Genomic DNA, 222,917 nt, shown 5'->3' on the forward strand with positions numbered 1-222,917 from the left:
TCCAAGGAGGGGGCAATGAAGCTTCGAAAGGCACTCATCATCGCAGGCGTCGGGTTCATGGCGATGGTCGCCGCGCAGGCGGACGCCGCGACCGCGCGACGCGACTCGGCCGGCACGCTCGCCGACGGCACCGCGGTGGAGGCGGTGACGCTGTCGGCGGCGAACGGCGTCTCGGCGCGGGTGCTGACCTATGGCGCGACGTTGCAGGCCTTCTCCGGCCCGGACCGCAACGGCAAGGTCGCCGACGTACTGCTCGGCTATGATGACGCTAAGGATTATGCCGAACATCCCAATTATTTCGGCGTGACGGTCGGCCGCTTCGCCAATCGAATCGGCGGCGGCAAGTTCACGCTGGACGGCAAGAGCTATCAGCTGCCGCTCAACGACAAGGTCAATTCGCTGCACGGCGGCAAGGTCGGCTTCGACAAGCAGCCGTGGCGCATCGTCGCGGTCAAGGACGGCTCGGTGACGATGGCGCTGACCAGCCCCGACGGCGACCAGGGCTATCCCGGCAAGCTCGACGTGACGATCACCTACACGTTGAGCGACGACGGCGCGCTGACGATCGCCTTCGGCGCGAAGACCGACAAGCCGACGGTGGTCAACATGACCAACCACGCAATCTTCAACCTCGCCGGCGAGGGATCGCCGATGGGCGCGCTCGGCCACAAGCTGACGATCCCGGCGAAGGCGATCACCCCCGTCGACGCCAATCTGGTGCCGACCGGCGAGCTGCGCCCGGTCGCGGACACGGTGTTCGACTTCCGCAACGGCCGCATCCTCGCCGACGGCGTGCGCGACGGCCGCGATCCGCAGATCGTCATGGGCCACGGCTACGATCACAATTTCGCGCTCGACAAGGGCGTGACGGCGACGCCGGGCCTCGCCGCGCGGCTGGAAGACCCCGCCTCGGGGCGCGTGCTCGAAGTGTCGAGCACCGAACCGGGCGTGCAGATGTACACCGGCAACTTCCTCGACGGCAGCTATATCGGCAAGAGCCGCCACGTCTATCGCATGGGCGACGGCGTCGCGCTGGAGCCGCAGAAGTTTCCCGATGCGCCCAACAAACCCAATTTCGCCTCGGCCCGGGTCGATCCCGGCAAGCCGTATCGTCACGTCATGATCTACAAACTCTCGGTGGCCAAATAAGATGACGCAATTGCGCAGCCGCGCCTGGTTCAACAATCCGGCGAATATCGACATGACCGCGCTCTATCTGGAGCGCTATCTCAACTTCGGCCTGAGCCTCGAGGAACTGCAATCGGGCAAGCCGATCATCGGCATCGCGCAGACCGGCAGCGACCTGTCGCCCTGCAACCGCCATCACCTGGTGCTCGCCGAGCGCGTGCGCGAGGGCGTGCGCGAGATGGGCGGCATCGTCCTCGAATTCCCCGTCCATCCGATCCAGGAGACGGGCAAGCGGCCGACCGCGGGGCTCGACCGCAACCTCGCCTATCTCGGCCTCGTCGAGACGCTGTACGGCTATCCGCTCGACGGCGTCGTGCTGACGATCGGTTGCGACAAGACGACGCCGGCCTGCCTGATGGCGGCGGCGACGGTCAACATCCCGGCGATCGCGCTGTCGGTCGGGCCGATGCTCAACGGCTGGCACAAGGGCGAGCGCACCGGCTCGGGCACGATCGTGTGGAAGGCGCGCCAGTTGCTCGCCGCGGGCGAGATCGACGATGCCGAATTCATCCGCCTCGTCGCCTCGTCGGCGCCGTCGACCGGCTATTGCAACACGATGGGCACCGCGACGACGATGAACAGCCTCGCCGAAGCGCTCGGCATGTCGCTGCCCGGTTCGGCGGCGATCCCCGCGCCGTATCGCGACCGGCAGGAGGTGTCGTACCTCACCGGCAAGCGCATCGTCGAGATGGTGCACGAGGATCTCAAGCCCTCCGACGTGCTGACCAAGGAGGCGTTCCACAATGCGATCCGCGTTAATTCGGCGATCGGCGGCTCGACCAACGCGCCGATCCATCTCGCCGCGATCGCTCGCCATATCGGCGTCGACCTGCCGATCAAGGATTGGGAGACCGAGGGGCACAAGGTGCCGCTGCTGGTCAATCTGCAGCCGGCGGGCGAATATCTCGGCGAGGATTATTATCGCGCCGGCGGCGTTCCCGCGGTGGTCAACCAGCTCATCGAACAGGGGCTGATCCACGAGGGTGCGCTGACCGTCAACGGCAAGACGATGGGCGAGAATTGCCGCGGCGTCGCAATCGAGGACGAGAAGGTGATCCGTCCCTTCGACCAGCCGTTGGTCGAGGATGCGGGCTTCATCGTGCTGTCGGGCAATCTGTTCGACGCGGCGGTGATGAAGACCAGCGTGATCTCGCCCGAGTTCCGCGACCGCTATCTGTCCAACCCCGGCGATCTCAACGCGTTCGAGGGGCCGGCGGTCGTGTTCGACGGGCCGGAGGATTATCATCACCGGATCGACGATCCGGCGACCGGGATCACGCCCGAGACGTTGCTGTTCATGCGCGGCGCGGGGCCGATCGGCTATCCCGGCGCGGCGGAGGTCGTCAACATGCGGCCGCCGGCGTATCTGATCACCGAGGGCGTGCATGCGCTGCCGTGCATCGGCGACGGCCGCCAGTCGGGGACGAGCGGTTCGCCGTCGATCCTCAACGCCTCGCCCGAGGCGGCGGCGATGGGCGGCCTCGCGCTGCTCAAGACCGGCGACAGGGTGCGCGTCGATCTCAACACCGGGACGGCGAACGTGCTGATCTCCGACGCCGAGCTGATGGAGCGCCGTGCCGCGCTCGAGGCGGCGGGCGGCTATGCCTATCCGGCGTCGCAGACGCCGTGGCAGGAGATCCAACGCGCGGTCGTCGGCCAGATGAACACCGGTGCGATCCTCGAAGGCGCCGAGAAGTACCAGCGCATCGCGCAGACGATGGGACTGCCGCGCGACAACCATTGATGCGGGTGGGGGCGGGTGGCCAGTGCCGCGCTGCCGCCCCCCTCGTCATTCCCGCCTGCGCGGGATGACGGGGTTTGTCAGTCGGCTCGCTACCCCCTCGTCATCCCGGCGGACGCCGGGACCCATGGATGCGGCTTGGTTGGTGGCGGCGCGCTGCCGCTGGTTCATCGTGTCCATGGGTCCTAGCCTGCGCCGGGATGACGAAAAGGGGTCGGCGTGGCTTTTGTGTCGCCCTCACGCCCTCACGCGCGCAGTAGCCGTTCCGTGTCCTCATGCGCCTGTTGCAGCAGGACGATCGTCGCGTCGCGCGCCGCGGCGGGGTCGCGGGCGGCGATCGCGTCGAACAGGCGGCGGTGCTGCGGCATCGAATCGCGCGGGCGGCGGCGGTCGCGGAACTTGAAGATCGTCGTCCAGCGCACCGCTGAGCCGATGCTGCCCGACAGGCTGACGAGCAATTCATTCTCCGTCGCCTCAAGGATCGCATTGTGGAAGGTCTGGTCGGCGGCCTGACCCTCGGGCGTGTCGAGGCCGTGCGTCGCCATCCGGGTCAGCGCCGCGTCCATCCGGGCGAGCTGGTCGGCGGTGCGGAAGGTCGCCGCCATCTCGGCGGCGGCGGGCTCGACGATCATGCGCAGCTGGAACAGGCTGCGCACGAAGGTGGCGGGCGGCTCGCCCTCGAACATCCAGGCGAGCACGTCGGGGTCGAGCAGGTTCCACAAGGCGCGCTCGCGCACCCGCGTGCCCGATTTCGGCCGGCTCTCGACCAGCCCCTTGGCCGAGAGCATGCGCAGCGATTCGCGTACGACGCTGCGCGAGACGCCGCGCTGGCCGGCGATGTCGATCTCGCCGGGAATGACGCTGCCGGGCGGGTGCTGGCCGGTGACGATGGCGATGCCGAGATCGCGCGCGATCACCGTATGCGCGGGCTCGCGCCGTTCACCCTTGGCCATCCACTCTCCCCTTGTTGTCAGACAAACCTAGGCGGGGTGCCTGCCGTTGGGAAGCCTTGGCGCGTCGCGGCATCCGGGCTAGCGGAGCGGCCATGGCCGTTACCGACATCGCGACGCGCACCTGGGATCACAATTGGCGGCTCGACCCGATCGTCCGCAGCCTGCTCGATACCGATTTCTACAAATTGCTGATGCTGCAGATGATCCGTCACCTGCACGGCGACGTCGACGCCACCTTCCGGCTGATCAACCGCACCACGACGGTGCGACTCGCCGACGTGATCGACGAGGGCGAATTGCGTGCGCAGCTCGATCATGCGCGCAGCGTGCGCTTCGCCAAGAAGGAGCTGATCTGGCTGGCGGGCAACAGCTTCTACGGCAAGCAGCGGATGTTCGCGCCCGACTTCATCCAGTGGCTGAGCGAATTCCAGCTGCCGCCCTACGAACTGCACCGCGTCGACGGCCAGTTCGAGCTGACCTTCGACGGGCCGTGGACGCATACGACGATGTGGGAGATCCCGGCGCTCGCGATCGTCAACGAGCTGCGCGCGCGGGCGGCGCTTCGCGACAAGGGGCGGTTCGCGCTCGACGTGCTCTATGCGCGCGCCAAGGCGAAATTGTGGGACAAGGTGGAGCGGCTGCGCGCGCTGCCCGATCTGGTGATCTCCGATTTCGGGACGCGGCGGCGGCACGGCTTCCTGTGGCAGCGCTGGTGCGTCGAGGCGCTCAAGGAGGGGCTGGGCAGCCGCTTCATCGGTTCGTCCAACGTGCTGCTGGCGATGGACAACGATCTGGAGGCGATCGGCACCAATGCGCACGAGCTGCCGATGGTGCTCGCCGCGCTCGCCAGCGACGATGCCGGGGTGGCGCGCGCGCCCTATCGCGTGCTGGAGGAATGGCAGGCGCATTACGACGGCAATCTGCGCGTCGTGCTGCCCGATGCGTTCGGGACGGCGGCGTTCCTGCGCGACGCGCCCGACTGGGTGGCGGGCTGGACCGGCTTTCGTCCGGACAGCGCGCCGCCGGTCGAGGCGGGCGAGCAGATCATCGCCTGGTGGCAGGCGCATGGCCAGGACCCGCGCGAGAAGCTGCTGATCTTCTCCGACGGGATGGACGTCGATTCGATCGAGCGGGTCTATCGGCATTTCCATGGCCGGGTGCGGATGAGCTTCGGCTGGGGGACGAACCTGACCAACGATTTCCGCGGCTGCGACCCCGATGGTGCGGCGGGGCTCGAGCCGATCTCGCTGGTCGCCAAGGTGACGCGGGCGAACGGCCGGCCGGCGGTGAAGCTCTCCGACAACCCCGCCAAGGCGACCGGCGAGCCCGCCGAGATTGCGCGCTATCTGCGGATCTTCGGGACGGACGGGCGGCAGGAGAGCGTGGTCAGCGTGTGAGGGGGGCCCTTTCGTCATCCCGGCGGACCCATGTGCGGACAGATTTGGTTCGCGCGAAGACGCGAAGACGCGAAGGTGTCGCGCCCGCTGCACCATCGGCGCTTCCCATTATGTCATCGCAATCATGGGGCCACGCCGCCCCAAGCGCGGCATCTTCGCGTCTTCGCGTCTTCGCGCGAACCAAATTTCGCCTCGACCCGCCGCCGCCTCGTCGGCTTGAGGGGGTTCGTTTCCCGAGGATGGGCATCCGGCGGCGGTGCGGATCGGCAGCGAGACCGCAACCATGGGTCCCGGCGTTCGCCGGGATGACGAATGGGGAAGGATGGCGAACGGAGTCGGGACGGATCGGCGTCGGATGCGTTGAGGCGGCATGATCGACATCCTCGCCCTCTCGCCGCTGCCCGATACGCTCGCGCCATCGCTCAGCGAGCATTACGCCGTCCATGTCGGGCTCGACACCGCGCCGCTCGACCGGATCCGCGGATTGGTCGGGGGTGGGGCGATGCGGCTCGATGCGGGCGTGCTGGCGCAGCTCCCCGAGCTCGAGTTCGTCGCGGTGCATGGCGTCGGGCATGACGCGATCGACAAGGCGGCGCTCGCGGCGCGCGGTATCACGCTCGCGATCACCGCCGGCACGCTGACCGAAGACGTCGCCGATCTCGCGATCGGGCTGTGGCTCGCGGTCGAGCGGCGGATCGCGGTCAACGATCGCGCGGTGCGGGGCGGCGGCTGGGACGTGCCGCTGGCGCGGCGCGCGTCGGGGCGGCGGATCGGCGTGTTCGGGCTCGGTGCGATCGGGCGGGCGATCGCGGCGCGGGCGGCGCCGTTCGCATCCGAGCTGCTCTATTCCGCGCGCAGCGAAAAGGACGTGCCGTGGCGGTTCGTCCCCGACCTGCGCACGCTGGCGGCGGAGAGCGACGTGCTGTTCCTCGCCGCCGCGGCGGGGGCGGCGACCGATGGCGCGGTCGATGCGGGCGTGCTGGCGGCGCTCGGGCCGCAGGGCGTATTGGTGAATGTCGCGCGGGGCTCGCTGGTCGATCAGGCGGCGTTGATCGCGGCGCTCGACGCGGGCGGGATCGCCGGCGCGGGGCTCGACGTGTTCGCCGACGAACCCGCGGTGCCGGCGGCGCTGCACCGCGATACCGTCGTGCTGTCGCCGCATCAGGGATCGGCGACGCACGAGGCGCGCGCGGCGATGGCGGCGATGGTCGTCGCCAATCTCGACGCGCATTTCGCCGGTCGGGAGCCGCCCGGGCTGGTGCGCTGATTTGGCGTGGCTTGCCGGTCGCGCTACAGGCTCGCCGATGCAAGCTGTGATCCTCAGCGCGGGCATCGGCTCGCGGTTGCTGCCGCTGACGCGAGAAATCCCCAAATGCCTCGTCGAGGTCGGCGGGCGCAGCATCCTCGACCATCAATTGGAGGCGCTGCACGCGGCGGGCGTCGCGCGGGCGGTGATCGTCGGTGGCTATCGCTATCGCCAGATCGGCGCGCATCTGAGCCGCGCGGCGCCGCCGCTGCCGGTGCGGCTGCTGTTCAATCCCTTCTGGTCGGTGGCGAGCAGCATCGGCAGCGTCTGGATGGCGCGCGACCTGCTCGGCGATCCATTCGTGCTGATGAACGGCGACACGGTGTTCGCGGCCGACCTGATCGCCGCTGCGGTCGAGGCGCCGGGCGACGGCGTCGGCCTGCTGGTCGAGCCGCTGCGCGCGGCGGTGACCGACGACATGCTCGTCACCGTCGCCAACCGGCAGGTCTGCGCGGTCGCCAAGGATCTGCCGCTCGACGTCGCGACGCATCGCTCGCTCGGCGTGATCGTGTCGCAGGGCGGCGACGCCTATGCGCAGGCGCTGGAGCGGGTGATCGCGCGGCCTGAAGGGCTCCACGCCTTCCATCATGCGGTGATCGCCGAGCTGGCGACCTATGCGCCGGTGCGCGCGATCGTCGCGGGCGAGGGCGCGTGGCAGGAGATCGACCAGCCCGAAGATATCGCCGCCTGGACCGGCCAGCAAAGGTGAGGACCGACGTCGCCTTCCTGTTCCTCGGTGAGACGTTGCTGATCCCGCATCTCTATCCGGTGCTGGAGGCGCTCGTCGAGCGCGCGCCCGACCTGCGCATCGACGTGTGGGTGGCGACGTCGATGCACGAGGCACTGGTCGCCGGCTGGCTGGGGGCGCGGCCGGGGGTGCGCATCCGGCGCGCGCCGGGCTGGCGCGATCTCGGCGTCTGGGAGGCGGGGCGCAATCCGCCGCTGCCCGCCAAGCTGCCGCTGCTCGCGCGGCTCGCACCGTTGCTGTGGCGGACCCGCGTGGTGGTGTCGGCGGAACAGACCAGCCTGTGGATTCCGGCGCTGCTGCCGACGCGCAGCCGGTATGTGAACATCCTCCACGGTGCGGGATCGATGATGAACCGCGACGACCGGCGCCGGAAGGCGGCGTCGCTGACCATCGTCGCCGCGGACCGCGAACGCGCGGCGCTGGCGGCGCACGGGGTCGATCCCGCTGCGGTCGCGGTGACGGGCTATATCAAGGCGGGGTTCCGGCAGCGCAGCCGCGCCGACCTGCGTTTCGCGGAAGCGCGGCCAATGCTGCTGTACGCGCCGCACTGGCAGCGGCATCGCTCGTCGTGGTGGGACTGGGGCGCGGCGGCGGTGGCGCGGATCGTTGCGTCGGGGCGCTACAATCTGATCTTCGCGCCGCACCAGCGGCTGGTCGAGAAGGCACCGGACGTGCGCGCCTTCGCCGGATCGCTCGCGGGGCGGGGGGACGTGCATGTCGATCTCGACAGCTTTGCGATGGTCGACGGCAGCTATACCGCGGCGGCGGACGTGTATCTGGGCGATACCTCAAGCCAGGTGGTCGAGTTCCTGATGCGGCTGCGGCCGTGCGTGTTCCTCGATCCGCGCCGCGTCGATTGGGCGGACGATGCGAGCTACGACATGTGGCGGGCGGGGGAGGTGGTGACCGACCCCGACGAGCTGCTGCCGGCGCTGGACCGGGCGGTGGCGGAGCATCCGCGGTACGTCGAGGCACAGCGCCGGTTCGCGGCGGGGTCGCTGGGGGATGTGACTGGGGTTGCGCCCGTGCGGGCGGCGGAGGCGGTGCTGGCGGTGTTGCGGGGGTAATCGCGACGACACGAACGGCCGCCTTGCGGTGCGGACACAAAAAAGCCCGCGGTTTCCCGCGGGCTCTTGCGTTCAGGCCGGGCAGGGCGGTGTGACCCGCCCCGTCCGAGACCGATCAGTCGACCGGCTGAAGGTTGACGGCCGAGGTCTTGCCCCGACGGTCCTGCTCCAGGTCGTAGCTGATGCGCTGATTCTGGTTCAGCGTCGCCATGCCGGCGCGCTCCACCGCCGTGATGTGGACGAACGCATCCGCGCCGCCCGTATCGGGTGCGACGAAGCCATAGCCCTTGTCGGCGTTGAAGAACTTTACGGTGCCGGTGATGCTGCTCATGGCAGATCCTTTCTTCTTGCGGTACGACGGTACGATTACCGACGCGCCAAATCGCGTACGAAGCAGGGAAGGAAGGAAGAGGGAGCCGCAAAGCACGCCGTAGACCGTCGATGTGCGACTCTAGCATCGGCTATATGGGGCATGCGTCGTCATTCGGCAAGGGGCGGATCGCGGGTGACGTAGGAAGGCTTGCGCCGCAGCGCAGCAAGGTCCATTTAGAGACCATCGGGCTGCCCCACCCTGCGCATGGCCCGACTGAGAGATGATATGCGCTCCCGCTGCCTATGGGAGATCCGCATGTCGCGTGCCATCAACGTCAACGCCGCCAAGCCCGATGTCGAGGCCCTGTGCCGCAAGCACAAGGTGACGATCAGCGCGATCGAGACGCTCGCCTCGGGCGGGACGCGCGTCGTGTTGACCAACGCCGATGGCGCCGCGACGATGAACCGCGTGTTCGGGCGCAAGGTGCTGTCCGGCACGGTGGAGCGCACGCCGCTGCGCCTGCGCACGGCATAGGATCGCAAGGGGCGGCATCGGCCGCCCCGATCAGCAAGCGCTCGGCGAAGGTCCGCGACCCGGTCCGTCAGCGCAGTGCTCTTGCGGAAGCAGGAGCCCAGAGCCAAGCAAGACGACGTCTTATGGCGTTCGGGACTCCTGGGCTCCTGCTTTCGCAGGAGCACTGGGTGACGGTCGCATACGTCTCGTCATCCGGTGGCGAGGTCGCCCAGTCGCCGTTCCTTGCCGACGACGCCGCGATGACGACCCGCGCGCTCCAGCTTACTTTCCCCCGGCCACCCGCCAGATCGTATTGCCGACGTCGTCCGCGACCAGCAGCGCGCCGGTGCGGTCGCCGATCACGCCGACCGGACGACCCCGCGCCTTGCCGTCGGCGTTGAGGAAGCCGCTCAGCACGTCGATCGGTTTGGCCCCGTCCGCGGGGAAGCCGCGCGCCGCGAACGGCACGAACACCACCTTGTAGCCCGATACCGGCTTGCGGTTCCACGACCCGTGCTCGCCGATGAACGCGCCCTGCGCGAAGCGGTCGCCGAGCTTGACGTCGCCGGCGAAGGTCAGGCCGAGCGCGGCGACGTGCGGCCCGAGCGCATAATCGGGACGCTTGGAATATTGCTGCAGATCGGGGCGCGCCGGCTCGACGCGGGTGTCGGGATAGCCGCCCCAATAGAACCACGGCCAGCCGAACTGGTCGCCGAGCTCGACCTGGGTCAGATAATCGGGCGCGAGATCGGAGCCGAGCATGTCGCGCTCGTTGACCACCGTCCAGAGCTGCTTGTTGAACGGGCTGATCGCCATCCCCTGCGGGTTGCGCAGGCCCGAGGCATAGACACGGAAGGTCTTCTGTTCGGGATAGACTTCGAGGATGTTGGCGCGATATTTCTCCGCGTCGAGTCCGTTTTCGGCGATGTTCGACGACGAACCGACGCCAACGAACAACGTGCGGCCGTCAGGCGCGGCGACCAGCGTGCGCGCCCAATGATTGCCGCCGCCGTTGAGCTTGACCACCAGTTCGGGCTTGGCGGCGATCTGCGTCGCGCCCTCGGTATAGGGGACGCGCACCACCGAATCGGTGTTGGCGACGTAGAGCTGGCCGCCGAGCAGCGCCATGCCGGTCGGCGAATTGAGCCCGGTCATGAAAACGTGGCGCTGTTCGGCGACGCCGTCGCCGTCCGCGTCGCGCAACAGCGTGATGCGGTTGGCCGAGGGCACGCCGGCGCCCGCCTTGCCGAGCAGCAGGCCCATGACCCAGCCCTGGATGCCGCCGCCCTTGCGCGGCGGGCTGTTCGTCTCGGCGACGAGGACGTCGCCATTGGGCAGGCGATAGAGCCAGCGCGGGTGATCGAGGTTCTTCGCGAACGCCTTGACGGTCAGGCCGGCGGCGGGGGTGGGGGTCTCGTTGCCCTGCCAGCCGACGACATCGGCGACCTTGACGGTGGGCAGCGTCTGTTCGCGCGGCACGACGATCTGCGGCCGCTTGCCGGTGACGCGGTCGAACGGCACCTGCGCGGTATCGGGCCAGGCGAGATAGACGACCACCGCGATGGCGATCACGACAAGGAGCGCGGCGACGCGCAGGACGTGCTTCAGCATGACGCCACGATAGGGGTGCAGCCGCGCGCGCGGAAGGGGAAAGGTGCGGGGGCAGAAGGTATGTCCTGTCCCACCCATTCCGTGATCCCGGACGTATCGGAACCCCGGCAGGACTTTTACGAGTGCTCCTGCGAAAGCAGGAGCCCAGGAGTCGCGAACGCCATAGGACGTTCTGCTTGGCTCTGGGCTCCTGCGTTCGCAGGAGCACTGCGCTGACCTACCGGTGATGGGGACTTTTAAAGGGTCTCGATCAAGTCGTGCTCCCGCTTGCGCGGGAGCACGTCCGGATCAGCCCGGCAGCAGGTCGTAGCGGTCGGCGTTCATCACCTTGGTCCAGGCCTGGACGAAGTGCTTGACGAACATGCCTTGCGCGTCCGACGCGGCATAGACTTCGGCGAGCGCGCGCAGCTGCGAATTGGAGCCGAACACCAGATCGGTGCGCGACGCGGTCCACTTCTGCTCGTGAGTCGCCCGGTCGGTGCCGAGGAATTCCTCGTCGCTTTCGTCGCTGATCTGCTTCCATGCCGTGCCCATGTCGAGCAGATTGACGAAGAAGTCGTTGGTCAGCTGCCCCGGGCGGTTGGTGAACACGCCATGCTGCTTCGCCTTGGCGTGGTTGGCGCCCAGCACGCGCAGGCCGCCGACCAGCACCGTCATCTCCGGCGCCGACAGACCGAGCAACTGCGCCCGGTCGACCATCAGCTCCTCGGTCGGAACGTTGAACTTGACCTGCAGATAGTTGCGGAAGCCGTCGGCGCGCGGTTCGAGCACGTCGAAGCCCTCGGCATCGGTCCGCTCGGCGGACGCGTCGGTGCGACCGGGGGTGAAGGGCACCGCGATCGTATGGCCGGCCGCCTTGGCCGCCGTCTCGATCCCGACCGAGCCGCCGAGCACGATCAGGTCGGCGAGCGATACCTTCTTCGCGCCCTTGCCGTCGAAGTCCGCCTTGATCCCCTCATAGACCGACAGGACGCGGGCGAGCTGCTCGGGCTGGTTGACCTCCCAGTCCTTCTGCGGGGCGAGGCGGATGCGCGCACCGTTGGCGCCGCCGCGATGATCCGAGCCGCGCCACGTCGAGGCCGAGGCCCAAGCGGTGGTGACCAGCTCCTCGATCGACAGGCCGGAATCGGCGATCGCCGTCTTCAGCGCGGTGACGTCGCCGTCGTCGATCTGCGGATAGTCGGCGAGCGGGATCGGGTCCTGCCAGATCAGCTCTTCCTGCGGCACTTCCGGGCCGATCAGGCGGATCTTCGGCCCCATGTCGCGATGCGTCAGCTTGTACCACGCGCGTGCCCAGGCATCGGCAAAATAGGCCGGGTCGGCGCGAAACTTCTGGCAGATCGCATTGTACGCGGGGTCGACCTTGAGCGCCATGTCGGCGGTGGTCATCATCGTCGGCACGCGCTTGCCAGCGGTATGCGCCGCCGGGGCGAGCGTTTCGTCGGGATTGCCGACCGGCTGCCACTGATGCGCCCCCGCCGGGCTCTTCACCAGTTCATATTCGTGGTCGAAGAGCATGTCGAAATAGCTCATGTCCCACGTCGTCGGCGTCGGCGTCCACGCGCCCTCGATGCCCGAGGTGATGGTATGGTCGCCCATGCCGCTCTCGTGCGTCGAGGTCCAGCCGAGGCCCTGCGAAGCGATATCCGCGCCCTCGGGCTCGACACCGACCAGCTTGGCGTCGCCGGCGCCATGCGCCTTGCCGAAGGTATGGCCGCCGGCGGTCAGCGCGACGGTCTCCTCGTCGTTCATTCCCATGCGCGCGAAAGTTTCCTTCATGTCGCGCGCCGAGCCCTGCGGATGCGGGCAGCCGCCCGGGCCTTCGGGGTTCACGTAGATGAGGCCGTGCTGGATCGCGGCGAGCGGGCTTTCGAGCGCGAGGCCGGCTTCCTCGTCGATACGGGTCTGGCCGAGCCATTCCTCCTCGGTGCCCCAATAGACGTCCTTCTCGGGTTCGAACACGTCCTCGCGGCCGCCGGAGAAGCCGAAGGTCGGGCCGCCCATCGATTCGATCGCGACGTTGCCGGCGAGGATGAACAGGTCGGCCCAGCTCAGCTGGCGGCCGTATTTCTGCTTGATCGGCCACAGCAGGCGACGGGCCTTGTCGAGATTGCCGTTGTCCGGCCACGAGTTGAGCGGCGCGAACCGCTGCTGCCCGGCGGACGAGCCGCCGCGGCCGTCGCCGGTGCGATAGGTGCCGGCGCTATGCCATGCCATGCGGATGAAGAACGGGCCGTAATGACCGTAATCGGCCGGCCACCACGGCTGGCTGTCGGTCATCAGCGCGGTCAGGTCGGCCTTGAGCTGATCATAGTCGAGGCTGAGGAATTCCGACCGATAGTCGAAGTCGTCGCCCATCGGATTGCCGCTGACGCCCTTCTGGTGGAGGATGTCGATCGACAGCGATTCGGGCCACCAATCCTTGGCGGTGCGACCGAGCAGCCGGCGCTTGGCGGCGGCCTGTTTCCTGGGGTCGTTGATCGGGCTGCCTTCGGTGATGGCGTCCATGTTCGTCTCTCCTCGATCGGGCCTGTCTGGCGTGACGCGCACATTCCCGTGCCGCGCCGGTATGGTGCAAATGCTACCGGAGCTAGACAGATTGGGAAAACGCGAATTCGCGAAGGCGGTGATCGAAAGAGGCGATCAATATCGGTCGCATCGCGGCCGAAGGCGTCGTGTCACTTCGCGCCTTGCGTGCGTTTCGCGACGATGCGGCTGTGGGTGGCTTCGGCGGCGGCCTGAACGAAGGCGGCTTCGGAATCGGTCGTGCCGTTTCTGGCATAGGCGGCCGCGAGATCGCCGACGCGGGCGTTTTCGCGGCGAAGGTCGCGGGCGTCGGCTCTGGAGAGCTGTCCGGACCTGCGCCCGGCGCGGATGTCGTCGTGGTTCTTGGCGACCTGATAGGCGGCCGGGGCGGGCGGGGTCGCGTGGATCGTCGTCCACGCCTGTGCCAGCGCCGGCGTGGGAAGGACCGCGGCGAGACACAGGAGGGCGGGGCGGATCGTCCGCGGACCGTTCGACAAGGGCTGCATGCACACCTCCTATCCGTTCGTTCGCGATCATCGCCATCGCGGCTGAACGGGGGCTGAGTGCGATCAGTCCTCCTCGATCTCGCGCGTCACCGGCGGGTGCAGCCGCAGGCGGTGGATGCGTCGTTCGTCCGAATCGAGCACCTCGAGCTTCCAGCCGCTGGGGTGATCGACGCATTCGCCGACGGTCGGCACATGCCCCGCCAGCACCGCGGCGAGCCCGCCCAAAGTGTCGACGTCGTGATCGGTCTCGCCGAGACGCGGGTCGATCAGCGTCGCGGCGTCTTCCAGCTCGGCGCGCGCATCGGCATCCCAGGCGCCGCCGTCGATCGGCACGAGCAGCGCCTCGGGCGCCTCGTCATGCTCGTCCTCGATCTCGCCGACGATCTCCTCGATCAGATCCTCGATCGTGACCAGCCCCTCGGTCCCCGAATATTCGTCGAGCACCACCGCGAGATGGACGTGGCTCGCGCGCATATCGGCGAGCAGGTCGAGCGCGCCGCGCGACATCGGCACGTAGAGTGGCTCGCGGATCAGGCCGGAGATGTCGGCGGGATGCTCGGCGCCGGTGGCGAGGATCGCGAACACGTCCTTGATATGGACCATGCCGATGATCGTATCGAGCTCGCCGCGATAGACCGGCAGGCGGCTGTGACCCGCCTCCGCGAAAATCTGGACGAGATGCGCGAAGGTGGTGCCTTCCTCGACCGCGACGATATCGGCGCGCGGCACGCCGACGTCGCCGGCGTCGCGCTCGCCGAAGTGGAGCAGGTTGCGCACCATCTGCCGCTCGAGCGGGGTCAGGTCGCCCTTGGCGTCGGGCGCGGGATCGTCCTCGTGCCGATCGATCGCCTCCTCGAGCTGTTCGCGGAGGGATTCTTCATGCGCACCGCCGAAGATCAACGTCTTCAGCCCGCGCCAGATGTTCGATTCGCTGGGATCGCCGTTGCCGGCGCTACTTCGGTCGTCTGACATGGCGGCCGTATCAGTCCTCTCGCACTAGATAAGGGTCCGAAATGCCGAGCGTGGCGAGCGCCTGACGCTCGATATCCTCCATCGCTTCGGCTTCCTCGTCCCCCATGTGATCATAGCCTAGCAGATGCAGCGTGCCGTGCACCAGCAGGTGCGTGGCATGTTCGGCGACGCTGACGCCCTTCTCGCGCGCCTCCGCCTCGCAGACGCCATGGGCCATGACGATGTCGCCGAGCAGCAGCTCGCCGTCGTCGCTGTTCTGGCTGACCGTGTCGATCAGGTCGGGCTGGACCATCGGGAAAGAGAGGACGTTGGTCGGCTTGTCCTTCTGGCGATATTGCGCGTTGAGCGTGCGCACTTCCTCGTCGCCGGTGAGGCGGACGCTGATCTCGACCGTCGCGGCGGTGGTGAGCAATTCGCCATAAGGCGTGAGCCCGATCGCGGCACGGGTGGCGCGCGCGGCGAGCGCGTCCCAGTCGGTGTCGGCGGGCCAGGGCTCTTCGCGGGCGAGTTCGATCTGAATCATGCAAGGTCCGTCCTTGAGAAATCGTCGCCCTTGTAGAGCAGGCGGGCATCGTGCGTCTTGGCGCAGGCATAAGCGAAGCAATCGCCCATGTTGAGCCGGGCGGGGTGGCGGCCCTTGCCGTAGCGATCATAGGCTGCGGTCGCGATCATCGCCTCCGCGGCGCCGATCGATACGAGATGCATAGCGGCGCTCTGCCGAGCATCGCTGATGCACCGACGAAGATGGTCAATCGTCTTCCTCGTCGTTCAGCGAATCGTAGAACGCCTTGTCGGCGACCTGGCCGGTGGGCTCGCCCAAGGGGTGTGCCTGCCGCCACGCCTCCATACGCTCGCGAAGGCTCACCACCTTGGTTCGGTCCAGTTCGTGCTTTGGGTGCAGCCGGGCATCGTCGACTGCCGCCGTCTCGCTAATGCCCAGCAAGGCGCCGACTTCGCAAACCGGATCGGCCATATCGCTCTTCTTGGGATAGAGGGACGCCATAAGTGCTCCTGATATCCTCACAAAGCCACAGAGATATACATTCCGTTCAAGCGCCCGGCCCCTCATAGGCCTCGACGATCCGCCCCACGATCGGATGGCGGACGACGTCGGCGGCGGTGAAGCGGGTCATCGAAATGCCCTCGACGCCTTCGAGCCGCATCGTCGCATCCGCCAGCCCCGACGAACCGACGCCGCCGGGCAGATCGGTCTGGTTGGGGTCGCCGCAGATCACCATCCGGCTGTTCTGGCCGAAACGGGTGAGGAACATCTTCATCTGCGCCGGCGTGGTGTTCTGCGCCTCGTCGAGGATGACGAAGGCGTCCGCCAGCGTGCGGCCGCGCATGAAGGCGATCGGAGCGATCTCGATCTCGCCGCTCGCGATGCGGCGCTCGACCTGTTCGGCGGGCAGGCAGTCGTGCAGCGCGTCGTAGAGCGGGCGCAGATACGGATCGACCTTCTCCTTCATGTCGCCGGGCAGGAAGCCGAGCTTCTCGCCCGCCTCGACCGCGGGGCGCGACAGGATGAGGCGCTGGACGCTGCCGGTGATGAGCTGCGACACCGCCTGCGCGACCGCGATATAGGTCTTGCCGGTGCCTGCCGGCCCGAGCGCGAAGATCATGTCGTTGGTCGACAGTTCGCGCATGTAATGCGCCTGCGCCGGGGTGCGCGGCACGATCGTCTTCTTGCGGGTGCGGATCATCACCGAGGGGATGGCGCCGCGTTCGGTGCTGACGATGCCGTCGAGCGTAGGCTCCGACGCCATCGCGATCGAGGCATCGACGAGCCCGGTGTCGATCTCCTCGCCGCGTTGCAGGCGATGATAGAGGTCCTGCAACACGTCGCGGGCGAGCGCGACATGCTCGGCGCTGCCCTCCAGCCCGACGCGATTGCCGCGGGCGGTGATATAGACGCCGAGCCGGTTTTCGAGCGCGACGAGATTCTGGTCATATTGCCCGAAGAGCGTGGCGAGCAATTGCGGCTTGTCGAACAACACCTCAGCCCGGCTGCGTTCACCGGAGCGGGCGGGGATGGGCTTGCGACTCATGCGGTCCTTTCATGCCGTGATGGCATGAATGGAATGTGGGATGCGGGCGGGCGAAAGGGAAGCGGGAAAGGTCGATTTCACGCGAAGGCGCGAAGGCGCGAAGAAGGGTGGTTCGCGCAGAGAAGCGGAGACGCGGAGATGTCGCGCGAAGATGCCGCGTCAGCGACTTGCATTCTAGCCATTGGGATCGAGATGCTTTGCGCCAGACGCAACACTTTCGTGTCTCTGCGCCTCTGCGCGCAAATTCAGGCCGCTACGCGCACCCGTTCGGCACCCGCCAGCGATACCGGGCCGGCGGAGAGCAGATCGACGGAGACCATGTCACCGATCGCCGCATCGGTCATCAGATGGACCGATTGCAGCCACGGCGACTTGCCGAGCATCTGGCCGGGCAATTTGCCGTGGCGTTCGATCAGCACGTTGCAGGTGCGACCGACGCTCGCCTGGTTGAACGCCTGCTGGTCGCGGCCAAGCGCTGCCTGCAGCCGTTGCAGCCGCTCGTCCATCACCACCTCGGGGATCGCGCCGGCCATGTCGGCGGCGGGCGTGCCGGGGCGCGGGCTGTATTTGAACGAATAGGCCTGCGCATAGCCGACCGCGTCGACCAGCCGCAGCGTCTCGGCGAACTCCGCCTCGGTCTCGCCGGGGAAGCCGACGATGAAATCGCCCGACAGCGCGATATCGGGCCGGACCACGCGCACCCGATCGAGCAGGCGCAGATAGGAAGCGGTGTCGTGGTTGCGGTTCATCGCCTTGAGCACGCGGTCGCTGCCCGCCTGCACCGGCAGATGGAGGAAGGGCATCAGGCTCTCGACGTCGCCATGCGCGTCGATCAGCCCCTGCCGCATGTCGTTGGGATGGCTGGTGGTGTAGCGGATGCGGGCGAGGCCGGGGATACGATCGAGCACGCGGATCAGATCGTGCAGCCCGCGCCCGTCATCGTCCCAGGCGTTGACGTTCTGGCCGAGCAACGTGATCTCGCGTGCGCCGGCGTCGACCAGCGCCTTCGCCTCGTCGACGATCGCCGCGAACGGGCGACTGACCTCGGCGCCGCGCGTATAGGGCACGACGCAATAGGTGCAGAACTTGTCGCAGCCTTCCTGCACGGTGAGGAAGGCGGAGGGGCCGACGCGGCGGCGCGCGGGCAGCGCGCCGAACTTCGACAGCAGCGGCATGTCGGTGTCGAGGCTGGGCGTGCCGGCGGCGGCGCTCGCCACCAGCGCGGGAAGATTGTGATAGGCCTGCGGGCCGACGACGACGTCGACCTTGGCGCGGCGGACGATCTCGTCGCCCTCGGCCTGCGCGACGCAGCCGGCGACCGCGATCATCGGGGCGGTCCGCTCGTTGAGCCGGGCGTTCTTGCGCAGCCGGCCGATGTCCGAATAGACCTTCTCGGTCGCGCGGTCGCGGATGTGGCAGGTGTTGAGCACGACGAGATCGGCACGATCGGGATCGTCGGTCGCGGTCATCCCGTCGGCCGCCATCAGTTCGGCCATGCGCTCGCCGTCGTAGACGTTCATCTGGCAACCGAACGACTTGACGTGGAAGGTCTTGGGCGGGGTCTGGGGTTTGTCCGCAGGAGTCATGCCGGCGCGCATACAGGATGTGGGGGGTGGTCGCCAGCGGGTAACCTATTCCTCCCTCGGGAGGGCAAGTGGGACCGTTCGGCATCAGCGGAATGGCGAAAAGGGGGGATAGGGTGGCAGCTCAATCAACAAGCTCCACCCCTTCCTCCCCCTCCGTCAGCGCTTTGCGCTGCCACCTCCCCCTGGCGGGGGAGGAATTGGGTTACATCGTGCCGGCGCCGCTCTGGGCGTGAGCGAGATGCTTCTCGATGATCGGCACCGCGCTGGTCGCGACCTGGCGGAGTGCCGGGTCCTGGCCATCGGTAGCATAGCCCTTGTGGAGTGCCCAGGCGGTCTTATGCGCTTCGGCCTGCTGCTGCATGTAAAGGGCGTCGAAGCCGTCGGCGGGTGCCGACTTGAGCGCCGCGATCTTCGCCGCATTGGGTTCGGACAGCGCCTTGCCGGGCTTCGCGACCTTGGGCTCGGTCTTGGGGAGCGCCGCCATCAGCGATTTGGTGGTCTGCATATGGTCGGCGATCATCTCGCGCGCGAAATCCTTGGTCGCCTGGCTTTTCGCCTTGGTGAGCGCGAGTTTGCTCGACTGGATCTCGTACATGTCGCCGTCCGCCGCCCAGGTCACGTAATTCTGAGCCGGCGTGCCGGCGAGCGGCGTCGCATCGACCTGGGTCGGAGTCATCGTGCCGGCGTCCTGTGCCAGCGCGCCGGCAGATGTCGCGGCGAGGGCAATCGTGCTGATACAAATCAATATCTTGCGCATGTCTATCTCCTGGGATCGAGCTGTCCAACGACTGCCGGTGGAAGCTGTTCCTTCTTGGCCTAGACTTGGCGAAATCTATGGCGGAGCCGATCCGGGCAGGTCGAAATGTTGCGGCGCATCAGGGATGCCACCCGCTTCGCCATTGCGAATAAACGCTGTACGGTCGGGTCATGACGATCATGACGCGCTCCGCTATCGCCCTGCTGCTCGCCACCGGCTGCGGCGCCACGCCCGCCTTCGCGCAGGAGGCGGAGGTCGACGCGCCACGGCGCACGCGGATCGGGCTGGGGCCGCAGCTCGTGCCGCGTTATCCGGGGGCCGATTCGTTTGCGCTGCGGCCGTTCGTCGACGTGTCGCGGACCCGTGGCGATACGCCTTTCGCCTTCGAAGCGCCGGATGAAAGCGCGGGCTTTCCGATATTGCGCGACGACCGGTTCCAGTTCGGGCCGGTGATCGGCTTCGAGGGTCGCCGGCGCGCCCGCGATGTCGGTGGACGGCTGCCGAGCGTCGGCGCCACCGTCGAGCTCGGCGGCTTCGTCCAATATGCCCTGAGCGACGCGCTGCGGCTCCGCGTCGAGGCGCGGCAGGGGCTGGGCGGTCACAAGGGGCTGATCGGCGTGGTCGGCGCGGATTATATCGCACGCGATGCCGACCGGTGGCTGTTTTCGATCGGACCGCGGGTCACGCTGGCGGGCGCGCGCTACAATCGCGCCTATTTCGGCGTCGCCGCCGCGGATGCGGCCTTCGCCGGGCTGCCGGCGTTCAAGGCGGACGGCGGTTTGCAGGCGGTCGGGGCGACGGTGGGCGCCTTGCGGCAGCTGACCCCGCATTGGGGCGTGTCCGGCTATGCCAAATACGACCGGCTGGTCGGCGATCCCGGCCGGTCACCGGTGGTGCGCGCCTTTGGCTCGCGCAGCCAGCCCTCGGTCGGGCTGGCGCTGAGCTATACGTTCGGCGCCGGCGTGCATTGATGCAGCGGCGGGTTCAGGCGGCGTTTTCGATCGCCGCCCGTGCCTGCGTGGCGATCGCCTTGCGACTGCCCGCCGCGGCGGGATCGAACGGCGCGAGCAGGTGGAGCGTCACCGGAAAGCGTCCCCGTCGCCGCAGCACCCGCAGCGCATGCGCCCCGCCGGGCTCGTCGCCGACCCAGGCGAGTTCGGGCGTCGCCGTGCCGTAATCGACCCGGATCGGCTGGACGCGGACGCCCGGCGGCGGCGGGTCGAGCGCGGCGAGCAGCGCCGCCTTGAACGGCAGCAGGGTGACGCCGTCCCCTGTGGTGCCTTCGGGAAAGACGGTCACCGGCCCGCCGGCGCCGATGGCGGTGCGGAGCTGCGCGATCTGCGCGGCCACCTGTAACCGGTCGTCGCGGCTGACGAAGAGGGTGCGGTTGAGCGTGCACAGCCAGCCGACCAGCGGCACGCCGCGCAATTCGCCCTTGGCGACGAAGGCGCTGCCGGTGGCGCCGGCGATCGCGAGGATATCGATCCAGCTGAGATGGTTGCTGAGGAACACGACATCGCGGGCGAGCGGCGTGCCGACGACGCGCACTTGCGCGCCGACGATCCGCGCGACCAGCCCGAGGAACCGCCGCGGCCAGGGCGAAGGCCGGCGGACCGCCCGCCAGGCGCCGTGCAGCGCGAGGCCGCCGAGGAGGGCGATGACGAGCGCGAGCAGGCGGCCGGCGAGGCGCAGGTTGGCGATCATCGCGACAAGGAGGGGGGCGGTATCACAACCACTTCATCACCCCGGATTTGTTCGAGATCTTTGCGGCAGCCGCCCAAGTGCTCCTGCGAAAGCAGGAGTCCAGGAGTCCCGAACACCATAAGGCGTTGTTCTGCTTGGCTCTGGGCTCCTGCTTTCGCAGGAGCACTGTGGTGATTCGTGGGGGATGCGGACTTTCCGGCAGGGCTTCAACGCGTCCGGGGTGACGGAGCTTTCGAGATGATCGATCGAATCTATACCCGCCGCCAGATGCGACTGGCATGGAGGAAATCGGCGGTCGTCCCATCGGTCACGAGACGGCGGTCGCGGTCACGCCTTGCGGTCGAGGCTGACGCCGTACAATTCCATGCGGTGGTCGACGAGGCGGAAGCCGAGCTTCTCGGCGATCGCCTTCTGGAGCTGTTCCAGCTCGGGATCGACGAACTCGATGACCTTGCCGGTCTCGACGTCGATCAGATGATCGTGATGCGCCTCGGGCGAGGGCTCGTAGCGGGCGCGACCGTCGCCGAAATCGTGACGGTCGAGGATACCCGCCTCCTCGAACAGCCGCACCGTGCGGTAGACGGTGGCGATCGAAATCCCCGGATCGATCGCCGAGGCACGTTCATAGACCTTCTCCACGTCGGGATGGTCTTCGGCTTCGGACAGGACGCGCGCGATGACGCGGCGCTGTTCGGTGATACGCAGGCCCTTCTGGTTGCAAAGGGCTTCGAGATCGATCTTGCGGGGCATGTCCCCTATGTAGTGCAGGTGGCTTGTTGCGAAAAGCGAAACCGACTCGCAAAAAGCAGATGGTCAGATCGCGCGGCGATAGGTGTGCGCGTCGAACGCCTGGCCGGTCTTGCCGCGATAGTAATTGCGCCGCTCGCCGACCTTGGCGAAGCCCTGTTCGGTATACAGGCGGACGGCGTCATTGCCTTCGCGCACCTCGAGATGCAGGTCGGCGATGCCGGTCGCCTGCGCCTCGGCGATGACGCCACGCAGCAGCGCGCGGGCGATGCCGCGACGGCGCCAGACGGGATCGACCGCGAGCAACAGCAGCTCGGCTTCGTCGGCGACGCTGCGCACCATCGCGAAACCGGCGGGGGCTTCGTCGACATAAGCGAGCGTCAGCCGGACGCCGGGCATCGCCAGCACGCCGAGACACTGGTTGCGCGTCCACGCCTCGCCGAACCGCGGCTCGAACGCGGCGGCCATCAGCGCATCGACCGTGGCGACGTCGCGGGCGTCGCCGGTACGCAGCATCACCTGACGCGTCGCCATCATGCGGGCACCTTTCCGCCCGGCAATTTGGCGTCGGGGGCCCGGCCGTAGACCGGGCGCGGCGGCAGCGTCGCGAGCGCCTGCGGCAGCAGCAACGCGTCGGATGCGTCGGGCAGCGCGGGCCGGCCGGCGAGCTCCGGCGCGACCTGCTGCAGCCAGCGCACGCCGTTGCCGACGGGATAACGATCGCCGAGCGCGGCGATCGCCGCGTCGGGCTTGCGCGAGGCGAGATCGTCGAGCGGTACGGGGCCGGCGGCGAAGGACTGGACGAACACCTCGCCATGGCCGCCCTCCAGCATCACCGCTATTTCGCCGGTGCGGCCGGCGGCGAAGTCGGCGGCGGCGATCAGCGACAGGCTGGAATAGCCGGCGACGCTCGCGTCCCAGCCGAGCGCGAGTCCGCGGGCGGCGGCGATGCCGACGCGCAGGCCGGTGAAGCTGCCCGGGCCGACGTCGACGAGGATATGCGCGGCGCGGCCACCGTCGGGCAGGTCGGCGATCATCGGCAGCAACTGCTCGGCATGGCCGCGGCCGACCTCGCGATGCTGCGCGGCGATGACGCGGCCGTCCTCGATCAGCGCGACCGAACAGGCGGCGGTGGCGGTGTCGATGACGAGGATGCGGGAAGGGGCGTCGGTCATGTTTGGACTGCTTTGCGACACGCGGGCGCGGGGGACAAGCGGTGTGGCGTCACTACTTTCACGCAAGATAGGCGTGTCCGTGCCTTGTCCGCTCGTCACCCTGGACTCGTTCCGGGGCCCACTTTGCGGCGAGGGAAGTGGCTCGAACGGAAACGTACGCCTGCCGACGGGTGGACCCCGGAACCAGTCCGGGGTGACGGAGAGAGTAAGGCGACGGCTCGCCTTCACTCCGCCGTGTTACGCGATCGTGTTGAACCGTTCGAAGCCCGGCCGGGGCAGGCGGTCGTGGACGCTTGCCGGATCGCCATAGCCGAGCGTGGAGATGAAGTTGGTCCGCACCCCCGGCCGGTCGGCGAAGAACGCCTTGTCGACCGCGCCCTGGTCGAAGCCCGACATCGGCCCGGTATCCAGTCCGAGCGCGCGTGCGGCGATGATGAAATAGGCCCCCTGCAACGTCGAGTTGCGGACCGCCGAGGCGGTGCGCAGCTCGGTATTGCCGTCGAACCACGCCTTGGCGTCGACGTGGGGGAACAGCTCGGGCAGGTGTTCGTGGAACTCGACGTCCATCGCGATGACGACGCTGACCGGGGCTTTCAGGATCTTCGCCTGATTGGTGTCCGACGCGCAGGCGGCGAGCTTCGCCTTGGCATCGTCGCTGACGCACCAGACGAGTCGTGCGGGCAATTGGTTGGCGCTGGTCGGGCCCCATTTCATCAGCTCCCAGATCGCATGGAGCTGATCCTCAGTCACCGGCCGGTCGGTATAACCGTTGTAGCTGCGCGCGGTGCGGAAGATGCGGTCGAGCGCGGTATCGGACAGGGGCTCGGACATCAGACGGCTCTCACCTCGGTGACTTCGGGGACGTAATATTTGAGGAGCTGCTCGATGCCGCTCTTCAGCGTCGCGCTGGACGAGGGACAGCCGGCGCAGGCGCCCTGCATGCGGAGGAACACCTTGCCCTTGTCGAAGCCGCGATAGACGATGTCGCCGCCGTCGTTCGCCACCGCGGGACGGACGCGCGTGTCGATCAGCTCGCGGATCTGCGCGACGATGTCGGCATCGGCGGGGTCGTCGGTCAGTACCTCTTCGTCGGCGGGGACGCTGAACCCGGCGCTACCCTGACGGAACAGCGGCATGTTGGCGGCGAAATGGTCGAGCAGGATGGCCAGCACGTCGGGCTTGAGGCTGTGCCATTCGACGCCGGGCGCGGCGGTGACCGACACGAAGTCGCGGCCGAAGAACACGCCGGTGACGTCGCCCAGCGCGAACAGCATCTCGGCGAGCGGGCTCGCCTCGGCCTCCTCGGGGGTGGCGAAGTCGCGCGTGCCGGCATCCATGACGGCGCGGCCGGGCAGGAACTTGAGCGTCGCCGGGTTGGGCGTGGTTTCGGTCTCGATCAGCATGAGCGTCATGTGGACCGTGGGGGGCGGGGGATCAAGCGTAACGGCGGAAAGGGATTGTTTCCGCGTCCGCTGAATTCCTCCCCTGCAAGGGGGAGGGCGGTTAAGCCTCGAGTTGCTTGACCGCGGCGTTCCAGCTTTTGATGTTCGCGCGCGCCTCCTGGACGAACGGCGATCTCCGCACCACGCCGAGGAAGAGGTCGGCGATCCATTTGCCCGGATTGCGCAGCGGGCGTTCGAACTGGACGAGCAGCACTACGCGCGTCCCCGCGCTGTCGTTCCACACCTCGTGGTCGTAGGTGTCGTCGAAGATTAGGGTCTCGCCCTCCGCCCAGCGGACGATGCGGTCGGCGACGCGCATCCGCACGTCGCCGTCGCGCGGCACGAACAGGCCGAGGTGGCAGGTGATCAGCCCCTTGGTGACGCCGCGATGCGCGGGGATATGCGTGCCGGGCGCGAGGATCGAGAAGAAGGCGCTGTTGAGCCCGGGGATGCGCGCGACCAGCGCCTGCGTCGCCGGGCAGCGCGCCAGATTGTCCTCGATCGGATAGCCATAGCCCCACAGGAAGAAGGAGCGCCATTTGTCGACCTCGGCGATGGACCGGTGATCGGGCGAGATCGTCGCGAGGCTCGGCGCCGGCTGTCCCTGCAGCGCCACCGCCGCGGCCTCGTCGCGGATCGTCTGCCACTGGTCGCGCAGCAGCGCGGTCCAGCCGAACTGGCGCACGTCGAGCACCGGATCGTTGGCGACCAGCGACGAGGCGGCGATCATCCGGTCGAAGAGGCCGCGCAGCCGCTTGCCGATGCGGATGATCAGCGGCCGGCCGGGCTCGGCGGCGAGCGGCGCGGGCGGGGTGGGCACGGCCTTGCCCGAGTTCCGCCACATTGCGGGGGCCGCTTCGTTCATACCGGTCGTCATTACAGATACCATCATCGAGTCGCGTCGGGCCCGTCGTTGCCCGGCTGCCCCAAGACCGTCGGGCTACGCCCCGGCTGGGGCGAAATGATGACCGAAACGAGGAGGATACGGTCGCGCTGGCGGGGCCGCGCCGCAATCGCTAGAGAGGGGGACTATGGCGTTTTTCACCCGCGCGTTCGCGCCCGTACTCGTCCTCGCCCTCGCATCGGCGACGCTCGCCCAGGTCAGGGCTCCCGCCCGGCCCGCATCCGCCACCGCTGCCGCCCCGGACGCCGGGGTCAAGGTCGATCCGACGCCGTGGCTCTACAAGGGCAGCGACCTCGCGCACGATCCCGCCTGGGTGTTCGGTACGCTGCCCAACGGCCTGCGCTATGCGGTGCGCAAGAACGGCGTGCCGCCGGGGCAGGTGTCGATCCGCGTCCGCATCGATGCGGGTTCGCTGTACGAGAAGGACAGCGAGCGCGGTTATGCGCATTTCATCGAGCATCTCTCGTTCCGCGGCTCGGAATATGTCCCCGACGGCGAGGCGAAGCGGGTGTGGCAGCGGTTCGGCGCGACCTTCGGTTCTGACAGCAACGCCTCGACCACGCCGACGCAGACGCTCTACAAGCTCGATCTGCCCTCGGCGACCGACCAGACCGTCGACGAGAGCCTCAAGATCCTGTCGGGGATGATGGCGGCGCCGGCGCTGACCGATGCCGCGGTGTCGGCGGAGCGGCCGATCGTGCTCGCCGAGCGGCGCGAACAGCCCGGTCCGCAGGTCAAGCTGCAGGACGCGATGAACCGGCTGTTCTTCGCCGGCCAGCCGCTCGCCGAACGCTCGCCGATCGGCACGGTCGAGACGCTCGACGCGGCGAACGGCGCGAGCATCAAGGCGTTCCACGACCGCTGGTATCGCCCCGAACGCGCGGTCGTCATCATCTCGGGCGACATGGACCCGGCGACGCTGGGCCAGATGGTGACGCGCCATTTCGCCGGCTGGAAGGGTAACGGCCCCAACCCTGCCGATCCCGATTTCGGCAAGCCCGATCCGAAGCAGCCGACCTCGGCGACGCTGGTCGAACCCGGCCTGCCGCCGCTGGTGATGATGGGGGTGATGCGCCCCTGGCAGTACAATGACGATACCAAGATCTTCAACCAGAAGCGGATGGTCGACACGATCGCCGCGAAGGTGATCAGCCGGCGGCTCGAGCGGCGCGCGCGCGCCGGTGCGAGCTTCGTGCAGGCGGGGGTCGATCTCGACGACCGGTCGCGCTCGGCCAACATGACCTCGGTGCTGATCCTGCCGGTCGGCGACCAATGGGAACAGGCGCTGAAGGACGTGCGGGCGGTGATCGCCGACGCGCAGAACAGCGCGCCGACGCAGGCCGAGATCGATCGCGAATATGCCGATTACGAGGTCGCGATCCGCAACAGCGTCGAGACCGCGCGGGTCGAGGCGAGCGCCAAACAGGCCGACGACATGGCCGGCGCGCTCGATATCCGCGAGACGGTGACCGCGCCCGAGAACAGCTATGCGATCCTGACCGAAGCGAAGCAGAAGGGGATGTTCAACCCCGCCGCGGTGCTCGCCTCGTCAAAGAAACTGTTCCAGGGCGACGCCACGCGGGCGCTGGTCAACACGCGCACCGCGGAGAAGGGGACGGCGGAGAAGCTCGCCGCCGCGCTCAAGGCGGACGTGTCGACGCTGACGATCAAGCGCGCCAGCCAGGCGGCGGTCGACTTCACCAAATTGCCTGCGTTGGGCGCAGCCGGCACGGTCGCGTCGCGCGAGCCGCTCGTCGGGCTGCCCGCGGAAAAGGTGGTGTTCGCCAATGGCGTGCGCATGCTGGTGTTCGCCAACCCCGACGATACCGGCCGCGTCTTCGTGCGGGTGCGGTTCGGCCGCGGCTATAATTCGCTGCCCGCCAACCGGCCGAGCCCGGCGTGGGCGGGCGATCTCGCGCTGATGGAAAGCGGCATCGGCAATCTGGGGCAGGACGATCTCGACCAGCTCACCGCGGGGCGGCAGCTCGGCCTCGATTTCGGCATCGACGAGGACACCTTCTCGATCGCCGCGCTGAGCAGCCCCAAGGATTATGCCGACGAACTGACGCTGATCGCCGCCAAGCTGGCGCATCCGCGCTGGGACCCGGCGCCGGTGGCACGCGCCAAATCGGCGGCGCTGACCGCGATTCCCGGTTATGATTCGTCGGCGGACGGCGTGCTGTCGCGCGATCTGGAAGGGCTGCTGCATGCCGGCGATCCGCGCTGGGCGACGCCCGACGCCAAGGCGGTCGACGCGCTGACGCCCAAGGCGTTCGAGGCGTTCTGGGCGCCGCTGCTCGCCAGCGGTCCGATCGAGGTCGACGTGTTCGGCGACGTCAAGTCGGACGAGGCGATCGCCGCGGTGGCCAAGAGCCTCGGCGCGATCCCCGCGCGCACCCAGCCGACGACGGCGGCGCCGCCGGTGCGCTTCCCCGCGCATGTCGCGACGCCGGTGCTGCGCTACCACAAGGGCCCCGACAATCAGGCGAGCGCGGTGATCGCCTGGCCGACCGGCGCCGGCGTCGCCGACATCGCCGAGGCGCGCCGTCTCGACGTGCTGGCGCAGGTGTTCAGCGACCGATTGTTCGAGCGGATGCGGCAGGCGGCGGGGGCGAGCTACAGCCCCGGCGTCGCGAGCAACTGGCCCAAGGGGCTGCCCGGCGGCGGCCGCCTGATGGCGGTGAGCCAGGTCGCGCCGGCGAACGTCGATCTGTTCTTCCGCCTGTCGCGCGAGATCGCCGCCGATCTCGCCAAGACGCCGATCGGCGCCGACGAGCTGGCCCGGGTGAAGGGGCCGTTGCAGCAGGTCTATGCGCGCGCGGCGACGAGCAGCCTGTTCTGGCTGCGCGAGCTGTCGGGCGGGGCCTATGACGATCGCCGGCTGGAGGCGACGCGTCGCATCGGCCGCGACTTCGGCGACGTGACGCCCGAGGTGTTGCAGGCGACCGCGGCGAAATATCTGGTGCCGGCGAAAGACTGGACGCTGGCGGTGCTGCCGCGAAAGGGGAAGTGACGGAAATCCTTCCCCGCAAGGGCAGGGCTATCGCATATGGACGCTCGCGCAAGCCTGTCGTCTTCCAAGCCCACCTCGGCACCCCGGACTTGTTCCGGGGTCCACCCTGCGGCGAGTAGAAAGGCCTGTTTCGACACCGTTCTCTCGCGGCCCGGTGGACCCCGGAACAAGTCCGGGGTGACGAATCTGATAAAGAAACCGATCGAACTTCGCTGCCGCCGGCTCCGCCCGCAGTAAGGTTATTCAAGCTGGCGGAGGGGAGGACAGGGCGGGAGCCCGCGAGGTCACCTCACCCCCGGTACAGCGCGTCCAGCCGGTCGCCATATTCCTTGCGGATCACGTGGCGGCGGATCTTGAGGCTGGGCGTCAGTTGCTCGTTCTCGATCGTGAACGGCGCGTCGGCCAGCACGAAGCGGCGGATGCGTTCGGTGACCGACAGATCCTTGTTCACCCGCTCCACCGCATGGCCGATCGCGGTGCGGTATTCGCTGTTTTCCGCCAGTCGCTCGAACTTGCAGAGCGTCCCGTTGGCCGCGCACCATTCCTGCGTCCATTCGGGGTCCGGGACGATCAGCGCGACCATATAGGGGCGCCGGTCGCCGGCGATCATCGCCTGCACGATCTCGGGTTGCAGCGTCAGCATCCCCTCGACCTTTTGCGGCGCGACATTGTCGCCCTTGTCGTTGATGATGAGGTCCTTCTTGCGATCGGTGATCGCAATCCGGCCGGCGGCGTCGATCTCGCCGATGTCGCCGGTGTGCAGCCAGCCGCCCTTGAGCACGCGCGCCGTCTCGGCCTCGTTGCGCCAATAGCCGTGCATCACCAGCTCGCCGCGCACCAGGATTTCGCCGTCCTCGGCGATGCGCACCTCGGTGTCGATCAGCGGCGGGCCGACCGAATCCATGCGGATGCCCGCGCTCGGCCGATTGCACGAGATCACCGGCGCCGCCTCGGTCTGGCCATAGCCTTGCAGGAAGGTGACACCGAGCGACTGGAAGAACAGCCCGATCTCCGGGTTGAGCGGCGCGCCGCCCGACACCATCGCCTTCATCCGTCCGCCGAACTTCTTGGCGATTTTCGGCTTGAACAGCGTGCGGACCAGCAGTTGCGCTGGCCGGTCGGCGAGGCGCAGCGTGCCCGCATTCGCCTTCGCACCGACGTCGAGCGCCTTCGCCAGCAGATAGGCGGACATGCCGCCCTGTTTCTCGATCGCCTTGCTGATCCGCGTGCGCAGCACCTCGAACAGGCGCGGCACGACGAACATGATCGTCGGGCGCACTTCCTCGATATTGGCGGCGAGCTTGTCGAGCCCCTCGGCATAATAGATCTGGCCGCCGAGCGAGATCGGCAGATGCTGGCCGCCGGTATGTTCATAGGCGTGGCTGAGCGGCAGGAACGACAGGAAAACCTCGTCGCCCGCGCCGAAATCCTCTTCGATGACCGTCGCGCAGCCGTTGCAATTGTGCAGGATCGCGCCGTGATGCTGCATCACCCCGCGCGGCGCGCCGCCGGTGCCGCTGGTGTAGATGATGCAGGCGAGGTCGTCGCGCTGGAAGGTCGCCTCCGCCGCGGCCACCGTTGGCTCGGTCGGATGGTCGGCGATCAGCGCGTGCCAGTCGTGGAAGTCGACGCCGGCCGAGGGCGCGCGCATCGGATCGATGCCGATGACGATCTGGCCCTGGTTGGAGCGCAGCACCGCGGTGAGCACCGTGCGCGCGAGCTTGTCGGTGGACACGATGATGCCGCATGCGCCCGAATCGGCGATGATATGGGCATGGTCGCGCTCAGTATTGGTGACATAGGCCGGCACGGTGATGCAGCCCGCCGCCATGATCGCGAGATCGCTGATGCACCATTCCGGCCGGTTCTCGCTGACCAGCATCACCCGGTCGCCCGGCTTCATGCCGATCGCCTTGAGACCCGCGGCGAGGCTCGCGACCTGGCGTGCCGCCTCCGCCCAGCTCGTCGCGACCCATTGGCCGTCGCGTTTCGCCCAGAGGAAGGGAGCGTCGCCACGGTCCTTCGCCCGAGCGAAGAACATCGTGACGAGATTGGGGAAACGCTCGAGGGCCATGATCTCTCCTGTCGCGGCCGGGCTCGCCGCCCGCCGTCGTCCTTTATTCCGAAGGGCGGTTGGCGACCGGCGCCATGCGGGTCGGGTCGCTGACGCTGCCGTCCTCGCCGATCGCGACGCCCTCGCTGCGCGGATCGGCGGCGCCGACCCAGCGGCCCTGCTTCCATTCGATCGCATTCGCCTTGAGCCCGAGCGGCGCGACCTGCGTGCGTTCGCCCAGCGCGGCGAGCGCGGGTTGCAGCGCGGCGGCGCCGGTGCCGGTCTCCAGCGTCGCGACCGGGCCGGGGGCGTAGACAAGGCCGAGCGCGATCGCCTCCTGCGCCGACAAATTCCAGTCGAGCACGCCGATCAGCGCCTTGGCGATCTGCGCGATGATCGTCGATCCGCCCGCCGCGCCGACCGCCAGACGGACCTTGCCGCTGGCATCGTAGACGATCGTCGGTGCCATCGAGCTGCGCGGTCGCTTGCCGCCCTCGACGCGGTTGGCGACGAGATAGCCTGAATCGACGGGGACGATGTCGAAGTCGGTCAGCTCGTTGTTGAGCACGGTGCCGTCGACGACCAGCCCCGAGCCGAACGGCCCCTCGACCGTCGTCGTCACCTCGACGACGTTGCCGGCGCGATCGGCGACGGCGAGGTCGGTGGTGCCGGCGACCTCGCTGACCGGCGCGGGGGTGCGCACCGGCGCGCCCGGCGGCGTGCCGGCGGCGACGCGCGCCATTGTCCGGTCGGTCGCGATCAGCGCTGAGCGCTTCGCGATATAGGCGGGGTCGAGCAGGCCCTTGACCGGGACGCGGACGTAATCGGGATCGCCGACGTAGAGGTTGCGGTCGGCATAAGCGAGACGCGAGCTTTCGGCGAACAGATGCCAGGCGACGGGCGAGTCCTTGCCCAGTTTCGCCATGTCGAATCGTTCGAGCTGTTTGAGGATCATCAGCACGGTGATGCCGCCCGACGACGGCGGCCCCATCCCGCAGATCCGGTAGGTCCGATAGGGGACGCACAATTCGGGGCGCGGCTTGGCGTCGTAGGTCGCCAGATCGCCGGTCGTCATCTTCGACGGGTTGCGCGCGGCGCCGTTGACCGTCGTGACCAGCTTCGCCGCCTGCGGGCCGACGTAGAAACTGTCCGGACCCTGCCGCGCGATCCGGTCGAGCAGCGCCGCCTGTGCCAGGTTGCGCAGGATGCCGTCGGCGCCGACGGTGAATATCGCGCGCGCTTCGGGCGTGAGATGGTCGCCGTAGGATTCGTCCGAATGGCGGAAGCGCGGGCTGACGCGGAAGCCGTCGCGCGCCAGCCGGATCGCCGGTTCGAACAAGCGCGCCCAGGGCAGTTTGCCCGACTGACGGTGCGCCAGCGCCATGCCGCGCAGCGCGCCCGGCACGCCGACGCTGCGCCCGCCCGGCACTGCGTCGTCGTGGCTCAGCGGCCTGCCGGCGGCGTCGTAGAACCAGCGCGGCGTCGCGGCGGCGGGGGCGGCCTCGCGCGCGTCGATCGTCGTCACCTTGCCGGTCTTGGCGGCGTGGCTGACCCAGAAGCTGCCGCCACCGATGCCGGAGCTCTGCGGCTCGACGACGTTGAGCGCGAGCATCGTCGCGATCGCGGCGTCGGTGGCGCTGCCGCCCGCCTTGAGGATCTCGACCCCCGCCGCCGCGGCGCGCGGATCGGCGGCGCTGACCATTCCGGGCGCCTGACGGCCGGGGGCCTGGGGCGGCGGAGCCTTAGCCAGCGCCGGGGCACTGACGGCGGCAAGGGCGAGCGCGAGTCCGATCTTCATCGCCGCAAAGCCTAACGGCTGGCCCGCCGAGGGCAAGCCGTTACGCCGCGGCCGCCGCGGCGATATCCGCGAAACCGTCGCGGACGAGGCAGGCGTCGAGCTCGGCGAGGATATGGCGGGCGAGTCCCGGTCCTTCGTAGACCAGCGCCGAGTAGAGCTGGACGAGGCGTGCGCCGGCGCGGATGCGCGCATAGGCTTCCGCGCCGCTGTCGATTCCGCCCGCGGCGATCAGCGCGATGCCGCCGCCGGTGGCGCTGCGCAGGTCGGCCAGCCGCTGCCGGGCAAGCGTCGCGAGCGGCGCGCCCGACAGGCCGCCGGCCTCGCCCGCTTGTGGCGACCGTAGCGGCGGGCGCGAGATCGTCGTGTTGCCCATGATGATCGCGTCGAGCCCGTGGCCGATCGCGGCGCGGGCGATGCCGTCGATCGCTGCGGCGTCGAGATCGGGGGCGATCTTCAGGAACAGCGGCGTCGTGCCGCGCGCCGCGGTGCAGGCGGCGAGCAGCTCGTCGAGTGCCGCGCCGTGCTGGAGGTCGCGCAGGCCGGGGGTGTTGGGCGAGGAGATGTTGATCGTGACGTAATCGGCGAGCGGCGCGGCGGCGGAGACGCCGGCGACGTAATCGGCGACGCGGTCGGTCGCGTCCTTGTTGGCGCCGACGTTGATGCCGAGCCGGCCGGAACCGCGCCGGGCGGCGCGCGCGCGGGCAAGGCCGCCCTCGAGCCCGCCGTTGTTGAAGCCCATGCGGTTGATGACCGCGCGGTCGGCGACGAGGCGGAACAGGCGCGGCTTCGGGTTGCCCGATTGGGGCAGGGGGGTGAGCGTACCGATCTCGACTGCGCCGAAGCCGAGGCCGAACAGCCCCTCGATCGCCACCCCGTCCTTGTCGAGCCCCGCCGCCACGCCGAGCGGGTTGGCGAAGGCGAGGTCGCCGATACGGGTGGCGAGGCGCGGATTCGGCTTGGCGGCGGCGGGAGCGGGCAGTTTGGCGCGCACCGCCAGCGCCTTAAGCGTCAGCGCATGGGCACGCTCGGCATCGAGCGCGAAGAGCAGCGGGCGAAGGGCGTAGGACATGGGGTGGCCCATCGCATCCCCGACCCCGACGCTTCAAGTCCTGCCTCGCGCTTCCCCCTTCGTCATCCCGGCGAACGCCGGGACCCATGGTTGCGGTGGAGTCGCGGTGACGCGCTATCATCCGCGTCGCGCGTCCATGGGTCCCGGCTTCCGCCGGGATGACGAAGAGGAAGGGGGCGTCGGCCCGCGTCCTCCATCACCCATGACAACGCCACTCACACTGATCGCCCATCCCCGCTTGACCGCAGCGCACAAAACCCTATCTCGCAATCGGATCGAATTGATCCGATTTGCGAAACGCTCGCAACAACTGACCGGAGCCGATGCGACTTTCCAGCCTTGCCGATTATGCGGTCGTGATGATGTCCGCCGCCGCGCGTCATTGCGGCGGTGCGGCGCGGCTCAACGCGACGCTGCTCGCCGAGGAGACCGGCGTGCCGCTGCCGACCGCGCAGAAGCTGGTCAGCCGCTTGTCGAGCGCCGGCCTGATCGAGAGTGCGCGTGGCACCGGCGGCGGTTTCCGCCTCGCGCGGCCCGCTGCGGCGATCAGTCTCGCCGATATTGTCGAGGCGGTCGAGGGGCCGATCCAGATGACCTCCTGCGTCGAGGGCAGCCGCCACGAATGCGGTCTGGAGGGCAATTGCCTCGTCCGGCCGCATTGGGGGATCGTCAACGAGGCGGTCCGCGGCGCGCTCGCCGGCGTCTCGCTCGCCCGGCTTTCGCGCGCTCCCATCCACGATCCCATTCCCGCTCCGCTGAGCGAACAGGTGTAACCATGGCGACCAAGAACGCAGAGGCCTATGCGGCCGTCTCCAAGACCTACGAATGGGGCTTTTCGTCCGATATCGAACAGGACTTCGCGCCCAAGGGGCTGAGCGAGGACACGGTTCGCTATATCAGCGCCAAGAAGAACGAGCCCGAATGGATGCTCGACTGGCGGCTGAAGGCGTTCCGCCTGTGGCAGACGATGGACGCGCCCGACTGGGCCAAGCTCAACGTCCCGCCGATCGACTATCAGGACGCTTATTATTACGCGGAGCCGAAGGCGAAGCCCAAGCTCGGCTCGCTCGACGAGGTCGATCCCGAGATCCTGCGCGTCTACGAGAAGCTCGGTATCCCGATCGCCGAGCAGAAGATGCTCGCCGGGGTCGAGGACCTCGATGCCGAGGGCAATCCGAAGCGCCGAGTCGCCGTGGATGCGGTGTTCGACAGCGTCTCGGTCGCCACCACCTTCCGCAAGGAGCTGGAGGCCGCGGGCGTCATCTTCCGCTCGATCAGCGAGGCGATCCGCGAATATCCCGATCTCGTCCGCAAATGGCTGGGCAAGGTCGTGCCGCAGCGCGACAATTATTTCGCGACGCTCAACTCGGCGGTCTTCTCCGACGGCACGTTCGTCTACATCCCGGAAGGCGTGCGCTGCCCGATGGAGCTGTCGACCTATTTCCGCATCAATGCCGAGAATACCGGCCAGTTCGAGCGGACGCTGATCGTCGCCGACAAGGGGGCGTACGTCTCCTATCTCGAAGGCTGCACCGCGCCGATGCGCGATGAGAACCAGCTCCACGCTGCCGTCGTCGAACTGGTCGCGCTCGACGATGCCGAGATCAAATATTCGACCGTGCAGAACTGGTATCCCGGCGACGAGAATGGCGTCGGCGGCATCTATAACTTCGTCACCAAGCGCGCGCTGTGCCAGGGCAGGAACAGCAAGGTGTCGTGGACGCAGGTCGAGACCGGATCGGCGATTACCTGGAAATATCCGAGCTGCGTGCTCGCGGGCGAGAACAGCGTCGGCGAATTCTATTCGGTCGCGGTGACCAACAATCGCCAGCAGGCCGATACCGGCACCAAGATGATCCACCTCGGCAAGGGATCGCGCTCGACGATCGTGTCGAAGGGGATTTCGGCGGGGCGTTCGGACAACACCTATCGCGGGCTGGTCCGGGTCGGGCCGACCGCGGAGAACGTCCGCAACTTCACGCAATGCGATTCGCTGCTGCTCGGCGACCAGTGCGGGGCGCATACCGTGCCCTATATCGAGGTGAAGAACCCCTCGGCGCAGATCGAGCATGAGGCGACGACCTCGAAGATCAGCGAGGATCAGCTCTTCTACGCGATGAGCCGCGGTCTCGATCAGGAGGCGGCGGTGGCGCTGATCGTCAACGGCTTTGCACGCGAGGTGCTGCAGCAGTTGCCGATGGAATACGCCGTCGAGGCGCAGAAGCTGCTCGGGATCAGCCTCGAAGGCTCGGTAGGGTAAGATTGGGTGGGGGATGCGGGTGACGGTCTCGGTGAGACTTCCCCCACCCCCAAAGGAAGAAGATCAGATCAATGCTCAAGATTGAAAACCTCCACGCCGAGATCGACGGCAAGCCGATCCTCAAGGGCCTGACCCTCGAGGTGAACGCCGGCGAGATCCATGCGATCATGGGGCCGAACGGTGCCGGCAAGTCGACGCTCGGCTATGTCCTCGGCGGGCGGCCGGGCTATGAGGTGACCGAGGGGTCGATCACCTTCGACGGGCAGGATCTGCTGGAGCTTGCTCCCAACGAGCGCGCTGCGGCGGGCGTGTTCCTCGGCTTCCAATATCCGGTCGAGATTCCCGGCGTCAGCAATGTCCAGTTCCTGCGCGAGGCTTTGAACGCGCAGCGCGGTGTGCGCGGCGAGAAGCCGCTGTCCGGCGCCGAATTCCTCAAGCTCGCCCGCGAGGAAGCGCGCAAGCTCGACATGGATGCCGAGATGCTCAAGCGGCCGGTCAACGTCGGTTTCTCCGGCGGCGAGAAGAAGCGCAACGAGATGGTGCAGATGGGCGTCGTGAACCCCAAGTTCGCGATCCTCGACGAGACCGACAGCGGCCTCGACATCGATGCGCTGCGCATCGTCGGCGACGGCATTAACCGCATCATGCGCGCGCCGGACAAGGCGGTGCTGCTGATCACCCATTACCAGCGGTTGCTCGATTACGTGCGGCCCGACATCGTCCACGTGCTTGCCGACGGGCGTATCGTCCGCACCGGTGGCGCGGACCTCGCGCACGAGCTGGAGCGTGAGGGCTATGCGGGGGTGACGGCGTGATTTTCGTTCACGCGAAGGCGCGAAGGCGCGAAGAGGGCGTGTCGCTTGGCATGCCGTCGGGTGCCCTCGATACGGTCTTTGTTCGCGCAGAGGCGCAGAGGCGCGGAGATTGCGTCGCGGGAGGCCTGCTCTCATCGATCATCCCCAACGATTTTGATATTGCGCTGACGCGCAGGAAGAAGGCTCGCGCCGTAGGCGCCGTCACGTCTTCTTCTCTTCTTCTCCGCGTCTCTGCGCCTCTGCGCGCAAAAAACCTTTCTTCTCTTCGCGTCTTCGCGCCTTCGCGTGACACCATTCAGCGAGCCGCCGCATGACCGCCGTTCTCGAATTGCCCACCACGCGCGAGGAAGCGTTCCGCTGGGCCGACATGCCTGCGCTGCAAGCCGCCCGCGCGCTGACGCCGCAGTCGGCGTCGGTGCCAGACGCGATCCTGCCCGACGCGGCGCGACTGGTGTTCGTCGACGGCGATCTCGATACCGATGTCAGCCGTCCCGGCGACCTTGCCATCGTTCCGGAAGCCCTTGCTAGCGATCACCCGCTTGCCCGCCATGCTGCGGGCGACGGCCACCGGATCACGCTCGCGCCGCGCACCGTCACCACGATCGAGATCGCCCGCGTCAACGCCGGCGGGGAAAGCCGGACGCCGCTCGTCATCACGCTCGGCGAGGATGCCGTGCTGACGCTGGTCGAGAGTTTCTCCGGTGCCGGCTGGACCAACACGCTGACCCGGTTCGAGCTGGGGCAGGGCGCGCGGGTGATGCGCGCGGTGCGCATCGTGCAGGATGCCGGCTTCGTTTCGACCCGCGACGAGGTGACGATCGCCGAGGCCGCCAGCTTCGTCTCGGTCGCGCTCGGCGCCACCGCGGCGGGAACGCGGCTCGACGCGGCGCTGACGCTGAATGGCGACGGGGCCTATGCCGAGCTCGGCGGCGCGCTGCTGACGCGCGACGACCAGCGGCAGGAATGCGCGGTGCGTGTCCGCCATGCCAAGCCCAGCGGCCAGTCTCACCAGCTCTGGCGCGCGGTCGCCGCGGATCGCTCGACGGTCAGCCTCGCCGCCGCGGTCGAGGTGGCGCGCGACGCGCAGAAGACCGACGGCGAACAGAGCCTGCGCGGTCTGCTCCTCCAGCGCACCGCGACGGTGAACCTCAAGCCCGAGCTCGAGATCTTCGCCGACGACGTGAAATGCGCGCATGGCGCGACGGTGGGCGAACTCGACGCGCGCGCGCTCTTCTACATGCAGAGCCGCGGCATTCCTGCGCCCCGTGCCAAGGCGCTGCTGACGCGCGCGTTCGTCGCGGATGCGCTCGACCGTATCGCCGACGAGACCGTGCGCGACGTCTTCGCTGCGGACGCCGACGCGTGGCTGGAGCAGACGCTGTGAGCGAATCCCCCCTCGACCGCGTCGCCGACTTTCCGGCGATCCCCGCGGGATGGGCCTATCTCGATACCGCGGCCACCGCGCAGAAGCCGCAGGTCGTGATCGACGCGATCGCGCGGGCCTATGGCGAGACCTATGCGACGGTGCATCGCGGCGTCTATCAGCGCTCCGCCGACATGACCGTCGCCTATGAGGCAGCGCGCACCAAGGTCGCACGCTTCATCGGCGCGACGACGCCCAACGAGATCGTCTTCGTCCGCGGCGCGACCGAGGGGATCAACCTCGTCGCGCAATGCTGGGCGGCGACGCAGCTCAAGTCGGGCGACCGCATCCTGCTGTCGATGCTGGAGCATCACAGCAACATCGTGCCGTGGCAGATGGCCGCCGAGCGTATCGGCGCGGCGGTCGACGTGCTGCCGCTGACGGCGGATCATCGCATCGATCTCGACGTGATGGAGCGGATCCTCACCCCGCAGCACAAATTGGTCGCGCTCGCGCACGTCTCGAACGTGCTCGGCTCGGTGCTCGACGCCCGGCGCGCGACCGATCTGGCGCATGGCGTCGGCGCGAAGATCCTGCTCGACGGCTGTCAGGCGGTGCCGCGGATCGCGGTGGACGTCGCGGCGATCGGCTGCGACTTCTACGTCTTCTCCGGCCACAAGCTCTACGGCCCGACCGGGATCGGCGTGTTGTGGGGGCGTGGCGAACTGTTGGCGCAGATGCCGCCCTATCAGGGCGGCGGCTCGATGATCGATCGCGTGACCTTCGCGAAGACGACCTATGCCCCGCCGCCGGGCCGGTTCGAGGCGGGAACGCCGCATATCGTCGGCGCGCTCGGCCTTGCCGCGGCTATCGACTATGTCGAGGGGATCGGGCTCGACCGCATCCATGCGCACGAAACCGCTCTGGTCCGCGACGCACGCGCGGCGCTGGCGTCGCTCAACTCGGTCCGTCTGTTAGGGCCGGAGGACAGCGCCGGCATCGTCAGTTTCGCGGTCGAGGGGGTGCATCCGCACGACGTCGGCACCATCTTGGACGAAGGCCGGGTGGCGATCCGCGCCGGCCATCATTGCGCGCAGCCGCTGATGGAGGTGCTGGGCGTCGACGCGACCGCGCGGGCGAGCTTCGCGGTCTACAACGGTCCGCAGGACATCGAGGCGCTGGTCAAGGGCGTCGAACGAGTGACGAGGATATTCGGATGAGCGATGCGATCCGTATCGAGGAAGTGGACGCGGTGACGCCGGCGCCGCGTGCGCGCGTCGAGGACGTGGCGGACAGCGCGCCGCGCGAACGCGACTATCTGACCGGCTTTCTCCAGCAGCAGCCGCAGGGCGATGCGCCGGGCGAGCCCGGCGGCGCGCTGTACGAGGCAGTGATCGACGCGCTCAAGGAGATCTACGATCCCGAGATTCCGGTGAACATCTACGATCTCGGGCTGATCTACGGCGTCGAGGTCGCGGACAACGGTCAGGCGGTGGTGACGATGACGCTCACCACGCCGCATTGCCCGGTCGCCGAATCGATGCCCGCGGAGGTCGAGATGCGCGTCGCCGCGGTGCCGGGGATCGCCTTCGCCGACGTCAATCTGGTCTGGGACCCGCCATGGGACCCGCAGAAGATGTCCGACGACGCCAAGCTCGAACTGGGGATGCTGTGATGGCCACGACCCTGCGCCAGCGGCCGGCGCCGCTGATCCTCACCGCCAATGCCGATGCGCGCATCGCCGATCTGATGGCACGCGCGCCGGACGGGGCGATCGGCGTCAAGCTCTCGACGCCGCGCCGCGGCTGTTCGGGGCTCGCTTATTCGGTCGATTACGTCACCGAGGCCAAGCCGTTCGACGAGCGGATCGAGACGCCCGGCGGCACTTTGTTCGTCGACGGCGGCTCGATCCTGTATCTCGTCGGATCGACGATGGACTGGGTCGAGGACGATTTCACCGCCGGGTTCGTGTTCAACAACCCCAATGCCAAGGGCGCGTGCGGCTGCGGGGAAAGCTTCACGGTCTGACCCGATCGGCTCCTCCCTCGTGCGGTGGGGGAGGAGCCCGCCGGGTCTAAAGGTCCCGCCCGTAGATGTTGTAGACCTTGTTGACGCGGCTATCGATCGTCTCGGCGATCGAGCGCATGCCCTGATTGTCGTCGAGGATCCAGCCGATCTCGCCGCGGCTTGCGCCGTAATGCTGGACCGAGGCGACGCGGATATATTCGATCATCATGAAGGCGAGCTGGCTCGCCATCCGCGATGCCTGCAATTCCTTGACGACGCCCATCAAGGGCACGCGCATCGTCCGCACCTTCGGCTTGCGCAGCCACAGCAGCAGCTTGGCCCAGCCGAACGGCAGCAGCGAGCCGTTGAGCGGCTTGAGCGGCTCGTTGAGGTCCGGAAGCGTGATCATGAACGCGACCGGCTTGCCGTCGAGTTCGGCGATGCGGATCAGGTCGTTGAACACGATCGGCTTGAGCTTGACGCCGACGTCCTTGATCTCGGGCGGGGTGAGAGGGACGAAGCCCCAATTGTCGCTCCATGCATCGTTGAGGATCGACAGGATGATCGCCGCCTCTTCTTCGAACTTGCGCTTGTCGACCTCGCGCACGACGATGCGCGGGTTGTTCTCGCCGGAGCGGATGATCCGTTTGACGATCGGCGGAAATTCCTGGGTAATGTCGAGCTCGTAGGTGAAGAGCTGCTTGACCTGCTGGTAGCCCGCACGCTCGATCCAGCCCTGATATTCCGGCTTGGCGTGGCCCATCATGATCGTCGGCGAATGATCGAAGCCCTGCACGAGCAGCCCCGGCTCCTCCCACACGGATTGCGAGATCGGACCGAGGGCGCGGGTCATGCCTTGCTCGCGCAGCCAGCCCTCCGCCTTGGCGAGCAGCGCGACGAACACGTCCTCGCGCTCGGCTTCCATCGACCCCCATTGACCGACACCGGGACCGAACCCCTGTTCGGCCGGCATCGTCAGCGCCAGCGTGTCGATATGCGCCGAGATACGCCCGACCACCCTACCGTTCTCGCGGGCGAGGAACAACTGCACCTTGGCGTGGCTGTACCAGCCGTTCTTTTCCGGCGTGATCAGGCCCAGCGCCTCGCCCTTCAGCGGCGGGACCCAGGCGGCATCGTCCTTGTACAGCCGGAACGGCAGGTCGACGAACGCCTTGCGTTCGCTCTTGGTGGTGACGGGGGTGATCGTCAGGTCGCTCATTCGGGCCTCCCATTTTGGCCCGCGATCTAGCACGGCGGCGCGGCAAGGCGAGTGACGTTTCCGTCATCAGTGATCGATATGTTGCGGCGCCGCAGCGACCGGGGCGCCTGTAAATGCCACGCTATCGCCACTATCTTCACGCAATGGACCAAGCCATGGAACGCTCGCTGACCCTATCCCGCGCCCCCGTCGCCGAGCCGGCCGGACGCGCGCCGCGCGTGCGGATCGCCGACGACAAGGCGATGCTGCGTGCGGCGGCGGAGGCGACGCGCGACCTGATCGCGCCGCGGCCCGGCATCTATTGGGCCGACCTGATCGGGTCGGTGGCGGTCGGCTATGGCGCGCTGGCTGCGGCGGTGACCGTCCGGCAGACCGGGTGGGTGGTGCTCGCTGCCTTCGTGTCGGCGCTGGCGCTGTATCGCGCGCTTAGTTTTATCCATGAAATCAGTCACATGAAGCATAGCGCCGTGCCCCGCTTCCGCGGTGCTTGGAATGCGCTGGTCGGCGTGCCGATGCTGGTGCCGAGCTTCATGTACGAGGGCGTGCACAACCTCCACCATGCGAAGTCGCGTTACGGCACGTCGGAGGACCCGGAATATCTGCCGCTCGCGCTGATGAAGCCGTGGACGCTGCCGGCGTTCGTGGTGATCTCCGCGCTGGCGCCGCTCGGCCTGCTGATCCGTTATGCGATCCTGTCGCCGCTGTCGCTGCTGTCGCCCAGGTTCCGCACGATCGTGATGGAGCGCTATTCGGCGCTGGCGATCAATCCGTCGTTCCGCCGTCGCGCCCCGGAGGGCGAGGCGCGGACGATGTGGGATCGCGTCGAGACAGCGGCGAGCCTGTGGGCGATCGCGGTCGTGGTGCTGACCGCGACGGGGGTCTTCCCGCTGCGCAGTGTCGCAATCGTGCTGGCGATCGGGTCGGGCGTCGCGGTGGTCAATCAGGTCCGTACCCTCGTCGCGCATCTCTGGGAGAATGACGGCGAGCCGATGTCGGTAACCGCGCAATATCTCGATTCGGTCAACGTGCCGCCGCCGGCGCTGTTGCCGGCACTGTGGGCACCGGTCGGCCTGCGCTATCACGCGCTCCACCATCTGCTGCCGAGCCTGCCGTATCACGCGCTCGGCGAGGCGCATCGCCGGATCACCGCGGCGGTCGAGCAGGGGTCGCCCTATCACAAGGCGAGCTATGCCGGTCTGCCGGGATTGGTGAACAAGATCGTGCGGAGCACGTTCCATCCTCGGTAACCAGAGGATTGCGCTATAATGGGGCAGGACGGTTGCCGAAGGTGGGGGTCGGAAGATGATCATTTGGTCCGGCATCGTCGCCCTGCTGGCCGTTCCGGCGGTCGCCGCCGAAACCCTGCCGCCGGGGACGGTCACCCTCACCGTCGTCGACGACGGCAAGACCGACGGACCCGAGATTCCCGCGATCGCCGATGCGGTCGGCGATGCCTTCAACTCCGCCAATTATCTCGTCCTGCCGGCGACCGGTCCGAGCCGCTATCGTGCGCGGGTCGCGATCGACCATGAGCAGCGCGGTCTGGTCGGGGCGCCTTCCGGAACCAAGGCGCCTGCCGCCAGCGTCGCCAATTGGGGCGGGGGCGTGCAACTCGCGCTGCCGACGCAGAAGCAGGATCTGCGCGCGCTGATCGTGACGCGGATGACGATCACGCTCACCGCTTGGCGCGACGGGCGGACCTTGTGGACGGGCAGCGCGGTGACCGCACAGGTCGGCGGGACGCAGGCGAACGCGCCGGCCGTCGTCGGTGCGAAGCTGGCGGGTGCTCTGGTGTCGCGGATGCCGGCGGTGCTCGAGGGGCCTTTGTCGGTGCCGTAAGGTGGTCGGACGGAAGAAGGTTGGTTCGCGCAGAGGCGCGGAGGCGCGGAGGTGTTGCGTTCGCCGTGTCAGCGGCTCTTCCTACCAAGGTCTCGCAGTTACAGGACCACGTCCGCCCCACGCGACACCTCTCCACGCCTCCGCGCCTCCGCGTGAATCGATCACATAACCCCGTTGGTGCTGAGCCTGTCGAAGCACCGTGAGACTCACCTGCCCCCTTCGACGCCGCCTGCGGCGTCGCTCAGGACAGGCTTCGACAGGCTCAGGGCGAACGGTAGGAGTTAAGTCTCCGCTCGTGCCCTACTCCTCGGTGCGGATCAGGACCGCTTCGCCGATCAGCAGGAACAGCAGGAACGGCGCCCAGGCGGCGAGGAAGGGCGGGTAGGCGCCGAGATTGCCCATCGCGAGCGCGAAATTGTCGGCGACGAAATAGGCGAAGCCCAGCGCCATGCCGATCACCGCGCGCACGAACAATTGCCCCGACCGGGCGATGCCGAACGCCGCGACCGCGCCGAGCAGCGGCATCAGCACCGCCGACAGCGGGCTGGAGAATTTGTGCCAGAGCGTGCCTTCGAGTGACTTGGTCGGCCGGCCGGCGTCGCGCAGGTCGCCGATCGCCGCGTGGAGCGCGGCGAAGTCGAGCCCGTCGGGATTGACCGTGCCGAGCGTGAACTGGTCGGGGCGGACGCCCGGCGCGACCTTGACCGTGCCGAGGGTGCTCAATTTGCCGGTGGCGACGTCGAAGCGCGTCGCCGGGCTGATCGCCCAGCCGTTGCCGGCATGGCGGCCGGTCGGCGCCTTGATGATCGCGACCAGCTCGCCGCCGGTGCGGTCGTAGACGGTGACGTTGCCGAGCCGCACCTGCTCGCCGCGCCCGCGCACCTGCTGCACCGCGATCAGGTCGTCGCCGTCGCGCACCCAGACGTTGGTCCGGTCGCCGCGATCGATCGGCAGCGCGCCGTAATCGGCGTCCTTCCACTGGTCCAGCGTCGCGGTGGCGCGGCTGACGATCCGTTCGTTGAAGGCGAAGCTGAGCCCGGCGACGCCGAGGCTGGCGACGAGCAGCGGCGCCAGCACCTGATGCGCCGACAGGCCGCCGGCCTTCAACGCGATGACCTCGCTGTTCTGGTTCATCGTGATGAGCGTCAGGATGGTGCCGAGCAGGACCGAGAAGGGCAGCAGGAAGGCGGCGATCTGCGGCGCGCGCAGCCCGACATATTGCCACACCTGTTCCTGCGTATTGCCGGGATGGGCGAGGATCTGGCCCGATTCGCTGAGCAGGTCGAGCGTCTGCAGGATCAGCAGCAGCGCGGCGAGCAGCCCGAAGGTGCGCACCAGGAACATCCGCCCCATGTAGATCGCGACGGTGCGCGACGGGAAGAAGCTGCTCATGCCGCCTGCTCCTTCTTGCGGCCGCGGCCGGGCAGATAGCGGGTGACGAGCTTGGCGAGCTTCGAGAAGGCACGTTCGAGCGCGCCGATCGGTTGCCCGCCGGGGACATAGGCGATCTGATAATACATCCAGAGGATGATCCCGGCGAAGATGCAGAAAGGGACCCAGAGCGCGATCAGCGGATCGATCCGCCCGAGCTCGCCGATCGAGGCGGCATATTCGTTCACCTTGTGATAGGCGACGATCATCACGATCGCGAGGAACACGCCGAACCCCGAATTGGAGCGTTTGGGCGGTACGCCGAGCGCGATCGCGAGCAGCGGCAACAGGAACATCGTCGCCACCTCGACCAGACGGAAGTGGAATTCGGAGCGGCTGCTGTCGCGCTGCTCCTCGCTCTGCGCGCGATGGCCGAGCTTTGCGAGCTCCGGCAAGGTGAATTCGAGGTTGCGGCCGCCGCGCTGGCGGAAATTCTCGTAGCGCGGCAGCGGGATCGGCAGATCGTGCGAGGTGAAGGTCAGCACCCGCGGCACGGTGAAATTGGGCGCCTTGTGCACCAAAGTGCCCTTGGTCAGGCGGAAGATGATCGTGTTGGGATCGTCGGTGGCGAGGAACTGGCCCGACTGGGCGGTGACCGAATAGCTGGTGCCCTTGTCGTTGTAATAGACGAAGATGCCGTCGAGCTTGCGGCCCTTGTCATGGCTCTGCTCGATGCGCAGCGTCATGTGGTCGCCGAAATGGGTGAACTCGCCGACCTTGATCGACGCGCCCAGTGCGCCGGTGCGCAGCTCGAAGCGCAATTGCTCGTAATAATAGCGTGCCTTGGGCTGGACGAAGCCGACGATCGCGATGTTGAGCGCCGCGAGGATCAGCGCGTACATGAACGGCACGCGCAGCATCCGCGTGTAGCTGACGCCGACCGCACGGAGCACGTCGAGCTCCGAATTGGCGGCGAGGCGGCGGAAGGCGAGCAGGATGCCGAGCAGCAGACCGATGGGGATGCCGAGGCCGAGATATTCGGGCAGCAGATTGGCGAGCATCCGCCACACGACGCTGACCGGCCCACCCTCGGTGGCGACGAAGACGAACAGGCGCTGGATACGGTCGAGCACCAGCAGCATGGCGGCGATGGTCAGCGTCGAGAATAGCGGCAACGCGATCAGCCGGGCCATGTAGCGGTCGAGGGAGGTCATGCGGTCAGGGGCTCGGGCCGGGGCGGGGAGCGGCCGGTATAGGCGCGGGTGTCGGCAACGTCAGCTAAAATTCCCGTGGCTCATTCGGCGGCTATCTGCTGCGGCGGGGCGGGGCGTTCGGTCGCCATCGCCTTGCCGATCGCGCGCTCCAGCCCGCTGAGCGTGAACGGCTTGCGCAGCACCGGATGACGGCCGAATTCGCTCGCATTCGCCTCGCCGGCGAAGCCGGTGACGAACAGCACGGCGATATGCGGGTAATGCGGGGCGAGGGCGGCGATCATCTCCGGTCCGGTCTGCCCCGGCATCAGCACGTCCGAGATGATGAGATCGATATCGTCGTTGCCGGCGAGCAGCGCCGGCGCCTTGAGCGGCGCGTCGCAGGCGATGGCGCGATGGCCCAGCTCCTCCAGCGCCATCATGGTCGCGGCGAGCACGCGCGGATCGTCCTCGACGACGAGCACGCGCAGCGCCTCGGCAAGCGGCGCGACGGTGACCGGTGCGACGACGGCGGCGGGCGCGGCGATGCCGGCGCTGGTGTCGCGCGGCAGATAGAGGGTGACGGTGGTGCCGCATCCGGGCGCGGTCTCGATCGCGATGCCGCCGCGCAACTGCCGCACCAGGCCGAAGATCTGGCTGAGGCCGAGGCCGGTGCCCTTGCCCGCCGCCTTGGTGGTGAAAAAGGGTTCGTAGACGCGTTCGAGCACCTCGGGCGTCATGCCGGTGCCCGTGTCGGTGACCGCGAGCGTGACGTAATCGCCGGCGCAGCAATCGTCGACATGATCGTCGGTGAGCGTCGTCGCACCGGTCGCGATGACCAGCCGGCCGCGCCCGTTCATCGCGTCGCGCGCGTTGACCGCGAGGTTGAGCACCGCATTTTCGAGCTGCACGCGATCGGCATGGACCTGCCAGCCGCGCGCGCCGTCGCGGACGACGACGGTGATCGCATCGCCGAGGGTGCGGTCGATCAGCTCGGACATGCCCGACACCAAAGCCGCCGCGGCGATCGGTTCGGGCTTGAGCGATTCCTCGCGGCTGAAGGCGAGCAGCCGCCGGGTCAGCGCGGCGGCGCGATTGGCGCCGTCGGTCGCATTGTCGAGATGCCGCGCCACCGTCGCCGGATCATGACCGACCGCACGCCGCGCGAGTTCGAGCCCGCCGAGGACGACTGCGAGCATATTGTTGAAATCGTGGGCGATGCCGCCGGTGAGCTGGCCGACCGCATCCATTTTGTGGATCTGGCGGACTTTCGCCTCCTGCACGCGCAATTCGTCGGTCGCCTTGGTCACCGCGGCGGCGAGTTCCTCGGCGCGCTCGCGTTCCTCCTCCGCCTCGGCGCGGGCGAGGGCGCGCTCGCCGACCGCGTGCAGCGTGAACCAGCCGAGCACCAGCGCACCGACGACGATCAGCACGCCGAAGATCGCCAGCACGGTCGCGATGCGGCTCGACCGGTCGACGGTGCGCATCGCGTCGGCGGTGCGCTGGTCGAGCAGGGCGCGTTCGCGGGTGATGATCTGGTCGAGCGTCGTGTCGATCGCGGTCAGCGTCGGCGACTGGCGCGCCTTGTAATAACGGGCGAGCGCCTGGCTGTTCTGGCCGTAGGTGGTGCTGAGCGCGGTCAGCGACAGCTCCTCGCCGCGCCGTTCGTAGGCGGCGCGCAGGCGGCGGACGCGGGCGCTCTGCTCCGGCGTGTCGACGGTCAGCCGTTCCAGCCGGCCGAGCTGCGTTCCGGCGAGGCGCCATTGGTCGTAATAGAGCTGGCCGAGCTCCTTCTCGGCCTTGCCGCTGATGACGTAGCGGCCGAGCGACGCCTCGGAGCGGGCGATCGTGCCCGACACGGTGCGGGCGAGGATCATCACGTCGTAGCTGTGCGCCTGCGCCTGCAACGCGCGGTCGCGCTGGCGGTTGGCCTCGCCCAGCGTCACGATGAGCGCGACGAGCACCGCCGCGCCGAGCAGACCCATCACGACGAGCGTGATCGTCCGCCAGGTCGCGTCGCCCTCCAGGGTCCCTACGGAGACCGTTTCGGCGTCGTTGCGAGTCACGGGCGTGAGGCTAGTCCGTTTCCCACCGCGTGGAAAGCCGCCGCGGCGTGCGCCGCGGCAGGCTCAGCCGATCGCGCCCACGGCCTGCCCCGCGGCGCGGAAGGCGGCGAGCACCGCGTCGAGCTGCGCTGCGCTATGTTCGGCGCACAGCGAGCAGCGCAGCAGGAAGGTGCCGGCGGGGGTCGCCGGCGGGCGCGCCATGTTGACGTAGACGCCGCCGTGCAGCAGCGCCTGCCACATCGTGACGGCCTGCTCCTGGTCGTCGAGGATCACCGCGACGATCGCGCTGTCGGGCGCCTCGGTGCCGAGCCTGAAGCCCATCGCCTTGAGGCCGCCGTGGAGCTGGCGGGCGTTCGCCCAGAGCTGCGCGCGCTTGTCGTGCGCGGTCATCAGCTTGCGGATCGACGCCGCGGCGGTCGCGACGACCGACGGCGGCAGCGAGGCGGTGAAGATATAGGCGCGGCAGGCGAGGCGGATCGCCTCGAACTTCGGATGGTTCGACACGCAGAAACCGCCGACGGTGCCGACCGATTTCGAGAAGGTGCCGACGACGAAGTCGACGTCCGCCTCCAGCCCCTGATCCTCGTACACGCCGCGGCCGTTGGGGCCGTAGAAGCCCATCGAATGCGCCTCGTCGCTCAGCACCATCGCATCGTGCTTCTTGGCGACCGCGACCATCTCGCGCAGCGGCGCGACGTCGCCGAGCATCGAATAGACGCCTTCCAGCACGACGAGCTTGCCCGCTTCCTTGGGCAGGCGACCGAGCCTTTTGTCGAGATCCTCGACGCTGTTGTGGCGGAAGCGGACGATCTCGGCATTGCCCTGCTTGCAGCCGTCGTAGATCGAGGCGTGGCTGTCGGCGTCGAGGATGACATATTCGCCCTTGCCGACGAGCGTCGAGATCATGCCGAGATTGGCCATATAGCCGGTCGAGAAGACGATCGCGCCGGTCGTACCGTAGAAGTCGCGCAGCGCCTGTTCCGCTTCCATATGGTCGCGGAAGGTGCCGTTGAGCATGCGGCTGCCGTTGGTGCCCGAGCCGAACCGGTCGAGCGCGGCATGGCCGGCGGCGATGACGTCGGGGTCGAACGTCATCCCCATGTAATTGTAGGTGCCCAGCAGGATCGTGTCGCGGCCGGCGATCACCGCCTCGGTCGGGCTCTTCACCTGTTCCATCACGATCGCGAACGGATCGGTGACGCCGGTGTCGATCAGCGCCTTGCGCTCGGCGATGAGCGAATCGAACTTGCTCATCAGGTCGCGCTCGGGCGCGACCGGGGCGGGGTCGAGGTCGAGCGTTTCGGACTGCAGGCCGGTCTCGGTCATGCGTCGCCCTTCAGCTTGGCGACGGCATCGGCGAGCTGGCCGACCGTCTCGATCTCCGCCTGCATGTTCATCGTGATGATGATCTCGAACTCGTCCTCGATCGCCGCGACGAAGTCCATCACGGTCAGGCTGTCCCACTCCAGATCGCCCTGGAAGGTGGTCGCCTCGGTCAGCGCGACGCCTTTCTTGTTGAACGGTTCGATCTGGGCCTTGATCGTGTCGAGGATCTGGGTGCGGTCGGTCATCATACTATCCTGGATGGCGGCCAAATACGGCAGGGTTGCGGCGCTATAGCAATCCGTTGGCGCGATACCATCGCGCGGTTGCGGCGAGGCCTGCCTCCGGGGCGACGGACGGCGTCCACAGATCGGCCGGCGGGCGCAGCGCGGGGCGGGCGGTCCAGTCCGGATGGGCGAGATAATTCGCGCGATCGGCGGTGAGTTTGGCGCCCGATCCGCGCAGGCCCCTGTCGAGCTTCGCACCGAGATGGAGGATCGCTTTGGGCAGGTGCAGCGCGAGCACGTGGCTCCGGCCGACCGCGCGGCCGATCGCCTGCGCCATCTCGTCATGGGTGAGGACGTGACCGTCGTCGACCTCGTAGAGTGCGGGCGACAGGTCGCGCGTGGCGAGCGTCAGCAACAGGCGGGCGAGATCGTCGACCGCGACCAGCGATACCTTGCCGCGCGGCGGCAGCAGCGCGAGGCCGAGCTTCGCGGCGCGGAACAGGTCGCGCATCTCCATGTCGCCGGGGCCGTAGACGCCGCTCGGGCGGACGATGCTCCACGCGAGGGGGCTCGCCTGTACCAGCAATTCGGCCTCCGCCTTGGACCAGCCGTAATTGGACAGCGCGGGTTCGCGTGCGGAGAGCGACGAGACGTGGACGAAGCGGCGGACGCCGGCGGCGGTCGCGGCGGCGAGCATCGCGCGCGTGCCGTCGATATTGCCGGCGACGAAGCCGGCGCGGTCGGGCGCGTTCACCACGCCGGCGACATGGACGATCGCGTCCGCGCCATCGGCGAGCGCGGCGAGGCTGTCGGGCCGGTCGAGCGCGCCGGCGATCCAGATGACGCGATTGCGCTCGGGCTGTGGCCGGCGGGTGAGCGCGCGGACGTGATGGCCGGCGGCGAGCGCCTGATCGAGGAGCGCGCTGCCGACGAACCCCGTCGCGCCGGTGATGGCGAGGGTGGTCATGAAGCGGCTCCTGCGATCGCGCCGGTAATGCTCGCGACCTCTACAAAGGACGATTTGTGCTCCTGCGAAAGCAGGAGCCCAGGGGTTTCGCAGACGGACAGCGGTCGTCTGCTTGGCCCTGGGTTCCTGCTTTCGCAGGAACACTGGAACGGACGGGATGCCGGTCGGCCTCTCGAAGAGGCTGGCGATCTCACAGCAGCGCCAGATGGTTGCGGTGGACCAGTGCGGCGCGGGGCGCGTACCCCAAGATCGCCGCCTGATCTTCCGAGCGCGTGCCGAGCAGCCGCAGCGCCTCGTCCGCCGCATATTCCGACAGGCCGCGCGCGATCGTGCCGTCCGGCCCCTCGATCGTCACCAGATCGCCGCGGCCGAACGTCCCCTCGACCCGCGTCGCGCCGGCGGCGAGCAGGCTGCCGCCCGCGACCAGCGCGCGCGCCGCGCCCGCATCGACGTGGATGCGGCCGCGGGCGGTCAGCCCGCCCGCCAGCCACGCCTTGCGCGCCGGTGCGGCGCGTTCGGCGACGAACAAAGTATGCCGCTGCGCCCCGGCGAGCGGGTGATCCAGTCGACCGCTGGCGATGGCGAGATGCGCACCCGCGCCGGTGGCGATCCGTGCCGCGGCGATCTTCGACACCATGCCGCCCGAACCCATGCCCGACGCCGATCCGGCATCGGCCATGCCGGCGACCGCGTCGATCCGCTCGACCCGTGCGATATGCCGTGCCGCCGGATTGGTGTGCGGGTTGGCGTCGTAGAGGCCGTCGACGTCGGACAGCAGCACGACGCCCTGCGCCCCCGCCGCCTGCGCGACGCGCGCGGCGAGCCGGTCGTTGTCGCCGAAGCGGATCTCCTCGGTGGCGACGCTGTCGTTCTCGTTGATGACCGGCACCACGCCGAGCCCGAGCAGCCGGCCCAGCGTCGCGGCGGCGTTGAGATAGCGGCGGCGGTCCTCAAGATCGTCGAGCGTCACCAGCATCTGCGCGGCGGTGAGGCCGTGGTTGCCGAGCAGCTCCGCCCAGGTCTGGCTGAGCGCGATCTGGCCGGTCGCGGCGGCGGCCTGCGCGTCCTCGAGGCTGGCGCGGCCGCCCTTGGCGAGCCCGAGTCGCCGCGCGCCGAGCGCGATCGCACCCGACGAGACGATCGCGACCTGCTGGCCGTCGCGGACGCGCGCGGCGATGTCGGCGACCAGCGTCGCGAGCCAGTCCCGCCGCACCGCGCCATCGGGTGCGACGAGCAGGGCGGAGCCGACCTTGACGATCAGGCGCGGGCAGGAGGCGGGCGGGAAGAGGGGCATGGGGTGGGGTCTAGCGAGGGATGACCGACAGCATAAGTCCTCGGTTGCCTGTCGACGCAGGGCCGATGGATGTGGCCGCTTGGTTGTCGTCGCCCTTTCCACACTCCCTCGTCACCCCGGACTCGTTCCGGGGTCCACTCCGCGGCGAGGAGGGGGCTCGAGGCGAGAGCGCACGCTTGCGGTACGGTGGACCCCGGAACGAGTCCGGGGTGACGGTCCCGGGGTGCTATCGATCGAGCCCCATCGCTGTAGCTATTCAGACGAACGAGCGCATCGCCTCACACCGGCGACCAGGTGATCTCGTCCTCGCCCTCGTCGCTGTCCGGCACCGTATCGGGCGCCGGGTCGATCGCCTCGAGCAATTTGTCGAGCACCCAGTCGACGCCGGTGCCGGCTGCGCCCGACAGCGGGATGACGTCGGTGCCGCTTTCCTCCGCCAGCTCGGCGGACAGCGCCTCGATCAGTTCCTCGTCGAGCATGTCGATCTTGTTGAGCGCGACGATATGCGGCTTGTCGATCAGACCGCCGCCATAGGCCTCCAGCTCGTCGCGGACGATGCGATAGCTTTCGGCGACGTCGTCGTCATTGGCGTCGACCAGATGCAGCAGCACGCGGCAGCGTTCGATATGGCCGAGGAACCGGTCGCCGATCCCCGCACCGTCGGCGGCGCCTTCGATCAGGCCGGGAATGTCGGCGACGACGAACTCGCGGCCATGATGGCGGACGACGCCGAGCTGCGGCCGCGTCGTGGTGAAGGCATAGGCGCCGACCTTCGCCTGCGCATTGGTCACCGCGTTGATGAAGGTCGACTTGCCGGCATTGGGCAGGCCGACGAGCCCGGCGTCGGCGAGCAGCTTGAGCCGCAGCCATACCCACGCCTCCTGCTCGGGCCAGCCGGTGCCGTGCTGGCGCGGCGCGCGGTTGGTCGAGGTCTTGTAGCTGGCGTTGCCACGGCCGCCGTCGCCGCCGCGCAGGAACATCTCGCGCTGGCCGACATGGGTGAAGTCGAGCAGCACCTCGTCCTTGTCCTCGGACAGCACCTGCGTGCCGACCGGAACCTTGATGACGAGGTCGTCGCCGCCGCCGCCGGTGCGGTTGCTGCCCGAGCCGCCCGAACCGCGCGGCGCGCGGAAATGCTGGGTGTAGCGGAAGTCGATCAGCGTATTGAGGCCGGCCACCGCCTCGAAGATGATGTCGCCGCCCTTGCCGCCGTTGCCGCCGTCGGGGCCGCCATATTCGATGAATTTTTCACGTCGGAAGCTGACGGCGCCGGGGCCGCCCGAGCCGGAGCGGACGTAGATCTTGGCCTGGTCGAGAAAATGCATGGCGCCTCTTTAGCGTGCCCCGCGCGAACGGCCACCCCCGCGGCGGCGGCGCCATCGCCGATCGCGTGCGACAAGAGCAGTGTACGGCCATTTCGGCGGGCGCTAAGATCCGGCGGGTGACGATGCCGCGCGATTCCCGGGCCGATCCGGCCGCCGAACGACTGGCGTGGCAGCGTGTCTTCAGTGCGGACGGGCTGCCGGCGAGCGAGCGCTATGCCTGCTGGCGCGACGCCGATATCGCCGGCCTGTCGACGCGGTTCGACACGACGCCGCACGAACCCTTCACCGTCGCGATGGACTGGCTCGATCTCGGCACGATCGGCATCGGCCAGGCGCGGATCACCGCGCAGGACTGGGTGCGGCGGAGCGACACGATCGCGCGCGACCGAAGCGACGATCTGGTCGTCAACGTCCGGCACCACGGCGGCGCGCGCGGCGATATGGCCGGCCGCGATCTCGTCGCGCCGGGCGGATCGATCGTGCTGGCCGACCTCGCGCAGACGCAGGCGCATGGATCGGAGGCATCGGTCAGCACCGGCTTCACGCTGCCACGCGCGATGGCGGAACGGCTGCTGCCGGCGACGGTGCGCAGCCTGCACGGCCATGTCATCGCGCCGGATCAGGCGGCGCTGCTCGTCTCGCATCTCGCGACGTTGCGCGACACCGCGCATCATCTGCCGGTGACCAGCGGTCCGGCGTTGGCGCAGACCGTGCTCGACCTGTTCACCATCGCGCTCTCCGCCAGCCTCGGCACCGCACCGGCCGATACCGAACAGCATGAGCGCGGCCTGTCGTTCGAATTGCGCGAGACGATCGAGCGGCACCTGGGTTCGCCGTCGCTCAATACGACGCGGCTCAGCCGCGCGCTCGGCGTGTCGCGCTCGACGCTGTACCGGCTTTTGCAGGAGGAGGGCGGGGTGCAGGCCTATATCCGCACCCGCCGGCTGGCGCGGATCGCCGAAAGCCTGCGCACGGCGGGGGACCGGCAGACGATCGCGATGCTCGCGGAGCGATGGGGCTTTTGCGATGCCGCCTATCTCGGCCGGGCGTTCCGCGAGGTCTATGGCATCACGCCGGGCGACTATCGCGCGCGGCATACGGGGAGCTAGGCGGAAACGACGTTCGTTCGTCACCCCGGGCTCGACCCGGGGTCCCGCTTCTTCTGATCGGCACGCGCAAGAGGACGAAGCGGGACCCCGGATCAGGTCCGGGGTGACGGGGTAGGCTTGGTAACCGCCGACCGGCGTCGCGACCCCCATCGCGTTACCGATCGACGGCACCGTCAGGCAGATGCCTGGAGCATCCGCCTATCCGTGCATCCTCCACCCGTGGCAGCGTGCCTTGCTGCGGCCGCCGCCTTCGCTTGTCCGAGTCGGCGCCATCGGCCGTCCGACCGGCCGCGGCGTCGTGCGGGCGATCGGCGGTCGAGCGCGCGATATATCACGCGATCGCGGCCGCCGGCCCCTCGTGCCGCCGTCCTACCGGCTCGTGCCGCGGCGGTGCAGGGGCGGCGGCATTGACGCCGTGCCACGCGACATTGGCGATGGCTCAGCCGTCCGCAGCGAGCGGCGCGGCGAGCATCGTCGCGGCAAGCGCACGCGCCCGGTCGCGCGGCAGGCCCAATGCGCGTGCCATCGGCGCCCCGAGCAAAGCATCGCCCAGCGCCATCAGCACCAGATGCAGCGTTTCGTCCTGGATCGGGCGGCAGGCGGGTTCGACCCCGGCGGCGAGGTCCTCGACCAGCGCGCGCACCGCGGAGAGGATGGGATCGAGCGCGTCGCGGTTGCCGGTGAGGATCATCCAGCTCGCCAGCGCGCCGGCGCCACCGCCGTCGAAGGCGTCGAACACCAGATCGACGATCCGGCGCGGGTCGGGCTCCGCCGGCCGGTCGAGGAGCAGCGCATCGCGGATCGTCGCGGTGATGTCGCTCGTCATCCGCGCGATCAGCGCCAGCTGCAGCCCCTCGGCCGAGCCGAAATGGTGGAGCAGATTGGCGTGGGTACGCCCGATCCGGCCGCCGACCGCCTTCAGCGTCACCGCCTGCGGCCCGGCCTCGATCAGCAGCGCCTGCGCGGCGGCGAGCGCCGCCTCGCGGGCGTCGGCGGGGGACAGGCGTTTGCGGAGGGTTGCGATCGACAAAGCGGAGGCCTATTTACATGAATGTCAGTATGAGGATGCGAGTCCTGTGTTGGAGGTTTCCATGGCGAAAGCAACCACGCCCGACGATCTGGTCATCACCCCGCGCGACCGCCGCTTCGGCCGGGGCACGCGCATGGGCCGCTGGTGGCTCAACGACGATCCGGTCGCGACCGCCTTCTACAATGCGCTCTCGGTCACCTTTCCCAAGGGCGAGGGCTATTTCGTCGACAGCGTGCGCAAGTTCCGCGACGGCACCCCGCCGAAGCTGACCGGCGAGATCAACGCCTTCATCAAGCAGGAGGTGATGCACACGCGCGAGCATGTCGCGTTCAACCGCCATGTCACCGATCAGGGCTATGACGTGCGCCGGCTCGACAAGGACGTCGACGACGCGCTCGCGCTGACCAAAGGGCGGCCGCCGATCGCCAGCCTCGCCGCGACCACCGCGCTCGAACATTTCACCGCGATGCTCGCGCACGAGCTGATCGCCAATCCCCGGCATCTCGCCGGCGGCGAGGAACAGGCCAAGGCGCTGTGGCTGTGGCACGCCGCCGAGGAGATCGAGCACAAGGGCGTCGCCTACGACACCTGGCTGCATGCGACCAAGGACTGGCCGCGCTTCACGCGCTGGCGAGTCAAATCGATGGTGATGCTGATCACGACATGGCGCTTCTTCACCGGGCGGACGCGCGGCATGCTCGAATTGCTGCGGCAGGACGGAATGACCGGGCCGAAGGTGTGGGCGCGGCTGTTCTGGTATGCGTTCGGCAACCCCGGGATGGCGCGCAAGGTCGCCGGGGTCTGGGCGGCCTATTTCCTGCCCGGTTTCCATCCCTGGAAGCATGACGACCGCGCGTTGATCGGGCTGGCGGAGAGCGATTACGAGGCGGCGGTGCTGCCGCGCCCGGCGTGATGCGCCACGACGGGCTTCAAACGCTGCCGTGAAACGCGCTAGGGTTACGGCATGACGCGATACGGCAAAAGGTTCTGGCTCCTGGGTGCGGCGATGGCCGGGCTCGCCGGTTATGTCGACGCGATCGGATTTCTCAAGCTGGGCGGGCTGTTCGTCTCGTTCATGAGCGGCAATTCGACGCGACTCGCGGTCGGGCTGGCGCTGGGACTGCCCGTCGCCGGAGTCGCGGCGGAGCTGATCGCCGCTTTCGTCGGCGGGGTGGTGGCGGGCACGATCGTCACCGTCGCCGCCGGCGCGCGCCGCAAGCCGGCGGCATTGATCGGCGTCACGCTGCTGCTCGCCGGTGCCGCGGCGACCGACGGCCGGGTGTCGGTCGGCGCCACCACCGCCTTGCTCGCCGCGGCGATGGGGATGGCCAACACCTTGTTCCAGCACGATGGCGAGGTCAGCGTCGGCGTCACCTATATGACCGGGGCGCTGGTCAAGTTCGCGCAGCGGCTGGCGGCGGCGATGATGGGCGGGCCGCGCTGGGCGTGGCTGCCCTATCTGTTGCTGTGGTGGGGCCTCGTCGGCGGGGCAGTGCTCGGGGCGCTCGTCTATCCGCGACTCGGTACCGTCAGCATCACCGCGGCGGCCGGGGTCGCGGCGCTGCTGACGGTCTATGCGGCGCTGCTCGGTCCGGCCGATCGCGTCGCGGTGCGACGCTAGGCGGCGATCGGCATCGGCTCGCATCGGTCGGCGAGATCGAGTTCGTAGCTGAGCGTCGCCGCCGCCTCGGTGCGGGCCGGCGAGTGCCGCGTCGCGGTCCGGCCGGTGGCGCGGAAGCCGAGCTTGCGCAGCACCGCGCCCGAGGCGGGATTGTCGGCGAAATGCCACGCATCGAGACGGCGCAGCGGCAGCGCGTGGCGCGCCATGTCGATCACCGCACGCCCCGCCTCGGTCGCATAGCCGCGCCCCCAGGCCGACGGCGTCAGCCAATAGCCGAGATTGGGCGCGCCCTCATGCTCAGAGATGCCGATCCCGCCGATCAGCGCCGGCGCGCCGCGGTCATGCGCGACGATCACGAAGCGCGCCTCGTCATGCGCGCGCGGCGCCGCACAGAACGCCTCGGCATCGGCAAGGCGATAGGGGTGGGGGACGCGCAGCAGCATCCGGATGACCGCGTCATGCCCGATCGCCTGCGCCAGCGCCGCGGCATCCTCCGGCCATGCCGGCCGCAGCGTCAATCTCTTGGTCCTGGCGAACATTTCTCGCTCTCTCCTCGGCCGCGCCCATGCCACGCGCCTGTGACGCGGCAGGGACAAAAGGTTGGGGAGCAAGAAAAAAGGGAGCCGGGGTGACCCGCCTCCCTGATTTGGTTGGCACCGCCTGGGCGGTGCGACCGGGTCACCCTGGTGGGCAACCCGGCTGGTCACCCGATGTTATTCGGCGGCTTCCGCCATAATCTGCACCGAGCAGAATTTACGGCCGAGCTTGCCCTCGTGGAATGCTACGCGGCCGTCGACGAGCGCGAAAAGGGTGTGATCCTTGCCGATGCCGACATTGGCGCCCGGATAGAATTTGGTGCCGCGCTGACGCACGAGGATGTTGCCGGCGATCGCTTCCTGACCACCGAACTTCTTCACGCCGAGGCGACGACCGGCCGAATCGCGACCGTTGCGCGACGAACCGCCTGCTTTCTTATGTGCCATGCTGCTCTACTCCTGTTCGCGCTTGTGGCTCAGCCGACCGAGACGATCTTGAGGATCGTGTGGTTCTGGCGATGGCCGTTCTTGCGGCGATAATTGTGACGGCGGCGCTTCTTGAAGACGATGACCTTCTCGCCCTTCGCCTGCGCGACGATCTCGGCGGCGACGGTCAGGCCCTCGACGCTCTTCAGCTCCGAGCCTTCGCCCGCGAGCAGGACGTCACCCAGCGTGATCGATGCGCCGGCTTCGCCGTCCAGCTTCTCGACGACGATCTTGTCTCCGGCGGCGACGCGATACTGCTTGCCGCCCGTGCGCACGACTGCGAACATGGCTTTAGTCACTTCCCAAAAAACATATGCCCACTCGGGAAGGCCCGGCGGGATGAGCGGTGGCAGCTAAGGAAAACGCAGGGCGCTGTCAACCACCGGCACCGCGATTCTGCGGTCCGCCGGCGATTCCGCTCGACTCAGTGGCGATGTTCGCGGCGCAGGGCGTAGCGGCCGTCGGCGAAATCGGTGAACAGACCGGCGATCGCCGGATGATCGATCGGCTCGTCGCTTTCGTCGGCGACCAGATTCTGCTGGCTGACATAAGCAATGTAGCTCGATTCCATATTCTCGGCGAGCAGATGGTAGAACGGCTGCTCCTTGGTCGGGCGCACGCTCTCGGGAATCGCCTCATACCATTCGTCGGTATTGGAAAAGACCGGATCGACGTCGAAGATCACGCCGCGGAAGTCGAACAGGCGGTGACGGACCACGTCGCCGATCGAAAAGCGGGCATGGGCGATCGCGGGGACATCGATGTCGCCGAAGGGCAGCACACCGGTAGGATCGTGACGAGGCATGAGCGCAATCTAGGGGGCTTTCTGCGCCGCACAAGCGCAAGGGTGCTTGCCAGCGCAAAACGAACCCGTTAGAGGCGCGCCCTCGACCGACCGATCAGGCCTTCGCGCCTCGAAACGTCTTCTGCGGAGAGGTGGCAGAGTGGTCGATTGTACCGCACTCGAAATGCGGCGTGCCTTTGCGGGCACCGAGGGTTCGAATCCCTCCCTCTCCGCCACTTACCGTCGATGATACGCGACATTTCCCCATCCACGGGGCTTGCCCGGCTAACCGGGGCAAATGCCGGAACACCCATTTCGGATGGCGTTGCGCGTAGATCGCCAATGACGCCTGCTGCGCGGCCGCTGTCAATGCATCGGCCACCAGACGGTCGATGCTGCCCGAGCGGATCAGCAGGCGCCAAAAAAAGGCTGCCGATGATGTCTCGGCAGCCCATGGCATCGGATAAGGGTCAGGCGTTACTTCGCCGCTGCGGCCGGTTTGGCGGGCAGTTTTGCGAAGTCGGCGTCGATCGCTGCCAGCACCTTGTCGGTCACCGCATCGGGCGAATATTGCTGGATGTCCTTCAGCGTCATCGCCCGCGCCATGTCGATCTGGTCGTTGGTCGTCATCCCCGGGACGTGCTTCTCGATCACCGCCTTGGCGGCAGGATCGTCGAGCAGCGTACCGATCTCGGTCGTCGACGTCGAATAATGGGCCGCCGTCGCGGTCGCCGACGCGGCGGGCGGCTTGGCGGCCTGCGCGTTCACGAGCGTCGCGGGGGCCAGAAGAAGGGCGGCAGCTGCCATCAACGTACGCATAGATATCCTCTCATCACGCAGCGTCGGGGCTGCCAACAGTTATATCGTACGGTACCGTATCTATGTCAATGACCGGCCGGTCACCAGATCGCGCGGGCGGCCATGATGATGTCCACCGTCCGCTCGCCGTAAGCGTCGAATTCCGCGTTGCTGACGGTCCGGATCAGGCTTTGCTGGAGATACCAGCCCGTCATCGACGCGACGATGCGCGTGGCGATGCTTTCCGGATCGCGCGCGGGAATGCCGTCTCTTGCGGCGGCGTCGCGGATGTCCCGAGCGATCAGGTTGATGATATAGAGCGAGCCGACGTCGTGCATCGATTTGGCGAGTTCCGGAAAGCGACCGGCGGTCGAAACGATGATCCGCTGGAACGCCTGCACCTCGGGATTGTCGTGCGACCGGGCGATGACGCGGACGTGGTGGCGCAGCCGCTGGTCGATGTCGTCGGTCAGTTCGCTATCGGCCTCGGACGCCTCCGCCGACCATCGCGCGACCGCATCCTCGACGATCGCGTGGAACAGCGCCTCCTTCGAGGGGAAGCGACCGTATAGCGTCGTCTTGGACACGCCGAGTTCGAAGGCGATCGCTTCCATCGCGACGGCATCGAAGCCGTTTTCCAAAAAATGGCGGCGCGCGGTGGCGATGAGCGCATTGTCGATCGCCTCGACCTGCTTGGCCGTTGGCCGGCCGCGGCGGGGTACGAATGTCGGAGCAGCCTTGGTCATGGCGTCGCCCATATAAGACTGGCCCCGCGATACCAAGCCGTCAGCGGACCAGCGCGCTGCGGTCGAGCGAGGCGATCGTGGTGCGCGCGGTCAGCGCCATGGCCACGCGCATCTCCGCTTCCATGAGCTGCAGCATGTGGGTGACGCCCTTTTCGCCTGCCGCGGCCAGCGCGTAGACCCAGGCGCGGCCGAGCAGCACGCCGTGCGCACCGAGCGCGAGCATGCGGACGACGTCCAGGCCGGAGCGGATGCCGCCATCCGCCAATACCGTCAGCCGATCCCGCACCGCATCGGCGATGATCGGCAATGCCGCGGCGGTCGACGGGACGCCATCGAGCTGGCGCCCGCCATGATTGGACACGACGATCCCGTCCGCCCCGAGCGTCGCCGCGGCGCGCGCATCCTCCACGTCGAGAATGCCCTTGATGACGAGCGGCCCGTCCCAGCTCTCCCGGATGAACTCGAGGTCGCGCCACGACACCGTCGGATCGAAATTGTTGCGCATCCAGGCGAAGAAGTCTTCGAGACCGGTGTTCTTGCCGAGCACGGGGGCGACGTTGCCGAGCTGATGCGGACGCCCGCGGACGCCGACGTCATAGGCCCAGGCCGGGCGCAGCATCGCCTGTACGGTGCGCCGGGCGGACCCCATGAACCCCGACGCCCCCGCCAGCCCCGATCGATAGTCGCGATAGCGCGACCCGGGGACGGGCATGTCGACGGTGAAGATCAGCGCGGAGCAGCCCGCGTCCTTCGCCTGTGCCATCAGGTCGCGCATGAAGCCGCGATCGCGGATCATATAGAGCTGGAACCAGAAGGGCGCGTCGGTGCCGGCCGCGACCTCGGCGATCGGGCAGGCGGAGACCGTCGACAGGCAGAAGGGTATCCCCGCCTTGCTCGCCGCGCGCGCCGCCTGGACCTCGCCGCGTCGCGCGTTGAGGCCCGCGAGGCCGATCGGCGCCAGCGCGATGGGCATGGCGAGATTCTGGCCGAACAATTGGGTCGTCAGGTCGAGCGCCGAAACGTCGGTGAGGATCCGCTGCCGCAAGGCGATCGCCTCGAGATCCGCGATGTTCCGCCGCAACGTCACCTCGGCATAGGAGCCGCCGTCGATATATTCGAACAGGAAATGCGGGAGCTTGCGGCGCGCGAGGTCGCGGTAGTCGAGAGCCGATGCAGCCTTCATGGTCTTGCCTTCAGGAAGCCGTTGAACGTGATCCAGCGCAACAGCCCGTCGATCCAGCCTTGCGTCGTGGTGCCCTTGACGCCCAATCCGAAGCCATGTCCACTGCGTTGATAGGCATGGAATTCGAACTGGGGTGCGAATTCGGCGGGGACCGGCAGCGACGGCAGCACGGTCTGCGCGGCGGCCGCGAGCGGCGCGAGGAGGAGGGCGAAGATGGCGCCGGCGTGCATCGGTCTGCCGGTCATTGCAGGTTCACATAGGCACCGCCTTCGAGGAGCAGCGCCGCGCCGGTAACGTAGCGCGCCATGTCGGGGCGAGAAAGACGAGATGTGGATGATCGTTGTCAGGTCAATGACCGCGCATTCGGCCATTGTTCTGCACCGTGGCGATGCATTCGGTAAGCAGCGCCGCGGCGAGCGTGTGTCCGATCAGATCGGCTTCGATCAGAGCCGCATCCAGTAGTGCAAGCAGCCGACCGTTATCCATTTGGCTCGTCATTCGCGTCTCCCTGTGGCATTGGACGCGTGCCGCGGACGATCGATACACCGCCAGCCCGGTGGCGACTACCGAAATGCGGATGGATCAGGGGTCAACAATGGCGTCATTCGAAAGCTGTCTTGATATGGCCAAGACGCAGGTCGCGCTGAGGGCCTTGCGCTACGGCCATTTTCCCGCCGACATCTTCGACGAATATGCGTGGGACATGATGCTTCACATGTACATTGCCGCGCTGCGGCGACAGACGATGTACATCGACAATGCCGTCAATCTCACGTCGAAGAACAAGATGATCGGTGACCGCTGGATAAAGCACCTGCGGGCGGAAGGCATGATCGAGGTCGACGATGATGTCGTGGCGCTAAGCGAGACGGCGTTGCAGCGGATGAACGCCTACCACGAAGAGGCCCTGACCGCCGTCGAATAGGCCGGATCGACGCTCGTCGGCGCCGCGACTTCTCCTTCTCCGGGCCGTCACCCCGGGCTCCCGCTTTCCCGATGGGAACCCGTGAAGGACGTAGCGGGACCCCGGATCAAGTCCGGGGTGACGGACCGCCAGAGCAAGAGCCGCTGCGATAATGGATGTCGAGCGGCTCAGGCCGCCATCTGCTGGATCGTGCTGATGACGCGATCCTGACGATAGGGTTTGGAGAAGAAGATCGCATCGGTCGGCAGCGTGACGCCGGTCGGCCACGGCTTTTCCGAGGTGATGATGATCTTGATCGGCGGCCATCGGTCGCGGACGCACGCGGCGAGTTTGATGCCGTCGATGCCGCCGGGCATGTCGATGTCGGTGAAGACGATGCGGATGTCCGGGCGCCTCTCCAGCACGGCGATCGCCGCACTGGCGCTGCCGACGTCGATCACCGCGAAGCCGGCATCCTCGATCATGTCGGTCGCGAACAGGCGGAGAAGCGGTTCGTCTTCGACGACGAGCACGACCGGACGTTCGATGATAGCTGTCCCGATCACGTCTGCGCCAGCTGGCGGACCGACGCGCGCAGGTCGGCTTGCAGTCCGTCGGGTTCGAACCGCAAGTCGACGCCGCCCGTCCCCGCCAGGCCGAGCCGCACCAGCTTCGACCCGAAGCCGCGCCGGCTCGGCGCGATGACGGGCGGTCCCCCCGTCTCGCGCCAGCGCACCACGAGCTCGTCGCCAGCCTGCGTCGTCTCCACGGCCCAATTCACCTCGACATGCCCTCCGGTTTGACACAGCGCGCCATATTTGCACGCATTCGTCATCAACTCGTGCATGACCAACGAAAAAGACAAGGCCGCGCGCGAGCCGAGCGCGACCTCGGGACCGTCCATGTGAACGCGATCGCTGAAGCCGACCGCCTCGACGACCGCCTCGGCGACGACGCGCAGGTCGGCATCGGTCCAGCTCTTCTGCAACAGCACGTCATGCGCCGCGCTGAGCGCCATCAGCCGCTGCTCGAAGCTTTCGACGGGACGGCGATCGGGAACGTCCCGCAGCGTCTGGCTCGCGATCGCCTGTACCATCGACAGCATGTTCTTCAGGCGATGCGCGATCTCGCCGTTCAGCATCTCCTGCTGCTGCTCGGCACGCACGCGCGAGACGCCGGCTTCCAGCCGGTCGGCGACGCTGCGCAGGAAGGTCAGCTCCTCCGGCTGCCAGATGCGCCGCGCGGCGGCGTTGACGATCAGCACCGCCACGGTACGGCCATGCTGGCGAACCGGCATGTTGACCAGCGCGTGGACGCCGATAGCCGTCATGGCACCGGGATTGTCGATGGTCCGCGGATCGGTCAGCACATTTTCGATGACAAGCGGCTCGCCACGCACGAGGTGGTCGCGGATGGCGCCATAATCCTCGAACCGGTGCCGGCCCGCGATGCTGCCGGTGCCGGGCGCCGTCCAGTCGGGTTCGACGTCGATGTGGCGGACATCCTCGTCGACTGAGCCGAATCCGGCTCTCGACACCTGGAGCACGGCGCCGACGATCGCCGACGCGGCGCGGGTCATCGCCTGAACGTCGTGGCTGTTGCGGATGCTCTCGCCGATCTGGACGAGCGCGGTCTGCAGTTCGGCGAGGCGCTCGCTGCCACGCGCGATCCGGCGCAGTTCGAGATGGTCGCTTGCCTGCCGGGCGAGCGCATTAAGCAAGGTCTTCTGCGTATCGCTCAACCCGCCGGGACGGGCCTCGGTGTCGATGACGCACAGGCGTCCGACGATTTCGCCCGACCGCAGCGTCAACGGCGCGCCGGCGTAATAGCGGAACGCGCGGTCCCCGGTCACGAGCGGATTGTCGTTGGTCCGCATGTCGGCCGTCAGATCGGCGACCTCGAGCACGCCGGGATCGTCGATGTCGAGCCGGCACACCGACTGATGGATGGGCGTTTCGCTGACATCAAGGCCGATCCTCGCCTTGAACCACTGGCGATCGGAGTCGAGCAGACTGATGAGCGCGATCGGTGCATCGCAGGTCTGCGAGGCGATGAAGACGATGTCGTCGAACGCCTGCTCTTCAGGCGTGTCCAACACGAGCAGTCTCGCAAGCGCTTCTGCCCGACGGGCATCCTTATCGTCTGCCACCCTGCGCCCTATCGTTCTCAGATCCACCCCCCGGCGGACGTTACGTAGGGTAAGCTACTGTTATCGGGTCAGTGTCAAGCCGGCATCGCCGGATCGCGACCGGCCGGCGCGGTCGCCGAGTGGTTCGTCGAGAGAAGCCCTTCGTTGCGATCACGGATACCGGCATTCGCTCATTCCCCGATGTGGCTTTTCTGATTGAGCCGGATCAAGGTCGGCCCGGATCAGGAACGCCGCGAAGCGCGCCTCGTTCTCCTGTCATGCTATCAACGAAACCGATGTTCAGCTGGGCGGACCCCAGTGAGGACGAAGCGAGCCTGCTGCTCTCCGCCTATATCGCCGATCAAGGCTTCCCCTGCGTCGGCGCCAAGGCGGCGTTGGCGAAGGGCACGCTCGACATCCTCGGCGCGCGCGACATCGCGAGTGCGTGGGACGATCTGCGTATCCACGATCGGTTACGCTGTTTCGCCGCGCAATATCGCGCGGAGCCGTCGTTGTTCCGCAGCTTCGCCGTCGTCTTCTCCGGGCCGGACGACCTCAGCGAGGAAGCGTTCGAGCGGGCGATCTGGCAGCGCATCCAGTCGCTGTCGGACAAGGACGTTTGGCTGGGGCAGGCGTGGGACGAACGCGTCAGTCCCGATCCGTCCAACGCGCACTTCTCTTTGTCCTTCGGCGGCGAGGCGTTTTTCGTCGTCGGGCTCCATCCGCGTGCCAGTCGCCCGGCACGGCGCTTTTCGCGCCCGACGATGATCTTCAACCTGCACGATCAGTTCGAGACGCTTCGCGAGCAGGGCAAATATGAGACGATGCGCGAGAAGATCATGGTGCGCGACGAGGTGCTCGCCGGTTCGCGTAACCCGATGCTGTCGCGCCATGGCGAGGCGAGCGAGGCCCGCCAGTACAGCGGCCGGGCCGTCGATGGCGGCTGGCAGTGCCCGTTTCGGTATTCCGGCAAGTGAGGGATCATCAATTGGCCGATCGAACCGTCGAGATCCCGGAGCGGAGCGGCGACGCGTTTCGGCTCGCGAAAGGGCAGGTCCTCATGGTGATCGATCCGCGCGGCTGCCAGGTCGCAGATCTCCTCGCCTTCCGGGCCGACGATCTGGGTGAGGTGCTGTCGTCGGGCCGGACGCTCGATTATGCCGAGACGATCCGCCTGACCACGGGACACACGGTCTACTCCAATCGATCGAATGCGATGCTGGAGATCGTGGCGGATACGGTCGGCGTGCACGATTTCCTGCTGACGCCATGCTCCTATGCGACGTTCGACCATTTCTATCCCGAACTTCCCCGGCACCGGGGATGTTTCGGCAATCTGGCCGCCGCGCTCGCACCGTTCGGCGTGACGCCGGATCAAATCCCGGTCGCGTTCAATTGCTTCATGAACGTGCCGATCGACGCGGCGACCGGCAAGCTCTCGGTCCTGCCACCGATCAGCAAGGCCGGCGACAGCATCAGCTTCGTCGCACAGATGGATCTGGTGATCGGTCTCACCGCCTGCTCGGCGCCGGCGTCGAACGGCGGATCGTTCAAGCCGATCCATTATGTCGTCCACGATCAGGCGCCGGGCGGCCCGTCGCACGAAAGCGGTGCGACACTTCCGTCAGGGGAGCGGGCAGACCTATGAACGCCACATCCCCGATCGACATCAACACGGCGACCGCCAACGCGCTGGATGCGATTCCCGCGCTGAAGGGCCACGGCTTCGAGATCGTGCGCTATCGCGACGATCGCGGCGGGTTCAGCGATCTTCGTCAGCTGGCGGAGGTGCCCGGTATGGCGCATGTCGCGGAGAGTCTCGGCGACGCGGTGACGATCGGCAACGGCTGACCGTCCAAGCGCGACGGCAGGTGTACGATTTGGACAGCCGCCCCACCCCATCTGCGAACAGAAGGGGAGGGGCGGCTGCTTCAAGTGCCGACCGTTAGTAGTTGGCGCGCAGGATGATGGAATACCGACGATCGTTCGTGAAATAGGATCGCGGCGCCAGATCGTTGGATCCGGCTTTATACGCCTGCAGAAGCTTGGTGGTCGTATTCGTCAGGTTCACCCCCTGAACGCCGAGCTTAATGTACTTGTTGATATTGATGAACGCCGAGGCGTCGAGCTGCCCGGTCGAGTCGTTGAAGATCGACGTATAGGGGAAGATCACGTCGGCTGCGGTCAGCAAGAACCGCGAACGCCAGTTGTAGGCGGCGCGTAACGAGATCGGTCCCTTTTCATAGAAAGCCGTGGCGTTGAAGTTGTGCTTCGACAATCCTTCCAGCGGCAGATTGCCCTTGGCGACGGTCGACCCGGACGACGGCGTGCCACCGTTCAGGAAGGAATTGGGAAGGCCCGAACTGTCGATGAACGTATAGTTGCCGTTGAAGCCGAGGCCATTCAGGAAGCCGGGCAGGAAGTCGAACGTCTGTTGATAGGCGACCTCGAAGCCCCTGATCTTGCCCTTGCCGGCGTAATTTGCCGGACCACGCGCCTGGATGTTCTGCGTGATGCCATTGTTGGTGATCGAGCGATTGACCAGCGACTGATAAAAGAAGCCGTCGACGGTCTTGTAGAAGGCATCGACCGACAACTGGCCGACGCGGGCGAAATACCATTCCGCGGTGGCGTCGAACTGCCACGCCGTGGCCGGCTTCAGGTAAGGATTGCCGGCGTTGATCGTGACGGTGCCCGAACCCGGCTCCAATGCATAGGTCACATAGGGGCGGATGTTGGCGAAGTCGGGACGCGTCAGCACCTTCGATCCCGCGAGGCGGATGACCACGTCGCGCGTCACCCCCACCTTGAGGTTCGCGCTCGGCAGGAAATAGCCGTAACTGTTGGTGAAGAACGCGGGTTGCGACGCATAGCCGTTGGTGGCGAACGACCGCAGCCGTTCATATTCGGTCGCGCCGAGGTTGCAGACGCCGCCCGGTTGCGTGACCTGGACGGTGCCGTCCGGCAAGGTTCGCGACGTCGCGACGCAGCGGGTGGCATAGGGATCGACCACGCCCAGTTCGCTGCGATTGGGCACCGCCGTTTCGGACTGCGAATTGACCGTCGTACGGACGTAGCGCAAGCCGACGTTACCCGACACGCGGATGTTGCCGAACAGCGGATCCTTGCTGCCGAACTGCAGCATCGCATAGGCCGAGCTGTCCTGTTGCGTGACGTTCGACACTTCCGAGGGGAGGAACGACGTTCCCGGGATCGCGCCGGCACGCTGGCCCGCTGCCAGGAACCGGTTCGTCGCGGTGGCGCCGTTGGTGTTGCGCCAGATGTCATTCTGCGTCTGGAAGAAGCTGGTCGCCGAATTGTAGCCGTTGATCAGATCGCCGTTGTAATAATAAGCACTCGGCGGAGCGCTGGTCTTGCCCCTGAAGAAGTTGTCGAAATTGTACAACGACGACCGGCTGGTGTCGCCCTGGTTGAAGGTGACCGGTGCCCCCGACCAGATCTCGCTGATCGCGCCCCAATTGTATGCCGTGTAGCGTACGTCCTGCGTCCGCTCGGCATAACGTGCGCCGAATTTGATCCGGTTCAGGAAATTGCCGTCGTCGAACTTGTAGGCGAAATCGCCCTTGATCTGATATTCCGAGCCGACGCTGTGCTCGATATGGTCCATCGCCGCGCGCCAGAACTGGAAGTCGCGGCTCTGGAAATACTGGCTGTCGGTCGCGGCGGCGAGCGCCGGGTTGGGCGTCGCCTAATTGGCGGCAAGCGTCAGCGGCTTGTGCGGTATGACGATCGGCAGATTGCCGGTCAGGTCGAGCTCGGAATCGGCGAAGGTCGAGCCGAACACGCTGAGATCGGTCACGTCGTGCTTGGCATAGGTATAGTCGACGTCGAGCCCGATCGACCAATGATCGTCCGGATTGATCTTCAGGTTGAAGCCGGCATCCTTGACGAGGTTCTCGTCATAGACCTGCCGCCGCGACAGCGACTGCTGCGTGCCGCCGGTCGGCACGGTGGTGGTCGCCGTTCCGCTCGAGGCGGTCCGCCAGCCGGCGCCAGGGAGGGTGACGAAGCCGCTCTGGAACAGCCCGTTGCTGTCATACGTGAAATTGGGATAGGCGCCGCCGGCCGGATTGTAGCCATTGCCGCGCTGGTTCGCGCCGAACTGGAACTGGCCTGCGCCATTGAGCTGGCATTCCGCACGCGTCGTCGCATTGCCCGCGCCGTTGATCGGCCCGTTGCTGTTCTGCTGACAGCCGGCCGGATAGGTGCTGTATTCCGACAGGTCCGGCGCAGTCTCGAACGTATGTTCGCCCCAGGCATTGGTGGAATGGGTACGCAGGAACTGCGCGGTGAAGGTGGTGCGCTCGTCGGTGCTTTCCCACTGGACGGCCAGCGCCTGACCATCGCGCTTGCGATCATAGTCCTGGCTGCGGAACTGGCCGCCGATCGGGGCATAAGCGATGCCGGTGGGGTCGGCGAAGCCGTCCGCGCCCGCCGTACCGGTGGCGCCGCAGACGTTCGCCGGGTTGGGGAAGGCCGCGCCGCCGACGCCGTTGATCGTGCCGGGCGGCAACGTGAAGGCATCGGTATTGCCGGGGAGCTGGTTGCGGCAGGTCACCGTCGTGTTGGTTCCGGTACCGGTCGCCGCCTGGACGCCATCGCGGGTCTGGAAGTTGGTGACCTGGATGCCGTCGGCGCGGCTCTTCAGGCGCGAATAGGATCCGTTGACGAGGATGCCGAACCGGCCGATCGGCGTGTCCCAGGTATCCGAGACGAGCAGCGAGCCGGTCGGCGCCCACTTCTTCGCGAAGTCGCCGTAATTCGCCTCGAGGCCGCCACCGATGTGGAAGCCCTTGTTGTCGAAGGGCTTGCGCGTGTTGAGATTGACCGTGCCGGCGAGCCCGCCCTCGATCAGATCGGCGGTGGCGTTTTTGTAGACCTCGACCGAGCCGAGCAGTTCGGAGGGCACGTCGGCGAAGTTGATCGCCTGACCGCCGATGCCGGCGGAGAAGGTGTCGCGGCCGTTGAATTCCGAGCGGACGAAGTTGAGGCCGCGGACGTTGACGCCCGAGCCCTCGACCGAGAAATGGTCCGGATCGTTGTTGCCGGCAAAGCGGTTGATCGACACGCCGGGGACGCGTTGCAGCGCCTCGGTCACCGAGCGATCGGGGAGCGCGCCGATGTCCTGCGCCGTGATCGCGTCGACGACGGTGTCGGAATTGCGCTTGATCGTCTGTGCATTGGCGAGGCTCTGCCGGATGCCGGTGACGACGATGTCGTTCTCGCCCGCCTCATCGCGGGCAGCGGGTTCCCCGCTTTGCTGCGCGGCCGGATCGCCGCCCGGCACGTTGGGCGACGTCGCCGCCCCCGCGGTATTCTGGCCGCTGGCGGCACCGGTTTGTGCATAAGCGGGTACGCTGAGTGCGAACACGCACATCGCGGTAGCCGAAACGCTGCTGAGAATAGCCCGGCTACGAGTCCGGGTACGAACCACGCGCGCAAGCTGCCTATCGTCGGCCATCATAACATCCCCAACTGTCTTCCCTATCGATGTCTCGGCACGGCAGACCGTGCGGCATCTTGGAACTTCAGGTACGACCGGAAAATGCTCAAGGCAAGCCAATTTGTTTGCGCTACCACGAACTTCCGGATTGCGGGCGAAAGACGGTTCCCGGGCACCCAAATTCCGGTATGACGCGGACAAGGGCGGAGGAAATTACCGCGCTGGTCATGGGCAGAGTGGATGGAACGGGCGGAGCGGCAGCGGGTAGTGGTCGTCGGAGGGGGGACATCCGGCTGGATGGCCGCCACCGCGCTCGCCAAGCTGTTGCCCAGCCGATGCACCGTCGCGCTGATCGAATCGGAAGCCATTGGAATCATTGGGGTTGGGGAAGCAACCCTGCCGCATATCCGGGCCTTCAACGAGCGCCTCGGCATCGTCGAAGCCGAGTTCATGGCGGCGACGCGCGCCACCTTCAAACTGGGTATCGAGTTTCGCGACTGGGGGCGGGTCGGAGACAGCTACATCCATCCCTTCGGCACGTTCGGACGCGGCAGCGGCGAGGTGCAGTTCCACCATTATTACACCCGCCTGCTACGCGCCGGCGTGCCGCTGCCGCCGATCGAGCATTATTCGATGGCCTGTTCGCTGGCGCGGGCCAACCGCTTCGGCCAGCCGGCACGCGACCCGCAGCAGATCGCTTCGACCTTCGGGTATGCCTATCAATTCGACGCGGTCGCCTTCGCGCCCTATCTGCGGCGCATCGCCGAGGGGCTCGGCGTCCGCCGTACCGAGGGCAAGGTCGTCGCGGTGGAACGCGATGCGCAGAGCGGCGACGTCACCGCGCTCGTGCTCGCGGATGGGCGACGCGTCGAGGGCGACCTGTTCGTCGACTGTTCGGGCTTCGCCGCCTTGCTGATCGGCAAGGAGTTGGCCGAACCGTTCGAGGACTGGTCGCGCTGGCTGCCGGCCGACCGCGCCGTCGCGATGCCGTGCCGGACCGCGACGGCGGTGACTCCCTACACCAGCGCGATCGCGATGCCCTCGGGCTGGCGCTGGCGTATCCCGCTGCAGCATCGCACCGGCAACGGCTATGTCTTCGCGAGCGACTTCCTGTCCGAAGGCGCCGCGACCGACGCCTTGCTCGGCGCCGTGGAGGGCACGCCGCTCGCCGATCCGCGCGTTCTGCGGTTCAAGGCCGGACGACGCGCGCGCAGCTGGGTGAACAACGTCGTCGCGGTCGGCCTCGCGTCGGGATTTCTCGAGCCACTGGAATCGACGAGCCTCTATCTGGTCCAGCAGGCGATCACCGCGCTGATCGAGCTGTTCCCCGAGAAGCGCATCGCGCCGGTCGATCGCGACGAGTTCAACCGCCTGATCAACATGGAATATGATCGCGTCCGCGATTTCCTGATCCTGCATTATCACGCGACCGAGCGCGACGATTCGCGGTTCTGGGCCTACGTCCGGACGATGCCGATCCCGGACAGCCTTGCGGAGAAGATGGCGTTGTTCAGGCGCCGCGGCCGCGTCGTCAAATATCGCGAGGGCGCGTTCCTCGATGCCAGCTGGGTCTCGGTCTATCTCGGGCAGCGCGTCGTTCCGACGGGCGCGGACCCGCGGGCGGCGGCGCCGTCCACCGACAGCCTCGTCGCGGGGCTCGAACGGATGCGTGGCGAGATCGCCGCGGCGGTCGGCGCGATGCCGGCGCATGCCGCCTTTCTCGCCGGTTATTGTCCGATGCCGGCCGCCGCGTGACGCCGCTCGACGCGCCCATCACGCGCATCGCGGTCGTCGGCGGCGGGATCGTCGGCTGGTCGGCGGCGGTGGCGCTGCGCCGGCGCGTGCCCGGCGTGGCGGTGACGATCGTCGCGACGCCGCCGCCGCCCGACGCGCTCGCGGATCGCATCGCGCAGACGCTGCCGTCGACGATCGGCTTCCACGACGACCTCGGCCTGAGCGAGGACGATGCGGTGTTGCGCGCCGGCGGCGTATGGCGGCTGGGCAGCGCGTTCGAGGGCTGGGCAGGGGGTCTGCCGCCCTATGTCCATGCTTATGGGCCGTGTGGCCAGCCGTTCGGAACCGCCTCTTTCCACCATCACTGGCTGCGCGCGGCGCGGGCGGGGACCGCGGCGCCGTTCGAGGCGCATGCACCCGCGGCGATGCTGGCGCGGGCCGGGCGGATGCCGATCCCGCCGGCGGGAATCGTCGCGGAGGTGCAGGCGGCGGTGATGCTGGACGTGCCGCGCTATCGGGCAATGCTGGAGGCGTTCGCGCGGCATCTGGGGGTCGAGGTGCGCGATGGCGAGGTCGCCACGGTGCGACGGCGCGGCGACGACGGGTTCGTCGACGCGCTGCTGCTGACGGACGGCACGGTGGTAAGTGCGGATCTGTTCGTCGACGCCTCCGGTCCCCGCGCGACCGTACGCGGCGCGATCGACGATGTCCGGGAGGACTGGCAGCGCTGGCTGCGGTGCGACCGGCTGGTCACGGCGGATGGGCCGCCGGAGCGAATGACCGCGCTGGATCAGGTCCATGCCACGCCGGCCGGCTGGCGCTGGCGCACGCCGACGGTGGACCGGACGTCGCATGGCCTTTGCTACGCGGGCGCCTTCCTGGCCGAGGCCGACGCGCAAGAGGCGCTGGCGACGGCGGGCGCGACGGCGATCGCGCCGGCGGTCGCCTTCCGTCAGGGCACCCGGCCAGAGCCGTGGGCGCACAATTGCGTGGCGGTCGGCGATGCCGCGACGGTGATCGAACCGCTCGACTTCACCAACCTGCATCTCGCCCATAGCGCGATCGACCGGATCGTCGCGATGCTGCCGGGCCGCGCCTGCCATCCGCTGGAGATCGCCGATTACAACCGGCAGGCACAGGCGGAGGTGGTCCGCGTGCGCGACTTCGTGCTCTGTCACTATGCCACGGCGCAGCGCCCCGAACCGTTCTGGCGCGTTTCCGAACCACTCCCGGACAGCCTCGCCCGGACGCTGGCGGCGTTTCGGGAGCGCGGCCGCCTGCCGTTCTTCGAGGAGGAGACCTTCTCGCGCGACGATTGGCTGACGGTGCTGATCGGGCAGGGGACGATGCCGCGCCGCATCGATCCGCTGATCGAGGCGACCGACGCCGCCGACAGCGACCGGGCCATGGCGGCCTATCGCGCGGCGATCGGCCAGGCGGTGTCGCGATGTCCCGATCTCGACGCGTATTTTTACTCACAGCGGAAACGGCTCGGCAGATGAACGAACATACGATCCGCAGCGTGGTCATCCTCGGCGGGGGGACGGCGGGCTGGATGGCGGCGGCGGCGATGGCACGCTTCCTCAACAACGGCGTCACGCGCGTCACGCTGATCGAGTCCGAGGAGATCGGCACGGTCGGCGTCGGCGAGGCGACGATCCCGCCGCTGCGCACCTTCAACAGCATGCTCGGCATCGACGAGCATGCGTTCATCCGCGAGACCGGCGGCACCTACAAGCTGGGAATCGAATTCGTCGGTTGGGGCGATATCGGCGAGCGCTATTTCCATCCATTCGGCGCGCACGGCCACGACCTTGGCGGGGTGCATTTCCACCAGCTCTATCTGCGCGAGCGGCAGCGGCGGGTGCTGCCCGATATCTCCGCCTGGTCGATGAGCGCGGTGGCGGCGCAGGCCGGCAAGTTCGCACCCCCGGCACAGCAAGCGCAATCGGCGGTCAAGGACCTGTTCTACGCCTATCACTTCGACGCGGTGCGCTACGCCGGCTTCCTGCGCCGCTTCGCCGAACGCAACGGGGTGCAGCGGATCGAGGGCAAGGTCGTCGCGGTGGCGCAGCGGCCCGAGGACGGTCATGTCACCGCGCTCAAGCTGGACGACGGGCAGACCGTCGGCGGCGACCTGTTCATCGATTGCTCCGGCTTCCGCGGCGTTCTGATCGAGGAGACGCTGGAGACCGGCTATGAGGATTGGCGGCACTGGCTGCCGTGCGATCGTGCCGTCGCGGTGCCGAGCGCCTATAGCGGCGATCCCGATCCGTTCACCCGCGCCACCGCGCGCGGATCGGGCTGGCAATGGCGGATTCCGTTGCAACAGCGCATGGGCAACGGGCTCGTCTATTGCAGCGAGTTCCAGCAAGCCGATGCCGCCGAGCGCGAGCTGCTCGCCAATCTGGAGGGCGCACCGCTTGCGGCGCCACGCCATCTCGCCTTCACCACCGGTCGCCGCAAGCTGGCGTGGAACCGCAACGTCGTCGCTTTGGGGCTGGCGAGCGGCTTCATCGAGCCGCTCGAATCGACCTCGATCCACCTCGTCCAGTCCGGCATCGCGCGGCTGATCGCGCTGTTCCCCGACCGGCGCTTCGATCCGGTCGAGCGCGACGAATATAACGCGCAGATGCACGAGCTGTATGCCGACGTCCGCGACTTCGTCATCCTCCACTACAAGGCGACGCGGCGCCGCGACACGCCGTTCTGGGACCGCTGCCGCACGATGGACATCCCCGACAGCCTGGCGCGCAAGATCGCGCTGTTCCGCGGCAAGGGGCGGGTGTTCCGTGAGAACCGCGAGCTGTTCGCGACGACGAGCTGGGTCAGCGTGTGCCTGGGCCAGGACATCGTGCCGCAGGAGTACGAACCCGCGGTCGACGCGCTCGACGAAGAGCGGGTCGCGGGGGCGCTGGAGGAAATGCGCCGCGAGTATCTCGACATCGCCGGTCGCCTGCCGAGCCATGGCGACTTCCTCCGCCATATCTCCGGCCAGCCTGCCGCGCCGGCGACCGCACCCGCGGCGCCGACCACAGCCGCCGGTCCGACCTTTTCGTTCGCATCGGAATCGCCGTTCGATTTCTCGGCGGACCCGCTGTGAGGGACGATGCGATCCGCCGCGTCGTGATCGTCGGCGGCGGCACCGCGGGATGGATGGCGGCGGCGGCGATGTCGCGCGTACTCGGCGAGATGCCCGGGCTGACGATCGAACTGATCGAATCGGACGAGATCGGCACCGTCGGCGTCGGCGAGGCGACGATCCCGCAGATCGTCCTGTTCAACAAGATGCTCGGCCTCGACGAGGCGCAGTTCATGCGCGAGACGCGCGCGACCTACAAGCTCGGCATCGAGTTCGTCGACTGGGTCCGTCCCGGCCACCGCTACGTCCACCCCTTCGGCAGCTACGGGCTCGACATGAAGGGGATCGAGTTCCACCATTTCTGGCTGAAGGGGCAGGCGCTCGGCGATACCACGCCGCTCGATGCCTATTCGCTGGCGATCGTCGCCGGCCTGCAGGGGCGGTTCGGCCATCCGCGTCCGGACCAGCCGGGATCGCCGCTGTCGAAGCTGAGCTATGCCTTCCAGTTCGATGCCGGCCTGTACGCGCAGCTCCTGCGGCGGCTGGCGGAGGCGAACGGCGTGCGCCGTATCGAGGGGCGGATCGTCGCGGCCGAACGCGACGGCGAGACCGGCCATGTCAGCGCGGTAGCGCTCGCCGCGGGCACGCGGGTCGCTGGCGACCTGTTCATCGATTGCTCGGGCTTTCGCGGTTTGCTGATCGAAGGCGAGATGCAGGCCGGGTTCGAGGACTGGAGCGCATGGCTGCCCTGCGACCGCGCGGTGGCGGTGCCCTGCGCGCACGGCGGCGACCGGCAGCCGCTCACCCGCTCGACGGCGCGTGCGGCGGGGTGGCAGTGGCGCATTCCGCTGCAGCATCGCATCGGTAACGGCTACGTCTATGCCAGCGACCATCTGTCCGACGACGAGGCGGCCGCGACGTTGCTCGCCAATCTCGACGGCGCGCCGCTCGGCGATCCCCGCTTCCTGCGCTTTACCGCCGGGCATCGCCGCCGTGCCTGGGTCGGCAACGTCGTCGCCCTGGGACTGGCCGGCGGGTTCCTCGAACCGCTGGAATCGACGAGCATCCACCTCGTCCAGTCGGCGACCGCGCGGCTGCTGACCTATTGGCCGACGCGCCGTTTCGACCGGGTCGAGATCGACAAGTTCAACGCCGCGCACGTCGCCGATTACCTCGACATCCGCGATTTCCTCGTCCTCCACTATAAGGCGACGCAGCGTCGCGACACCGCCTTCTGGGATTATTGCCGCATGCTGGCACCGCCGCCGGGACTCGCCGAGAAACTCGCCGTCTTCGCCGCCAACGGCCGGGTCTTCCGTGAGCACGACGAACTGTTCACCGAGACGAGCTGGCTGTCGGTGATGGTCGGGCAGGGCGTGGCGGCGGGCGGATATCATCCCGCCGCCGATCTGCTGTCGGATGCCGAGACGCTGTCGCGGCTCGATCATATCCGGCGCGTGGTCGAGGAAACGGCGCATCTGCTGCCGCGGCAGGACGAGCTGCTGGCACATTATGGATGCGCGATGACGGGCGTCGCTGCATGACCGCGCAGGCGCTGCCCGAGATCGCCAACGTCGACCGGCGCACCTTCGACAACGAAATCCGCCCCGCCGGCCGGCCCGTGGTGCTGCGGCAGGTCGGGCGCGACTGGCCCGCGGTGCAGGCCGCGCAGCGTTCGGCGGAGGAGGGCGTCGCCTATCTCCAGCGGTTCAGCCACGGCGAACCGGTCGCCGCGATCCTCGGCGAACCATCGATCGGCGGCCGGTTCTTCTACAACGACGATCTCACCGGGATGAACTTCGTGCGCGGGCAGACGCCGCTCGACCCGTTCCTCGCGCGGCTGCTGCGCGATCGGGATCGCAGCGAGCCCTTCGCGATGGCGGTCCAGTCGGTGCCGCTGCCCACACTGCTGCCGGGGTTCGCCGAGGCGAATGCGACGGATCTGGTCGCGCCGGACGTGGTGCCACGAATCTGGCTGGGCAATGCGATCCGCGTCGCGACGCATTACGACCTCATGGAGAATATCGGCGTGGTGGTAATGGGGCGGCGACGCTTCACGCTGTTTCCGCCGGATCAGGTCGCCAACCTCTACATGGGGCCGCTGGAGCTGACGCCGGCGGGCACGCCGGTCAGCCTCGTCGATCCCGACGCGCCGGATCTCGCGCGCTTCCCGCGCTTCGCCGACGCCGCCAAGGTCGCCCAGACCGCGACGCTGGCGCCGGGCGACGCGATCTACATCCCGTTCCACTGGTGGCATGCCGTCGAGTCGCTCGATCCGGTCAATGCCTTCGTCAACTACTGGTGGAATGCGGCGCCGGCCGAGCTGGGCAATCCCTATGACGCGCTGCTCCACGCGCTACTGGCGATCGCCCCGCTGCCGGCGGATCAGCGCGACGCGTTCCGCGCCGTCTTCGACCATCTGGTGTTCCGCGGACAAAGCGATCCGGCCGCGCATCTGCCGGATGCGGCGAAGGGCGTGCTGGGACCGATCGACGCGACCACCGCGGCCCGCATCCGCGCGACGTTGCGCGACGGCCTCGCCCGACCGTAACCGCGGGTAGGCCTAGCGCTTGCCGCCGAGCAAGCGGACGAGGAAGTCGCGCAGCCGCTCGGTGCGGGCGGGGCTTGCCGCGGCGAGGATGCCGCGCGCCGCGACGGGGAGATGGTCGCCGACTTCGCCGGCACCGTCCGCAAAGACATAATGGTCGAACCATCCCCGCCACGCGTGGCGCTGCGCCGGCGGAAGATCGCGCACCGCCATCAGCGCGTGGACCAGCGCGCCGAAGGGCGATGCCGCCTGCGCGTCGCCCCACCAATAATTCACGAGCACGTTGAGCGGGTCGAGCGCCGCGACGTGGTGCCACCAGATCGCGGGCACGAAGATCGCGTCACCCGGTCCGAGCTCCGCGACCTGCGCGTGCGCCAGCGCCGCGGCGAACCGCGGATAGCGGGCAAGATCGGGATTCTCGGGATCGACCATGCTCGACGGCGGTCCGGCCATCGTATGGTCGAGCGGGCCGACGTAGAGGTTGGCGATCTGGTCTGGGGGGAACAGGGTGAATCGCCGCCGCCCGTGGACGACGCAGGCGATGTTGCTCGATTCGTCGTAATGCGTGGCGACGCGGGTCGCGTTGCCGATCCACAGCCGCGCGGGCGCATCGCCCGTCGGCAGGCCGAGGTGGTTCTCCGCGTCCCAACCCGGCAGATGCTCAGGCGCCGTCGCCGCATTGGCGTAGAGCGCGTGGGCATCGACGGCGCCGTCTTCGCTTTAGCGGACGAGCTGACCGAGCAACTGCCGCAACGCGACCTTCTGCCGCTGGAAGTTGAAGCCGGTCACATCGTCGTTGTAGAAGAAACGTCCGGCGATCTCCGGCGCGCCGATCATCACGTCGAGCGTCTGCCCGCCCTCGAATGCGGCGAGATAGGTCGCCATCGCGCGATCGCCGCCGCGCCCGGCGCGCACCGCCGCCCATGCGTCGACCTGCCCGCGCAGCACGACCGGCACATAGCCCCCCGCGATCTCTCGTGCGAAGGTCGCGGCGTCTACCGCAGGGCGCTCGATGACGGCCGATGTCATCCCCGGTGGCTTTCCATGTCTCTTGCCTCTCGATGGGTGGCGCCGTGCATGTGGGTAGAGGGCCGGCTTCGATACAAATGAAGCGTGATTTCCGATTGTTACCGGTCTGCCGCAGCCATGGAATTGTCAAGCGCGCGCCGCGCGGCTTGTGGACAAAAGGGGTACATATAGTTAACGGCCGCGGATGGCGGCATCCTTGTTTCTCCTTCTCGCGGTGGTGTTCGCGTTTACCGGCGGCAATGGGCCGTGGGTCATGATCGCGACGATCGTGCTGGCGGCGGCGGCGGGGACGCGGCTGCCCGACCTCGACACGCCGCTGCGGCTGCGGCATCGCAGCGCGCTGACCCACGGTATCCTGCCGCTCGCGGTCGCGCTGCTCGATCATCGGACGTGGCCGGTGGCGGCCGGGCTGGGGTTCGGGATCGGCGTCCATCTCGCGGCGGACCTGTTTCCGGGCACGATGCGGGGCTATGCGACGATCAAGCTGCCGGTGTGGGGCGCGATCGGCGTGGTGCCGTCCTATCTGTGGATCGCGATCAATGCGGCCGCCAATCTGGTCGGTGGAATCGTCGTGCTGGAGCGGATCGCGACGCAGCGGGTGGTCGCCGGCGCGCTGGCGGCGACGGGCGTGCTCGGCGCGGCCTATCTGCTGCGCGCGCAGGGCGGGTGGCCGGCGCTGGCGATGCTGGCATTGCTCGGCTGGCTGATGACGCGATAGCGCGGCGGCGATCAGCGCAGGCGGGCGTGGTCGCGGTGCGCGGTGCGGATGAGATTGCTGAAGATCAGGCGGACGAGATCGACCTGCCGGTTGCTGCCGGTCTTGACGAACACCTGCTTGAGATAGCCGCGCGCGGTGCTGACCTTGACGTGGAGCGATTGTGCCGCCGCCGCCAGCGTCTGGCCCGAGGCGAGCAGGCAGGCGAGTTCGGTCTCGACCCGCGACAGGCGGAACAGCTTGCAGACGGGCTCGGCGAGCTGGTGGATGTCGAGCCCGGGATCGACGAAGAACAGCAGCGCGCCGCCCTCGTCGGGCGCGTCCGCCGCGCGTGGCGTGCAGACGAACGACGCCACCAGCGGCGGGCCATGGTCGCGGTGCAGCATCAGCAGCGACATCGGCGCGAGCGCCGCGGTCGAGCCGGCATGCGCCAGCACGTGGCCGACCGCGGTGGAGAAAGCGCCGGCGTCGCCGCGGTGGGTCGCCTGCACCTGGCCGCGATGTTCGCGGATGCCGTCCTGCCGGTCCATCAGCAGCCGTGCCGCATCGTTGGCGAAAGCGATCTGGCCGTCGCCGGAGAGCAGTACGATGCCGATCGCGACCAGGTTCAGCCCGGCGCTGACCCCCTCCGCGACGCGTCGCTCGAGCCGCGTCGATTGCCACAGGCGCAGATAGGCGGAGACGCTGGGCCATTCGCGCAGCGACGCGCGCTCGATGGCGATGCGCCGGTGCTCGTCGACCGCCGCGAAGAGGAGATTGACGAATAGGGCGGCGTGGCCCGGCGTGTGCGGGACCGGGATCACCAGCGCGGCGGCGTCGTGCGGCGGCGCCAGCTGCTCGCACCAGACCGGCGCCGGCAGGCGGCGATCCGCCACCGAGTCGATCCGCTCGGCGATGCGCAGCAGCGATGCGACGAAGGCGTCGCCGAGGCCGGCGGCGGCAAGGCAGCTCGGCACGCCCTGGCGCGGCGAGCCGGTCAGCGCCCAGCCGTCGGCCCCGAGCGCACGCGCGAAATGACCGACGACCAGGGCGATATCGTCGGCCGCAGAGGTCGGCTGGTCATCGGTATCCAGAATGATGCGGGCGATACGATCGGCGACCGGCGCCGGTCCCGTCGTAGAATATAGCGCGCCCTGCTCATCGTACGGCGGCAGCCCGTCGCTGCATATGGCGGCCGTACGGAAGAGCAGGGGCAGATGTCTGTCTGCCGCCACCGGACCATCTCTCCCTGCGTCGACCCGTTCGACTCCCGTCGGGCCTCTCTTTGCACGCCTACTCGTCGGTCAGTCTTGCAAACATAGGATAACCTGTTTTGAAACAACGACAATAGGGGGAATTCACCCCCCATTTGGGGGTAAAGACGGCCCCCAGATGAATGGGGAATTGGCCCGCAAAGGGGGGTAATCGTGAACGCAACATTAACCCTATGAGTCGGTCCGGCTCGGTCAGCAGCAGCGTTGCCGGGCTTAGAGGATCGCCGGGGGTACCGGCCAACAAGGGATGCCTGCCATGAAATCGCGCCTTCTGATCGCCGCATCACTTCCCGTCTTGGCATGGACCGCATCGGTCCAGGCCCAGACGACCCAGCCGGGCTCGACCTATTCCACCACCACGACCAACACCGGCACCGCGGCCGGCGGCGACGCGGCGAACGGCTCGTACAATGCCGACAATTCGCGGGTCAACACCAACAGCTCGACCAACACCGATGCGTCCAACCGCTCGCTGACCTATGCGTATACGTCGAACAAGGCGGTGACCGACAATTCGGTGCTCACCCACACCGACACCGATACCAACAGTTCGGTCAACGACAGCAACAACACCGCGACCAACACCGACGCGTCGGATCGGTCGACGAGCTGGACCGACGGATCGAACCGCTCGACGACCAACACCGACAATTCCAACCGCTCGACGACGAACACCGACGGATCGAACCGGTCGACGACCGCCACCGACAATTCGAACCGCTCGACGACCAACACCGACGCATCGAACCGCTCGACGACCAGCACCAACAATTCGATGAATGACAGCAACAACACGGCGACCAACACCGCCACCGACGCCTCGAACCGTTCGACGACGTGGACGGACGGGTCGAACCGCTCGACGACCAACACCGACAATTCGAACCGGTCGCAGACCTCGACCGACAGCAGCGGCGCTTCGGGCGCACAGGTCGCCGCCAACAACGGCAGCACCGCCACCGACAGCCGCAACCAGTCGGTGACCAGCACCGACAATGCCGACCGGTCGTACACCGACAATTCGGATCGCTCGACCACGACGCACACCAGCACCACCAATTCGGCGGCGAGCGGCGCGCAGGTCGCGGCGAACAACGGCGCCAGCGCGTCGGACAATCGCAACCAGTCGGTGACCAACACCGACAATGCCGATCGGTCGTACACCTATAACGACAATGCCGATCGCTCGACGGTGAACACCGACAATTCGGATCGTTCGACCAGCAACACGACGCGCAATTCGTCCGCGTCGGGCGCCCAGGTCGCCTCGAACGGCAGCGGCTCGGCGACCGACAGCCGCGATCAATCCGACAATTCGCACACGTCGAACACGACGACCAACACCACCACCAACACCGACAATTCGGATCGTTCGACCAACACCTCGACCAGCAGCGCGTCGGGCGCACAGGTCGCCTCCAACGGCAGCGGCTCGGCAACCGACAGCCGCAACCAGTCGACGACCGACAATTCCGACCGGTCGAACCGCTCGCAGAACAGCTCGGCGACCGGCGCGCAGGTCGCGGCGAGCAACGGCGACGCCACCGACAGCCGCAACCAGTCGACCAACGACAATTCGGATCGCTCCAGCCGCAACACCGCGCGCAACGAGGGCAGCGGCTCGGTCGCGACCGGTGGTGACGCCAGCTATGCCGACAGTTCGTCGCGCAGCACCGGATATGCCACGGCCGGCACCGGCGCCGCGTCGACCTCGAACGTGTTCGGCGCCAGCGCGGTCGTCTCGTCGGCGACGCTGGCCAGCTACGTCACCGGCGTCCGCGTCGATTACAACCAGACGCCGGGTGGCGCGAGCGGCGCGGTCGACAACAGCCTGACCACCGGCGACGGCGCGTTCCAGAACCTCGCCGGGCTGCAGTCGCTCAACATGAACACCGGGGCGGGCGCATCGCAGAACTCGGCGGTCAACGTCAGCGTCTCGGCCGGATCGATCAACCTCGGTCAATAAGCCGCACGGCGGAAGGGGTGGCGGTGTCACCCCTTCCTTCCATCGATCGATTGGGAGACCGAGCCATGCGTATTCTCTTCATCGGTGCCACGCTGCTGGCGGTCGCGACGCCCGCCATTGCTGCGGCACAGGCCGTCCCGTCGGTGCCGGCGGCCAGCCCGTTCGAAGCGGCGGATGCGGTCGACGATACCGCGCTCAACGCGGTCACCGGCCAATCCGACCTGTCGCAGGTGATCCGCGCGCAGAACACCGGCGTGGTCAGCGGCAACAGCGTCAACGGCCATTCCGAGACCGGCACGATCAGCTTCGATTCCAGCGCGTTCCAGAACCTCAACGGCCTGTCGCTGCTCAGCGCGAACACCGGCAACAACGTGTCGATCAATTCGTCGCTGAACGTGAACGTCGCGATCAACCAATGATGCGTGCGGCGGTGGTCCTGGCGCTGGCGACGATGGTGGCGGGATGCACCGGCATGCCGCTGCCCGAAGGCGGCAACGGCGTGAACTTCTCGCCGACGCTCAACTTCGCCACGCCGGTGACCAGCCTGATCGGCCGCCGGTTCGAAACGGTCGTGCGCCAGCAATATGACTTCAGCTGCGGCTCGGCGGCGCTGGCGACGCTGCTGCGCTATCATTACGACGATCCGCAGAGCGAGCAGAGCGTCTTCCTCGGCATGTTCCGCGACGGCGACCAGGCGCAGATCCGGCGGCTGGGCTTTTCGCTGCTCGACATGAAACGCTATCTGGCGGCGCGCGGGATCGCCGCGGACGGCTTCAAGGTCAGCGTCGAACAGATCGCCAAGGCGGGGATTCCCGGCGTCGCGCTGATCAACTTCGACGGGTATCGCCACTTCGTCGTGGTCAAGGGGATCGACGACCAGACGCTGCTGCTCGGCGATCCCTCGCTCGGGCTGCGGCGCGAGACCATCCGCCGTTTCGCGAAACAATGGAACGGGGTGTTCTTCGTGCTGAGCGGCCGCAACGCGATCGGCCGATCGCATTTCAACATGGCCGCCGACCTGGTCCGCGCGCCGCACGGCCGCCCCTTCCTCAGCGCCGATCCGCTGGAGAGCGCGCAGCTCGCGCTCACCCGCCCGCAATTGGGAGAGTTCTGACATGCCGATCGCCTTGCTGATCGCCGCGGCGCTCGCCGGCGCCGCCGGGCCGGACGACGACCCGCCCGCGGTTCCCGATGCGGAGCTGGCGACGATGCGCGGCGGACTGCTGCTGCCCAACGGGCTGAACGTCGCGATCGGCATCGACATCCAGACGCGGATCGACGGCGTGCTCGCGCTCCACACCATCTATTCGAGCGAAGGGCCGAACGCCGGGGTGCGCGTCTATACCGACGGGACGACCAGCCCCAGCGCGGCGCCCGGCACCGTCACCGTCGCGACCGGCGATCCCGACTGGCCGACCGTTTCGGTCTCGCGGACGCCGACCGGGACCACGGTGACCGCGCCGGGATCGGACACGCCGGCCAGCGTCAACATCGTCGCCGGTCCCGCGACCGGCTGGCTGGATGCCGCGGGCCAGACGCTGGTGCCGGTCACCGCCAACGGCCCGGCGGTGACGGCGAGTTCGGGGAGCGTGCGGCTGACCAGCGACGATCGCGGGACGCAGGTCGCGCTCGTCACCCCGGCGACCGAGATCCGCCATCTCGTCGGCCAGGCGACCGGCGCGGTCATCGCGAACACCGGCAACGACCGCGCGATAGACACGGTCAGCACGATCAACGTCAATCTGGTCGGCCTGCCGGTCGCGCTGATGAACGGCGTGCTGCTGGTCAACCGGATCGCCGCGGATGCCGCCGGACAGCGCTGAACGACACGACCTAGAGGGGATCACCATCGATGCGACCGGCCGTCTGCCATGCCTTCCTTCCACTCGGCCTGATCGCACTGCCGGCATCGGCCCAACAGACGGTATCCCCCGCCGCCGCGGCCGTGCCTGCTGCCGCCGACGGCACCGAGGATCTCCGCCGCACCCTGGCCAGCGAACGGCAGGAACTGGAGCGGCAACAGCGGGCGCTCGACGAACAGCGCGCCCGTATCGACCGGCTCGAAGCGCGCCTGTCCGGGCGGAGCGAACCCGATCGTGCGGTCGCGCAGACCGCGCTGCCCCCGGGCGGCGTGCCGCTGCCCGCCTCGCCACCGCCCGCGCCGCCGCGCGCCGCCGCCGCCTCGGGAGCGCAGGTGCAGACGGTCGGCGAGGCGCCGTCCGATCAACGGCAGGTGCAGGTCGCGGTGCTCGCCGAACAGGGCGGCATCATCACCAAGGCGGGGCGTGCCACCATGGAGGTCAATTTCGAATATGCCCGCGCCGATCGCAACCAGGTGGTGTTCCGCGGCGTGCAGATCCCGGAAGCGGTGCTGATCGGCGTCTTCGACATTAACGAGAGCCGGCAGGACGTGCTCACCGTCGGCACGGTCGGGCGGCTGGGGCTGACCAGCCGGCTGGAGATCAACGGCCGGCTGCCGTTCGTCTATCGTTCGGACAAATCGGTGCTGGCGCCGGTCGCCAACCCGAGCCAGCCCAATGCCGGGCAGCTCGATCGGCCGGTGAGCGGCGCCAATATCGGCGATATCGACTTCGGCCTGCGCTATCAGATCACCGACGGGCGTGACGGCGCGCCCTATCTGATCGCCGGCGTCCAGGCGGTGGCGCCGACCGGCACCGATCCGTTCAAGGTGCCGCGCGACGCGCTCGGCAATGCACTGAAGGGGGCGACCGGCGCTGGCTTCTGGGGCGTGACGCCGAACCTGACCGCGATCCTGCCGACCGATCCCGCGGTGCTGTTCGCGACGCTCGGCTATACCTATAATTTCGCCCGCGACATCAACCGGCAGATCGGCGCCGCCTATATCGAGCGCGTCGCGCCCGGCAACCAGCCGTCGGCCAGCGCGGGGATCGCGATCGCGCTCAACCCGCGGACGTCCATCAGCTTCGGCTATGCGCAGACCTGGGCTTTGGGCACCAAGACGCGGGTGCGCGCGCTGAACCAGACGACGCAGGCATTGGGCGAGGCGATGACCGCGGAGAGTCGCGACCTGCAGATCGGCCGGCTGCTCTTCGGCGTAAGCTACCGCACCTCGCCCTCGACGACGCTCAACTGGAACGTCGAGGTCGGCGCGACCGATGACGCCGCCGACGTCCGCACGACGCTGCGCATCCCGTTCACCTTCACCGCATATTGATCGACGCGGTCAGCCGACGCCGGTGGGGCCGTCGATGACGCGGCGGACCTTGGTGGCCAGCTCGCTGCGCTTGTAGGGCTTCTGGATCAGCTCGAATTCGGCGCCGCGCGCATCGACGCGTTCGATCGACGATTCGGCATAGCCGGTGGTGAGCAGCACGCGCATCCGCGGGCGGCGACGCTTGACCTCGCGGGCGAGCATCACGCCGTTCATCCCGCCGGGCATGATGAGGTCGCTGAACAACAGGTCGATCGTCCCGACGCCGTCGAGCAGCTCGAGCGCCGCATCGGCATTGTCGGCACGCAGCACCGAATAGCCGAAGTCGGTCAGCACCGCCTCGGCATAGTCGCCGACATCGGCCTGATCCTCGACCAGCAGCACCGTCTCGTTGCCGCGTTTGTCGGCGAGCGGGCGCGACGGCTGCGATCCCTGCGGTTCGACCGCGGCGGCCTCGCACGGGAACAGCATCCGCACGGTGGTGCCGTGGCCTTCCTCCGAATAGAGCCGCAACGAGCCGCCCGATTGCTTCATGAAGCCATAGACCATCGACAGGCCCAGCCCGGTGCCCTTGCCCTGATCCTTGGTCGTGAAGAACGGTTCGGTGACGCGGGCGAGGATCTCCGGCGACATGCCGGTGCCCTGGTCGGCGATCGTCAGCATGACGTATTCGCCCGGTTCGAGCTCGCCGAAGCCCTTGTCGCCCGCCTCGATCGTCCGGTTGCTCGCCTCGATCGTGATCGTGCCGCCGTCGGGCATCGCATCGCGCGCGTTGAGCAGGATGTTGATCACCGCCAGCTCGGCCTGGGTGGGGTCGATCCGGGCGTTGCAGATGCCGGCGCCGCGGTGGATGTCGACGGTGATCGCGCCGCCCGCGGTGCGCTCGATGAGCGGCTGCAACTGGTCGAGCAGATCGTCGAGGTTGACGACGCGGCCCTGCAGCTTCTGCTTGCGCGAGAAGGCGAGCAATTGCTGGGTGAGCGACGCGCCGCGCTCCGCCGCCTGCATCACCGCGCGCATCGAGCGGGCGGCCTTCTTGCGATCGAACTCGCCGTCGCGCTCCAGGTTGTTCAGGATGATGTCGCCGAAGCCCTGGATCACGGTCAGCAGGTTGTTGAAGTCGTGCGCGACCCCGCCGGTGAGCTGGCCGACCGCCTCCATCTTCTGCGCCTGGCGCAGCGCATCCTCGGCGTCGCGGCGGCGGGTGACGTCGAGCTGCGAGGCGAAGAAATAAACCAGCTCGCCATCGGCGTCGAACACCGGCGACATGAACAACGCATTCCAGAAGGCGGCGCCATTCTTCTTGTAATTGAGAATCTCGACCGAGGTCTCGTGACGCTGCTCGATCGCGCGGCGCAGGTCCGCAACCGTCTCCGGGTCGGTGTCCGGCCCCTGCAACAGGCGGCAGTTGCGCCCGAGCAGCTCGTCGAGGCCGTAACCGGTCATGTTGATGAAGGCGGGGTTGGCGAAGACGATGGGATTGTCGTGCTGATGCGGGTCGGTCACGATCATCGGCATCCGCGTCGTCGACACCGCCGCGAAGAAGATGCCGTTCTTGTCGTCGCCCATGTCGTGGTTGACGAGGCTTTGCAGATGCGGCGGTGGACCACCCCGTGGTTTTTCCGGCGTACCGTCGGCCATGACGTTCCAAGCGCTAGAGTAAGGCTTGGCCGCGTGGCACCGCCGATCGTGCGGGAAAACCCACTTGGATTACAGTTGTTCCCAGTTCGGGATGATCCGGATCAGAACGCCGGGTCGTCGCCGGGCAGCGTCGAGACGTGGATGCCGCATTCCACCTTGTCCCAGCCGCGCCAGCGACCGGCGCGCGGGTCTTCGCCGGGCTTGACCTTGCTGGTGCACGGCGCGCAGCCGATCGACAGATAGCCCTGCGCCTCCAACGGGTGACGCGGCAGGTCGTGCTCCTCGAAATAGGCGTCCAGCTGGCTCTTCGACCAGTCGGCGAGCGGATTGAGCTTGAGCCGGCCCTCGTCCTCCTCGAAGCGCGGCAGCGCGGTGCGGGTGCCCGCCTGGAAGCCCTTGCGGCCCGAGATCCACGCATCGAACGGCGCCAGCGCGCGGCGCAGCGGCTCGACCTTGCGGATCTCGCAGCAGCCGTCGGGGTCGTAGGACCAGCGCATGCCGGTCGCATCCTTCAGCCCGAGCATACGCGGATCGGGGCGGAAGACGCGCAGGTCGGTGAGGCCGAGCTTCTCGGAAAGCTCGTCGCGATAGGCGAGGGTTTCGCCGAACATCTTCTGCGTGTTGGTGAAGATCACCGGCACGTCCTTGTCGATGCTCGCGACCATGTGCAGCAGCACCGCCGACTCGGCGCCGTAGGACGAGACGGAGGCGATGCGGCCGGCGAGTTCACCGGTCAGCAACTCGCGCAGCATGTCCGCCGCAGGCACGCCGGCGAAGCGGATCTGCATCGCCGCGGCATCCGCCGTGGTGAAGGGCGGCGCGACGTCCATCACGTCGAGCGCGCGGGCGGGCTCACCCATGACGCAGCTTCCACACCGGCACCACCGCATCGGCGGCGGGCTGGTAGCGATAGTCGTAGCGGTCGAGGCTGCGTTGCAGCGTGTCGGCGTCGATCGGGGCTTCGGGCGCGAAGCTGTCGAAGCCGCAACGGCGCATCAGCGGCAATTGGTCGACCAGCACGTCGCCCGCCGCGCGCAGCTCGCCGGTATAGCCGGCCTCGCGCAGCACCCGCGCGGCGCTATAGCCGCGGCCGTCGCGAAACGACGGGAAACTGACCTCGACCAGCGCGAGCTGGCCGAGCTGCGGGAGCAGGGCGCGCGCGTCCTCACCGGCTTCGAGGCGGACCGCGGTGGCGTTGCTCTGGCCGAGGAAGGCGTCGAGCGTCACCGCGGGCTCGTCGTGCGGCTCGTCGTCGCGGAAGCGGAGCAGGGCTGCATCAACCATAGATCGCCTCCTTGAAGGGTTCGAAGCCGATCCGGCGATAGGTGTCGAGGAAGCGCTCGCCGGGCTCGCGTGTCGCGAGATAGCGGGCGGTGACCCGCTCGATCGCGTCGACGACGCCGTCCTCGGAGAAGCCGGGACCGGTGATCTTGGCGAGGCTGACGTCCTCCGCGCCCGAGCCGCCGAGCGAGAGCTGGTAGTTTTCGGTGCCCTTCTTGTCGACGCCGAGGATGCCGATGTGGCCGGCGTGGTGGTGGCCGCAGGCGTTGATGCAGCCCGAGATCTTGAGCTTCAGTTCGCCAAGGTCGCGCTGGCGGTCGCGGTCGGCGAAGCGCGCCGCGATCTTCTGCGCCAGCGGGATCGAGCGGGCGTTGGCGAGGCTGCAATAATCGAGGCCGGGGCAGGCGATGATGTCGGTGATGAGGTCGAGGTTGGGCTCGGCGAGACCGGCGTCCGAGAGGCGCCGCCAAACTTCACTAAGGTCGCGCACAGCGACGTGCGGCAGGACGATGTTCTGCGCGTGCGTCACACGTAACTCATTGAATGAGAACGTTTCCCCCAGTTCGGCGAGCAGCTCGATCTGGTCGGCGGTGGCGTCGCCGGGGATGCCGCCGGCGGGCTTGAGGCTGACGTTGACGATCGCATAGCCGGCCTGCTTGTGCGCGGCGACGTTCTGGTCGAGCCAGACCGCGAAGTCGGGATCGCTGCGGTCGATCTCGGTCGGTGCCGCCGCGTCGAAGGCGGGCGGTGCGAACATCGCGGTGATCCGGTCGAGCTCGGCGCGGGGCGGATCGATGCCGAGCTGCTTGACCGCGAGGAATTCCTCCTCGACCTGGCGGCGATATTCGTCGGCGCCGATCTCGTGGAGCAGGATCTTGATCCGCGCCTTGTAGATATTGTCGCGGCGGCCGTAGCGATTGTACACGCGCAGGCACGCCTCGAGATAGCTCATCAGATCGTCCGAGCCGACGAAGTCGCGGACGAGATGGCTGATCATCGGGGTCCGGCCCATGCCGCCGCCGACGTAGATCGCCGCACCAAGTTCGCCGTCGCGTCGGACGAGCCGGATGCCGATGTCGTGGAGGCGCATCGCCGCACGATCCTCTTCCGCGGCGATCACCGCGAATTTGAACTTGCGCGGCAGGTAGCTGAATTCGGGGTGGAAGGTGCTCCACTGGCGGATCAGCTCGGCCCAGGGGCGCGGATCGGCGACCTCGTCCGCGGCGGCGCCGGCGTACTGGTCGGCGCTGATGTTGCGGATGCAATTGCCGCTGGTCTGGATCGCATGCATCTCGACCGTCGCGAGGCGGGCGAGGATATCGGGCGTGTCGGCGAGCTTGATCCAGTTGAACTGGAGGTTCTGGCGCGTGGTGAAATGGCCGTAGCCGCGGTCGTAATCGCGCGCGATGCTGCCGAGCATCCGCATCTGGCGGCCGTCGAGCGTGCCATAGGGGATGGCGACGCGCAGCATATAGGCGTGGAGCTGCAGATAGAGGCCGTTCATCAGCCGCAGCGGCTTGAACTGGTCCTCGGTGAGCTGGCCCGACAGGCGGCGCTCGACCTGATCGCGGAACTCGTCGACGCGGGCATCGACGATCGCCTGGTCGTATTGGTCGTATTTATACATGATCGGCTTTCCGGCCTGCGTGCGTGGCGAAGGCTGTTGGGTTCGCGCGAAGACGCGAAGACGCGAAGAGAAGAAGGTTTTTGTTCGCTCGGGGGCGCGGGGGCGCGGACATGGCGTTCGTGCGGTGGCGCGGGGCGGCAGACAGAAGAAGGTTTTTGTTCGCGCAGAGGCGCGGAGGCGCGGAGGGGGTGCGCCGGTGGCGCGCGGCATGAACGCCACCTCCCTTCGTCATTCCGGCGAAGGCCGGGACCCATGGTTGCGGTGCCGCTCGGGGGTGGGGGCGCGGCTTGTTCCGGGTGCTTTGGGCCTCGCTTAGCCTCGACCGATCCGGCACGAGCCTCGTGACAGCGCCGTTACCGTTCCGCGTTTCACTGGTCGCGTCGCGTCCATGGGTCCCGACTTTCGTCGGGATGACGGCATGGGGGATGGCATGCGTGCGTGCCAGCCACGGCCCGGCTCTCCATCGCTCGTGAAGACGGAGACCGGCTACGGCAGGCGCAACTCCTCCGCGCCTCTGCGCCTCTGCGCGAACCAAAACCTTCTTCCGTTCGCGGCGTCGCGTCTTCGCGCGCATCATATCACCCAGCTGCCCGCGGACGGGTCGGCCGGCTTGAGCGTCAGGTCGGGCCGCACGGTCGGACCCAGCGCACGGATGCGGTCCTTGATATGCGCCGGTCGCGGGCCGTCGGGCGTCGGGATCGCGTCGATCAGATAGGGGACGTTGACGCGGCGCGCGCCTTCCTCGGTGCGCAGGATGCCCTCGCCCTCGGTGCCGACGTCGACCGCATCCTCGACATGGCGCGACCAGCCGGTGCCGGTCCACCACACGACATCGCCGGTCGGAAGGTCGTTGCCTGTCAACAGTCTCATGCCGCGGTCTCCTCGGCGGGCCCTACGAAAGTATTACTTTCGTGGGTTCCCTCGACGATCCGCGCCCAGCGGGCAAGCTTGTCCTCGGCGTCCGAGAGTTCGACCACCTCGCCGACGACGATGATCGCCGGGCTCTGCACCGCCTCGCGCGTCACCATCGCGCCGAGATCGGCGAGGAGGGTGCGGATCGCGCGGCTGCCCGCCAGCGTGCCGCGTTCGAGCACCGCGACGGGCATGTCGGGGGCGACGCCGTCGGCCATCAATTTGTCGGCGATGTCGCTGGCGGTGGCGACGCCCATGTAGATCACCAGCGTGCGACCCTGACCGGCGAGGCCCGACCAATCCTGATCGCTGAGCCCCTTGCACTGGCCGGCGACGAAGCTGACCGCGCTGCTGTGGTCGCGATGGGTGAGCGGCAGCATCGCCTCCGCCGCGCAGCCGAGCGCCGCCGAGACGCCGGGGATGACCTCGACCTTGAGGCCGGCGGCGCGCACCGCCTCGACCTCCTCGCCGCCGCGGCCGAAGATGAAGGGATCGCCGCCCTTGAGCCGGACGACGATCGCGCCGGTCTTGACGTGCGCGACGATGAGGGCGTTGATCGCCTCCTGCGGCAGCGTGTGGCGCGCGCGGCTTTTCGCAACGGAGATGCGCTGCGCCTGCGGCGGCGCGATGTCGAGCACGCGCGGATCGATCAGGCCGTCGTGGACGACGATATCGGCACTGCGCAGCGCCTCGACCGCGCGGACGGTGAGCAGGCCGGGATCGCCCGGACCGGCACCGACCAGGATGACGCGCCCGCGGGCGTTGGGGTCGAGAAGCGTAGCCATATCCGCCAGATGGGCCGGGGCGGACGGACGGACAAGCCAGCGTTGCTTTGGCGGGAGTTAGGGGAGCTTTCGATGCCACCGGATGTCCGGCGCGGCGTGTGCCGGGACCATCGCCCCGACGGCGGCGCGGTCGTCACCGAAAAGGATAACCCCATGTTCACGAAGCCTTAGCACCCGTGTCGATAGGCAAGGCAGCATGATACAGGTCAAGCCAGCCGGATGTCAGGGATGCCGCGGCGAGGAGCATGATTTCGCCATCGCGATGGCGTTCCAGCCGATCGTCGACGTCACCACCGGGCAGCCCTTCGCCTATGAAGCGCTGGTGCGCGGCGCGGATGGCGCCGGGGCGGCGAGCGTGCTGGCGCAGGTGACGCCGGAGAATCGCTACGCCTTCGACCAGCAATGCCGGGTCGCGGCGATCGAGGGCGCGGTGGCGGCGGGGATCCTCGACGGCGATGCGCGATTGTCGATCAACTTCCTGCCCAATGCGGTCTATTCGCCGCTCGCCTGTATCCAGCTGACGCTGAAGACCGCGCATGCGACCGGCTTTCCGACCGACCGGCTGATCTTCGAATTCACCGAGAACGAGGAGATGACCGACACCGCGCACGTCAAGACGATCGTCGAATCCTATACCGCGATGGGCTTCGGCACCGCGATCGACGATTTCGGCGCGGGTCACGCCGGGCTCGGGCTGCTCGCCAAGTTCCAGACCGACTATATCAAGCTCGACATGGATCTGATCCGCGGCATCGAACAGAGCCTGCCGCGACGGATGATCGTCGAGGGCGTGGTGCGCATCGCCGAGTCGCTCCGCATCGCGGTGATCGCCGAGGGGATCGAGACGGTCGCGGAATATGAGACGCTGGCCGGGCTCGGCATCCGCTACATCCAGGGCTATCTGCTTGCGCGGCCAGGGTTCAGATGCCTGCCGGCGGTGACTTTGCCCGAGGCGCGTCGCGTCGCGGCCGGGTGAGGCCGGCGGCGCGGTAGAAGGCGGCGATCGCCCGCGGTGTGGCAAGGCGGATGGCGGGCAGGGCGATCGTCTCGACGAAGGCATCGTAGCGGCGGCGGTTGGCCCGGGTGGCGATCGCGATGTGGCGCAGCATCGCCCATTTGACGCTGTCGCGGCCGCCCTCGAGTGCGCCGATCCGGTGGCGGTCGAACCAGCAGCGGGCGAGATACCGGCGCAGGCTGGTCACGGTCGGCACGTCGAGCAGGATGACCCCGGTCGCGCGTGACAGCCGCTGCGGCAGGCAACGCGAATAATTGCCGTCGATCACCCAGCGCTCGCCGAGTATCGCAGCGTCGTGCAGCGCGACGAACGCGGCGACCGGGCGGGGTTGCCAGTCGGTGCCGGGGAGATGGTGAAGCTGGTCGAGATGGACGACCGGCAGGTCGCAGGCTTGACCGATAGCCTGCGCCAGCGTCGACTTGCCGCTGTTCGACGGACCCATGATGCAGATGCGCGGACCGAGGGCGGTGAGGGGCATGCGGGTTATGTAGAGGAGTGCGGCACGCGCGCGTTGCCCGGTGAATCAGAAATAGCTGATCACCGATGCGTTGCCATCGGGATTACGCGCTGCGGCGCGGGCGAGGAGCGCGCGCTTTGCGGTCTTCGCGCGAAATGTCATGAGTTGATCCGTCCGCGCCCACGCCGTCGCCCCGGACTCGTTCCGGGGTCCACCGGGCCGCAGGGAAGCGACCTCGCCTCCAGCCTTTCTCCTCGCCGCGGCGTGGACCCCGGAACGAGTCCGGGGTGACGAAGCTTTCTGGGTAGGCGGCTCGCGCCTCAATGCTTGCCTCCGTGTTCCCGCGTTCCTCCTCCGTGCCGCGTCAGGCGTCGCGCAGGCCGATGCCGATGTTGGCGCGGGCGGCTTCGGCTTCGTTGCTGACCACCGGATAGGCGCAGTAATCGGCGGCGTAATAGGCGCTGGGGCGGTGGTTGCCGCTCCAGCCGATGCCGCCGAACGGGGCCGATGACGAGGCGCCGTTGGTCGGGCGGTTCCAGTTGACGATGCCGGCGCGGATGCCGGCCCAGAAGCGGTCGTAGAGCGCCGGGGTCTGGCTGACCAGCGCCGCCGACAGGCCGTAGCGGGTGGTGTTGGCGAGCGCGATCGCCGCGTCGAAATCGGCGGCGCGATAGACTTGCAGGATCGGGCCGAACAGCTCGATGTCCGGATGTTCGGTGGCCGCGGTCATGTCGATCAGCGCCGGGGTGAGGAAGGGACGGTCGGCGACGGTGCGTTCGAGATGGCGGATCGGGCGGCCGCCGCGCATCAGCAGGGCGAGGAAGCTCTCGCTCAACTGGTCGGCGACGTCATTGTCGATCACCGGCCCCATGAACGGCTGCGGATCGTCATGCGGGCTGCCGACGATCAGCCGGCCGACCATCGCGCAGATCGAGTCGATCAGCGGCTCGTAGAGACGATCCTCGACGATCAGGCGGCGCGCGGCGGTGCAGCGCTGGCCGGCGGTGGTGAAGGCGGACTGGATGACCAGCACCGCGGCCGAATGCAGGTCCGGCGTGTCCCAGACGATGATCGGATTGTTGCCGCCCATCTCCAGCGCGAGGATCTTCTCGGGCTTGGCGGCGAAGGCGCGGTTGAGCGCGAGGCCGGTGCGCGCCGAGCCGGTGAACAGCAGGCCGTCGATATCGTCATGGTCGGCGAGCGCCTTGCCCTCCGCCGGGCCGCCGATCAGCAGGCGGACGCAGGCTTCGGGCACGCCGGCGGCGCGATAGCAATCGACGAGGAAGGCGCCGCTCGCGGGGGTCTTTTCCGACGGCTTGAAGACCACCGCATTGCCGGCGAGCAGCGCCGGGACGATATGGCCGTTGGGCAGGTGCACGGGGAAATTGTACGGACCGAGCACCGCGAGCACGCCATGCGGCTTGTGGCGCAGCGCCATGCGGCTGCCCATCGGCGATTCGAGCCGGCGCTGCGCGGTGCGTTCGGCATAGGCGCTGACCGAGATGTCGACCTTGGCGATGACGCTGTCGATCTCGGTGCGCGCCTCCCACAGCGGCTTGCCGGTCTCGCGGGCGAGCAGGTCGGCGAAGGCTTCGTGGCGCTGGCGGACGACGTTGCCGAAGCGGCGCATCGTCTCGATGCGGACGGTGAGCGGCTGCGCGGCCCAGCGCGCCCAGCCGGCGCGGGCGGCGCCGACCTCGGCATCGGCGTCGCCGATCGCGCCGCTCCACAGCTCGGCACCGGTGGCGGGTTCGTAGGAGATGATCGCGTCGGCCATGCGTACCCTGTCTGTGCTGCTCAAGGGGTTAGGCGAATGGCGGCGGGGCGGCAAGGTGGGGGCGGGGGGAGGACACGGGACGCTGCTACGCCAGCGCCTCGCCCATTTCCCGGATCGCGGCTACCTTCGCATTTAGCGCGCTCCAGTCGTCGGCCTCGGCGATCGGCGTCCAGATCGCCTCGACCTCGTCGATCAGCATGCTGCACGGGTCGCCCTGCCAATAGGCGTGGCTGCGGTCCTTGCGCGGGGCATAAGCGGCGAGCGCGTCGCGGAACGGCTGCCAGTCGTCGCCGTAGCCGTCGGGCAGCGTGCCGCCGAACACGTCGAAGAAGAAGCGGTCGAGCGGCACGGCGGCGCTGCGCAGCGCGCGTTCCATCGTCTGCACCAGCGCCCGGTCCGCCTCGTCGCCGCGCGGCAGCACGCCGAGCCGCCAGAGCAGCGCGGCGGCGATCTCGGGCTGGTAGCGCGGGCCGAACGTCTCGAGCGTGGCGATCAGCGGATCGCTCTCGGCGATCAGGCGCAGCGAGGCGGCGAGCTGCATCACGTCCCAATGGATCGCCTCGGGCTGGCGGCCGAAGGCGTAGAGGCCGGCATGGTCGAAATAGGCGGCGGTGAACGCGGGGTCCCAGATCGGGGCAAAGCGCCACGGGCCGTAGTCGAAGCTCTCGCCGGTGACGTTGATATTGTCGCTGTTGAGGACGCCGTGGACGAACCCCGCCGCCATGTAGCTTGCCGCGAGCGTCGCGGTGCGGCCGACGACGAGGTCGAGCAGGCGCAGCGGATCGTCCGAATCCTCGTCGTAGAGATTGGCGAGGACGTAGCGGACCAGCGCGCGCATGCCCGCCTCGTCCCGATGATAGGCGAGCCGCTGGAAGCTGCCGATGCGGATATGGCCGTGGCTCAGGCGTACCAGCACCGCCGAGCGCGTCGGCGACGGTTCGTCGCCGCGCATCAGTTGCTCGCCGGTCTCGATCAGCGACAGCGTGCGGCTGGTGGGGACGTTGAGCGCCTCGAGCATCTCGGTGGCGAGGATCTCGCGCACGCCGCCCTTCAGCGTCAGCCGGCCGTCGCCGAAGCGGCTGTACGGCGTGGTGCCCGAGCCCTTGGTGCCGAGGTCCATCAGCCGCCCGTCCGCGTCGCGCACCTGCGCGAAGGTGAAGCCGCGGCCGTCGCCGATCTCGGGATTGTACTGGCGGAACTGATGGCCGTGATAGCGCAGCGCGAGCGGCTGCGGCAGCGTGCCGGGCAAGGGCACGAACCGGCCGAACGCTTCGGTCCATTCGTCGTCGCTCAGTGTGTCGAGCCCGATTTCGCCGGCGGCGCGGTCGTTGCGGAAGCGCAGGCGGGTTTGGGGGAAGTCGGCGGCGGCGACCGGATCGGCCAGCGTCGGCGCGAGATCGAGCAACGCGGTGGCGGGGCGGTATGCTTGCGGGGATGGGGGCATGTGTGGATATGGAGGTCGCCAACCGCAGGACGCAACCATGGCCGCTTATGAAAACTGCTATTGGCTGTCGGCCGACGGGCTGAAGCTGCATTATCGTTTCTATCCGGGCGACGAGGGCCTGCCGCCGGTGCTCTGCCTGCCCGGCCTCACCCGCAATGCGCGCGATTACGACGCGCTCGCGGCACGGCTGGCGGGGCGGCGGCAGGTGATCGCGGTCGATTTCCGCGGCCGCGGCAAGAGCGACTATGCCAAGGATCCGATGACCTATGTCCCCGCGACCTATGTCGCGGACGTGCAGGCATTGCTCGCCGAACGCGGCATCGCGCGCGTCGTTGCGGTCGGCACCTCGCTCGGCGGGATCGTGACGATGCTGCTCGCGCAGGCGGGGGCGGGGATCGCCGCGGCGCTGCTCAACGACGTCGGGCCGGAGATCGAGGCGAGCGGGATCACCCGCATCCGCGGCTATGTCGGCAAGGGCAGCAGTTGCCCGACCTGGATGCACGCCGCGCGCGCGTTGCAGGACGGCAATGCCGACGTCTATCCCGACTGGAAGATCGAGGATTGGCTGGCGATGGCCAAGCGCGTCTACCGGCTGACCAGCAGCGGGCGGATCGTGCTCGATTACGATCTCAAGATCGCCGAACCGTTCCGCACCCCGGGCAACGAGAGCGGGCCGGACATGTGGGCGGCGCTGTCGGCGTTGCGCGCGGTGCCGGTGCTGATCGTCCGCGGCGGCCGTTCCGACGTGCTGTCGCAGCCGGTGGCGGAACGGATGCTGGCGGCGCTCGATCGGGGCGAACTGGTGACGCTCCCCGGCGTCGGCCATGCGCCGACGCTGAGCGAGCCGGCGTTGCAGGCGCCGATCGACGCGCTCCTGGAGAAGGCGGTAGCGTGACGCCCGCCGGCGACGAGCCGGATGGGGCGCCGCGGCTCGTCCTGCTCGATATCCTGCGCGGGGTGGCGATCCTCGCCATCCTGCTGATGAACGTCAGCGAGATGGGCGCGTCGATGACCGCCAATTGGTCCGACATCCGCCATATCGGCTGGACCGGCGCCGATCGGGTGGCGTGGTGGCTCGACACGCTGCTGGTCGAGGGGACGGCGCGCGCGCTGCTCGAGATGCTGTTCGGCGCGGGGATGCTGATCCTGACCGAGCGGATCGCGGCGGCGAGCGACAATCCGCTGGCGGTGGCGCTGCGCTACGGCTGGCGCAATGCGGTGCTATGGGCGCTGGGCATCGCGCACATGTTCCTGCTGCTGTGGCCGGGCGACATCCTGCACACCTATGCGGTGGCGGCGCTGATCGCCTGCGGCTTTCGGACGCTGTCGACGCGGGCGCTGTTCGTCCTCGGCCTGTCCTATGCGGCGTTCACGCTGGCGAGCGGGCTGACGACCGAAATGCCGGCGGCGGCGCGGGTGCAGATGGCGCGGGAGAATGCCGCCGCGGTGGCGCGCGAGGATCGCTTCGGCCACGGCAGTCCTGCCGACTGGACCGCGGGGCAGCGCCGCGTCGGCCTGGAGCGGCTCGGCGGCGAGGAGATCGTTTACGTCTGGGAGGCGGCGGCGACGATGCTGATCGGCGCGGGGCTGTTCCGTCTGGGGGCGTTGCAGGGCGGCTGGTCGCAGCGGCGCTATTGGCGGATGCTCGCCTGGGGCTATGGCATCGGATTGCCGCTGCGCGTGTATGGCGCGTGGGAGGCGACGCGCTTCGACGGGCGGATCGGCGTCGCGTGGATGTGGGACGATATCGCGCGGCTCGCGATGACGCTGGGGCATGTCGCGGCGGTCGCGCTGCTCGTCGGCAGCGCGCGCGGCGGGCGGTGGCTGGCGCCGTTCGCGGCGGCGGGACGGACCGCGCTGACGCTGTACGTCGCGCAGACGCTGATCGTGTCGTGGCTGATCTCCTCGCCTTACGGGCTTGGCCTGTACGGGCGGATGGGCTGGGCGGCGATGATGGCGCTCGCGCTGGCGGTCGACGCGCTGCTGCTATGGGCGGCGGTGCTGTGGGTGCGGCGGTTCCGTATCGCGCCGGTCGAATGGGCGTGGCGATCGGTGGTCGAGGGACGCTGGCTGCCGCTGCGGTAAACCGTTCTTCCGCGAACCCCGCCGCGCCGCTACACGACACGGCATGCCGCAACCCGTTCACATCCTGCACCTCCATTCGAGCTTCAGCCTGGGCGGCAAGGAGGCGCGGGCGGTGCGGCTGATGAACGCCTTCGGCGATGCGGCGCGGCATACGATCGTCAGCGGCGTGCCCGACCAGCTCGGCGCGCGCGCCTTGATCGCCAAGGGCGTGCGCTACGAGATCGCGCAGGACCCGCCGGCGCTGACCGGGCGGCCGTCGGTGGCGCGCTACGAGGCGCTGGCCCGATTCATGCGGCGCTTCGATCTGGTGCTGACCTACAATTGGGGGGCGATCGACGGGGTGATGGCGCGGCGCGTCTTCCCCAAGGGTGCGCCACCGCTGATCCATCACGAGGACGGTTTCAACGCCGACGAGGCCAAGGGGCTGAAGATCGAGCGCAACGTCTATCGGCGGATCGCACTCGGCGCGGCGCATGCGCTGGTGGTGCCGTCCGAGGTGCTGGAGGACATCGCGTTCAGGACGTGGAAGCAGCCGGCGGCGCGGGTGCATCGTATCGCCAACGGCATCGACACCGCCCGTTACGCGCAGAAGCCCGAGCTACGCGCGATCCCCGGCTTCGTGCCGAACGGCAAGGAGGTGGTGATCGGTGCGCTCGCCGGCCTGCGCGAGGTCAAGAACCTGCCGCTGCTGGTGCGCGCCTGCGGCGGCATCGCCGGCCGGTTCCGGCTGGTGATCGTCGGCGAGGGGCCGGAGCGTGCGGCGATCGAATCGACCGCGCGCGCGATGGGGATCGCCGAGCGCGTGGTGATGCCGGGGTTCCTCGGCGAGCCGCATCGCTTCGTCGGCCATTTCGACATCATCGCGCTGTCCTCGGCGAGCGAGCAATTTCCGATCAGCGTCGTCGAGGGCATGGCCGCCGGCCTGCCGGTGGTCAGCACGCCGGTCGGCGACGTACCGCGGATGGTGTCGGCGGAGAATGCGCCGTTCGTCACCGGCGGCGACGAGGTGCTGCTGCGCGATGCGTTGCAAACGCTGGTGTCCGATGCGGCGCTGCGGTCGCGGGTGGGCGCGGCGAACCGGGCGCAGGCGCGCGCCGCGTTCGACGAGGCCACGATGATCGCGCGGTACAAGGCGCTGTACGGCGCGGCGATGGGACGGCCGGGGGTGCTGGGGTAGGGCTGGTGTTCGTTTCGCGGCTTTGTCGCCGGGGCAGGGCTGTCGGTTATGAACCCTCATTTGCGCCGCCGGGTCCCAAACCCACCCCGTCACCCCGGACTTGTTCCGGGGTCCACCCTGCGGCGGGGAGAAAGGCTGGATTGGATACCCTTCCCTTGCGGCTGGGTGGACCCCGGAACAAGTCCGGGGTGACGAATCTCATGGGGAAACCGATCGAGCCTCATCACCGTAGCCATATGCAATAGCTCCGGGCTCTCGGGCTGCGGGGATCAAGCCGCACTTCGGCTCAAGGCGAGCCTTCTTCGAAAATCCGCTCTACCTGCCGGGGTACAGTCCGGGTGCGGGGCGGAGCGGCTTTCGCACTTTGTCCGCTGGCGCGGGAGCGCGGGGCATGCCGTCGGGCTCACGCTTCCTCGGCGAGTTCCTCGCCGAGCCGTGTGGCGAAGTGGAGCGCGGCGGCGGCGCCGCCGGAGGTCGCCAGCGCGAGGTCGGCGGCGCCTTGCAGCAGGCCGTCCTCGACCTCGGGTTCCTGCGCCTCGGCGGCGGCGATGGTCGCGGCGAGGATCGCGCGGGCGTCGGTTTCGCCATAGGTCAGCGCGAATGCGTCGAGCGCGGCGGCGAAACAGGCGTGGTCGCTGACCGGAGCGGCGCCATGCTGCTGGAGCGAGGCGCAGGCCGCACCGAGGACATAGGCGCGCGACCAGGCCGAGCCGGTCGGGCCGTGATCGGGCAATGCGCCCGCGACGCAGCCGAGCTGCGCGAACTGCGGCAGCAGCAGCGTGCCGAGCGGCGACTGGGGCTGCACCGGCAGCAAGGCGCCCGGCGCCCGCCGCGGCGCGATCAGGTGATTGAGGACCCCCATCGGTATTGCCTTCCCCTCGCGTGACGCGTCGATCGCGCCTGTGTGGCGCAACGGGGTTAACCGCGGCCTAAGCCGCGACGGGGGCGGCGGCGGGCGCGCAATTTCTTCGCTTCCGGGCATCCTTCTTGTATAGCCGGTCGTATTTACCCCCGGATGAGGTGCATTTTTCCGTGTTCAAGGGCCTGAAGCCGATTGTCTACAATGGCCGCGAGGTCTGGCCGCTCGTCGAGGGCGGCAAGGGCGTTGCCGCGACCAACCATGCCTCTGCCGGAGCATGGGCCGCCGCCGGTGGCATCGGTACGGTTTCCGCGGTCAATGCCGACAGCTACGATCCCGAGGGCAAGATCATCCCGCAGGTCTATCGCGCGCTGACCCGCCGCGAACGGCATGAAGAGCTGGTCGAATATGCCATCGAGGGCGCGGTGCAGCAGGTGCATCGCGCCTATGAGATCGCCGGCGGCAAGGGTGCGGTCAACATCAACGTGCTGTGGGAGATGGGCGGCGCCCAGCGCATCCTGCACGGCGTGCTGGAGCGGACGCGCGGCATGGTCGCGGGCGTCACCTGCGGCGCCGGCATGCCCTACAAGCTGTCCGAGATCACCGCCTCCTACGGCGTGTCCTATCTGCCGATCGTGTCGTCGGGCCGGGCGTTCCGCGCCTTGTGGAAGCGCGCCTATTCGAAGGCGGCGGAATGGCTGGCGGCGGTGGTCTACGAAGACCCCTGGCTCGCCGGCGGCCACAACGGCCTGTCGAATGCCGAGGACCCGCTGAAGCCGCAGGACCCGTTCCCACGCGTCGCCGAATTGCGCGCGGTGATGCGCGAGGGCGGCATCCCCGACAGCACGCCGATCGTGATGGCGGGCGGCGTCTGGTATCTGCGCGACTGGAACGACTGGATCGACAATCCGGAACTCGGCACGATCGCCTTCCAATATGGCACGCGGCCGCTGCTGACGCAGGAAAGCCCGATCCCGCAGGACTGGAAGGCCAAGCTGACCGAGATCGAGGAAGGCGAGGTGCTGCTGCACCGCTTTTCGCCGACCGGCTTCTATTCGTCGGCGGTGCGCAATCCGTTCCTGCGCAATCTGGAAGCGCGGTCCGAGCGGCAGATCGCCTTTTCGACGCAGGAGGCGGGCGATCACGTCTTCCAGCTCGACGTCGGCGTGAAGGGCAAGAATTTCTGGGTGACGCGCAACGACCTGCTGCGCGCGCGCCAGTGGTTCGGCGAAGGCTATACCGATGCGCTGAAGACGCCGGACAATACGTTGGTCTTCGTGACGCCGGTCGAGAAGGGCATCATCCGCAAGGATCAGGCGGATTGCATGGGTTGCCTGTCGCAATGCTCGTTTTCGAGCTGGGCGGATACCGACACCAATTCGACCGGGCGGCTCGCCGACCCGCGCAGCTTCTGCATCCAGAAGACGCTGCAGGATATCGCGCATGGCGGCGACATCGACCAGAATCTGATGTTCGCGGGGCATGCGGCGTATAATTTCAAGCGCGATCCGTTTTACTCGAACGGCTTCGTGCCGACGGTGAAGCAATTGGTCGATCGCATCCTGACCGGGGACTGAGCGGACCGTCGGCGCGATGGACGCGGCGGTCGAGACGGCATTGGTCGCGGTGGCGCAGGCGATGCGCGCCGCGGTCGCGCCGTGGTGGATCATCGGCAGCGCGGCGGTGGTGCTGCTCGGCGGCAAGACCGCGGTGGCCGATATCGATCTGCTGACCGGCGAGCGCGACGGCCGGGCGCTGGCGGCGCGATTGGGCGTTGCGCTGGTGGCGATCGACGCGCATCCGCGCTTCCGGTCGCGGGTGTTCGCACGCTGGCAGCGAGCGGATCGCGACGTCGAGATTATGGGCGGGCTGATGCTCGCCGAAGGCGCGGGCTGGACGGCGCTGGTGCCGGCGACGCGGGTGGCGGTCGCCGTCGGTGGCGAAACGCTGTTCGTGCCGGCGCGGCACGAGATGATCGCGATCCTCGGCCGCTTCGGGCGGGACAAGGGTCGCGCGCGGGCGCGACTGCTTGCCCGGTGTACGGGAGCGCCGGGTTGAGGCGCTCGACGCTCCCGAACCTCGTTTAGTCGGCGACGGTGCCGACGACCGCGCCGCCGGCGCCGCCGACCGCCGCACCCTTTTCGACGCTGCCGCCGGTCGCCGCGGCGACGCCCGCGCCACCTGCGGCGCCGATGCCGGCACCCTTGAGCGTCGAACAGGCCGACAGGCTGATCGCGGAGCCGAGCAGGAGCGCGGAGACGGCGAGCGGCTTGATCTTCATCGTTGATTTCCCTTGCTAATCTGAAGCGGCATAAATGGTGCTGCGCAGCAAGATGTTCCGGCCGGCAACATTTTGTCACCGGGCGGCGGGGCGATCAGGCCCAGCCTTCGAGCACCTGATCGGGCGGGCGATGGCCGTCCGCCCACATGCGGATGTTCTGGATGACGCGCTCGCCCGACGCCTGCCGACCTTCGAGCGTCGCCGAACCCATATGCGGCGTCATCACCACATTGGGCAGCGCGAGCAGCCTAGGATCGATGCGCGGCTCATGCTCCCACACGTCGAGCCCGGCGCCGGCGAGCCGGCCCGCCTCAAGCGCGTCGACCAGCGCGCCTTCGTCGAGGATGCCGCCGCGCGATGTGTTGATGACATAGACGTGGGTGCGCATCAGGCCGATGCGGCGGCGGTCGATCAGGTCGCGGCTGTCGGCGTTGAGCGGCGTGTGGATGCTGACGATATCGGCGAGGCCGAGCAGGTCGTCGAGATCGGCATGGAAGGTCGCGCCCAGCTCCGCTTCGACGACGGCGGGCAGGCGGCGGCGGTTGTGGTAATGGATCGACAGGCCGAAGGCACGCGCGCGCCGCGCCACCGCCTGGCCGATCCGGCCCATGCCGACGATGCCGAGCGCCTTGCCGCCGATCCGGTGGCCGAGCATGCCGCCGGGGCTCCAGCCGTGCCATTCGCCTGAGCGCACCAGTTTCTCGCCCTCGGCGAGCCGGCGCGGCACCGAGACGATCAGCGCCATCGCCATGTCAGCAGTATCCTCGGTCAATACGCCGGGCGTGTTGGTGACGATGATGCCGCGCGCGCGCGCCGCCTTGAGCGCGATATGGTTCACGCCGGCACCGTAATTGGCGATCAGGCGCAGCCGCTCGCCCGCGCCTTCGATCAGCGCGGCGTCGATCTCGTCGGTGACGGTGGGGACGAGCACGTCGCAATCCGCCATCGCCGCGGCGAGCTGGTCGCGCGTCATCGCCGCGTCGCCGCGATTGTTGGTGGTGTCGAACAGCGCCTCGAGCCGGTCCATCACCGTGTCGGCGAGCTCGCGGGTGACGATCACCCTGGGGGTCTTGCGGGGCTCTGGCATCGCGGCATCGGCTTGGCGGAGCGCGTGGGTCGCGTCAACGGATCGTTGCTCCTGCCCGCGTCCGCGCTAGAGAGGGGCATCCAGATTGAGGAATGTTATGATGCGCCATTGGGCTTTAGCGGTCGCGGGACTGGCGATGCTGGCGGTCGACGGCGGCGCGCTGGCCGCCGAGGCGAAGAAGACGTTGCCTTATTATGCGTCGATCAACGCCGGTCGCGCGCGGATGCGCACCGGCCCCGACAAGACCTATCCGGCGAGCTGGCTGTACCAGCGCGCCGATCTGCCGGTGCGCGTCGTCGCGACGTTCAAGCAATGGCGCAAGGTCGAGGATCCCGACGGCACGCAGGGCTGGATGCTCGCCGCGCTGCTGAGCGAACGGCGGACGGCGATCGTCCGCGGCGCGCAGCCGGTCGAGATGCACGAACGCGCGTCGAGCGGCGCGAAGCTGCTGTGGCGTGCCGCACCGGGCGTCGTCGGGCGGCTGAGCGCCTGCGGCGGCGGCTGGTGCCGCTTCGACGTGCGCGGGCAGGCGGGCTTCGTCGAGGTCGGAAGCCTGTGGGGCGTCGAGCCGGCCGAGCGGCTGCCGTGATGCGCTAGGCGCTCCCCTCCCGTGCAGGGCAGGGCTATCGCATATGGCTGCGGTAATGAGGTTCGATCGGTGTCCTCATCAGATTCGTCACCCCGGACCCGTTCCGGGGTCCACCGGGCCACAGGAGAACGGTAACGAGTCAAGCCTTTCTCCGCGCCGCAGGGTGGGCCCCGGAACAAGTCCGGGGTGACGGGGTAGGCCTGGGACACGGCGGGCTCGAATGAACGTCGATATGCGACAGCCCTCCCGTGCAGGGAGGGGAGGCGCGTCAGTTCATCAGTTCGACCGCCATCGCGGTCGCCTCGCCGCCGCCGATGCACAGCGACGCCATGCCGCGGCGCTGGCCGTTCGTCTCGAGCGCCGACAGCAGGGTCGCGAGGATGCGCGCGCCGCTCGCGCCGATCGGATGGCCGAGCGCGCAGGCGCCGCCGTGGACGTTGAGGCGGGCGGGGTCGATGCCGAGATCGTGGATCGCGATCATCGACACCACCGCGAACGCCTCGTTGACCTCGAACAGGTCGATGTCGTCGCGGCTCCAGCCGGCGCGGTCCATCGCCTTGCGCATCGCGAACACCGGCGCGGTGGTGAATTTGGCCGGATCGTGCGCGTGCGCGGCATGCGCGACGACGCGGGCGATCGGGGTGAGGCCGAGCCGCTCGGCGACGCTGGCGCGGGTCATCACCAGCGCCGCCGCACCGTCGGAGATCGACGAGGCGTTGGCGGCGGTGATCGTGCCCTCCCGCGAGAAAGCGGGCTTGAGCGTCGGGATCTTTGCGACGTCGCCCTTGGCCGGCTGTTCGTCGAGCGCGACGGTGGTCGAACCCTTGCGGCCCTTCACCTCGACCGGCACGATCTCGCGATCGAACGCGCCCGACCCCTGCGCGCGCTGCGCGCGGTGCAGCGACTCGATCGCATAATCGTCCATCGCCTTGCGGGTGAACTGATAGTCGGCGGCGGTATCCTCGGCGAAATTGCCCATCAGCTTGCCGGGCTCATAGGCATCCTCGAGCCCGTCGAGATACATATGGTCGTAGAAGGTGTCGTGGCCGATGCGCGCGCCGCCGCGATGCTTGCGCGAGAGATAGGGGGCGTTGGTCATGCTCTCCATGCCGCCCGCCACCAGCAGGTCGACCGACCCCGCGGCGAGCGCATCGGCGGCCATGATCGCCGCCTGCATGCCCGATCCGCACATCTTGTTCACCGTCGTCGCCTCGACATGCGTGCCGAGCCCGGCGCCGATCGCCGCCTGGCGGGCGGGGGCCTGGCCGAGACCGGCGGGCAGGACGCAGCCCATGTAGATACGCTCGATCGCCTCCGCCGAGGCACCGGCACGGTCGACTGCGGCCTTGACCGCGGCGGCGCCGAGCTCGGTCGCCGAGGCGCCGGCGAGCGCACCCTGGAACGAGCCCATCGGCGTGCGGGCGTAACTGACGATTACGACGGGATCGGTGGACATACGCTCTCCGGTGTTTCTAGTTGAGGGCGATCTAGGGTGTGGCAGGGGGCGGGGCAATGACGGGATACGGCAGGTCCAGCGTTGCTGCCGGTCGGCATAATGGTCGCGGGAGGAAAGGCCGTTCTCAATCCTCCCCTTGGCGGCAGGGCTATCGCATATGAAGGTCGGTATGGGTCCGCCGTCTGCCAAATCCACCTCGTCACCCCGGACTTGGTCCGGGGTCCACTCTGCGGCGAGGAGAAAGGCATGATCCGACACCATTCTCTTGCGGCCCGGTGGACCCTGGAACGAGTCCGGGGTGACGAAGACCATGGGCAAGCGGCTCGATCCTCAACACCGCAGCCATATGCGATAGCCCTGCCCCTGAAGGCGGAGGAATTGATCGGCGGGATACAATCCCACGCCCGCTCGCTCAGTCGCCATGGAAGAATATATCGAGCCTATACGGTGGTTTGCGTCGATCAGCGGGATGATTGCGGCGACCGTCGTGGCGTTGGACTGGGGGCGGCGCGATACCGGCTGGGCGATGGTGCTGTTCTGCCTGTCGGCGGTCGCGTGGCTGGTCGGTGCGGCGGTGATGCGCGACTGGGCGCTGGGATCGCAGAACATCGTGCTGCTGCTGATCGATCTGCTCGGTGTCTATCGCTATCTGATCCGCGATCCCGACCCGCAGACCGAAGGGGCATGACGTGAGCGCCGTCGGCTGGGCGGCGCTGCTCGGCGGGCTGGGGGCGATCTTCGGCAGCTTCATCGCGGCGCTGGTGATCCGCTGGCCGGCGGGGCGTTCGATCGCGGACGGACGGTCGGCGTGCGACGCATGCGGGCGGACGCTCGCGCCGGTCGAGCTGGTGCCGATCGTCAGCTTCGTGGCGCAGCGCGGGCGGTGCCGGGGCTGCGATGCGCGGATCGATCCCGGCCATCTGTGGATCGAACTGGCGGCGCTGGCGATCGGCATGCTGGCCGGGGCGGTCGCACCCGGTTGGGCCGGCGTGGCGGGGGCGGTGTTCGGCTGGCTGCTGCTGGCGCTCGCGGCGCTCGACATCGTCGCCTTCTGGCTGCCCGACCGGCTGACCGCACTGCTCGCTCTGGCCGGGCTGGCGAGCGGCGCGGTGGGGCTGGCGCCCGCGCTGGCGGCCCGGCTGATCGGCGGCATCGCCGGCTATGCGGCGCTCGCCGGGATCGCGCTGGGCTACAGGGCGTGGCGGGGCCGCGAGGGGATGGGCGGCGGCGATCCCAAGCTGATGGGGGCGATCGGATTGTGGCTCGGCTGGCGGATGCTGCCGGCGGTGCTGGTGATCGCGAGCCTGGTCGGACTGGGGGTCGCAGTGTTCGCGCATCTCAGCGGGCGGCGCATGGCACGCGACACCGCGCTGCCGTTCGGCGCATTGCTCGGCGTGGCGGCTTACCCGGCGTGGCTGGCCATGGTAACGATCGCGCCATGATCGCGCTGTTCCTCGCCGTCGTCGCCCAAGCCGCCGCGCCCGCTGCCCCCGCCGCGCCGTCCGTACTCGGACCGATCGGCCAGCAGCGGCTGCCGGCCAAGGGCTGTGCCGCCTATCTGTGGAACCCAGCGGACCGGCAATTGGTGGCGATGGCGGTCGCCGATCCGGCGACGCTGCGCCTGTCGATCGGCGGCAAGACGATCGATCTGGCACGAAGCGGCGACGGCGAGGGGCCGGGACGGCTCGGCTTCGCCGAGGCGATCGACTATCGCGGCGGCGATCTCAGCGTGCGGCTGGCGATGGAGATCGTCCAGCAGGACGGGCTGACCGCGGGGGCGCGGGTGCCGAGCGGGTCGATGCAGATCGAGCGGCCGGGGCAGGATGCGATCGCGGTGCCGGTCGCGGGCCTGATCGGCTGTCGCAGCTGAGGCCCGACGCGGCAAGCGTTGCCGATCGGCCACAATCGCCAAAATCGTTTCGGCTGGCGAACCAATGGCGTTTCGGTCCGTTGTCGACCCTGCGGGGGCGGGTCTCCGCGTTGCTCCGACGGACCTTCGATGACGCTACGCTTCGTATTCGCCAGCCTTTCCATTGCCATGTTGCTCACCGGCACCGCGCACGCCCAACAGGTCGATGTCGGCGCCTCCGCGCCGCCGCCCGACACCGCCGAGGCGACCCCCGACAGCAGTCAGGGCGATACCCAGCACCGGCCGCGCACCGCGATCGCCCGCACCCGCGATACCTCGCCCTCGGCACTGATCGGCGACACGCAGAGTGCGCCGCCGCCGGGCCTGATCGGCGACTGGCAGGAAATCCGCACCCGGCTCGGCCAGCGCGGGATCGGCGTCACCGCGCGTTATGCCTCGGAAAGCGGGTACAATGTCGCGGGCGGCGACCGAAAGCTGTTCCGCGAGACCGGCCAGTTCGACGCCGGCGTCCTGCTCGACCTCGACAAGCTCGCCGGGCTGACGGGCGGCGCGTTCCAGGCGACGGTGACGTGGCGGCGCGGGCGCAACCTGACCGCGGATGCCGGCATCGATTCGCTGCAGCAGGTGCAGGAGGTCTATGGCCGCGGCCAGACGGTGCGTGTGACGCAATTATGGTATGAGCAGCGGATCGGCCCGCGCGTCGAGATCAAGCTCGGCCGCACCAATCCGGGCGAGGATTTCGCGGTCTTCTCGTGCCATTTCATGAATTTGAGCTTCTGCGGCGCGCAGCCGGGCAATCTCGTCGGCGATTATTGGCAGAATTGGCCCGTCGGCCAATGGGGTGCGCGGGTCCGGGTCGATCTGCCGCGCGACCTGTACGTGCAGGGCGGCGTCTATGAGATCAATCCGCGCAATCTCGACAACGACTTCTTCGTCTGGCGCTTCCACGGTGCGACCGGCGCGCTGATCCCGGTCGAGGTCGGCTGGACGCGCGGCGGCGACGACGGGCAGGTCGGTTCGTACAAGGTCGGCGCGTGGCTCGGCACCGCGCGCGGCGACGACGTGCTGCTCGACGTCAACCGCAATCCCAGCGTCGTCACCGGCCTGTCGCCGCTCCAGCATACGAGTCGCTACGGTGTCTACGGGACGATGCAGCAGCAGCTCACCGGTACGTCGAAGGACGGCAAGGCGCTGACCGGCCTGTCGATGTTCGCCAATGTCACGCAGGCGGACCGGGCGACCTCGGTGACGGACAATCAGGTGTCGCTGGGGGTGTTCTACAAGGGGCTGGTGCCGGCGGTGCCGGGCGACGTGCTCGGTGTCGCTGCCGCGCGGACCAACGTCAACGGCCGCGCCGCGACCGCCGACCGGCTGATACCGGGGACGCCGGTGCGCCATGCCGAATATGCCGCGGAGGTCTATTACAGCATCCACCCCGCCGACTGGCTCGAGCTCAGGCCGAACCTGCAATATATCCACCATCCCGGCGGGGTGCGCGAGGCGCATGACGTCGGCGTATTGGGGATGAAGGCGGCGATCACGCTGTGAGGGGTGGGGTACGATCCTCCCAACCCGCATCGTCACCCCCGAATTTGTTCGGGACCTCTCAAACGTCACCGTGCTCATGCGAAAGCAGGAGCCTAGGAGTCACAAGCGCTGGCCTGCTTGGCCCTGGGTTCCTGCTTTCGCAGGAACACTGCGCCGCTGCCTCGCGAGCCTCAGAAAGCGCCCCGGCGCGAGACGCGTTGGCGCTTGTCGTTGCCGCTCCGCCGGGGTACACCGCTGTTATACACGTTAAACAGAGGTATAGCATGCAAGCCGCCAGCCAGGTCCTCGATCGCGTCCTCGTCCTCGAGATGGTGCGTGTCACCGAAGCGGCGGCGATCTCCGCCTCGACGCTGACCGGGCGCGGCGACGAAAAGGCCGCCGACGCCGCCGCGGTCGAGGCGATGCGCGCGGCGCTCAACGAGCTCGACATCGACGGCACCGTGGTGATCGGCGAAGGCGAGCGCGACGAGGCGCCGATGCTGTTCATCGGCGAGAAGGTCGGCACCGGCAACGGTCCGGCGATCGACATCGCGCTCGATCCGCTGGAGGGCACGACGATCTGCGCCAAGGCGGGACCGAACAGCCTCGCGGTGCTGGCGATCGCCGAAAAGGGCGGCCTGCTCAATGCGCCCGACGTCTATATGGACAAGATCGCGGTCGGCCCGAACCTGCCCGCCGGCGTCATCGACCTCGACAGGACGCCGACGGAGAACGTCCATGCGATCGCCGCCGCCAAGGGCGTCGCGCCGCACGAGATCATCGCCTGCGTACTCGACCGGCCGCGTCACGAGGCGCTGATCGCCGAGCTGCGCAGCATCGGTTGCGGCGTGATGCTGATCGGCGACGGCGACGTCGCGGGGGTGATCGCGACGGCCGATCCGGATACGACGATCGACGTCTATATGGGCTCGGGCGGCGCGCCGGAGGGCGTGCTGGCCTGCGCGGCGCTGCGCTGCGTCGGCGGCCAGTTCAAGGGCCGGCTGCTGTTCCGCAACGACGACGAGCGCGCGCGGGCGCACAAATGGGGCATCGACGACCTCGACAAGCAATACGACCTCGAAGAGCTGGCCAAGGGCGACTGCATCTTCGCCGCGACCGGCGTCACGGACGGGTCGCTGCTCGAGGGGGTCAAGCGCCGCAAGGGCAAGATGACCACCGAGAGCGTCGTCATGCGCGCCTCGACCGGCACGGTGCGCTGGGTGAAGGGCGAACACCGCACGGATTGATCCGGGGCGGGAAGTGCGGTTATCCTAGGCGGTCGTCACCCCGGACTTGGTCCGGGGTCCACAGTGCCGCAGGCGAGCGGTGCCGCCTCCAACCCTTCTCCTCGCCGCGGAGTGGACCCCGGAACAAGTCCGGGGTGACGAAGTGATCTGAATGCTCGCCATCCTCCTCGTCCTTACCGTCGGCTATCAGCTCGTCTTGTTGCGACGCGGGCGGATGTTCGCGTGGCGGCGTATCGCGTTCGGCGCGCGTCATCTGCGCTGGGCGGCGACGCTGTGGCTCGGCTATGGCGTTACCGCGCTTGTCGGCTTGCTCGTCATGCAGCGTCTGTCGGGTATCGGCACGCTGCCCGCGGAATTCCTGCCGCTCGCTTTCTATCTCGGCATGCCGCCCGGCACGATCGATGCGCAGACCGTCGCCATCGGGCTCGGCGCGGGGAGCCTGCTTGGGCTGATCCTCACCTGGTGGCGGGCGCGGCGCGGGCGGGCGCCATGGACTGCGGGCGACGCGCGCTCGGTGATGCCGACGAGCAACGCCGACCTCTGGCCTGCCGCCGCGCTGGCGCTGTCGGCGGGGACGGCGGAGGAATTGTTCTACCGCCTCTGGCTGCCGCTGATCGTCGCGCTGGCGACCGGCTCGGGGCTCGCCGGGGTGATCGTCGCCACCACCGCCTTCGCCGCGATGCACCGCTATCAGGGGCGGGTCGGCATGGCGGCGACCTTCGTCGGTGGCGGGCTGCTGACCGCGCTCTACATGGGGACCGGCGCGCTCTGGGTGCCGATGGGCGTCCACGTGCTCGTCGATCTCAACGCGCTCGCGCTGCGCCCGGCGCTGTCGGCGCGGGTGCGGCGGCGGCTCAGTTCTTCAGCCGCCAGCCGCTCTTGAAGATCCAGGCGATGATGCCGAGGCAGACGACGAGGAAGCCGAGCGTCACGCCGAGGCTGACCGCGATATCGACGTCGCCCTTGCCGAAGAAGCTCCAGCGGAAGCCGCTGACCAGATAGACGACCGGGTTGAACAGGCTGACCGTCCGCCACGGCTGCGGCAGCATGTCGATCGAATAGAAGCTGCCGCCGAGGAAGGTCAGCGGCGTGATCAGCAGCATCGGCACGAAATTGAGCTGTTCGAAGCTTTTCGCCCAGATGCCGAGGATGAAGCCGAACAGGCTGAACGCGATCGCGGTGAGCAGCAGGAAGGCGATCATCGCGCCGGGATGGAGGACGCGGATCGGCACGAAGAAGGCCGATGTGGCGAGGATGATGACGCCGAGCACCACCGACTTGGTCGCCGCCGCGCCGACATAGCCGAGCACCATCTCCATCGCCGACACCGGCGCGGACAGCAGTTCGAAGATCGTGCCGGTGAATTTGGGGAAATAGATGCCGATCGAGGCATTGCCGACGCTCTGCGTCAGCAGCGACAGCATGATGAGTCCCGGCACGATGAAACTGCCGTAGCCGACGCCGTCGACGCTCTGCATGCGGCTGCCGATCGCGCCGCCGAAGACGATGAAATACAGGCTGGTGGTCAGCACCGGCCCGACGAGGCTCTGCCACAGGGTGCGCAGCGAGCGCGCCATTTCGAAGCGATAGATCGCCCAGACGCCGTGGAGGTTCATGCGCGTTGTCCCACCAGATCGACGAAAATGTCCTCGAGGCTGGATTTGGAGGTCTCCAGATCCTTGAAGCCGATATGCCGCTCGGCGAGTTCGCGCAGCAGCGAGGGGATGCCGGTATGTTCCTCGGTCGCGTCGAAGACGTAGCGGAGCACCTTGCCGTCGCTCTGCAGGCTGAGCTGCCAGCGTTCGAGGCCCGCAGGGACGGCGTCGAGCGGCTCGACCAGCGTCAGGTCGAGCTCGCGCTTGCCAAGCTTGTGCATCAGCGCCGCCTTCTCCTCGACGAGCAGCAGCCGGCCCTTGTCGATTACGCCGACGCGGTCGGCCATCTCCTCGGCCTCCTCGATATAATGGGTGGTGAGGATGATCGTCACGCCGCGCTCGCGCAGGCCGTGGACCAGCTTCCACATGTCGCGGCGGAGCGCGACGTCGACGCCCGCGGTGGGTTCGTCGAGGAACAGGACCTCCGGCTCGTGTGCCAGCGCTTTGGCGATGAGCACGCGGCGCTTCATCCCGCCCGAGAGTTCCATGATCTTGGAATCGCGCTTGTCCCACAGGGAGAGGTCGCGCAGCACCTGTTCGATATAGGCGCTGTGGCCCGAGCGGCCGAACAGCCGGCGCGAGAAGGTGACGGTGGCGAGCACCGTCTCGAACATGTCGACCGACAGTTCCTGCGGCACGAGGCCGATGCGGCGGCGGGCGGCCTTATAGTCGGTGATCGCGTCGTGACCGGCGACCTGGATCGTGCCGGTCGAGGGGGTGACGATGCCGCAGATGATGCTGATCAGCGTCGTCTTGCCGGCGCCATTGGGGCCGAGCAGCGCGAAGATTTCGCCCTTGTTGATCGTCAGGTCGACGTGATGGAGCGCGGTGAAACCGCCCTTGTACGTCTTGGAGACGCCGGCGATGGCGAGAATCTGTTCTGGCATTGGGGTCCCCCGGAGTGGGCCGGAGATAGGGCGGGGGGTGTCGGTTGGTAAGGGGGTGATATCCTTGGGGTTGCTGTTCATTTTCGTCATTTCGGCGAAAGTGATGACGAAGGGTGGCGATACCCTCCTCGACCATTGTCATTCCCACGAAGGCGGGAATCCATAGACGCTGACGATGCGGTTCTTGCCGTGAGGCCTGCGCGTATGGATCCACGCCTTCGCGGGGATGACAGTGTGTGGGAAGCGGGGGCCTATTTCCCCCGCGCGGCGGCGATCGCCTTTTCCAGTTCCTCGACCGGCAGCGCGCCGGACAGTACGCGGTTGCCGACCACCCAGCTCGGGGTGCCGTTCATGCCGAGCTTGGCGGCGGTCGCCATGTTCTTGGCGATCTCGCCATCGATCGTGCCGGTGTCGAGCCCGGCGAGCGTCACTCCGGCGCGGGCCGCGGCGCCCTTGATCGAGGCGTCGCTCACCGGCCCGCCCGCGTAAAGCGCGTCGTGGAAGCCGAGGAACTTGCCCTGCTGTGCCGCCGCGAGGCTCGCGCGCGCTGCGGTGCGGCTCGCCTCGGACAGGATCGGCAAGTCGCGATAGACGATGCGCAGGTTCGGATCGCGCTTGAGCAGGTCGGCGATCATCGGCAGCGACGCACGGCAATAGCCGCAATTGTAATCGAAATATTCGACCAAAGTGACGTCACCCTTGGGATTGCCGGCCCAGGCGCTGCCGAACGGCGTCAGGATCGCGTCGCGATTGGCGGCGACCGTCTCGCCCGACTGGCGCTCCTGCAACGCCTGCATCGCCTGCGGGATGATCTCCGGATGGGAAAGAACGTAATCGTGGACGACGCGCTCGATCCGCGCCCGATCGGCGCCCCCCGGTGATGTGAAACGCTCGGAACTCCACACGGCGCCGGCGCCAATCAGGCCGCCGAGCACCGCGACCAGCGGCAAGGTATAACGGCTCATCGTTTCTTATATTTCTTCGGATTGTCGTCCATGTCGTTCTGCGCGGCCATCGCAATGTCTTGCGCGCGGATCCAATCGGACGTGTTGGCGGGAAGGTTGGCGAGCGCATAGCGCGCGCTCTGCGCGGCGGTGCGGTGGTCGCCCTCCATGCTGGCACGCTCGGCGGTGGCGAGCGCGGCGCGCGGCGTGTCGCCGGTCAGCTCATAGACGGTGCCGAGCTGATACCAGGCGAACGGATTCTCGTCGTCGCGACCGACCGCGACGCGCAGCACCTTGATCGCTTCGGGATAATTGGCCTTGTTCTCGGTCGCGATCAGCGCGTGGCCGAAGGTGGTGGCGATCAACGGATTGTTGCGCGAACCTTCGGTGGCGGCGCGTAGCGGCGGAAGCGCGTCGACGGGGCGGCCGGCCTCGAGCAGGATCTGGCCACGGATCTCCTGGAAATAGGGATCGTCGGGTTTGGCCTTGATCAGCGCGACCGATTCGGCGTCCGCCTTGTCGGGATAGCCGGCCTTATGCCAGGCATAGGCACGGGCGTAATGCGCGTAGATGCTGCCGTCGCTTTCGGGGAAATCCTTCAGCGTCCGGTCTGGCGTCAACACATAGCCCTCCAGCTTCGCCTTCACGCGCCGGAAGCGCTCCTCCAGCGCCGGATCGGACGGCTTGCTCCACGCCGGCGAATTCTGCAGCACCGCGGTGAGATTAGCGATCCGCTCGCCGGACAGCGGGTGGGTCTGCATGAACGGATCGATATTCTCGACGCCGTAGCGATATTCCTGCTGCTGTAGCGTCTTGAAGAAGCTCAGCATGCCCTTGCCGGTGACCCCGGCGGCGTTGAGGAAGCGCGCACCGGCGGCGTCGGCGGAGTTTTCCTGCGTCCGGCTGAACGAGAGATATTTGGCCATGCCGGCGGACTGGCCGAGCGCCATCAATCCCGCGCCGGCCTCGCCCGCGCCGGCGGCGACCGCGGCGAGGCCGAGCACCATCGACAGCAAGGTGATATGCATCGCCGGCTTGATGCCGTTGTCGGCGAGGACGACGTGGCCGTCGGCGATATGGCCGAGTTCGTGCGCGATGACGCCCTGCACCTGGTTGGCGTTGACCGCCGCCTGCAACAGGCCGGAGTGGACGTAGACCGTCTGCCCGCCGGCGACGAAGGCGTTGATCGATTCGTCGTTGATCAGCACGACTTTGACGTCGCGCGGCGACAGGCCGGCCGCCTTGACCAGCGGCACCGCCATGTCGCTGAACATCGACTCGGTCTCGGCATCGCGCAGGATCGATTGCGCCTGCACGGGCGCAGCGGAGACGAGCGCCGCGACGGCGGCGAAGCAGGCGAGACGTTTCATGCTGGGGACGGTCCGGAAGATCACGGCGTGAGTATAGGCGGGCGGCGTGGGGAGGTCACGACGAAAGCGGTGCGCGCCTCGGGCTGAACGGGGGATGAGTGGCGGTAAATTCCTTCCCCGCAATGGCACGGCTATCGCACATGAACCTTGATCCAAACCCGCCGACCTCCAAGCCCACCCCGTCACCCCGGACTTGTTCCGGGGTCTACTCTGCGGCGAGGAGAAAGGCTCAAGTCGACACCATTCTCTTGCGGCTGGGTGGACCCCGGAACAAGTCCGGGGTGACGGATCCAATGATGAAACCGATTGAACCTCATCAGCGTAGGCAGATGCGATAGCCCTGCCTGAAGGGGGGATGGGGACCGCTCGGCGCATGCCGAGTGGTGGAGGGGGAGGAATCTTCGACCGGCTCTCCCCCGCCATCCCGGCGTGCACCGGAATGACGGGGCAGGTGGGGTGAGGGTGGCAACCGGGCGCGAACCTGCTACACGCCGGCGCCTGAACCATGGCGTCCGAAGCTCCCCGCACCTCCCGATTCACCGCATTCCGCGATCAAGGCGGGCTGCGCGGCCTCGTGCGTCGCGTCTGGCGGCGCTGGTGGGTCAAGGGGCTGGCGATCCTCGCGCTGCTCGCCGCGATCGGCTATGGCGTGCTGTGGGTGACGATCCTGCGCGACCTGCCCTCGGTCGACCAGCTGCGCACCTACGAACCGCCGCTGCCCACCAACGTGCGCGGCATCGACGGGACGCCGATCCAGTCCTACGCCCGCGAACGGCGCGTCGAACTGAGCTTCGCCGAATATCCGCCGATGCTCGTCCGCGCCTTCCTCGCCGCGGAGGACAAGACCTTCTTCGAGCATCACGGCGTCGACTATCCCGGCCTCGGCGGCGCGGTGATCGATTATGCGCGCAAGTTCGGCACCGGCCGGCGCGCCAAGGGCGGCTCGACCATCACTCAGCAGGTCGCCAAGAACCTGCTGATCGGCAACGCCTATTCGCCGACGCGCAAGCTCAAGGAGGCGATCCTCGCCTATAAGATCGAGGATACGCTGACCAAGCCGCAGATCCTCGAACTGTATCTCAACCAGATCGCGCTGGGGCGGAACGCCTTCGGCGTCGAGGCGGCGAGCCACGCCTATTTCGACAAGGAGCTCGACGAGCTCGACCTCGCGCAGCTCGCCTATCTGGCGATCCTGCCCAAGGGGCCGTCGAACTACGATCCCGTCCGCCACGCCGATCGCGCGATGACGCGGCGCAATTACGTGCTCGGCGAGATGCTGCGCAACGGCTTCATCACCCAGGCACAGCACGACCAGGCGGCGGGCGAGCCGCTCGGCACGATCCTGCGCCGCACGCCGAAATTCGAGCGCGTCGGCGGCTATTTCGTCGAGGAGGTGCGGCGCCAGCTGATCGGCAGGTTCGGGGAGACCGCGCGCGACGGCCCCTATGGCGTCTATCAGGGCGGGCTGTGGGTGCGCACCTCGCTCGACACGCGGTTGCAGGATCTTGCGGCGGAGGCGCTGCGCGATGGCCTGTTGCGCTACGATCGCGGCCGCGGCTGGGCCGGGCCGATCGCGCATAAGGACGTCGACGGCGACAACTGGCTGCAGACGTTGCTCAACACCAATATCGGGCTCGACTATAGCGACTGGCGTGCCGGCATCGTGATCGCGCGCGACGGCGACGCGTGGCAGATCGGGTTCAGCGACGGCCAGACCGGTCGTCTGCCGCGCGGCAACGCCCAAATGCCGGTGCGCGGCAAGGGCGGTACGAGCTTCGGCGCGATCGAGCCGGGCGACATCATCGCGGTGGCGCCGGCGGGTGGCGAATACAGCCTGCGCTCCGTCCCCAAGGTCTCCGGCGGCTTCGTCGTCGAGGAGCCGGCGACCGGGCGCGTGCTGGCGATGCAGGGCGGCTTCGACAGCCGGTTGCAGGCGTTCAACCGCGCGACGCAGGCGCTGCGCCAGCCCGGCTCGACGATCAAGCCGATCGTCTATTCCGCCGCGCTGGAGAATGGCATGACGCCGGCGTCGATCATCATCGACGGGCCGTTCTGCGTCTATCAGGGTGCGCGGCTCGGGCAGAAATGCTTCCGCAACTTCGGCAATATGCGCGCCGCCGGGCCGCATACGATGCGCTGGGGCATCGAACAGTCGCGCAACCTGATGACCGTGCGCGCCGCCGCGACCACCGGCATGCCCAAGGTGGTCGACGTGATGAAGCGGATGGGGGTGGGCGACTACCAGCCCTATCTCGCCAATGCGCTCGGCGCCGGCGTCACCACGGTCAGCCGCATGGTCAACGCTTATGCGACGCTCGCCAACAACGGCCGCGCGCACGCGCCGACGCTGATCGACTTCGTCCAGGATCGCCACGGCAAGGTCATCCTGCCCGAGAATTGGCGTGCCTGCGACGGCTGCAACGCGCGCGACTGGGACGGCAAGGCGATGCCGCGCCCCGGCGACCGCGCGCGGCAGGTGATCGACGCGATGACCGCCTATCAGATGGTCCATATCACCGAGGGCGTGATCCAGCGCGGTACCGCGGTCGTGCTGCGCGATCTCGACCGGCCGATGTTCGGCAAGACCGGCACGACGACCGGGCCGACCGACGTCTGGTTCGTCGGCGGTACGCCGCAGTTCATCGGCGGGCTGTACGTCGGCTACGACACGCCGACCAACCTCGGCGGCTATGCGCAGGGCGGCACCTTCGCCGCGCCGATCTTCAAGGAGTTCGCGGTCAAGGCGTATGAGGGACTCGAGAAGATCCCGTTCCGCGCGCCCGCCGGCATCCGCATGGTGCGCATCGACCGGGCGAGCGGGCGGCCGGTCTACGGCACCTTCCCGACCGACGCCGATCCCAAGGCGGCGGTGATCTGGGAGGCGTTCAAGCCGCAGAGCGAGCCGCGCCGCGCGATCCATCGCGGGCCGTCACCGACCGCCGCGGCGGCGGCCAGCGCACCCACCCGCGCGGCCAATACGCCCCGCGACAGCGATTTCTTGCAAAGACAAGGCGGAATCTACTAGCGCCTGCTCCTACATAGGCGCTTCCATCGCCATTCAGCTTACCCGGAGAGTTCCCATGCGCGCCGAAGCGCAGTCCCACGTCGACAGCATCAAAGAGGCACTGGCATTGCTGCGCCGGTTCCTCGATTGGGACCGTGCGCTCCGCCGTCTCGACGAACTCAACGCCCGCGTCGAGGACCAGGCGCTGTGGAACGACCCCAAGGCTGCGCAGGAGGTGATGCGCGAGCGGCGGCGCCTCGACGAGGCGATCACCGCGACGCGCGCGATCCAGTCCGAGCTCGACGACACCGTCGAGCTGATCGAGATGGCCGAGGCCGAGGGCGACACTGCGATGGAGGCGGAGGGCGTCGAGGCGCTCACCGCGCTGGCGGAACGAGCCGACCGCGACAAGATCCAGGCGTTGCTCGCCGGCGAGGCCGACGCGAACGACACCTATATCGAGATCAACTCGGGCGCCGGCGGCACCGAGAGCCAGGATTGGGCGGGCATGCTGCAGCGCATGTACACGCGCTGGGCGGAACGCCGCGGCATGAAGGTCGAGCTGATCGACTATCATGCCGGCGAACAGGCGGGGATCAAGTCGGCGACGTTGCTGGTCAAGGGCGAGAACGCCTATGGCTATGCCAAGACCGAGAGCGGCGTGCACCGGCTGGTCCGGATCAGCCCCTATGACAGCGCGGCGCGGCGCCACACCAGTTTCTCGAGCGTCTGGGTCTATCCGGTCATCGATGACGACATCCAGGTCGAATATAATGAAAGCGACCTGCGCATCGACACCTATCGCGCGAGCGGAGCGGGCGGCCAGCACATCAACACGACCGATTCGGCGGTGCGCATCACGCATATCCCGACCGGCATCGTCGTGCAGTGCCAGAACCAGCGTTCGCAGCACAAGAACAAGGCGGAGGCGTACAACCAGTTGCGCGCCCGCCTGTACGAGCGCGAACTCGCGATCCGCGAACAGGCGGCCAATGCCGAGAACGCCACCAAGACCGATATCGGCTGGGGGCATCAGATCCGCAGCTACGTGCTCCAGCCGTATCAGCTGGTGAAGGACCTGCGCACCGGCACGACCTCGACCGCACCGAGCGACGTGCTCGACGGCGCGCTCGATCCGTTCATGGCGGCGGCGCTGTCGCAGCGCGTGACCGGCGAAAAGGTCGAGGTGGAGGACGTGGATTGAGCCTGCGCCGGACCCTGATCGTCGCGTCCGTGCTGGCGCTGGCCGCGTGCGACGGGTCCAAGCCGCTGATCAAGCGCGACGAACAGCCGATGCTCTTTCCCGTGGCGGATCGGCCGGTGGCGCATATCGTCTCGGCGCGCTGGTCGAACGAGGAGGCGCGCGACCGACTCAACGAGGCGAGCGAGGTGATGAACAAGGCGGGTATCGCCAAGGGCATGACCGTCGCCGACATCGGTGCGGGCGAGGGCTATTACACGATCCGTCTGGCGAGCCGCGTCGGCAAGGCGGGGCGCGTGCTGGCGGAGGATATCGTCGCCAGCGTACGCGACATGCTCGCCGAGCGCGTCGCGCGCGAGGATTTGGAGAACGTCTCGGTCCGGCTGGGCGCGCCCGCCGACCCCAAGCTGCCCGATGCGAGCTTCGACCGCGTGCTGATGGTCCACATGTACCACGAGATCGAGCAGCCCTATGAATTCCTGTGGCGGCTGCGGCCGGCGCTGAAGCCCGACGGGTTGGTCGTCGTCGTCGACGCCAATCGCCAGACGCAGAATCACGGCACCCCGCCGGCGCTGCTCCGCTGCGAGTTCGAGGCGGTCGGCTATCGCCAGGTGTCGATGACGGAGATGCCCTCCGCCGGCGGCTATCTGGCGACCTTCCGCGCGGTCGGCCCGCGGCCCGAGCCGGAAGCGATCAAGCCCTGCGTCCTCCGCTAGGCGGGGACGCGCCGAGCGAGATCGTATTCAGTCGAATTCCTCCCCGTCAGGGGGAGGGCTATCGCATATGGCTGCAGTGATGAGGCTCAATCAATTTCCCCATTAGATTCGTCACCCCGGACTCGTTCCGGGGTCCACCGGGCCGCGAGAGAACGGTGTCGAATAAAGCCTTTCTCCTCGCCGCAGGGTGGACCCCGGAACGAGTCCGGGGTGACGGAGTGGGCTTGGAAGACGACAGGCTCACACGAGCGTCCATATGCAATTGCCCTGCCCTACTAGGGGAGGACTTTTCCCGCAAAGCCCTGGGGGCGAACCCGCCTAGATCAGTCCTGCGTCGCGCAGGCTCGTCACCTCGGCGCCCGCGACGATCAGATGGTCCGCCAGCACCAGATCGAGCGCGTCCGCCACCCGTGCGAGCGCGCGCGTATAGGCCATGTCCGCGGCGCTCGGCCGGGTGCTGCCGCGCGGATGGTTGTGCGCCAAAACCAGCGCCGTCGCGTCGAGTCGCAGCGCCTCGGCGATGATCGTGCGCAGCGGCGGCGTTACCGTATCGGCGGACCCGACGAAGTCGGACCGGCCGAGAAGCGTCCATTGCGGATCAAGATAGAGCACGACCGCGCGCTCGATCGCCGCGTCCGCCAGCCCGGTGAGCAGGACGGCAGCCGCGCGCGCATCGGCGATCACGATCGGAGCAGAGAGATCCGGCACCAGCGATCCTTGCCGCAGCCACCCGCGCTACGCAGCAAAAAGCTCGCCCAAATCGGCCGCAGGCGGTACGCGTCGCGCATGCGGCAATATCTCGATCTCATGGACCGCGTGCTGACCAGCGGCGCGGAGCAGATGGACCGGACCGGCACCGGCACCTTGTCCGTCTTCGGCGCGCAGATGCGCTTCGATCTGGCGCAGGGCTTTCCGGTGCTCACCACCAAGAAGCTGCACCTGCGCTCGATCATCATCGAATTGCTCTGGTTCCTGCGCGGCGACACCAACGTGCGCTGGTTGCAGGAGCAGCAGGTCCGCATCTGGGACGAATGGGGAGACGCGGCGGGCGACCTCGGCCCCGTTTACGGCAAGCAATGGCGGGACTGGGTGGCGGCGGACGGTCGGCACATCGACCAGATCGCGGAACTGGTCGAGCAGATCAAGACGCAGCCCGCCTCGCGTCGCCAGATCGTCTCCGCCTGGAACCCCGGCGACCTTCACGCGATGGCGCTGGCGCCGTGCCACTGCCTGTTCCAGACGCATGTCGCCAACGGCCGGCTGTCGCTGCAACTCTATCAACGGTCGGCGGATATCTTCCTCGGCGTGCCGTTCAACATCGCCAGCTATGCGCTGCTGACCCACATCCTCGCGCAGCAATGCGGGCTCGAGGTGGGGGAGTTCATCTGGACGGGCGGCGACTGCCATCTCTACACCAACCACCTCGATCAGGCGCGTCTGCAACTGACGCGGACGCCGGGGCCGCTGCCGCGGCTGGAGATCCTGCGGCGGCCCGAATCGATCGACGCCTATGGCTATGAGGATTTCGTACTGCACGATTATGCCGCGCAGCCGCATATCAAGGCGGCGGTGTCGGTGTGATCAGCTTCCACTTGGCGCGCGCCGACAATGGCGTGATCGGCCGCGACGGCGGCTTGCCGTGGCGGCTGCCCGCCGATCTCAAGCGCTTCAAGGCGATGACGCTGGGACGGCCGATGGTGATGGGGCGCAAGACGTTCGAGAGCTTTCCCGCACCCTTGCCGGGGCGGCGGCATATCGTGCTGACGCGGGACCGGAGCTGGGCGGCGGCCGGCGCCGAGGTGGTTCACGACGTCGATGCCGCGCTGGCACTGGCGGGGGACGACGTCGCGGTGATCGGCGGCGCGGAGGTGTTCGCGCTGTTCCGCGATCGGGCGGACCGGATCGAGCTGACCGAGGTGCATTGCGCCGCCGAGGGCGACGTGACGATGCCGAGCTTCGACGGCTGGCGTGAGGTGGCGCGGGAGGACGTCGCCGCCGAAGGCGAGCGACCGGCCTATAGTTTCGTGACGTTGGTGCGCTAGGCCGGATCGATATTTGGTCTCCTGTCGATTCCGGGAAGGTGATGCTCGCCGAAGCGTCGCCCTTTTGTCACCCGGGAGCTAGTCGAAACCTTTGGAAACGCCCCCCGGTGCTCCTGCGAACGCAGGAGCCCAGGAGTTCCACACCCCACAAGGCGTCGGGTTCTTGGCCCTGGGCTCCTGCGTGCGCAGGAGCACTATGGTGAACAGCCGATGATGCGACCTTTCGCAGAGGTTTCGATCACCCGGCGGTGAAGGTCAGGCCCGCCTTGTCCTGCAACCGGTCGCGCAGCGTCGTGCCGAGCAGCGCGCCCGGCGTCCACACGCCGCCCGCGCCTTCGGTTTCGAGCAGGCAGCGTGCGGTCTCGGCGATCATCTTGCTGGTCGAGCCATAGCCGGGATCGCGATCGCCGGTGACGACCGCGTCGAAGCGTGCGCCATCCGGCATCAGGCCGACGAACAGCAGGTCGTAATGGCCCGCGTCGCGCTCCGCCTTGCTCGGGCCTTCGCCGGGCTTGGGTCCCTTGTCGCTGGCGAGCGGATTGAGCTTGGCGATCGCCTCGGCGGCGGCCTTGCCCATCTCGCCGAGGCCGGCGACCATCATCTCGTCGTAGATGAAATCGGTGCCGTAGCGGTGGCCGAGCAGGAAATTGGTGCGATGGACGTTCTTGGTGTTGATCGCCGCCATGATGAACGGCGCGACCCAGGTGTTGAGCGTCGCGTCGAATTCGGGGAACAGCCCGGTCGGCTGGTGCGGGCCGCTGAACCCCGGCGTCAGTGCGAAAGGATTGGCGAGCAACCCGAGGATCGACGGATCGCGCGCCGCTGCGGCGAGCGTCGCCTTGAGGCTGGCCGCCGTGCCGCCGGAGAAACCGCCCTGCATCGCGCGGACGCGGCCCTTCACCCGCGGCGCGGGGTGGCCGTATTTCGCCCGCGCGCATTCCTGCAAGGTGAGCACGCCGAGATCGAAGGGGATCGAATCGAAACCGCAGGAGAAGACGATGCGCGCACCGCTCGCCTGTGCGGCGGCGTGATGCGCGTCGATCATCTGGCGCATCTAGGCGGGCTCGCCGCACAGATCGACATAAGCGGTGCCGGCGGCGACGCAGGCGGCGACCAGGGCTGCGCCATAGAGCTGGTAGGGGCCGACGGTGGTGACGACGACGCGGGTCGATTCGGCCATCGCCTTGAGCGAGGCGGGATCGTCGGCGTCGGCGACGATCAGCGGCGTGTCGGCGGGCGCGCCGATAAGGTCGCGCACCTCCTCCAGCTTGGCGCGGCTGCGCCCCGCCATCGCCCAGCGCGTGACCTGCTGCTGGCTGAGATAGTCGGCGACGAGGCGGCCGGTAAAGCCGGTCGCGCCATAGACGATGATGTCATGGTCGCGCATGGGTCTCTCCTGTTCTGCTGTCCGTACCGGTGATGGGCGTGGACGGGCGCGGGATCAAGATGCTGCCGTCCTCGCTCACCGCCCTCCCGTCATGCCGGCAAAAGCGAAACCTTTGCGAAAGCGCCCAGTGCTCCTGCGAAAGCAGGAGCCCAGGAGTCCCGCACGCCATACGCGGTTGTTCTGCTTGGCTCTGGGCTCCTGCTTGCGCAGGAGCACTGTGACCTGTCCCACCCACATCGTCATCACCGCGAAGGCGGGGATGACGGTCAAGGCGAGGGCTAGGCCGCCTCGCTGAACTGCAAACTCGCCAGCCGGGCATACAGCCCGCCGCGGCCGATCAGCGAGGCGTGGTTTCCTTCCTCGACGATGCGACCCTGATCCATCACCACGATCCGCTGTGCGGCGCGGACGGTTGCGAGCCGGTGCGCGATGACCAGCGTCGTGCGATTCTCCATCAGCCGGTCGAGCGCTTGCTGCACCAGCCGCTCGCTCTCGGCATCGAGCGCGCTGGTCGCCTCGTCGAGCAGCAGGATCGGCGCATTGCGGAGCAGCGCGCGCGCGATCGTGACGCGCTGGCGCTGGCCGCCCGACAGCCGCGCGCCGCCTTCGCCGAGGTTGGTGTCGAGCCCCTGCGGCAGCGCGCGCAGGAAGTCGGCTGCATTGGCGACCTCGGCGGCGGCCCAGAGTTCGTCGTCGGTCGCCTCCCAATGGCCGTAGCGCAGATTGTCGCGCGCGCTGGCACCGAAGATCACCGTATCCTGCGGCACCATCGCGATCTGCGCGCGCACCGCGGCGGGATCGGCCTCGCGCAGGTCGACGCCGTCGAGCAGGATGCGGCCCTCGGCCGGATCGTAGAAGCGCTCGGCGAGCTGGAACAGCGTCGACTTGCCCGCACCCGACGGACCGACCACCGCCACCGTCTCGCCGGCGCGGATCGCCAGCGTGAAATCCTCGAGCGCCGCGACGTCCGGCCGCGTCGGATAATGGAAGCGGACATGATCGAAGGTCAGCGCGCCGCTGACCGGCACCGGCAGCGGGATCGGCGCGGCGGGGCGGGTGATCTCGGGCTGTTCGCGCAGCAGCTCGGCGAGCCGGCCGGCGGCGCCGGCACCACGCAGCAGATCGCCATAGACTTCGGTAAGCGCGCCGAACGCGCCGGCGACGATGCCGCCGGTCAGCACGAAGGCGGCGATCGCGCCGCCGGTGATGCGGCCGGCGGCGACGTCGGTCGCGCCCTCCCACAGCACCAGAGTGATCGAGCCGAAGATCAGGAAGATCATGATCGCGGTCATCACCGCGCGCAGGCCGATGCGGCGCTTGGCCGCGGCGAAGGTGGCGTCGACCGCGGCGGTGAAGCGCTGCGCCTCGCGCGGTTCCTGACCGAAGGCCTGGACGATCTTCATCGCGCCCAGCGTCTCGGTGGCGAGCGAGCCGACGTCGGCGACGCGATCCTGCGACGCGCGCGACAGGTTGCGGATGCGGCGGCCGAGCACGGTCACCGGCAGAATGATGAACGGGATGCCGAGCAGCAGCATGCCCGCGAGTTTCGGCGACAAGGCGAACAGGTAGATCATGCCGCCGACGCCGGTGAAGGTGTTGCGCAGCGCGATCGACACGGTGCTGCCGACGACGCCCTCGATCAGCGTGGTGTCCGAGGTGAGGCGCGACGCGATCTCCGATGGGCGGTTCTCCTCGAAGAAGCGCGGCGTCAGGCCGAGCAGATGCGCCTGCACCTGCGTGCGGATGTCGGCGACGACGCGCTCGCCGAGCCAGGAGACGAAATAGAAGCGGATCGCGGTGGCGATGGCGAGCACCGCGACGATCATCAGCAGATAATGGAACGAGGACGCCACCGAGCCCTCGCCGCCGGGCGTGAAGCCGCGGTCGATCACCCGCTTGAAGCCATAAGGGATGCCGATCGTCGCCGCCGACGTGGTGGTGAGCGCGGCGAGCGCGATGGCGAGCTGGCGCGGATAGGCGAGGACGCGATCCCACACGAGGCGCAGGTCGCCGAGGCGGCGGGTGGTCGGTAGCGGAGATTTGGCCATCCTTACCGCGCCTAGCAGGCGTGGGGGAGCGGCTCAACGGCACCGGCCGATGCGGGCAGGGGCCTCGTCGGCGATCTCGGGCGTTCAGACTGATCGGAGCGTATCGTTGGTCCGATTGCATCGAACGTGATACGGATTACGTATACGGCAACCTTTTTGGGCGAAGATATCAGCATGCTCTATGATGCCTATGAAATGCAGCGCTCGATGCTGGCCGGGGCGAGTGCAATGGCCAGCTTCGGTGCCGACTGGATGCGCAATCCCGCCAATCCGTGGTCGTATATGGATGGCGGATCGGTGGTCAGTTCGGCGCTCGAGGTGTTCGCCCATGCCTCGGCGACGCGCGGCAAGCCGGCGTTCGGATTGACGCACACGACCGTCGACGGCGGCGAGGTCGCGGTGACCGAGGAGATCGTGCTGCAGAAGCCGTTCGGTCAGCTCAAGCGTTTCCGTCGCGAAGGCGTCGAGGGTGGACCGAAGCTCCTGATCGTCGCGCCGATGTCGGGCCATTTCGCGACGTTGCTGCGCGGTACGGTGGAACGGATGCTGCCGAGCGCCGACGTCTACATCACCGATTGGCGCGATGCGAAGCTGGTGCCGTTGAGCGAAGGCCGCTTCGATCTCGACGATTATATCGATTATCTCATCGCGTTCCTGGAGACGATGGGGGCCAACGACGGACAGGGCGGCACGCATATGCTCGCGGTCTGCCAGCCGTCCGTGCCCTGCTATGCCGCCGTCGCGCTGATGAGCGCCGACCGGAACCCGAGCCGTCCGCGCACGCTGACGATGATGGGCGGTCCGGTCGACACGCGCGAGGCGCCGACCGCGGTCAACACGCTGGCCACCGAACGGCCGCATGCCTGGTTCGAGCAGAATGCGGTGGTGACCGTGCCGATGATGTATCCGGGCGGCGGACGGAAGGTCTATCCCGGCTTTCTCCAGCTTGCCGGCTTCATGTCGATGAACCTCGGCAACCACATGATGTCGCATTGGGAGATGTTCAAACATCTCGTCCAAGGCGACGAGGAAAGCGCCGACGCCACCAAAGGCTTTTACGAGGAATATCGCTCGGTTTGCGACATGACCGCGGAATTCTACCTGCAGACGGTCGAGCTGGTGTTCCAGAAGCATGCCTTGCCGAAGGGCGAGATGATGCATCGGGGGCGGCGGGTCGATCCGGCGGCGATCACCGACGTCGGGATCCTGGCGATTGAGGGAGAGCGCGACGACATTTCCGGTCTGGGACAGACCAAGGCGGCGCTGACGTTGGCGACCAACCTGTCGGACGAGAAGAAGCGGTATTACATGGCGGAAGGTGCCGGCCATTACGGCATCTTCAACGGTTCGAAGTGGCGCAACCGGGTGGCGCCGGTGGTCGAGGAATGGATCGCGGCCAACGGCTGACCGCGATGACGGGGCGGCGCGCGGCCGCCCCGGTTTCGATCAGGCGACCGAGCCGACCACGGCGTGGCTGCTCGATTCGTCGCCATGAATGGTGCCGCCGAAGAGCATCTTGACGCGGCCGGAGATCGAGATGTCGGTCTCCCACAATTCGGCGCTGTCGATGTCGAAGCGCAGCAGCGTCAGGTTCGGGTCCTGCTTGCCGCCGGGAAACCACGCCTCGACCTGGTTGTTCCAGAGCTTGTCGATCTGTGCGGGATCGTTGTCGGTGGTCACCGAGCCGGCGAGGCAGGCGAAGAAGTCATGCCCCTTGCCGACGAACTGCGCCATGGCGTCGCCGCCCTTGGCAATGCGATTGTCGCGACCGGCGAAGAAGAACAGTGTATTGGGCTGATCGTCGTCGATCTGTGCGGTCATCGGTTCGGAATGCTCGCCATCGATCAGGCCGATCATCACGAACGGGCTGCTGCGCAGCTTCTCGAGGAACTTGGCAGCGATTTCCTGCGGGCTGTGCTGATCGGCCATGCGTCTTCTCCTATGGGGTCGGCGGGAGAACGAGCATCGCTGGGGTTGGTTGCGCGATAGGGCCGGTGTGGTCATGATCGCTCGCGGCGGCGCTCCTGCCGTCACGACAGAGGAGTAAGCCCATGAAGCTTGCCGATCTGTGCCTGATCCTGGGCGTGCTCTTCAGCTTCGGGACCTTGGTCCTGAAGATCATCGAAGTGGCACGCCAAAGGTAGGGTGCCGGGCGGGGTTCGGGTGGCAGCCCGGACCCCAAACGATTGAGCCCCGACCGTAGCAGCGGCCGGGGCTCCAACAGAGGGCAGCCCATGAAGTTGCCGACGCCTATTTACCGTTTCGGCTGCCGATTTTCAACCTCACAGCACCTCGAACAGGCCCGCCGCGCCCATGCCGCCGCCGACGCACATCGTCACGACGACATACTTCGCGCCGCGGCGCTTGCCTTCGATCAGCGCATGGCCGGTCATGCGCGCGCCCGACATGCCGTAGGGATGGCCGATCGAGATCGCGCCGCCGTTGACGTTGAGCAGCTCGTCGGGGATGCCGAGCGTATCGCGGCAGTAGAGGACCTGCACCGCGAACGCCTCGTTGAGTTCCCACAGGCCGATGTCGGCCATCGTCAGGCCGTTCTTTTCGAGCAGCTTGGGGACGGCATAGACCGGGCCGATGCCCATTTCGTCGGGCTTGGTGCCGGCGACCGCCATGCCGACATAGCGGCCGAGCGGGGTGAGGCCGCGCGCGGCGGCGACGCTCTCCTCCATCAGCACCGCGGCCGAGGCGCCGTCGGAAAGCTGGCTGGCGTTGCCGGCGGTGATGACGCCGTCGGGGCCGACGACGGGTTGCAGCGCCTGCAAGCCTTCCAGCGTCGTGTCGGCGCGGTTGCCCTCGTCCTTCGACAAAGTGACGTCCTTGGTGCTGACCGCCTTGGTCGCCTTGTCGACCACGTTCATCGTCGCCGACAGCGGTACGATCTCGGCGTCGAAGCGGCCGGCGGCCTGCGCGGCGGCGGTGCGCTGCTGCGACTGGAGGCCATAGGCGTCCTGCGACTCGCGGCTGATGCCGTAGCGCTTGGCGACGACCTCGGCGGTCTGGAGCATCGGCATGTAGATGTCGCCGTGCATCGCGATCAGCTGCTTGTCGGGGGCGACGCGCATCTGCGGGGTCTGGACGAGGCTGACGCTTTCGACGCCGCCGCCGACCGCGATGTCCATGCCGTCGAGCACGATCTGCTTGGCGGCGGTGGCGATCGCCATCAGGCCGCTGGCGCATTGGCGGTCGAGCGACATGCCCGGCACCGAGATCGGCAGGCCGGCGCGCAAGGCCGATTGGCGGGCGATGTTGCCGGCCTGATGGCCCTGCTGGAGCGCGGCGCCGATCACCACGTCCTCCACCTCGGCGCCGTCGAGGCCGGCGCGCTGGACCGCGTGGCTGATCGCATGGGCGGCGAGCGCCTGCGGCGTGGTGTCGTTGAAGGCGCCGCGATAGGCGCGACCGATCGGGGTGCGGGCGGTGGAGACGATGACGGCGGAGCGCATGGGCTAACTTCCCTAACTTCACGCATAAAGCGTGGGGTGGATATCCAGAAAACTGATATTAAACAAAGGCTTGGCTGATCCATTCGGCGATCAGCGCGGGCTTGTCCGCGCCTTCGATCTCGACGGTGAATTCGGTCGTCTGTTGATATTGGCCGGGTCGCTTTTCGTCGAAGGCGAGCAGGCGGAAGCGGCCGCGTACGCGGCTGCCCGAGCGGACGGGGGTGAGGAAGCGGACCTTGTTGCCCCCGTAATTGACGCCCATCTTCACGCCCGCGAGCTGCGGCGCGTCGGGCACGCTCGCGGCGAGCAGCGGCATCAGCGACAGCGTCAGGAAGCCGTGCGCGATGGTGCCGCCGAACGGTGTCGCGGCGGCGGCGACGGGATCGACGTGGATGAACTGGCGATCGCCGGTCGCCTCGGCGAACCGGTCGATCATCGCCTGGCTGACCTCGACCCAGTCGGAGACGGTCTCGGTGCCGATCCGGTCCCGCATCTGGTCGGCGCTGATCGTCGTCACGGCAATTCCTCCGTTGGTTTCCGGCGCCGCCTTTTGGCGCCCGACATTTGGCGCTAGATGCGACGCATTCTCTAGGCGCGGGAGGGTGTCTCTCGCAAGCCTTGGCCGACCGAAAGCTTGAACATGTCCTCTGCCGTAACGTCCGATGCCCGCAAAACCATGTCGCAACTGTATCGGGCGAGCGAACCCGATGTTCTAAAACCGCTGCTCGACCGGGCCGCGACCTCGCCTGATTCGCGTGGGCGGATCATCGACCACGCTTCGGGCCTGCTCGCCGACCTGCGCGCGGCGCAGAACCGTGGCTGGGTGAACCAGTTCCTGCAGGAATATCGGCTCAATTCGTCGGAGGGCGTCGCGCTGCTCAGCCTCGCCGAGGCGTTCCTGCGCGTGCCCGATCCGGAGACCGCCGATCTGCTGATCGCGGACAAACTGGGCGACGCCGACTGGCGCGCCCACGCGGGCCAGTCGAACAGCAAGTTGGTCAATACCGCGACCTGGGGTCTCGTCGTCGGCCGCGTGCTGGTCGGCGAGGGGCCGTCGGGGCCGCTGCGCCGGCTGATCAGCCGGGCGGGCGAGCCGTTCGTCCGTCAGGCGGTGGGCACGGCGATGAAGAAGATGGGCGAGATCTTCGTGATGGGCCGGACCATCGACGAGGCGATGCGGCGGATGCGCAAGCCCGACAACAAGGGCTTCACCGCCAGCTTCGACATGCTCGGCGAGGCGGCGCGCACTTTCGCCGACGGCCGGCGCTATTTCGACGCCTATGTCGGCGCGATCGACGCGGTCGGCAACGATCCGGCGGCGGGCCATTCGATCTCGGTGAAGCTGTCGGCGCTGCATCCCCGCTACGAAGTGGCGCGGTGGAGCGAATGCGTACCGGCGCTGACCGAGATGCTGGAGGCGCTGGCGGTGCAGGCGGCGGGCAAGGGCATCGCGCTGACCGTCGACGCCGAGGAATCCGAGCGGCTGGAGATGAGCCTCGACATCATCGGGTCGGTCGCGGCGCTGCCGAGCCTGAAGGGCTGGGACGGATTCGGCATGGCGGTGCAGGCCTATGGCAAGCGCGCGCGACCGGTGGTCGCCTGGGCGAACGCGCTCGACCGGGTGATGAACGTACGGCTGGTCAAGGGCGCCTATTGGGACAGCGAGATCAAGCGCACCCAGGTCGAGGGGCTGGCCGACTATCCATTGTTCACCCGCAAGGCGGCGACCGACGTATCGTATCTGGCGGTGGCCAAGGACATGCTGGCGGCGGAAAACATCCGTCCCGCCTTCGCCAGCCACAATGCGCTGACCGTCGCGACGATCCTCGAATGGGCGGGCAATTCGCGCGATTTCGAGTTCCAGCGGCTGCACGGCATGGGCGACGGCCTGTACGAGCGGCTGGTGCGCGAGAACGGCTATCACTGCCGCATCTATGCGCCGGTCGGCGGGCATCGCGACCTGCTGGCCTATCTGGTGCGACGGCTGCTGGAGAATGGCGCGAATTCGAGCTTCGTCCACCAGCTCGCCGATGCGCGGCTGAGCGAGGACGAGATCCTCGCCGATCCGGTGGCGAAGATCGCCGCGGTGGGCGGCGCGCGGCATCCGAGCATTCCACTGCCCAAGGACCTGTTCGCGCCGGGGCATCGCAATTCGCGCGGGCTGGACCTGAGCGACGTCGCGACGCTGGACGCGACGGTGCGGGCGGTCAGGCAGCCGCTCGCGCTCGGCGATACGCCGGCCGCGATCGCGGCGGAGGCGGGTGCCGCGGTAGCGGCAGCGGTCGGACGCGCGCAGGCGGCGTTCCCGATATGGTCGCGGACCCCGGTGGACGCACGTGCCGCCTGCCTCGAACGGCTCGCCGATTTGCTCGAGGAGAATCGCGACCGGTTGATGGCGATCTGCGTGCAGGAGGCGTTCAAGACGATTCCCGATGCGATCGGCGAGGTGCGCGAAGCCGCCGATTTCTGCCGCTATTATGCGGGCGAGGCGCGCAGCCGGCTGCGCGCGGTCGACCTGCCCGGGCCGACCGGCGAGCGCAATACGCTGCACATCGAAGGACGGGGCGTGTGGGCGACGGTGGCGCCGTGGAACTTCCCGCTGGCGATCTTCCTCGGCCAGACGGTGGCGGCGCTGGTCGCCGGCAACACCGTCGTCGCCAAGCCCGCGCCGCAGACGCCCGAGATCGCGCGCTTCGCGGTCGAGCTGGCGCATCGCGCCGGGGTGCCCCAGGATGCGCTGGTGCTGGTGACCGGCGGGCCGGAGGTCGGCGCGGCGCTGACCGCGGACGTGCGCGTCGCCGGCGTCGCCTTCACCGGATCGACCGCGACCGCCAAGCGGATCGCGCGGACGCTGGTGGCGGACGACGACCGGCCGATCGTGCCGCTGATCGCCGAGACGGGCGGGATCAACGCGATGATCGTCGACAGCACCGCCTTGCCCGAACAGGTGGTGGCGGATGTCGTCACCTCGTCGTTCCGCTCGGCGGGACAGCGCTGTTCGGCGCTGCGGCTGCTGCTGGTGCAGGCGGATGTCGCCGAGGCGGTGATCGAGATGCTGAGCGGCGCGATGGACACGCTGCGGCTGGGCGATCCTGCCGACCCCGCGACGGATGTCGGGCCGGTGATCGATCGCGCCTCCTACGACAAATTGATGGCCTATCGGGCGAGCGTGACCGAGCGGACGGTCAAGACGCTGGCGGCGCCGGCCGACGGGCTGTTCGTGCCGCCGACGCTGGTGCGGCTCGATGCGATCGAGGATCTGGATCGCGAGTGGTTCGGGCCGATCCTGCACGTCGCGACCTGGGAGGCGGGCAAGCTGGAGGAGACGATCGCGCGGGTCAACGCCAAGGGCTATGGCCTGACGATGGGCCTGCACAGCCGCATCGCCCGCGCCGCCGAGGTGACCGAGGCGGCGGCGGCGGTCGGCAACCTGTACATCAACCGCTCGATGATCGGCGCCGTGGTGGGGTCGCAGCCGTTCGGCGGCGAGGGGCTGTCGGGTACCGGGCCGAAGGCGGGCGGGCCGCATTACCTCTACCGCTTCTGCGCCGAGCGGGCGGTGTCGGTGGACACCACCTCGGCCGGCGGGAATGCGACGCTGCTGTCGCTGGACGAAGGGGGGATTTGAGGGGCGGGGTGTTCGGGGCGGGCGATCGTTCCTGAGACTCGTTACCCCGGCTTTCCGAAACCTCTGCGGCAGTCCATTCGACCACTGGTTGAGTGTAGTGTTCCTGCGGAAGCAGGAACCCAGGGCCCAGCAGAACAACAGCTTGCAGCGTTCGGGACTCTGGGCTCCTGCGTTCGCAGGAGCACTGGTGGAGTTGCAGCGGTTTCACTTCCGGGAGGATCGGCCGTTTGCAGAGGGTGTACGGAAGCTAGGCAGGGGCTTGTCGACCGGCGGCGCGGGGACGTGCGATTAACCTTCCTGCGCTGACGTGCTACGACAATCACGAGCTGACCGGATCGTGGAGGCAAGGATGCAGGCGTCGTATTTCGATCCCCGGCAACGCAGCAGGGACAAGGATGCTGCCCGGCAATCGGACGATGCGGCGCTATCGTCGGGGCGGATCACGGCGGAGGCGTTGTCGCGCCGGAATTTTGCCTTTGGTCATCTCGACTTCTCCGCTGCGCAGATGACGATCGGAAAGGCTGACGGACCGCTCTGATGCTGGCGGCATCGATCGATGCGGTCATGCGTGCGGCAGCCGGCAAGGCGGACGTCATTCTGGTGGGAGGGCAGGCGATCGCGGTCTGGACGGCCTATTACGCCGACAGTCCGGACTTCGGGCCGGAGGCGTCTGCGGCCACCACGCAGGATATCGATTTTCTCGGATCGGGGCGTCGCGCGGCCGAGATGGCGGCGGCCCTTCGAGCGCGTGTCGTGTTTCCAACGGCGGGCGATGCAACCCCGAGTAGCGCGATGCTCGATCTCGGGCATGAGAACAGCCCGGACGAGCGCATCGACTTTCTCGCCTATGTGGCCGGGCCGGGTGACCGTGTAGCTGATCAAGCGATCGAATTGATGGTGCCGCTGCTCGCAGAGCCGGAGGCATCACCGATATTGATCCGGATCATGCATCCGTTCCATTGCCTGCAAAGCAAGCTCGAGAACACCGTGACGTTGGATCGCAGGGGGATATCGGCGCTGGCGCAACTCGAATCGAGCGCCGCCATCCTCCGCTGCTTCATCGCCGACATGCTCGACGGGGCGGCGGGCGACCATCGCGCGCCGGAGGCGCGCATGGCGTTCAAGACGCTGGACGCACTGGGCGAATATCTCGAACGTCACATCACCGGGCGCCGGGCCGATCAGTTCATGGTCAACGATCCGCTGCAGATCTTGCGGCACTTCGCGGATGATCCGCGTGTCCCGGAGCAGTTTCGCCGCCACAATATCAACGATGCGGTCACCCGGATCACGGCAATGCGAGGGCGGCGGCTCGGGTCGGGTGCCTGAAGGTCAAGCCGGCGGTCGCTCCGTCACCGCCGCATAGGGCATCACCAATGTGCCGTCGGGGGCGGCGGTGTAGTTGGTTTGCGTCGGATAGGGGATGGAGATCCCCTCTGCGGCGAAGCGGGTCATGATGCCGACCATGATGCGGTCGCGCATCGGGTGGGCGGTGGCCCAATCGTCGCCGGGGATGTCGAATTGCAGCGCGAAGTCGAGGCTGGAGGCGCCGAACGTCTCGAAGCCGGAGCGGGCGACGGTGCCGCCCTCCGCCTCGACGATCTCGCGGAGCAGGGCCGGGATGCGCGCGAGCGTCTCGGGCGGGGTTTCGTAGGCGGCGCCGATGGTAAAGCCGATGCGGATGTGGTCGCGCACGCTGGTGTTCTGGATCTCCTTGTCGAGCAATTGCTTGTTGCTGATGACGCGCAGCTCGCCGGTGAAGGCGCGGATGCGGGTGCTCTTGAGGCCGATCGATTCGATGACGCCGCTGGTGGTGCCGTAGCTGATCTTGTCGCCGCGGCGGAACGGACGGTCGAAGATGATCGCCAGCGCCGCGAACAGGTCGCCGAAGATGCCCTGCGCGGCGAGGCCGATGGCGATGCCGCCGACGCCGAGACCCGCGACGAGGCCGGTGACGTTGACGCCGAGATTGTCGAGCACGACGACCAGCGCCACGGCGAACAAAGCGACGGTGACGAGCAGGCGGATGAGACCCATCGCGCTGAGCAGCGCCTCGCCGCTGTAATGTTCGCTGCTGGTGCGATGCTCGATCGCGCCGAGGATCAGCTCGCGTGCCCAGATCGCCGCCTGGAAGACCGAGGCGACGGTCCACAGGAAATTGACCGTGGTGGCGACCTGGCTCGGCGCGCCGGCGTAGCCGACGACCAGTTTGGCGGCGAGCATCACGATGAAGAAATTGCTGGTGCGGGTGATCGCGCGGCCGAGGATCGTGCCCCAGCCGCGGCGGCCGACGTCCTTGCCGCACAATTTCCTGCCGAGCCGGCGCAGGCCGTGCAGCGCGATGACGATCACCGCGCCGATCGCGAAGGCGATGAGGATCTGCAGCCAGTGGGTGTGCAGCCAGATCTCGCTGGCGGTGTAGAATTCGCCGATCTGGTTCTGGACGGTGTCGGCGTCGAAGATCGGCGCCTTGGCCGCGGCGGTGGTGTTGGCAGACATGACGGACCTTTTCAGGCGGCGGCCTTGAGGACGGGCAGCGCGGCCGGAGTTCCCGCTTCGAGGAACGCGATGAGGCCGCGTTCCTCGCGGCTGAGATAACGCGCCGAGCGCGGCAGGCGGAGCGCCTTGCGGAAGGCGCTCTGACCCTTTTTCACGAGGTCGATGAGCGAGGGGTGAACGTAGCTCTTGCGCGCGATCGCCGGCGTGTTGCCGAGCCGCGCGACGACGGGTTCGAGCAACGCCTTGAGGCTGAGATCGGCCTCGGCCGAGGCGAGCGCCTCGAATGCGGTGACGCTGGCGCCCCAGGTGCGGAAATGCTTGGCGGTGAAGTCGCCGCCGCCGGCGCGGCGGATATAGTCGTTGACGTCGGACGAGGTCACCGGATGCGCCTCGCCGGCATCGTCGACCCAGGCGAACAAATGCTGTTCGTCGAGATCCTGCATCTTCTTGACGGTGGCGGCGAGACGCTTGTCGGTCACCTGCATGTCGCGCTCCTTGCCCGACTTGCCCTTGTAGCGCAGCTTCAGCGTGTCGCCGCGGACGCTGCCGTGATCCTTGCGCAGCGTGGTCGCGCCGTAGCTCTCGTTCGCCTCGGCATAGGCTTCGTTGCCGACGCGGATATGGCCGATGTCGAGCAGGCGGACGACCGCGGCGATCGCGCGGTCCTTGCCCAGGCCGCGCGCGGACAAATCGGCTTCCACCCGCTTGCGGATTTTCGGCAGGCAAAGGCCGAAATCGGCGCATTTCTCGTATTTCGCCGCCTCCTGCGCCTCGCGGAAGCCGGTGTGGTAGCGATATTGCTTGCGACCCTTTTCGTCCCAGCCGATCCCCTGGATATGGCCGTTGGCGCGCGGGCAATACCAGGCGTTGCGATAGGCGGGGGGCAGGCCGACGGCGTTGAGCCGGTCGATCTCGTCGCGGTCGGTGATGCGGGTGCCGTCGGGGGCGAAATAGGCCCAGCCGTTGCGCACCTTCTTGCGGGTGATGCCGGGTTTCGAGTCGTCGCAATAGACTATTCGCGCTGCCACCCTTTGCTCCTTGTGTGCGGGTCGTCCGAAAATGCGCGGGGGTCGCCGTCTGTTCCGGAACGTGCGGCGGGCGCGACTGTTGGTGCGTCGCATCCCCACAGGAGACATGACATGGCCGACCTTGCCCAAGCGCGCGTGCTGATCCTCGCCACCGACGGTTTCGAGCAGGACGAACTCTTCAAGCCGCGCGAGGCGCTGCTCGACGCGGGGGTGCAGATCAGCCTCGCTTCGATCAAGACCGATCTGATCCAGGGCGTCGTCAACGACAGCGAGAAGGGGGAGAGCATCACCCCCGACCTGACGCTCGACGACGTCGACACCGACGATTACGACGCACTGCTGCTGCCGGGCGGCGTAGGCAATCCCGACAAGATGCGGTTGCAGGACCGGGCGATCGAGATCGTCACGGAATTCATGGAGGACGACAAGATCGTCGCGGCGATCTGCCACGCGCCGTGGCTGCTGGTCGAGGCGGACGTGGTCGACGGACGCCGGGTGACGAGCTGGCCGTCGGTGCGCACCGATTTGGAGAATGCCGGCGCCGACGTGGTCGACGAGCAGGTGGTGGTCGACGGCAATCTGATCACCAGCCGCAAGCCGGACGATATCCCCGCGTTCAACCAGGCGATCCTCGATGCGCTGGCGGAAGAGCTGGCCGAGGAGAGCGAAGAGGCGTGAGTCAGCGCGATTCCTCCCCCGCAAGGGGGAGGAACAGGCGGTTGACGTGGTGTTGCGCGGGGCGTTCGACCAAGCGGTACAAGGCGGCCGACACGATCAGTACCAGCAGCAGGTAGAGCGCGATCAGCGGCGGGGCGAGCGTGGCGGCGGCGAGCGGGAGCTTGAACGCCTTCCACAGCAGGAAATGCGACAGATAGGTCGCGTAGCTGATCTCGCCGAGCCAGTGGAGGCGGCGGCCCTCGAGCGGATGGCCGGGGCGGCCGGCGGTGAGGGCCAGCAGCAGCAGGAGCGCGGCGAAGGTCGCGGGCGCGACGAGCGTTTCCGGCGTCCCGAGCACCCATGCGGCGGCGGTCGTGAGAGCCGCCAATGCCGGCCAGATCGCGCGTGGCTGGCGCAGGTAGAGCGCGGCGAGCAGCGTGCCGGTGCCGAATTCCGTCAGGCAGCGGGTGAGGCCGTGGCGGGGAATGTCCTCGCCCAAGGATGCGGCGCCGTGCATGGCGGCGTGGAGAGCGAGCAGGAGCGCGGTGGCCAGCGCAAGCAGCGCGACGCTCGGCAGCTTGCGCCAGTCGATCGCCAGCGCGAGCAGCGGAAATAGCAGATAGGCGGCGAGTTCGCAGCTGATCGACCAGGCGGGGTCGTTCCAGCGCAGCGCGTCGGTGACCCCCCAATTCTGGACGAGCAGCAGGTGCAGCGGCAGTTCGGCGAAGGGAAAGGCGGGGTCGGTGCGGCCGGTCGCGCGGAGCAGCAGCGCGAGCGCCACCGCGGCGGCGAGCATCACCGCGTGCAGTGGCCAGATGCGGGCGATGCGCTTTTGCAGGAAGCGCGGGATGGCGGCGGGATCGCGCAGCCGCGCGTGCCAGCTCAGCCAGATGACGAAGCCCGACAGCAGGAAGAAGACATCGACCGCGAGATAGCCTTTGGCGAGTACCGCCTCGACGGCGGGCGGCAGGCCGGCGATGCCGCCGCGGATGTGGTAGAGGACGACCAGCCACGCCGCGATGCCGCGGATACTGGTGAGCGCGCGCAATTCGGTCATCGGTGGGATGGGGTGGGGACGGGTGCGACACGGGGTTCGTCACCCCGGAGATGATCGAGGCCTCTGTGAAAGTCGCCCAGTGCTCCTGCGAAGGCAGGAGCCCAGAGCCAAGCAAAGAAACGTCTTATGGCGTTCGGGACTCCTGGGCTCCTGCTTTCGCAGGAGCACTGGGTTGGTTTGCCGGTAGTCGGGACGTTCGCCGACGTCTCGCACGGGTCCGGGATGGCGGATTGGGCTCGGTCCGGCCAGCGCAGGGGGCGGTTCACGCCGTCACCGACCCTGCCGCGCGCGGCCGCCGCATCGGTGCCTGCGCCGTCTCCGCGCGGCGCCGTGCCAGATAGGAATCGAGGCCGATCTGCGCGCCGATCAGCATGTAGACGAAGGGCTGGAAGGCGATCGCGATGAAGGCGGCGCCGAGCAGATAGACGAGGTGCGCGGTCTGCAAGGCCGCCGCCAGCGGTCCCGCCCAGCCGAACGGCCCGGCGGGGTCGCCGTAGCGGCGGCGCAGCACCTCCATGCGGACGATGCCGATCAGGCTGATGCCCAGCCACAAGGCGAGGCCGAGATAGCCCTGTTCGCCGAGCATCTCGAAATAGGCGCTGTGATAGCCGCGCGCCTTGTCGGTGACCGCCTGGTCGGACACCGCGGGCGCGGGGCCGGCGCCGTCGGTCTTCTTGATCTCATAGCGGATGTGGTTGCCGCGATAGGCCTCGAAGCCGCCGCCGAACGGATGCGCCTTGGCGTAGTCGATCGTCCATTGCCACACCGCGAGCCGGGTCGAGGCGGATTCGTCGGCGTCGTGGCTCTTGATCGTGCTCATCCGGTCGGTGAAGCTCGCCGGCAGGAACGGCACCGCGATCACCGCGGCGGCGGCGATCATCGTCAGATAGAGTAACTTGCGGCGCGCGTTGCGCAGCGACAGCAATGCGACGAGCACGATGCAGAGCAGCCCGGTGCGCGTCGAGGTGCCGATCGGGATCAGCAGGCAGGCGAAGATCAGGCACAGGCAGAAGCCCTTCACCTTCCAGTCGGGGCGGAAGATCGTGCCGTAGCGCATGAACCACGCGATCAGCGGCACGATCGCGATCGCGACGGTGGAAATGGTGCTGCCTTCGTAGAGGCCCGAATTGTTGTTCACCATGAGGTCGAGCTGGCCATAGCCGCCGCCGCCCGCCGCGGTCTTGATGCCGCCGACGATGATGATCGAGGCGGCGGACAGGATCATGAACAGCAGCAGCGCCTCGATCCGGAGCCGCGTGCGCAGCGTCAGCGGCAGGAAGGCGGCGAAGGCGAGGCATTTCCACACCCAGTCCCATTTGTCCTTCGCATCGAGCGGAAAGTCGGCGCCGAGCGTGGTCGCCCAGCAATAGAGCAGCAGCGCGACGATCAATCCTTGCCGGGGCGTGAAGCGGCTGTCGCTTTTGTCGTCCATCAGCAGCCAGCCGCCGACCGCCAGCGCCACCGCGATCAGCGAGATCGGCACGGTGTTGAGCAGGATGTAGGTCAGTCGCTGCGGCGAGACGATGTCGATATAGACGTAGGCGAGGACGAGGATGAACGGCCGCCGCAGCCCCATGCCGAAGATCGCGGCGAGGAAGGCGACGAAGACGAGGTCACGCACCGGGCCGGTCGTCCTCTGGCGGGTTTTGGGGGGGATTGCCGCGGGCGCGCCAGTGGCGGGGCGGCGGCGCTTCCGAATCGAGATCGGTGCGCTTGAGCAGCAGCCATGCGGCGAGCAGCATCAGCCCATGGGTGAGCGCCAGCGACAGATTGTCGATCATCGGGTCGGGGCGTCTGCGGTCATCCGCCAAGCCTATGGGATGGTGGGGGTTGATGCCACGTTAAGTGCGTTGCGGGTCGGGGGGTGGAGGCGGCCGGCCGGGGGTGCTTTGTATCGCTGCAATGATGGCGTGCGAGCCGCTTCCCCATCGCATTCGTCACCCCGGACTCGTTCCGGGGTCCACCGGTCCGCAGGGAAACGGCATGAGGCTCAAGCCTTTCTCCTCGCCGCGGCGTGGACCCCGGAACAAGTCCGGGGTGACGGGGGGAGGCGGGGAGGTCCGGCGTTCCCGATGCGACACTCTGCCAGTGCTCCTGCGGACGCAGGAGCCCAGGAGTTCCGGACGCTGTAAGCCGTTGTTGTGCTTGGCCCTGGGTTCCTGCTTTCGCAGGAACACTGTGAAGGCCCGTCAAGGCTTTCCCAAGAGTTCGCCTGCGCCGGGGTATGCGGCAGAGCGGCAGTGACCCGTTTCGGGCGAGGCTAAGAAGGGTGGTTCGCGCGGAGGCGCGGAGGCGCGGAGGTGTTGCGTTTGTCGGCGCCGTGGCGATCTCCATTCAGACGAGAGAGCGGGCCACGCTTCACCATGCGCTCCATCTCCGCGCCTCTGCGCCTCTGCGCGAACATATCTTCTTCTTACATGAAGGTGTCGGCGGGGTCGCCCGAACCCAAAGGGGCGGCACGCGGATTGACGCGTCCTTAAGCCGCTGTGGCATAAGCGCGGGTGATGCGTATCCTCCACGTCCTCGATCACGGTCTGCCGCTCCAGAGCGGTTATACCTTCCGTACGCGCGCGATCCTGAAGGCGCAGGAGCAGCGCGGCTGGCAGGTGGCGGCGGTGACCGGGCCGCGGCAGGGTGCGGTGGCGGATGCGGTCGAGGCGGTCGACGGGCTCACCTTCCATCGCACGCAGGCGGCTTTGAAAGGCGGTGTCGTCGGCGAGCTGGCGGGGATCGCCGCCTTCGCGCGGCGGATCGCGGCGGCGGTCGATTCGTTCCGGCCCGACGTGCTCCACGCGCATTCGCCGGTGCTCGACGCGCTCGCGGCGCTGCGCGTCGCGCGGCGGCGGGGATTGCCTTTGGTCTATGAGATTCGCGCCTTCTGGGAGGATGCCGCGGTCGGCAACGGCACCGGGCGCGACGGATCGGCGCGCTATCGCGCGACGCGGGCGCTGGAGACCTGGGCGGTGCGGCGCGCCGATGCGGTGGCGGTGATCTGCGAGGGGCTGCGCGGCGATCTGATCGCGCGCGGCATCGACGGCGACAAGATCGTCGTATCGCCCAATGGCGTCGACCTGACGGTGTTCGGCGCACCGGTGGCGCGCGATCCGGCGCTGGCGGCGGAACTGGGGCTGGACGACGCGGAGACGATCGGCTTCATCGGCAGCTTCTACGATTACGAGGGCCTCGACGATCTGATCGCGGCGATGCCGGCGCTGGTCGCCGCACGGCCCCGTGCGCGGCTGCTGCTGGTCGGCGGCGGGCCGATGGAGGCAACACTGCGCGCGCAGGCGGCGGCGTCGCCCGCGGCGGCGGCGATCCGCTTCGTCGGGCGCGTGCCGCATACCGAGGTGGAGCGCTATTACGCGCTGGTCGACGTGCTCGCCTATCCGCGCAAGGCGATGCGCCTGACCGAGCTGGTGACGCCGCTCAAGCCGCTGGAGGCGATGGCGCAGGGCAAATTGGTCGCCGCCTCGGACGTCGGCGGACATCGCGAGTTGATCCGCGACGGCGAGACGGGCACCTTGTTCGCGCCCGACGATCCGGCGGCGCTCGCCGGCGCGCTCGCCGGGCTGCTCGCCGACCGCAGCGGCTGGGACCGGCGGCGCGCGGTGGCGCGGGCGTTCGTCGAGCAGGAGCGTAACTGGTCGTCAAACATTTGTCGTTACGAACCGATTTACCAGCGGCTGACGGCGGCCGCGACAGTGGATGGATCATGGCAGCGTTCCCCGGCCGGTATATGAAGCGGTCTCACGTCACCGCATGGATCGCGCCCGCGGGCGGCGCGCTCGCCGGGCTCGCCGTAGCGGCGCTGTTCCTGCTGCTGCCGCAGACGACGCTGGAGGATTGGGTATGGCAGAGCGGCTTGCCCGCGCTGATCGCGGTGGCGGCGCCGCCGCTCGGCGACACGGCGCGTGCGGTGCTCGCGCTGGCCGGCGGCGGGCTGGCGGCGGCGGTGACGTGGTCGGCCTTGTTCCTGCTGTTCGGTGCAGGCGGACTGTTCGCACCGAGGCCGGCGGCGGACGGCGGCGTACCGGTGCTGCGCCGGGCCGACGCGCATCCCGACGCGCCGGCACGCCGGCCGATGTCCGCCGCCGACCTCGGTACGCCGCTGCCGCCGCCGGCACCGCCGGCGAGCGACGCGGCGGCGGTGGCGCAGGAGGGTGCGTCGACGAGCGACGCGGCGTTGCCCGAGGAGCGCTCGATCCCGGCCGATCTCGACCTGCCGCTCGCCGCCTTCCACCCCGACGCCTTGCCTGAAGTGCCGCGCGAGCCGGTGCGCCCGGTACTGCCGCTGCGGCCGCCCGCCACCGTTGTGGCGGAAGTTCTGCCCGCGCCGTCGGAACCGCCTCAGCCCGTCGCACCGACGGACCCAGCGGGGCCATCGGAGGTGCCGTCAATCGAGGCGCTGATCGACCGGTTGGAACGCAGCACGCGCCGGAAAGCGCGGGCATAAGAAAACCGGCTCCGCGCGACGCGCGAAGCCGGTGATCGGTTGGTCGAGCCGTTTAGAAGTCGAAGGAGAGTTGCAGACGTGCGCTGCGGCCATCCTGATATTGGGTTACGGTGCGATAATAAGGCGAGGCCTTCCCCTCACCGTCGGTGCCGTTCTCGTTCAGGTTGAGCTTGGGTTGACGATTGAAAACGTTAAACACCGTTGCCCGCAACGTCATCGCTGCCGAGCCCACGTCGAACTTATAACTGACGTCGAGGTCGTTGACGAACAGCCAGTCGCTCTTGAACACCGAGCCACGAGGGATGAGTTGCACCGGACGCGACACGGTCGGATCGGTATTGATCGAGCCATCCGCATTGACCTGGCAGAACAGACCCGCTGCGCCGTAAGCCGCCGAATACGGATCGATAGCCTCGGGCACACGGCCGATGCAACCATAGCGACGCGGTGAATAGGCCTGCAGCTTGCCGCCAATGTTCAGTCGATCAAAGAGCAGATAGCTGCCCGCCAATTTGATGACGTGACGCTTGTCATTCGGCGAATAGCCGTAAGTGCCCAGAGTAAGGCCGGGTTGATCGAAGTCGGTGGTCAGTCCGGTGTCACTCTGACCGTTGTCGGTCTTCACGCCACCCTCATAGTTACCAATGGTCTTTGAATAGGTGTACGAAGCATCGAGGCTCCAGACGCCGTCGAATTCCCGATGCGCCTCGAAGGTCATGCCCTTGTAAGTCCGACGGGCTTTGGGGTAGCCGAGGTCCGCCGCAGAGAAATCCACCGTTCGCAATGTCGTCTCGCCGTTAATCGGGTCGGACAGCGTAATCCGTGACGCGCTGCCCGGATTGATCAGGACATATTGATGGAAGCCGTCCCAGATCGTGTTGCAACCGCTGACCTTCTGCTTCACACAATAAGCATTGACCGCTTGGTCGATCGACGAGTCTTCCAGCACTTCATTGAGCTTGGTGTAGGTGAAGTAAGCGCCTACGCGCCAGCGCGTTCCGAGCCGCTTTTCATAACCGAGGATATATTCGTCAGCGGACTGAGGCTTTAGCTGCCGGGCCACCGTCGTCTCGGCCGACTTCGGCTGACCGTTGCCGGTCACGCTGCACGCCAACGCACCATCGTCAGGGCATGCGGCCGCATTGGTATAATTGATCGGGTTTCCGAGGATCGGCACATTGGCATTGGTCAGTCCGTTGAAGAGGGCAGTACGCGTGTAGTAGGTTTCGCCTCCTGTCAGCCGGATATTGGTGTTGGAGGCGACGGGAACAAACAAGCGACCGAAGCTGCCGTAGATCTTGTCACGGCGGTCGCCGACGGGATCGAAGGTGAAGCCAAGGCGCGGCCCCCATTGGTTGCCGGATTTGTAGAACGTCTGCTTCAACGCATTGTCGTTGGTGAAGCGGTCGTTGCGAATTCCGAGATTGACCGTCAGCCGATCGCTGAACAGGGACCAACTGTCCTGCAGATAATAGGCTTCATTGAGCGACGTGAAGCGGCCTTCGTTGAAATAGGTCGTGCGACGCACATAATTCGTGCCGACGGCGAGGTTGTAAGGATTGCCGGTCTGCGCGGTGTACACGGTGTAGAACAGGCCGCCACCGCCGCCGCGGGATGCGGTGACCGAGGTCAGTTCCTCGCGATCATAGCCGCCCTTGAAATGGTGCGATCCCAGAAAATTGAAATAGATATCCGCATCAGCACGATAGAATTTGCGGACGTCGTTATCGTCACTGCGACCGCCGCTGGAGCGCGTCAACGGCACCACGGCTAAAGGATTGCGGGCGTCGCTGACGGAGGGAGTGTTGGCATTGCTCTCGTTAAAGGACTGGGAGAAATAATTGTTCTCATTGCGGCCATATGCCGCCGAGACGGTCAACCACTTGCTGAAGACCCCCGTGTAGCGTCCGACATAATTTTCACCGCCGTAGGAGGCAAGCGTCCGCCCGGCGTAGGGGCCATCCTTGTTCGTGAGATAGTTGTAGCGTCCGTAACCCGGCGCCGCACTACCGTAGGTGTTGAAGAACTGGTCGCCCTTGGTGCTCCAGTAGGTGAACTCCAGGCGCTGGCCATTGACGATCACCGCATCGATCTTGCCGCCGTAGAAAGGGGACGACGTACCGAAATACGTCCGCGACGTGCCGAGATACTTCGAGGGATCATTGACGTCGGCGGTACGCGGATCGCCGAGGAACTGACGGGACGCGGTCACGCTCGTATTGTTGCGCGCCTGGTAGAGGCCGTAGAAGAACAGATGGTCCTTGATGATCGGGCCTGACAACTGGAATGTTGTGGATCGCGACTCGATCCTCCCCCCGTCATTATCGGAATAGAAGGTGTCGTGGGTCCGCGTGCGCAATCCGTCGGGGTTCCAGGAGAAGAGCAGACCGCCGTGGAACTCGTTCGAGCCGGACTTAGTGGTCGCGCTGGTGAAGCCGCCGGTCGACCGGCCGAACTCCGCAGCATAGCCCCCGGATTTGACTTCGATCGTTTGATAGAAGTCAAACGGCACGCCCGCAGGGCTGAGGCCCTTGCGGAAGTCGGTGATGTTGAGGCCGTTGACGAAGAAAGCGTTCTCCGACACCGCACCGCCGTTAGTAGAGGCGAGACCACCGAACGCGCCTGATCCGCTCGCCGTCCCCGGCGCCAGCAGCAGTACCGAGGTGAGATCGCGCGCAACGGGTAGCCGTGCCGCAACGTCCGCGACGTTGATGACCTGGCCGGTCGTCGTCATATCAAAATCCGCGGTCGCGATACGCTTGCTCGTCACGACGATATCCGTGCCGGCGGTATCGCTGCTACCAGCCTTGGCGAGCCGGAACTGATTGGACGCGGAGCCGGGCGCGAGACGGATGTTCGTCTCGACATAGGTATCGTAGCCATCGGCATCCACGGTGAATTGATAGTTGCCTTGGCGTAATTCGGGGATGCCGTAGACGCCGTTGTCGTTGGTCGTGACGGTGCGCGTGAAGCCCTGATCGACGGATCGGATCGTGACGCGCGCCTTGGGAATCGGGCGGCCCGACGAATCAAGCACCGTTCCACTCGCACTGAAACTAGAGAATCCCTGCGCCTCTGCGGCGGGCATCAGGCCACCGCCAACATTAGCGACTGCCATCATTCCAATTGCCACCGATGCGAGGAGCTTCGTGCGCAGCCCCTTTCCGTCATTCATCATTGTCATGCCCCTCTTTCACCCTGTTTTCGGATATCGTATCCGATATAAGAGAATGATCGTTATGGACATGAACTCAATGCAGATATTGGTTCGGCGTACAGAAGGTGCGTAGAATGTCGCTATTTTGTCACATAATGGTTACGAATGTTACGATCGCATCGGTAGCGATGTTGGTACGGTAACTCGATCGAAAGTCAGGCTATCGCTTTCCAGCGGCTCTGTTAGCCTCCGGCGAAACGCGCGGGAGAGGGCGATGGGCGGGACGGTGGCGGAAGCGGGCGGTGGGGAACAGCAGGCGTCGCGCTACGCCTGGTACGTGCTCGGTATCCTGTTCGTCGTCTACGTGCTCAACTTCATCGATCGGCAGGTGATCTCGATCCTCGCCGAGGACATCAAGCGCGATCTCCACCTCAAGGACGAGGACCTCGGCTTCCTCTACGGGACCGCGTTCGGCGTCTTCTATGCGCTGTTCGGAATCCCGCTCGGGCGGCTGGCGGACAGCTGGCATCGGGTGCGGCTGATGACGGTCGGGCTGGCCCTGTGGTCGACGATGACCGCGCTGTCGGGCTTCTCGCGTACCGGCGGGCAATTGGCGCTGGCGCGGATCGGCGTCGGAGTCGGGGAGGCGACCGCGTCGCCGTCGGCCTATTCGCTGATCTCGGACTATTTCCCCAAGCGGCTGCGCGCGACGGCGCTGTCGATCTATTCCGCGGGGCTGTACGTCGGTGGCGGCGTGTCGCTGTTCATCGGCGGGTTGATCGTCCAGGGCTGGAACCGGGCATGGCCGGGCGGCGGGCCGCTGGGACTGGTCGGCTGGCAGGCGGCGTTCCTCGCCGTCGGGCTGCCGGGGCTGGTCGTCGCCGGGTGGATCGCGACGCTGCGCGAGCCGGTCCGCGGGCTGGTCGAGGGGCTGCCCGAGCCGGAGCGGCATCCGGCGCCGTTCCAAGCCTTCTTCGCGGAGTTGCTGACGATCATCCCGCCGCTGACGCTGATCGGTGCGGCGCGGGGCGGGGTGCGGGCGCTGCTCGTCAATCTTGCCGGGCTGGCGGTGGTGAGCGGCGTGGTGGCGCTGCTGATCGCGCTGGGCGAGCCGAAGCCGCAATGGCTGGCGGTGGGGACGGGCGTCTATGCGGTGTTCTCGTGGGGGTGCGCGTTGCGGCGGCGCGATCCGGCGACCTTCGCGCTGATCGTCGGGACGCCGGCGTTCCTGTGCACGGTGGTGGCTTATGGGCTCAACGCCTTCCTGAGCTATGCGGCGAACTTCTGGGCGGCGCCTTATGCCTTGCGTACGCTCGGCGAGACGCCGGCGCGGGCGGGGCTGTTGCTCGGCAGCAGCGGCGCGCTCGCCGGCTTCCTGGGGGTGACGATCGGCGGGGTGGTCGCCGACCGGCTGCGGCGGGGCAATCCGGCGGGGCGGCTGATCGTGGTGATGGTCGGCGCCTGCGTGCCGGTGCCGTTCCTCATCGCGGCGTTCACCGCGAGCGATGTCTGGGTCTTCTATCCGTGCCTGTTCCTCGCCGGGATCACCGCCAGCGGTGCGCTGGGCTCGGCGGCGGCGACGACGCAGGATCTGGTGCTGCCGCGGATGCGGGGGACGGCGACCGCGACCTTCTTCATCGGGACGACGTTGCTCGGGCTGGCGATGGGGCCGTATCTGGCGGGGCGGATCTCGACGCTGTCGGGGAGTTTGTCGGTCGGGATGCTGTCGCTGCTCGCGGTGGTGCCGCTGACCTTGGGCTGCGCGGTGGCGGCATACAGGTTGGTGCCGGCGGCGGAAGCCTCGCGCGAGGCACGGGCGCGGGCGGTGGGGGAAGTGGTTTAGGGGGACCCTGCTGGCGGTGCCGGAGTGGGCGTTCCCCACTCCGGTCGTCCGTTACGGCGCGGCTTAGGCGGCGCCGAAGACGCCGCAGGCGATGCGGCCGCCGCTGTTGCCGGCGGGGTCGGTCATCAGGTCGTCGGGGCCGGCGTGGATGACGATCGCGGCGCCGTCGGTGTCGAGCAGACCGGCCATCGTCGCGCCGGGCACCGTCACGCCGAGCGTGCCGCGGCCGTCGGTGCCGACGATCAGATTGGGCAGGTCGCCCTCGTGCGGACCCTGCGGGTTCATGCTGCCATGCTTCATCGTCGTCGGGTTCCAATGGCCGCCGGCGGTGGTGAAGTCGGGCGCGTCGCAGCGGCCGGTGGTGTGGATGTGCGCGCCATGCGTACCGGCGGGGAGGCCCTTGACGTCGACGGTGTAGCGGATGCCGCCGGCGACTTCGGTGGCGGTGGCGCGGCCGGCGTCGAGGCCGGTGGCGGTGCGCAGCGATGCGGTGGCGCGGGCGCCGCCGGCGGTGGGGCTGCCGACCGCGACCTCCTCCTTCTGGGTACAGGCGGCCAGTGCCAGCGAGGACAGGCCGGCGAGGATGAGGATAGCGCGCATCAAAGGTCTCCCGAGGTTTCCTTACGAACCCGGCATGACCTGCGGCGGTTCCGCGGGCGGCGCAAGGGGCCAGCGCATCACCGGCGCATAGCTGGCGCCCTCGCCGCCGAGATGGCTTTCGTAGAGGATCAGATGCGGCATGGTGAAGGCGGGGCTGGCGAGGCCGGCATGGACCGCGAGCCAGCCATCGATCTCCGGCGCGGCACCGGCGCTGCGCGGCAGGCGGGCGAGCGTGACGTGCGGCCGATAGGCGCGCCGTTCGGGCGGCAGACCGGCGCGGACGCAGGCGTGATCGACCTTGCGGGCGAGATGGTAGAGCGAGTCGCCCGGCGCGAGCCCGGCCCACAAGGTGTCGGTGCGGCCCTTGTGCGCGAAGCGGCCGACGCCGGCGATCCTGACCTGCGGCGCGGGGGCGTACAGGCCGGCGAGCGCGGCCGCGACATCCTCCGCCTGCGGCCGGTCGACGTCGCCGATGAAACGCAGGGTGCAGTGGAGTTGCGCGTCGTCCTGCCAGCGGGCGTGCGGCACCCCGCCGGTCGCGGCGAGCAGCGATTCGCGGATCGCGGGGGGCGGACGCAGGGCGACGAACAGGCGCATGGCGGGACCGGCGGCTCTTTGTAAAGTTCTGTTGCTTCGGAACCGAGGCTTAGCCGGTTTCGCTTGAAAAGGGACCGCGGCACGCCGATATTTCGGTCATCCGACATCTGGTCGGTAAAGGAGTTTTGGATACCATGGCTAACTGGTCTGACCCCCGGCCGAGCGCCGCGCCGTTCGGGGCCTCGCGCACCGACGCAGCGCGCAGCGGTGCCTATGACGCGGGTCTGCGCTCGTACATGCTGTCGGTCTACAATTATATGGGATCGGGCGTGCTGCTGACGGGCATCGTCGCGCTGCTGTTCGCCTGGGGCGGGGGGTCGTCGCCGGCCGCACAGGTGTTCATGGGTGGCGGCATCCTGCGTTACGTGCTGATGTTCGCGCCGCTCGGCGTCGTCTTCGCGATGAGCTTCGGACAGGGGCGCATGCAGACGTCGACGTTGCAGATGCTGTTCTGGGCGTTCGCGGTGCTGATGGGCCTGTCGCTGTCGACCATCTTCCTGGTCTATAGCGGTACGTCGATCGCCGGTGCGTTCTTCTCGACCGCGGCTGGCTTCGCCGGTCTCAGTCTCTACGGCTATACGACCAAGAAGGACCTGTCGGCGTTCGGCACCTTCCTGCTGATCGGCCTCGTCGGCCTGATCGTCGCGAGCCTGATCAACCTGTTCCTGCAGTCGAGCGTGATGGAGCTGGTCATCAGCATCGTCGGCGTCCTGCTGTTCGCGGGCCTCACCGCTTATGACACGCAGCGCACCAAGAGCCTGTACTTCCAGGTCGCAGGGTCGGACATGGTCGGCAAGGCCGTGATCATGTCGGCACTGTCGCTGTACCTCGACTTCATCAACATGTTCCTGTTCGTGCTTCGCCTGTTCGGCGCACAGCGCAACTAAGACCGACGTTCGATCGTCATGTCGGGAGCCCGGTGGCCGATGCCGCCGGGCTCTTTCGTTTGTCCCGAAGGAATGGCCGATGCGGATCTCGATCGAAGTCGACCTCGATTATGCCATCATGGGGCCGCCGACCGACGTCTTGCTGCAGATCGAGGCGGCGGCGATGGCCGACCAGCGTATCGTCTCGGAGGCGCTGACGGTGTGGAGCGACACGCCGGTGGTCGCGGTCCGTGGCGAGGAGGGCATCGGCCAACGCTGCTGGATCCGCGCCGAGAACTGGCTGAAGGCGGAATATCGCGCGGTCGTCGAAATCGACCGGCAGCCGGTCGATCTCGCGCGCCTGCCGGCGACGCCGGCGCGGGCGCTCGACGGCGCGCTGGTGCCCTATCTGTTGCCGAGCCGCTATTGCCAGTCGGACCGGCTGGAGGGCTTCGTGCGCCGCGAATTCGGCGGCATGGGCGGCGGCGCGCTGGCGGTGGCGCTGACCGACTGGGTGGCGGATGCGCTGGAGTATCGCGCCAATACCAGCAGCGGCGAGACGACGGCGATCGATACCTTCGCCAGCCGCTCGGGCGTGTGCCGCGATTACGCGCATCTGCTGGTCGCGCTGGCGCGGGCGGGGGAGATTCCGGCGCGCTGCGTCGCTGCCTATGCGCCGGGCGTCGATCCGCCCGATTTCCATGCGGTCGCCGAATTGTGGCTCGACGGCGCGTGGCGGATGATCGACGCGACGCGGATGGCGCCGGCCGAGACGATCGCGCGCGTCTGCGTCGGCCGCGATGCGACCGACATCGCCTTCATGACGGTGTTCGGCATCGCCCAGTTCGTCAACCAGCGGGTGCAGGTGACCGCGGGCTGATCGCCTGACCGGCAGGAACGGAAACGATCCGGCAATCGTTGCTCCTTGGTAAACTCAGGAGGGTGTCACATGACCGGAATCGACGAAAAGGCTCTGGACAGCCTGTCGGTCGCGTCGTCGGCCAGCAACCAGGAGCGCGACCCGCGCCAGGATGCCGGACAGGACAAGTCGATCAACAAGCGTCTCGAGAAGAACCCCGGCAGCGCGGATGCGCGGCTCGATGCCGGTCTGGACGAATCGATGGATGCGAGCGATCCGCCGTCGCTGACGCAGCCGGGTCACGATCACGATCCGGCGCCCTCGTCGGGCTATGACGAGGATGCGGAGCGCAGCCGGCAGGGTTGAGGCTTCGCGCGGAATGGAGCGAACGGCGGTCCCGCGAGGGGCCGCCGTTTTGCTATGCGGAGACTGGATGCGGGCGTTCCGGTTCCTAGAACGATCCGTCACCCCGGACTTGTTCCGGGGTCCAGGGGGCCGCAGGCGCGCGGTCTCGCCTCAAGCCTTTCTCCTCGCCACGGGGTGGACCCCGGAACGAGTCCGGGGTGACGGGTGGGTGGTGGACGGTCGGGCTTATGACCCCCGCGAGCGCCTTTGCGACCAAATGCACTCCGCTCGTCGCAACGGATGTTGCGCTGCAACAGCTTTCGTGATGCTTTTGTTACGTCGGACGGTCCCGTGTTAAGGATGCTGTTAACCATCGTGGCGCAGGATCGGCCCGACTTCTCTGGCGGGGTGGGTGACGATCATGGGTGCCAAGAACAGACCGGCCGAAGGCGCGATGACGCTGGCGGAAATGAAGGAGTTCGCGGGGTTTCCGAGTTCGACGCAGCGGTACATCCGGCGCAGCCTCGATATCGGGCTCGACCGCGACGATGCGATGACGCGCTGGTCGCGCGACATCGTCGAGGCGGCGAGCATCCGCGCGCAGGCGCGGCTGTATCGCGCGCTGCCCGAACTGCGCCAATTGGTGCCCGACGATGCCGATCTCGCCGCGGTCGAGCCGTTTCTGGCGCCGCTGGTGACATTGGTGGGGTTCGATCTGGGGCAGGGGCGGCTGACCAGCTTCTCGGCGTTCCGCTTCCTGTACGAACGGCTGATCGGCGCGTCGGCGCGGCCGTGGCTGCCGAGCGCGTTCTGCGCGGCGGCGGCGCTGCCGCACCTGCACCCCGAGGTACGGCGCAAGTTGCTCCAGTCGATCAGCGAGGCGGCGGCGACCGCGTCGGGCTGGTCGAACCGGCAGCCGGTGTTCTTTCCGCATTGGGTGGAGAAGGTCGATACCGGGGCGGCCCTGCCGCACTGAGCGGGGGACGCAGCGTCATCGGCAGGCGCGCCACCCCGCGGCCCGGTCCGCCTGGTCGAGGTGGAGGTGATCGCGGTGGGCGGCATTGTAATCGGGGGACAGCGTCGTCGCGAACAGCTGACAGGCGCCGTCGCGGACCTCGTGCAGGAAGGCCGCCTTTGCGCCCGCGCCGCGCCAGTCGCCGACGACGGTGATGCGGCGGCCGTCGGCGAGGCGGAAGCCGGCGACGTCGACCGCGTCGGCAGTCGCGTGTTCGCTCCACGTGCCGGCATCGCGGCCGTAGATGCGGCGGCAGGAATAGCTGCCGAAATGGTCGATCGTCACGACGCGGCTACCGAAATGGCGTTGTGCGGCGGGCTGGACGACGTTCCATTCCCACGTGGCGAGCGCGGCGGCGACCGGACAGGCGACGCCGAGGCCGGCGGGGCTGAAGCCGATCGTCCGCGCGCCGCCCGCGGTCAGGCGGATGCCGTCGTCATACCCGCAATCCCCCGCGCCGCGACGCGGCGGCAGCACGGTATAGCGGACGCCGGCGTGGTCGAGCAGCGCGCGGCATTGCGGAAAGTCGCGGGTGAGCGCGGTGAGCTTGCGGCCGGTGAACAATCCGGTCGGCGCGCCGAGGTCGAGCGGGGTCCACGGCATGTCCTGCGGCCGCCCGCGCGCGATCGCCCAGAGCAGCAGCGCCGCCGCGCCGAGCGCGAGCAGTGCCGCGATCCAGCCGATTGCCCGACGCAAGGCACGCATTAGCCGCGCTGCGCCCGCGTCATCGCCTCGCCGGTGACGGGATAACCGAGGTCGTCGGGGATGCAGAGGTGCGGCACGCCGTCGCGCGTCTCGACGAAGGGCGTGATGGTACGGATCGGATAGGCGCGCGCCTGCGCGACCGCGGCGTCGTGATCGGCGAACAGCGCGAGCCGTTCGAGCGTGCGGCGCGTGGGGTAGATGATCGTCGCGCGGCCGGCATCCGCCTCGGCGAGCAAAGCGGCGGCGCCGGTCCAGACGAGGCGGACGTTCTCGGTCGCGTCGACGGTCGCCGCGGCGCCTTCCGGTGCGCCGGCGAGGAAGAACAACGTATCGAAAATCCGCGTCGTCCGATGATCGGGCAGCCAGCGCGCGAACGGCACCAAGGCGTCGAGGTCGAGCGTCAGCCCCGCGTCGGCGAGGATCGCGGCGAATGGCGCGCCGCCGTGCAGCCGCGCGCGGATCGCCGCCAGCGTCGCCGCCGGGGGAACGGGGTGGAGGCCGATGGCGAGGCCGGCTTCCTCGATCGTCTCGCGGATCGCGGCGATGCGCGCGGCGCCGTTGCCCGCCGCACCGATCGTCGCGGCGAGCGCGTGGTCGCCGGGATCGATCCGGCCGCCGGGAAACACCATCGCGCCGCCGGCGAAGACCATCGCCTTGGCCCGCTCGACCATCAGCAGGTCCGGCGGCGCATCGCGACGGTCACGGAAGACGACGAGCGTCGCGGCGGGGATCGGTGCACTGGCCATAGACCGGTGTAACGCGGCAGCGGGCCGTTGGTAGCGCCGGCACTGTCGGGGATCGGTGGGGAAATAGCGGGGTGGTGGTGGAGCTGAGGGGAATCGAACCCCTGACCTCTGCAGTGCGATTGCAGCGCTCTCCCATCTGAGCTACAGCCCCGCACCCCGGCTCGGGCGAGCCCGAGAGCGACGCCATTAGCCGCCCCTTGCGGGCGATGCAACAGGCCCGATCGACCGATCCGAAAATTCCCATGCGACGGACCGATAGCTGCGTGCGACGCAAAATCGTTGCCCTGCCGTAACTTCAGGAACGAAGGCGGGACCTGATCTTTATCTGGATCAGGAGCACGGCCGCGCAGCAACGACGCGACCGGCACCCGCAGGAGCTATCCTACAAGGAGACGATCATGGTCTACGAACGCAATCCCCGCAGCAACGCACCGGGTGACACGTACGGGCGCGACGACGGTCAGGGCTACGGCCGCGACTATGGCTCGGGCCGGGACTATAGCTATTCGAGCGCACGCGAATATCAGGCGGCTGGCCGGCTCGATGGCGACCGCCAGGGCTATGGCGCGCGCGACTATGGCAACCAGCGCTACGATCGCTACGACCAGAGCCGCGGACGCGACGATTACGGCGCGACGCGCGGCGGCTACGATCGCTACGCCAATGACGGGCGCGACAGCCACGGCCGGTACGATCAGGACCGGCAGTCCGACTATCGCTATGGCGAGCGCAGCCGCTACGGCGCCGACGCCGGCCGCGATCGTGGCGAACGCGAATATCACGGCAGCTACGGGTCGGGCGGTCACCGGTTCGAGGATTTCGGCCCGTCTCGTTATGCCGACGACGACGATTATCGCAATCGCGCCCGCGGCGGCCGGGATCAGGGTCAGGGCCGGCAGGGCTATGGCCGTCAGCCGCAGGGCTATGACTATGAGGACCGCGGCTTCTTCGCACGCGCCGGCGACGAGGTGCGCTCGTGGTTCGGCGACGAGGAAGCGGAGCGCCGTCGCGACTTCGATTCGCGGCTCGACGAGCGCGCCTATAACGATCGCGACAACGATTATCACAGCTGGCGTCGCGGTCAGATCCAGTCGCTCGATCGCGACTATGACGAATATCGCCGCGAGCATCGCTCGAAGTTCGAGAATGAGTTCAGCTCGTGGCGCACCAACCGCCAGTCGCAGCGCGACCTGCTCAACAAGGTCGAGGAGCATGCGGATGTCGTCGGCTCGGACGGCGAGCATGTCGGCACCGTCGACAAGGTGCGTGGTGACCGCATCCTGCTGACCAAGAACGACGCCGACGCCGGCGGTCGCCATCACTCGATCCCGTCGAGCTGGCTGCAGTCGGTCGACGGCAAGGTGACGCTGGGCAAGACTGCGGCGGACGCCAAGAAGGCGTGGCGCGACGAGGAGCGCAACCAGGCGCTGTTCGGCGACGATGACGACGGTGGGCGCCGCGAACCCTATGCGACGGGCCGTTCGGCCACGACGCAGACGCAGGCGGACGGCACCCGCTCGACCTCGTCGGCAAGCGCCAGCAGCAGCGGCACGACCGGCACCGATGGCGACAAGACGCTGAACCGGAGCTTCTCGGGCACCTATTGAGCCCGATCGAAGACCCACGCGGAGGCCCTGGCTTGTCCCGGGCCTTTTGCGTTGCGATCTGCAACGGATCGGCCCAGACTGGTCGGCCGGATTTTGAGGAGAATGAAACGATGGCACGAGCGTGGAGCCTGACGTCGCGGCCGCAGGGCCTGCCGACCAGCGACAATTTCGCGCTGATCGATCTCGATCGCCGCGACCTTGGCGAGGGCGAGGTGCGGATCGCCAATAGCTGGCTGTCGGTCGATCCGTATATGCGCGGGCGGATGAACGACGTGAAGAGCTACACGCCGCCGTTCGAGATCGGCAAGCCGATGGACGGCGGCGCGATCGGCACGGTGGTCGAGAGCCGCTCGGACCGGTTCAAGGAAGGCGACACCGTCCAGCATTTCGCCGGCTGGCGCGACGAGGCGGTGCTGCCCGCCGACCAAGTCCAGCCCCTGCCCGAACTCGACGTCGATCCGCAGGCCTATCTCGGCCAGCTCGGCATGCCGGGGATGACCGCCTATTTCGGCTTGCTCGAGGTCGCCGGCGCGAAGGAGGGCGATACGGTGTTCGTCTCCGCCGCGGCGGGTGCGGTCGGATCGACCGTGGTGCAGATCGCCAAGGTCAAGGGGCTGCGGGTGATCGGCTCGGCGGGCGGCGCGGAGAAATGCGCCTGGGTGGAGTCGCTCGGCGCCGATGCGGTGATCGATTACAAGAGCGGTACGCCGGTGGTGAAGGCGCTCGGCGAGGTCGCGCGGAACGGGATCGACGTCTATTTCGACAATGTCGGTGGCGAGCATCTCGATGCGGCGCTGGCGCATGCCAATCTGCACGCGCGGTTCGCGGTGTGCGGCATGATCGACGTCTACAACAGCAGCAAGCCGACCGAATTGCGCTACCTCGCGCGGCTGATCGGCAATCGCATTCGTATCCAGGGGTTTCTTGTGCGTGATTATTATGACCGTGCCGGCGACTTCTATCGCGACATGGGCGGCTGGCTGAAGGACGGCAAGCTCAAGCGCAACGAGACGGTGTTCGAGGGGCTGGAGACGATGCCCGAGGCGTTCCTCGGCCTGTTCTCGGGCGGGAACATGGGGAAAATGCTGGTGCGTCTCTAATCCATGGCGCGGGCATAGAGGCGGTCGACGCGCTCGCTCAGCACCGAGCGGTCGACCAGCCGATAATGCCGATCGAGTTCGCGCTGCACGAAGTCATAGGCGGCGCGATCGGTGGCGGCGGGATCGACGCTGCTGATCACGACATAGGCCGGGCGTCGCGCCATCACCCGCCGCAGCTCGGCGTACGGGTCGATGCCGGTCGTCCGGTTGTCGCCCCGCTCGCTAAGGAAGGTCGGGAAGGCATAAGCGGTCGGGACGCAGGAGCGGGTGAGCTGGTAGAGGATCGGATCGCCCTGGAAGACGAACAGGCACCCCGCGGGTGACTGGCCGATCCGCGCCGCGAGGCGGCGGACGCCCACGCCATCGCCGCGGGTGGTGCGCAGGATCGCGGTGTTGACCGCGACATAGGCGAGACCGATCAGCAGCACGGGAACGACGACCGGCACCCTGCCGATCCGATGCGCGAGCAGCGGCGCGGCGAGGATCGACAGCGGCAGGACGAGCGGGAGCGCGTAATGATCGAAATAGGTCCCGAACACGAGCAGACCGACGATCGCCGCGGCGGCCCAGCCGACGAGTAGCGGACCGATCGGCCGTATCCTGCATAACCCCGGAACCGCGAACGCCGCGACGATCGCGATCGGCAGGAGATGCGCGCCGATCAGCGCGAGCCGCGCGATCATCAGCGCGGCGTCGGGGGGCTGGCGGAGGAACACCGATTGGAAATTGGCGAACACCAGCGTGTCGAGCGCGCCGATATGCCAGTAGAAGGCGACGACGGCGGCGGTCGGCAGCAAGGCGATCAGGCACCATGACAGCGCCGCGATTGCCGTGGCCGGCAGGCTTGCGCCGGTACGCAGCGCGCGGACGACGAGCGCGAGGCCGAAGAACGTGCCTTCGAACAGCACCGAATATTTGATCTGCAAGGCGAGGCCGAACAGGGCCATGACGAGGCACGACCGGGCGTAGGCGCTGCGGTCGAAGGGGCGGCGGCGATAGGCGCCGACGACGCACCACGCCGCGAGCGCGACGGGCAGGTTGTAGAAGACCGGGCTCTGGCCGCCGTCGCCGGCGTTGACCGAGAGGTAGACGATATAGACGAGGCCGGCGAGCATCGCCGCGCCGGGCGGCGCGACGTGGCGCGCGATACGGGCGACGCACCATGCGGTCAGTGCAGCGAAGATCGTGGCGACGACCTGATAGGCGAGGATGCCGTCACCGCCGAAGGCGCGGATCGCGGCATAGATCAGGAACAGGCCGAACGGCTTGCGATCCCAGAAGTCGATGAAGGGCAGGCCGAGGCCATGCCAGAGCCGATCGCCGACCAGCAGATAGAATTGCTCGTCGATCTGGATGACCGGATTGCCGAACTGCCATCCCCGGATGGCGAAGGCGGCGAGGGTGAGGAGGAGCAGGCTCTGCCAGCGAGACGCCGACTGTTCTGGAGCGACGGCGGAAATGACACGGACCTCAGCGGAGTGGAAGGGTCGCTATCGGGGGACGGACGGTGTTCGTCAAACGTCCAATTTGGTCCGGTACGGGTGCGGTGTGGTTTGGAGGCTCTGGCAGGCCGTTTAGCGGTCGTCACGGGGCCTTGGTGCGGGGTCCCGTTCCTGTCGTGGTGGCGGGAAGAAGCGGGACCCCGGCGCAAGGCCGGGGTGACGGGAGGGTTGGAGGTTATCCTGCGTGGTTCCCCCTCCCACGGAGGGCGGGGCTATCGCCTATGGCGACGGTGATGAGGCTCGATCGCTTTCCTCACTAGGTTCGTCACCCCGGACTCGTTCCGGGGTCCACCGGGCCGCGAGGGAATGGTCAAATCGAGCCTTTTTCCTCGCCGCCGAGTGGACCCCGGAACAAGTCCGGGGTGACGGGGGCGGTTTGGAACGCGAGGGACTTACACTTACGTCCCTATCCGATCCTCCCCTAAGCAGGGCCATCGCCTATGGCCGTCTGTAGGCTTCGGACGGCTTTCCAAAGCCACCCCGCCACCCCGCCAACCCGGCCTTGCGCCGGGGTCCCGCTTCTTCCGACAGTGCGAAGAAGCGGGATGCCGGATCAAGTCCGGCATGACGGGGCTCCAAATGCCGTCGCGCAACTCCAAATGGTCATCTGCGATCCCCCTCCCATGGAGGGAGGGGGAGTGGGGATCAGGCGCCGAAGGTGCGCTGCCACCAGCCGCGGCGCGGCGTGTCGCCGGCCTCGTCGGCGGCGGCGTCGGTGTCGACCTCGGCTGCCGGGGTGGCTTCCTCCTGCGTCGGGGCGGGCGTCGGCTCGACCGGCGCGGGGGCCTCGATCGTGTCCGCCGGCGCCGCCTCGGTCGTCGCGGCCTTGCGGGTGCGGCGACGCTTCGGCTTGTCCTCGGCGACGGGGGCCTCCTGCGGTGCTTCCGGGGCGGGCGCCTCGGTCACCGCCTCGACGTCCGCCTTCTTCTTGCGGGTGCGCTTCGGCTTGGCGGCGGGTTCCTCGGCGACCGGTTCGGCGACCGCCGCGGGGGCGGCTTCCTCGGCCACCGTCTCGACAGCGGCTTCGGTCGCCGGCGCGGCGGCGCTGCGGGCGCGGGGACGGCGGCGCGTCTTGGGCGCCTCGACCGGGGCCGCGTCCTCGACCGTCGCCGGTTCGGGGGCGTTGAGGCCGGTGATCACCGGACCGGCATCGCCGGCTTCGACGATCGGCTCGAGGTCGGCGGGCGGCAGATCGTCCTCGGCGGTGTCGCCACCGGCGTCGACGGTCTGCGCGGCATCGGCGCCGCCCTCCTGACGACGGCCACCACGGCGACCGCGACGGCCACGGCGACGACGGCCTTCGCCTTCGGGACGCTCGCCGGTCTCGGCATTCGTCGTCTCGGCGTCGCCGGCAATCGCCTCGGCCTCGATGCCGTCCTCAGCCTCGCCTTCGGTCTCGCCGCCGGTTTCGTCCTGCGACGCCTCGCCATTCTCGTCCTTGCGGCCGCGACGACCGCGACGGCGACGACGGCGGCCACGACCGCGGCCCTCGCCCTCGTCCTCGCCGCGCTCCTCACGCTCGGGACGACGACCGCCCTCGCGACGCGGCTCTTCCTCCGCCTCGACGATCTCCTCGTCCTCCTCTTCCTCCTCGATCTCCTCGGGGACGTCGTCATATTCCTCTTCGACGAGCGCCTCGATCTTGGGGGCGTAAGCGGGCGGCGGGCCGGAGGCCTCGACCGACATGCGCGCGCCCTCTTCCTCGCGATCGGGGATGATCTCGACCTGGACGCCGTAGCGATCCTCGATCTCGGCGATATCAGCACGCTTGCGGTTGAGGACGTAGATCGTCGCTTCCTGGCTGGCGCGCAGCGTCAGCAGCGAGCCGCGGCCGCGGGCGGCCTCTTCCTCGATCAGGCGCAGTGCCGACAGGCCCGCCGACGAGGCGGTGCGGACGAGGCCGGTGCCCTCGCAATGCGGGCAGGCGCGGGTGGAGGCTTCGAGCACGCCGGTGCGCAGCCGCTGACGGCTCATCTCCATCAGGCCGAAGGACGAGATGCGGCCGACCTGGATGCGGGCGCGATCGTCCTTGAGCGCGTCCTTCATCGCCTTCTCGACCTTCCGGACATTGGAATTGTTGTCCATGTCGATGAAGTCGATGACGACGAGCCCGGCCATGTCGCGCAGGCGGAGCTGCCGCGCGATCTCCTGCGCGGCTTCCAAATTGGTCGCGGTCGCGGTCTGCTCGATATTGTGCTCGCGGGTCGAGCGGCCGGAGTTGATGTCGATCGACACCAGCGCCTCGGTCGGGTTGATGACGAGATAGCCGCCCGACTTCAGCTGCACGACCGGATGATACATCGCGGCGAGCTGGTCCTCGACATGCGCGCGCTGGAACAGCGGCACGGCGTCGGCATATTGCCGGACGCGGCGTGCGTGGCTGGGCATCAGCAGCTTCATGAAGTCCTTCGCCTGGCGGAAGCCCTCCTCGCCCTCGACGATGACCTCGTCGATATCCTTGTTGTAGATGTCGCGGATCGCGCGCTTGATGAGATCGCTGTCGCCATAGACGAGCGCCGGCGCCGCCGAGCTCAGCGTCGCCTCGCGGATACCGTCCCACAGCCGCGCGAGATAGTCGAAGTCGCGCTTGATCTCGACCTTGGTGCGCTGGAGGCCCGCGGTGCGGACGATGCAGCCCATCGACGGCGGCAATTGCATGTCGGCCATGATCGATTTCAGGCGCTTGCGGTCCGACGCGTTGCTGATCTTGCGGCTGATGCCGCCGCCATGCGACGTGTTGGGCATCAGCACGCAATAGCGGCCGGCGAGCGACAGATAGGTGGTCAACGCCGCACCCTTGTTGCCGCGCTCTTCCTTGACGACCTGGACCAGCAGCACCTGACGGCGGCGGATGACGTCCTGGATCTTGTAGCGGCGGCGCAGGTTCATGCGACGCTGGCGCAGCGCCTCGACCTCCTCGTCATTGGCGCTGCGCGGCTTCTTCGACGTGCCCTCGGCCGCGCCTTCGCCCTCGTCGTGCTCGCCGTCGTCGTGATGGTCGGCGTCGTCGAAATCGTCGTGGTCGTCGTCGCCGTGCTCGTCGCCGTCGTGATCGTCGTCGTCGCCGTCATGTTCGGCGCGCAGCGCGGCTTCCTCGGCGGCATGCTCCGCCTCCTCGCGCAGCAGCGCGTCGCGATCCTCCTTGGGGATCTGATAGTAATCGGGGTGGATTTCGCTGAACGCGAGGAAGCCGTGGCGATTGCCGCCGTAATCGACGAACGCCGCCTGCAGCGACGGTTCGACGCGGGTCACCTTGGCGAGATAGATATTGCCCTTGAGCTGCTTGCGCTCGGCGCTTTCGAAATCGAATTCCTCGATCCGGTTATTCTTGACGACGGCGACCCGGGTCTCTTCCCGGTGGCGTGCGTCGATCAGCATACGCGTGGTCATTGAATGGTCTCCGCGCGCGTGGCGCTCCTGCAACCGGGTCGCAGGGCGCGCATGCGCGTTGATAGATGGCGCCGGGCGGACCGGCGCGGGATGGTGAGAATGCGTCTGCTCGCCGCGCACGTCGGGGGGCACGGCCCTCCCACACGCTCGCCACGCCGCCGGCCGAGGCCGGGCGGTGTCGAGCGTTGGATAAGTGCGTCATGCGAGCGTCAACCTGGTTAGAACCGCGCCAGGACGGCGCGGGGACCGATGCGTCGCTTGCACGAATGAAGCGCGACGCACGGGTGCAGTCCGTTGGTAGCATTGCGCTTCTCGTATCGCAACTGGCACGAATCTGCCGGAGCGGCGGCAAATTCATGCCGAATCGTGCATTAACCGCGCCGCGCAACCGGGCGTTGGCGCCTGCCGGTCATGATGCTCGTTCAGGCGCCGGCCAGACGTCGGCGCCCAAGGAACGTGCCATGGCTTTTCGCTGGACCGGCGCCCCCGCGGCGCGGCAAGGTCGCCCGATGATCGCGATCGTTGCCCTGATCCTCGGCTGGTGCGCGAGCGTGCCGGCGCATGCCGCGACGGCGATCCGCAGCGTCGTGGTCGACGGCGGCCGCATCGTCGTGCGGTTCGACGGGCCGGTGATCGACGCCACGGGCATGGTACTGCGCGGCAGCCGCCAGATCGCGGTCGACGTCGCACAGGCAATCCCTGGTGCGGAGATGGTCACCGGCGGGCTGGTGCGGAGCATCAGGCAGGTGCGGCAGGGCGACGGCACGCGGTTGCTGCTCGATCTCGCACGGCCGGCGGTGATCGCCGACGGCGGCTTCGATGCCGACGGCAATCTGGCGCTGTCGATCGCACCGGCGACCGCGGCGCGAGTCGCCGCGGCGGCTGCGGCGGGGCCGGTGCGCTTCTTCGCGGTCGATCTCGGCGAATGGGGCGCGCGGCCCAAGTACAAGCTGTCGATCCCCGTGCCGCCGCCGGCGCGCGCCGCGGCGCTGCCACGCGTGCGTGGCGACGACAGCCGGCCGCTGGTGGTGATCGACGCCGGTCATGGCGGGGTCGATCCGGGTGCGATCAACGTGGTCACCGGGCTGCGCGAGAAGGACGTGACGTTGCGCATCGCGCGCTCGATCCGCGACGCGTTGCTGGCGAGCGGGCGGGTGCGGGTGGCGCTGACCCGCGACGACGACCGCTATCTGGTGCTGCGCGAACGCTATGGCATCGCGCGGCGGCTGAAGGCGAGCCTGTTCATCTCGGTCCATTGCGACAGCGTCGGCAGCGGCGATGCGAGCGGTGCCTCGGTCTATACCTTGTCCGAAGTGGCGTCGGACAAGGAAGCGGCGCGGCTGGCGCTGCGCGAGAACAAGGCGGACGTGATCGCCGGGGTCAATCTGGGCGACGCCGGGGCGGACGTCTCGTCGATCCTGATCGATCTCGCGCAGCGCGAGACGATGAACAGTTCGGCGAGCTTCGCCCGGCTGCTCGGCCGCGAGGCGAAGCCGCGCATTCCGACCAAGCCGGTGTTCCACCGCATGGCGTCGCTGATGGTGCTCAAGGCGCCGGATATGCCGTCGATCCTGTTCGAGACGGGCTATATCTCCAACCCGGTCGATGCGGCGTTCCTCGACAGCCCGGCGGGCCGCGAACGGATCGCGGACAGCGTGACCAAGGCGGTCGAGGTGCATTTCGCCCGGCAGCTGGCGGGGCGTTAGTTCGCCCCCGGTCGGGGGAGGGTCCATATGACCGTCAGCGTAGGTCGATCGCTGTCCCAGCTCACATCGTCACCCCGGACTCGTTCCGGGGTCCACTCTGCGGCTGGGAGGAGGGCTGGAGGCGGTACCGTTCCCTCGTGGCCCGGTGGACCCCGGAACGAGTCCGGGGTGACGGAGCTTTTGGGTCAGGGCAATCGCGCCTCGACACCGCTGCGATACGCGCCCCTCCCTCGCGAGGGCGGGGCGGCCGTCAGATCGCGCCGCTGAACGTGTCGCACTGGGCGGGGTCGCCGGTCTGGATGCCGCGTTGCAGCCAGTGCATGCGCTGCGCCGAGGTGCCGTGCGTGAAGCTGTCGGGGACGACGCGGCCGGTCGATTCCTTCTGGAGCGTGTCGTCGCCGATCGCCTGCGCGGCGGTCAGTCCCTCTTCGAGATCGCCCGGCTCCATGCGGCTGCGGTTCTGCGCGGCCCAGACGCCGGCATAGCAATCCGCCTGCAGTTCGAGGCGGACCGAGGCGGCATTGCCTTCGGTCTCGCTGCCGCTGCGCTGGACGTTCTGCACCTTGTCCGACGTGCCGAGCAGATTCTGGATGTGATGGCCGAATTCGTGCGCGATCACGTAATCCTGCGCGAAATCGCCCTTGGCGCCGAAGCGGTTGGCGAGTTCGTCGAAGAAGCTGGTGTCGAGATAGATGCGCTGGTCGGTCGGGCAATAGAACGGCCCCATCGCCGATTGCGCGGCGCCGCAGCCCGACTGGCCGTTCTGCGAGAAGAAGCGCAGGCCGGGCGCGGCGAAACGCTGGCCGCTCTGCGCGAACAGCGCGGTCCAGGTCTTCTGCGCCGAGCTGAACGCGTCGCAGGCCGCTTTCTTGGCGGGATCTGAGGTGCAGACCGCGGTGGCCGAGCCGCCTTCGGACGGCGCGCTCCGCGTCACCTGCGTGCCGCTGCCGCCACCGCCGCCGACGAGGCTGCCGAGATTGCCGAGCCCGCCGAACACCGCCATCAGCAGCAGCACGACGATGATGCCGCCGCAGCCGAAGCGGCTGCCGATCAGCGGCAGCAGGCCGAACAAAAGGCCGCCGCCGCCACCGCCGCCACCGAAACCGCCGCCGCGGTTCCCCTGATCGCCGACGTCAATATTGGGATCGAAATCGTCGAGGCGCATGCAAGGCTCCGTTTAGCTTGCGTTACGAATGCCCGAACCCCGCCCCCGGTTGCAACAGCGCGCGCATCGACGCAGACGGGAGGCATAGCAGGAGAGCACGACTATGGTCCTCAAGGGCAAGACCGCGATTGTCACCGGGTCCACGTCAGGCATCGGCCTCGCCTATGCGCGGGCGTTCGCCGCGGAAGGCGCGGCGTTGGTCATCAACGGCTTCGGCGAGGCGGAGGCGATCGAGACGATCCGCGCCGAGCTCGCCGCGACGAGTGGCGCGGCGGCGCTGTACGATGCCGCCGACATGACCAAGCCCGACGAGATCGCCGCGCTGGTCGAGCGCGCGGTGCGCGAGACCGGCCGCGTCGACATCCTCGTCAACAATGCCGGCGTCCAGCATGTCGCGCCGATCGAATCGTTTCCGCCCGAGCGGATGGAGGCGATCCTGGCGATCAACCTGACCAGCGCCTGGTATGCGATGCGCGCCGCCGTCCCGCACATGAAGGCGCAGCGCTGGGGGCGGATCATCTCGACCGCCTCGGCGCACAGCCTCGTCGCGAGCCCCAACAAATCGGCCTATGTGATGGCCAAGCACGGGCTGGTCGGACTGACCAAGACGATCGCACTGGAGACGGCGCAGCATGGCGTAACGGTCAATTGCATCTCGCCGGGCTATGTCTGGACGCCGCTGGTCGAGGCGCAGATCCCAGATACGATGACCGCACGCGGGCTCACGCGCGAGCAGGTGATGAACGACGTGCTGCTCGCCGCGCAGCCGACCAAGGAGTTCGTGACGCCCGAGCAGGTGGCGGCGCTGGCGCTGTTCCTGTGCCGCGACGAAGCGAAGGCGATCACCGGCGCCAATCTGTCGGTCGACGGCGGCTGGACCGCGGCATGAGGGTGGGGCGTTTTCTGGCGGTGACGCTCGCCGGCGCGATGCTCGCCACCGCCGCGGTGCGCGCGCAGGACACGGGCGACAGCGACTGGCGCAAGGTCGCGACGCGGCAGGACCGCGAACGCCTGCGCGGCTGGCGCGACGCCTGGATACAGGCGCTGACCAAGGTGCGTGCGACGCCCGAGGGACGCGAGCGGCTCGCCGCCGACGCGGACCTGTTCGACCCCGACCGGGTGATCGAGGGCGCGGCGCTGCTGCCCGGCGTCTATCGCTGCCGGGTGCACCGGCTCGGCGGGATCGGACCGGGCGCGCGACCGCTGCTGAGCGGCGGCTGGACCAGCTGCCGGGTGAGCGAGACGGGGATCGTCCGCCAGTTCGTCACCGACGGCGACCAGAGGGCGAGCGGCAATCTGTTCGACAGCACCGATTCGCGGACGATCTTCCTCGGGACGCTGGCGCTCGGCGACGAGGATCGGCCGATGCGCTACGGCCGCGACCGGCAGCGCGACATGGCGGGGCTGGTCGAGCGGATCGGCACCGCGCGCTGGCGGCTGGTGCTGCCGTTCCCGGGCTTCCATTCGACGCTCGACGTGATGGAGATCGTGCGGGGCTAGGCGGGGGATCTAGGCGGGATCGACCTTCATCGTCTTAGCATAGTTCCTCCCCCGCCAGGGGGAGGTGGCATGCCGCAGGCATGACGGAGGGGGAGGTAAGCGACACGCCCGTTCCGTGTCCTCCCCCTCCGTCACGGCTTCGCCGCGCCACCTCCCCCTGGCGGGGGAGGATTTGTCACCTTCCACGAGTTGAATGTCGATCGATCCTAGCCTCTACCAACGCGGTAGCCTCACCGTGCTTCGACAGGTTCAGCACGAACGGGGAGGGGGTACGGTCAGTGTGCCGGTAGCGGCTGGATCATCGCTACCGGCGCCGCAACCGGTGGCACCGGGCCGGTCGCCGCCGCGCTCACCGGCGCCGCCGTCAACGGCGGCAGCGAGGCGAGATAGGCCTTGCCGTGCATGTGGATCACCGCGACGCGGTCGGGATTGGCCGCCGCGACCGCCTGCAGATAGGATCGCGGCTTCTTCATCAATTTGGGATGATCGAGACCGGTCAGGCCGGCGATGCGGGCGGCTTCCTTGACGAAGTGGATGCAGTTGCGATCGTTGAGATTGTAGCGTCCGTCGCCGGTCTTCTCGTCCCAGGCGGCGATCAGCGTTAGCATCTGCGCATATTGTGCGTCGCTCAGCACCACCGAGAATTGGGCGTCGCTGGTGCCGATGTAGAAGGGGCGCGAGATGTCGAGCCGACCGGCGACGCTGCCCATCAGCAGCGCGGGCGAGACCGACTTGGCGGTGAAGCCGTAATTGACGTCGACCAGTGGCCCGCCGGCATCCTGCACGCCGCGCAGCGTGAAAAAGGCGTGCGGGAAGCTGTTGCCCAGCTCATGGCTCCAGAAGGTGATCGTCACCGCCGCCCACGCCGGGGCCGACCCGAACAGCGTGCCGAGCAGCAACAGCGTAGCGAGGAGCGGGCGGAGCAGGGACCGGTGCATGGTGTTCATACTAGACGGAAGTTTAGCCCGCGGACATTACGATTATCCTACCTGATCCAGGTCGATGACAGGGGCCGCGGCCTCGCCTAAGACGCAGCCGTGACGTCGCTCCGCCGCCTGTTGCTGGATCATCGCACGCTCGCTTTGTGGCTGGCGGCGCTGGCGCTTGCGGTGCGGCTGCTGGTGCCGGCGGGGTTCATGGTCGGCAGCGTCGATGGGCGGCCGGTGCTGCAAGTGTGCAGCGGCTACGGTCCGGTCGCGCCGATGGCGATGGTGCATGGCGGCCATCACGGTTCGGGCGGCCATCGCGAGGCGGATCATCCCGCCACCGACATGCCCTGTCCCTTTGGCGCGCTGGCGCAGGCGGCGACGACGCCGGTCGATCCGGTGTTGCTGGTGCTCGCGATCGCCTTCGTCATGGCGCTCGGCGTGCGCGCGACGCGCTGGCCGGCGTTGCGCGACCGCGCGCATGTGCGGCCGCCGATGCGCGGACCGCCGCGCCTTTCCTGATCCATCCACAACGACACTGACGGTGCGGCCCGGGAGAGGGCACGCGCCAGGATCGGGAATTGCCTGCAATGATCTTCCTACGAACCGCCACGGCGGCGGCGGGCGTCGCGCTCGCCCTCGCCCCCGTCCTCGCGACGCCGGCATGGGCGCAGCGCCACGACCATGATGCCGATACCAACGACACCAGTTTCTCGGTCGGCGACATCGTCGTCACCGCGCGCGACATGGCGCGCTCGACCAGCAATATCGTCACCTCGATCGACCGGCTCGGCGGCGACGTCGCGCAGCGGCAGAGCGTCGACAATACGTGGGAGCTGTTCGCGCGGCTGCCCGGCGTCTCGCTGACCGACTTCAACCAGGGGACGACCTCGGGCCGCTTCTCGATCCGCGGCTTCAACGGCGAGGGCGAGATCAATGCGGTCAAATTGCTGATCGACGGCGTGCCGAGCAACGCCAACGACGGCGGCATGCCGTTCATCGACGCGGTGATGCCGCTCGACATCGCGCAGGTCGAGCTGGTGCGCGGCACCGCCGATCCGCGCTACGGCCTGCATGCGATCGCCGGCAGCGCCGATATCGCGACGCGGATCGGCGGCAATTATCTCGACGCACGGGGTCTCGGCGGGGCGTTCGGCACCGCGGAGGGACAGCTTTCGGCGGGTGTCGAGACGGGCAAGCTTAGCCAGAATTACTTCGTCGGCTATCGCCATAGCGATGGTTTCCGCGATCACGCCGGGCTCGACCGGGTGAGCCTCGCGGGCAAATGGTTCTACGACTGGGGTGCGGTGCGGCTCGGCGGGATCGCGCGCTACGCGCAGGTCGAGGCGCAGGAGCCCGGCTATCTCACCGACGCCGACGCTTATGTCGACCGGCGGCGCTCCTATCCAGTGTCTGCGAGCGATGGCGGGCGGCGGCAGATGAGCCAGTACAGCCTGCACCTCGACGCCGATCTCACCGATACGCTCGCGCTGAGCGCCAAGGGCTATGCCAACGGGCTGCACGACGACCGTTATGTGCGCTTTTCCGCCACGGTGGCGCAGCAGCGGCGGCTGGCGCGCGAGGACCAATATGGCGCGCTGGCGACACTCCATTATCACCCCAGGGTCGCCTTCCTGCACCGGCTGATGCTGGAGGTCGGCGGCGACGTGCAGGTGCAGGATAACGAAAGCCTGCGCTGGCTGACCGCAAGCCGCATCACCACCAGCCAGACGCGCGACCAGGCGTTCGGGCTGACCGTCGCGGGCGGCTATGCGCAGGCAGTGATCGAGCCCACCGCATGGCTGAGCATCACTCCGGGCTGGCGGTTCGACACCGTCTCCGGATCCCTGCGCAACCGGTTGAACGGGCAGCGCTATCCGATCAACGACTATGGCACGATCAGCCAGCCCAAATTGAGCGTCGCGATCACCCCGCTGGCGGGCGTCACCGCTTACGCCAATTACGGCCGGACGTTCCAGATCGGCGTCGGCGCGGGAGCCTATAAGGTGCCGCCGCGCACCACCGATCTCGCGCCGTCGATCAACGAGGGCTGGGAGGCGGGGGTCAAGCTTTCGCGCGGCCGCTGGCTGGAGGCGCGTGTTGCGCTGTGGGAGCAGACCGCGAGCGGCGAGATCAAGCGGCGGCTCAACGATCCCTCGGGCGACAGCGACAATCTCGGCGCGACGCGGCGGCGCGGGCTCGACGTGCAGGTCAGCGTGACACCGGTGAAGGGGGCCAATCTGTGGGGCGCTTACTCCTATCAGCGGGCACGGATCGTCACGCCCGATCCGGCGACGCCGTCGCAGGCGGGCAATTGGATCGACCATGTGCCGCAGAATTTGTTCTCCGGCGGGGTCGATGTCGTTCCCGTCGAGCGGTGGCGCGTATCGCTGTGGGGCAATGGCCAGTCGAGCTACGAGCTGACGCCGGCCAATACGTTGCCGCGCTACGGCGCCTATCTGGTGGTGACCGGCGAGGTGGCGTGGCGGGTGCTGCCGCAGCTCGAGGTGGCGGCGCAGCTGAAGAACATCGGCAACCGTCGTTACGAATATGTCTGGTATGACGGGACGCAGGTGCTGCACTCGCCGGCCGACAGCCGCGCGCTTTATGGCAGCGTGCGGCTGACGCTGTGAGGGCGCGGGTCGTCGTCCGGCGCATCCATCTATGGCTGGGGCTGAGCGTGGGCGCGCTGTTCGCGCTCACCGGGCTGACCGGGAGCGTGCTGGTCTTCTACACCGCGATCGACGGCGCGCTGCATCCGGGCCTCGCGCGGGTGGCGGCGGGGGCGCGGCCCACGTCGTGGCAGGCGGTCTATGACGCCTTGCGCCATGTCGAGCCGGGGCGGACGGGCGCGTGGCGGATTGAGGTGACGCCCGACGGCGGGCCGATCCCGGTGCGCTATTACCAGCCCGTCGAGACGCGGGGGCGGGCGTTCGCGCCGCTGATGCTGTGGCTCGATCCGGTCAGCCTGCGGGTGGTGCGGCACGGCCATTGGGGCGATTATTGGACTACGTGGATCTACGATCTCCATTACCGGCTGCTGCTCGAGGAACCGGGGGCGATCGTGATGGGGATCGCCGGGATCGTCATGCTCGCGATGCTGGTCAGCGGTTTGTGGGCGTGGTGGCCGCGGCCGGGCGGATGGCGCCGTTCGCTGGCGTGGAAGCGCGGTGCGGTGCGGTCGCGGCGCCTGTACGACTGGCACAAATGGACGGGGATCGGCGGGGCCTTGGTGCTGATCGTCGTGACGGTGACGGGGGCGATGCTCGACCTGCCCGATCAGGTGCGTCCCGTGGTGGCGCGAACTTCGCCGCTGTTCGTGCCGCCGCGACTGGCGAGCGTGCCGCGGGCGGCGGGAGCTTTGCCGCTCGACGATCTGGTGCGGCGGGCGGAGCGGGCGCTGCCGGGCGGCGCGCTGGCGTGGATCGAGACGCCGACGGATGCGCGCGGCGTGGTGCGGGTCAATTTCGCGCTGCCCGGTGAGCCGAGCCGGCGCTTCCCGCGCAGCAACGTGTGGCTCGATCCCTACGACGGGCGGGTGCTGGCGGTGCGCGACGCGCGGCGCGACAGCGGCGGCGATGTGCTGCTGACGTGGCTGCATCCGCTGCATGACGGAGAGGCGTTCGGGCTGTTCGGGCGCTGGCTGGTGTTCGTGTCGGGGCTGCTGCCGGCCATGCTCTTCGTCACGGGGGTGTGGCGGTGGCGGGTGCGGGCTCGTTCCGCGGCTGGCTGAGGAGGTGTTCACGCGAAGGCGCGGAGGCGCGGAGAAGACTTTCGTGTTTTAGAAGACACGCCTGATCTCGCTGACCCACCCCCGGTCCGTTCGCCCTGAGCTTGTCGAAGGGCAGGTGAGTCCCACCGTACTTCGACAAGCTCAGTACGAACGGTGGTGAAGGGATCCGGGGCGACCCACGGACCCGACCCTCAATCTCAAAGTCTCAACGCTTCAGCGTAAATCATTCGTCTCACGCCTCCGCGTGACCACCCTTCTTCGCAGCCGCAGCATGAACCATCGCAAGCAAGGGAGCCTTAACCGCGGTCGTGCGTGTTAGCCCGATGCGTATCCCCTATCTCGACGTGACGTTGCCCGAATGGCAGGCCCGGCTGGCCGGGGTGCTGGTCTTCGTACTGATCCTGGCGGTGGTGCATCGCATCCTGTTCGCGGTGCTGCGCAAGGTCGCCAGCCGCACCGCGACCAAGACCGACGATATCCTGATCGCGCGGCTCGGGCGGCCGACCTTCTGGCTGATGATCGGCGTCGCGCTCGCCGCGTCGGGGCCGGGGCTCGACCTGCCGCGCTATTGGGAGACGATCTGGCAGCGGGTGATCGGATTGCTCACCCCGGCGATGTTCGGCTGGATGCTGCTCGCCGCGCTCACCGCCTATCGCGACCTCAGCGAGGTGCGGTTCGACATCACCGCCACCGACAATCTGCGCGCGCGGCGGCGGCGGACGCGCATCAGCATCCTCCACCGGATCGGCGTGTTCGTGCTGATCCTGCTGACCGTGATGATGATGCTGATGAGCATCCCCAGCGTCCGCACGATCGGCGTGACGCTGGCGGCCTCGGCGGGCGTCGCCGGCCTCGCGATCGGTGCCGCGGCGCAGCCCGCGCTCAAGAACCTGATCGCCGGCATCCAGATGGCGTTCACCGAGCCGATCCGCATCGACGACGTCGTCATCATCGACAACGAATGGGGGCGGATAGAGGACATCCGCCTGACCTATGTCGTCGTGCGGATCTGGGACGACCGGCGGCTGGTGGTGCCGGTCTCCAAGTTCCTCGAGAACAGCTTCCAGAACTGGACCCGCGAGACGAGCGCGTTGCTCGGCTCGGTGTTCTGGTATCTCGATCCCGCCGCCGACGTGCCGCGCATCCGTGCCAAACTGGAGGAGGTCGTCCGCGCCAATCCGCGCTGGGACCAGCGCTTCTTCAACCTGCAGGTGACCGATTCGAAGCCGGACGGGACGATGGAGCTGCGCGGGCTGATGACCGCCAAGGACGCCTCGACCGCTTTCGACCTGCGCTGCGACGTGCGCGAAGCGATCTATGCCTTCATCCGCGCCGAAATGCCCGAGGCGCTGCCCCGGGAACGTCTCATGCGGGCTCCGTCTGCTCCTGCTCCGTCTCCACCGTCGGACCCATCAGCGCATCGGTGAAGGTCTTGCGCCACCAGCCGATATCCTCGCGGGTGATGACGTCCATCATCTTGGTCCAGCGCTCGATCCGTTCCTCGCGCGGCATGCGCAGCGCGAGCATGATCGCGTCGGACATCTCCTCGGCGGAATAGGGATTGATCAGCACGGCGTCGGTGAGCTGGCAGGCGGCACCGGCGAAGCGCGACAGGATCAGCACGCCGGGGTCCTCCGGATTCTGCGCCGCGACATATTCCTTGGCGACGAGGTTCATGCCGTCGCGCAGCGGCGTGACGAGGCCGATCTTGGCGGCGCGATAGATGCCCGCGAGCACGTCGCGCGGATAGCCCTGGTTGACGTAGCGGATCGGCACCCAGTCGATATCGGCATAGCCGCCGTTGATCCGCCCCGCGAGACCTTCGAGCGTGCTGCGGATCTTCTGATAGCTGCCGACGGTCGCGCGGCTCGGCGGCGCGATCTGGAGCAGGGTGACTTCCTTGCGCTCTTCCGGATGCTCGTTAAGGAAGCGTTCGTAGCCGAGGAACCGCTCCTCCAGCCCCTTGGAATAATCGAGCCGGTCGACGCCGACGATCATATCGCGGCCGACCGCGGCGTCGCGCATCTGGCGGAAGGCGAGGCGCCCGCGCGTGCTGGTGGCGAGGCCGGCGAATTCCTTGGCGTCGATGCCGATCGGGCAGGCCATCACCTTCACCCGGCGATCGTCGAGGACCAGCTCGTCGCCCTCCATCCGCGCGCCCAGTTCGGCGAGCGCATAGTCGCGGAACGAATGCAGCCATTCGTCGGTGTGGAAGCCGATGACGTCATAGGCGAACAGGCTGCGCACCAGCGCCTGCGCCTCGGGCAGGATCGACAGCAGCCGGCGCGGCGGCCATGGAATGTGCAGGAAGAAGCCGAGCCTGTTCGTCGCGCCGCGCTTGCGCAATTCCTCGCCGAGCGGGAACAGGTGATAGTCCTGGATCCAGACCGCGTCATCCTCTTCGATCAGCGGCTGGACGGTATCGGCGAAGCGTTCGTTGACGCGCTGATAGCCGCCGGCGAATTCGCGTTCGTATTCGGCAAGATCGACGCGGTAATGGAACAGCGGCCAGAGCGTGCGATTGGCATAGCCGTTGTAATATTCGTCGATATCCTGCTCTTCGAGATCGACGGTCGCGGTGGTGACGCCTTCGTTGCGCTGGAAGGTGATCTGGCCGGTATATTCGTCGGTTTGATCGCCCGACCAGCCGAACCAGATCCCCTTATATTCGCGCAATGCGGAGGCGAGCGCGACCGCAAGGCCGCCCTGTGCACCGGAGTCGGAGCCCTTCGGGGCAGAAACGCGATTGGATATGATGATCAGGCGGCTCAGCGGATCGAACTCCATGGTTTAGACAACAGGGCGGCACAATTGATCATGCCGACCAGCGAATAGGTCTGCGGGTAATTGCCCCACAATTCCCCCGATGTCGGGTCGATATCCTCGGAGAGAAGCCCCGCTGCGGTGCGCCGTGCCAGCATCTCGTCGAACAGCGCGCGCGCATCGGCGTGGCGGCCGGTGAAATGCAGCGCCTCGATCAGCCAGAAGGTGCAGACGTTGAACGCGGTCTCGGGCAGGCCGAAATCGTCCTCGGTATCGTAGCGCAGCATGTGGCTGCCGCGGCGCAGGCCCTTTTCCACCGCCTCCAGCGTGCCGATGAAGCGGGGATCGTCGGGCTCGAAGAAGCGCAGGTCGAGCAGCTGGATCAGGCTGGCGTCGAGGTCGTCGCCCGAGAAGGTCGCCGACATGCGGTTGGTCTCGGGCCGCCATGCGCGCGTCTCGATCTCGGCGCGGATCGTGTCGGCGCGATCCTGCCAGAAGGCGCGACGATCTTCGAGGCCCAGGACGTGCGCGGCATTGGCGAGCCGGTCGCACGCCGCCCAGCACATCGCCGACGAATAGGTGTGGACGCTCTGCCGCGTGCGCAGCTCCCACAATCCGGCGTCGGGCTGGTCGTGGAACTGCCACGCCCGCTCGCCGACATGTTCGAGGCTCTCGAAATCCTCGCGGCCCGACTGGCGGAACAGCCGTTGGTCGAAGAAGGCGTGGACGCTGCACAGCACGATCTGGCCGTAGGCGTCGTGCTGGATCTGCTCATAGGCCTGATTGCCGACGCGCACCGGCCCCATGCCGCGATAGCCGGTGAGGCCGGGGGCAAAGCGCTCCTCGAGCGTCGGTTCGCCGAGCACGCCGTATAGCGGCTGGATATGGCCGCCCGCGGCGCTGTCGACGATGTTGCGCAGATAGCCGAGATAGCCCTCCAGCACGTCGAGCGCGCCGAGCCGGTTGAGCGCCTGTACGGTGTAATAGGCGTCGCGCACCCAGCAATAGCGATAGTCCCAGTTGCGCTCCGATCCGGCGTGTTCGGGGATCGAGGTGGTGAGCGCGGCGACGATCGCGCCGGTTTCCTCGTGCTGGCATAGCTTCAGCGTGATCGCCGAGCGGATCACGACGTCCTGCCATTCGAGCGGGATGGCGAGGCCGCGCACCCATTCCTGCCATTCGGTGATCGTCTGCGCGAGCATCGCCTCGAGCGTCTCGGCGAGGTCGCCGCTGAAGCTTTCGTCCGGCCCGAGGAAGAAATGCAGCGGCCGTTCGAGGCGGAAGGCGCGTTCTTCCTGCACCATGCCGATCGGCGCGGTGGTGGTGAGACGCAGCTGCATCGAATCGAGCAGGATGCGCAGATGGTTGGAGCCGCCGATCTGCTCGCGGCAGGTGCCGCCCCAGCCGCAGGTGGTGCGCAGCTTGACGGTGACGCGCGGGCTGCCGGCGATCGGGCGGACGATGCGCGCGAAGGCGACCGGGCGATAGGTGCGTCCCGTCCGCACGAAGCGCGGGCAGAAGTCGGTGACCTCCAGCACGTTGCCGGCATCGTCGGTATGCGTGCTGACGAGGATCGGCGTGTTGCGGATGTAGTGCTGCTCGACCTTGACCGAATTTTCGATGCCGATCGACCAATAGCCGCTGTCCGGCTCCGCGCCGCCGACCAGCGCCGAGAAGAGCGGATCGCCGTCGACGCGCGGCACGCACGCCCAGACGAAGCGGCCGGCACGATCGATCAACGCGCTGACCTGGCAATTGCCGATCGGCCAGAGGTCGACGCTCATCGCGGACGCATCGGGCTCAGGGGTCATGCGGCGAGGCTTTCGGTTGCGGCTTCGAGCCAATGGAGGGTCTGGGCGACGGTATCGAGACGATAAGCGGCGGCGGTGTCACGCGGCGCGCCGATCAACACGCCGGCGCCGCCAAGCGTGCGCGCGGCGACCATCGCCGGCTCGTCGGTATCGTCGTCGCCGAGGAAGACGGGGCGGCGGCCGGCCATCGCGGGACTCTGCATGAGCGCGTGGAGCGCCGTGCCCTTGTCGGCGCCGGGGACGCGCACCTCGACCATCATCTTGCCGGTCTGGAGGTGCAGGCCGGCGTCGGCGGCGAGGCGGGTGGCGAGGGCGTGCGCCGCGGTTTCGGCGGCCGGCACGGCGCGATAGTGGAGCGCGGCGCCGAGCGGCTTCGCCTCGACCAGCACACCCGATGTTGCAGTTGCGAAGGCTTTCATCTCGGTCACTATACGGTCGAGGGCGGCCGGGCGTTCCGCGCGTTCGTGCCGTCCGTCGGGCCAGCGCACCTCAAGCCCGTGGCTGCCCGAGATGGCGAAATGCGGATCGCCGAACAGGGCGCGGATGCCGCTGACCGGGCGGCCGGAGATGATCGCGACGCGGCCGTCGAGCCGATCCGACAGCCGCTCTATCAATGCGGCGAGGCGCGCGTCGACCGCGACCGCCTCCGGATGCTCGGCGAGTTCGACGAGCGTGCCGTCGAAGTCGAGGAACAAAGCGGCGTCGCGGAGCAGGTCGGCGGGGGGCGGGGGGAGGTGCGTCACGCGGCGCGGTGTCGGGGATCGGGCGGCGGGGGTCAAGGTGGTGACAGCGACGGGGCGGGGACAGACGACGTTGCAAGGAACGGCAGTGATGCTAGATCGTTATAAATCTTCGGCGTGAAAGGCGATTGACATGAAAGTTGCCATATCTGTCGCGGTCTGTTTAGCCGCATGTGGAACGGCTACGGCCCAGATACGGCAGGGCGTGCCATATCCTTCCAGTGCGGAGATCCGTGCCGCAGGGCAGGGTGCTATTGGCCGTATGCAGGGCGATGCTTTTTACGGTTCCGGCAATCGTGCTGCGGAAAGGCACTGCCTGACGGAGCGCAAGACCGGCCGAACGGTCTGTATGACCAAGGAGGAGTGGAAGCGCGAAGCCACGCGGATCACATCTTCGCAGCGACAGGATGGTGCTGGCCGCTGACGTGCGCGGCGAAGACGTCTTACTGACTTCGCCAGTTGCCGCGTCTTCTGAAACAATCTTTTCCCGCGAGGGGAACGCCGGGTCAGGCCGCGAGCTTGGTCATCCAGCCTTCGGCATGCGCGAACGCAGGCGCGTCATCCACGTCCAGCCAGTCGAGATCGCTGCAATCGACGATCTTCGCGCTGCCTTCGGCGGCGAGCAGGCGGACGCCTTCGGTGAGCGACGGGCTGTCGAGCGTCGCCAGCACCTCGAAGAAGCGTTGCGAAACCGCGAAGATGCCGGTGTCGTAGCAATCGTGCGGTTCGAGGCCCTTGCCGATCGCGACGATCGCATCGCCGCGCGTCGCGACGCAGGTGACGTCGAGCGGGTCGACCCAGGCATGGCCGAGACGGCGGTCGATGCCGAGCCGCAGGCCCTCGCCGGCGCCCGCCCTCGCGAGACGGCGATAGTGGCGCGGCTGGACGAGGTGATCGCACATCGCGAGCACCGCGCCCTGCGGCCCGATCAGCGCGCGCGCCGCCAGTGCCGACACGCCGTTGGGCTGATGATAGTCGGTCATCACCGTCACCACCTCGAGCGGCCATTGCCGGCCGGCGAGGTGGGCGGCGATCGCGTCGGCGCCATAGCCGAGCGAGACGATCGCGCGGGTCAGCCCCGCCGCCGCCATGCCGTCGAGCGCATGGTCGATCAAGGCGCGCCCCGCCACCGGGCAGAGCGGCTTGAACGGCGTCACCGCACGGAGCCGGCTGCCCTGTCCGGCGGCGAGCAGCAGGCCCGTGGTGATCATCAGGCGGCCTTGATGAACGCTTCGACCGCGGTCTGGGCGAGGTCGTCGGTCATCTGCGTGCGCGGATGCTTGCAGAAATAGGCGCTGGCGGGATCGATGACGCCGGCGATGCCGCGGTCCTTGGCGATCGCCGCGCAGCGGATCATGTCGATCGCGACACCCGCGGAATTGGGCGAATCCTCGACCGAGAGGCGCAGTTCGAGGTTCATCGGCACGCCGCCGAACAACTGGCCTTCCATGCGCAGGAAGCAGACCTTGTTGTCGTTCTGCCACGGCACGTAATCCGACGGGCCGATGTGGACGTTGTCGTCGTCGAGCCGCTCCGCCGCGACCGATTGGACCGCCTCGGTCTTCGAGATCTTCTTCGATTCGAGCCGGCGGTGGTTCGACATGTTGAGGAAGTCGGTGTTGCCGCCGGTGTTGAGCTGATAGGTCCGGTCGAGCTTGACGCCGCGCTTGGCGAACAAATCGGTCAGCACGCGGTGGACGATCGTCGCGCCGAGCTGTGCCTTGATGTCGTCGCCGATGATCGCGACGCCGGCATCCTCGAACTTCTTCGCCCATTCCGGGTTCGACGCGATGAACACCGGGATGTTGTTGACGAAGGCGACACCTGCCTCGAGCGCGCATTCGGCGTAGAATTCGGTCGCCTGCTGGCTGCCCACGGGCAGGTAGTTCATCAGCACGTCGGTGCCGCTCGCCTTCAGCTCGGCGACGACGTCGGCCTTGCTCGGCTGCGTGTCGTTGGCGACGATGAAGGTGCGGTCGTCCTTATAGTCGGCCATATGGTCGGCGACGCCGTCGAGCACCGCGCCCATCTTCACGACGGTGCCGGTCGCCGGCACGTTGGCGGCGAAGACGGCGGTGCAGTTCGGCTTGGCGAAGATCGCCTCGGCGACGTCCTTGCCGACCTTGCGCGTGTCGACGTCCCAGGCGGCGACGACCTTGATGTCGGAAGGCTTATAGCCGCCGAGTTCCCAGTGCATCAGGCCGACGAGATCGTTGGCGCCTTCGCGATAATGCTCCAGCCCCTGGACGAGCGAGCTCGCGCAGTTGCCGATGCCGACGATGGCGATGTTGATGCTCTTCATGAATGACCCTGTTCGCTTGGATAAAGAATGGACTGCGGCGTGGCGCCGTGAACGAAACGGCGCTCGACGCGCCGGTGGCGGTAAAGACCGACCGCGCAGACCAGCGTCAGCGGGACGATCTCGAACCAGAAAAAGAGGCGCGGGCTGCCGAGCAGGCACGCGGCGCACACCGCCCAGACGCGGACGTTGGCGGTGAGCAGCGACTGCAGCCGCATCACCGGAACGGCAGCGGCGGCATAAGCGGCGGCGAAGGCGGACGGGTCTTCGGCGGCGCCGAAGCGGCGCTCGAACGGCATCGAGATGCGGTCGACCGACCCCGCGACGCTGTCGTACAGGCGGACGAGGACCATGCCGGTCGGCACCGGCACCGTGGCGAGCGGCGTGCCGCGGGTGCGGCGGTGGAAGCGAGCGCGCTCGCCTTCGTAAAGGCTCGACTGGACCGCGTGGCAGCCGCCCGCGGCGATGGCGAGCATCCAGCCGCCGGTCGTGCCGATCGTCCAGGCGAGCGACAGATAAATCAGCGCGAAGACACCGTGGTCGCACAGCCCGTCGAGCGTGCGGCCGAGCGCGCTCGCGGTCTTGGTCGCGCGCGCGATCATGCCGTCGAGTCCGTCGGCGACCAGCCAGGCGACCGAGAACACCAGACCGACCAGCGCCATCGCCGGATCGCGCCAATGCGCATAGGCGACCGCCGCGACCGTGCCGCAGGCGAGGCCGATCAGCGAGACCATATTGGCCGAGACACCGTGCCGCAGGGCAAGGGGGAGCAGGGCGTGCGACGCTGGGTGAATCAGGTAGAGATTCGATGGGTCCTCGATCCGGCGATCGCGCGAGCCATCCCGGGGAGGCGGTGTCATCAGATCTTCATAATGCGCCCGCCCCCTTATAAAGGCAAGATTCTATGGAACGTTTCGGCGCAACTCGTCGAGCCACACGGCCGCCGTGCCGTCCGAGGGGGCGCGCCAGTCGCCGCGCGGGCTCAACGCGCCGCCGCCCGACACCTTCGGCCCGTTGGGAATGGCGGAACGTTTGAACTGGCTGAGCTGGAAGAAACGGACGACGAACCGCTCCAGCCAATGTTTGATCGTCGGCAGATCGTAGGCGGTGCGCGCCTCGGCGGGGAAATCCGCCGGCCAATGCCCTGACGCCGCGTCGCGCCATGCATGCCAGGCGAGGAAAGCGACCTTCGACGGGGCGAGCCCGTGACGGACGACGTAATGCGCGAAGAAGTCGTTGAGCGGATAGGGGCCGATCATCGACTCGGTGCTCTGCATCGTGCCGTCGGCCCCGGCCGGGACGAGCTCGGGCGAGATTTCCTGGCCGAGGATCGTCGACAGCACCCCGTTGGTGGCCTCGTCATATTGGCCGGTGCGGATGCACCAGCGGATCAGGAACTGGATCAGCGTCTTGGGGACGCCGCTGTTGACCGCATAATGGCTCATCTGGTCGCCGACGCCATAGGTGCACCAGCCCAGCGCCAGCTCGCTGAGGTCGCCGGTGCCGAGCACGATGCCGCCGCGCTGGTTGGCGAGGCGGAACAGGTAATCGGTGCGCAGCCCCGCCTGCACGTTTTCGAAGGTGACGTCATAGACCGCCTCGCCGTTGGCGAAGGGGTGACCCATGTCGGCGAGCATCTGGCGCGCGGCGGGACGGATGTCGATCTCGTCGGCGGTGCAGCCGAGCGCGCGCATCAGCGCCCAGGCGTTGCTCTTGGTGGCGTCGCCGGTGGCGAAGCCGGGCATGGTGAAGCCGAGGATGTCGGCGCGCGGCCGGCCGAGCCGGTCCATCGCCTTGGCCGCGACGATCAGCGCATGCGTCGAGTCGAGGCCGCCGGACACGCCGATGACCAACGTCTTCGATTTCGTGGCGGCGAGCCGCTTGGACAGCGCCTCGACCTGGATGTTGAAGGCTTCGTAACAATCCTCGTCGCGGCGGGCGGGATCGTTGGGGACGAAGGGGAAGCGGCGGATCGGCCGTTCGAGACCGATGTCGGTGAGGCTCGGCTGATGTGCGAAGCCGATGCGGCGGACGCGCGTCTCGGGATGACCGGCGGCGGCGGCCGAATCGTTGAACGTGCCGTTGCGCAGCCGCTCCTGCACGATCCGTTCGAGATCGACGTCGACGACGGCGAGTTCGGGCGCCTGCACGAAGCGCTTCGATTCGACCATCAAATCGCCGCATTCGTAGACGAAGCCCTGACCGTCCCACGCGACGTCGGTGGTGCTCTCCCCCGGTCCGGCGGCAGAATAGACGTAGGCGGAAGACGTGCGCGCCGATTGCGCGGCGGCGAGCAGCATCCGCTCGCGCCCCTTGCCGATGACGATGTTGGAGGCGCTCAAATTGCAGCAGATCGTCGCCCCGGCGAGCGCGCCGGCGGTCGAGGGCGGGGTGGGCGCCCAATAATCCTCGCAGATTTCAGCATGGACGACGAAGCCGGGCAGATCGTCGGCGGCGAAGAGCAGGTCGGTGCCGAACGGCACGTCGGCGTCGCCGAGACGGATCGTCAGGCCGTGCAGGCCGAGGCCGGAGGCGAACCAGCGCTTTTCGTAATATTCGCGGTAATTGGGGAGGAAGGTCTTGGGTACAACGCCGAGGATGCGGCCGCGGTGGAGCGCGACCGCGGTGTTGTAGAGCCGGCCGTTGCGGACCAGCGCGGCGCCGACGAGCAGCAGCGGCGCTAGGCCGGCGGTCTGCTCGGCGACCGCGAGGACCGCGGCCTCGCTGGCGCGCTGCTGCGCGGATTGCAGATGGAGATCGTCGATCGCGTAGGAGGTGAGGTTGAGCTCGGGGAAGACGACGAGATCGACGCCGCGATCGTGCGCCTCACGCGCCATGGCGACGGTCGCGGCGACGTTGGCGGCGACGTCGCCGACGCTGGCGAGCGGCGTCGCGGCGGCGACGCGGGCGAACTGATGGCGGTGGATCGAGGGAAAGGCGTCGGTCATGGGGCGGTGGTAGCCGTGATGGGATGCGGGTTCTACCCGTGCAACGAGCGGGTTGGGGGGGATGATCCGGGAAGGGGGCCGCGGATCGCGTGTGCCCCGTGCGATCGGACAGGCGGTGCAGGATTCGCCTTCTCCTATCGTCATCCCGGCGCAGGCCGGGACCCATGGATGCGGAACGCCGAAGGTGGGGCCGACGCTGGTTGCATCGTGTCCATGGGTCCCGGCGTTCGCCAGGATGACGATGGGGCGTACGTCCGATCACCTCGTGGCAGGCGGAGGGTCATACGGGGACACCCCTTCCGTCGTCATCCCCGCGCAGGCGGGGATCCAGACGCGCAGGTGTCGCGATGGAGCGGTCAGGTCCGCGCGTATGGATCCCCGCCTGCGCGGGGATGACGGTTTTGGGGTGGGGGATGCGCTCTCTCCCAACCGTCATTCCGGCGCAACCCGAACCCTTGGGGCGCGGTGCCGATGGTGCGCGCGTGGCGTCCTGCTCACGGCGTGGTAAGGGTGACGCATGAGCACGATCGTTTATGGCATCCGCAATTGCGACACGGTGAAGAAGGCACGGGCGTGGCTGGACGGGGCGGGGATCGCCTATGGCTTCCACGACTATAAGACGCAGGGCGTCGATCAGGCGCAGCTGGAAGGCTGGGTGGAGCGGCGCGGCTGGGAGGTGCTGCTCAATCGCGCCGGGACGACGTTCCGCAACTTGGCCGAGGCGGACAAGGCCGACCTCGACGCGGCGCGCGCGGTCGCGCTGATGTGCGCGCAGCCGTCGATGATCAAGCGACCGGTGGTCGAGGCGGGCGAGACGCTGCTCGTGGGGTTCAAGCCGGCCGAATGGCAACAGGCGTTGGTGGAAGGCGGCGCCGCGACAGGGTGAGCAGGGCGCCGATCGTCGGCTCTGGATCGCGTCCGCGCCGCGCGGTACAGCCGCGCGATGTCCACCACTTATACCATCGATACCGCCACCAGCCGCGCCAATCCCACCCCGGCGCCGCGCAAGCGCTTGACCGTGCCGGCGATCCGCCGGCGCAAGTCGAGCCGGGAGGGCGGCGGCGAGCCGCTGGTGATGCTCACCGCTTATACCGTGCGTACCGCGCAATTGCTCGATCCGCATTGCGACATGCTGCTGGTCGGCGACAGCCTGGGGCAGGTGATCTACGGCCTGCCGTCGACGGTGCCGGTGACGCTGCAGATGATGGCGGCGCATGGCGCGGCGGTGGTGCGCGGCAGCTATCATGCCGTCGTCGTCATCGACATGCCGTTCGGCAGCTACGAGGCCTCGCCGCAGCAGGCGTTCGAAAGCGCGGCGTTCCTGCTCAAGGAAACCGGCGCGGCGGCGGTGAAGCTGGAGGGCGGCGAGGCGATGGCGCCGACGGTGCGCTTCCTCAGCGAACGCGGCGTTCCGGCGATGGGTCATGTCGGGCTGACGCCGCAGGCGGTCAACGTGCTCGGCGGCTATGGCGCACGCGGCAAGAGCGAAGCGGAGGCGGCGAAGATCGTCGCCGACGCCACCGCGGTCGCCGAGGCGGGCGCGTTCGCGGTGGTGATCGAGGGGGTGATGGAGCCGATCGCGATCCGCATCACGCAGGCGATCGCCTGTCCGACGATCGGCATCGGCGCGTCGGCGCAATGCGACGGGCAGGTGCTGGTGGCGGAAGACATGCTCGGCCTGTTCGAGCGCACCGCGCGCTTCGTGAAGCGCTACGACGACATGGCCGGACGGATCTCCGCCGCCGCCGAAGCCTATGCCGGCGAAGTCCGCGCGCGCGTCTTTCCGGGACCCGAGCAGATCTATCCCGCGAAGGACTAGGTCGGCGACGCCCTCAACCCGCCACATTTCCCGTGCTTTCGTTTCGCCGACGTCGCCGCTAAGAGTGCGCGCCACTTCCTCTGTCTGTTCCGGAGCCCTCCTTGGCCCTCACGCCGCAAAACAACCAAGCGTTCCTGCGCGAAGTCGACGACGAGCTGCGCCGCGATCAGTTGACCAGCTTCTGGGAGCGCTACGGGCGCTGGACGATCGCGGGAATCGTGGTGGCGCTCGCGGCCTTCGCCGCCGTCCTCTACTGGCAGCATCGCCAGACCGAGGCGGCGGGCGTCGAGGGCGAGCAATTGCAGGCGGCCTATGACTCGCTCGGCGCGGGGCAGGCCGATCAGGCGAACAAGGCGCTCGCGCCGATCGCCGGCTCGGGCCGCGAGGGCTATCGCGCGCTCGCGCTGATGACGCAGGCCGACATCCTGCTCGGCAAGAAGCAGGACAAGGCCGCCGCCGCGCTCTTCGCCAAGATCGCCGCCGACACGAGCCTCGCGCAGCCGTTCCGCGACATCGCGCTGATCCGCCAGACCACCGCCGAATTCGACACGCTGAAACCGCAGGTCGTCATCGAGCGGCTGCGGCCGCTGGCGGTGCCGGGCAACGCCTATTTCGGCAGCGCCGGCGAGCTGGTCGCGATCGCCTATCTCGACAGCGGCCGCAAGGACCTCGCCGGCCGGCTGTTCGGCCAGCTCGCGCAGAGCGACGCCGTCCCCGACTCGATCCGTCAACGCGCGGTTCAGATGGCCGGCACGATGGGGGTCGACACCGCGGGTGCCGACGGCGGCGCGACCGTGCGCATCGTCTCCCCCGCCAGCGCGGCCGCGGCACAATCGAAGGAAGCACCTGCGCAATGACGACCAGATATCGGGCCTCGGTGGCCGTCGCCGCGCTGATCGCGCTGTCTTCCTGCGGCATCTTCAAGGGCGGCGCCAAGAAGACCCCGACGGTCGGCGAGCGCGTTCCGATCCTCGCCTCCGAAAACGCGATCGAGGCGGACAGCACGATCGCCGACATCCAGGTGACGCTGCCCGCTGCCGAGGCGAACGATGCCTGGACGCAGCCGGGCGGCAATGCCGCCAAGTCGATGGGTCAACTCGCACTCGCCGCGACGCCGTCGCGCGCGTGGCAGGCGTCGATCGCCGGCGGCTCGAACCGCGAGCGGCTCGGCGCGGCGCCGGTTGTCGCGGACAACAAATTGTTCGTCGTCGACGTCGCCGCGCAGGTCCATGCCTTCGCCGCCGATACCGGCGCGAAATTGTGGGATGCCTCGGTCAGCAGCGGCGACGAGAACCGCCCGGCGCGCTTCGGCGGCGGCGCGAGCTATGACGAGGGCCGCGTCTTCGCGACCGACGGCGTCGGCGACGTCGTCGCGCTCAATGCCGCGGACGGCAAGGAGATCTGGCGTGCCAAGCCGGGCGGGCCGCTGCGCGGCGCGCCGACCGTCGCCAACGGCTCGGTCTATGTGCTGAGCCAGGACAATCAGATCTTCGCGCTCGATCAGAGCGACGGCAAGGTCCAGTGGGCGCAGTCGGGCACGCTCGAGACGCAGGGCGTGTTCGGCGTCGCCGCACCCGCCGCCAGCCAGGGGACGGTGGTCGCCGGTTTCTCGAGCGGCGAGCTCAACGCCTATCGCTACGAGAACGGCCGCGTGCTGTGGGGCGATGCATTGTCGCGCACCTCGATCACCACCTCGGTGTCGAGCCTGTCGGACATCGACGCGGCGCCGGTGGTCGACAACGGTCGCGTCTTCGCGGTCGGCCAGGGCGGGCGCATGGTCAGCCTCGACCTCGCCACCGGCCAGCGGCTGTGGGAGCAGAATTTCGCCGGCATCTCGACGCCGTGGATCGCGGGCGAGTGGCTGTTCGTCGTCACCGACGATGCGCGCCTCGTCTGCCTCGCGCGGTCGAACGGCAAGGCACGCTGGATCGCGCAATTGCAGCGGTTCAAGAACGCCAAGAAGAACAAGGGGCCGCAGGTCACCTGGTTCGGCCCGGTGCTGGCGGGCGGGCGGCTGGTGCTGACCAATTCGCTGGGGCAGGTGGTGTTCGCCTCGCCGACCGACGGCAGCATCGCGACGACGGTCGAGGCGAAGGACAGTTTCGCGCTGCCGCCGATCGTGGTGAAGTCGACGCTGTACACGCTGGGACAATCGGGCAAGATCACCGCCTATCGATGATTGCAAAATCCTCCCCCGCCAGGGGGAGGGGGACCGCTCGGCGCCAGCCGAGTGGTGGGGGGGGAGGACAGGGCGGGAGTCGGCAACAAGGCTCCCGCCCTGTCCTCCCCCTCCGTCAGCGCTACGCGCTGCCACCTTCCCCTTGCGGGGGAGGACTTAGGTGCTCGTGCCGGGGAGGATTGGTATTTCCCGCCACCTCTTCTAAGAGCCGGGGCATGTCCCGTATTCCCACCGTCGCGATCGTCGGCCGTCCCAACGTCGGCAAGTCGACGCTGTTCAACCGTCTGGTCGGCAAGAAACTCGCGCTCGTCGACGACCGGCCCGGCGTCACCCGCGACCGGCGCGAGGGCGATGCGCATCTGATCGGCCTCGACTTCCGCGTCATCGACACCGCGGGCTATGAGGATCACGACGCCCAGACGCTGCCCGGGCGGATGCGCATCCAGACCGAGGCGGCGATCGGTCAGGCGGACGTCGCGCTGTTCCTGTTCGACGCGCGCGCCGGCATCGTGCCGCTCGACGAGGAAATCGGCCGCTGGCTGCGGTCCTCGACCACGCCGGTGATCCTCGCCGCCAACAAGGCCGAGGGCAGGGCGGGTGAACAGGGTATCCTCGAGTCGCTCAGCCTCGGCTTCGGCGATCCGGTGCAATTGTCCGCCGAACATGGCGAGGGGATGGGCGACCTGTTCGAGGCGCTGCTGCCGCATATCGAGAAGGCGCTCGCCGCAATCCCCGAGGAGGATGAGGACGATCGGCCCGACGCGCCGCTCAAGCTCGCGATCGTCGGTCGGCCCAACGCGGGCAAGTCGACGCTGATCAACCGCATGCTCGGCGAGGACCGGATGATCACCGGCCCCGAAGCGGGCATCACGCGCGATTCGATCGCGGTCGACTGGCTGTGGCAAGACCCGAAGGGCGAACCGCGCCCGGTGCGGCTGATCGACACCGCCGGCATGCGCAAGCGCGCCAAGGTGCAGGACAAGCTCGAGAAGATGTCGGTCGCCGACGCGCTGCACGCGGTCGATTTCGCCGAGGTCGTGGTGCTGCTGCTCGATGCGACGCTGGGGCTGGAGGCGCAGGACCTGCGCATCGCCGACAAGGTGCTCGAAGAGGGGCGCGCGCTGGTGATCGCGCTCAACAAATGGGACGTGGCGGAGAATGCCTCGTCGCTGTTCAACGGCGTCAAGCGTGCGCTGGAGGACGGCCTGTCACAGGTGAAGGGCGTCACCGTGATGACGGTATCGGCGGCGACCGGCAAGGGCATCGACCAGCTGATCCAGGCGGCGTTCGATACGCGCGAGGCGTGGTCGAAGCGCGTCGGCACCGGCGAGATGAACCGCTGGTTCGAGCGCGCGATCGAGGCGAACCCGCCGCCCGCGCCCGGCGGCAAGCGGATCAAGATGCGCTATGTCACGCAGGTCAAGACGCGGCCGCCGAGCTTCGTGGTGTTCGGCACCCGCGTCGACCAATTGCCGGCAAGCTACGAACGCTATCTCGTCAATTCGATGCGCAAGGAACTGGGCTTCGGCGCCGTTCCGGTGCGCATGACCTTTCGCGCGCCGAAGAATCCGTTCGACAACAAGGAATAAGCGGCAAGACTTGGCAACGTCGTGTTTACCGCTTGGGCTTAGGATCGCCGGCGAACCGATGTGGGATGTCCCCACGGCCGAGGGGAGAAGGCAGTGTCGTTCGCAGGCAGCACGTTGGTGGACTGGGCCGTGTTCGCGCAGGCGCGCAGCGACCTCGGCGCCGGTTTCGTGCGCATCCTCGGCTATTTCCGCGAAGACGGCGTCAAGTCGGTGGTCGCGATCGAACAGGCGATGCGCACCAGCAGCGCCGCGGCGATCGTCATCCCCGCCCATACGCTGAAGGGCGAGGCGCGCCAGTTCGGCGCCGAGCCGCTGGCGACGCTGGCCGAATCGATCGAGGAACTCGCCCGCGGCTGCGTCGAGCGGCAGGACACCTGCGAGGAGGCGCTGGAACTGGTGGTACAACTGCGGCCGCTGTTCTTCGAGACGCTCGGCCTGCTCGAACGCGAAGCCAATCCGCTCGTCCCGCGGCGGCCGGTGCCGGGGGGCTTCGGGCGGAAGATCTGAGGCGCGCCATTCACCCCTATGACGACGTTCGGCTCACTGGCGGTTTTATCGCGAGAATCGTAAACATGGCCTACTGCGATCGATGATCCAGCGAAGCTTCATGTCTCGCCAATAAGCCTCAACACACATCAGGAGCGGTACCGCGGGGGAGAGTCCGTCAGCCGGTACACTCGATCCCCCGCGTCCCGAAACGTGCCGGTGCCGGCTTTTACCGGCTGGCTCCGCTCCGTATATTTCGTTGACGGCGCGTTCTGGGCAAGGATCGAATAGCGTAGTCCGCGGCCAAAAAAAAGGCCGGTCTTGCGACCGGCCGAAAAGTTTTTAGGAGAGGATGCCTGAAAGGCACGGTCTTTGTGCATCGCAGCAAGGATCTGTGCAATTGCAAAAGGCGCAATCACGCTTTCGTTAATGACAATCGTCATGCCGTCCCGGCGACCGCGGCGGTTGTGCCCGCGTCGGGATCGGCATAGCGGGGTGGCATGCGTCTGCCCCTGATCCTGCTTGCCACCATCGCTCTGTCCAGCGCCACGCCGGCGGCGGCACCGCGCGAGCCCGCCGTCGTCCGGGTGCGGCTCGACACGCCTTATGGCCCGATCGTGCTGGCGCTGGATGCCCGCCATGCGCCGCGGACGGTCGCCAACTTCATGGGCTATGTCGATGACGGGCGGTTCGACGGGATGAGCTTCTATCGGTCCGCTCGCAACCGCAGCGCGCCGACCTATGGCTTCATCCAGGGCGGTATCCGCACCGATGCGCGGCGCATCCTGCCGTCGTTCCCGCTCGAAATGACGGCGATGACGGGGCTGCGCCACGTCGACGGCACGATTTCGATGGCGCGGCGGGCCGAGGCCGGGTCGGCGGGCGGCAATTTCTTCATCACCGTCGGCGCGATGCCGAGCATGGACGCCAAGGGCGACTATCCCGGCTATGCAGCCTTCGGTCATGTCGTGTCGGGCATGCCGGTGGTGAAGCGTATCCTGGCGCTGCCGACCGGGGGCGGGATGGGCGGGCAGTTGCTGCTGAAGCCGATCCGGCTGGTCGCTGCACGCCGGCTGACCGGCACGCCGCACCCCACGGGGCTGGTCAAGCCGTGGCTGGTGAAGACCACGGACCGCAAAGCGAATTGAGCCATATCAAGGGGTTGGTGCAACCATTGCTCGCCGGCCCGGTTATCACGCTATCTTTCAGGAGAGCAGCGATGAAGACCGGATTTCTAGCCGTACTGGCGACCGTGGCGATGGTATCGCCGATCGCCATGGAGCCGGCCTCCGCGCAGCGCGGTGATCGGTATCAGGATCAGCGGCGCGACAATCGCTGGCAGGGCGACAATGACGGCAATTGGGACCCCGCCAATTCCTATCGCGACGGCCGCTATCGCGAGCGCCGCCTCGGCCGCGACGACCGGATCTATCGTGGCCGCGACGGCCGCGCCTATTGCAAGCGCAACGATGGCACGACGGGTCTGGTGGTCGGTGCGGTCGGCGGCGGCGTGCTCGGCAATCTCGTCGGCGGCGGCACGCTGGGCACGCTGCTCGGCGCGGGCGGCGGCGCGTTGCTCGGCCGGTCGGTCGATCGCGGCAAGGTCAAGTGCCGCTAAGCTGAACGTGCGACGGCCCCGCGATCACGCGGGGCCGTTTTGCATTGGGGATCAGCCGTTGAGATGCGGCGCAGCGCCGGCTTTCGGCGAATCATGCTCGCTGATCGAGTTGAGCTGCACGTAATTGTGGATACCCATCCGCTCGATCATCTCGAACTGGCGCTCGAGCGTGTCGACATGTTCTTCCTCGCTGGCGAGGATCCGCGTGAACAGGTCGCGGCTGATGAAGTCCTTGACCTCCTCGCAATAAGCGATCGCGCCCTTGAGCTGGACGACGGCTTCTTCCTCCATCGCGAGATCGGCGCGGAGGATCTCCTCCACCGTTTCGCCGATGCGCAAGCGGCCGAGCAGCTGGAAATTGGGCAGGCCGTCGAGGAAGAGGATGCGCTCCGACAGCCAGTCGGCGTGCTTCATCTCGTCGATCGATTCCATCCGCTCATACTGGGCGAGCTTGTAGACGCCCCAATGGTCGAGGACGCGATAGTGCAGCCAATATTGGTTGATCGCGGTCAGCTCGTTCTTGAGCGCTTCGTTGAGATATTCGATGACCCGCGGGTCGCCCTTGATCGCCATATGTCCACCCTAGATTGTCCGTGTTGCGGACGATCTAGGCTTCGGAAGGGTAGGGCTGCAAGAAAAAAACCGCAGAAATCTGCCGTTTTTTACGTTGCGAACGTCAGGCAGCAGCGCGTTCGGTGTCGATAATGGCTCTCGCTACCATGACGCACTGGCCGCATTTCGCCCGGCAGCCGAGCGATTGATAGGCCTGGCAGGCCGTCTGGCAGCCGCTGCGTGCGGCGGCACGGACCTGGGATTCTCGTATGGCATTGCAAACGCAGACAACCATGGATGCTCCTCGCTTCGCCGCCTGTATGCGGATACTGCGAGACGTTCGCAAGTGGATTTGCGACTAATTCGCAGTCGCTAACGCACGGTTCGTCGCAACTGCGAAAATCCTCCCCCGCCAGGGGAGGGGGACCGTTCGGCGTTCGCCGAATGGTGGAGGGGGAGGACAGGTGGGAGCTCCGTAACGGAACGCCCACCTGTCCTCCCCCTCCGTCACGCCTTCGGCGCGCCACCTCCCCCTGGCGGGGGAGGAACCAGAAGATCAAGCCAGCGCCGAGTCGGTACCCATCAGTTTCGGGAAGAAGCCCTCGTGGGCGCTGCGCAGCGCCTCGATCGTGACGACGTCGTCGCGGTCGGGGCGTTCGAAGATCAGGCGCTTGCCGCCGGTGCGGCCGAGCGGCTCGGCCTCGACGCCCGCGGCGTGCGCGGCGCCGAGGAAGTCGAGCAAAGCATGGTCGTGGACGGTGACGACGTAGACGCCTTGATCCTCGGCGAAGAAGGCGCGGGCGCAGTCGAACGGCTGCTTGCGGTCGATCATCGCGCCGATGTTGCCCGCGAGCGCCATCTCGGCGAGCGTCACCGCGATGCCGCCGTCGGAAACGTCGTGGACGGCGGAGAGCTGGCCGTCGGCGATCGCTGTTCGGATCAGGTCGCCGGCCTTGCGCTCGGCGGCGAGGTCGACCGGCGGCGGCGGGCCTTCCTCGCGGCCGTGGCATTCGCGCAAATAGAGCGACTGGCCGAGATGGCCGCCGCGCTTGCCGACGGTCAGGATGATGTCGCCGGTGCCCTTGAAGGCGATCGTCGCGTTCTTCGTCCAGTCCTTGAGCAGGCCGACGCCGCCGATCGCCGGGGTCGGCAGGATCGCGCTGCCGCCGCCGGTCGCCTTCGATTCGTTGTAGAGGCTGACGTTGCCCGAGACGATCGGGAAGTCGAGCGCGCGGCACGCCTGCGCCATGCCGTCGAGACAGCCGACGATCTGGCCCATGATCTCCGGGCGCTGCGGATTGGCGAAGTTGAGGCAGTTGGTGATCGCGAGCGGCGTCGCGCCGACCGCGGTCAGGTTGCGCCACGCCTCGGCGACCGCCTGCTTGCCGCCCTCGACCGGGTCGGCGAAGCAATAGCGCGGCGTGCAATCGGTGGTGATCGCCAGCGCCTTGTCGGTGCCGTGGACGCGCACCACCGCGGAGTCGCCGCCGGGGGCCTGCACCGTGTCGGCGCCGACCATGTGGTCGTATTGCTCCCAGATCCAGCGGCGGCTGGCGACGTCGGGCGAGCCCATCAGCGTCAGCAGGTCGGCAGCGATGTCCTTGCTTTCCGGCACGTTGGTAAGCGGCGCGGGCTTGGGCGTCGGGACGTGCGGACGATCGTACAGCGGCGCCTCGTCGGCGAGCGGGCCGAGCGGGATGTCGCAGACGGTTTCGCCCTTGAAGGTCAGCACCATGCGGCCGGTGTCGGTGACGCGGCCGATGACCGCGAAGTCGAGCTCCCATTTGCGGAAGATCGTCTCCGCCTCGGCCTCGCGGCCGGGCTTCAGCACCATCAGCATGCGCTCCTGCGATTCGGAGAGCATCATCTCGTACGGCGTCATGCCGGTTTCGCGCTGGGGGACGTCGTCCATCACGAGCTCGATGCCGACGCCGCCCTTCGACGCCATCTCGACGCTGGAGGAGGTCAGGCCGGCGGCGCCCATGTCCTGGATCGCGACGATCACGTCGGTCGCCATCAGTTCGAGGCACGCCTCGATCAGCAGTTTTTCGGTGAAGGGATCGCCGACCTGCACGGTCGGGCGCTTGGCGTCGGCGTCCTCGCCGAAATCGGCCGACGCCATCGTCGCGCCGTGGATGCCGTCGCGGCCGGTCTTGCTGCCGACGTAGACGATCGGATTGCCGATGCCGCTGGCGGCCGAATAGAAGATCTTGTCCTGATCGGCGACGCCGACGGTCATCGCGTTGACGAGGATGTTGCCGTCATAGGCGGGGTGGAAATTGACCTCGCCGCCGACCGTCGGGACGCCGACGCAATTGCCGTAGCCGCCGATGCCGTGAACGACGCCGGCGATCAGATGGCGCATCTTGGGGTGCGCCGGCGAGCCGAAGCGCAGCGCGTTCATATTGGCGACCGGCCGCGCGCCCATCGTGAAGACGTCGCGCAGGATGCCGCCGACGCCGGTCGCCGCGCCCTGATAGGGCTCGATATACGACGGGTGGTTGTGGCTCTCCATCTTGAAGATCGCGGCCTGGCCGTCGCCGATGTCGATCACGCCGGCATTCTCGCCGGGGCCGCAGATCACCTGCGGGCCTTCGGTGGGGAGCTTCTTGAGGTGGATGCGGCTCGACTTGTAGCTGCAATGCTCGGACCACATCACCGAGAAGATGCCGAGCTCGACGAGATTGGGCTCGCGGCCCAGCGCGTGCAGGACGCGCTCATATTCTTCCGTGGACAGGCCGTGGTCGGCGACGATCTGGGGCGTGATCTCGGTCATGCGCGGGGCCTTAGCGGGGCGGGGCGGGTTCGTCACCATCGCTGATCGGTTGACGCTGTACGACGGACACGGGCAGGGCGCGCGGCACTTGAATTCTGGAGACGATGATGGCCGCGATTCCGTTCGACATTCCCCACAGCCTCGGTCGCGCGGAAGCGCGGCGGCGGATCGAGGCGGGGCTGCCGAAACTGGCGCAGCATATTCCCGGCGGCGGCACGGTCGATGCCGAATGGACCGGGCCGGATGCGCTCGCGCTGGCGATCGTCGCGATGGGGCAGAAGGTCGCCGTCGACATGGCGGTGGGCGAGAGCAACGTCAGCGGCACGGTCAAGGTGCCGATGATGCTGGCGATGATGTCCGGCCCGATCGCCGAATTCGTGAAGACGAGTGCGGAGAAGATGCTGGCGAAGGGGGCGTAGCGGAAGGTTTGCCTCGCCCTCGCCAGTTCGAGACCTTCGTGAAAGTCGACCCGGCCACGGTTGCTGTGCAGTGTTCCTGCGAACGCAGGAACCCAGGGCCAAGCAGAGCAACGGTTGACGGCATTCCGGACTCCTGGGCTCCTGCGTTCGCAGGAGCACTGGTGGGGTTTCGCAGAGGTTTCGATCAAGTCCGGGGGGATGAAGGAGGTTTGTCCAGTATAACGGTGTTCCCGGTTGCTACCGCAACCGCCCGGCGTGCCACGCGAGGTGGTCGGCCATGAAGGTCGAGATGAAATAATAACTGTGGTCGTAGCCCGGCTGCATGCGCAGCGTCAGGTCGATGCCCGCCGCTTCACATGCCGTCGTCAGCAACTGCGGCTTGAGCTGTTCTTCGAGGAACTGGTCGGCATCGCCCTGATCGACGAGCAGCGCGGGCACGCGCGCACCGTCCTCGATCAGCGCAACCGCATCGTGGCGACGCCACGCGGCGCGATCGTCGCCGAGATAGCCACCGAGCGCCTTCTCGCCCCACGGCACTTGGCTCGGCGCGACGATCGGCGCGAAGGCGGAGATCGCCCTGAACCGCTCGGGCAAGGTCAGGCCGATGGTCAGCGCGCCGTGGCCGCCCATCGAATGGCCCATGATCGACTGGCGATCCATGTCGGCAGGGAAATGCGTGGCGACCAGCGCCGGCAGTTCCTCGGTGACATAGGACCACATGGCGAAATGCGGCGCCCACGGTGCCTGCGTCGCATCGACGTAGAAGCCCGCGCCCTGACCCATGTCATAGGCGGGATCGTCCGCGACCCCCTCGCCGCGCGGCGAGGTGTCGGGCGCGACGAAGATCAGCCCGAGGTCGGCGCAGGCGCGGCGGTATTCGCCCTTGTCGGTGACGTTGGCGTGCGTGCAGGTCAGTCCCGACAGATACCAGACGACCGGCAGCCTCTGCCCTTCGTCATGCGGCGGCACGTAGACCGAAAACGTCATCGGCGTGCCGGTCGCGGTCGAGTCGTGGTGGTAGACGCCCTGCGTGCCGCCGAAGGCCCTGGCGGTCGAGACGGTCTCGAACGTCATCGCTCAGGCCGCCATGCGATGGACGGCGCAGACCTTGTTGCCGGCGGGATCGCGCAGATAGGCGAGATAGATCTTGCCGAAGGGCGATTCGCGCGGGCCGGGCGCATCCTCGATCGCGGTGCCGCCGTTGGCGAGGCCTGCGGCATGCCATGCCTCGACCGCCTCGGGCGAGCCGGCGGCGAAGCCGATCGTGCCGCCATTGGCGTGGCAGGCGGGCTCGCCGTTGATCGGCTTGCTCAGCAGCAGCCGGCCACCGGCATGCATATAGGCGGTGCGGCCCTTGGGATCGCTGATCCCGGTAGGCGCGCCGAGCGCGCCCAGCGCTGCATCGTAGAAGGCTTTCGAGGCAGCCATATCGTCGGTGCCGAGCATGACGTGGGAAAACATCGGGTTTGTCCTTGTAGCGCCGAACGGGCGGGTCAGTAGATCACGACGCTGCGGATGCTTTCGCCGGCGTGCATCAGGTCGAAGCCCTTGTTGATCTCGTCGAACGTCAGGCGATGCGTGATCATCGGGTCGATCTGGATCATCCCGTCCATATACCAGTCGACGATCTTCGGCGTATCGGTCCGCCCGCGCGCGCCGCCGAAGGCGGTGCCGCGCCAGTTGCGCCCGGTGACGAGCTGGAAGGGGCGGGTGCTGATTTCCTTGCCCGCCTCGGCGACGCCGATGACGATCGACGTGCCCCAGCCGCGGTGGCAGCATTCCAGCGCCTGGCGCATCACGTCGGTGTTACCGGTCGCGTCGAAGCTGTAATCGGCGCCGCCGTCGGTGAGCTGGATGATATGCGCGACGATGTCGCCGACGTCGCGCGGGTTGGCGAAATGGGTCATGCCGAAGCGGCGGCCCCAGTCCTCGCGGTCGGGATTGATGTCGACGCCGACGATCATCTTCGCCCCGGCGAGCTTCGCGCCCTGGATGACGTTGAGGCCGATGCCGCCGAGACCGAAGACGACGACGGTGTCGCCCGGCTGCACCTTCGCGGTGTGGACGACCGCGCCCACCCCGGTGGTGACGCCGCAGCCGACGTAGCAGCTCGTGTCGAACGGCGCGTCGGGGCGGATCTTCGCGACCGCGATCTCGGGCAGCACGGTGAAGTTCGAGAAGGTCGAACAGCCCATGTAATGGAAGATCGGCTGGCCCTTGTAGCTGAACCGGGTGGTGCCGTCGGGCATCAGCCCCTTGCCCTGCGTCGCGCGGATCGCGGTGCACAGATTGGTCTTCTGGCTGAGGCACGACTTACACTGGCGGCATTCGGGCGTGTAGAGCGGGATGACGTGATCGCCGACCGCGACGCTGGTCACGCCCGCACCGACCTCGCGGACGATGCCGGCGCCCTCGTGGCCGAGCACGCTGGGGAACAGCCCCTCGCTGTCGAGCCCGTCGAGCGTATAGGCGTCGGTGTGGCAGATGCCGGTCGCCATGATCTCGACCAGCACTTCGCCGGGCTTTGGCCCTTCGAGGTCGAGTTCGACGATCTCGAGCGGCTTCTTGGCTTCGAAGGCGACGGCGGCGCGGGTCTTCATGGGGCAGGCTCCGGTAAGGCGTGCGCGGCGGTTACCGCCTGACGGTAGGGCAGGGCAAGCACAGGGTGGGCCATGCGGATGATACTCATTCGCAAGACGGTTGAAATAAGCGGCTTTGCCCGCTAGCCGGGAGCGGTGAGCACCGTCCGATCCGTTTCCGCCGCTCCGGCGCGTCAGGCCAAGCGCAAATGGCGCGGCTGGTGGCTCAAGCAATTGCACAGTTGGCACTGGATGAGCGCGGCGGTGTCGCTGGTCGGCATGCTGCTGTTCGCGGCGACCGGGATCACGCTCAACCATGCCGCGTCGATCGGCGCGACGCCGGTGGTGACCGACCGGGCGGGGACGCTGCCGCCGCCGCTGCTGCGCGACCTCGAGGCACCGGCGGCGGCCGATGCGGCCTTGCCGCCGCGGGTCGCGGCGGCGGTGGCGCGCGCGGTGGAGCTCGATGCGGCGGGCAGGCCGGGCGAATGGTCGGACAGCGACGTCTATGTCGCGCTGCCGCGGCCCGGCGGCGACGCCTGGGTCAGCATCGACCGGACGAACGGCAGGATCACCGCCGAGGTGACCAGTCGCGGCTGGATCGCCTATCTCAACGACCTGCACAAAGGCCGCAATGCCGGAGCAGCGTGGGGCTGGTTCCTCGACGTGTTCGCGGTCGCCTGCATCCTGTTCACGCTGACCGGACTGCTGCTGCTGCAGATGCACGGCAAGCACCGCCCGGCGACCTGGCCGATCGTGGCGCTCGGCGTGATCGTCCCGGTCGTGCTGATCCTCGTCTTCATCCACTGATGCCGTGCCGCCGATATCCGACGAGAATTGATTGATTTGAAAGGGGAACGAACCATGCGCCCAACGACCTTTGCCCTGCTCGGCGGCGTGATCGCCGCGCCGGCGGGTGCCGCGACCGTCACCGTGACGATCCCCAAACAGGACGTCGCCGAATATCACCGGCCCTATGTCGCGATCTGGCTGGAGCCCGCCGGCGGCGGCACGGCGCGGACGGTGGCCCTGTGGTACGAGACCAAGAAGACCGGCAAGGATGCGGGCACCAAATATCTCGCCGACCTGCGCGCCTGGTGGCGCAAGGGCGGGCGGTCGATGACCGTCCCCGCCGACGGCATCAGCGGCGCGACGCGCGCGCCCGGCCAATATAGCGTCAAGCTGCCCGACGGGCTGAAGCCCGGCGCCTATGTACTCACCGTCGAGGCCGCGCGCGAGACCGGGGGGCGCGAGCTGGTGACGCTGCCGCTGACCGTCCCCAATCCCAGCGCGCGCGGATCGGGCAAGACCGAACTCGGCGCCGTCACCGTATCCGCCCGCTGAGAGGAGCGCATATCATGAAGCCCTTCACCGTCCGCCTGCTCGCCGCCGCGGCGCTGCTCGCCACGCCGGCGATGCTCTCCGCGCATCGCATGTGGCTGCTGCCCTCGGGCACGGTCTTTTCCGGCACCGACAGCTGGGTGACGATCGACGCCGCGGTGTCGAACGATCTGTTCTTCTTCGATCACCAGCCGCTGCGCCTCGACGGGATGAAGGTCTGGCAGCCCGACGGCACGCCGGGGCAGCTCCAGAATGGCGCGACCGGGCGCTATCGCTCGGTATTCGACGTCCAGCTCGACAAGCCGGGGACGTGGAAGGTTGGCACCGCCATGTCGGGGGTGATGGGCAGCTTCAAGGTCGACGGCGTCGAGAAGCGAGTCGGCGGTCGCGGCGGCCCGCCGCGTCCCGGCCAGCCGGCGCCGCTGACCGTCGCCGACATCCCGGCCAACGCCACCGACGTGACGCTCACCGAAATGTCGTCGCGCAACGAGGTGTTCCTGACCGCGGGCGCACCGACGACGACGGTGTTCGCGCCGACTGGCAAGGGCCTCGAATTCGCGCCGGTGACGCATCCGGACGAGCTGATCGCCGGCGAGGCGGCGAAATTCCGATTCCTGATCGACGGCAAGCCGGCGGCGGGGCTCAAGGTCACCGTCATTCCGGGCGGCAAGCGCTATCGCAACGACGAAAACGCCATGACCCTGACCACCGGCGCCGATGGCGTGGTCAGCGTGACCTGGCCGGCGGCGGGCATGTATTGGCTCAACGCCACCGCGACGGACGCGAAGACCACGACGCCGCGCGCGACCGAGCGGCGGATGAGCTACGTCACGACGCTGGAAGTGCTGACGCCGTGACGGCGGCGCGGTGAGGATCGCGCTTCCCGCGGCGATCTCCGCGGCAGCGATCGCGGCGTGCGATCCGGCGGCGGTGGTGACCGACCTCGGCGGCGAGACGATGGGGACGCGGTGGAGCGTGCGCGCCGTCCTGCCGGCCGGGCTGGACGCGAGCGCGGTGCACGCGGCGGTGGTCGCGCGGCTCGACGCTATCGTCGCGGAGATGAGCCACTGGCTGCCTACGTCGTTGCTGTCGCGCTTCAATCGCGCGGCGGCGGGGAGCGCGATGGTGCTGCCACCCGACTTTGCGGAGGTCATGGCGCGCGGGCTGGCGATCGCCGCGGCGACCGGCGGCGCCTTCGACCCGGCGATCGGACGGCTGGTCGACCTGTGGGGTTTCGGGCCGGTGCCGGTGGCGGCGGGGCCGGATGCGGCTGCGCTCGACGCGGCGCGGGCCGCCTCCGGCTGGCGGCGGCTCGGCTGGAGCGCCGGCGATCGGCGGCTGTCGCAGCCGGGCGGGGTGGCGCTCGATCTGTCGGGGATCGCCAAGGGCTTCGCGGTCGATGCGGTGGCGGCGACGGTGGCACGGCTCGGTGTTGTCCATACCCTGGCCGAGATCGGGGGCGAACTGGTCGGGCGCGGGGTGCGGCCGGACGGCCAGCCGTGGTGGGTCGATCTGGAGGCGCCGCCGGGGGTGGATGTCGCGCCGCTGCGCATCGCGCTGCACGGGCTCGCGGTGGCGACCTCGGGGGATTATCGGCGCGGGGGGCATACGATCGATCCGCGGACGGGGCGGTCGACGGATAACGGCGTGGTGTCGGTGAGCGTGATCGCAGCGGATGCGCTGAGCGCGGATGCCTGGGCGACCGCGCTGACCGTGCTCGGGCCGGAAGCGGGTCGCGCGCTGGCGGCCGGGCAGGGCGTCGCGGCGCGGATCGTGGTGGAGGGTGGGGGCGAGACCCTCACCCCGGCGTTGGAGGCGATGCTGGCGGACTGATCGGGGTGGTTGGAGGCTGCTGAATTGTATGCCCGCGAAAACGGGCGTTCAGGTCGGCCCTACGCTTTCCCAACCCACACCGTCACCCCGGACTCGTTCCGGGGTCCACCCTGCGGCGAGGAGAAAGGCTCGAGGCGAAATCGCGCTCTTGCGGCCCGGTGGACCCCGGAACGAGTCCGGGGTGACGGATCCTTTGGGGATATTGATCGAGCCTCATCGCCGTCGCCAGATGTGATCGCCCTGTGCGACCGCGGTCGCGCATTGGGAGATCAGCGGCGCCCCCCGCCTACTTCCCGCGGAATACCGCGCCGAAGATCATGATCGTCTCGGTGGGTTCGCTGATCTGGATCGTGCCGCCGGCCTGCGTCACCAAGCTGTGGACGAGATAGGCGGCGGCGGTGCGCGGGGTGACGCCCTCGGGGCCTTCGCCGTGGTTGAGCGCGGTGCGCAATTCGGGCGCGAGGATGATGCGCGGCCCCTCGATCTTGACGACGATCTCGAGCTGGCCGTTGTTCTCCTCGCCGCCGACGTCGAGCGTGCCGCCGCGCACCAGCGATTCGCTGGCGATCAGCGTCAGGTTGAGCATCACCTTGAGCGCCGCCTTGGGCAGCGTCTCCGCCTCGACCCACCAGTTGAAGGTGGTGCGCTTGTTGTCGATCAGCAGCCCCTCGATCGCCGCCTTCGCCTCGCGGCTGTCGACCTGCTCGCCGAAGCCGCCGGCGCCGCCGAAGGCGAGGCGGAAGAATTTGAGCTTGTTGGCCGAGGCGCGGGCACTCTCGCTGAGCAACTGGAAGACGCGCGCGCGCATCTCCTCGTCGGTCTCGTCGGTCAGCAGTTCCAGCCCGTTGTTGAGCGCGCCGACCGGCGATAGCAGGTCATGGCACAGCCGCGAACAGAGCAGGCTGGCGAAATCGACCGGGCTGACGGACATTCAGGTTCCTCGAAAAAGCGACGACCGATGTGGCCGAGCCGGCTCCGGTGCGCAAGGGTCGTCGCCGAGCGCGACGGGATCGAACCGTCCCTCGACGGCACCGCCAGCGCCGGCACGCCAGCCGCGCAGCACGCCACCCGCGGCGATCAGCCACAAGGCGCCGTCCGGCGCGGCGCTCGCCGCGTCGCGCGGGGAGGGGCGGGGATCGCCGTTGGGGTGCGAATGATAATGGCCGACGATCGCCGGACCGCCGCTGCGCTGCGCGCGATGCGCGGCGATCAGCGCGGCGGGGTCGATCTCGAACCAGCAAGCCGGATCGGCCGCGACGTTGCGGCACGGCTGGATCGCGGTGATCGCGGTCGCGGTGCCGAACAGCAGGCCGCAGACCTCGGCTTGGGGCGTAGCGGCGGCGTCGCGCAGGATCTGTCCGACAAGATCGCTTGTAATCGCCACCGTCATGCCCACATCCCTACCCCATGGACCGGGGGGTTTCCATCATCGACGCGACGATCGCACCGGCGGCGAACGGCTGGCGGCTGGATCGCGCGCTCGCCGACGCGGTGCCGACGCTGTCGCGCGAGCGGCTCAAGGTGCTTATCGCCAGCGGCGCGGTGACCCGCGACGGGCTGATGGTCCGCGATGCCGCGAAGAAGGCGGCGGCGGGCGATACGTTTGCGGTCGCGGTGCCGGTGCCGACGCTGCCGCATAACGAAGCGCAGGATATCCCGCTCGTCGTCGCCTATGAGGACGAGCATCTCATCGTCATCGACAAGCCCGCCGGGCTGGTCGTCCATCCCGCCGCGGGCAATCTCGACGGAACCCTGGTCAACGCGCTGCTCCATCATTGCCAGGGCTCGCTGTCGGGGATCGGCGGGGTCGCGCGGCCGGGGATCGTCCATCGCATCGACAAGGACACGTCGGGGCTGATGGTCGCCGCCAAGACCGACCGTGCGCATGAGGGGCTGGCGCGCCAGTTCCACGACCACAGTATCGACCGCCGCTATCGCGCGATCGTCGGCGGCGTGCCGCGGCCGCCGGCGGGCAAGGTCGACGCACCGCTCGCGCGCTCGGCGACCAACCGCAAGAAGATCGCGATCGTCCAGGGCGGCAAGCGTGCGGTGACGCATTTTACCACGATGCAGGTGCTGCGCGACGCGGCATTGGTCGAATGCCGGCTGGAGACGGGGCGGACGCATCAGGTCCGCGTGCACATGGCCTCGATCGGCCACGCCTTGCTGGGCGACCCGGTCTATGGTAGAACAAAGGGTGCTCAAAAGGCGCTGCTCGAAACCCTCGGTTTCCGCCGTCAGGCCTTGCATGCGGCGCATCTGGGGTTCATCCATCCGGTGAAAACCACCGCTTTGGCGTTCGATAGCGTTATGCCTGCCGATATGCAGGAACTGTTCACCGAGCTTCACGTATAGGTTCGAGCCGTTCGTCGCCGCAGTGCGGGACGAATGCCTCCGCAAGAAAGGGAGATCAGATCATGGCAGCCCGCAGCAACGTCCCCGCGACGATTCCTGCCCTCGGCGGGGAGCAGAGCCTCAACCGCTACCTGTCCGAGATCAAGAAATTTCCCATCCTCGCGCCCGAGCAGGAGTTCATGCTCGCCAAGCGCTTCCAGGAGCATGGCGATACCGATGCGGCGGCGCAGCTCGTCACCTCTCATCTGCGGCTCGTCGCCAAGATCGCGATGGGCTATCGCGGCTATGGCCTGCCGACGTCGGAGCTGATCTCCGAGGGCAATATCGGCCTGATGCAGGGCGTAAAGAAGTTCGAGCCCGATCGCGGCTTCCGCCTCGCCACCTATGCGATGTGGTGGATCCGCGCGTCGATCCAGGAATATATCCTGCGCTCGTGGAGCCTGGTGAAGATGGGCACCACCGCGGCACAGAAGAAATTGTTCTTCAACCTGCGGCGGATGAAGTCGAAGCTCGATGCGTTCGAGGACGGCGACCTGCGGCCCGAGCATATCACCAAGATCGCCACCGATCTCGGCGTCGCCGAAAGCGACGTGATCAGCATGAACCGCCGCATGGCGATGGGCGGCGACACGTCGCTCAACGTCTCGATGCGCGAGGATGGCGAAGGCCAGTGGCAGGATTGGCTGCAGGATGACGCGCCGTTGCAGGACAGCGTCGTCGCCGAGGCGCAGGAGGCGGACGTCCGCCACGGCATGCTCGTGTCGGCGATGGACGACCTCAACGATCGCGAGAAGCACATCCTGACCGAGCGGCGGCTGACCGACGACCCGAAGACGCTCGAAGAGTTGTCGCAGGTCTATGGCGTGTCGCGCGAGCGCGTCCGGCAGATCGAGGTGCGCGCGTTCGAGAAGCTCCAGAAGGCGATGATGCGCATCGCCGGCGAGAAGCGGCTGCTCGCGGCGTAAGATGGCCGGCACCGTCGTGGTTGGCGGCGGTGCGGCCGGAATTGCGGCGGCGCGGCGGCTCCACGATGCCGGCGAGGACGTGCTGCTGGTCGAGGCCGGGAACCGGCTCGGCGGGCGAGCGCATAGTCTCCGCCTGTCGGACTTGCAGCGCGCCGCTTCCCCTATCCCGTTCGCCCTGAGCCTGTCGAAGGGCCTTTCTCCGCCGCAGACCGGGGCTTCGACAGGCTCAGCCCGAACGGACCGGGAGGCGGTCCTCGACGCCGGCTGCGGCTGGCTCCATTCCGCCGGACGCAATCCGTGGACCGCGATCGCCGAGCGTGAGGGGTTCACGATCGACCGCTCGTCGCCAAATTGGGGCGTGCAATGGCGCAGCCTCGACTATCAGCCCGAGGAACAGGCGGCGTTCCGCGCGGCTTACGAACGATGGGACGAGTCCGCCCATGCGGCGCTCGACGGTCCCGACCGGCCCTTGTCCGATTTCGTCAGCGCCGGGGACGCGCCATGGCGGCCGATGATCGATGCGATCTCCGGCTATGCCAATGGTGCGCCGCTCGACCGCGTCTCGCTGCACGACTGGGCGGCGTATGAGGATGCGGCGACCGAGGACAATTGGGCGTTGCCGGCGGGCTATGGCACGCTGGTCGTCCAACACGCCGGCGATGTGCCGGTGCGGCTGAACACGCCGGTGACGCGGATCGATCATGCCGGCCGGACGATCCGTCTCGACACCCCCGCCGGGACGATCGCAGCCGACCGCGTCGTCCTCGCCATCCCGACCACCGGTTATGCGGAGATCGACTTCGATCCGCCGCTGCCCGAGAAGCAGGCGGCTGCGGCGGGACTGCCGCTGGGGCTCGCCGACAAGGTGTTCCTCGCGGTCGATCGCCCCGAATGGCCGGCGCAGGCGCATCTGATCGGCGATCCGCTTAACGCCTGCACCGCGAGCCACCGGCTGTCGCCTTTCGGCCTGCCGATCGTCGAGAGCTTCTTCGGCGGCGCCTGCGCCGAGGCGATGCCCGACGGACGTGCCGCGAGCGACTTCGCGATCGAGGAACTGGTCCGCCTGCTCGGCGCCGATTGGCGCAAGCGGCTCGTCCCACTGCACGCGACGCACTGGCGCGGGCAGGCGTATATCCACGGCAGCTACAGCCATGCCCGCGTCGGTCAGGCCGGCGCCCGCGCGATCCTCGCTGCGCCGGTCGACGACCGGCTGTTCTTCGCCGGCGAGGCGTGCTCGCCGCATGATTTCTCCACCGCGCACGGCGCGTATCGGACCGGCACCGCCGCCGCCGCCGCGATCCTCCACTTGAAGGGGGCTGCGCCGTCCCCGTAAGGAGCGGGGATGATCCGCATCCTCCTCCTCCTGTTCAAGGCCGGTCTGGTCTTCGTCGCGATCAGCCTGCTGTGGGTCGGCATCTACCGGTTCGTGCCGGTGCCGTTCACCTGGACGATGGCGGGCGACCTGCTCGGCGGGCGCAGCGTCACCAAGGACTGGATGCCGTTGTCGCAGATGGACCCCGACATGCCGCGCGCGGCGATCGCCGGCGAGGATGCGCGCTTCTGCGAGCATCACGGCTTCGACTGGAAGGGGATCGCCAACGCCGCCTATAGCAACGCGCAGGGCAAGCGGCTGCGCGGCGGCTCGACGATCAGCCAGCAGACCGCGAAGAACGTCTTCCTGTTCCAGGGCGGCGGCTATGTCCGCAAGGCGTTCGAGGCCTATTTCACCGTCCTGATCGAGACCTTGTGGGGCAAGCGGCGGATCATGGAGGTCTATCTCAACGTCGCCGAGACGGGGATCGGCACCTATGGCGCCAATGCCGCGGCGCTGCGCTATTTCCACCACGACGCGTCGCACCTGTCGCCGACCGAGGCGGGACGGATCGCCGCGGTGCTGCCGCTGCCCAAGAAGCGCGCGGCGATCGACCCGCATGGCTTCGTGCGCCGGCATGGCAACGCACTGTCGCGCTACGTCGGCGTGGTGCGGCGGAGCGGGCTGGATAGCTGTTTGAGATAAGGGGCTTCCCGCTCCTCCCAAATCATCGTCATCCCCGCGCAGGCGGGGATCCATAAACGCTGGCGTTGCGGCTCAGGAGAAATCCGCGCGTCTGGATCCCCGCCTTCCCCGGGGATGACGGTCTTTGGTGAGGAAAGGTCAGAACGGCAGTTTGAAGCCCGGCGGGAGGGGCAGGCCGCTGGTCATCTTCGACATTTCGGCGCCCGACACCGCGTCTGCCTTGGTCCGCGCGTCGTTGAACGCCGCGGCGAGCAGATCCTCGAGCATCTGCTTTTCCGACACTTCGATCAGCGAATCGTCGATCGCGATGTTGATGATCCGGCCCTTGGCGCTCGCTTTGACCTTGACGAGGCCGCCGCCCGAGACGCCCTCGACCTCGATCGCGTCGAGCTGGTCCTGCGCCTTCTGCAACTCGTTCTGGACGTTCTGCGCCATGGCGAGGATTTCGTCGATATTCTTCATGCGTTGCTCCGTTTGCCCGGCCAGGCTTCCAGTTCGGCTTCGGGAAAGGCCGCGAAGGCCGCCCTCACCAGCGGCGTGGCGAGGATCGCCTGCCGTGTCGCCTCTTCATCCGCCTTGGCCTTCTCGCGCAAGGTAGGCGCGCCGGGCGCATCCTCCAAGACGATCTTCCATACCTGCCCCGTCGCCGCCTTGAGCGCCTCGGCGACGTCGCGCAGCGTGTCCGCCGACATCGGCCGCGATCCGCTGAGCACCAGCTCGGGCGCCTCGTAGCGGACGACGCGTGCGCCGTGGCTGAGCTGCGCGGCGACGGCGAAATGGCCCTTGTCCTCGAGCAGGGTGACGAGGCCCTCGAAATCGGCGGGCGCCCCGGGCCGTTCGGCAGCGACCGGCGCGGCCGGTGCTGCTGGGGCAGCCGCCGCAGGGGCCGCCAGCGCGCCGAGTTTGCCGCTGGCGATCTGCTTCGCCAGCTCGCCGGGATCGGGCAAGGTCGAGGCGTGGATCGCGCGCAGCAGCGCCATTTCCGCCGCCTCGATCGGCAGTGCCGCCCTGGCGACCTCGTCATGCCCCTTGAGGAAGAGCTGCCAGAGCCGGTGCAGGGCAGGGAAGGACAGCTTTTCCGCCCATTCGGCGCGCGCGTTGCGCTCCTCGACCGGTTGCGCCGGGTCTTCGGCGGTGCCGACCTTGGCGAGCGTGATGCCGTGGACGCTCTCCAGCATCGCGCGCAGCACCGACTGCGGATCGACGCCGTAATCATACTGCCGACGCAGGCTGGCGAGCGCCCCCGCCGCATCGCCGGCGAGCACGAGGGCGAGCAGGTCGCGCACCGCGCCGCGATCGGACAGGCCGAGCATCTGCCGCACCGCCGCCGCGGTCACGCCGCCGCCCTCGAGCCCGGCATGCGCGATGCCCTGGTCGAGGATCGACAGGCCGTCGCGCGCCGAGCCTTCCGCCGCGCGGGCGATCAGCATCAGCGCCTCGGGCTCGGCTTCGACGCCCTCTTGCCTGCAGACGAAGGCGAAATGCGCGGCGAGCTGCTCCGCCGAGATGCGCCGCAGGTCGAAGCGCTGGCAGCGCGACAATACGGTGATCGGCACCTTGTTCACCTCGGTGGTGGCGAACAGAAATTTAACGTGCCCGGGCGGCTCTTCGAGCGTCTTCAACAGCGCATTGAAGGCGTTCTTGGAAAGCATGTGGACCTCGTCCACGATGTAGATCTTGTACCGCGCCGACACTGCCGCATAGCGCGCCGCGTCGATGATCTCGCGCACGTCGTCGACGCCGGTATGGCTGGCGGCGTCCATCTCGATCACGTCGATATGGCGCCCTTCCGCGATCGCGCGGCACGGTTCGCAGACGCCGCACGGATCGATCGTCGGCCCGCCGGTGCCGTCCGGACCGACGCAATTGAGCGCCTTGGCGATCAGCCGCGCGGTCGAGGTCTTGCCGACGCCGCGCACGCCGGTCATCAGAAAGGCATGTGCCAGCCGGTCGCGCTTGATCGCATTGCCGAGCGTGGTGACCATCGCATCCTGCCCGATCAGCTCGGAAAAGGTCTGCGGACGGTATTTGCGCGCGAGCACGCGATAGGGGGCGGCCTTGGCCGCGGGCTGCGGCGGTTCGCCCAGATCGAAGGAATCGGCCATTGGCTTGCATATAGGGCGGCGGGGGGCCGGTGTCGAAGGTGCATAGGGTCGGCACTCCGTCGCGCGCGCTATTCGATCTGGCCATTGGTCGCGGAGCGGCATAGCCTGTGGCGATGGATTTGCTGTCGCACCTGCTGAACGCCTTCGGATCGACGCTATTGGTCGCCGCGGTGGCCTTCTGGGGAATACGGTGGCTGGCGCCGCTCGCTCCGGCGCGGTTCGGCGCCTTCACCTTGGCGATCGGCTATGCCCTCGCCCGGTATAGCGGGTCGGCGCCGCCCTGGGCGGCGATGCCCTTGCTCGTCCGGGCGATCGGGACGCTATCGGCGCTGACGCTGCTTTGGGCCTGGTGGTTCCGAAACGCGCATGCGAGCGAGGAAGCAAATGGCTAGGGTTACCTCGGGCAATATGGTTACGATAACGCCCGTTCTGCCCTAAGGCATGAGGGTGCCTGATCGTGGCACCCATCCCGGAACCCCTCGACACCCATGACCCCCGTTCTCGGCGTATCGCATTCGATTCTCGGCCAGCCCTGGCATTGGCGCAGCCTCGCCGCCGACGCGCGCGACGGTTTCGGTGCAGACGATCTCGTCACGCAATTGCTGCTCGCCCGCGGCGCCGAGCGCGAGACGCTCGACCAGCATCGCGCGCCGTCGATCCGCGCCTTCATGCCCGACCCGTCGGTGTTCCGCGACATGGACCGCGCCGCGATCCGCCTCGCCGATGCGGTGCAGGCGGGCGAGAGCGTCGCGGTGTTCGGCGATTACGACGTCGACGGCGCGACCTCGGCGGCGCTGATGATCCTCGTGCTGCGCGATCTCGGGCTCGAGGCGCGGCCATACATCCCCGACCGGTTGCTCGAAGGCTATGGCCCGTCGGGCGACGCGCTGGTCCGGCTCGCGGGGGAGGGGGCGTCGCTGATCGTCACCGTCGATTGCGGCGCACAGGCGTTCGAGGCGCTGGCGATGGCGCACGCGCACCCGGTCGACGTTGTCGTCGTCGACCACCACAAATGCGCCGCCGCGCTGCCGCTGGCGCATGCGCTGGTCAATCCCAACCGGCTCGACGAGGACGAAGGCGCGGCGCACGGCCATCTCGCCGCGGTCGGCGTCTGCTTCCTGCTCGCCGCAGCGCTGCTGCGCACGCTGGAGGCACGCGGCTTCTTCGCCGATCGGCCCAAGCCCAATCTGATCCACCATCTCGACATCGTCGCGCTCGGCACCGTCGCGGACGTCGCGCAATTGCGCGGCCTCAACCGCGCCTTCGTCGCGCAGGGGCTGAAGGTGATGGCGCAGCGCCGCAATATCGGCCTCGCCGCGTTGATCGAGGCGTCGCGGCTGACGCGGGCGCCGACGTGCAGCGACCTCGGCTTCGCACTCGGGCCGCGGATCAACGCCGGTGGGCGGGTGGGCCGCGCGGATCTAGGCGTGCGGCTGCTCACCACCCGCGATCCCGACGAGGCGCGCACGATCGCCGAGGAACTCGACCGGCTCAACGAGGAGCGCCGGCTGATCGAGGCGGGGGTGCAACAGGCCGCCGAGCTGCTCGCCAGCGACGGCCGCCGCGTCGTCGTCGTCGCCGGCGAGGGCTGGCATCCCGGCGTGATCGGCATCGTCGCCGGACGGCTGAAGGAGAAGTTCGGCCGGCCGGCGATCGTCATCGCGATCGGAGAGGACGGGCTCGGCAAGGGCTCGGGCCGGTCGATCGCCGGGGTCGACCTCGGCGCGGCGGTGCTCGCCGCGAAGGAGCAGGGCCTGCTCGTCGCCGGCGGCGGCCATGCGATGGCGGCGGGGCTGACGATCGCCGCCGACGGCATCGCCGCCTTCGCCGATTTCCTCGAGGAGCGGCTGGCCGCCGGCGTCGACCGCGCGATCGGTGAGCGGGCGTTGCTGGTCGACGCGGTGCTCGCGCCGGGCGGGATCAACCCGCTGCTGGTCGAGTCGCTCGATGTCGGCGGACCCTATGGGATGGGTTGGCCGGCGCCGCGGATCGCCGCCGGGCCGGTGCGGATCATCAAGGCGGACGTCGTCGGCAACGGCCACGTCCGTGCGGTGGTGGCGGGCGACGACGGCCGCAGCTTCAAGGCGGTGGCGTTTCGCGCCGCCGACACCGCGCTGGGGCAGGCGCTGCTCGCCGCCGCGCCGCACCGCCGGCTATGGCTCGCCGGCCGCGCCAGGATCGACGATTGGGGCAGCCGCCCGGCGGCGGAAATGCACCTGGAAGACGCCGCCTGGGCGAATTGATGCATCACAACCCCTTGACCGATCGCCGACCCCCCTCTAGCAGCACCCCTCGCTGGCCCCTTCGTCTAGCGGTTAGGACGCGGCCCTTTCACGGCTGAAGCACGGGTTCGATTCCCGTAGGGGTCACCAGCAGCGCAACCGGCCATGGTCGGCATGCCGCTGGTGACGGCATTCGCAGAGTTCCAGCATCATTCCGGCGACAGCGGTGCGGCGGGGTCGCTCGGCGCCGGTCCGGCTTCCTGCGGGCGGTCGAAGGTGACCACCCATTGCGGATAGCCGTCGGGTGCCATCACGATGTCGGCATGGCCGACGGGGTCGTTGCCCGTCTCGATCCAGCCGGCGCCGTGACAGGTGTCGCAGATCGCGCGCTTGCAGCGGAAGCTGACCAGGTCGATCTCGACGTTCCATTGGCCGTAGCCGTGGCAGATCGGGCATTTCGCATCGAGCGTGCCGTTGCGCGGCTGCAGCGCGATGATGTCGAAGGCATGCGGGCTGTTGGGGCCGTCGCAATAGACGACGTTGCTGGCATGGGCGATCTTTGGTCTCCTCGGACAGACACGGGTGGTCGGCGGCGTGGCGGATCAGTCCGGCACCACCCAGTTGAGCTCGTCCGCCGCCGCCTCGGCGGTCTTGACGAGATGGCGGACGTAATCCTGAAAGATCGGCACCGTGAAGGTGACGAGCACCGGATCGGCATCGGGCTCGTTGAAGGTCAGCACCACGAAGCGGGTGCCGGTCTCGTCGATCATCAGGCCGGCTTCCATCGCGCCGGGCCCGCTCGGGCTGATTACCACCTCTGCCATGGATCAGCGCGGCTCGCCGGCATGGCGCGGTCGGAGGATTTCGGGTCTTGGCATGGAGGCTCCTGCACGGGTCGGACGGGTATAACGCCCGATGATGGTTTCCGCCCACGCGTCTTTCGCGGCGGTGGTTCGTTTCCTGCCACGCGCCGATGCGGTGCGACTTGGAGAAGACGATGCGGTTCGTTCAGATCGAGATACTGCCCACGGGCAAGGCGCTGGTCGATATCGACAAACTGACCCATGCGGTGCCGGAGGGCGAGGGCAGCCGACTGTTCCTGGGGGCGCAGCATCTCGACGTGCCGCATACGCTCGGCGAACTGGAGAATATCCTCGCCGGACGCGAGCGGACCGATGACGGCGAGAGCAGTGCCGCCGGTTTCGGCCTGCGCTAGGCGGTCAGGCGCCCCATTCCGGCCCGTCGTCATCGGGATATAAGGCGTCGGGGTCATAAGGTGCGGACCGTCGCGCCGGCGCGGAGGGCGTCGGCAAGGTCGGCTGGCCGCCGCCGAAGCGCAGCCGGATAAAGGCCGCATTGCCATCCATGCCCTGGAAGATCGCTGCCGCCACTTCGCCGCGACCCAGCCGCATGCCGACATAAGGCGCCCGCTCGGCGCTGAGATAGCCGAGCTGCACGCCGCGCGGGCCGATGACCGCAATGGCATTGCCGTCGTGCTTGTTCTTCGGTTCCGGCACCAGGGCGACCGGCTCGCCGGGCAAGGTCATCATCGTTTCGGAGCGGCGGTTGCTGCCGTCGGCATTGGCGAAGTCGATGCCGACGACGGCGAGGGTCAGTTCCTGCATCGCCGCGGTTCAGGTCTTGGTCGCATCGACGGCCTCGACCAGCTCGATCACCCAATCGCCGGCGCGCAGCTCGCGCGCCTCGGAATGCAGGACGCCGATCGCCCGGTCGTCGCGATAGATGCGGACGATCTGGCCGTCGGTGCCGTCGCGCGGCGCGGTACCGATCTCGTCGGCGCGGACCGGGCGTTCGCGCAATTCGATCTGGCCGCCGCGGGTGACGAGGTCGGCGACATAGTCGGCGACGTGCGGGCCGGCGGTGCATTGCGCGAGCAACTGGCCGCCGAAGCTCACCGGGTTGACGATGATGCTGGCACCGGCGTCGCGCGCCAGCAGCTCGTTCTCGATCGCCGCGATCGAGACGGCGATGCCGGCATGCGGCGCGAGGCGACGGCAGGTGAGGATGATCAGCACCGCGGTGTCGTCGCGGCCGGGGCAGATGATGACGTTGCGCGCGGCAGCGACCTTGGCGGTTCCGAGCACCTTGTTGTGGGTCGCATCGCCTTCGACGGTGGCGACGCCCCATGCCTCGGCGAGGCGCAGTCGGTCGGCGGCGGCGTCGACCACGACGATCCGCTCCGGCTGATGGCCGCGTTCGATCAATTCGCCGACCGCGGCCGAGCCCGAGCGGCCGAAGCCGCAGACGATGACGTGATCCTTCAGTTCGTGCCTGACCAGTCCCATACGCCACCGCTCCCATCCCTGCCGAAGCATGAAGCTGTAGGCGCTTCCCAGGAAGATGAGGAACACGAAGATGCGGATCGGCGTGACGACGAACGTATCGAACATCCGCGCCGAATCGCTGACCGGGACGATGTCGCCATAGCCGACCGTCGTCACGGTGATGACGGTGAAATAGACGATGTCGAGGAAGCTGACCGCGCCGTCGGTATTGTCGCGCAGGCCCGCCCGGTCGATCCAGTGACCGCCGAGCGCGATGCCGACGAGCAGCAGCACCGCGGCGGCGCGGATCGCCAAAGTGGTGAGCGGGCCGAGCCGCCCGGCGCGATAGAAGCGCGGTCGCACCGGGCGCAGGGCCGCCGGTGCGGCCATCCGCCCGGGCGCCAGCGCCGGCCTTGGGGTATGATGCCGGTTCACGGGGCGGGGGCGGTGCTGACCATGCGCTTGTGGTGCGGGAGGTTGCCGGTGGAGTGCAAGGGCCGCGTTGCGAGACCTCTTGGAAAATTGGTGTGTTACCTGCCGGGGGTGAAACCTTCGAAAACACCATCAGTGCTCCCGCGCAGGCGGGAGCCCAGGAGTCACGCACGCTATAGGATATCGTTTTGCTTGGCCCTGGGCTCCCGCCTTCGCGGGAGCACTGGCTTGGGTTTGCCAAGGTTCCGCCTCCACGGGAACGCTGAAGAGGGCGACCTCTGCCGGGGTACATCGCGGCGCTATCGCGTATGGCCGTTCACATGGGCCCGGCGCTATCCAAGCCCACTCCGTCACCCCGGACTGGTTCCGGGGTGACGGATTTGTCGGGGAAACCGGCCGAGCCTCATCATCGCCTGCGACCTGCGTTACTTGCGGGTTCGCAATACCCTCGCGTTACGCGCCCGACAGTGGCGGGAACCGAATGGGCGACCAGATGTACCGACTAGGTGCCGGCGCAGCCTGCGGTGCGCGCAGCGGGGGGCGGGACGATGAGCATGGACGCTGGGACGAGCGATGGACACGGCGAGCGGTCGTTGCTCGCGGTACGCGCGCTCGGCAAATCGGTGCCCGGACCGCGACGGCTGTTCCGCAATCTCGACCTGTCGGTCGCGGCGGGTGAATTGGTCGCGATCATTGGCGAATCCGGCGTCGGCAAATCGACGCTGCTCAACATCCTTGCCGGGCTCGACGACGCCGACGAGGGCCAAGTCGCGATCGACGGCATCGATCTCGGCACGCTCGACGAGGCGGCGCGCACGCGGCTGCGTCGCGAGCGGGTCGGCTTCGTCTTCCAAGCCTTCCATATCCTGCCCTATCTGACGCTGCGGCAGAATGTCGCCCTGCCGCTGGCGCTGGTCTCGCCGGACGCGGCGGAGGCCGACCGTCGGGCCGATGCGATGCTCGATGCGGTCGGGCTGGACGGGCGCGGCGCCGGCTATGCCCGCGACCTGTCGGGCGGCGAGTTGCAGCGAGTCGCGATCGCGCGGGCGCTGGTCCATCGCCCGGCGCTGATCCTCGCCGACGAACCGACGGGCAATCTCGACCCCGATACCGCCGCGCGGGTACTGGCGCTGTTCGCCACCGCGGTGCGCGGTCATGGCGCCGCCGGCGTGATGGTGACGCATTCCGAGGCGAGCGCGGCGATCGCCGACCGCGTGCTGACGCTCGGCGCGGACGGACTGGTCGATCGGCGTGGCTGAGCGCGCCGGGCCGATCCGGGGACGGCTGGCGCTCGGCTGGCTGATCGGCGGCGAATGGCGGTTCCATCCGGCGCGCTTCCTGACCACGGCGGTGGCGATCGCGGTCGGCGTGGCGCTGGGGTTCGCGGTGCATCTCGTCAACGGATCGGCGCTGGCGTCGTTCGACGGCGCGATGCGCGGCATCAGCGGCGCGGCCGAACTGTCGGTGCGCGCGACCAGTCCGCTCGGCTTCGACGAGGCGCTGTATCCGCGCGTGGCGACGGCGCGCGGCGTCGCCGATGCCAGCCCGGTCGTCAGCCTCGACGCGCGGATCGGCGGCACGCGCCTGACGCTGCTCGGCATCGACGTGATCCGCGCCGCGGCGGTGACGCCGTCGCTGATCGGCATCCGCCCCGCCGGCCCCGATACCGGCAACGACGGCGTGTTCGACGAGGCGGCGCTGTTCCTCTCCCGCCGCGCGCTCGCCCAGACGAAGGCGCGGGTCGGGGAAATCGTGCAGGCGACCGCCAACGGCCGGACGGTGCCGCTGCGGATCGCGGGGACGCTGCCGGGTGCGGACGAGACCGCGGTCGGCGTGATCGACATCGCCGCGGCGCAATGGCGGTTCGGCCGGCTGGGGCGGATCGACCGGCTCGATCTCGCCATGTCCGATCGCGACGCGGCCGAGCCGGCGTTGCGTGCGCTGCTGCCCGCCGATGCCGTGCTGTCCTCTCCGGCGTCGCAGAACGCGCAGGGCGATGCGCTGTCGCGCGCCTATCGCGTCAATCTCGACATGCTGGCGCTGGTCGCGCTGCTGACCGGCGGTTTCCTCGTCTATTCGGCGCAATCCTTGTCGGTGGTCCGCCGGCAGCGCGCCTTCGCCTTGCTGCGGACGCTCGGCATGCCGCGCGGCGGGGTGATCGCCGCGGTGGTGGTGGAGGGCGTCGCGATCGGGCTGGTCGGGGCCGCCGCGGGTCTTCTCGCCGGCTATGGCCTCGCCTGGGCGGCGCTGCACTGGTTCGGCGGCGATCTCGGCGCGGGCTATTTCGGTGGCGGTCGTGCGCAGGTCGTTTTCCAGCCCGCGGCGGCGTTCGGCTTCTTCGCGCTCGGTCTGGCCGCGGCGATCCTCGGCAGCGCGCTGCCGGCGCGCGTCGCGGCGCGGGCGGCGCCGGCGGCGGCGCTGAAGAACGCCGGCGACGTGCTCGATCCTCGCCGGCCGGTCGCCTGGTGGCCCGCCGCGATCCTGCTCGCCGCCGGCGCGGCGGCGGCGCTGCTGCCCGCGGTCGCCGGCCTGCCGCTGTTCGGCTTCGTCGGCATGGCGCTGATGCTGGCGGGCGGGGTGGCGGGCGTGCCGTGGTTCGCCCGGACCTTGCTGGCGCCGCTCGCCCGTCGCGGCGGTGGCGACGTGCCGCGCCTGCTGGCGGTGCGGCACCTGCATGGCGCGCCGGGCGAGGCGGCGACTGCGCTGTGCGGCATCGTCGCGTCGACCGCGCTGATGATCGCGATGGCGACGATGGTGACGAGCTTCCGCGGCGCGGTGGACGATTGGCTCGGCGACGTGCTCGGCGCCGATCTCTACGCGCGCACCACCGCTGGGGCGTCGTTCGATCCCGCGACGCGCGCGCGGCTGGCGGCGACGCCGGGCATCGCGACGGTGGCATTCAGCCGGCAATTGCCGCTGACGATCACCGCCGACCGCCCACCGGTCAGCCTGATCGCGCGGCCCGAACGGGGCGGCCGCGATCCGCTGCTTGTGCTGATCGATCGTGCGCCGTCGCTGCCGCCCGGCGCCTTGCCGGTCTGGGTGTCGGAGCCGGCGCAGCGTCTGTACGGCTGGGATCCCGGCGAAACGATCGAACTGCCGATCGCCGGCCGCACCCGCTTCGTCGTCGCCGGCGTGTGGCGCGACTACGGCCGGCAGGCGGGCGCGGTGCTGATCGACGAGCGCGACTATCAGCGGCTGACCGGCGACGAGGGCCGCGACGAGATATCGGTGATGCTGACGCCGGGGCAGGACGCCGGCCGCGTCGCCGCCGCGCTCACCGCACGGCTGCCCGCGAGCCTGCGCGGGCAGGTCGAGATCACCCGGCCGGCGACGCTGCGGCAATTGGCGCTGACATTGTTCGACCGCAGCTTTGCGGTGACCTATCTGCTCGAGGCCGTAGCGATCCTCGTCGGGCTGGCGGGGGTGGCGGCGACGATGTCGGCACAGACGATCGCCCGCGAGCGCGAATTCGGCATGCTCCGCCACCTCGGCCTGACGCGCCGCCAGTTGACCGCGATGCTCGGGATCGAGGGCGCGATCGTCGGCTTGACCGGGGCGCTCGCCGGCATCGGCCTCGGCCTGCTGCTGGCGCAGGTGCTGATCCACGTCATCAATCCGCAGTCGTTCAACTGGACGATGACGACCCGCATCCCGTTCGGCACGCTGGTCGGCGTCGCCGCGGCGCTGACCGGGGCGGCGGCGGTGACGGCGGTGCTCGCCGGGCGGCGCGCGACGGCACGTAGCGCGATCACCTCGGTACGGGAGGATTGGTGATGAAGCCGCTGGCGTTGATGACGGGCTGGCTGGCGGCGGTCGCGGTGGCGGCCCCGGCGGCGGCGCCCTATCCGCAGGTGCGACCCGGCATCGTGCTGCGCTTTCCCGCCGATCATGGCGCGCACCCCGCGTTCCGGACCGAATGGTGGTACGTCACCGGCTGGCTGAAGACCGCGGAGGGACGCGATCTCGGCTTCCAGGTCACCTTCTTCCGCACGCGTCCGCCGGTCGATCCGCGCAACCCCAGCCGGTTCGCCGCCGGGCAGGTGCTGTTCGCGCATGCCGCGCTGTCCGATCCGGCCACCGGGCGGCTGCTGCACGGCGAGCGCTCCGCGCGGCAGGGCTTCGGTCTCGCCGCGGCGCGGACCGGCGACGCCGACGTGGCGATCCGCGACTGGCGGTTGCGGCGCGCCTCCGACGGGCGCTGGCAGACCGCGGTGACGGCGGACGGCTTCCGGCTGGCGCTGGCGTTCCGGCCGACGCAGCCGCCGCTGCCGCAGGGACGCGGTGGCTACAGCCGCAAGGGACCGCTCCCCGACGAGGCGAGCTATTATTATTCGATCCCGCATCTGCGGGTCGCCGGGCAGGTGCAGATCGGCGGGCGCGCGGTCGCCGTGACCGGCGAGGCGTGGCTCGATCGCGAATGGTCGTCCAACTATCTTGCACCCGCGGCGCAGGGCTGGGACTGGACCGGGCTCAACCTCGACGACGGATCGGCGTTGATGGCGTTCCGCATTCGGCGTAAGGGCGGGGGAACGCTCTGGACGGGCGGATCCTTGCGCCGGCCCGACGGACGGACGACGGTGCTGGCGCCGGGGGACGTCGCCTTCCGGCCGGTCGCCACCTGGCGCAGCCGCGCGACCGGGGCGGTCTATCCGGTGATGCAGGATCTCAGCATCCGCGTCGACGGCAAGGTCACGACGCACCGGCTGACGCCGCTGTTCGCCGCGCAGGAACTCGACGCGCGGCGCGGCGGCCTGCCGGTCTATTGGGAGGGGGCGGTGCGCACGCCCGGCGGCCGCGGCTATCTGGAACTGACCGGCTACGACAAGCCGCTCGCGATGTAGTCGCCGGCGATCCGGCAACCTTTTGCCCGGGCGATGGCTTTGGTCGCTGTCTCCCCAGCTGCGTGATCGAGGATTTTTCATGGCCTTTCCCGAACCCTATACCGCCGCTGCCGGCCGCTACGATGCCGGCATGTCCTATCGCCGCACCGGCCGCAGCGGCTTGCGCCTGCCGGCGATCAGCCTCGGGCTGTGGCAGAATTTCGGCGGCACCGACGTCTTCGAGACCGGCCGCGCGGTGCTGCGTCGCGCCTTCGATCGCGGCGTCACCCATTTCGATCTCGCCAACAATTACGGCCCGCCCTACGGATCGGCGGAAGAGAATTTCGGCCGCGTCCTCGCGACCGACTTCAGGGCGCATCGCGACGAGCTGATCCTGTCGACCAAGGCGGGGTGGGACATGTGGCCCGGTCCCTATGGCGACATCGGCTCCTCGAAAAAGTATCTGATCGCCAGTTGCGACCAGAGCCTCAAGCGTATGGGCGTCGATTACGTCGACATCTTCTACTCCCACCGCGTCGACGCGACGACGCCGCTGGAGGAGACGATGGGCGCGCTGGTGCAGCTCCACCGCCAGGGCAAGGCGCTATACGTCGGCATCTCCTCCTACGAGCCGGGGCTGACCCGGCAGGCGGCGGCGATCCTCGCCGAGGAGAAGGTGCCATTGTTCATCCACCAGCCGAGCTATTCGATCCTCAACCGCTGGATCGAACGCGAGCTGCTCGCGACGCTGGCGGATCTGGGTACCGGCTGCATCGCCTTTTCGCCGCTCGCACAAGGTATGCTCACCGCAAAATACCTCGATGGCGTGCCGCGGGATGCGCGGGCCAGCCGCGACGGTTCGCTGTCGCAGACCTTGCTCAGCGAGGCGAACGTGGCGGCGATCCGCGCGCTCGACGGGATCGCGCGGACACGAGGCCAGACGCTGGCGCAGATGGCGATCGCCTGGGTGCTGCGCGATCCCCGCGTCACCTCCGCACTGATCGGCGCGCGATCGGTCGCCCAGCTCGACGATTCGCTGAACGCGCTGAACAATCCGGTATTCTCGACGGACGAACTGGCCGCGATCGACGCGGCCGCGGTCGATGGCGGGATCAATATCTGGTCGGATTCGTCCGACATCGCCGAGCTGCCGGCGCGGCAGGGGGTCCCGCTCGCGTCACGATAGACGCCGGGTCAGCGCTGCTTCTTGGTGATGGTCGCGGTGAAGTCCGGGTCCTTGTTCGCCACCCAGTCGACGAATTTGCGCGTCGCCGGGTCGGCGAGCAGCCCCTCGGCGTTCATGCCGTGGCGCTGCAACTCGGAATTGGTGAAATTGGCGGTCACCGTCTGCTGGCAGATCGGATGCATCGGCACGACGTCGCGCCCGCCGCGGCTCTTGGGCACCGGATGATGCCAGACGATCGTCTTGCCCGTCGGCCGGCCGCACAGCCAGCAGGGGGGCACGGGTGCCGCCTCCTCCTCGGCGGGGAGGTCGTCGTCGTACCGGAATTTGCCGTGCTTGCGGGCCATGCGTCTGCCTCGATCGGTCGCCTACAGGGGCGGTGTCGTGCGCTTCGCTACACCAGCACGCTGGCCACGCCGAGCGGGAAGTGACGATGGTCCGGCGCGGCACGGCCCGCGCCGGCACCTACCAGTCGCTGCTGTCGTTGCTGTCGTCGTCGTCGCCGTAATTGTTGATCACGACATTCTCTTCCGGCGCGCCGAGAAAGCCCTGGCCACCGCCGCCGAAGCCACCGCCGTGGTGGCCGCCGAACAGGTCGGAAAGCCCGCTGAACAGCATCTCGCCGCCGGCGACGCCCGCCGCCGTGGTGCCGGCCGACCGCAGGAAACTGCCGAGGCCGCCGCCCCCCGACAGGATGCCGGGCCGCGCCTCCGGTGCCGGGGGCGCATAAGCGGGATGCGACCCGCCCCATGGTCCGCGGTCGGTCGGCAAAAAGCTGGGTGATGGTGCCGGCGGGGCGACCTGCCGCTCCAGCTCCGCGATCCGGGCCTGCGCGGCGTGCAGCGACTGGTCGGCGACGATCGCATGCTGGACCAGCACGTAGCCCGCGTCGGGATTGGCGGCGAGCGCCTGCCGGATCAGCGCGTCCGCCTCATTGTCCTTGGCGACGCCGCGCGTCGCGACCAGCTCGTTGAGGAAATTCGTCAGAAGGGTGCGTTCGTCGGGTGTCATGCTTCGTCCTCGCAGTGAACGGCGGCGGAGATCGGTCGCCGACCCGCCGCGTTCAACCTCGCCTTGCCCCCGAGGCGTCATCGTGACGCGGAATTCACCTGCCCGTCATCCCGCTTGCCATCGGGGGCGATGATGCGGGATGTACGGCACAACGGAGATCGACATGGCCGACGATGCGACGCCGCCCGACAGCAAGCTGACCCGCTCGAAGCGGCGCTGGGCGAGCGAGCACAAGTTCCTGACCGGCCATGGCGCGCGACCCGAGGGCGAGCGCTTGCCGCCCGGGCAGCATCTGGTGCGCGACTGGCCGGTGCTCGATCTCGGTCGCCAGCCGGATATCGCCACCGACCGATGGGAATTGCGCATCGGCGGTCTGGTCGAGCGGCCGGTGACGCTCGACTGGGCGGCGTTCATGGCGCTGCCGCAGACGCAGGACCGGTCGGACATCCACTGCGTCACGACCTGGTCGCGCTACGACAATGAATGGGCCGGTGTCGCGACGCGCGACCTGCTCGACGTGGTGCAGCCGAGCGCCGCGGCGGCGTTCGTCATGCTGCACGGCTATGACGGTTACACCACCAACCTGCCGCTCGCCGATTTCGCGGCGGAGCAGGCGATGGTGGCGCACAGCTGGGACGGCGCGCCGCTGACGCGCGCGCATGGCGGCCCGGCGCGGTTGCTTGTCCCGCACCTCTATCTGTGGAAAAGCGCCAAATGGTTGCGTGCCATCGACATTCTCGGCGCCGACGCGCCCGGCTTCTGGGAGATCAACGGCTATCACATGCGCGGCGATCCGTGGACGGAGGAACGCTATTCCTGAATCCGGTCAGCGCGCGGTGCTACCGTCGATCGCCTGGATGATCTCGGCGCGATCCTCGCAAAGGTGCAATGCGGTGAGTACGCCGGTCTTGTAGGCGCCGGTGTCGATGCCGATACGGTGCGGCAATACCGTCGGGCGGTCGCCCGTCCAGGTGTGGCCGTGGACGATGATCGACGCGGCGGGTTTCGGATGGTCGAGGAACCCCTCGCGGATCCACAGCAGGTCGTCGCGGCGCTGGGCGTGCAGCGCGACGCCGGGCACGACACCGGCGTGCACGAAGGCATAATCGCCGATCTCGATCAGCAGTTCGAGCCGGAGAAGCAGATGATAATGCGAGGTCGGCATCGCATCGAGCAGGCTGTCACGCAGCGCGGTCAGCGCCGCCGGCCGTTCCAGCTCGGCCGGCTCGGGCAGGTCGACGCCGTACGAGCGCACCGTCGCGGCGCCGCCGACCGCCAGCCAGCGGCCATGATCGGTCGGCCGTTCGAGGAAGTCGCGCAGCATCGCTTCGTGATTGCCTTCGAGCAGCCGCGCTTCCACGGCGGTCGAGCGCAGCAGCCAGGTCAGCGCGGCGAGCACCTCGGCGGACGCCGGCCCGCGATCAACATAATCGCCGCACAGCACCAGCAGCGGCGTCACGCCCGGATAGCGCTCCGCCGCATCGCGATTGATCTCGGCGAGCAGCGCATGCAGCAGATCGTAGCGGCCGTGGACGTCGCCGATCGCATAGAGCGGCTGCACGCCCGCCCGCACGCCGTCCGCCGGCGCGAGCCGCTCGCGCCGGAAGCCGATCATTGCAGCGCCACGCGATCCCCCGCCGGCGCGTCCTCGGCGAAGACGCGCAGGTCGGCGGCGATCATGCCATAGATGCGCAACGCCTCGCGCGGCCGCCGGACGGCGACGCGGCGGGCGCGGAGCCATTCGTCGCGATAGTCGCGCAGCGTGCCCGCACGAACTTGCGCCATCGTCGCCTGGTCGTAGGCGATCGCGACGGTGCGCTCCGCGCTGCGCAATTGTGGCGCAAGGCAGCTCGCCTCGTCGAAACAGGCGCTGCGGACCGGTGCGGTGGCCAGTACGGCGGCACGCTCGGGTGCATAGCTCGGCCGTTCGACGCGGGGCGCAACCGGGCGCGGCGGCGCGTCGACACTCATCTCCCGCGCCGGCGTATAAGGACGGGCGGCGGGGGCCTCGGGCGTCACCGGCGCGTCTTCCGTGCCGGCGTTGGGCGAGGGCGGCAAAGCGGAAGTGGCGTCGGCGATCTGGACCGGCTGCGGCGCGACCACCGGCACGGCGGCCGGTTGCGGCAGCGGTTGCGGTCGCTTCGTCGCGACGCGCTTCGCCGGCGCGGCAACCGGTGCCTCCATGACGTTGCTGCCGCCGACGATTCCCGCGGTCAGCATCGTCAGCACGCCGCCGGCGGCGAGCATCGCCAGCCACGGGCGACGCCTGCGACGCAGTCGTTCCGGGTGGGCGAGGACCGGCAGTACTGCGGGCGCGCTGCGCACTTCGCGCCCGAAGATCGCGGCCATGTCGTCGGCCACGCCTTTGATCTTGGGCGTCGCCTGCGGCGTTTGCGGCCCGGTTGCTGGCAGATCGGAGTCAATCATGACGGCGGTATTAAGCATAAGCGCTGAACCTTGGCTGTATCCGATGTTCAAGAATCGTACCCTGCCGGCGCGCCGTGCAACGTGAAAAGAAGCTCGCGCCGATGGAAGCGCTGCCATAGAACCGGCCAGTGATGCTTCTCCTGCTCCTCGCCGCTGCCACCGCGCCGACCCCGGCCGATCCGACGATCACGCTGCGCAACGGCAAGGGGATGGCGGTCCGCCTGATCCCGCAGGGTGCGATCGTGACCGCGATCGAGGTGCCCGACCGGACCGGCCGCGTCGCCAATGTCGTGCTCGGCTATCCCAGAGCTGCCGATTATCGGACCAAGATCCGCAAGAACGGGTTCGGCGCGACGATCGGGCGCTATGCCGGGCGGATCGCCGGCGCGCGCTTCGCGATCGATGGCCGGCCAGTGAAGCTGGTGGCCAACGACGGCGCCAACGCGCTGCATGGCGGCGGCCCGTTCGGCTTCGACACCGCGGACTGGCGCGTGAGCCGCCGATCGGGCGGCGACCGCGCGACCTTTATGTTGGTCAGCCCCGACGGCTTCCAGAATTTCCCGGGTCGCCTGACGGTGACGGTGCGCTACCGGCTCGCCGCCGACAATGCGCTGCACATCGACTATACCGCGCGCACCACCCGGCCGACCGCGCTCAACATCACCAATCACAGCTATTTCAATCTCGCGGGCGAGGGTAGCGGCAGCGTGTTCGGCCAGTGGCTGCAGCTCAAGGCGGCGCAAGCGATCGTCACCGATGCCGGCGGCATACCGACCGGCGCGCTGGCGCCGGTCGCCGATACGCCGATGGACTTCCGCTGCCCGCGCCGCATCGGCGAGCGGATCGCCAGCCCGGTGCTCAAGGGTCGCGGCTACAATCACGCCTGGCTGTTCGACAAGCCCGTCGGGACGCTCGCGCCGGTGGCGCGGCTGATCGACCCGGCGTCGGGCCGGACGCTGACGATCGAGACGACCGAGCTGTCGGTGCAGGTCTATACCGGCGGCTATATCGACGGCAGCGACGCCGGCCCGAGCGGCCACGTCTACCAGCCCGGCGATGGCGTCGCGCTGGAGATGCAGCACGTCTCCGACAGTCCGCATCATTCGGAATTCCCGACGACGATCCTGCGACCGGGCCAGACCTATCGGCAGACGACGATCTGGCGGTTCGGGACCGACGGCACCGAATCGCCTAGCTGCCGCTGACCGCCGCCCGCAGTCTCGCGCCGGACGCCGCGCGGTGTCGGCAGGCGAGCGCCAGCGCGACGCACGTCGCCGCCAGCGTCGCCAGCGCCGCGACGATCAACAGCGACGGCGGCGAGTGCGGATCGGCGAGCGTATCGCGATAGGCGGAGCCGGCGAGGACATGGCCGAGCAGCAGCATCGCCGCCGCCTGCGCCAGCTTCGACACGCAGGTGAAGACGCCGACATAGCCGGTCGCGCCGCCCGCCGCGGCGCGGTGCATCATCGCCGCCCATAGCATCAGCCACAAGCCGCTCGTCCCCGCACCGAAGCCGAGCCCGGCGAGGATCACGCCCGCCGCCGTGGTCCGCAGCGGACCGAGCAGGATCAGCGCGGCGAGCAGCAACGCCAGCGCCGCCGCGCCCAAGGCGCCGCTGGTCCGCACCCGGCGCCGGCAGGCGAGCCACGCCGGCTGGCTGACGAGCCCGCCGATCCCCGCCCACAGCAGCAGCCCGACACCCCCCGCGGCATAAGCGGCATAATACGGCTCGAGCGCGCGGAACAACGAACTCGCCGCCACCATCACCGTCAACGCGGCGAGGATCGTCGTGAAGCGCAGGGCCGCCCCGTTACCGTCCCCGTCGCGCCGCGACGGCGGCCCTGCGACCCCGGTGACCGGCGCGCGTCCCAGCCACCAGCCGGTCGCGCAGACCAGCAGTGACAGGGTCGCCGCCCAGGCCAGCCACGGCAGATCGGCATGGCCGTGGATCAGCAGCGGCCCGCCGCAGCCACCGACCGCGATGCTGGCAAGCCCCGAAGCGACGTTGCGCCGCGCGAGCAGCGTGCAGCGTCCGTCCTCGTCGAGCGGCGCCAGCGCGACCATCGCATTCTGCGGCACGTCGATGAACGGATAGGCGACGCGGAACCCCAGCAACGTCGCCAGCGCCCACGGCAGCCGCAGTTCCGCTTCGATCAACGGCGTCGCGCAAAACGACAGGAAGAACAGGCAGGTCGCCGGCGTGGCGCCAAGCTGCAACCGCGCCGCGCCGGCGAGACCGCTCATCCGCCCGCGCCAATGCACCCCCAGCGCCGCATCGACCAAGCCGTTGAGCGCGAGCGTCGCGGCCATCACCAGGCTCATCGCCGAAGCGTTCAGGCCACAGGCCTCGGTGAGGAAGAAGCCGAACAGCAAGGTGCTGGCATGCCACAATTGGCTCTTGGCGAAATGCGCGAGCAGATAGGGCGAGACTGCCGCCGCCAGCGCCGATCGCGTCCGGCCATCACAAGCTGGCGTGGTCCCCATCCGCGCAGGATAGCCGGCCTCTGTGTGCCTTTTGTGTAAGCGCCGTTGCATCGCATGATCTCTGCAATTTCCCCGCGGGACGTCTGCAAAGCTCAACCAGTGCTCCCGCGAACGCAGGAGCCCAGGGTTCCGAATGCCGCAAGCCGTTGTGTTGCTTGGCCCTGGGTTCCTGCTTTCGGAGGAACACGGTGTTGATCCGCCGACATTGCCGATTTTCGACGAGGCCCCGCGTCCTCCGCGATACACGCCCCCGACGACTAAACGCCGCCTTAACCTGTCTCCCCCCATGAGCCGTAACGAACTGCCGGGGACCCATGGACGACCTTTTACAGGAATTCATCGCCGAGACCCGCGAGACGCTCGAGGCGCTCTCGGGGGAGATCGTCGCGTGGGAGGCGGCGCCGACCGATCGGGCGCGGCTCGATGCGATCTTCCGCTTCGTCCATACGGTGAAGGGTAGCTGCGGATTTCTCGATCTGCCGCGGCTGGCGCGGCTCAGCCACGCCGCCGAGGACGTGCTTGCCGCGGTCCGCGACGGCAAGCGCGTGCCCGACACGTTGCTGGTCGATGCGGTGCTCGCGATCGTCGATCGCATCGGCGAACTGGTCGAGGCGATCGATTCGGGCACGGCGCTCGACGATTCCAGCGAGGATCTGCTGATCGCCGCGCTCGCCGAGGATGCACGGCCCGTCGCGCAGGTCCAGCCCGCCGCGATGGTCCGCGCCAGCAGCCGTTCGGTCCGCCTCAACGTCGACCTGCTCGACCGGATGATGAGCGGCATGTCGGAGATGGTGCTGGCGCGCAACGAACTCGCCCGCCGGCTGCGCGACGAACAGGTCGATCCCCTGGTCGAGGCGGCGCTGGAACGGCTGTCGCTGACCGTTTCCGACATGCGCGACACCGTCACGCGGACGCGGATGCAGCGGATCGACGCGCTCTTCTCGGCGCTGCCGCGGATGGTGCGCGATACCGCCGGCGAACTCGGCAAGCAGGTGGCGCTCAGCATCGACGGCGCCGACGTCGAGCTCGACCGCGAGATGATCGAGCTGATGCGCGATCCCCTCGTCCATATTATCCGCAACGCGGTCGATCACGGCATCGAGCGCCCCGCCGAGCGGCGTGCCGCGGGGAAGCCCGACATCGGCCGGCTGTTCGTCTCGGCGCGCCAGTCGGGCAACCAGATCCTGGTCGAGATCGCCGACGACGGCCGTGGCATCGACGTCGACCGCCTCGCCGCCAAGGCGCGGGCGCAGGGGCTGGTCACCGATGCCGCGCTCGCCGGCATGGACGCCGCGGCGCGGCTCGATCTCGTCTTCCACGCCGGCCTGTCGAGCCGCGACACGGTCACCGCCATCTCCGGCCGCGGCGTCGGCATGGACGTGGTGCGGTCCAACATCGAACATATCGGCGGGCGTATCCAGCTCGCCAGCCGGCCGGGGCAGGGGCTGACGATCGTCATCGCGGTGCCGCTGACGCTGTCGATCATGTCGACGATCGTCGTCGGCGTCGGCGACCAGCGCTTCGCTATCGCGCGCCAGTCGGTCGACGAGATCCTGCGCGTGCGCGGCGAATCGGTGCGGATCGACACGGTCGGCGATGCCGAGGTGGCGACGGTCCGCGGCCGGCGG

General features: G+C 68.2%; 211 protein-coding genes, 3 tRNA genes and 3 pseudogenes (1 of these 217 cut by a window edge). 106 read left to right on the forward strand and 111 right to left on the reverse strand.

What is annotated here, in order from left to right; genetic code table 11:
- Positions 1-57: 57 nt before the first annotated feature.
- Together AC07UH_RS11285 and AC07UH_RS11290 are read left to right on the forward strand one after the other, a co-directional pair.
- Positions 58-1,149: an aldose epimerase family protein gene (locus AC07UH_RS11285; protein ID WP_495180766.1), complete on the forward strand. Its 1,092-nt coding sequence runs from the start codon at positions 58-60 to the stop codon at positions 1,147-1,149.
- A gap of 1 nt (position 1,150) precedes the next feature.
- Positions 1,151-2,932 (forward strand): IlvD/Edd family dehydratase, encoded by a 1,782-nt coding sequence (locus AC07UH_RS11290; protein WP_495180527.1) that lies wholly within the window; start codon positions 1,151-1,153, stop codon positions 2,930-2,932.
- A gap of 242 nt (positions 2,933-3,174) precedes the next feature.
- On the opposite strand, the gene AC07UH_RS11295 is transcribed toward AC07UH_RS11290, so the two are convergent.
- Complete coding sequence (locus AC07UH_RS11295) at positions 3,175-3,882, reverse strand: FadR/GntR family transcriptional regulator (RefSeq protein ID WP_038661547.1); 708 nt, start codon at positions 3,880-3,882, stop codon at positions 3,175-3,177.
- A gap of 92 nt (positions 3,883-3,974) precedes the next feature.
- On the opposite strand from AC07UH_RS11295, the gene pncB reads away from it, so the two are divergent.
- The 4 genes from pncB (at position 3,975) to AC07UH_RS11315 (ending at position 8,400) form a co-directional block, all read left to right on the forward strand.
- Complete coding sequence (gene pncB, locus AC07UH_RS11300) at positions 3,975-5,279, forward strand: nicotinate phosphoribosyltransferase (protein ID WP_495180528.1); 1,305 nt, start codon at positions 3,975-3,977, stop codon at positions 5,277-5,279.
- A 370-nt stretch (positions 5,280-5,649) separates the two neighbouring features.
- Positions 5,650-6,546, forward strand: a complete 897-nt coding sequence (locus AC07UH_RS11305) for an NAD(P)-dependent oxidoreductase (protein ID WP_495180529.1) — start codon at positions 5,650-5,652, stop codon at positions 6,544-6,546.
- Between the two features lie 37 nt (positions 6,547-6,583).
- Positions 6,584-7,294 carry a phosphocholine cytidylyltransferase family protein gene (locus tag AC07UH_RS11310; RefSeq protein WP_137897404.1) on the forward strand — a complete coding sequence of 237 codons (711 nt, stop codon included), beginning with the start codon at positions 6,584-6,586 and terminating at the stop codon, positions 7,292-7,294.
- Positions 7,291-8,400, forward strand: coding sequence for a CDP-glycerol glycerophosphotransferase family protein (locus AC07UH_RS11315; RefSeq protein WP_495180530.1), 1,110 nt, complete (start codon positions 7,291-7,293; stop codon positions 8,398-8,400). The genes AC07UH_RS11310 and AC07UH_RS11315 overlap by 4 nt, the downstream gene beginning before the upstream one ends.
- Before the next feature lie 115 nt (positions 8,401-8,515).
- On the opposite strand, the gene AC07UH_RS11320 is transcribed toward AC07UH_RS11315, so the two are convergent.
- Positions 8,516-8,731: a cold-shock protein gene (locus tag AC07UH_RS11320; protein ID WP_037534615.1), complete on the reverse strand. Its 216-nt coding sequence runs from the start codon at positions 8,729-8,731 to the stop codon at positions 8,516-8,518.
- A 297-nt stretch (positions 8,732-9,028) separates the two neighbouring features.
- On the opposite strand from AC07UH_RS11320, the gene AC07UH_RS11325 reads away from it, so the two are divergent.
- Complete coding sequence (locus AC07UH_RS11325) at positions 9,029-9,247, forward strand: hypothetical protein (protein ID WP_038661534.1); 219 nt, start codon at positions 9,029-9,031, stop codon at positions 9,245-9,247.
- Positions 9,248-9,508: 261 nt separating this feature from the next.
- On the opposite strand, the gene AC07UH_RS11330 is transcribed toward AC07UH_RS11325, so the two are convergent.
- The 10 genes from AC07UH_RS11330 to AC07UH_RS11375 form a co-directional block, all read right to left on the reverse strand.
- Positions 9,509-10,837, reverse strand: a complete 1,329-nt coding sequence (locus tag AC07UH_RS11330) for a PQQ-dependent sugar dehydrogenase (RefSeq protein ID WP_495180531.1) — start codon at positions 10,835-10,837, stop codon at positions 9,509-9,511.
- Positions 10,838-11,125: 288 nt separating this feature from the next.
- Positions 11,126-13,345, reverse strand: coding sequence for a catalase/peroxidase HPI (gene katG / locus AC07UH_RS11335; RefSeq protein WP_495180532.1), 2,220 nt, complete (start codon positions 13,343-13,345; stop codon positions 11,126-11,128).
- A gap of 170 nt (positions 13,346-13,515) precedes the next feature.
- Positions 13,516-13,869 carry a hypothetical protein gene (locus AC07UH_RS11340; RefSeq protein WP_495180533.1) on the reverse strand — a complete coding sequence of 118 codons (354 nt, stop codon included), beginning with the start codon at positions 13,867-13,869 and terminating at the stop codon, positions 13,516-13,518.
- A 63-nt stretch (positions 13,870-13,932) separates the two neighbouring features.
- Positions 13,933-14,841, reverse strand: a complete 909-nt coding sequence (locus AC07UH_RS11345; protein ID WP_495180534.1) for a hemolysin family protein — start codon at positions 14,839-14,841, stop codon at positions 13,933-13,935.
- A 10-nt stretch (positions 14,842-14,851) separates the two neighbouring features.
- Complete coding sequence (gene ybeY, locus AC07UH_RS11350; protein WP_038661521.1) at positions 14,852-15,364, reverse strand: rRNA maturation RNase YbeY; 513 nt, start codon at positions 15,362-15,364, stop codon at positions 14,852-14,854.
- Positions 15,361-15,594 (reverse strand): type II toxin-antitoxin system VapC family toxin, encoded by a 234-nt coding sequence (locus AC07UH_RS11355; RefSeq protein ID WP_495180767.1) that lies wholly within the window; start codon positions 15,592-15,594, stop codon positions 15,361-15,363. Before AC07UH_RS11355 ends, ybeY begins: the two co-directional genes overlap by 4 nt.
- Complete coding sequence (locus AC07UH_RS11360) at positions 15,590-15,844, reverse strand: type II toxin-antitoxin system VapB family antitoxin (protein WP_495180535.1); 255 nt, start codon at positions 15,842-15,844, stop codon at positions 15,590-15,592. The genes AC07UH_RS11355 and AC07UH_RS11360 overlap by 5 nt, the downstream gene beginning before the upstream one ends.
- A gap of 46 nt (positions 15,845-15,890) precedes the next feature.
- A complete protein-coding gene (locus AC07UH_RS11365; RefSeq protein WP_495180536.1) occupies positions 15,891-16,889 on the reverse strand; it encodes a PhoH family protein in 999 nt (332 codons plus the stop codon).
- A 245-nt stretch (positions 16,890-17,134) separates the two neighbouring features.
- Positions 17,135-18,475: a tRNA (N6-isopentenyl adenosine(37)-C2)-methylthiotransferase MiaB gene (gene miaB / locus AC07UH_RS11370; protein ID WP_495180537.1), complete on the reverse strand. Its 1,341-nt coding sequence runs from the start codon at positions 18,473-18,475 to the stop codon at positions 17,135-17,137.
- A gap of 202 nt (positions 18,476-18,677) precedes the next feature.
- Entirely contained in the window at positions 18,678-19,232 is a 555-nt protein-coding gene (locus tag AC07UH_RS11375; protein WP_495180538.1) for a DUF4142 domain-containing protein, read from the reverse strand.
- 179 nt (positions 19,233-19,411) lie between these two features.
- Here AC07UH_RS11375 and AC07UH_RS11380 point away from each other — a divergent pair, with 179 nt between their 5' ends.
- Entirely contained in the window at positions 19,412-20,203 is a 792-nt protein-coding gene (locus AC07UH_RS11380; RefSeq protein WP_495193946.1) for a MipA/OmpV family protein, read from the forward strand.
- Positions 20,204-20,216: 13 nt separating this feature from the next.
- Here AC07UH_RS11380 and AC07UH_RS11385 read toward each other — a convergent pair whose 3' ends face one another.
- The 7 genes from AC07UH_RS11385 to AC07UH_RS11415 all read right to left on the reverse strand — a co-directional run bounded on the left by AC07UH_RS11385 (position 20,217) and on the right by AC07UH_RS11415 (position 25,177).
- Positions 20,217-20,936, reverse strand: a complete 720-nt coding sequence (locus tag AC07UH_RS11385; RefSeq protein ID WP_495180539.1) for a lysophospholipid acyltransferase family protein — start codon at positions 20,934-20,936, stop codon at positions 20,217-20,219.
- A gap of 327 nt (positions 20,937-21,263) precedes the next feature.
- Complete coding sequence (locus AC07UH_RS11390; protein WP_038661510.1) at positions 21,264-21,686, reverse strand: Fur family transcriptional regulator; 423 nt, start codon at positions 21,684-21,686, stop codon at positions 21,264-21,266.
- 63 nt (positions 21,687-21,749) lie between these two features.
- Positions 21,750-22,217, reverse strand: coding sequence for a GNAT family N-acetyltransferase (locus AC07UH_RS11395; RefSeq protein WP_038661507.1), 468 nt, complete (start codon positions 22,215-22,217; stop codon positions 21,750-21,752).
- The gene (gene tsaB, locus AC07UH_RS11400) at positions 22,217-22,858 is read right to left on the reverse strand and encodes a tRNA (adenosine(37)-N6)-threonylcarbamoyltransferase complex dimerization subunit type 1 TsaB (protein ID WP_495180540.1); all 642 of its coding nucleotides are present in this window, start codon (positions 22,856-22,858) and stop codon (positions 22,217-22,219) included. The genes AC07UH_RS11395 and tsaB overlap by 1 nt, the downstream gene beginning before the upstream one ends.
- Before the next feature lie 237 nt (positions 22,859-23,095).
- Positions 23,096-23,689, reverse strand: coding sequence for a malonic semialdehyde reductase (locus AC07UH_RS11405; protein ID WP_495180541.1), 594 nt, complete (start codon positions 23,687-23,689; stop codon positions 23,096-23,098).
- Positions 23,689-24,261, reverse strand: a complete 573-nt coding sequence (locus tag AC07UH_RS11410) for a NifU family protein (RefSeq protein ID WP_495180768.1) — start codon at positions 24,259-24,261, stop codon at positions 23,689-23,691. Before AC07UH_RS11410 ends, AC07UH_RS11405 begins: the two co-directional genes overlap by 1 nt.
- Before the next feature lie 100 nt (positions 24,262-24,361).
- Complete coding sequence (locus tag AC07UH_RS11415) at positions 24,362-25,177, reverse strand: aspartyl/asparaginyl beta-hydroxylase domain-containing protein (RefSeq protein WP_495180542.1); 816 nt, start codon at positions 25,175-25,177, stop codon at positions 24,362-24,364.
- A 154-nt stretch (positions 25,178-25,331) separates the two neighbouring features.
- Between AC07UH_RS11415 and AC07UH_RS11420 the strand changes: the two genes are divergently transcribed.
- Positions 25,332-28,217 (forward strand): M16 family metallopeptidase, encoded by a 2,886-nt coding sequence (locus AC07UH_RS11420; RefSeq protein ID WP_495180543.1) that lies wholly within the window; start codon positions 25,332-25,334, stop codon positions 28,215-28,217.
- 289 nt (positions 28,218-28,506) lie between these two features.
- Here AC07UH_RS11420 and AC07UH_RS11425 read toward each other — a convergent pair whose 3' ends face one another.
- The 3 genes from AC07UH_RS11425 to AC07UH_RS11435 are packed head-to-tail and all read right to left on the reverse strand — an operon-like array spanning position 28,507 to position 33,137.
- Entirely contained in the window at positions 28,507-30,294 is a 1,788-nt protein-coding gene (locus AC07UH_RS11425) for an AMP-dependent synthetase/ligase (protein ID WP_495180769.1), read from the reverse strand.
- A gap of 40 nt (positions 30,295-30,334) precedes the next feature.
- Positions 30,335-32,068 (reverse strand): gamma-glutamyltransferase, encoded by a 1,734-nt coding sequence (gene ggt, locus AC07UH_RS11430; protein ID WP_495180544.1) that lies wholly within the window; start codon positions 32,066-32,068, stop codon positions 30,335-30,337.
- 40 nt (positions 32,069-32,108) lie between these two features.
- Positions 32,109-33,137, reverse strand: coding sequence for a quinone-dependent dihydroorotate dehydrogenase (locus tag AC07UH_RS11435; protein WP_495180545.1), 1,029 nt, complete (start codon positions 33,135-33,137; stop codon positions 32,109-32,111).
- Between the two features lie 323 nt (positions 33,138-33,460).
- Between AC07UH_RS11435 and AC07UH_RS11440 the strand changes: the two genes are divergently transcribed.
- The 8 genes from AC07UH_RS11440 (at position 33,461) to AC07UH_RS11475 (ending at position 39,603) form a co-directional block, all read left to right on the forward strand.
- Positions 33,461-33,910: an SUF system Fe-S cluster assembly regulator gene (locus tag AC07UH_RS11440; RefSeq protein WP_052075566.1), complete on the forward strand. Its 450-nt coding sequence runs from the start codon at positions 33,461-33,463 to the stop codon at positions 33,908-33,910.
- A gap of 2 nt (positions 33,911-33,912) precedes the next feature.
- Positions 33,913-35,397 carry a Fe-S cluster assembly protein SufB gene (gene sufB, locus AC07UH_RS11445; protein ID WP_495180546.1) on the forward strand — a complete coding sequence of 495 codons (1,485 nt, stop codon included), beginning with the start codon at positions 33,913-33,915 and terminating at the stop codon, positions 35,395-35,397.
- A 71-nt stretch (positions 35,398-35,468) separates the two neighbouring features.
- The gene (sufC, locus tag AC07UH_RS11450) at positions 35,469-36,212 is read left to right on the forward strand and encodes a Fe-S cluster assembly ATPase SufC (RefSeq protein ID WP_495180547.1); all 744 of its coding nucleotides are present in this window, start codon (positions 35,469-35,471) and stop codon (positions 36,210-36,212) included.
- Positions 36,209-36,526 carry a hypothetical protein gene (locus AC07UH_RS11455; protein ID WP_495180548.1) on the forward strand — a complete coding sequence of 106 codons (318 nt, stop codon included), beginning with the start codon at positions 36,209-36,211 and terminating at the stop codon, positions 36,524-36,526. The genes sufC and AC07UH_RS11455 overlap by 4 nt, the downstream gene beginning before the upstream one ends.
- On the forward strand, positions 36,523-37,596 hold the full coding sequence (locus AC07UH_RS11460; RefSeq protein ID WP_495180549.1) for a SufB/SufD family protein: 1,074 nt from the start codon (positions 36,523-36,525) through the stop codon (positions 37,594-37,596). The genes AC07UH_RS11455 and AC07UH_RS11460 overlap by 4 nt, the downstream gene beginning before the upstream one ends.
- Positions 37,593-38,795: an aminotransferase class V-fold PLP-dependent enzyme gene (locus AC07UH_RS11465; RefSeq protein ID WP_495180550.1), complete on the forward strand. Its 1,203-nt coding sequence runs from the start codon at positions 37,593-37,595 to the stop codon at positions 38,793-38,795. The genes AC07UH_RS11460 and AC07UH_RS11465 overlap by 4 nt, the downstream gene beginning before the upstream one ends.
- Positions 38,792-39,250: an SUF system Fe-S cluster assembly protein gene (locus AC07UH_RS11470; RefSeq protein ID WP_495180551.1), complete on the forward strand. Its 459-nt coding sequence runs from the start codon at positions 38,792-38,794 to the stop codon at positions 39,248-39,250. Before AC07UH_RS11465 ends, AC07UH_RS11470 begins: the two co-directional genes overlap by 4 nt.
- Positions 39,250-39,603 (forward strand): HesB/IscA family protein, encoded by a 354-nt coding sequence (locus AC07UH_RS11475; protein ID WP_038661475.1) that lies wholly within the window; start codon positions 39,250-39,252, stop codon positions 39,601-39,603. The genes AC07UH_RS11470 and AC07UH_RS11475 overlap by 1 nt, the downstream gene beginning before the upstream one ends.
- A 46-nt stretch (positions 39,604-39,649) precedes the next feature.
- On the opposite strand, the gene AC07UH_RS11480 is transcribed toward AC07UH_RS11475, so the two are convergent.
- Positions 39,650-40,801 (reverse strand): N-acetyltransferase, encoded by a 1,152-nt coding sequence (locus AC07UH_RS11480; RefSeq protein ID WP_495180552.1) that lies wholly within the window; start codon positions 40,799-40,801, stop codon positions 39,650-39,652.
- Positions 40,802-40,956: 155 nt separating this feature from the next.
- Here AC07UH_RS11480 and AC07UH_RS11485 point away from each other — a divergent pair, with 155 nt between their 5' ends.
- Positions 40,957-42,048, forward strand: coding sequence for a fatty acid desaturase family protein (locus AC07UH_RS11485; protein WP_495189860.1), 1,092 nt, complete (start codon positions 40,957-40,959; stop codon positions 42,046-42,048).
- A gap of 55 nt (positions 42,049-42,103) precedes the next feature.
- Positions 42,104-42,640, forward strand: coding sequence for a hypothetical protein (locus AC07UH_RS11490; protein WP_137897423.1), 537 nt, complete (start codon positions 42,104-42,106; stop codon positions 42,638-42,640).
- A gap of 300 nt (positions 42,641-42,940) precedes the next feature.
- On the opposite strand, the gene lptG is transcribed toward AC07UH_RS11490, so the two are convergent.
- The 8 genes from lptG to obgE form a co-directional block, all read right to left on the reverse strand.
- On the reverse strand, positions 42,941-44,032 hold the full coding sequence (lptG, locus tag AC07UH_RS11495) for an LPS export ABC transporter permease LptG (protein ID WP_495180554.1): 1,092 nt from the start codon (positions 44,030-44,032) through the stop codon (positions 42,941-42,943).
- Positions 44,029-45,225: an LPS export ABC transporter permease LptF gene (lptF, locus tag AC07UH_RS11500; protein WP_495180555.1), complete on the reverse strand. Its 1,197-nt coding sequence runs from the start codon at positions 45,223-45,225 to the stop codon at positions 44,029-44,031. Before lptF ends, lptG begins: the two co-directional genes overlap by 4 nt.
- 80 nt (positions 45,226-45,305) lie before the next feature.
- Positions 45,306-47,186 (reverse strand): ATP-binding protein, encoded by a 1,881-nt coding sequence (locus tag AC07UH_RS11505; RefSeq protein WP_495180770.1) that lies wholly within the window; start codon positions 47,184-47,186, stop codon positions 45,306-45,308.
- A 144-nt stretch (positions 47,187-47,330) separates the two neighbouring features.
- Positions 47,331-48,593, reverse strand: a complete 1,263-nt coding sequence (spt, locus tag AC07UH_RS11510; RefSeq protein WP_495180556.1) for a serine palmitoyltransferase — start codon at positions 48,591-48,593, stop codon at positions 47,331-47,333.
- Positions 48,590-48,838 carry an acyl carrier protein gene (locus AC07UH_RS11515; RefSeq protein WP_038666809.1) on the reverse strand — a complete coding sequence of 83 codons (249 nt, stop codon included), beginning with the start codon at positions 48,836-48,838 and terminating at the stop codon, positions 48,590-48,592. The genes spt and AC07UH_RS11515 overlap by 4 nt, the downstream gene beginning before the upstream one ends.
- Before the next feature lie 43 nt (positions 48,839-48,881).
- Positions 48,882-49,784, reverse strand: a complete 903-nt coding sequence (locus AC07UH_RS11520) for an NAD-dependent epimerase/dehydratase family protein (protein ID WP_495180557.1) — start codon at positions 49,782-49,784, stop codon at positions 48,882-48,884.
- A 190-nt stretch (positions 49,785-49,974) separates the two neighbouring features.
- Positions 49,975-51,078, reverse strand: coding sequence for a glutamate 5-kinase (gene proB, locus AC07UH_RS11525; RefSeq protein WP_495180558.1), 1,104 nt, complete (start codon positions 51,076-51,078; stop codon positions 49,975-49,977).
- A 278-nt stretch (positions 51,079-51,356) separates the two neighbouring features.
- On the reverse strand, positions 51,357-52,403 hold the full coding sequence (gene obgE / locus AC07UH_RS11530) for a GTPase ObgE (protein WP_038661452.1): 1,047 nt from the start codon (positions 52,401-52,403) through the stop codon (positions 51,357-51,359).
- A gap of 122 nt (positions 52,404-52,525) precedes the next feature.
- Between obgE and AC07UH_RS11535 the strand changes: the two genes are divergently transcribed.
- Positions 52,526-53,512: a helix-turn-helix domain-containing protein gene (locus AC07UH_RS11535; RefSeq protein WP_495180559.1), complete on the forward strand. Its 987-nt coding sequence runs from the start codon at positions 52,526-52,528 to the stop codon at positions 53,510-53,512.
- 439 nt (positions 53,513-53,951) lie between these two features.
- On the opposite strand, the gene AC07UH_RS11540 is transcribed toward AC07UH_RS11535, so the two are convergent.
- Entirely contained in the window at positions 53,952-54,536 is a 585-nt protein-coding gene (locus AC07UH_RS11540; RefSeq protein ID WP_495180771.1) for a TetR family transcriptional regulator, read from the reverse strand.
- 67 nt (positions 54,537-54,603) lie between these two features.
- On the opposite strand from AC07UH_RS11540, the gene AC07UH_RS11545 reads away from it, so the two are divergent.
- Positions 54,604-55,455, forward strand: coding sequence for a metal-dependent hydrolase (locus AC07UH_RS11545; RefSeq protein WP_495180560.1), 852 nt, complete (start codon positions 54,604-54,606; stop codon positions 55,453-55,455).
- 51 nt (positions 55,456-55,506) lie between these two features.
- Complete coding sequence (locus AC07UH_RS11550) at positions 55,507-56,163, forward strand: YoaK family protein (RefSeq protein WP_495180561.1); 657 nt, start codon at positions 55,507-55,509, stop codon at positions 56,161-56,163.
- On the opposite strand, the gene AC07UH_RS11555 is transcribed toward AC07UH_RS11550, so the two are convergent.
- The 4 genes from AC07UH_RS11555 to hspQ all read right to left on the reverse strand — a co-directional run bounded on the left by AC07UH_RS11555 (position 56,160) and on the right by hspQ (position 57,990).
- The gene (locus tag AC07UH_RS11555) at positions 56,160-56,702 is read right to left on the reverse strand and encodes a GNAT family N-acetyltransferase (protein WP_495180562.1); all 543 of its coding nucleotides are present in this window, start codon (positions 56,700-56,702) and stop codon (positions 56,160-56,162) included. The two genes, AC07UH_RS11550 and AC07UH_RS11555, sit on opposite strands and share 4 nt — an antisense overlap.
- Positions 56,703-56,876: 174 nt before the next feature.
- Positions 56,877-57,146 (reverse strand): 50S ribosomal protein L27, encoded by a 270-nt coding sequence (rpmA, locus tag AC07UH_RS11560; RefSeq protein WP_037534549.1) that lies wholly within the window; start codon positions 57,144-57,146, stop codon positions 56,877-56,879.
- A 29-nt stretch (positions 57,147-57,175) separates the two neighbouring features.
- Complete coding sequence (gene rplU / locus AC07UH_RS11565; RefSeq protein WP_017979337.1) at positions 57,176-57,472, reverse strand: 50S ribosomal protein L21; 297 nt, start codon at positions 57,470-57,472, stop codon at positions 57,176-57,178.
- A 137-nt stretch (positions 57,473-57,609) separates the two neighbouring features.
- On the reverse strand, positions 57,610-57,990 hold the full coding sequence (hspQ, locus tag AC07UH_RS11570) for a heat shock protein HspQ (protein ID WP_038661436.1): 381 nt from the start codon (positions 57,988-57,990) through the stop codon (positions 57,610-57,612).
- A gap of 125 nt (positions 57,991-58,115) precedes the next feature.
- On the opposite strand from hspQ, the gene AC07UH_RS11575 reads away from it, so the two are divergent.
- Positions 58,116-58,205: transfer RNA gene (locus AC07UH_RS11575), tRNA-Ser, on the forward strand.
- 241 nt (positions 58,206-58,446) lie between these two features.
- Here the strand turns inward: AC07UH_RS11575 and AC07UH_RS11580 are convergent.
- The 5 genes from AC07UH_RS11580 to AC07UH_RS11600 form a co-directional block, all read right to left on the reverse strand.
- A complete protein-coding gene (locus AC07UH_RS11580; RefSeq protein WP_495189861.1) occupies positions 58,447-58,788 on the reverse strand; it encodes a hypothetical protein in 342 nt (113 codons plus the stop codon).
- Positions 58,789-58,868: 80 nt separating this feature from the next.
- Positions 58,869-59,513, reverse strand: coding sequence for a TetR/AcrR family transcriptional regulator (locus AC07UH_RS11585; protein ID WP_169742527.1), 645 nt, complete (start codon positions 59,511-59,513; stop codon positions 58,869-58,871).
- A gap of 40 nt (positions 59,514-59,553) precedes the next feature.
- Entirely contained in the window at positions 59,554-60,696 is a 1,143-nt protein-coding gene (lldD, locus tag AC07UH_RS11590; protein WP_495180564.1) for an FMN-dependent L-lactate dehydrogenase LldD, read from the reverse strand.
- Complete coding sequence (locus tag AC07UH_RS11595) at positions 60,693-60,941, reverse strand: hypothetical protein (protein WP_495180565.1); 249 nt, start codon at positions 60,939-60,941, stop codon at positions 60,693-60,695. The genes lldD and AC07UH_RS11595 overlap by 4 nt, the downstream gene beginning before the upstream one ends.
- A 103-nt stretch (positions 60,942-61,044) precedes the next feature.
- Positions 61,045-61,194, reverse strand: coding sequence for a hypothetical protein (locus AC07UH_RS11600; protein ID WP_495180566.1), 150 nt, complete (start codon positions 61,192-61,194; stop codon positions 61,045-61,047).
- A 124-nt stretch (positions 61,195-61,318) separates the two neighbouring features.
- Between AC07UH_RS11600 and AC07UH_RS11605 the strand changes: the two genes are divergently transcribed.
- Complete coding sequence (locus AC07UH_RS11605) at positions 61,319-61,621, forward strand: hypothetical protein (RefSeq protein WP_038661277.1); 303 nt, start codon at positions 61,319-61,321, stop codon at positions 61,619-61,621.
- Positions 61,622-61,788: 167 nt separating this feature from the next.
- Here the strand turns inward: AC07UH_RS11605 and AC07UH_RS11610 are convergent, their stop codons facing one another.
- Entirely contained in the window at positions 61,789-62,166 is a 378-nt protein-coding gene (locus tag AC07UH_RS11610) for a response regulator (RefSeq protein ID WP_245640867.1), read from the reverse strand.
- Entirely contained in the window at positions 62,163-63,698 is a 1,536-nt protein-coding gene (locus AC07UH_RS11615) for a sensor histidine kinase (RefSeq protein ID WP_495189862.1), read from the reverse strand. Before AC07UH_RS11615 ends, AC07UH_RS11610 begins: the two co-directional genes overlap by 4 nt.
- Positions 63,699-64,024: 326 nt before the next feature.
- On the opposite strand from AC07UH_RS11615, the gene gntA reads away from it, so the two are divergent.
- The 3 genes from gntA to AC07UH_RS11630 are packed head-to-tail and all read left to right on the forward strand — an operon-like array spanning position 64,025 to position 65,579.
- Positions 64,025-64,705, forward strand: coding sequence for a guanitoxin biosynthesis heme-dependent pre-guanitoxin N-hydroxylase GntA (gntA, locus tag AC07UH_RS11620; RefSeq protein ID WP_081974365.1), 681 nt, complete (start codon positions 64,025-64,027; stop codon positions 64,703-64,705).
- Positions 64,706-64,716: 11 nt separating this feature from the next.
- Complete coding sequence (locus AC07UH_RS11625; RefSeq protein ID WP_495180568.1) at positions 64,717-65,376, forward strand: DUF1989 domain-containing protein; 660 nt, start codon at positions 64,717-64,719, stop codon at positions 65,374-65,376.
- Positions 65,373-65,579: a ComEA family DNA-binding protein gene (locus AC07UH_RS11630; RefSeq protein ID WP_495180569.1), complete on the forward strand. Its 207-nt coding sequence runs from the start codon at positions 65,373-65,375 to the stop codon at positions 65,577-65,579. The genes AC07UH_RS11625 and AC07UH_RS11630 overlap by 4 nt, the downstream gene beginning before the upstream one ends.
- Before the next feature lie 94 nt (positions 65,580-65,673).
- Here the strand turns inward: AC07UH_RS11630 and AC07UH_RS11635 are convergent.
- Together AC07UH_RS11635 and AC07UH_RS11640 are read right to left on the reverse strand one after the other, a co-directional pair.
- Positions 65,674-67,401: pseudogene (locus AC07UH_RS11635) on the reverse strand (TonB-dependent receptor); the annotation flags it as partial.
- Between the two features lie 36 nt (positions 67,402-67,437).
- Positions 67,438-69,126 (reverse strand): TonB-dependent receptor plug domain-containing protein, encoded by a 1,689-nt coding sequence (locus tag AC07UH_RS11640; protein ID WP_495189863.1) that lies wholly within the window; start codon positions 69,124-69,126, stop codon positions 67,438-67,440.
- A gap of 363 nt (positions 69,127-69,489) precedes the next feature.
- On the opposite strand from AC07UH_RS11640, the gene AC07UH_RS11645 reads away from it, so the two are divergent.
- From AC07UH_RS11645 to AC07UH_RS11665, 5 genes are read left to right on the forward strand one after another with little or no spacing between them, the layout of a single operon-like run.
- A complete protein-coding gene (locus AC07UH_RS11645) occupies positions 69,490-70,947 on the forward strand; it encodes a tryptophan halogenase family protein (protein WP_495180571.1) in 1,458 nt (485 codons plus the stop codon).
- A complete protein-coding gene (locus tag AC07UH_RS11650) occupies positions 70,944-72,428 on the forward strand; it encodes a tryptophan 7-halogenase (RefSeq protein WP_495189864.1) in 1,485 nt (494 codons plus the stop codon). Before AC07UH_RS11645 ends, AC07UH_RS11650 begins: the two co-directional genes overlap by 4 nt.
- Positions 72,425-74,029, forward strand: a complete 1,605-nt coding sequence (locus AC07UH_RS11655) for a tryptophan halogenase family protein (RefSeq protein ID WP_495180573.1) — start codon at positions 72,425-72,427, stop codon at positions 74,027-74,029. The genes AC07UH_RS11650 and AC07UH_RS11655 overlap by 4 nt, the downstream gene beginning before the upstream one ends.
- A complete protein-coding gene (locus AC07UH_RS11660; protein ID WP_495180574.1) occupies positions 74,026-75,552 on the forward strand; it encodes a tryptophan halogenase family protein in 1,527 nt (508 codons plus the stop codon). Before AC07UH_RS11655 ends, AC07UH_RS11660 begins: the two co-directional genes overlap by 4 nt.
- Positions 75,525-76,559 (forward strand): cupin-like domain-containing protein, encoded by a 1,035-nt coding sequence (locus AC07UH_RS11665; RefSeq protein ID WP_495193947.1) that lies wholly within the window; start codon positions 75,525-75,527, stop codon positions 76,557-76,559. Before AC07UH_RS11660 ends, AC07UH_RS11665 begins: the two co-directional genes overlap by 28 nt.
- A gap of 12 nt (positions 76,560-76,571) precedes the next feature.
- Here the strand turns inward: AC07UH_RS11665 and AC07UH_RS11670 are convergent.
- A pseudogene (locus AC07UH_RS11670) lies at positions 76,572-77,585 on the reverse strand (cupin-like domain-containing protein).
- A gap of 196 nt (positions 77,586-77,781) precedes the next feature.
- Between AC07UH_RS11670 and AC07UH_RS11675 the strand changes: the two are divergent.
- Complete coding sequence (locus AC07UH_RS11675; protein WP_495180575.1) at positions 77,782-78,303, forward strand: hypothetical protein; 522 nt, start codon at positions 77,782-77,784, stop codon at positions 78,301-78,303.
- An 11-nt stretch (positions 78,304-78,314) separates the two neighbouring features.
- Here the strand turns inward: AC07UH_RS11675 and AC07UH_RS11680 are convergent, their stop codons facing one another.
- A complete protein-coding gene (locus AC07UH_RS11680) occupies positions 78,315-79,514 on the reverse strand; it encodes a helix-turn-helix transcriptional regulator (protein WP_137897455.1) in 1,200 nt (399 codons plus the stop codon).
- 295 nt (positions 79,515-79,809) lie between these two features.
- Here AC07UH_RS11680 and AC07UH_RS11685 point away from each other — a divergent pair, with 295 nt between their 5' ends.
- The 5 genes from AC07UH_RS11685 (at position 79,810) to AC07UH_RS11705 (ending at position 84,715) form a co-directional block, all read left to right on the forward strand.
- Entirely contained in the window at positions 79,810-81,519 is a 1,710-nt protein-coding gene (locus tag AC07UH_RS11685; RefSeq protein ID WP_495180576.1) for a beta strand repeat-containing protein, read from the forward strand.
- A 65-nt stretch (positions 81,520-81,584) separates the two neighbouring features.
- A complete protein-coding gene (locus AC07UH_RS11690) occupies positions 81,585-81,938 on the forward strand; it encodes a hypothetical protein (protein ID WP_038661244.1) in 354 nt (117 codons plus the stop codon).
- Entirely contained in the window at positions 81,938-82,633 is a 696-nt protein-coding gene (locus tag AC07UH_RS11695; RefSeq protein WP_038666736.1) for a C39 family peptidase, read from the forward strand. Before AC07UH_RS11690 ends, AC07UH_RS11695 begins: the two co-directional genes overlap by 1 nt.
- Position 82,634: 1 nt before the next feature.
- Positions 82,635-83,342 (forward strand): hypothetical protein, encoded by a 708-nt coding sequence (locus AC07UH_RS11700; protein ID WP_038661241.1) that lies wholly within the window; start codon positions 82,635-82,637, stop codon positions 83,340-83,342.
- A gap of 29 nt (positions 83,343-83,371) precedes the next feature.
- The gene (locus AC07UH_RS11705) at positions 83,372-84,715 is read left to right on the forward strand and encodes a transporter (RefSeq protein WP_495180577.1); all 1,344 of its coding nucleotides are present in this window, start codon (positions 83,372-83,374) and stop codon (positions 84,713-84,715) included.
- 9 nt (positions 84,716-84,724) lie between these two features.
- On the opposite strand, the gene AC07UH_RS11710 is transcribed toward AC07UH_RS11705, so the two are convergent.
- The 6 genes from AC07UH_RS11710 to cobA form a co-directional block, all read right to left on the reverse strand.
- On the reverse strand, positions 84,725-86,353 hold the full coding sequence (locus AC07UH_RS11710) for a histidine kinase famiy protein (protein WP_495180578.1): 1,629 nt from the start codon (positions 86,351-86,353) through the stop codon (positions 84,725-84,727).
- A gap of 101 nt (positions 86,354-86,454) precedes the next feature.
- Complete coding sequence (locus AC07UH_RS11715; protein ID WP_495180579.1) at positions 86,455-87,213, reverse strand: phosphoadenylyl-sulfate reductase; 759 nt, start codon at positions 87,211-87,213, stop codon at positions 86,455-86,457.
- Positions 87,206-87,637 carry a DUF934 domain-containing protein gene (locus tag AC07UH_RS11720; protein ID WP_137897461.1) on the reverse strand — a complete coding sequence of 144 codons (432 nt, stop codon included), beginning with the start codon at positions 87,635-87,637 and terminating at the stop codon, positions 87,206-87,208. Before AC07UH_RS11720 ends, AC07UH_RS11715 begins: the two co-directional genes overlap by 8 nt.
- A complete protein-coding gene (locus AC07UH_RS11725) occupies positions 87,630-89,261 on the reverse strand; it encodes a nitrite/sulfite reductase (protein WP_495180580.1) in 1,632 nt (543 codons plus the stop codon). The genes AC07UH_RS11720 and AC07UH_RS11725 overlap by 8 nt, the downstream gene beginning before the upstream one ends.
- Before the next feature lie 573 nt (positions 89,262-89,834).
- The gene (locus AC07UH_RS11730) at positions 89,835-90,131 is read right to left on the reverse strand and encodes a DUF2849 domain-containing protein (protein WP_038661225.1); all 297 of its coding nucleotides are present in this window, start codon (positions 90,129-90,131) and stop codon (positions 89,835-89,837) included.
- The gene (gene cobA, locus AC07UH_RS11735) at positions 90,128-90,958 is read right to left on the reverse strand and encodes a uroporphyrinogen-III C-methyltransferase (RefSeq protein ID WP_495180581.1); all 831 of its coding nucleotides are present in this window, start codon (positions 90,956-90,958) and stop codon (positions 90,128-90,130) included. The genes AC07UH_RS11730 and cobA overlap by 4 nt, the downstream gene beginning before the upstream one ends.
- 196 nt (positions 90,959-91,154) lie before the next feature.
- On the opposite strand from cobA, the gene AC07UH_RS11740 reads away from it, so the two are divergent.
- A complete protein-coding gene (locus AC07UH_RS11740; protein ID WP_495180582.1) occupies positions 91,155-91,934 on the forward strand; it encodes an EAL domain-containing protein in 780 nt (259 codons plus the stop codon).
- Here AC07UH_RS11740 and AC07UH_RS11745 read toward each other — a convergent pair.
- The 3 genes from AC07UH_RS11745 to AC07UH_RS11755 form a co-directional block, all read right to left on the reverse strand.
- Positions 91,879-92,451 carry a P-loop NTPase family protein gene (locus tag AC07UH_RS11745; RefSeq protein ID WP_495180583.1) on the reverse strand — a complete coding sequence of 191 codons (573 nt, stop codon included), beginning with the start codon at positions 92,449-92,451 and terminating at the stop codon, positions 91,879-91,881. The genes AC07UH_RS11740 and AC07UH_RS11745 overlap by 56 nt on opposite strands.
- Before the next feature lie 343 nt (positions 92,452-92,794).
- Positions 92,795-94,207: a succinylglutamate-semialdehyde dehydrogenase gene (gene astD / locus AC07UH_RS11750; RefSeq protein WP_495180584.1), complete on the reverse strand. Its 1,413-nt coding sequence runs from the start codon at positions 94,205-94,207 to the stop codon at positions 92,795-92,797.
- A gap of 85 nt (positions 94,208-94,292) precedes the next feature.
- Complete coding sequence (locus tag AC07UH_RS11755) at positions 94,293-95,651, reverse strand: protein adenylyltransferase SelO family protein (protein WP_495180585.1); 1,359 nt, start codon at positions 95,649-95,651, stop codon at positions 94,293-94,295.
- A 37-nt stretch (positions 95,652-95,688) separates the two neighbouring features.
- On the opposite strand from AC07UH_RS11755, the gene AC07UH_RS11760 reads away from it, so the two are divergent.
- From AC07UH_RS11760 to AC07UH_RS11770, 3 genes are read left to right on the forward strand one after another with little or no spacing between them, the layout of a single operon-like run.
- Positions 95,689-96,546: an alpha/beta fold hydrolase gene (locus tag AC07UH_RS11760; protein ID WP_495180586.1), complete on the forward strand. Its 858-nt coding sequence runs from the start codon at positions 95,689-95,691 to the stop codon at positions 96,544-96,546.
- The gene (locus AC07UH_RS11765) at positions 96,543-97,736 is read left to right on the forward strand and encodes a DUF418 domain-containing protein (protein WP_495180587.1); all 1,194 of its coding nucleotides are present in this window, start codon (positions 96,543-96,545) and stop codon (positions 97,734-97,736) included. The genes AC07UH_RS11760 and AC07UH_RS11765 overlap by 4 nt, the downstream gene beginning before the upstream one ends.
- A 43-nt stretch (positions 97,737-97,779) precedes the next feature.
- Positions 97,780-98,913, forward strand: coding sequence for a glycosyltransferase (locus AC07UH_RS11770; RefSeq protein ID WP_495180588.1), 1,134 nt, complete (start codon positions 97,780-97,782; stop codon positions 98,911-98,913).
- Positions 98,914-99,316: 403 nt separating this feature from the next.
- Here AC07UH_RS11770 and AC07UH_RS11775 read toward each other — a convergent pair whose 3' ends face one another.
- A complete protein-coding gene (locus AC07UH_RS11775; protein ID WP_137898754.1) occupies positions 99,317-99,775 on the reverse strand; it encodes a hypothetical protein in 459 nt (152 codons plus the stop codon).
- A gap of 170 nt (positions 99,776-99,945) precedes the next feature.
- Between AC07UH_RS11775 and AC07UH_RS11780 the strand changes: the two genes are divergently transcribed.
- Together AC07UH_RS11780 and AC07UH_RS11785 are read left to right on the forward strand one after the other, a co-directional pair.
- Entirely contained in the window at positions 99,946-101,349 is a 1,404-nt protein-coding gene (locus AC07UH_RS11780; protein ID WP_038661204.1) for an NAD(P)H-dependent flavin oxidoreductase, read from the forward strand.
- A gap of 16 nt (positions 101,350-101,365) precedes the next feature.
- Positions 101,366-101,830, forward strand: coding sequence for a hypothetical protein (locus AC07UH_RS11785; RefSeq protein ID WP_495180589.1), 465 nt, complete (start codon positions 101,366-101,368; stop codon positions 101,828-101,830).
- 25 nt (positions 101,831-101,855) lie between these two features.
- On the opposite strand, the gene AC07UH_RS11790 is transcribed toward AC07UH_RS11785, so the two are convergent.
- Both AC07UH_RS11790 and AC07UH_RS11795 read right to left on the reverse strand, forming a co-directional pair.
- A complete protein-coding gene (locus tag AC07UH_RS11790) occupies positions 101,856-102,053 on the reverse strand; it encodes a YMGG-like glycine zipper-containing protein (protein WP_038661201.1) in 198 nt (65 codons plus the stop codon).
- Between the two features lie 94 nt (positions 102,054-102,147).
- Complete coding sequence (locus tag AC07UH_RS11795) at positions 102,148-103,140, reverse strand: 2-hydroxyacid dehydrogenase (protein ID WP_137898753.1); 993 nt, start codon at positions 103,138-103,140, stop codon at positions 102,148-102,150.
- 100 nt (positions 103,141-103,240) lie between these two features.
- Here AC07UH_RS11795 and AC07UH_RS11800 point away from each other — a divergent pair, with 100 nt between their 5' ends.
- A complete protein-coding gene (locus AC07UH_RS11800; RefSeq protein WP_495180590.1) occupies positions 103,241-103,729 on the forward strand; it encodes an SH3 domain-containing protein in 489 nt (162 codons plus the stop codon).
- 268 nt (positions 103,730-103,997) lie between these two features.
- Here the strand turns inward: AC07UH_RS11800 and AC07UH_RS11805 are convergent, their stop codons facing one another.
- On the reverse strand, positions 103,998-105,185 hold the full coding sequence (locus AC07UH_RS11805) for an acetyl-CoA C-acyltransferase (protein ID WP_038661195.1): 1,188 nt from the start codon (positions 105,183-105,185) through the stop codon (positions 103,998-104,000).
- 469 nt (positions 105,186-105,654) lie between these two features.
- Here AC07UH_RS11805 and AC07UH_RS11810 point away from each other — a divergent pair, with 469 nt between their 5' ends.
- The 6 genes from AC07UH_RS11810 (at position 105,655) to AC07UH_RS11835 (ending at position 110,712) form a co-directional block, all read left to right on the forward strand.
- Positions 105,655-105,873 (forward strand): hypothetical protein, encoded by a 219-nt coding sequence (locus tag AC07UH_RS11810; RefSeq protein WP_137898751.1) that lies wholly within the window; start codon positions 105,655-105,657, stop codon positions 105,871-105,873.
- Position 105,874: 1 nt separating this feature from the next.
- On the forward strand, positions 105,875-106,627 hold the full coding sequence (locus AC07UH_RS11815) for a prepilin peptidase (protein WP_495180592.1): 753 nt from the start codon (positions 105,875-105,877) through the stop codon (positions 106,625-106,627).
- On the forward strand, positions 106,624-107,055 hold the full coding sequence (locus AC07UH_RS11820; RefSeq protein WP_495180593.1) for a hypothetical protein: 432 nt from the start codon (positions 106,624-106,626) through the stop codon (positions 107,053-107,055). The genes AC07UH_RS11815 and AC07UH_RS11820 overlap by 4 nt, the downstream gene beginning before the upstream one ends.
- 129 nt (positions 107,056-107,184) lie before the next feature.
- Positions 107,185-108,603: a carbohydrate porin gene (locus AC07UH_RS11825; RefSeq protein WP_249340645.1), complete on the forward strand. Its 1,419-nt coding sequence runs from the start codon at positions 107,185-107,187 to the stop codon at positions 108,601-108,603.
- A 263-nt stretch (positions 108,604-108,866) separates the two neighbouring features.
- Positions 108,867-109,829, forward strand: a complete 963-nt coding sequence (gene glpX / locus AC07UH_RS11830) for a class II fructose-bisphosphatase (protein WP_038661185.1) — start codon at positions 108,867-108,869, stop codon at positions 109,827-109,829.
- A gap of 151 nt (positions 109,830-109,980) precedes the next feature.
- Complete coding sequence (locus AC07UH_RS11835) at positions 109,981-110,712, forward strand: CPBP family intramembrane glutamic endopeptidase (protein ID WP_495180594.1); 732 nt, start codon at positions 109,981-109,983, stop codon at positions 110,710-110,712.
- On the opposite strand, the gene AC07UH_RS11840 is transcribed toward AC07UH_RS11835, so the two are convergent.
- From AC07UH_RS11840 to AC07UH_RS11855, 4 genes are all read right to left on the reverse strand, one after another.
- Positions 110,684-111,445: an ABC transporter permease gene (locus AC07UH_RS11840; RefSeq protein ID WP_038661182.1), complete on the reverse strand. Its 762-nt coding sequence runs from the start codon at positions 111,443-111,445 to the stop codon at positions 110,684-110,686. The two genes, AC07UH_RS11835 and AC07UH_RS11840, sit on opposite strands and share 29 nt — an antisense overlap.
- Positions 111,442-112,371, reverse strand: a complete 930-nt coding sequence (locus tag AC07UH_RS11845; protein ID WP_495180595.1) for an ABC transporter ATP-binding protein — start codon at positions 112,369-112,371, stop codon at positions 111,442-111,444. The genes AC07UH_RS11840 and AC07UH_RS11845 overlap by 4 nt, the downstream gene beginning before the upstream one ends.
- 251 nt (positions 112,372-112,622) lie before the next feature.
- The gene (locus tag AC07UH_RS11850; RefSeq protein ID WP_495180596.1) at positions 112,623-113,336 is read right to left on the reverse strand and encodes a DsbA family protein; all 714 of its coding nucleotides are present in this window, start codon (positions 113,334-113,336) and stop codon (positions 112,623-112,625) included.
- Positions 113,333-114,685 carry a M48 family metalloprotease gene (locus AC07UH_RS11855; protein WP_495180597.1) on the reverse strand — a complete coding sequence of 451 codons (1,353 nt, stop codon included), beginning with the start codon at positions 114,683-114,685 and terminating at the stop codon, positions 113,333-113,335. The genes AC07UH_RS11850 and AC07UH_RS11855 overlap by 4 nt, the downstream gene beginning before the upstream one ends.
- Before the next feature lie 505 nt (positions 114,686-115,190).
- On the opposite strand from AC07UH_RS11855, the gene AC07UH_RS11860 reads away from it, so the two are divergent.
- From AC07UH_RS11860 to AC07UH_RS11870, 3 genes are read left to right on the forward strand one after another with little or no spacing between them, the layout of a single operon-like run.
- Positions 115,191-117,710, forward strand: coding sequence for a penicillin-binding protein 1A (locus AC07UH_RS11860; RefSeq protein ID WP_495180598.1), 2,520 nt, complete (start codon positions 115,191-115,193; stop codon positions 117,708-117,710).
- Between the two features lie 55 nt (positions 117,711-117,765).
- Positions 117,766-118,893 (forward strand): peptide chain release factor 2, encoded by a 1,128-nt coding sequence (prfB, locus tag AC07UH_RS11865; protein ID WP_495180599.1) that lies wholly within the window; start codon positions 117,766-117,768, stop codon positions 118,891-118,893.
- Positions 118,890-119,606: a class I SAM-dependent methyltransferase gene (locus tag AC07UH_RS11870; protein ID WP_052075548.1), complete on the forward strand. Its 717-nt coding sequence runs from the start codon at positions 118,890-118,892 to the stop codon at positions 119,604-119,606. The genes prfB and AC07UH_RS11870 overlap by 4 nt, the downstream gene beginning before the upstream one ends.
- A 318-nt stretch (positions 119,607-119,924) precedes the next feature.
- Here AC07UH_RS11870 and AC07UH_RS11875 read toward each other — a convergent pair whose 3' ends face one another.
- Positions 119,925-120,314, reverse strand: coding sequence for a JAB domain-containing protein (locus AC07UH_RS11875; protein ID WP_495180600.1), 390 nt, complete (start codon positions 120,312-120,314; stop codon positions 119,925-119,927).
- A gap of 78 nt (positions 120,315-120,392) precedes the next feature.
- Here AC07UH_RS11875 and AC07UH_RS11880 point away from each other — a divergent pair, with 78 nt between their 5' ends.
- Together AC07UH_RS11880 and AC07UH_RS11885 are read left to right on the forward strand one after the other, a co-directional pair.
- Positions 120,393-121,187 carry a thymidylate synthase gene (locus AC07UH_RS11880; RefSeq protein ID WP_495180601.1) on the forward strand — a complete coding sequence of 265 codons (795 nt, stop codon included), beginning with the start codon at positions 120,393-120,395 and terminating at the stop codon, positions 121,185-121,187.
- A complete protein-coding gene (locus AC07UH_RS11885) occupies positions 121,184-121,648 on the forward strand; it encodes a dihydrofolate reductase (RefSeq protein WP_495180602.1) in 465 nt (154 codons plus the stop codon). Before AC07UH_RS11880 ends, AC07UH_RS11885 begins: the two co-directional genes overlap by 4 nt.
- Positions 121,649-121,886: 238 nt before the next feature.
- Here the strand turns inward: AC07UH_RS11885 and AC07UH_RS11890 are convergent.
- Together AC07UH_RS11890 and AC07UH_RS11895 are read right to left on the reverse strand one after the other, a co-directional pair.
- Positions 121,887-123,035, reverse strand: a pseudogene (locus AC07UH_RS11890) (saccharopine dehydrogenase family protein).
- 278 nt (positions 123,036-123,313) lie between these two features.
- Positions 123,314-125,083, reverse strand: coding sequence for an ABC transporter transmembrane domain-containing protein (locus AC07UH_RS11895; RefSeq protein ID WP_495180603.1), 1,770 nt, complete (start codon positions 125,081-125,083; stop codon positions 123,314-123,316).
- 174 nt (positions 125,084-125,257) lie between these two features.
- On the opposite strand from AC07UH_RS11895, the gene AC07UH_RS11900 reads away from it, so the two are divergent.
- Positions 125,258-126,490, forward strand: coding sequence for a polyhydroxyalkanoate depolymerase (locus tag AC07UH_RS11900; protein ID WP_495180604.1), 1,233 nt, complete (start codon positions 125,258-125,260; stop codon positions 126,488-126,490).
- Positions 126,491-126,529: 39 nt separating this feature from the next.
- Here AC07UH_RS11900 and AC07UH_RS11905 read toward each other — a convergent pair whose 3' ends face one another.
- From AC07UH_RS11905 to AC07UH_RS11915, 3 genes are all read right to left on the reverse strand, one after another.
- The gene (locus tag AC07UH_RS11905) at positions 126,530-127,012 is read right to left on the reverse strand and encodes a pyridoxamine 5'-phosphate oxidase family protein (RefSeq protein WP_038661152.1); all 483 of its coding nucleotides are present in this window, start codon (positions 127,010-127,012) and stop codon (positions 126,530-126,532) included.
- A gap of 353 nt (positions 127,013-127,365) precedes the next feature.
- Entirely contained in the window at positions 127,366-128,544 is a 1,179-nt protein-coding gene (locus AC07UH_RS11910) for an acetyl-CoA C-acyltransferase (protein WP_495180605.1), read from the reverse strand.
- A gap of 58 nt (positions 128,545-128,602) precedes the next feature.
- Positions 128,603-129,037 carry a MaoC family dehydratase gene (locus tag AC07UH_RS11915; protein ID WP_169742563.1) on the reverse strand — a complete coding sequence of 145 codons (435 nt, stop codon included), beginning with the start codon at positions 129,035-129,037 and terminating at the stop codon, positions 128,603-128,605.
- Positions 129,038-129,220: 183 nt separating this feature from the next.
- On the opposite strand from AC07UH_RS11915, the gene putA reads away from it, so the two are divergent.
- The 3 genes from putA (at position 129,221) to AC07UH_RS11930 (ending at position 133,501) form a co-directional block, all read left to right on the forward strand.
- Positions 129,221-132,172 carry a bifunctional proline dehydrogenase/L-glutamate gamma-semialdehyde dehydrogenase PutA gene (gene putA, locus AC07UH_RS11920; protein ID WP_495180606.1) on the forward strand — a complete coding sequence of 984 codons (2,952 nt, stop codon included), beginning with the start codon at positions 129,221-129,223 and terminating at the stop codon, positions 132,170-132,172.
- A gap of 349 nt (positions 132,173-132,521) precedes the next feature.
- The gene (locus AC07UH_RS11925; RefSeq protein ID WP_495180607.1) at positions 132,522-132,710 is read left to right on the forward strand and encodes a hypothetical protein; all 189 of its coding nucleotides are present in this window, start codon (positions 132,522-132,524) and stop codon (positions 132,708-132,710) included.
- The gene (locus AC07UH_RS11930) at positions 132,710-133,501 is read left to right on the forward strand and encodes a hypothetical protein (protein WP_495180608.1); all 792 of its coding nucleotides are present in this window, start codon (positions 132,710-132,712) and stop codon (positions 133,499-133,501) included. Before AC07UH_RS11925 ends, AC07UH_RS11930 begins: the two co-directional genes overlap by 1 nt.
- Positions 133,502-133,504: 3 nt before the next feature.
- Here AC07UH_RS11930 and AC07UH_RS11935 read toward each other — a convergent pair whose 3' ends face one another.
- The gene (locus tag AC07UH_RS11935) at positions 133,505-134,671 is read right to left on the reverse strand and encodes a mechanosensitive ion channel family protein (RefSeq protein ID WP_495180609.1); all 1,167 of its coding nucleotides are present in this window, start codon (positions 134,669-134,671) and stop codon (positions 133,505-133,507) included.
- An 11-nt stretch (positions 134,672-134,682) separates the two neighbouring features.
- Complete coding sequence (locus AC07UH_RS11940; protein ID WP_495180610.1) at positions 134,683-135,699, reverse strand: DNA topoisomerase IB; 1,017 nt, start codon at positions 135,697-135,699, stop codon at positions 134,683-134,685.
- A 111-nt stretch (positions 135,700-135,810) separates the two neighbouring features.
- Here AC07UH_RS11940 and AC07UH_RS11945 point away from each other — a divergent pair, with 111 nt between their 5' ends.
- Positions 135,811-136,377, forward strand: a complete 567-nt coding sequence (locus tag AC07UH_RS11945; protein WP_495180611.1) for a DJ-1/PfpI/YhbO family deglycase/protease — start codon at positions 135,811-135,813, stop codon at positions 136,375-136,377.
- A gap of 1 nt (position 136,378) precedes the next feature.
- Here AC07UH_RS11945 and AC07UH_RS11950 read toward each other — a convergent pair whose 3' ends face one another.
- The 3 genes from AC07UH_RS11950 to AC07UH_RS11960 all read right to left on the reverse strand — a co-directional run bounded on the left by AC07UH_RS11950 (position 136,379) and on the right by AC07UH_RS11960 (position 139,194).
- On the reverse strand, positions 136,379-137,413 hold the full coding sequence (locus tag AC07UH_RS11950) for an acyltransferase family protein (protein WP_495180612.1): 1,035 nt from the start codon (positions 137,411-137,413) through the stop codon (positions 136,379-136,381).
- 262 nt (positions 137,414-137,675) lie between these two features.
- A complete protein-coding gene (locus tag AC07UH_RS11955; RefSeq protein WP_495180613.1) occupies positions 137,676-139,034 on the reverse strand; it encodes a putative O-glycosylation ligase, exosortase A system-associated in 1,359 nt (452 codons plus the stop codon).
- Positions 139,027-139,194 carry a hypothetical protein gene (locus AC07UH_RS11960; protein WP_171009463.1) on the reverse strand — a complete coding sequence of 56 codons (168 nt, stop codon included), beginning with the start codon at positions 139,192-139,194 and terminating at the stop codon, positions 139,027-139,029. The genes AC07UH_RS11955 and AC07UH_RS11960 overlap by 8 nt, the downstream gene beginning before the upstream one ends.
- Before the next feature lie 723 nt (positions 139,195-139,917).
- On the opposite strand from AC07UH_RS11960, the gene AC07UH_RS11965 reads away from it, so the two are divergent.
- Positions 139,918-141,153 carry a TIGR04063 family PEP-CTERM/XrtA system glycosyltransferase gene (locus tag AC07UH_RS11965; protein WP_495180614.1) on the forward strand — a complete coding sequence of 412 codons (1,236 nt, stop codon included), beginning with the start codon at positions 139,918-139,920 and terminating at the stop codon, positions 141,151-141,153.
- The gene (locus AC07UH_RS11970; protein WP_495180615.1) at positions 141,126-141,866 is read left to right on the forward strand and encodes a hypothetical protein; all 741 of its coding nucleotides are present in this window, start codon (positions 141,126-141,128) and stop codon (positions 141,864-141,866) included. The genes AC07UH_RS11965 and AC07UH_RS11970 overlap by 28 nt, the downstream gene beginning before the upstream one ends.
- A 52-nt stretch (positions 141,867-141,918) precedes the next feature.
- Here the strand turns inward: AC07UH_RS11970 and AC07UH_RS11975 are convergent, their stop codons facing one another.
- The gene (locus tag AC07UH_RS11975; RefSeq protein ID WP_495193948.1) at positions 141,919-145,044 is read right to left on the reverse strand and encodes a TonB-dependent receptor; all 3,126 of its coding nucleotides are present in this window, start codon (positions 145,042-145,044) and stop codon (positions 141,919-141,921) included.
- A 253-nt stretch (positions 145,045-145,297) separates the two neighbouring features.
- On the opposite strand from AC07UH_RS11975, the gene AC07UH_RS11980 reads away from it, so the two are divergent.
- Complete coding sequence (locus AC07UH_RS11980; protein WP_495180617.1) at positions 145,298-146,866, forward strand: spinster family MFS transporter; 1,569 nt, start codon at positions 145,298-145,300, stop codon at positions 146,864-146,866.
- A 63-nt stretch (positions 146,867-146,929) separates the two neighbouring features.
- On the opposite strand, the gene AC07UH_RS11985 is transcribed toward AC07UH_RS11980, so the two are convergent.
- Both AC07UH_RS11985 and thpR read right to left on the reverse strand, forming a co-directional pair.
- Positions 146,930-147,466, reverse strand: a complete 537-nt coding sequence (locus tag AC07UH_RS11985; protein ID WP_137898728.1) for a superoxide dismutase family protein — start codon at positions 147,464-147,466, stop codon at positions 146,930-146,932.
- 21 nt (positions 147,467-147,487) lie between these two features.
- Positions 147,488-148,063, reverse strand: a complete 576-nt coding sequence (gene thpR / locus AC07UH_RS11990) for an RNA 2',3'-cyclic phosphodiesterase (RefSeq protein WP_495180618.1) — start codon at positions 148,061-148,063, stop codon at positions 147,488-147,490.
- A gap of 134 nt (positions 148,064-148,197) precedes the next feature.
- Here thpR and AC07UH_RS11995 point away from each other — a divergent pair, with 134 nt between their 5' ends.
- The 4 genes from AC07UH_RS11995 (at position 148,198) to AC07UH_RS12010 (ending at position 151,109) form a co-directional block, all read left to right on the forward strand.
- Positions 148,198-148,950, forward strand: coding sequence for a Bax inhibitor-1/YccA family protein (locus AC07UH_RS11995; protein WP_495180619.1), 753 nt, complete (start codon positions 148,198-148,200; stop codon positions 148,948-148,950).
- A gap of 79 nt (positions 148,951-149,029) precedes the next feature.
- Positions 149,030-149,809: a transglutaminase-like domain-containing protein gene (locus AC07UH_RS12000; protein WP_038661108.1), complete on the forward strand. Its 780-nt coding sequence runs from the start codon at positions 149,030-149,032 to the stop codon at positions 149,807-149,809.
- 69 nt (positions 149,810-149,878) lie between these two features.
- Positions 149,879-150,154, forward strand: a complete 276-nt coding sequence (locus tag AC07UH_RS12005; protein ID WP_495180620.1) for a hypothetical protein — start codon at positions 149,879-149,881, stop codon at positions 150,152-150,154.
- A 400-nt stretch (positions 150,155-150,554) separates the two neighbouring features.
- Positions 150,555-151,109 (forward strand): hypothetical protein, encoded by a 555-nt coding sequence (locus AC07UH_RS12010; RefSeq protein ID WP_038661102.1) that lies wholly within the window; start codon positions 150,555-150,557, stop codon positions 151,107-151,109.
- Positions 151,110-151,124: 15 nt separating this feature from the next.
- Here the strand turns inward: AC07UH_RS12010 and AC07UH_RS12015 are convergent, their stop codons facing one another.
- The 3 genes from AC07UH_RS12015 to AC07UH_RS12025 all read right to left on the reverse strand — a co-directional run bounded on the left by AC07UH_RS12015 (position 151,125) and on the right by AC07UH_RS12025 (position 152,750).
- Positions 151,125-151,853 carry an extensin-like domain-containing protein gene (locus tag AC07UH_RS12015; protein ID WP_137898725.1) on the reverse strand — a complete coding sequence of 243 codons (729 nt, stop codon included), beginning with the start codon at positions 151,851-151,853 and terminating at the stop codon, positions 151,125-151,127.
- Positions 151,853-152,599 (reverse strand): NUDIX hydrolase, encoded by a 747-nt coding sequence (locus AC07UH_RS12020; protein WP_495180621.1) that lies wholly within the window; start codon positions 152,597-152,599, stop codon positions 151,853-151,855. The genes AC07UH_RS12015 and AC07UH_RS12020 overlap by 1 nt, the downstream gene beginning before the upstream one ends.
- Positions 152,600-152,674: 75 nt before the next feature.
- A tRNA-Ala gene (locus AC07UH_RS12025) sits at positions 152,675-152,750 on the reverse strand.
- Between the two features lie 247 nt (positions 152,751-152,997).
- Between AC07UH_RS12025 and AC07UH_RS12030 the strand changes: the two genes are divergently transcribed.
- Together AC07UH_RS12030 and AC07UH_RS12035 are read left to right on the forward strand one after the other, a co-directional pair.
- Positions 152,998-154,206, forward strand: coding sequence for a DUF2171 domain-containing protein (locus tag AC07UH_RS12030; RefSeq protein WP_495180622.1), 1,209 nt, complete (start codon positions 152,998-153,000; stop codon positions 154,204-154,206).
- A gap of 110 nt (positions 154,207-154,316) precedes the next feature.
- Positions 154,317-155,306 carry an NADP-dependent oxidoreductase gene (locus AC07UH_RS12035; RefSeq protein WP_495180623.1) on the forward strand — a complete coding sequence of 330 codons (990 nt, stop codon included), beginning with the start codon at positions 154,317-154,319 and terminating at the stop codon, positions 155,304-155,306.
- Here AC07UH_RS12035 and AC07UH_RS12040 read toward each other — a convergent pair.
- A complete protein-coding gene (locus AC07UH_RS12040) occupies positions 155,303-156,421 on the reverse strand; it encodes a hypothetical protein (protein WP_495180624.1) in 1,119 nt (372 codons plus the stop codon). The two genes, AC07UH_RS12035 and AC07UH_RS12040, sit on opposite strands and share 4 nt — an antisense overlap.
- Positions 156,422-156,442: 21 nt before the next feature.
- On the opposite strand from AC07UH_RS12040, the gene AC07UH_RS12045 reads away from it, so the two are divergent.
- On the forward strand, positions 156,443-157,042 hold the full coding sequence (locus AC07UH_RS12045) for a hypothetical protein (protein WP_495180625.1): 600 nt from the start codon (positions 156,443-156,445) through the stop codon (positions 157,040-157,042).
- A gap of 411 nt (positions 157,043-157,453) precedes the next feature.
- Here AC07UH_RS12045 and AC07UH_RS12050 read toward each other — a convergent pair whose 3' ends face one another.
- Entirely contained in the window at positions 157,454-160,186 is a 2,733-nt protein-coding gene (locus AC07UH_RS12050) for an Rne/Rng family ribonuclease (RefSeq protein ID WP_495180772.1), read from the reverse strand.
- Between the two features lie 473 nt (positions 160,187-160,659).
- Here AC07UH_RS12050 and AC07UH_RS12055 point away from each other — a divergent pair, with 473 nt between their 5' ends.
- Positions 160,660-161,904, forward strand: coding sequence for an N-acetylmuramoyl-L-alanine amidase family protein (locus AC07UH_RS12055; protein ID WP_495180626.1), 1,245 nt, complete (start codon positions 160,660-160,662; stop codon positions 161,902-161,904).
- A 250-nt stretch (positions 161,905-162,154) separates the two neighbouring features.
- On the opposite strand, the gene ypfJ is transcribed toward AC07UH_RS12055, so the two are convergent.
- A complete protein-coding gene (ypfJ, locus tag AC07UH_RS12060; RefSeq protein WP_038661089.1) occupies positions 162,155-163,069 on the reverse strand; it encodes a KPN_02809 family neutral zinc metallopeptidase in 915 nt (304 codons plus the stop codon).
- A gap of 103 nt (positions 163,070-163,172) precedes the next feature.
- Between ypfJ and AC07UH_RS12065 the strand changes: the two genes are divergently transcribed.
- Positions 163,173-163,958: a 3-hydroxybutyrate dehydrogenase gene (locus AC07UH_RS12065; protein WP_495180627.1), complete on the forward strand. Its 786-nt coding sequence runs from the start codon at positions 163,173-163,175 to the stop codon at positions 163,956-163,958.
- Positions 163,955-164,569, forward strand: coding sequence for a DUF4893 domain-containing protein (locus AC07UH_RS12070; RefSeq protein ID WP_495180628.1), 615 nt, complete (start codon positions 163,955-163,957; stop codon positions 164,567-164,569). The genes AC07UH_RS12065 and AC07UH_RS12070 overlap by 4 nt, the downstream gene beginning before the upstream one ends.
- A gap of 275 nt (positions 164,570-164,844) precedes the next feature.
- On the opposite strand, the gene AC07UH_RS12075 is transcribed toward AC07UH_RS12070, so the two are convergent.
- Complete coding sequence (locus tag AC07UH_RS12075; RefSeq protein WP_495180629.1) at positions 164,845-165,507, reverse strand: hypothetical protein; 663 nt, start codon at positions 165,505-165,507, stop codon at positions 164,845-164,847.
- Positions 165,508-165,606: 99 nt separating this feature from the next.
- Between AC07UH_RS12075 and AC07UH_RS12080 the strand changes: the two genes are divergently transcribed.
- The 4 genes from AC07UH_RS12080 to AC07UH_RS12095 all read left to right on the forward strand — a co-directional run bounded on the left by AC07UH_RS12080 (position 165,607) and on the right by AC07UH_RS12095 (position 170,655).
- Positions 165,607-166,017 carry a DUF2946 family protein gene (locus AC07UH_RS12080; RefSeq protein ID WP_038661081.1) on the forward strand — a complete coding sequence of 137 codons (411 nt, stop codon included), beginning with the start codon at positions 165,607-165,609 and terminating at the stop codon, positions 166,015-166,017.
- Positions 166,018-166,085: 68 nt separating this feature from the next.
- Positions 166,086-168,128, forward strand: coding sequence for a TonB-dependent receptor (locus AC07UH_RS12085; RefSeq protein WP_495180630.1), 2,043 nt, complete (start codon positions 166,086-166,088; stop codon positions 168,126-168,128).
- The gene (locus AC07UH_RS12090) at positions 168,125-169,228 is read left to right on the forward strand and encodes a PepSY-associated TM helix domain-containing protein (RefSeq protein ID WP_495180631.1); all 1,104 of its coding nucleotides are present in this window, start codon (positions 168,125-168,127) and stop codon (positions 169,226-169,228) included. Before AC07UH_RS12085 ends, AC07UH_RS12090 begins: the two co-directional genes overlap by 4 nt.
- A 323-nt stretch (positions 169,229-169,551) precedes the next feature.
- Positions 169,552-170,655, forward strand: coding sequence for a mechanosensitive ion channel family protein (locus AC07UH_RS12095; protein WP_495180632.1), 1,104 nt, complete (start codon positions 169,552-169,554; stop codon positions 170,653-170,655).
- On the opposite strand, the gene AC07UH_RS12100 is transcribed toward AC07UH_RS12095, so the two are convergent.
- The 7 genes from AC07UH_RS12100 to AC07UH_RS12130 form a co-directional block, all read right to left on the reverse strand.
- Positions 170,594-172,015, reverse strand: a complete 1,422-nt coding sequence (locus AC07UH_RS12100; protein WP_137899855.1) for an alpha,alpha-trehalose-phosphate synthase (UDP-forming) — start codon at positions 172,013-172,015, stop codon at positions 170,594-170,596. The genes AC07UH_RS12095 and AC07UH_RS12100 overlap by 62 nt on opposite strands.
- On the reverse strand, positions 171,997-173,775 hold the full coding sequence (locus AC07UH_RS12105; protein WP_038661070.1) for a glycoside hydrolase family 15 protein: 1,779 nt from the start codon (positions 173,773-173,775) through the stop codon (positions 171,997-171,999). Before AC07UH_RS12105 ends, AC07UH_RS12100 begins: the two co-directional genes overlap by 19 nt.
- 23 nt (positions 173,776-173,798) lie before the next feature.
- Positions 173,799-174,545, reverse strand: a complete 747-nt coding sequence (otsB, locus tag AC07UH_RS12110; protein WP_495180634.1) for a trehalose-phosphatase — start codon at positions 174,543-174,545, stop codon at positions 173,799-173,801.
- Between the two features lie 503 nt (positions 174,546-175,048).
- Positions 175,049-175,753, reverse strand: a complete 705-nt coding sequence (locus tag AC07UH_RS12115; protein ID WP_495180635.1) for a phosphocholine cytidylyltransferase family protein — start codon at positions 175,751-175,753, stop codon at positions 175,049-175,051.
- Complete coding sequence (locus tag AC07UH_RS12120; protein WP_038661061.1) at positions 175,753-176,844, reverse strand: inositol-3-phosphate synthase; 1,092 nt, start codon at positions 176,842-176,844, stop codon at positions 175,753-175,755. The genes AC07UH_RS12115 and AC07UH_RS12120 overlap by 1 nt, the downstream gene beginning before the upstream one ends.
- Positions 176,841-177,701, reverse strand: a complete 861-nt coding sequence (locus tag AC07UH_RS12125) for a CDP-alcohol phosphatidyltransferase family protein (RefSeq protein ID WP_038661058.1) — start codon at positions 177,699-177,701, stop codon at positions 176,841-176,843. The genes AC07UH_RS12120 and AC07UH_RS12125 overlap by 4 nt, the downstream gene beginning before the upstream one ends.
- Positions 177,702-177,743: 42 nt before the next feature.
- A complete protein-coding gene (locus AC07UH_RS12130; protein ID WP_495180636.1) occupies positions 177,744-179,789 on the reverse strand; it encodes an NAD(+) synthase in 2,046 nt (681 codons plus the stop codon).
- Positions 179,790-180,306: 517 nt separating this feature from the next.
- Here AC07UH_RS12130 and AC07UH_RS12135 point away from each other — a divergent pair.
- From AC07UH_RS12135 to AC07UH_RS12160, 6 genes are all read left to right on the forward strand, one after another.
- Positions 180,307-180,675 (forward strand): ArsC family reductase, encoded by a 369-nt coding sequence (locus AC07UH_RS12135; protein ID WP_495180637.1) that lies wholly within the window; start codon positions 180,307-180,309, stop codon positions 180,673-180,675.
- A 57-nt stretch (positions 180,676-180,732) separates the two neighbouring features.
- Positions 180,733-181,608: a 3-methyl-2-oxobutanoate hydroxymethyltransferase gene (gene panB, locus AC07UH_RS12140; protein ID WP_495180638.1), complete on the forward strand. Its 876-nt coding sequence runs from the start codon at positions 180,733-180,735 to the stop codon at positions 181,606-181,608.
- Between the two features lie 101 nt (positions 181,609-181,709).
- Complete coding sequence (locus tag AC07UH_RS12145; RefSeq protein ID WP_495180639.1) at positions 181,710-182,465, forward strand: tetratricopeptide repeat protein; 756 nt, start codon at positions 181,710-181,712, stop codon at positions 182,463-182,465.
- Positions 182,462-183,787 (forward strand): outer membrane protein assembly factor BamB family protein, encoded by a 1,326-nt coding sequence (locus AC07UH_RS12150; protein ID WP_038661044.1) that lies wholly within the window; start codon positions 182,462-182,464, stop codon positions 183,785-183,787. Before AC07UH_RS12145 ends, AC07UH_RS12150 begins: the two co-directional genes overlap by 4 nt.
- A 215-nt stretch (positions 183,788-184,002) precedes the next feature.
- Complete coding sequence (gene der / locus AC07UH_RS12155; RefSeq protein WP_495180640.1) at positions 184,003-185,376, forward strand: ribosome biogenesis GTPase Der; 1,374 nt, start codon at positions 184,003-184,005, stop codon at positions 185,374-185,376.
- Between the two features lie 93 nt (positions 185,377-185,469).
- Positions 185,470-185,883, forward strand: coding sequence for an Hpt domain-containing protein (locus tag AC07UH_RS12160; RefSeq protein WP_038661039.1), 414 nt, complete (start codon positions 185,470-185,472; stop codon positions 185,881-185,883).
- Positions 185,884-186,011: 128 nt separating this feature from the next.
- Here AC07UH_RS12160 and AC07UH_RS12165 read toward each other — a convergent pair whose 3' ends face one another.
- Positions 186,012-186,305, reverse strand: a complete 294-nt coding sequence (locus AC07UH_RS12165) for a hypothetical protein (RefSeq protein ID WP_495180641.1) — start codon at positions 186,303-186,305, stop codon at positions 186,012-186,014.
- Positions 186,306-186,362: 57 nt separating this feature from the next.
- On the opposite strand from AC07UH_RS12165, the gene AC07UH_RS12170 reads away from it, so the two are divergent.
- Both AC07UH_RS12170 and AC07UH_RS12175 read left to right on the forward strand, forming a co-directional pair.
- Positions 186,363-187,010, forward strand: coding sequence for a peptidylprolyl isomerase (locus tag AC07UH_RS12170; RefSeq protein ID WP_495180642.1), 648 nt, complete (start codon positions 186,363-186,365; stop codon positions 187,008-187,010).
- Between the two features lie 71 nt (positions 187,011-187,081).
- Positions 187,082-187,480 carry a glycine zipper 2TM domain-containing protein gene (locus AC07UH_RS12175; RefSeq protein ID WP_038661030.1) on the forward strand — a complete coding sequence of 133 codons (399 nt, stop codon included), beginning with the start codon at positions 187,082-187,084 and terminating at the stop codon, positions 187,478-187,480.
- 51 nt (positions 187,481-187,531) lie between these two features.
- Here AC07UH_RS12175 and bfr read toward each other — a convergent pair whose 3' ends face one another.
- The 3 genes from bfr to purL all read right to left on the reverse strand — a co-directional run bounded on the left by bfr (position 187,532) and on the right by purL (position 190,808).
- Entirely contained in the window at positions 187,532-188,047 is a 516-nt protein-coding gene (bfr, locus tag AC07UH_RS12180) for a bacterioferritin (protein ID WP_052075790.1), read from the reverse strand.
- A gap of 109 nt (positions 188,048-188,156) precedes the next feature.
- Entirely contained in the window at positions 188,157-188,327 is a 171-nt protein-coding gene (locus AC07UH_RS12185) for a (2Fe-2S)-binding protein (RefSeq protein ID WP_495180643.1), read from the reverse strand.
- 261 nt (positions 188,328-188,588) lie between these two features.
- The gene (gene purL / locus AC07UH_RS12190; RefSeq protein WP_495180644.1) at positions 188,589-190,808 is read right to left on the reverse strand and encodes a phosphoribosylformylglycinamidine synthase subunit PurL; all 2,220 of its coding nucleotides are present in this window, start codon (positions 190,806-190,808) and stop codon (positions 188,589-188,591) included.
- A gap of 107 nt (positions 190,809-190,915) precedes the next feature.
- Here purL and AC07UH_RS12195 point away from each other — a divergent pair, with 107 nt between their 5' ends.
- Positions 190,916-191,227 carry a polyhydroxyalkanoic acid system family protein gene (locus AC07UH_RS12195; protein ID WP_495180645.1) on the forward strand — a complete coding sequence of 104 codons (312 nt, stop codon included), beginning with the start codon at positions 190,916-190,918 and terminating at the stop codon, positions 191,225-191,227.
- Between the two features lie 237 nt (positions 191,228-191,464).
- Here AC07UH_RS12195 and fghA read toward each other — a convergent pair whose 3' ends face one another.
- Genes fghA through AC07UH_RS12210 form a run of 3 tightly spaced genes read right to left on the reverse strand, consistent with a single transcriptional unit; the run spans position 191,465 to position 193,827 of the window.
- Positions 191,465-192,301 (reverse strand): S-formylglutathione hydrolase, encoded by an 837-nt coding sequence (gene fghA, locus AC07UH_RS12200; RefSeq protein ID WP_495180646.1) that lies wholly within the window; start codon positions 192,299-192,301, stop codon positions 191,465-191,467.
- A 3-nt stretch (positions 192,302-192,304) separates the two neighbouring features.
- Positions 192,305-192,688: a VOC family protein gene (locus tag AC07UH_RS12205; RefSeq protein ID WP_495180647.1), complete on the reverse strand. Its 384-nt coding sequence runs from the start codon at positions 192,686-192,688 to the stop codon at positions 192,305-192,307.
- A 32-nt stretch (positions 192,689-192,720) separates the two neighbouring features.
- Positions 192,721-193,827: an S-(hydroxymethyl)glutathione dehydrogenase/class III alcohol dehydrogenase gene (locus AC07UH_RS12210; RefSeq protein ID WP_495180648.1), complete on the reverse strand. Its 1,107-nt coding sequence runs from the start codon at positions 193,825-193,827 to the stop codon at positions 192,721-192,723.
- A gap of 135 nt (positions 193,828-193,962) precedes the next feature.
- Here AC07UH_RS12210 and AC07UH_RS12215 point away from each other — a divergent pair, with 135 nt between their 5' ends.
- Genes AC07UH_RS12215 through AC07UH_RS12230 form a run of 4 tightly spaced genes read left to right on the forward strand, consistent with a single transcriptional unit; the run spans position 193,963 to position 196,980 of the window.
- A complete protein-coding gene (locus AC07UH_RS12215) occupies positions 193,963-194,616 on the forward strand; it encodes a PepSY-associated TM helix domain-containing protein (protein WP_495180649.1) in 654 nt (217 codons plus the stop codon).
- 54 nt (positions 194,617-194,670) lie between these two features.
- Complete coding sequence (locus AC07UH_RS12220) at positions 194,671-195,150, forward strand: DUF2271 domain-containing protein (RefSeq protein WP_495180650.1); 480 nt, start codon at positions 194,671-194,673, stop codon at positions 195,148-195,150.
- Between the two features lie 14 nt (positions 195,151-195,164).
- A complete protein-coding gene (locus AC07UH_RS12225; protein ID WP_495180651.1) occupies positions 195,165-196,004 on the forward strand; it encodes a DUF4198 domain-containing protein in 840 nt (279 codons plus the stop codon).
- 10 nt (positions 196,005-196,014) lie between these two features.
- On the forward strand, positions 196,015-196,980 hold the full coding sequence (locus tag AC07UH_RS12230; RefSeq protein ID WP_495180652.1) for an FAD:protein FMN transferase: 966 nt from the start codon (positions 196,015-196,017) through the stop codon (positions 196,978-196,980).
- 286 nt (positions 196,981-197,266) lie between these two features.
- Here AC07UH_RS12230 and AC07UH_RS12235 read toward each other — a convergent pair whose 3' ends face one another.
- Complete coding sequence (locus AC07UH_RS12235) at positions 197,267-197,911, reverse strand: histidine phosphotransferase family protein (protein ID WP_038661000.1); 645 nt, start codon at positions 197,909-197,911, stop codon at positions 197,267-197,269.
- Positions 197,912-198,370, reverse strand: a complete 459-nt coding sequence (locus AC07UH_RS12240; RefSeq protein WP_052075545.1) for a M67 family metallopeptidase — start codon at positions 198,368-198,370, stop codon at positions 197,912-197,914.
- Positions 198,371-198,387: 17 nt separating this feature from the next.
- Between AC07UH_RS12240 and AC07UH_RS12245 the strand changes: the two genes are divergently transcribed.
- The 4 genes from AC07UH_RS12245 (at position 198,388) to mtgA (ending at position 202,317) form a co-directional block, all read left to right on the forward strand.
- Positions 198,388-199,335 (forward strand): RluA family pseudouridine synthase, encoded by a 948-nt coding sequence (locus AC07UH_RS12245; RefSeq protein WP_495180653.1) that lies wholly within the window; start codon positions 198,388-198,390, stop codon positions 199,333-199,335.
- Positions 199,336-199,397: 62 nt separating this feature from the next.
- Positions 199,398-200,300 (forward strand): RNA polymerase sigma factor RpoH, encoded by a 903-nt coding sequence (gene rpoH, locus AC07UH_RS12250; protein WP_038660996.1) that lies wholly within the window; start codon positions 199,398-199,400, stop codon positions 200,298-200,300.
- Position 200,301: 1 nt separating this feature from the next.
- Positions 200,302-201,633 (forward strand): flavin monoamine oxidase family protein, encoded by a 1,332-nt coding sequence (locus tag AC07UH_RS12255; protein ID WP_495180654.1) that lies wholly within the window; start codon positions 200,302-200,304, stop codon positions 201,631-201,633.
- A 9-nt stretch (positions 201,634-201,642) separates the two neighbouring features.
- Complete coding sequence (gene mtgA, locus AC07UH_RS12260) at positions 201,643-202,317, forward strand: monofunctional biosynthetic peptidoglycan transglycosylase (RefSeq protein ID WP_495180655.1); 675 nt, start codon at positions 201,643-201,645, stop codon at positions 202,315-202,317.
- A 138-nt stretch (positions 202,318-202,455) separates the two neighbouring features.
- Here mtgA and AC07UH_RS12265 read toward each other — a convergent pair whose 3' ends face one another.
- Positions 202,456-202,779, reverse strand: coding sequence for a YbaB/EbfC family nucleoid-associated protein (locus AC07UH_RS12265; protein ID WP_495180656.1), 324 nt, complete (start codon positions 202,777-202,779; stop codon positions 202,456-202,458).
- Positions 202,776-204,422, reverse strand: coding sequence for a DNA polymerase III subunit gamma/tau (locus tag AC07UH_RS12270; RefSeq protein ID WP_495180657.1), 1,647 nt, complete (start codon positions 204,420-204,422; stop codon positions 202,776-202,778). Before AC07UH_RS12270 ends, AC07UH_RS12265 begins: the two co-directional genes overlap by 4 nt.
- A gap of 113 nt (positions 204,423-204,535) precedes the next feature.
- Between AC07UH_RS12270 and AC07UH_RS12275 the strand changes: the two genes are divergently transcribed.
- The 3 genes from AC07UH_RS12275 to AC07UH_RS12285 all read left to right on the forward strand — a co-directional run bounded on the left by AC07UH_RS12275 (position 204,536) and on the right by AC07UH_RS12285 (position 206,794).
- A complete protein-coding gene (locus AC07UH_RS12275) occupies positions 204,536-204,814 on the forward strand; it encodes a hypothetical protein (RefSeq protein WP_495180658.1) in 279 nt (92 codons plus the stop codon).
- A 96-nt stretch (positions 204,815-204,910) separates the two neighbouring features.
- The gene (recJ, locus tag AC07UH_RS12280) at positions 204,911-206,665 is read left to right on the forward strand and encodes a single-stranded-DNA-specific exonuclease RecJ (RefSeq protein WP_495180659.1); all 1,755 of its coding nucleotides are present in this window, start codon (positions 204,911-204,913) and stop codon (positions 206,663-206,665) included.
- Between the two features lie 54 nt (positions 206,666-206,719).
- Positions 206,720-206,794: transfer RNA gene (locus AC07UH_RS12285), tRNA-Glu, on the forward strand.
- A gap of 452 nt (positions 206,795-207,246) precedes the next feature.
- On the opposite strand, the gene AC07UH_RS12290 is transcribed toward AC07UH_RS12285, so the two are convergent.
- Complete coding sequence (locus AC07UH_RS12290) at positions 207,247-207,468, reverse strand: hypothetical protein (protein ID WP_137899029.1); 222 nt, start codon at positions 207,466-207,468, stop codon at positions 207,247-207,249.
- A gap of 173 nt (positions 207,469-207,641) precedes the next feature.
- Here AC07UH_RS12290 and AC07UH_RS12295 point away from each other — a divergent pair, with 173 nt between their 5' ends.
- Positions 207,642-207,860 (forward strand): hypothetical protein, encoded by a 219-nt coding sequence (locus AC07UH_RS12295; protein WP_156143787.1) that lies wholly within the window; start codon positions 207,642-207,644, stop codon positions 207,858-207,860.
- 4 nt (positions 207,861-207,864) lie between these two features.
- Here AC07UH_RS12295 and AC07UH_RS12300 read toward each other — a convergent pair whose 3' ends face one another.
- A complete protein-coding gene (locus AC07UH_RS12300) occupies positions 207,865-208,269 on the reverse strand; it encodes an HIRAN domain-containing protein (RefSeq protein WP_495180660.1) in 405 nt (134 codons plus the stop codon).
- Positions 208,270-208,278: 9 nt separating this feature from the next.
- Positions 208,279-209,319 carry a potassium channel family protein gene (locus AC07UH_RS12305; RefSeq protein WP_495180661.1) on the reverse strand — a complete coding sequence of 347 codons (1,041 nt, stop codon included), beginning with the start codon at positions 209,317-209,319 and terminating at the stop codon, positions 208,279-208,281.
- A 590-nt stretch (positions 209,320-209,909) separates the two neighbouring features.
- Here AC07UH_RS12305 and AC07UH_RS12310 point away from each other — a divergent pair.
- From AC07UH_RS12310 to mgrA, 4 genes are all read left to right on the forward strand, one after another.
- Positions 209,910-210,620, forward strand: coding sequence for an ABC transporter ATP-binding protein (locus AC07UH_RS12310; protein WP_495180662.1), 711 nt, complete (start codon positions 209,910-209,912; stop codon positions 210,618-210,620).
- Entirely contained in the window at positions 210,613-213,138 is a 2,526-nt protein-coding gene (locus tag AC07UH_RS12315; RefSeq protein ID WP_495180663.1) for an FtsX-like permease family protein, read from the forward strand. The genes AC07UH_RS12310 and AC07UH_RS12315 overlap by 8 nt, the downstream gene beginning before the upstream one ends.
- Positions 213,138-214,205 (forward strand): lipocalin-like domain-containing protein, encoded by a 1,068-nt coding sequence (locus AC07UH_RS12320; protein ID WP_495180773.1) that lies wholly within the window; start codon positions 213,138-213,140, stop codon positions 214,203-214,205. Before AC07UH_RS12315 ends, AC07UH_RS12320 begins: the two co-directional genes overlap by 1 nt.
- Positions 214,206-214,284: 79 nt before the next feature.
- Positions 214,285-215,370, forward strand: a complete 1,086-nt coding sequence (gene mgrA, locus AC07UH_RS12325) for an L-glyceraldehyde 3-phosphate reductase (protein ID WP_495180664.1) — start codon at positions 214,285-214,287, stop codon at positions 215,368-215,370.
- A gap of 8 nt (positions 215,371-215,378) precedes the next feature.
- Here the strand turns inward: mgrA and AC07UH_RS12330 are convergent, their stop codons facing one another.
- Positions 215,379-215,714 (reverse strand): hypothetical protein, encoded by a 336-nt coding sequence (locus AC07UH_RS12330; RefSeq protein ID WP_038660960.1) that lies wholly within the window; start codon positions 215,712-215,714, stop codon positions 215,379-215,381.
- Positions 215,715-215,832: 118 nt separating this feature from the next.
- Positions 215,833-216,378 carry a DUF2076 domain-containing protein gene (locus tag AC07UH_RS12335; protein WP_495180665.1) on the reverse strand — a complete coding sequence of 182 codons (546 nt, stop codon included), beginning with the start codon at positions 216,376-216,378 and terminating at the stop codon, positions 215,833-215,835.
- 163 nt (positions 216,379-216,541) lie between these two features.
- On the opposite strand from AC07UH_RS12335, the gene AC07UH_RS12340 reads away from it, so the two are divergent.
- The gene (locus tag AC07UH_RS12340; RefSeq protein ID WP_495180774.1) at positions 216,542-217,198 is read left to right on the forward strand and encodes a sulfite oxidase-like oxidoreductase; all 657 of its coding nucleotides are present in this window, start codon (positions 216,542-216,544) and stop codon (positions 217,196-217,198) included.
- 6 nt (positions 217,199-217,204) lie between these two features.
- Here AC07UH_RS12340 and AC07UH_RS12345 read toward each other — a convergent pair whose 3' ends face one another.
- Positions 217,205-217,993, reverse strand: coding sequence for a metallophosphoesterase (locus tag AC07UH_RS12345; RefSeq protein WP_137899038.1), 789 nt, complete (start codon positions 217,991-217,993; stop codon positions 217,205-217,207).
- Positions 217,990-218,805, reverse strand: a complete 816-nt coding sequence (locus AC07UH_RS12350; protein ID WP_495180666.1) for a hypothetical protein — start codon at positions 218,803-218,805, stop codon at positions 217,990-217,992. The genes AC07UH_RS12345 and AC07UH_RS12350 overlap by 4 nt, the downstream gene beginning before the upstream one ends.
- A 131-nt stretch (positions 218,806-218,936) precedes the next feature.
- Between AC07UH_RS12350 and AC07UH_RS12355 the strand changes: the two genes are divergently transcribed.
- A complete protein-coding gene (locus AC07UH_RS12355) occupies positions 218,937-220,010 on the forward strand; it encodes an aldose epimerase family protein (RefSeq protein WP_495180667.1) in 1,074 nt (357 codons plus the stop codon).
- Here AC07UH_RS12355 and AC07UH_RS12360 read toward each other — a convergent pair.
- A complete protein-coding gene (locus AC07UH_RS12360; protein WP_495180668.1) occupies positions 219,997-221,289 on the reverse strand; it encodes an MFS transporter in 1,293 nt (430 codons plus the stop codon). The two genes, AC07UH_RS12355 and AC07UH_RS12360, sit on opposite strands and share 14 nt — an antisense overlap.
- 314 nt (positions 221,290-221,603) lie before the next feature.
- Between AC07UH_RS12360 and AC07UH_RS12365 the strand changes: the two genes are divergently transcribed.
- Positions 221,604-222,917: the 5' portion of a chemotaxis protein CheA gene (locus AC07UH_RS12365; protein ID WP_495180669.1), read on the forward strand. It continues 981 nt past the right edge of the window; the window shows 1,314 of its 2,295 coding nt (coding positions 1-1,314); the start codon lies at positions 221,604-221,606; the stop codon falls past the right edge of the window.

It is taken from the genome of Sphingomonas sp. GW821-FHT04B01, assembly GCF_059420425.1.

Excerpts from the sequence above, each read along its gene's own strand:
- AC07UH_RS11285 (WP_495180766.1), top strand. The coding sequence starts at position 58 with ATGGCGATGGTCGCCGCGCAGGCGGACGCCGCGACCGCGCGACGCGAC.
- AC07UH_RS11290 (WP_495180527.1), top strand. The coding sequence starts at position 1,151 with ATGACGCAATTGCGCAGCCGCGCCTGGTTCAACAATCCGGCGAATATC.
- AC07UH_RS11295 (WP_038661547.1), bottom strand. The coding sequence starts at position 3,882 with ATGGCCAAGGGTGAACGGCGCGAGCCCGCGCATACGGTGATCGCGCGC.
- pncB (WP_495180528.1), top strand. The coding sequence starts at position 3,975 with ATGGCCGTTACCGACATCGCGACGCGCACCTGGGATCACAATTGGCGG.
- AC07UH_RS11305 (WP_495180529.1), top strand. The coding sequence starts at position 5,650 with ATGATCGACATCCTCGCCCTCTCGCCGCTGCCCGATACGCTCGCGCCA.
- AC07UH_RS11310 (WP_137897404.1), top strand. The coding sequence starts at position 6,584 with ATGCAAGCTGTGATCCTCAGCGCGGGCATCGGCTCGCGGTTGCTGCCG.
- AC07UH_RS11320 (WP_037534615.1), bottom strand. The coding sequence starts at position 8,731 with ATGAGCAGCATCACCGGCACCGTAAAGTTCTTCAACGCCGACAAGGGC.
- AC07UH_RS11325 (WP_038661534.1), top strand. The coding sequence starts at position 9,029 with ATGTCGCGTGCCATCAACGTCAACGCCGCCAAGCCCGATGTCGAGGCC.
- AC07UH_RS11330 (WP_495180531.1), bottom strand. The coding sequence starts at position 10,837 with ATGCTGAAGCACGTCCTGCGCGTCGCCGCGCTCCTTGTCGTGATCGCC.
- katG (WP_495180532.1), bottom strand. The coding sequence starts at position 13,345 with ATGGACGCCATCACCGAAGGCAGCCCGATCAACGACCCCAGGAAACAG.
- AC07UH_RS11340 (WP_495180533.1), bottom strand. The coding sequence starts at position 13,869 with ATGCAGCCCTTGTCGAACGGTCCGCGGACGATCCGCCCCGCCCTCCTG.
- AC07UH_RS11345 (WP_495180534.1), bottom strand. The coding sequence starts at position 14,841 with ATGTCAGACGACCGAAGTAGCGCCGGCAACGGCGATCCCAGCGAATCG.
- ybeY (WP_038661521.1), bottom strand. The coding sequence starts at position 15,364 with ATGATTCAGATCGAACTCGCCCGCGAAGAGCCCTGGCCCGCCGACACC.
- AC07UH_RS11360 (WP_495180535.1), bottom strand. The coding sequence starts at position 15,844 with ATGGCGTCCCTCTATCCCAAGAAGAGCGATATGGCCGATCCGGTTTGC.
- AC07UH_RS11365 (WP_495180536.1), bottom strand. The coding sequence starts at position 16,889 with ATGAGTCGCAAGCCCATCCCCGCCCGCTCCGGTGAACGCAGCCGGGCT.
- miaB (WP_495180537.1), bottom strand. The coding sequence starts at position 18,475 with ATGACTCCTGCGGACAAACCCCAGACCCCGCCCAAGACCTTCCACGTC.
- AC07UH_RS11375 (WP_495180538.1), bottom strand. The coding sequence starts at position 19,232 with ATGCGCAAGATATTGATTTGTATCAGCACGATTGCCCTCGCCGCGACA.
- AC07UH_RS11380 (WP_495193946.1), top strand. The coding sequence starts at position 19,412 with ATGACGCGCTCCGCTATCGCCCTGCTGCTCGCCACCGGCTGCGGCGCC.
- AC07UH_RS11385 (WP_495180539.1), bottom strand. The coding sequence starts at position 20,936 with ATGATCGCCAACCTGCGCCTCGCCGGCCGCCTGCTCGCGCTCGTCATC.
- AC07UH_RS11390 (WP_038661510.1), bottom strand. The coding sequence starts at position 21,686 with ATGCCCCGCAAGATCGATCTCGAAGCCCTTTGCAACCAGAAGGGCCTG.
- AC07UH_RS11395 (WP_038661507.1), bottom strand. The coding sequence starts at position 22,217 with ATGGCGACGCGTCAGGTGATGCTGCGTACCGGCGACGCCCGCGACGTC.
- tsaB (WP_495180540.1), bottom strand. The coding sequence starts at position 22,858 with ATGACCGACGCCCCTTCCCGCATCCTCGTCATCGACACCGCCACCGCC.
- AC07UH_RS11405 (WP_495180541.1), bottom strand. The coding sequence starts at position 23,689 with ATGTCCGAGCCCCTGTCCGATACCGCGCTCGACCGCATCTTCCGCACC.
- AC07UH_RS11410 (WP_495180768.1), bottom strand. The coding sequence starts at position 24,261 with ATGCTGATCGAGACCGAAACCACGCCCAACCCGGCGACGCTCAAGTTC.
- AC07UH_RS11415 (WP_495180542.1), bottom strand. The coding sequence starts at position 25,177 with ATGACGACCGGTATGAACGAAGCGGCCCCCGCAATGTGGCGGAACTCG.
- AC07UH_RS11420 (WP_495180543.1), top strand. The coding sequence starts at position 25,332 with ATGGCGTTTTTCACCCGCGCGTTCGCGCCCGTACTCGTCCTCGCCCTC.
- ggt (WP_495180544.1), bottom strand. The coding sequence starts at position 32,068 with ATGAAGATCGGACTCGCGCTCGCCCTTGCCGCCGTCAGTGCCCCGGCG.
- AC07UH_RS11435 (WP_495180545.1), bottom strand. The coding sequence starts at position 33,137 with ATGTCCTACGCCCTTCGCCCGCTGCTCTTCGCGCTCGATGCCGAGCGT.
- AC07UH_RS11440 (WP_052075566.1), top strand. The coding sequence starts at position 33,461 with ATGCGACTTTCCAGCCTTGCCGATTATGCGGTCGTGATGATGTCCGCC.
- sufB (WP_495180546.1), top strand. The coding sequence starts at position 33,913 with ATGGCGACCAAGAACGCAGAGGCCTATGCGGCCGTCTCCAAGACCTAC.
- sufC (WP_495180547.1), top strand. The coding sequence starts at position 35,469 with ATGCTCAAGATTGAAAACCTCCACGCCGAGATCGACGGCAAGCCGATC.
- AC07UH_RS11460 (WP_495180549.1), top strand. The coding sequence starts at position 36,523 with ATGACCGCCGTTCTCGAATTGCCCACCACGCGCGAGGAAGCGTTCCGC.
- AC07UH_RS11470 (WP_495180551.1), top strand. The coding sequence starts at position 38,792 with ATGAGCGATGCGATCCGTATCGAGGAAGTGGACGCGGTGACGCCGGCG.
- AC07UH_RS11475 (WP_038661475.1), top strand. The coding sequence starts at position 39,250 with ATGGCCACGACCCTGCGCCAGCGGCCGGCGCCGCTGATCCTCACCGCC.
- AC07UH_RS11480 (WP_495180552.1), bottom strand. The coding sequence starts at position 40,801 with ATGAGCGACCTGACGATCACCCCCGTCACCACCAAGAGCGAACGCAAG.
- AC07UH_RS11485 (WP_495189860.1), top strand. The coding sequence starts at position 40,957 with ATGGAACGCTCGCTGACCCTATCCCGCGCCCCCGTCGCCGAGCCGGCC.
- AC07UH_RS11490 (WP_137897423.1), top strand. The coding sequence starts at position 42,104 with ATGATCATTTGGTCCGGCATCGTCGCCCTGCTGGCCGTTCCGGCGGTC.
- lptG (WP_495180554.1), bottom strand. The coding sequence starts at position 44,032 with ATGAGCAGCTTCTTCCCGTCGCGCACCGTCGCGATCTACATGGGGCGG.
- lptF (WP_495180555.1), bottom strand. The coding sequence starts at position 45,225 with ATGACCTCCCTCGACCGCTACATGGCCCGGCTGATCGCGTTGCCGCTA.
- AC07UH_RS11505 (WP_495180770.1), bottom strand. The coding sequence starts at position 47,186 with ATGGGTCTGCTCGGCGCGGCGGTGCTCGTCGCGCTCATCGTGACGCTG.
- spt (WP_495180556.1), bottom strand. The coding sequence starts at position 48,593 with ATGACCGAGACCGGCCTGCAGTCCGAAACGCTCGACCTCGACCCCGCC.
- AC07UH_RS11515 (WP_038666809.1), bottom strand. The coding sequence starts at position 48,838 with ATGACCGACCGCACCCAGATCCTCGACACGATCAAGGCCCAGATCGAA.
- AC07UH_RS11520 (WP_495180557.1), bottom strand. The coding sequence starts at position 49,784 with ATGACCACCCTCGCCATCACCGGCGCGACGGGGTTCGTCGGCAGCGCG.
- proB (WP_495180558.1), bottom strand. The coding sequence starts at position 51,078 with ATGCCCCTCTTCCCGCCCGCCTCCTGCCCGCGCCTGATCGTCAAGGTC.
- obgE (WP_038661452.1), bottom strand. The coding sequence starts at position 52,403 with ATGCATTTTCTCGACCAGGCCAAGATCTACGTCCGCTCCGGCTCGGGC.
- AC07UH_RS11535 (WP_495180559.1), top strand. The coding sequence starts at position 52,526 with ATGCCGCGCGATTCCCGGGCCGATCCGGCCGCCGAACGACTGGCGTGG.
- AC07UH_RS11545 (WP_495180560.1), top strand. The coding sequence starts at position 54,604 with ATGGCGAAAGCAACCACGCCCGACGATCTGGTCATCACCCCGCGCGAC.
- AC07UH_RS11550 (WP_495180561.1), top strand. The coding sequence starts at position 55,507 with ATGACGCGATACGGCAAAAGGTTCTGGCTCCTGGGTGCGGCGATGGCC.
- AC07UH_RS11555 (WP_495180562.1), bottom strand. The coding sequence starts at position 56,702 with ATGTTCGCCAGGACCAAGAGATTGACGCTGCGGCCGGCATGGCCGGAG.
- rpmA (WP_037534549.1), bottom strand. The coding sequence starts at position 57,146 with ATGGCACATAAGAAAGCAGGCGGTTCGTCGCGCAACGGTCGCGATTCG.
- rplU (WP_017979337.1), bottom strand. The coding sequence starts at position 57,472 with ATGTTCGCAGTCGTGCGCACGGGCGGCAAGCAGTATCGCGTCGCCGCC.
- hspQ (WP_038661436.1), bottom strand. The coding sequence starts at position 57,990 with ATGCCTCGTCACGATCCTACCGGTGTGCTGCCCTTCGGCGACATCGAT.
- AC07UH_RS11580 (WP_495189861.1), bottom strand. The coding sequence starts at position 58,788 with ATGCGTACGTTGATGGCAGCTGCCGCCCTTCTTCTGGCCCCCGCGACG.
- AC07UH_RS11585 (WP_169742527.1), bottom strand. The coding sequence starts at position 59,513 with ATGACCAAGGCTGCTCCGACATTCGTACCCCGCCGCGGCCGGCCAACG.
- lldD (WP_495180564.1), bottom strand. The coding sequence starts at position 60,696 with ATGAAGGCTGCATCGGCTCTCGACTACCGCGACCTCGCGCGCCGCAAG.
- AC07UH_RS11595 (WP_495180565.1), bottom strand. The coding sequence starts at position 60,941 with ATGACCGGCAGACCGATGCACGCCGGCGCCATCTTCGCCCTCCTCCTC.
- AC07UH_RS11600 (WP_495180566.1), bottom strand. The coding sequence starts at position 61,194 with ATGACGAGCCAAATGGATAACGGTCGGCTGCTTGCACTACTGGATGCG.
- AC07UH_RS11605 (WP_038661277.1), top strand. The coding sequence starts at position 61,319 with ATGGCCAAGACGCAGGTCGCGCTGAGGGCCTTGCGCTACGGCCATTTT.
- gntA (WP_081974365.1), top strand. The coding sequence starts at position 64,025 with ATGTTCAGCTGGGCGGACCCCAGTGAGGACGAAGCGAGCCTGCTGCTC.
- AC07UH_RS11630 (WP_495180569.1), top strand. The coding sequence starts at position 65,373 with ATGAACGCCACATCCCCGATCGACATCAACACGGCGACCGCCAACGCG.
- AC07UH_RS11640 (WP_495189863.1), bottom strand. The coding sequence starts at position 69,126 with ATGTGCGTGTTCGCACTCAGCGTACCCGCTTATGCACAAACCGGTGCC.
- AC07UH_RS11645 (WP_495180571.1), top strand. The coding sequence starts at position 69,490 with ATGGCCGCCACCGCGCTCGCCAAGCTGTTGCCCAGCCGATGCACCGTC.
- AC07UH_RS11655 (WP_495180573.1), top strand. The coding sequence starts at position 72,425 with ATGAACGAACATACGATCCGCAGCGTGGTCATCCTCGGCGGGGGGACG.
- AC07UH_RS11665 (WP_495193947.1), top strand. The coding sequence starts at position 75,525 with ATGCGCGATGACGGGCGTCGCTGCATGACCGCGCAGGCGCTGCCCGAG.
- AC07UH_RS11685 (WP_495180576.1), top strand. The coding sequence starts at position 79,810 with ATGAAATCGCGCCTTCTGATCGCCGCATCACTTCCCGTCTTGGCATGG.
- AC07UH_RS11690 (WP_038661244.1), top strand. The coding sequence starts at position 81,585 with ATGCGTATTCTCTTCATCGGTGCCACGCTGCTGGCGGTCGCGACGCCC.
- AC07UH_RS11695 (WP_038666736.1), top strand. The coding sequence starts at position 81,938 with ATGCGTGCGGCGGTGGTCCTGGCGCTGGCGACGATGGTGGCGGGATGC.
- AC07UH_RS11700 (WP_038661241.1), top strand. The coding sequence starts at position 82,635 with ATGCCGATCGCCTTGCTGATCGCCGCGGCGCTCGCCGGCGCCGCCGGG.
- AC07UH_RS11705 (WP_495180577.1), top strand. The coding sequence starts at position 83,372 with ATGCGACCGGCCGTCTGCCATGCCTTCCTTCCACTCGGCCTGATCGCA.
- AC07UH_RS11710 (WP_495180578.1), bottom strand. The coding sequence starts at position 86,353 with ATGGCCGACGGTACGCCGGAAAAACCACGGGGTGGTCCACCGCCGCAT.
- AC07UH_RS11715 (WP_495180579.1), bottom strand. The coding sequence starts at position 87,213 with ATGGGTGAGCCCGCCCGCGCGCTCGACGTGATGGACGTCGCGCCGCCC.
- AC07UH_RS11720 (WP_137897461.1), bottom strand. The coding sequence starts at position 87,637 with ATGGTTGATGCAGCCCTGCTCCGCTTCCGCGACGACGAGCCGCACGAC.
- AC07UH_RS11725 (WP_495180580.1), bottom strand. The coding sequence starts at position 89,261 with ATGTATAAATACGACCAATACGACCAGGCGATCGTCGATGCCCGCGTC.
- AC07UH_RS11730 (WP_038661225.1), bottom strand. The coding sequence starts at position 90,131 with ATGAGACTGTTGACAGGCAACGACCTTCCGACCGGCGATGTCGTGTGG.
- cobA (WP_495180581.1), bottom strand. The coding sequence starts at position 90,958 with ATGGCTACGCTTCTCGACCCCAACGCCCGCGGGCGCGTCATCCTGGTC.
- AC07UH_RS11740 (WP_495180582.1), top strand. The coding sequence starts at position 91,155 with ATGATACAGGTCAAGCCAGCCGGATGTCAGGGATGCCGCGGCGAGGAG.
- AC07UH_RS11745 (WP_495180583.1), bottom strand. The coding sequence starts at position 92,451 with ATGCCCCTCACCGCCCTCGGTCCGCGCATCTGCATCATGGGTCCGTCG.
- astD (WP_495180584.1), bottom strand. The coding sequence starts at position 94,207 with ATGGCCGACGCGATCATCTCCTACGAACCCGCCACCGGTGCCGAGCTG.
- AC07UH_RS11755 (WP_495180585.1), bottom strand. The coding sequence starts at position 95,651 with ATGCCCCCATCCCCGCAAGCATACCGCCCCGCCACCGCGTTGCTCGAT.
- AC07UH_RS11760 (WP_495180586.1), top strand. The coding sequence starts at position 95,689 with ATGGCCGCTTATGAAAACTGCTATTGGCTGTCGGCCGACGGGCTGAAG.
- AC07UH_RS11770 (WP_495180588.1), top strand. The coding sequence starts at position 97,780 with ATGCCGCAACCCGTTCACATCCTGCACCTCCATTCGAGCTTCAGCCTG.
- AC07UH_RS11775 (WP_137898754.1), bottom strand. The coding sequence starts at position 99,775 with ATGGGGGTCCTCAATCACCTGATCGCGCCGCGGCGGGCGCCGGGCGCC.
- AC07UH_RS11785 (WP_495180589.1), top strand. The coding sequence starts at position 101,366 with ATGGACGCGGCGGTCGAGACGGCATTGGTCGCGGTGGCGCAGGCGATG.
- AC07UH_RS11790 (WP_038661201.1), bottom strand. The coding sequence starts at position 102,053 with ATGAAGATCAAGCCGCTCGCCGTCTCCGCGCTCCTGCTCGGCTCCGCG.
- AC07UH_RS11795 (WP_137898753.1), bottom strand. The coding sequence starts at position 103,140 with ATGCCAGAGCCCCGCAAGACCCCCAGGGTGATCGTCACCCGCGAGCTC.
- AC07UH_RS11800 (WP_495180590.1), top strand. The coding sequence starts at position 103,241 with ATGCGCCATTGGGCTTTAGCGGTCGCGGGACTGGCGATGCTGGCGGTC.
- AC07UH_RS11805 (WP_038661195.1), bottom strand. The coding sequence starts at position 105,185 with ATGTCCACCGATCCCGTCGTAATCGTCAGTTACGCCCGCACGCCGATG.
- AC07UH_RS11810 (WP_137898751.1), top strand. The coding sequence starts at position 105,655 with ATGATTGCGGCGACCGTCGTGGCGTTGGACTGGGGGCGGCGCGATACC.
- AC07UH_RS11820 (WP_495180593.1), top strand. The coding sequence starts at position 106,624 with ATGATCGCGCTGTTCCTCGCCGTCGTCGCCCAAGCCGCCGCGCCCGCT.
- AC07UH_RS11825 (WP_249340645.1), top strand. The coding sequence starts at position 107,185 with ATGACGCTACGCTTCGTATTCGCCAGCCTTTCCATTGCCATGTTGCTC.
- glpX (WP_038661185.1), top strand. The coding sequence starts at position 108,867 with ATGCAAGCCGCCAGCCAGGTCCTCGATCGCGTCCTCGTCCTCGAGATG.
- AC07UH_RS11835 (WP_495180594.1), top strand. The coding sequence starts at position 109,981 with ATGCTCGCCATCCTCCTCGTCCTTACCGTCGGCTATCAGCTCGTCTTG.
- AC07UH_RS11840 (WP_038661182.1), bottom strand. The coding sequence starts at position 111,445 with ATGAACCTCCACGGCGTCTGGGCGATCTATCGCTTCGAAATGGCGCGC.
- AC07UH_RS11845 (WP_495180595.1), bottom strand. The coding sequence starts at position 112,371 with ATGCCAGAACAGATTCTCGCCATCGCCGGCGTCTCCAAGACGTACAAG.
- AC07UH_RS11850 (WP_495180596.1), bottom strand. The coding sequence starts at position 113,336 with ATGAGCCGTTATACCTTGCCGCTGGTCGCGGTGCTCGGCGGCCTGATT.
- AC07UH_RS11855 (WP_495180597.1), bottom strand. The coding sequence starts at position 114,685 with ATGAAACGTCTCGCCTGCTTCGCCGCCGTCGCGGCGCTCGTCTCCGCT.
- AC07UH_RS11860 (WP_495180598.1), top strand. The coding sequence starts at position 115,191 with ATGGCGTCCGAAGCTCCCCGCACCTCCCGATTCACCGCATTCCGCGAT.
- prfB (WP_495180599.1), top strand. The coding sequence starts at position 117,766 with ATGCGCGCCGAAGCGCAGTCCCACGTCGACAGCATCAAAGAGGCACTG.
- AC07UH_RS11880 (WP_495180601.1), top strand. The coding sequence starts at position 120,393 with ATGCGGCAATATCTCGATCTCATGGACCGCGTGCTGACCAGCGGCGCG.
- AC07UH_RS11895 (WP_495180603.1), bottom strand. The coding sequence starts at position 125,083 with ATGGCCAAATCTCCGCTACCGACCACCCGCCGCCTCGGCGACCTGCGC.
- AC07UH_RS11900 (WP_495180604.1), top strand. The coding sequence starts at position 125,258 with ATGCTCTATGATGCCTATGAAATGCAGCGCTCGATGCTGGCCGGGGCG.
- AC07UH_RS11905 (WP_038661152.1), bottom strand. The coding sequence starts at position 127,012 with ATGGCCGATCAGCACAGCCCGCAGGAAATCGCTGCCAAGTTCCTCGAG.
- AC07UH_RS11910 (WP_495180605.1), bottom strand. The coding sequence starts at position 128,544 with ATGCGCTCCGCCGTCATCGTCTCCACCGCCCGCACCCCGATCGGTCGC.
- AC07UH_RS11915 (WP_169742563.1), bottom strand. The coding sequence starts at position 129,037 with ATGCGGGACCGGATCGGCACCGAGACCGTCTCCGACTGGGTCGAGGTC.
- putA (WP_495180606.1), top strand. The coding sequence starts at position 129,221 with ATGTCGCAACTGTATCGGGCGAGCGAACCCGATGTTCTAAAACCGCTG.
- AC07UH_RS11925 (WP_495180607.1), top strand. The coding sequence starts at position 132,522 with ATGCAGGCGTCGTATTTCGATCCCCGGCAACGCAGCAGGGACAAGGAT.
- AC07UH_RS11930 (WP_495180608.1), top strand. The coding sequence starts at position 132,710 with ATGCTGGCGGCATCGATCGATGCGGTCATGCGTGCGGCAGCCGGCAAG.
- AC07UH_RS11935 (WP_495180609.1), bottom strand. The coding sequence starts at position 134,671 with ATGTCTGCCAACACCACCGCCGCGGCCAAGGCGCCGATCTTCGACGCC.
- AC07UH_RS11945 (WP_495180611.1), top strand. The coding sequence starts at position 135,811 with ATGGCCGACCTTGCCCAAGCGCGCGTGCTGATCCTCGCCACCGACGGT.
- AC07UH_RS11950 (WP_495180612.1), bottom strand. The coding sequence starts at position 137,413 with ATGACCGAATTGCGCGCGCTCACCAGTATCCGCGGCATCGCGGCGTGG.
- AC07UH_RS11960 (WP_171009463.1), bottom strand. The coding sequence starts at position 139,194 with ATGATCGACAATCTGTCGCTGGCGCTCACCCATGGGCTGATGCTGCTC.
- AC07UH_RS11965 (WP_495180614.1), top strand. The coding sequence starts at position 139,918 with ATGCGTATCCTCCACGTCCTCGATCACGGTCTGCCGCTCCAGAGCGGT.
- AC07UH_RS11970 (WP_495180615.1), top strand. The coding sequence starts at position 141,126 with ATGGCAGCGTTCCCCGGCCGGTATATGAAGCGGTCTCACGTCACCGCA.
- AC07UH_RS11975 (WP_495193948.1), bottom strand. The coding sequence starts at position 145,044 with ATGATGAATGACGGAAAGGGGCTGCGCACGAAGCTCCTCGCATCGGTG.
- AC07UH_RS11980 (WP_495180617.1), top strand. The coding sequence starts at position 145,298 with ATGGGCGGGACGGTGGCGGAAGCGGGCGGTGGGGAACAGCAGGCGTCG.
- AC07UH_RS11985 (WP_137898728.1), bottom strand. The coding sequence starts at position 147,466 with ATGCGCGCTATCCTCATCCTCGCCGGCCTGTCCTCGCTGGCACTGGCC.
- thpR (WP_495180618.1), bottom strand. The coding sequence starts at position 148,063 with ATGCGCCTGTTCGTCGCCCTGCGTCCGCCCCCCGCGATCCGCGAATCG.
- AC07UH_RS11995 (WP_495180619.1), top strand. The coding sequence starts at position 148,198 with ATGGCTAACTGGTCTGACCCCCGGCCGAGCGCCGCGCCGTTCGGGGCC.
- AC07UH_RS12000 (WP_038661108.1), top strand. The coding sequence starts at position 149,030 with ATGCGGATCTCGATCGAAGTCGACCTCGATTATGCCATCATGGGGCCG.
- AC07UH_RS12005 (WP_495180620.1), top strand. The coding sequence starts at position 149,879 with ATGACCGGAATCGACGAAAAGGCTCTGGACAGCCTGTCGGTCGCGTCG.
- AC07UH_RS12010 (WP_038661102.1), top strand. The coding sequence starts at position 150,555 with ATGGGTGCCAAGAACAGACCGGCCGAAGGCGCGATGACGCTGGCGGAA.
- AC07UH_RS12015 (WP_137898725.1), bottom strand. The coding sequence starts at position 151,853 with ATGCGTGCCTTGCGTCGGGCAATCGGCTGGATCGCGGCACTGCTCGCG.
- AC07UH_RS12020 (WP_495180621.1), bottom strand. The coding sequence starts at position 152,599 with ATGGCCAGTGCACCGATCCCCGCCGCGACGCTCGTCGTCTTCCGTGAC.
- AC07UH_RS12030 (WP_495180622.1), top strand. The coding sequence starts at position 152,998 with ATGGTCTACGAACGCAATCCCCGCAGCAACGCACCGGGTGACACGTAC.
- AC07UH_RS12035 (WP_495180623.1), top strand. The coding sequence starts at position 154,317 with ATGGCACGAGCGTGGAGCCTGACGTCGCGGCCGCAGGGCCTGCCGACC.
- AC07UH_RS12040 (WP_495180624.1), bottom strand. The coding sequence starts at position 156,421 with ATGCTCGCCGGCCTCGTCTATATCGTCTACCTCTCGGTCAACGCCGGC.
- AC07UH_RS12050 (WP_495180772.1), bottom strand. The coding sequence starts at position 160,186 with ATGCTGATCGACGCACGCCACCGGGAAGAGACCCGGGTCGCCGTCGTC.
- AC07UH_RS12055 (WP_495180626.1), top strand. The coding sequence starts at position 160,660 with ATGGCTTTTCGCTGGACCGGCGCCCCCGCGGCGCGGCAAGGTCGCCCG.
- ypfJ (WP_038661089.1), bottom strand. The coding sequence starts at position 163,069 with ATGCGCCTCGACGATTTCGATCCCAATATTGACGTCGGCGATCAGGGG.
- AC07UH_RS12065 (WP_495180627.1), top strand. The coding sequence starts at position 163,173 with ATGGTCCTCAAGGGCAAGACCGCGATTGTCACCGGGTCCACGTCAGGC.
- AC07UH_RS12070 (WP_495180628.1), top strand. The coding sequence starts at position 163,955 with ATGAGGGTGGGGCGTTTTCTGGCGGTGACGCTCGCCGGCGCGATGCTC.
- AC07UH_RS12075 (WP_495180629.1), bottom strand. The coding sequence starts at position 165,507 with ATGCACCGGTCCCTGCTCCGCCCGCTCCTCGCTACGCTGTTGCTGCTC.
- AC07UH_RS12085 (WP_495180630.1), top strand. The coding sequence starts at position 166,086 with ATGATCTTCCTACGAACCGCCACGGCGGCGGCGGGCGTCGCGCTCGCC.
- AC07UH_RS12095 (WP_495180632.1), top strand. The coding sequence starts at position 169,552 with ATGCGTATCCCCTATCTCGACGTGACGTTGCCCGAATGGCAGGCCCGG.
- AC07UH_RS12100 (WP_137899855.1), bottom strand. The coding sequence starts at position 172,015 with ATGGAGTTCGATCCGCTGAGCCGCCTGATCATCATATCCAATCGCGTT.
- AC07UH_RS12105 (WP_038661070.1), bottom strand. The coding sequence starts at position 173,775 with ATGAGCGTCGACCTCTGGCCGATCGGCAATTGCCAGGTCAGCGCGTTG.
- AC07UH_RS12115 (WP_495180635.1), bottom strand. The coding sequence starts at position 175,753 with ATGATCACCACGGGCCTGCTGCTCGCCGCCGGACAGGGCAGCCGGCTC.
- AC07UH_RS12120 (WP_038661061.1), bottom strand. The coding sequence starts at position 176,844 with ATGAAGAGCATCAACATCGCCATCGTCGGCATCGGCAACTGCGCGAGC.
- AC07UH_RS12125 (WP_038661058.1), bottom strand. The coding sequence starts at position 177,701 with ATGACACCGCCTCCCCGGGATGGCTCGCGCGATCGCCGGATCGAGGAC.
- AC07UH_RS12130 (WP_495180636.1), bottom strand. The coding sequence starts at position 179,789 with ATGACCGACGCCTTTCCCTCGATCCACCGCCATCAGTTCGCCCGCGTC.
- AC07UH_RS12135 (WP_495180637.1), top strand. The coding sequence starts at position 180,307 with ATGAGCACGATCGTTTATGGCATCCGCAATTGCGACACGGTGAAGAAG.
- panB (WP_495180638.1), top strand. The coding sequence starts at position 180,733 with ATGTCCACCACTTATACCATCGATACCGCCACCAGCCGCGCCAATCCC.
- AC07UH_RS12150 (WP_038661044.1), top strand. The coding sequence starts at position 182,462 with ATGACGACCAGATATCGGGCCTCGGTGGCCGTCGCCGCGCTGATCGCG.
- der (WP_495180640.1), top strand. The coding sequence starts at position 184,003 with ATGTCCCGTATTCCCACCGTCGCGATCGTCGGCCGTCCCAACGTCGGC.
- AC07UH_RS12165 (WP_495180641.1), bottom strand. The coding sequence starts at position 186,305 with ATGACGATTGTCATTAACGAAAGCGTGATTGCGCCTTTTGCAATTGCA.
- AC07UH_RS12170 (WP_495180642.1), top strand. The coding sequence starts at position 186,363 with ATGCGTCTGCCCCTGATCCTGCTTGCCACCATCGCTCTGTCCAGCGCC.
- AC07UH_RS12175 (WP_038661030.1), top strand. The coding sequence starts at position 187,082 with ATGAAGACCGGATTTCTAGCCGTACTGGCGACCGTGGCGATGGTATCG.
- AC07UH_RS12185 (WP_495180643.1), bottom strand. The coding sequence starts at position 188,327 with ATGGTTGTCTGCGTTTGCAATGCCATACGAGAATCCCAGGTCCGTGCC.
- purL (WP_495180644.1), bottom strand. The coding sequence starts at position 190,808 with ATGACCGAGATCACGCCCCAGATCGTCGCCGACCACGGCCTGTCCACG.
- AC07UH_RS12195 (WP_495180645.1), top strand. The coding sequence starts at position 190,916 with ATGGCCGCGATTCCGTTCGACATTCCCCACAGCCTCGGTCGCGCGGAA.
- fghA (WP_495180646.1), bottom strand. The coding sequence starts at position 192,301 with ATGACGTTCGAGACCGTCTCGACCGCCAGGGCCTTCGGCGGCACGCAG.
- AC07UH_RS12205 (WP_495180647.1), bottom strand. The coding sequence starts at position 192,688 with ATGTTTTCCCACGTCATGCTCGGCACCGACGATATGGCTGCCTCGAAA.
- AC07UH_RS12210 (WP_495180648.1), bottom strand. The coding sequence starts at position 193,827 with ATGAAGACCCGCGCCGCCGTCGCCTTCGAAGCCAAGAAGCCGCTCGAG.
- AC07UH_RS12220 (WP_495180650.1), top strand. The coding sequence starts at position 194,671 with ATGCGCCCAACGACCTTTGCCCTGCTCGGCGGCGTGATCGCCGCGCCG.
- AC07UH_RS12225 (WP_495180651.1), top strand. The coding sequence starts at position 195,165 with ATGAAGCCCTTCACCGTCCGCCTGCTCGCCGCCGCGGCGCTGCTCGCC.
- AC07UH_RS12235 (WP_038661000.1), bottom strand. The coding sequence starts at position 197,911 with ATGTCCGTCAGCCCGGTCGATTTCGCCAGCCTGCTCTGTTCGCGGCTG.
- AC07UH_RS12240 (WP_052075545.1), bottom strand. The coding sequence starts at position 198,370 with ATGACGGTGGCGATTACAAGCGATCTTGTCGGACAGATCCTGCGCGAC.
- AC07UH_RS12245 (WP_495180653.1), top strand. The coding sequence starts at position 198,388 with ATGGACCGGGGGGTTTCCATCATCGACGCGACGATCGCACCGGCGGCG.
- rpoH (WP_038660996.1), top strand. The coding sequence starts at position 199,398 with ATGGCAGCCCGCAGCAACGTCCCCGCGACGATTCCTGCCCTCGGCGGG.
- AC07UH_RS12255 (WP_495180654.1), top strand. The coding sequence starts at position 200,302 with ATGGCCGGCACCGTCGTGGTTGGCGGCGGTGCGGCCGGAATTGCGGCG.
- mtgA (WP_495180655.1), top strand. The coding sequence starts at position 201,643 with ATGATCCGCATCCTCCTCCTCCTGTTCAAGGCCGGTCTGGTCTTCGTC.
- AC07UH_RS12265 (WP_495180656.1), bottom strand. The coding sequence starts at position 202,779 with ATGAAGAATATCGACGAAATCCTCGCCATGGCGCAGAACGTCCAGAAC.
- AC07UH_RS12270 (WP_495180657.1), bottom strand. The coding sequence starts at position 204,422 with ATGGCCGATTCCTTCGATCTGGGCGAACCGCCGCAGCCCGCGGCCAAG.
- AC07UH_RS12275 (WP_495180658.1), top strand. The coding sequence starts at position 204,536 with ATGGATTTGCTGTCGCACCTGCTGAACGCCTTCGGATCGACGCTATTG.
- recJ (WP_495180659.1), top strand. The coding sequence starts at position 204,911 with ATGACCCCCGTTCTCGGCGTATCGCATTCGATTCTCGGCCAGCCCTGG.
- AC07UH_RS12290 (WP_137899029.1), bottom strand. The coding sequence starts at position 207,468 with ATGGCAGAGGTGGTAATCAGCCCGAGCGGGCCCGGCGCGATGGAAGCC.
- AC07UH_RS12295 (WP_156143787.1), top strand. The coding sequence starts at position 207,642 with ATGCGGTTCGTTCAGATCGAGATACTGCCCACGGGCAAGGCGCTGGTC.
- AC07UH_RS12300 (WP_495180660.1), bottom strand. The coding sequence starts at position 208,269 with ATGCAGGAACTGACCCTCGCCGTCGTCGGCATCGACTTCGCCAATGCC.
- AC07UH_RS12305 (WP_495180661.1), bottom strand. The coding sequence starts at position 209,319 with ATGGCCGCACCGGCGGCCCTGCGCCCGGTGCGACCGCGCTTCTATCGC.
- AC07UH_RS12310 (WP_495180662.1), top strand. The coding sequence starts at position 209,910 with ATGAGCATGGACGCTGGGACGAGCGATGGACACGGCGAGCGGTCGTTG.
- AC07UH_RS12320 (WP_495180773.1), top strand. The coding sequence starts at position 213,138 with ATGAAGCCGCTGGCGTTGATGACGGGCTGGCTGGCGGCGGTCGCGGTG.
- mgrA (WP_495180664.1), top strand. The coding sequence starts at position 214,285 with ATGGCCTTTCCCGAACCCTATACCGCCGCTGCCGGCCGCTACGATGCC.
- AC07UH_RS12330 (WP_038660960.1), bottom strand. The coding sequence starts at position 215,714 with ATGGCCCGCAAGCACGGCAAATTCCGGTACGACGACGACCTCCCCGCC.
- AC07UH_RS12335 (WP_495180665.1), bottom strand. The coding sequence starts at position 216,378 with ATGACACCCGACGAACGCACCCTTCTGACGAATTTCCTCAACGAGCTG.
- AC07UH_RS12340 (WP_495180774.1), top strand. The coding sequence starts at position 216,542 with ATGGCCGACGATGCGACGCCGCCCGACAGCAAGCTGACCCGCTCGAAG.
- AC07UH_RS12345 (WP_137899038.1), bottom strand. The coding sequence starts at position 217,993 with ATGATCGGCTTCCGGCGCGAGCGGCTCGCGCCGGCGGACGGCGTGCGG.
- AC07UH_RS12350 (WP_495180666.1), bottom strand. The coding sequence starts at position 218,805 with ATGATTGACTCCGATCTGCCAGCAACCGGGCCGCAAACGCCGCAGGCG.
- AC07UH_RS12355 (WP_495180667.1), top strand. The coding sequence starts at position 218,937 with ATGCTTCTCCTGCTCCTCGCCGCTGCCACCGCGCCGACCCCGGCCGAT.
- AC07UH_RS12360 (WP_495180668.1), bottom strand. The coding sequence starts at position 221,289 with ATGGGGACCACGCCAGCTTGTGATGGCCGGACGCGATCGGCGCTGGCG.